The organism is Leucobacter faecis, assembly GCF_054456695.2.
The window spans coordinates 1-228842 of sequence record NZ_JBTJER020000002.1 but is presented as its reverse complement, the minus strand read 5'-3'; the positions used below and the strand labels follow the sequence as shown (position 1 = coordinate 228842).

The following is a 228842-nucleotide window of genomic DNA, read 5'->3' as shown; positions in this document are numbered from 1 at the left end:
CAAGCAGCAGCCCCGCCGTCGACACGAAGGTGGGCAGCTGCACGGCTTCGATGAGTGCCAGATTCTCGGACACCACCTTCTCAAGCACCTCAGGTTCAGTCCACTCATCGTCCTTGAAGAACGACCACTCTTCGAGCTCAGCGTGGCGCGACGGCAGCCGAACATCGTTGCCGTGCCCCACGATCGCGACCTTCAGCCCCGCCTGCTGCATCAGCGCGATCTGCTTATACATGTCGCCCGAGAAGAGACCACCGATGACTGGAAAACAGGCCTCAATGAGCACGTGCGTGTACTGCGTGCTGAGGGCGTGCACCATCTCTTTCTGCCACGCCCTAGAGTGCTCTGCCGTGCGCCACGACACCGTAAAGTCAGCGTCGTACTGCAAAATGTTGTTGGCCTCGTGCACATAGTTTCGTGCCGACACCCGGGCCGTCTCTTCAGCCGCCCGCGACCAACGGTAGCCCTGCCCGGCATAGTTCACCGGCCCGACGAGAAGACGAATGGGCTTGGCCATGTCGGGGGCGGGCACAGGGGGAGGCACGACACCGCGAGCGCGATCGATGCTCGACGCGATCGCATCCTGTGCGACCTTGGGCATGAGCTTCCAGAGCCGTTCAGCTGACGAGTGCATCGGAGCTGGCCTTTCGTTCAGGGACTTCAATCCAGTGTTCGATGAGTGCCCGTGCCGCGCGCCGGCCGTCGTGCACGTCGCGCACAAACTCCGTTCCGCGAACACGATCTGGCACCAGCGTGGGGCGAGCGGCAAGCTCACGCAGCCGGGCCTCAAGTGTGGCCGGCATCGCCTCGATGATGGGCAGTTCAAGACCCGAAGCCTCACGCACCGTGGAGCGCACCTGGTCAGAAACCTGCCCAATCACGAGGCACCCCGCCGCGAGCGCCTCACACGCCGCCACCCCATAGGAGCCCGCGCGAAACTGATCGAGCAACACGTCTGCCTGCGCAAACCGCGCGGGCATCTCCTGGCTCGGTACCCCCTGGATCAGGTCAAATTCGATCACGCCCTCGTCACGCAGCTTCTCAAGCGTCGGCATGATGTCGGCCGTACCCTTGTAGGCTGCAACCGACGGCGCATGAGCGACACGAAGCGGCGCTCCCTGCGCGCGCTCGCTTCTTTGAGCCGCAGCCCATCGATCCGGATCAATAGCCACCGGACACCAGACCGCGCCTGGAAGATCGACCAACAAATCAGGCGTCGACACGAAGCTGGGACGCCCGCTCGCTGTCACGAGCGCGATATTGCGTGCCGCCAGCTGCTCAGCGCGCGGAAGGTAGACCGAGGGATCCGCGTAGTAGGAGTATGGGTTCGCCGCGATGTGGCGCGAGGGCAGCCGCACATCGGTGCCGTGGCCGAGGAACGCGACATTCACGCCGCGCGCCATGAGCGCCTCGGCCTGCGCTGCCACGGAGCGTCCCATGAGCCGCCCGAACGGGGGCTCCTCGGCCTCGATGAGCACGTGTGTGGCGCTCGCCGCCGCCTCAAACTGACGCTGCTGCCAGTCACGGTCATTGTGGTAGGTGCCCACGGGTACGAGCAGGTCGGCGTTGAACGAGAACCCGCCGGGCACCTCCATCGCCATGTTGCGGGCCGACGCCGTCGGAAGAGCCGCCTCAATGGCCCGGGCCCAGATGATGCCCTGCCCAGAATAGTTGACCGGGGCGATGAGCACCCGCACCGGTTGCTCAGCAAAGTGGGTCGCAGGGATGCTACCCCGAGGAGCGGGCTTGCCCAGCCGGCGAGCGGCGATGCGCCCCAGCGGGCTCATGGGGGCATCAGCAAGCCGGTCAATCAGCGCGTTAATCCACTTCGGCAGACTATTACGATTCACGGTGCCCAGGGTGCGTCTTGACCGTCTCATTCATACGGGCAATTCTAGCCCTGCCCATCGGCCAGATTCTGGCTGTTCGACTACACCAGAGAATAAGATGGTGCACGCTGTGTGTTTTTAGGCCGACGAGTGTTCGGCCCCTATTTGAATGGTGCACGTGATGACTCAGCCAGCCGCCCCAGAGCACGACTACTCACTGCGTTCTTATTCAGAGACGCTGCACGCGTATCTTGACGCCGGCTATCAGATCACGAGCTTCGAGGGCTACTTGCAAGCTCCCGCTGCTAAGCACATGGTGTTGCGCCACGACATCGACAATTCGATCGAGCAGGCCATGCGCGTCGCGCAGGTCGACGCTGCGGCGGGGTGCTCATCGACCTTCTTTCTGCGCGTGCACGCGAAGGGATACAACCTGTTGAGCCTGAGCTCACTGCGTATCATCGCTGAGATGGAGCAGCTAGGCCATGAGGTGCAACTGCACCTCGAGGGCGGGTTGTGTGACTGGCTCGGAGGCGACCACCTCGAGTGGGCCGACCGGCAGCGCGCCGTGTTTGAGGCGGCGGTGGGGCGGCCGCTTGGCGGGTTCAGCTCGCACGAACCTGCGCGCATGGGCGGCGTCGAGTTTGCGAACTCGCTGCTCGGATACTGGAGTGATTCAGTCGCTTACCACGCCTACGAAGAACGATTCATGATGCCCAACATGAAGTACCTCAGCGATTCAAGCGGCCGCTGGCGCGAGGGCCACTTTGGGCTGTGGGTGGGCAAAGAGCCGCTCATGCAAGTGCTCACGCACCCGTTTTGGTGGTTCGAGCGCGTCCCAGCTGAGAACTACTAGGACTTATTGTCTCCGAGACGCTTCGCCGGGTTGCCCACACGCACTTCGTTGACGGGCACCGATTTGACCGCCACGGCTCCAATGCCGAGCAGTGAGTCGCGGCCAAGGGTGAGGCCCTGAAGTACTGAGGCGTTGGGGCCGACCCAAACCTCGTCTTCGATGATGACACTGCCCGAAATCTCAGCGCACGCGGTGATGATGACGTTCTCGCCGATCTGGCAGTTGTGAGCGACGTGCACATGATCGTCAATTTTGGTGTAATCGCCAATGACCGTCGGGGCGAGGGTGCCCGAGCAGACGGTCGTGAAGTTACCGACCTCGGTGTATTTGCCCAGTCGCACGGACCCAATGTGTGGAATGTGGAAGTTGTTGCCGTCGGCGTCTTTCTCGATGCCAAACCCTTCTTCGCCCACCACAGCTTGGCTCTTGACCAGCGCGTGTTCGCCAACCACCACATTGCGACCGATCACGACGTGGTCGCGCACCTCTGCGTGGGCGTCAATCACCGCCCCCTCGCGCACTACCGTGTACTCGCCAACGTGTGCGGTCTCGTGCACGCGGGCGGTCGGATGCACGCGAGCAGTGGCGGCAATGCCGGTCGGAGCCTTGGGGGCAAAGTGCTGCGCGATAGCCTGCCCAAAGGCGGCACGGGGGTTCTCGACAAGAATGAGTGCCCCACTCCGTGCAGGCTCGGCAGTTGTGCCGAGCGGGGCGAATATTACGGCTCCTGCGTCGAGTGCGCGCGAGAATGCGTCGGCGTTCTGCACTGTGTCGCCGACGAACGTCAGCGTGTTCTGGGTCGCATCACCGAGCGGCGCGGGCACCGAAATTGTGCGGTCGAGCCCAATCAGTGCCGAGTTGTTATCTGACGCGAGGGTTTGCGCAGTGATAGCAATCATGCTGACCACTGTACTGCGGGTGTTGCTCTGATTCCTAGTGTCGAAGCTCGTAGACTAGGGGAGTTCGTCTCGAAGCCTCGAGAGCGAACCACCGCACGCGCTGGAGGAGACATCAATGGCAAACCCGAACGTCGTACTTTTTGGTGCCGGGACGATGGGGCGCAACCACGCGCGCATCATTTCAGCTTCGTCGCGCGCAAACCTTGTGGGCATTGTCGACCCGTTTGAGCAGAACGGCCGCGCAGCAACCGAGCAGTTTGGTGGCGACTGGTTTCCGGCGGCAGAAGAGGCACTGAAGAAGGCCGACGCGGTGGTTGTGGCGGCTTCGACCGAGTACCACTACGACATCGCACGCGAGATTCTCGACGCTGGCCTGCCGGTGCTCATCGAGAAGCCGATTTGCCCGTCGCTCGAGCAGACCGAAGAGATTCTCGGCACAGCCGAGAAGCGCGGCGTGCCTGTACAGTGCGGTTTCTTGGAGCGGTACAACGCGGGCGTTGTCGCGGCGAAGCAGCTCATCGAAGAGCCTGTCTACGTGCGGGCTGAACGCCACTCGCCCTACTGGTCACGCATCAAGACTGGCGTCTCGTGGGACATGCTCGTGCACGACGCAGACCTGATCTCAAACCTGTACGGCGCGCAGACGCCCGAGAGCGTGAGCGCAGAGCTCGGGTTCTTCCACCCCGAGTCAATGCCGGGCGCAGAAGACGTGATCGATATGACACTGCGCTTTCCTGGCGGCGGTATCGCCTCGGCGTCGGCGAGCCGCATCGGCCAGCGCAAGGTGCGCCGCATGACCGTGCAATCACTCACCTCGATGGTTGAGATCGACCTACTCTTGCGCAGCGTCACCAAGTACAAGCACTCGAACATTGAGGCTACCGTGGGCGGCGCTGGCTTCCGTCAGATGACCGAGATGGAGGTGCCCGAGGTGTCTGGCCCTGAACCGCTCGCGGCCCAGTTTGACCACTTTGTTGATCTCGTGGCGGGCAAGGTCGATATGGACGAAGAGCGCCGCAGCATTCTGCCCGCGCACCGGATCATTGCTGCGGCGCTCGCCCGCTAACGGCTCACAAACACGAGCGGCTCGGCGGGTGCCGCCTCGGTGCCTTCGACCGTGAAGGTGCCGTCGGCACCCGCGTGGAACAGGTACTCAGTGTCGTAACTGAGCACAAACTTTGCTGGCCCGCCCTCGCAGACATTCACCGTGCCGTCTGCCTCGGGGCCTATGACGAGGTTCGCGGGGCCAGACAGCAGCACCGGCGGTTTGGGCTCGGTGCTGTTGTCTTCGAGAACGGGCACGTTGCGTACTCCGAGCATCCATGTGCCCGTGAACTCGCTGCATCCGACGGTGCCGCGCCAGTTGCCGTCGGGCGTGAATTCGACAGTGGCGACCTCGTCGCCCCGGTTGGTCCACGTGCCGACGAGGGTGAAGGCGTCGGTGCTAGCGCGTTCGAGTGTCATAGACTCGCCCTGTTCGTCTGCCAGCGTGAGCTGGCCCTGGTCGTTGAAAGCAGCGTGAGTGGCACTCCACACCATGGACGGGATCGCGACGTTATCGCATCCTATCTGGGTCATAGCGCCACCGTCGCCACCATCGAACTCGCCGTTCGGTTCGACGCTCCAGGAGCCTTCGGCGCTGTTACAACCGTCTGAGGCGCGCCACATGCCGTGCTCGTCAAACTCGACGAATGCGTCTTGGTTGGCGGGCAGCGGTGCCTTCCACCGGCCGATCATGGCGGTGTCGAGCTCGTCGATCATGGCGACTTCGTCGGTGGGTTCGTTCTGCCCCGATGAGGATCCGGCTGGGATGCCGTGCAGCAGCGGGGCCGAGATGGCCGAAGCCGCGAAGACCCCTCCGAATGCGAGAACGCCCGCGAGTAAGACTCCCGCGACATGTTTCAAGTTTGACATTGTGACCTCCGGTGTTCGTGATGAACGATGAGTGACGGCGCCGGGCTACCCGCGACGGTCGAGGTAGCTTGAGTCTACGACGTGTTGACCGGGTTGACAGCGGGCTTCAACACTGCGAACAACTAAGCTAGTGCACATGGATCTTCTTGTAGTCGGATCAGGTTTCTTTGGACTGACCATCGCCGAGCGTGCCGCCGCCGCAGGCAAAAAGGTGGTCGTCATTGACCGTCGCCCGCACATTGGCGGTAACGCCTACTCTCACGCGGACCCCGAGACCGGTATTGAGGTGCACACGTACGGTGCGCACCTGTTTCACACGTCAAACGAGACCGTGTGGGAGTATGTGAACCGCTTCACTTCGTTTACCGGTTACCAGCACAAGGTGTACTCGAACTTTAAAGGCGAGGTGTACCCGCTGCCCATCAACCTGGGCACGATCAACCAGTTCTTCCGTGCGGCGTATGGCCCTGACGAAGCTCGTGCCCTGATCGCGAAGCAGGCTGAAGAGTTCGACACGAAGGAGGCGAAGAACCTCGAGGAGAAAGGGATCTCGCTCATCGGTCGTCCCCTCTACGAAGCGTTCATTCGTGACTACACGTCGAAACAGTGGCAGACCCCCACCACTGAGCTACCAGCCGAGGTGATCTCTCGCCTGCCCGTGCGCTACAACTACGACAACCGCTACTTCAGCGATAAATACGAGGGCCTCCCCACCGACGGCTACACTGCGTGGCTCGAGAAGATGGCCGACCACGAGAACATCGAGGTACGGCTGAACACCGACTTCTTCGATGAGTCACAGCCGCTCAACAAGAAGGACGTTGTGGGTAAGGTGCCCGTCGTGTACACGGGGCCGGTGGACCGATACTTCGACTTTGCCGAGGGCGAGCTCGGGTGGCGCACGCTCGACTTCGAACAAGAGGTGCTGGCGACAGGCGACTTCCAGGGCACCAGCGTCATGAACTATGCGGGCGCAGACGTGCCATACACGCGCATTCACGAGTTTCGTCACTTTCACCCTGAGCGTGACTACCCGAGTGACAAGACCGTCATTATGCGCGAGTTCTCGCGTTTCGCGACGCGTGACGACGAGCCGTACTACCCGGTGAACACACCTGAGGATCGCGAGCGACTGCTCAAGTACCGAGCACTGACCGAGGGCGAGAACGGGGTCTACTTTGGTGGCCGACTCGGCACCTACCAGTACCTTGACATGCACATGGCAATTGGCTCGGCCCTTTCGATGTACAACAACAAGCTCGAGGGCGCGATTTAGCGCAACTCAGCGGTTCGGTAGCCCCGGCGGCCGTGACTACGTATTTTCACCTTGGTGTGTACGTAGTCTCGGCCGCTTGGCGTTTTTTCCTAGGTAATACGCAGCCCAGCTTCAAAAATCTTCACCTTCTTTTTAAACTATGGGGTCGAATGTTCACACCCATGTCGGAGGTCGTAGCCGTTGCGTTCAATTTCAAAATCACTAGCCGGAGGTGTGCTGGCGGCGATGCTGGTGTTGAGCGCCTCGCCGGCGCAAGCCTTCGGCCCAGGGCCGCTATCGTCTGAGGCTGAGCAGGCGCCACAGGAGAACCCCGGCACTGAGACACCCGCGCTCACCGAAGACGAGAACGTCGAAGAGGGCGAAGAGGGCTTGTCTGGCACTGAAGACGGGGCGCAAGATGCGCCTGAGTCTGACGAGGCGGGCGCACTCGAAGAAGCCGAGGCTGAACTGGCTCCCGACACCGAGGTGCCGGATGCAGCTGACGCGACCGCTGACGAGGCAGCGAAAACAGTGACCGCGGTTCCTGACACAATCGCTCTCGCCGGCCGACTAGTAGTGCTTCCGGTTGAGCCCACCCTTGATGGTGCAGCCCCAGCAGCAGATACAGTTTCAGAAGACGTGGCGCGTGTGCTTCTTGCAACGGATAGCGGCGCGTACATTCCCGTTGATACAACGGCACTCGAAGGCGCGGTTGCGGGCGAAGCTCACTTCGCAGGCACCGGCGTACTGCCTGAAGCTGCACGGGTTGCGGTTGCTGCGCAACTTGAAGCTGAAGGGGCCTTGAGCGAAGAACAAGTGCTCGAAACCGTCAACGAAACTGTTCTCGAGGCCGAGGAAAAGCTCGAGGTTTCAGGCACAGTAGAACTTCCGGTAGATGCGTTCTCGGGCAGCCCGATGGGGTCGGCACCGGCCAAGAAAACGCACACAGCCGACGTCGTTTTCTTTGGCGGTGGACGAAAGTTCAACGAAACCATGATCAAGAAACTCATGACACAGGCTGGCACTTACTGGAAGTCACAAAGCAATGGTGCCGTTACCGGTTTGAACGTAAAGAAATACAAGGGCCTTACGCCTAAGTACTCAACCTGCTATCAGGATGGTCTCTGGGATCAAGCTGCGAAGAGCTTCGGTGCGAATCAGAACACTTATACAAATGGGCATCACCTGATTGTGGTCGTTGACTCGTCCTACGGTTGCGACGCTGCTGGCTTGGCCGGTATCGGTGGGAGCATTCACTCGGGCGGCGAGATCTGGGTGGACATTCGCGGGTGGAGCAGCGCGTCTGACCCGGTCAACCAGAGCACGGTGAATAAGACGCTTCGTACCCTTACGCACGAAATGGGTCACAACATGAGCCTGGGCCACTCGCAGTCTCGCGTGTGCACCGGGCGCACCGTTGACGCCCGTACGACCTGGAAGAATGACGACCAGAATCCGGGAGTGTTGCGCGTACTCAAGCCTTCGGGAACCGCGTGTAAAGACGTCGAGTACGGCAACGCCTGGGACTTGATGGGCTGGACGAGCGGCACAGGCGCCAAACCGATTGCACTCGGACTAGCACAGCGCAGCGCCCTCGGTGTGAACCCCTCAGGTAGCGTGCGGACCGTACAAGCCAGCGGCGGCCGGTCACAAAGTTTTACGCTAAACCCCATGGGCAATAACTCAGGGCTGCGCGGGCTAAAAATCGTGAATCCTCAAGGCGAGTCCTTCTACGTCGAATACCGTACCAACGTTGGGCAGGACTCAGCCGGTCCCAACGCTACGGCTACCTACCAGTATGACAAGACTACGGCTGTTACTAATGGCGTAGTGCTTTCGAAGAGCTACCCATCCGCACGAATCCTATGGACCGATGGTGTCTGGCGCCCCTACGCGGCGAAGCGAAGCACAGCAGTGACTAACTACCGAACTACGGGTGGTTACGCAAACATGAAACACCTCACGATGGTGAAGGGCGGGGTTTCAACGCCTATCTCAAGTATCGCAAAGGTGCGCGTAACGAACATCGCCGGGGGCAAAGCCACCGTGCGTGTCGAGTTCACGCCGTTTGTTGATGTGTCCTACGACCGCAAGTTTGCCAAAGAGATCAACTGGATGAGCTCGTCGAACCTCTCGACAGGTTCTAATGCTGGCGGTGGCACCCGCAAGTACCTGCCGAGCGACAAAGTGACGCGCGAAGCGATGGCGGCATTCCTCTACCGTCTGAACACTCCGGCGGGTAAGACTGCACCCGCCGGGTACAAGATCCCTAAGGTCTCTCCGTTCGCCGACATTAAGCCCGGGGACAAGTTCTACAAAGAGATTGCTTGGATGTACACCTCCAAACTCTCCACCGGCACTAAGCAGGCCTCGGGCAAGCCGAAGTACCTGCCCAAGCAGGGTGTAACGCGTGAGGCCATGTCGGCGTTCTTGTTCCGCATGGACACCAAGACGAAGCCGGCCACGCTTAAGACCTCGCCCTTTGCTGACATGACTCCCAAGTCTAAGTTCTACAAGGAGATCTCTTGGATGTACCGTACTGGCCTCTCGACCGGTACGAAGCAGCCCAGCGGCAAACCGAAGTACCTCCCCAAGAGCACGGTGACGCGCGAAGCGATGGCCGCATTCATATACCGCTACAAGCACTAACACTGCATCACTAGCGCGACCTGAAAAGGCGCCCCTCCGACCAGGAGGGGCGCCTTTTCGCTTACACTTGCCCGAACAGCCTTTAACCGCAAGGGAGCGTGACGGCAGTGCGATCACTCATGAAACCGTTAATAGGGGCTGCGCTCGCAGCGTTGCTCGTGTTGAGCGCGGCGCCCGCCCAAGCCTTCGAACTGGGACAGTACGGCACCCCGCAGCCCCCGTCTGACTCCGACACCGCTCACACCGACACCGCTCACACCGACGCGATCGAGCCGCGCGAAGACGAGGCCGAGAGCTCTACGCCGCAGCCTGCTGAGCCGCCTGCCGATGCCCCAGCATCCGCAGATCCGCGCGGTCCTGATCCGGATGCCGATGAAACACCAGCGCCCGAGCCCGCTGCTGATCCGGCTGAGAACGCCATCACGAGCGTGCCCACGACGATCGAGGTGAGTGGGCGACTGCTCCTGTTACCCAATGAGCCCCGGATTGGCGAGCCAGGTGACGCGGTAGCGCAGAGTGACGACTTGATCGCCGGAGTGCTGCTCGCAACATCTGACGGTGCATTTCTGCCCGTCGATACGTCTGCGCTTGATGCCGCGCTCGCGCCCGGGGCCGAGTTTGTAGGCGTCGCCACACTCCCAGCATCGGCCGCCGCGGCCGTCGCTAGCGAGCTCGCCGAAGAGGGCTCGTTGAGCGAGGCAGACCTGATGGAGACAGTGACCGAGGCGGTACTCGAGACGCAAGAGAAACTGCCCATCAGCGGTTCTGTCGTGCTGCCCACTGAGGCGACGCATGAGACACCGGTGGGGGCAGCGCCTGCGCCACGGGCACACACCGCTGATGTGGCCTACATCGGTGGGAATCGTACCTTCGGTGAAGCAACGCTCAAGAGCCTAGTGTCGCAGACCGGCACCTATTGGAACACTCAAAGTGACGGCGCCGTCACTCAGCTGAAAGTGCAGAGGTACGTGACCCAAGCGCTTCTGCCAACCCAGGATGCCTGCGACACAACAAGCCGGTGGAACCAGGCCCTCGAACTACTGAAAACTGGTGGAAACACCTACACCAACGGCCATCACCTGATCGTTTTTGTCGACTCGCCTAACGGGTGCGGGGGTCTCGCGGGCCTCGCCGACATCGGTACCGATATGAATTTTGGCGGCCTGATCTGGGTTGATATACGCGCGGGGGCCCACTCTTCTGAGGCAGCGACGCAGCCTACCCTCAACAAATCGCTCAACACCCTCGCACACGAGTTCGGTCACAACCTCAGCCTGGGGCACTCGCAGTCCAGGGTGTGCACGGGCCTCGCGACCGATGCCCCCACGCGATGGGCAGATGACGAACAAAACATCGGCCTGTTGCGGGTGCTTAAACCCAGCGGTACGACCTGTCGCGATGCCGAGTACGGAAACACCTGGGACCTGATGGGCGCAGGCTACGGCGCCAGTAAGCCCACCTCGGTCGGTGTTGCCCAGCGTGCAGCGCTCGGCGTAAACCCTGCGGGCAGCGTGCGCACCGTGCAGGCGAAGAACGGTCGCGTGCAAAACTTCGCACTGAATGCACTCGGCTCAAACGCGGGTCTGCGGGGGCTAAAAATCGACAATCCGCTCGGTGAATCGTTTTACCTTGAATATCGCGACAGCGTGGGGCAAGACTCTGCCGGGCTGGCCAATGCGAGCTCTAGGCCCTCCTATGACGGGGTGACGACCGTGACCGCGGGGGTCGTGCTCTCAAAGAGTTACCCGTCGGGGCAGGTGATATGGAGCGACGGGGTGTGGCGGCCCTACGCGGTCAAGCGGGCAACGGCCGTCACGAACTATCGCACCTCGGGTACCCTCCCAAGCCGCAAACACCTCACGATGGTGAAGAACGGGGTGTCAACGCCGGTGTCGAGTGTCGCGCGCGTAAAAGTGGCCGACATTAGCGGCGGCACCGCGAAAGTGAGCGTCGAGTTCACTCCGTTTATTGATGTGACCTACGACCACAAGTTCGGTACTGAAATTAACTGGATGGGCGACAGCGGGCTGTCCACCGGCAACAAGGCGGGCAGCGGCCTGTTCACCTACCTGCCCGGGGACAACGTCACACGCGAAGCGATGGCGGCTTTCTTGTACCGCATGAAGGCGCCCGCGAACTACAAGGCGCCCACCAAGTCGCCGTTCGTCGATATGAAGCCGGGGGACAAGTTTTACAAAGAGATCACGTGGATGCACAGTGCCAATATTTCGACGGGCACGAAGACGCCGCGGGGCACCGTGTATGAACCCAAAGCGGGGGTAACGCGGGAGGCGATGGCGGCGTTCCTATACCGCATGGACGACACGAGCAAACCTGCTGCCCCTCAGGTGTCACCGTTTCAAGACATGACGCCGACCAGCAAGTTCTATCGTGAGATCGCCTGGATGTATACGGCGGGGGTGTCGACAGGAACGAAGCAACCGGTGGGTAAGCCGAAGTACCTGCCCAAGGATAAGGTGACGAGGGAGGCGATGGCGGCGTTCATCTACCGCGTGAATCATTAGCGGCGCATCAGGGGCGGGCGCACCGTCACCCGCTACATTGCTGGCGAGGCTGCAAGCCTCGCCAGCTTGCGGCGTGAACGCCACCCAAACGGCGTTGGCTCGTAGCTCCACGCGAGAATCGATAGCGCTACGGCACCAGCAAACAGTCCCAGGTCACGCAGCGCAAGGTCGAGAAACTGGCCGCTCGTGGCGAGATTAATGGTGATTGTGAGCAGCCAAGCCGCGACTACCGGCCCACCAAATTGCGGAAAGAAGGCGACGATGAGGCCCGCCACCATTTCATGCATGCCAAAAATGAGCATGAGCGTGTGAGCGTCTACCGGAATCATTGCGAGCGCCCAAGGCGCCACGTACGACGGCCAGTCGGCGCCCAAAAAATGCAGGTACTTGTCGAGCCCAAACAATAGCGGCGCGACCGTGAAGACCACGCGTAGAAACAGGTACAGCAGATAATGCCGATCTTCAAGCAGACGGCGTCCATGACCAGTCACGAGTTTCCCCCAAGGCGCGACAAACAACAACTACCAAAATACTAGGTGGCATAAGGCTCAGAGCCCGTCACACCCGCAGCCCGCTGTTAGCGGCCGTCGAACGTCTGCTTCCACTCTTCAACCGAGGTGATCTCGGGTAGCGCCGCGCGATACTCCGCGGCGAGCCTGTCCCAGTTCTTCTCGATGCGTCGGCTGAGTTCGCGAGACTCTCGCAGCAGCCGTCGAAACTTGGCCCGGTCGTGGCGGTACCACATCTTGCCGCTGCCGTCGGCTGAGCCCACGAGCACGCTTGAGTGGTGTGGAATCTGCCACCAGCTCGCGTCGCGTTTGGCGTACTCGAGCTCGGGGGTCTCGCCCACGCTACTCTTGCGACGCCAGTGTTTGGGCACCATGCGCAGGGTAAACACGGCCAGGTCGATTCCCTTGGGCGACTCTGCATCGCCGACGAGCGGCAGAGCCCGGCCACCCACCGCAACAGGGGTGTCGGTGTCGTGCGGCTTGTAGACGTGAGTTTCAGAGAACTCGGCGGCCTTCGCGCGTGCGGCTGGCATGTCAGTCGGCATCGTCTTGTGCAGTTCGCGGGGCCCACGCAGCACCGCCCGCATCCCGTCGACGGTGAGCTGGGCCGCGTAGTACTGCATGTTGAGCAGCTTCTTAATGGTTTGCCGGTGCGTGTCTTGCAAGAGCCTGCCGCCGCCGGGCTGCTCTGAGTGTAAGAGCCCTGCTACGATGCGGTTGCGATTGTGAAAGAACGCCTGCCAGTCTTGTGAATCGTCTTTGTCAAGCCATGACACGTGCCACAGCGCCACACCGGGCATCGACACGGTACGGTAACCCGCGGCGCGGGCACGCAGGCCGTACTCGGCGTCGTCCCACTTAATGAAGACGGGCAGCGAAAGGCCAATCTCGGCGATGATCTGCTTGGGGATCATGCACATCCACCAGCCGTTGTAGTCGGCGTCGAGGCGGGCATGCATCCACTTGGTCTGGCGCAGGTTCTGTGCGCGAAAATCGTGGCGGTGGTGCTCTTCGAAGGACGGCCCCCACATGAAGATGCCATCGCGCACCACCTCGGCCCACGCGTGTACGACCGGCTTATCGAGCAGGTCAAACATGTGGCCCCCCACGATCACGGGCTCACTGTTGAAACGGCCAAACTGCAGAGCGCGCAGCGCGCTCTCGGTCTCAAACTCGACATCGTCATCGAGCAGCATCAAGAAGTCAGAGTCATCGCGTTCAAGCGTCTCAGCCATCGAGCGTGAGAAGCCGCCCGATCCGCCTAGGTTACCCTGCTCGATGAGCTGTAACTTTTCACCGAGGCGAGCCGCGACCTCGTCGAAGCCGGCCTGATCGCGCACCTTCTGGGTGCCCTGATCGACCAAGAAGATGCGGTCGATGCCGTCGAGAAGCGCGGGGTCTGCCGCCACGTTCTCGAGCGTGGTCACGCAGTAGTCGGGCTTGTTGTACGTCGTCATACCAAGGCTGAGTTTGCCCGTCTGCACGGGAGAAGCGTCGGTCTCCCACGCGCCCGATTCGAGCACCAGGTCAGCGTCGCTCGCGACGAGGTCGAACCAGTACCAGCCGCCATCGCTGAACATGGTGAGCGGCAGCTCGAACACGCTCGACGTGGCGCCCGTGACCTCGCGCGAATCGACGCGCTGCTGCACCCCGCTCGCGTTCGAGCGATACACGATCACGGTGCCGGGGCCCTCGGTGCGCAGGGTGAGGCGCACGCTGTCGACGACGGTCCAGCGCTGCCAGTACGCCGCCGGAAACGCGTTGAAGTAGCTCGCGAACGAGACTCGCTTGCCCGCCCGCACGCGCGCGCTCGAACGTGAGAGCACGTTGTCGATGTGAGCGTTCTGCGTCAGCCGCACCTGCTTGCCGTCAACCTTCGACCACACTTCGGCGTCCGCATACAGCGGCAGCACATCGGGATCCTTAGCGACAGGAAATACGACATTTTGCAGGGTGCTCGGCATGTAGCGCGCGCCTCTCTAGCGACTGGCAGGTTTCTAACGCTGCAATCCTACTCACGCTGTGTGAGTGCGGCCTGATCCGGATCGATGCCCAGCGGCCTAAGCGGCCCGCGGCCCGCCTGCCCGGGCAGCCAAGCCGCCGTGCGCTACGCGATGTCGAGGCGGTCACCCGCGCGCCACACAGCGACCGTGAGCTCGGGGTGTTCGTGCGCGATCTCGCGCAGTATCTCGAATTCGACACTGTCGGCGTTGCGGGCGTGCTCGGCGGCGTCGGGCCCGCCCGCCCGGGCGGCCAGCCGCGCGAGCGCGTACTCGGCCAGCTGCCCGCGATCTTCGAGCCGCTCGTCACGCAGCGCGAGCACGACGAGTTCGTCGACCCCGGGTACTTCCTCAGAAGCCGTCGCCGGGTCTTGACCTGCGCGCACCCGCGACTCCATCGCGGTCTCGCGTTCGAGCCGGGCGTCGGCGCGCAGCCGCTGCAGTCGCTCGCTCGAATTAGTCATGCTGTTACCTCTTGATGTTGATTATGCCGGTGTCGCGCGGAATGGGCACCCGGCGCCAGGGTAGCTTGGTGGGCTCCGCGTCTTGTGAGGGGAGCTGAAAATCGTAGCGCGACTTCACTGCGAGCAGCACGAGCAGCACCCAGTTACCCTCGATCAGAAGTCGGCTCTCGGTGAGTGACTGCACAACGAGTGCGATCATCACCAGAAACGGCCACAGTGCGCTTGTCGCGTAGGGCAGCGCCGGGCCAAAGCCTACGCGGGGCGGGTCGACGGCGCGAAACCAGACGCGCCAAACCGTGAGCACCACGAGGGGCAAAAACACGAGCACGCCAATGATGCCCAGTTGCAGCCACACGTCGAGCCACGCGTTGTGCGCGCTCATCACCTGCAGGCCAGCCTTCTTATCGAGGGACTTGAACGGCTCCACCCACGGCGCCCAGTAGCTCACCCAGCCCCAACCAAACCAGGTGCGCTGCTCGGCGAGCTCGATCACCTTGTTCCAGGTTTCGACGCGGCCCGTGAGGTCGCCGCTCTTACCCAGCAGGCCAAACACGAAGTCACGGGCGAACAGCGAGGCCGCGGCCGCGGCGGCGATCAGCGTGACGCCGGTGATGTAGAGGGGGGCGCGCTTTTCGGGCCGCATGCGCCGCGCCCAGAGCGCGAGGCCGAGCCCAGCAGCAACCGCGAGCATTGCGACCCACACGGTTGCCCCGCGCGTCAGCAGTACGGTGGCGAACGCGACGCCCAGCCACACCCACCCGAAGAAGGGCCGCACGAGCCCGGCGCGCAGCTGCACACCAAACACGATGACGCCGAGCAACGCGATAAACCCGAGGAGTACCGAGCTGGCGACGAGCCCCTGAATCGGGCCGCCCGCAAACAGCAGGTCGCGACTCCAGAAGAGCAGCTTGGGGGTCTTACCCTCGGGGGCTTCCATCCACAGCGGCAACAGTGGCTCGCGCACAAACCACGAGACAAACAGCTCAAATGCGAGCGACAGCCCCAGCAGATAGCGCAGGGCGGTGCCGAGGGTGCGCAACACCTCGTGCCACGTCAGCACGAACGCGAGCACGACCGCGAGAATGGTCGTGGCGATCTGCGCGACGACACCGAGCACGGACTCGAGACGATACTGCGACCACAAGATCGACAGCGCCGCGAGCCCTAAGAACCAGTACAGCGGCGAGGGCAGTCGGTACCACCGAAACCGCGCCGGCTTCTCACGCACAAAGACGACCACACCAATGACCGTGAGCGCGGCTGCGAGCACCAGAAAAGCGGGCCAGCCGAGCAGGTTGCGCACGCCGTTACTGCCGAGCGTGAAAATGAAGACGCAGATCGCATACGCGCTTACGCCAAGTCGGGTCTTGCTCTGGGCCATAATCGGTATGGTAGAGCATGCCTCGCACTCAGCCGTGATGCTGGCGGCGTTCATGCGCCCCACAGCACGTCAACGCGGCCGAGGCGTAGATACTTAAGGAGTAGCGTGCTGATCTTCATCGAGAACACCCCGCGCGCGTACGCCTGGGGCTCGACCGACGCACTGCCCGAGATGCTCGGCACCGCCCCCACCGGGCAGCCGCAGGCCGAGCTCTGGCTCGGCACCCACCCGGGCAGCCCAGCTCACATCGCCAAAGCGACGCCCGCCCCGCACACCGTCATCGACCTCGTCGAGACCGACCCCGAACGCTACGGCGTCGACGGCGGCCCGCTCCCGTTTTTGCTGAAAGTGCTTGCGATCGGGGCGCCGCTGTCACTGCAGGTGCATCCCAATCGCGCGCAGGCGGCGGCGGGTTTCGCGGCCGAAGAGGCCGCGGGCGTGCCGCGCGACGCCCGCGAACGCAACTATGGTGACGCGAACCACAAGCCTGAGCTGCTCGTCGCGCTCAGCGAGGTGAGCGCGCTGTCGGGCTTCAGACCGCTCGCCCACGCACGCGATGACCTCGCGCGCTACGTGCGTGCGGCCGGTGAGATTCCGGATCCGGCCGCAGCTGCCGCGCTGCACGCCGTGGCCGGGCAGCTGTGCCCGGGGGCAGAGCCCGCGAGCGATGCCGAAGTGCGGCGTGCGTTTCTTGCGTGGGTGTTTAGCGGTGACGCCGTAATAGCGCGTGCGCTCGCCGGGCTTGAAGCGCTCGCCGCCGCCACCGAGCCGGGGCAGCCGGGCGTCTCGCTCGCAGGCGACCGTGATCTGGCGATGCGCGCGCTCGTCGCCGCGCACCCGGGGGACCCTGGCGTGCTCGTGTCGCTGCTGCTGCACCACGTACGGTTGCAGCCGGGGGAGTCGATCTACCTGGGCGCGAGGCAACTGCACGCTTACCTCGGGGGTATTGGGGTCGAGGTGATGGCGGCGTCAGACAACGTGTTGCGGGCGGGCCTCACCGAGAAACACGTAGACATTGCTGAGCTTACGCGCGTGCTCGACACCGAAGAACTGGCCGAGCCCAGATTTACGCCCGTGCGGGTGCAGCCGGGGCTTGATGCGTGGCGCCCCGAGATCGATGACTTTGAGCTGCTGCGTGCAACGCTGTGCGAACCCGAGGACGATTCCGAGGTGCACGAGTGCCATGCGAGAGCCGCGAAGCGCGTGCTCATCGACGTGCCCGCGCCCGCAGTGTTGGTAGTGACACGGGGGCGGGTGCGCATCGAGCGGGTGGAGGCTGCGCCGATCGCCGAGGTCGCGGCTGCGCGCCGGGGGCAGTCCCTGTATGTCTCGGCGGGTGAGCCGATTGAGCTGACCGGGCACGGCGAAGTATTTCTGGCGACGGTGGGTGGCGGTGGCGCTGGCGGTGGCGGTGGCGTTGTTGGCGCTGGTGCCGGTGCTGGCGCCGTGCCGCAGACGTCGCGGGTAAGCTGATCGTCGTGTCATCTGTGAAGCACCGCCACCCCGCACACCCACCCGCCGCGCAGCCCGAGCCCGGTCGATTGGGCGGTCTTGGCCGTGTGCTCATCACGTTCTACATTGTGCTTGCGCTCGCGGCGACCTTTCGTTCGATCTACCAGATCATCTCGAAGTTTGACGAAGCGCCGCTCGCGTACTCGCTGTCGGCGCTCGCCGCGCTTGTCTACGTCTTGGCGACAGTGGCGCTGATTCGCAGGCGCGGTGTGTGGCGGGTGATCGCCTGGGCGGCGCTCTCGTTTGAGCTCGTGGGCGTGCTGGTCGTGGGCACACTGAGCCTCGTCGCGCCGCAGCTGTTTGGGCACCCGTCGGTGTGGTCGGTGTACGGCCAGGGGTACGTGTTTATTCCGCTCGTGTTGCCCGTGCTGGGGCTGCTGTGGCTGCGGGGCGAGGCCCGCGAACACGCGGCGGCCGGTGCGACCGGTGCCGCTGCTGCCGCGGGTGCGGCAGCCCGGGGAGGCGACGATGCTGGTCTTTGAATCGCTTGACGAGCTCGACTCCACCGTCTTCGCAACGGGCAGCTGCGTCGCGGTGGGCAAGTTTGACGGCCTGCATCGTGGGCACAGGTCGATCCTGCAGCAACTTGCGCTCGCGGCTGCGGCCGACGCGGCCAGCGGGCAGCCAAGCCGCACCGTCGTGCTCACCTTCGCAAACAACCCACTCAGTTTTTTGAACCCGCAAAGCTGCCCGCAGCCGCTCATGAGTAAGACGCAGCGGCTCCAAGCGCTCGCCGACGCTGGCGTTGACGTGTGCGTCATGCTGCGCTTCGACGAGACGATCGCGAGCATTCCAGCTGAGGAGTTTGTCACCGATGTGCTCGTGGGCAAGCTGCACGCGCGCCACATCGTGATGGGCGCGGACTTTCACTTTGGGCATCGTGGTGCGGGCGACGGCGCCCTGCTCGAACGCCTCGGCCGCGAGCTCGGGTTTCGCGCCGAGCTCGTGGACTGGGTGGCAGACACAGAAGGGGATCAGGTGTCATCTTCACGAATCAGGGAAGCGCTCGCCGCGGGCGACGTTGAGGTTGCCCGCCGCATGCTCGACCGACCCGCCGTGGTGCGCGGCGAAGTGGTGCACGGTGACGCTCGCGGGCGCGAGCTCGGTTTTCCCACCGCCAACCTGGGCGCCGACCTCGAGGGGTTCGTGCCGGCCGATGGCGTGTATGCGGGCTGGGTGGTCATCGATGGTGAGCGACGTGAGGCCGCAATCTCTGTGGGTAACAACCCCACGTTTACGCCCGACGAGCAGTCGCGCGTCGAAGCGTTCATTCTCGACTTCGAGGGTGACGTGTACGGCAAGCAAATGGAAGTGCTGTTCACGCACAGGTTGCGGGGCACCGTCGCGTTCAAGTCACTGCCCGCGCTGATCGAGCAGATGCACGACGACGTGGCGCGTGCGCGCGTGCTGCTCGCCGACGCCGACGCCGACGCCGACGCCTGACGCCGACGCCTGACGCCAACTTTCGCACTGGCGCCGCGCACACATCGGCCAGTGTTAGACTGATGGCACGGTTGCAGGTGACGAGCGCGTCACGAGCCCCGCGTGTCATGAGGATCTGCACGCGATGTCTGGCCAGTGCTCGCCCAGCCGCCCGCGACTCGGTCGCATTCCGAGACCGCTTCACGCCGATCAGGAGTTCCATTGGCAAGCACCACTGCCACGCGCAAGTCTGGCTCAAAGAGCAACGCCCCTAAAAATGGGGCCAAGGCGCGCAATAGCGCGCGCCGCAAACACACGCACAACGAGGGCATCATTCCGCTGCTCGCTCGCGCCGTGCGCGAGGTTGAGGCCTCGGCGCAGCGCGGCAAGGCGACCCCCGCCAATCGCACCAAGTTTCACGTCATCGCGCTGCTGATGCGTGAGGAGCGCGCCCGGGTGAAGACCGAGGAGGGCGTCAGCGACGCCGAGCGCACCGAGACGCTCAAACGTCTCGACGGGGTTGCAGCCATTCTCGCGAAGACAGCGGCCCGCGACACGAGTCTCATCACCCTGCTCGAACCGGCCGCCCCGATCACCGAGGCGACGCGCATTCTCAAGCGCAAGATGATCGAGCAGGCGGGCATCGAACTGCCCGAGGCAGAAGCAGAGGCGCCAGCGGCGGCTGCTATCGCAAGCAAGGCGGTCGTGCCGCCCGAGCTAGCCGAGCGCCAGGTCGAGCCCGCGGGCATCGTGGCCCGCAAGCTCGCGAGCCCGTTCCTCGCCCCTAATCTCGCACCGCCCAAGCAGCCCACGCCGGCTGTGCGGCTCGCGAACTGGGAGCTCCTGTCACCGCTGCTCAAATCGTTTGAGCAGGGCGGGGGCGGCTCTGCGTGCATGCCGCTGCCTGAGCCCCCGGTGCCGGATCGCCTCTCGCCGGTCGGCCGCGAGTTGATGCCGCACCAGGCGAAGTTCTTGGCCAGCGTGGGCGAAGGACACCGCAGTTTCTTGCTGGCAGATGAGCCGGGTCTAGGTAAAACCGCGCAGTCGGTGATTGCTGCTTCTGTCGCAGATGCCTACCCGCTGCTCGTAGTCGTGCCCAATGTTGTCAAGATGAACTGGGCCCGCGAGGTTGAGCGTTGGACTCCGGGTCGCCGCGTCACGGTCGTGCACGGTGACGGCGACACGATCGACGCGTTCGCCGATGTCTTCGTGATCAACTACGAGATTCTTGACCGGCACCTGAGCTGGATCTCGAACTTTGGGTTCAAGGGCATGGTCGTCGACGAGGCGCACATGATCAAGAACACGACATCACAGCGCTCACGCAACGTGCTTGCGATTGCCGACCGTATTCGTGAGCGCACGCCGGGCACTTCGCCGCTGCTGATTGCGCTCACCGGTACGCCGCTCATCAACGACATCGATGACTTCCGTGCGATCTGGCGGTTCCTCGGTTGGACAGACGGTGAGAAGCCAGGCTCAGACCTGATGGCAAAGCTCGAGCACAATGGCTGGACCCCAGCCGACCAGTCGTTCTACCCCGAGGCACGCCAGAGCGTCATCGATATGGGTATTGTGCGCCGCCGCAAGCTTGACGTCGCAAAAGATCTGCCCGCGAAGCGCGTGGTTGACCTGCCTGTGGAGCTTGATGACGAGCTGGGCCGCGGCATTCGCGACGCCGAGCGCAAGCTGGCCCAGAAGCTCGTGGCGCGGTTCACGACGCTCAAGAACGGCAAGCTCGGTGCCACGCTCAGCGACGAGGCACTCATACGCATGGTCTGTGTGCAGGAGCTCGAAGAGGCGAACGCTTCGGCCGACGGTCTCAACGTGTTCACGATGGTGCGCCAGATCGGTCAGGCGAAGGCCGGGCTTGCAGCAGACTACGCTGCGCAGCTCGTGCGTTCGGTGGGCAAGGTCGTGTTCTTCGCGAAGCACATCGACGTGATGGACAAGGTAGAGGCGCAGCTGGCAGAGGCCGGGCTGCGCACCGTGTCGATTCGAGGAGACCAGACGGCGATCTTCCGTCAAGAGCAGATCGACGCGTTCAACAACGACCCTGAGGTGTCGGTCGCGGTGTGTTCGCTGACCGCCGCTGGCGTGGGCGTCAACCTGCAGGCCGCGTCGAACGTGGTGCTGGCTGAGTTGTCTTGGACAGACGCCGAGCAAACGCAGGCGATTGACCGCGTGCACCGTATCGGCCAAGAAGAGCCCGTCACCGCGTGGCGTATCGTTGCGGCTCAGACGATTGACGCGCGCATCGCAGAGCTCATCGACAGCAAGGCGGGCCTCGCGGGCCGCGCACTCGACGGCGCTCCTGCGCTCGACGAGAATGCTGATCCGGTGCAGCTGCTTGCCCTCATGGGAGTGCTGCGCCGCGCCATCGCCTAGCTCATCGCGGCACAACCTCGGCGCAACCCGTGCGAAGGCTGGCAGCTTTGAGTATTACGCATCCCATAGCTGCCACCGATAGCATGGTGGTTTGAGGCTCAAATGAGGAGAAACATGCGCATTGGTGTGCTTTGTTCTGGTGGCGACAGCCCCGGCATGAACGCGGCGATTCGTGGCGCGGTGCTGCGCGGCGTCGACGTACACGGCTTTGAAATGGTCGGATTCATGGACGGATGGCGCGGGTTTCACGACGGTGACACCGTGACGCTCGACCGCATTGCGGTGCGTGGATTATCGCCGCTCGGTGGTGTGTTTCTCGGCACGAGCCGCGTACCGCCGAAGCACCTCAGCGAAGCAGAGGGCGCGGGTGTTGACCTGGATGCGATCCGGCACGGCATGGAAAAGTACGGCATTGATGCGTTCATGCTCATTGGCGGCAATGGCACCCAGACCGTGGGTGAGATGCTCTCGCGCGCCGGGATTCCCGTGATCGGCCTGCCCAAGACGATCGATAACGACCTCGGCGGCACGGACTACACCTTTGGGTTTGACACCGCAGTGTCGATCGCGGCCGAGGCCATCGACCGGCTGCGCACGACGGGCGAATCGCACCGGCGCTGCATGGTGCTCGAGGTGATGGGCCGCGACGCAGGCTGGATCGCGCTGCACGCCGGCATGGCCGGTGGCGCGCAGGTCACCTTGATCCCCGAGCGGCCCGAATCGATCGAGCAGGTGTGCGAGTGGGTGCTGAGCGTGCGCGATCGTGGCCGCTCATCGCTCGTGGTCGTCGCGGAGGGCTTCAACCTCGAGGGCGGCGAATCGGTGACACGCGAGGGCCTCGACGGTTTCGGGCGCAGGCGCCTCGGCGGCATTGCCGAAGCGCTCGCCCCGCTCATCGAAGAGCGCACCGGCATTGAGACACGCGCGACCGTGCTCGGCCACCTGCAGCGCGGCGGCTCACCCACAGCGTTCGACCGCGTGCTCGCGACCCGCACGGGCATGGCCGCGGCCGACGCCGCGCACGCGGGCCGCTGGGGCACGATGGCTGCCCTCAAGGGTGACCGGATCGAAATGGTGCCGCTCGAGGAGGCTATGGGCCGCCTCAAAACGGTTCCGATCTCGCGCTACGAAGAGGTGCGCCTCAACTTCGGTTAGCGGCAGAGGCGCGGGCAAGGCTGTGCTGGGTTATACCCCCAGCGCAGCCTTGACGTCATTGAGCGTGGGGTTCGTGGCGGTTGCACCGTCGGGGTACACGACGGTGGGCACGACCGCGTTGCCGCCGTTGACCGACTTCACGAGCTCTTCGGTGCCCGGCGTCTCTTCGATATCGACGATCGTGTAGTCGATACCGCTCTTGTCGAGCATCAGCTTGAGCCGCTTGCAGTAGCTGCACCACACTGTTGAGAACATGGTGATCGTGCCTGCGGCGGGCGTGAAATCTGCGAGGGTGCTCATGGATGCTCCTTTGACGATGGGGTTCTTCAGTCTATGGCCGGTCAGCCTGTGGCTGCCTGATCAGCTCGCCCTCGTGAACGGCGCGCAAGTGAACGGAGGGTAAACAGCTCATTTCCAGCTTGACCTCGCGCCTAAGTGGTGGAACCATAAATGTGGCGCACGCGGGTCGATTGCCTGAACGAACGGTGAAGTTTTACAGACTTCGCGACGTGTCCTCAAGGATCCGATCTCAAACGAAAGATGCCGGTGGAACTCACTCTCATCGTGCTGCTGGTCATCGTACTGGCTCTCTTCTTCGACTTTACTAACGGCTTCCACGACACTGCGAACGCGATGGCCACGCCCATCGCGACCGGTGCGCTCAAGCCCAAGACTGCGGTGTTGCTCGCCGCGATCTTGAACCTCGTCGGAGCATTCCTGTCTACCGAAGTGGCCAAGACCATCGCGGGCGGCATCATCAACGAGGGCGATGGCGGGGTGTTGATTACCCCAGAGATGATCTTCGCTGGCCTCATCGGCGCCATCGTCTGGAACCTCGTGACGTGGCTGTACGGCCTGCCGTCGAGCTCGTCGCACGCCCTGTTCGGCGGCCTTATCGGTGCCGCAATCGTGGGAGCTGGCCTGCAATCCATTAACGGTGCGGGCGTGCTCTCGAAGGTGCTCATCCCGGCGCTTGCAGCCCCGCTGACCGCGGGTATCGTCGCGTTCACCGCCACGAAGGTGGCGTACGCGATTACGCGCCGCCACGACGGCAAGAAAGACGGCCGCGGCCGGTTCCGTTACGCCCAGATCGCTTCGTCGTCGCTGATCGCGCTCGCGCACGGCACGAACGACGCCCAGAAGACGATGGGCGTCATCACGCTCACGCTGGTCGCCGCGAACCTGCAGGATCCGGGCACCGGCCCGCACCTGTGGGTCATCGTGACCTGTGCCTTCGCGATCGCGATCGGCACCTACTCGGGCGGCTGGCGCATCATTCGCACCATGGGCGCGGGCCTCACCCAGGTCAAGCCCGCGCAGGGCTTCGCCGCTGAGACGAGCACCGCAGCCACGATCCTCGCATCGAGCCACCTCGGCTTTGCGCTCTCGACGACTCAGGTCGCCTCAGGTTCGGTTATTGGTTCGGGTCTCGGCCGCCGCGGCTCGACCGTGCGCTGGCGCACGGTGGGCCGGATCGCCTCGGGCTGGCTGTTCACGCTGCCGGCCGCGGGCGCAGTGGGTGCGATCGCAGCCGTGATCGCGCACATCGGCACCGCGGGCATTGTCATCGATGCGGTGCTCGGCCTTGGCGTGATCCTCTTCATCTTCTGGCGTTCGAGCCGCAACAAGGTTGACCACGACAACGCGATTCCTGCTCCCGACGTAGCAGAATCGGGCTACGCGGTGCGCATTCGCAAGAACGAAGTCAAGGTAAAGAAGTCCCGTACCGGCCTCACCCCCGCCATGTCGCCCGTCGAGCAATCGGCCGTGCGCGATGACCGGGCGGCCCGGGCTGCGCGTAAGGCAGCCGAACGAGAAGCGAAAGCTGCTCGCAAAGCTGAGCGCAACGCTCAGAAGAACAAGCGCAACGGAAACGATGCTGGAGGCGCACGATGATTGACTGGATGGCATTCCTCACGGTGTTTGTCGCCGCGCTTGGCTCGGCCGTGTTTGTGGTGGTGCTGTACTCGCTCGGCATCAGGTTTCTCGCCATCCCCGCGAAGAGCGGCGAAGCGAACGGCCCGTCGCGTGACGACGAAGACGATGACATCGAAGAGGCCGAGCACCCACGCTGGGCCACGAACATCGCTTACTTTTTCTTCGGACTCTCGGCGCTTGCCGTGGTCGCGGGCATCTTCTTGATCATTCCCGCGCTGCACCCCTGGTAACGAGTATGCCGCGCGCGGTGTGTCTCGTGTCATGCTGCGCGAGCGAAGCGCGTCGCCCCGGTCATGCTGCGCGAGCGAAGCGAGTCGCAGTATCTACAGCTGGGTTCTGCGACTCGTAAACTCGCGCAGAAGGACGGGAATACTTGGAGTAGCCTGGCCCCATGAGTGCGACGACGGCGAACCAGATCACCCAGATCGTGGCGGGCCTGCGCCACGGCTTCGACCGGGGCCTCACCCGCCCAGAAGCGTGGCGCAGGGCGCAGCTTGTGCGGCTGCGCACCCTGCTCGTTGATCGCAGCGACGACTTCGAACGGGCGCTCCAGCAAGACCTCGGCAAGTCGGCCACCGAGGCGCAGCTCACCGAGATCGGGTTTCTGATCGCCGAGATCGACCACGCGCTCGGGGCGCTGAAACGCTGGATGCGCCCGCGACGCGTACCGGTGCCCGCGGCCCTGCAGCCCGCGAGCGCGAAGGTGGTGCCCGAGCCACTCGGCGTGGCCCTCGTGATCGCCCCCTGGAACTACCCGCTGATGCTCGCGCTGTCGCCCGTGCTCGGCGCGATCGCTGCGGGTAACGCAGTCGTCATCAAACCGAGCGAACTCGCCCCCGCCACCTCGGCGCTGCTGGCACAGCTGCTGCCCGACGCGCTCGACAGGCGCGCCGTCGCGGTCGTCGAAGGCGGCGTCGAAGAAACGACGGCGCTCTTGCACGAGAAGTTTGACCACATCTTCTACACCGGCAACGGTCGCGTGGGCCGCATCGTGGCCCGGGCCGCGGCCGAGCACCTCACTCCGGTCACGCTTGAACTCGGTGGTAAATCACCCGTCTTTGTCGACGGCACGGCGCACCTGCCAGATGTTGCCAAGCGCATCGCCTGGGGCAAGTTTATGAACGCGGGGCAGACCTGTGTCGCGCCCGACTACGTGCTCGGTGAGCCCGAGACGCTACGTCAGCTGGTGCCGCATTTAGAGCGCGCCATCCACGACCTGTACGGCAGCGCCACCGCCCAAAACCCTGACTATGGCCGCATCGTGAACGACGCCCACTTCGAGCGGCTCGTGGGGTACCTCGCCTGCGGCCGCGTTGCGGTCGGGGGCGGGCATGATCCGGATCAAAGACACATCGAGCCGACCGTGCTCACCGGCGTCGATGCAGACTCGGCCGTGATGCGGGACGAGATTTTTGGGCCGATCTTGCCGCTTGTCGAGGTCGACTCGCTCGATGCGGCGATCGCGTTCGTGAGCGGGCGTGACAAGCCGCTCGCCGCGTACGTGTTTAGCGACGACGCCCGGGTGCGTGCGCGATGGGAACGCGAGACGAGCTCTGGCGCGCTGGGATTCGGTGTGCCCGTGCTGCATCTCGCGACGCCCGCGCTGCCGTTTGGTGGCGTGGGGGAGAGCGGCACCGGGGCGTATCACGGTGAGCGGTCGTTTCGCGTGTTCAGTCACGAGAAGGCAGTGCTCACAAAACCGCTGCAGCCCGACACCCTCGCCGCAACCATCATGCCGCCGTTCACACCGCTGAAACAAAAACTTGCGAAGCGGTGGCTGCCGCGCCTCATGTAAACGGTAAGATGTTCGATTGGCGTGGGGCGGCCCGCGCACATTTGAATAGCGCACCGAAGGAGCCCCTATGACGCTGCCGTGGACCCCGCATGGAGACGGCCGACACGTCGCCCCAGACGCGATCGTGCTGCCCGAGGAACGGCTGAGCTGGCCGCGCACCATCGGGTTTGGCATGCAGCACGTCGTCGCCATGTTTGGCGCGACCTTCCTCGTGCCGCTGATCACGGGCTTCAGCCCGACCGCGACGCTGTTCTTCTCGGGCCTCGGTACGCTGCTGTTTCTGTTGCTTACCGGTAACCGGCTGCCGAGCTACCTCGGCTCGTCGTTTGCGTTCATTGCGCCGATTATGGCGGCGCTCGCGGGCGGCGACGACCTTGCCCGCGCTTCGTTCGGGATCCTCGCGATCGGCGTTTTGATGACGATCGTGGGTCTCGTGGTGCACCGCTTTGGCTCACGCTGGATCAACGCGCTCATGCCGCCCGTCGTTATGGGCGCAATCGTTGCCCTGATCGGTTTTAACCTTGCCCCCACCGTCAAGAACAACTGGAACGCCACCGAGCTTTCAGGCTGGGTTGCACTCATCACGATCTCGGCCGTGCTGCTCATCACCGTGCTGTTTCGCGGGCTCATCGGGCGACTCTCGATCGTGCTGGGCATGGTCGTGGGCTACATCGCCGCGGCGCTCATGGGCGAGGTTGATTTCGCGGCGGTTGAAAGTGCTGCGTGGTTGGGCCTGCCCGAGTTTCATGCCGTAGGCAACCCGTTCCAAGACCCGACCCTGTGGGCGCTACTGCCAGCCTTCCTGCCTGTCGTGCTCGTGCTGGTGGCCGAGAACGTCGGCCACGTGAAGAGCGTGGGCCTCATGATCGATCGCGACATCGATCACCTCACCGGCCGTGCGCTGCTCGCCGACGGTGTGTCGACGATGCTCGCTGGCTTCGGCGGCGGCTCGGGCACCACGACCTACGGCGAAAATATTGGCGTGATGGCCGCCACCCGCGTCTACTCGACCGCGGCCTACTGGGTCGCCGGTGGTATGGCGCTCGTGCTCAGCTTCTCGCCCAAGGTGGGCGCGATTATCTTTACGGTGCCGGCGGGTGTACTCGCGGGCGTGACAGTTGCGCTCTACGGCCTCATCGGTCTGATCGGCGTGAAGATCTGGATCGACAACAAGGTCGATTTCTCAAAGCCCATCAACCAGTTTGCGGCGGCCGTGCCGCTGATCGTGGGCATCGCCGACTTCACGGTGCAGTTGGGTGACGTCGTGTTCAACGGCATCGCGCTCGGCACGATCGCGGCGGTCGTGGTGTACCACGTGATGCGTGGGCTGCAGATCGTACGCGGCGGTGAACCTCAGGTGGCCGATCCGGTCGTGACTGAGCAGAGCGGGCAGCTCACGCAGCCAGGGCAGCCAGGGCAGTCCGAGCATGAGGCGCAGAGCGCCGCCCGATAGCGCGCAAGCGGCGTGTTGCGGCGAAACTCCGTGCGCGTTGCGGTGATTTTCGGCCGGGGCGTTTAGGGTGGCGATGTGTGGAGTGTAGATCGGCGTAAACGACCAGAGTCGGGTCGCGAGGTTAGCGGCGCCTCGAACGCGATGAGCGAGCAGCCCACCGAGCAGCTGAGCGAACAAGTTACCGAGCAGCTCGTGCCCGAGAGCGAGGGCTCGCTCGCCCGCGCCCCGCGGCCCGCGCAGGCCGAACCCGATCTCGCGGCGGAGCTGACCGGACCGGTGTCGCTCGTCGACAGCTACGCCGACGATCACGCCGAGTGGCGTGCTGAGCTTGCCCGCATCGGCGGCCGCAACCCGCTGCTGCACTTCGATGACCGACCAGCGAACCGCATCGAGCTTTCGTCGACCCACCCGGGCGGCCTGCCTCAGTTCATTACGGGCAATAAGATTTTGCTGTCGGCGCTGATACGCGACGACCTGGCGCTTAGGCACGCGAAGTTCGCGGCGGGCCGCGTCACAGATAAAGCGATCGAGATGCGCACGGTGCGCGGGCTCGAGACCGTGCACCTGGGCATTGGCATCGCCAAGTGGAGCTTTGAGGGCGAAGAGTTTTGCGCCCCGATTCTGCTGCGCCCCGTCGCGATTCGTCGGTACGGCCGCGACTACGAGCTCAAGCTCAAACAGTTTCCCGTCGTCAACTCTGAGCTGATTCGTGTAATGCGCGAACAGTTTGGCATTGCCGTTGACGCGCGCGTGCTCATCGAGCTGTCGCAGTCTGAGGGCGTGTTCAAGCCGCAGCCCGTGATCGACCGGCTGCGACAAATGGCAGCGGGCGTGCCCGGTTTCGTTGTGCAGCCGCGCCTTGTTGTCTCGTCATTTCATAATGTGTCGCAGCTTATGGTGTCTGACGCGAAGCAGCTCGACTCGCAGCTGCTGTCGGCGATCTGCGGTAACGAGCCAGCACGCAAGGCTCTCGCTGAGGGCTACCGTCCCGTCTCACCGACCCCGTCGGACGAGCGCTCGCCCGACACCGACCGCTACCTCTACGACGCAGACGCCGAGCAAGAAGACGTGCTCGCGCAGATCTCGGCGGGGCACTCACTCGTCGTGCACACCCTGCCCGGCACGGGCGGCACACAGACGGTGGTCAACGCGATTGGTGCGCTCGCCCGCGAGGGTAAGCGCGTGCTCGTCGTGTCGCCGCGTCGCGCCACCCTCGACGGCATCACACACCGACTCACTCGAGCAGGACTGCCCGGCCTGTCGGTGGGGCCACGGCGCCTGCGGCGCGGGCTCGTCGAGTCGATTAGCCGCAACGAGAATGCCCGCGGCGGTCAGCTGCGCGACGTCGACGCGGCGCTCACTCGCCTGCGCGGGGCGCTCGTCGATTACCGGTCTGCGCTCAACACCCGCGATCCCCGGTTTGGTGTCGCCCCCATCGAAGCGCTGCGCGAGCTCACGCAGCTGTCGCTCGCAGATGTGTCGCCCGCAACCACGGTGCGGCTCAACGACCAGGCGCTGTCGCAGCTGACCATCGATCGGTCAGCGATGGCCGAGGCGTTTACCGAGGTCGCGCGGCTCGGCCAATTCCAGTACGGGCCCGAAGACTCGCCGTGGTACGGCGTCAATTTCAGCACAACAGAAGAAGCCCGCAAGGCGTACTCGCTCGCGGTCAACCTCGCAGAGTCACAGCTACCGCGCCTCATTTCGATGGCTAACGAGGTCGTCGGCCAGACTTCAATGCGCCCCTACGAGACGGTCGCCGAGCTGGGCGTATTCTTGCGGCTACTCATGGGACTGCGCGACACCCTCGATCGGTTTACGCCCGACGTATACGACCGTTCGCTCACCGAAGTGATCGCAGCGCACGCCCCCCGCAGCTCTGACGACGAGATCGAAATGACGTCGTCGAACAAGCGCAGGCTGCGCAAGCTTGCCCGCGAGTACGTGCGGCCTGGCGTGCACATCTCAGACATGTACGCGCGGCTCGTGCAGATTCAGCAGCAGCGAGTGCTGTGGCACCGCTACAGCACGATCGAAGGCACACGCCCCGAGGTGCCGCTCGGCATCGCAGACGTGGTGACCGCATACCAGTCTGCGTACCAAGACCTCGACGAGATTGACCGGGTGATCGGCACCGCGTCTGACCGCGACCGCCTCAAGAACCTGTCGCTTGCAGACCTCGCCGAGCGCATTTCAGACCTCGCCCGCGAGTCTGAGGTGCTGCAGAATATTCAAGAGCGCACGACCATCGTCGAGCGCATGCGCCAGGCGCACCTCGAACCGCTGCTTGACGACCTTTCGGCCCGCCACGTGCCCGCCGAGCACGTCGCAGCAGAGCTCGAGCTCGCCTGGTGGCAGTCGGCGCTCGAGCGCATGCTGCAGACCAACGAGGCGTTGCTGAGCGCGAACACGTCGGTGATCGACCGACTTGAAGCTGACTTTAGGCTCGTCGATGACGCGCACTGCGGCGCCAACGGCACACTGCTCGCAGCCTCACTCGCCGACGCCTGGCGCGTCGCGGTGCTCGACCACAAACAAGAGGCGCTCGCCATGCGCGAGGCGCTGCGCAGTCGCTACGTCACAGCGGGGTTGCTTGCGCAGCACGCGCCGACGCTACTGTCGACCCTCGCACCGGTGTGGGCGATGTCACCGTACGAGGTGGCGCAACTGCCCGACGCCATGAAGTTTGACGCGGTGCTGCTCGTTGACGCTGGCGCGACGACACTCGCAGAAAACCTCGGCGCGATTCGCCGAGCCGAGCAGGTCGTCGCGTTTGGCGACACGATGACGCAGAGCCCATCAACGTTTGAAATCGCCGTCGGCCCCATCGACGACGCGAGCGAGCCCTCCGAGACGCCCGAGCAGTCACATGCGAAGTCTGCGTACGCACAACTGAGCGACGTGCTGCCCACGCTCACGCTCACACGCAGCTACCGTGCGGGCGGCGAAGACCTCACCCACCTGGTGAACACGCGGTTCTATGACGGCGCGATTCAAACGATGCCGTGGGCGGGCTCCTTCCTCGGCCGTTCAAGCCTCACTTACGATTTCGTGCAGGGTGGGCAGGGGCTGCCCGATCAACACACCGGAGCGGTCGAGAGCACCGACGCCGAGGTCGAGCGCGTCGTGCAGCTCGTGCTCGAGCACGCGAACGACCGCGCGAGTGAGTCGCTCATGGTCATCACGGCGAGCGAACGTCATGCCGTGAGGGTGTACCAGGCGGTGCTGCAGGCGTTTTCGAAGTTTCCGCAGTACCGCGAGTTCTTGCTCGGGGAGCGCGCAGAACCGTTCGCGGTGCTCACGCTCGAGCAAGCGACGGCGCAAAGCCGCGACCGCGTGATCTTCTCGATCGGCTATGGCCGCACCCCGCACGGCCGTGTGCTGTCGAACTTTGGCGGCCTCGGTAAGCCCGGCGGCGAGCGACTGCTCGCGGTCGCGATGACGCGCGCCCGCCGGGCGATGACGATCGTCAGCTGCTTTAGGCCGAAAGACCTCGACGCGGCACGCATTAAGCACGGCGTGGTTGACCTCGCCGAACTGCTCGCGCACGAGCACCCCGAGCCCGCTGAGCCCCTGCTGCCCGCCGAGCGCGACCCGATGCTCGGTGAACTCGCCGACAGGCTCGAAGCGCACGGCATGCGCGTGGTGCTCGACTACCTCGGCGTGATTCCGATCGCCGCCTCGTTTGGCGAGCGTGCCATCGCGGTCGACATCGACCTGGGTGATGGCTCCGACAGCCTGCGCGACACGCTCAGGCTGCGGCCCGCGGTGCTACGCCGCCTCGGCTGGCACTACCACCGGGTGCAGAGCTTCGACCTGTTTACCGACCCCGACGAGGTCGCCCGCCGCGTTGCGCGCATGGTCGGCTGCGAAGACGGTAAGAGCACGTCTGATGCGGCTGTAGGCTCGGGTACCGACTCGGCCGCTGCAGGCGCACAATCGTGATCACAGGCCCTGCCGCTCACGCTGGGTCAGAGCAGCCCGCGGCCAAAGCTGCGCTCGCTGAGCCTGCTGAGCCTGCTGATTCTGCTGAGTCTGCTGATTCTGCTGATTCTGCAGTGCCGGATCATGGCCGCCGCACGAATCGTCGTGCTTCTCGCCCCGCCCCGGCCGGTGTCGACCCGAAGCCTTTGGAGCACACGCTGACCGCTCGCGCACGAGAGGACCGCCCCGAGGGGTGGGGCGACGCTTCAGCGCACAAGCAGATGAGTGCTCACGATGCGGCGCTGAAGCGCGACCGTCCGCCGCACTGGGGCTAGGACGCCGAGGTGCCGTATTCACGACACCCGCTCCAACCGGTCAACTTAGGGGGCGCCGAGGGCCCCGATCCGATGGGCGCACGCGCCGACAGAAAATATGCGCGACAAATTCCGTTTCTGAGGCAGTCATAAGCGGAAGTAGTCGCGCATATTTTCTGTAAACGGGGTTGGAACTACGGGGCTGGCAGAATTCAGTCGGCTCGACTGAATCAGTGACCGTATCTCGGAATAAGAGTCGCGCCAACCCGTCAACTTGCGCGAGGCTAGGACGCCGAAGAGCTCGCTCCTGCGCTGCCCGAACCCGAGCCCGAAGAGCCTGAGCCTGAGCCTGAGCTGCTCGAAGCACGCGAATCGGTGCGGTAGAAACCTGAGCCGTTGAAGGTGACGCCGAGGGATCCAAATACCTTGCGCAGCGTTCCGTCGCACTCGGGGCACGAGGTCAGCGCGTTGTCCGAGAAAGACTGGTAGATGTCAAAAGCGTGGCCGCAGTCGGCGCAGCGATAAGCGTAGGTAGGCACAGTTCTCCATGCTACAAGGTGGCGTCTGGTGAAGTGCTACCGGCGCTACCTGTGCTGCTAAACGTGTGAATCCCCGTAGGGGTCACTGCACCGGTGACCGCCACATCGTGCGAGTCCCGGGGCAGCGCCGCAACCAGCTCGGTGTCGAACACTACGGTGTAGACGGGGGTCGTGCGCGGCAATCGCGCGAGCGCCCGGTCGTAATATCCCATGCCCCAGCCCAGCCGGGTCCCTTGGGTGTCGACCGCGCAGGCTGGCACGAATACAAGATCGGCCTGGGCGAAGGCGGCTTCGCCCAGGCGCGGGCCCTGCGGTTCCAAGATGCCGTGGCGGCCAGGGGCTAGGCTCGCCGCCCCCTCATGCAGCACCCAGTCAAGCCGCGAGCTCGTGAGCGAGACGGGCAATAGCACCTCGAGTCCAGCAGCGACGGTCCACTCGAGAAACGGACCGGTGTCTGGTTCGTGAGGGACGGCACTGTAACACGTGACCCTGCGTGCGCCGAGCTGTCTCGTGAGCGAGATGAGGTGCGCGGTGAGGGCCTGGGTCGCGAGGGCGCGCTCGGACGGCGACATGGCGGCCCGCCGCGCGCGCACCGCCCGTCGCACTGCTGCCTTGTCAGTGTCACCGAGATCGGTGCCGCCGAAGTTGTGGCTGTCGGTGGCTTCGCGGGGTGCTTCGCTCATGGCTCAAGCATAGGAGCAGGCGCCGCGGCTTAGCGTTTCAGTGGGCAAACGGTAAGCTGTGAGGCATGACTGAAGCACGCAAGCCAGGCCAGACGGTAACCAAGGCGGTCATTCCCGCCGCGGGTCTAGGGACCCGGTTCTTGCCGGCGACCAAGGCGATGCCGAAGGAAATGTTGCCGATCGTGGACAAGCCCGCGATTCAGTACGTCGTCGAAGAGGCCGCACACGCGGGCCTCGGTGACGTGCTCATCATCACGGGACGCAACAAAGACAACCTGCTCAACCATTTCGACAGCGTGCCCGAGCTCGAGTACACGCTTGAGCGCAAGGGCGACGAGGGCAAGCTCGACAAGGTTCACCAGTCGAGTGAGCTCGCAGAGGTGCACTTTCTGCGCCAGGGACAACCGAACGGGCTCGGCCATGCCGTGGGTCGTGCCCGCTGCCACGTCGGTGACGAGTCCTTCGCGGTGCTGCTCGGTGATGACCTGATCGACGAGCGTGACCCGCTGCTTGACCGCATGATCGCCGAGCACGATGCACGCGGCGCGACCGTCATCGCGCTGATGGAGGTGCCCGCAGAATCGATCCACCTCTACGGCTGCGCCGCCGTTGAGGCGACCGATGACCCCGACGTCGTGAAGATCACGGGGCTCGTTGAGAAGCCCTCACGCGACGAGGCCCCGTCGAACCTCGCGGTGATTGGCCGGTACGTGCTGCGCCCCGAGATCTTCGACCTGCTCGACGAACTGCCGCCCGGCCGCGGCGGCGAGATTCAGCTGACCGATGCGCTGCACCTGCTGGCAGAGGGCAAGGGGCACGCCCCCGTCTACGGCGTCGTATTTCGCGGCCGCCGCTACGACACGGGCGACCGTGCCGACTGGATCAAGGCCAACGTGCTGCTTGGCGTAGACCATGCAGAGCTGGGTGACGAGATCTCGGACTGGGTGATCGACTTCGCCGACCAGCTGCGCGCAAAGCGCCAGGGAAGCTAACAACGCGTGCCGCTCGGGCGCGAGATAGAACAGCCAGCACCCCGGTACGCCGGCCGGGTGGGGTTGCAGCTCGTGCGCGCCCGAGACGCCGTGACCCTCGCACGGCTACTCACCGAAAATCGCTCGTGGCTCACGCCGTGGGAGGCGACGCACCCGTCTGGGCGGGGTGTGGTGCCCGGATCCGGGTCGATGCGGCCCGTGATTAAGCTGCTGCGCAAGCAGCTGCGTGCAGGGGCGGGAGTGCCTTTCGTGATTACGTACGATGGTGCGATCGTGGGGCAGCTGAGCGTGGCCGAGGTGAGTGGCGGCGCCCTGCAGGCCTGTCAGATCGGTTACTGGGTCGCTGAGGAAGCCGCGGGCCGCGGTATTGCCCCTGCGGCGGTCGCGCTCGCGATCGACTATGTCTTTGAAGAGCTGGGGCTGCACCGGATAGAGGTGTGTATTCGACCCGAGAACGCGGCGTCACTGCGCGTGGTCGAGAAACTCGGGCTTGCGTATGAGGGGCGGCGGCAGGCCTATATTCACATCGACGGCAAGTGGTGTGACCATGACTGCTTCGTGGTGGTGCGCGATCGTGTGCCGCCGCAAGTCGCTGAGGTGCTGAGCCTCGCCGTTACCGGTTGATTCGATGCTGCCCGATAAATTTGGCGGCGCGCCGGGAGGCGATGAACAGCTCGACACCGTACAGTGAGAAACATGACTGGCGGCGTATTCGGTGGCGGAGTGATCTTTGTGGTCGCCGCGCTGCTCTGGGGCGCCGTCTTTATTCCATCGTGGACGCGTCGCCGCGAGTTTCGCGCGGCCGAACGTAACGCGTTGCGGTTGCAACGCACGCTGCGAGTGCTCGCTGAAACCGCAGAGATGCCCGAAGAAGTCCGCATCGAGGCCACAGCGAAAGAAGCGCTCGCCCACGAGAAGATGCTCAAAACGGCGCGTAAGCAACTCGATGCCGAACGTGCGGCAGAGCTCGCAGATGCGCGAGCAGAGCAGGTGCGCGCCGAGATTCGCGCCCAGCAAATGAAACGAAAAGAGCGCGCTGCGGTGCGCTCTTCGCGGTTGCGGAGGCCTTTTGTGCGCCGTGTACGCGCGACGGCCGCGCTGGGGGCGTTGCTCGGCTTGCTCGGTTCACTGACCGGGGCCGGTATCGCGATTGCGGGGGCTGGCGCCAACACGCTGGTATGGAGCCTGCTTGTGACCGCAACGTCGTTTGGTGCGCTCATGCTGCTGGCGCCCGGTCGCGGTCGGGCACAGGTGCTGCCCGTCGAGATCGAGGTGTGCGAAGAAGCCGCACAGCTGCCCGCTCAACCTGAAGAGGTTATGGACGAGGTCGACGTCGAGGCACAGGCCGCGGCACACCGGCAAGCGCAGCAGGCCGCGGCTGAGCGTATTGAGCGTGCCAGGGCGCTGGCCCGCGCCCGAGCTGTAAAGCAAGCCACGTCTCTTGAGAACCAGACTGATTCGATGCTGCTGCGTGAGTCGGCTCCGCAGGCTTCGGCAACTTCAGCGACTTCGCAGGCTTCGCACTCGCAGACATCGCGCGCGCAGCGCGTGGCACCAGCGCAGCCGGTCCCAGCGCAGACGGCCCCGGCGCAGACGGTCGAAGCGCAACAGCCTGCGCGAGAGGTCGCGGCGGTACGCCGGCAGCATCAGGCACCCCGTGTGTCGCCACAGCAGCAGGCGGCGCGCGAACGGTTGCGCCAGATGGGCGTCGTAGGTGACACGAGCGACGGCATGCTCAATCTCGACGATGTGCTGCGTCGTCGTCGCAGCGGCTAGAAACTTTCGGCGTGTTCGATTTCGGCTGAAGCACACACGCCTGCTAAAGTTTTTCTTGTCAGGGTCCTTAGCTCAATTGGTAGAGCGCCTGCTTTGCAAGCAGGAGGTCGCGAGTTCGATTCTCGCAGGATCCACCAGGTTAAGGCCCCGCTCGCGAGCGGGGCCTTTTTAGTGTTGTGCCGCCTTGCTGTGGCCGCACCACCGCACTGTTGCATCACCTGCCGCAGTACCCAGCTAACGCGCGCCGGGCCCGCCTACACTGTCGTAGTGGTACTTGCACTCTGGATTTCTCTGCTCGGCGTCAGTCTCGTCGTAAGCCTCACCCCCGGTGCTGGCGCGATCAACACTATGTCGAACGCGCTCGCAGTCGGTTGGCGACGCGCATTCTGGGGCATCATCGGGCAGCAGTTCGGCATCCTCGCCCACATCCTGGTCGCTGCTGCAGGCATTGGGGTGCTCATCACGGGGAGCCCCGTCGCGTTTGCCGTTGTGCGCTACGCAGGAGCCGCCTATCTCATCTTCATTGGGCTGCGGCAGTTCTTTGCGCGACCACCTGTCGCGGCTGGTCATACACCTGCGAAAAGCGCTGCAACACAGAGTGCGCCGGGCAAGGCCGAAAGCGAGACGGCGACGGGGTCCGTGCAGGTGCTTACGCGGGTCGAAGCGCGGGTCTCCGAGACCGAACTGGCAGGGGGCAGTGCGCCGAAACCCGGCAATGGAACGTCCGCACCTACTGCGGGTCAGCTCGTGCGCCGCGGCTTCTGGGTCAACATGCTCAACCCCAAAGCGGTCGTGTTCTTTCTCGCCATCATGCCGCAGTTCATCTCGGCAGACCTGCCCGCGATGCCGCAGTATCTGATCATCGCGCTCACCATGACCGCGATCGATATGACCATCATGACCTTCGTCTTCGCGGCCGCTGCCGAGCAGTTTCGCCGTTTCACCGGTTCGCCCCGGGGCCAGGTGGTTTCGAACCGGATCTTTGGGTCGCTGTTCGTGTTGATCGCGGTCGCGATGCTGTTGCTCAACTGACACGGATTAGGCTTCGGCCGTGTTTCGTTTCGCGTTGGTGCCACTCAATCGGCTAAGGTTGCTTCTTGGGCCCCTATAGCTCAGCGGTAGAGCTACGGACTTTTAATCCGCAGGTCGTAGGTTCGATCCCTACTGGGGGCACGATAAGGCAAACGTAAAGGCCCGGTCAGATGTTATTTCTGGCCGGGCCTTTTTGTGTCCCCGTTTGTCCGTGGGTCGCGTGGGGCAAACGTGGGGCAAATCACGCGCGCCGGGGGAACTGGATGACGTTGCTGGGGAGGTCGTCTGCGGGTGGATTGGGCGTCGCTGGTGCTTGCCGCGGGTCTTGCACGGCGGTCTTGGCCTCGGCGCGCACGGTCGCGCTGCGGTGCGTGTAGCGCTCTGTGGTGGCGATCGAGGCGTGGCCGAGGAGAGTTGCTATCTCGGCGAGGCTCAGGCCTGCGTCGAGCTGCTCGGTGGCGTAGGTGTGCCGGAGGGTGTGGATCGTGGCCGGGTCGGTGCCGGGCGGGTTCAGGTTGGCGGCTTCGGCTGCGGGTTTCCAGTGCCGTTTGTGCCAGCTCGAGTAGTCGAAGGGGGCGGCGCCTCGGCCTGCGAAGAGGTAGCCGGTCGGGGTGGCCTCGACCAGCGGGCGGATTATCTCGATGAGCCAAGGGGCGAGGGGTACGGTGCGGCGCTGCTTGCCCTTGGTGTACGGGACGAGCACGCGGTTGGTGGCATCCCATGCGTCGCGGTAGCGGATGGTTCCGTGCTCGAGGTCGATGCGCTTCGCGGTGAGTGCGATCGCTTCTCCCCAGCGCGCTCCGGTGCCGAGGAGTACTGCTACGAGCGCGCGGTCAAAGTCGTTGGTGAGGTTGCTGAATAGTCGGTGCTGCTCGTCTCGCGTGAGGGTGCGCTCGGAGGGGTTCGCCTGCAGGCCGAGGCGCAGGCGGAGGGCTGGGTTGGCTGGGATGATTTCCGCGTCGACGGCTCCGGCCAGTGACGCCGACAGGAGGGCGATCGCGCGTTGGGTGCTCGAGGGTGAGAGTTCGGCCTTGGTCTGCAGCTCGGCCGCCCATGCTTTGATCGCGTGCCTGGTGATCTGGTTGAGTGGTGTGGCGCCCCATTTCGGGCGGAGGTGTTTGGTGAGGCGTGATTGGTCTCGGCGGGCGGTTGATGCTTCGACAGGGCGGGTGGGGATCCACTCGTCTGCCCATTCGCCCCAGGTGCGGTTGCCTGCCTCTGGGTCGTGCCAGCCGGTGGCGCGGGTGTCTGCCTCGGCGGATTCTGCTGCGCGGAGTGCTGCGCGCTTGTGCGTGTAGGTGCCGGGGAGGTAGCGTTTTGTGCCGCCTGGGATGCGGTAGCCTGCCCGGTAGCGGCCGGAGGGGAGTGTTTCTGTCCAGGCCATGTGTCAGCGCTCCTTGTTTTGGGCGTGACGGGATAGTGTTGTTTGCATCGGATTGCCTTTCGTGGTGGTTCGGTGGTTGCCCTCGGGGCGCGATTTCTTCTTGGCGGGAGTGGTCGCGTTCCGGGGGCTTTTTGTGTTTTAGGGGGTGCTGGTGTGCGTGTGTACGTGGTTCACGGTCTGCGGCGCGACTTGCTGCGCGGGCGTAGTGTGCTTGTTCATGAAGTCGCGGTGTCCGCAGTACTGGCATTTCTTGAAGAATGGGATGCCGAGGGCGCCCATGAAGCCGGTGAAGATGATGATGGTCCAGATGACGGTGGTGCGGCCCACGTTGGCGCCGCCGCCCTCGCACGGCTTGCAGCCGATGCAGCCCTTCTGTGAGTACTGGTTGAGGTGCATGCTCATGCTGCTTTCCTTTCGTAGCGGTGGCCGAAATGTTTCTGCCACTCGATGATCAGGGTAGTGGTGAGGTCTAGTTCTAGCGCGATCGCGGCCGGGTGCGGGTTGAGTCGTTCGGCGCGCGCGTAGTCGTCGACGTTGACGGCGAGCTGGGCGGCTCTGCGCCATGCCTGCGCTTCGTTGCGCGGGCTGCTGCAGTTGTGGCCGTGGTGGGCGTGGCCGAGCTCGTGCGCTAGTGTCTCGCGTCGCTGCGGAAGGGTGAGGAGTTGATCGATGATGATCAGGTCGTGGGCGGGGATGTAGGCGCCGCGGAGGGGTGGTTGGAGGGGTGCGTATTTGACGGTGACGCCGAGGCGGGTGGCTTCGGCGAGCAGCGTGTGCATGGGTGCTCCTATGGGTGGGGGTTGGCTTCGGCTTCGGTGTCGCGGCCGTCTTGGTTGTGGGCGGCGTGGGAGAGTTGGAGGAGGGCTTGGGTTTCTTCGGGGGTGAGGTTGTCTCGATGATCGTCGAGACGTACGACATTGGATTTCGGCAGGTGGCTGTCAATGAGCTCGGTGACTATCTCGGTGACGACGTCGCGGTCATTGCTGCTGATGCCGTCGAATGCTTCGCGCAGTTGCTCGAGGCGACGCTGTAGCTCATCGATGAGGGCCGAGGTGTTGACGTTGCTGAGGTCGATTGGCGCTTCGACGGTGGTGCCTAGCTCGGCGAGGTCTGCGCTGTTAAGGTAGCCCGCCGCGATGAGCCCGGTGAGAGCGTTGGCGTTGTAGAGGCGTGCGAGGTCCACAACCTGCTGGGGGCGGGGTTTGGTGCCTGCTCGCCAGCGGGTGATTGCTGATTGCGAGAGCCCGAGACGTGCTGCGGTGCGTGCGTCGCTATCGTCGCCGCGGGCGTCTTCCATGTATGCAATCCATGCGGTTGTGCTCATGGATGAATCGTACCCCGTGGCTTGCAGTTCTGCAAGGAGTTTCAGGAATTGCGCCCGCGGAATCATGCGGAAGTCTGCGGGTCACGATGATTTGATTTTTTGCAAGAACTTGCAAATAGTACCGTACGGGGTTATGGTTTCAATCATGAAAGCTCTTGCAAACATTCAAGGTAACGATTCGCCGCGGCTAATGCTCAACATGGAGAAGCTGCACGAAATTCGCCGCGCCAACGGCATCGGCACTGATGCCGACTTGGCTCGATACATCGGGATCGACCCCGCGTCGCTATACCGGTACGCGACAGGGAAAGGCGGCCCTTCAAATCGGGTACTCGCTCGGCTCAAGGCAGCGTTCCCGTTGGTGCCGCTCGGTGACTTTGTGAAGCTCGAAGGAGGGTCGCTCTAATGTCTGACCACATCACTACAACCCCCGAGGTCACAGTGGAGACCGGCAAAGCCACTATCGAGTGGACGGGTAAGGAAACTGGCGCGTGGGAGTCGATTCTGATCGAGCTCGTCGACGGGCACATGCAGGTCAGTGGTCGTGGTGACGGGCCGGTGTCGATCCCGGTCGAGAACATCGGGGTTGTCATGGCGTACATGGCGGAGCTCAATGTGGAGGCTCAGGCCTCGCGCACGGCGGAGGCCGTCTAAAAGCTGCACCTCTCGCCCGCTGTCGTAGGCGGCTTGAGGACTGGGGTCTTGCCCGTCTCGGCACCGCGTTCGCGGGGTGCTCGAGCTGCTGCATACCCAAAAGCCAGGGATCAGCCAGAGCGCCACGTCGCGCCGAGGGGGTCACCGTCTGGTCGTTGAGAACTACATAGAGAACTTTTGGCATACGTGCACATGTCGACATAGGTCGCCAGCTCACTCGCCCGCTCAAGCGTTTCTGGACTTGGGCCGCGTGACTGGCAGCGAAAACTAGTCGACCGCTGAGGTCGGATGCCGTTTGTTGTGTGGCCCCTTGTGTGGGGCAGGCGGCGCGTTGACGGGCGAGTGTTCGTCGCGGTGCCGCCGCTTTTCAGAGAAACAACTAGAGAGGTGGTTTGTTATGGCTGCTTTGGCTGCTGCGGTTGAGCGCGATATTGAGGCGCTCGCCGTGAATAGGTTTGTGTCGCCGTTTGCGGCGGCGTTGATGGTTGGCCGGCATGTTGAGACGGTGCGTGATGCGCTGCGTTCGGGTGAGCTGCACGGGGTGCAGCGGGTCAAGGGTGGGGCGTGGAGGTTGCGCCCGGCTTGCGTGGAGGCGTGGGCGGATGGTGTGCCGTGTGCGCATCAGGAGGAGCGGCGCCCGGTGTCGCTGCAGGAGTGGCGTACGCGCCCGGCACGGGGGTCGCTGTGAGCGCCCGGTATGCGGTCGCGGTGTTTCTGCTCGTGCTCATTGGTGCGGCCGCTGTCGCGGTGTATCTGGTGCGGGTGCTGCTCGGGCTGACTGTGGCTATGGATGGTGCAGCGTTTCTTGCGCTGCTGTCGTTCAATGCTGCGGCTGTCCTGTATGCGTGGCGGGAGGTGCGGTCGTGATTGTTACCGGCCTGGACTTGTCGTTGACGTCTACCGGTATGGCTCGCATCGGTGCGGGCGATTTTGGGGCGTCGTCGGTCGCGCTTGGCACGGTGAAGTCGCAGCCTCTCGGGGCTTCGGTGGAGGCGCGCCTGGATCGGCTTGCCGCGATCGTGTCTGGTGTTGAGGATTTCATTTTGCGGGGTTCGCTCGTCGTGATTGAGGCGCCCGCGTATTCGCGGCAGGCCGGGGCTCGTCATGAGCGTTCGGGGTTGTGGTGGATGGTGGCGCGTGCGGCGAAGGCGAAGGGCTGCCGTGTGGTGGAGTGTTCGCCGACTGCGCGGCAGCGGTATGCAGTGGGCCGTGCTGGCCCGTCGGTGTCGAAGGCTGACGTGAAGGCTGCCATGTCGGCCGGGTTTCCTGCCGTGTCGATCGCTAATGATGATGAGGCTGATGCGCTCGTGCTCGCGGCGCTTGGGGCTCGTCTGATCGGGTTTCCGGTGGATGCGGACGTGTCGTACCGGGTCGAGGCTGCGGCGTCGGTGCGGGGCGAGCTGTAGCGGGCTCTGCTGCCGCTTTATAGGTTTCGGTCTCCCTCTGGGGCCGAAGGGTGCTTTGTGTGCCCGAATTGCAGAAAGGAACAACCAAGTGGTTCATGTTGCGGGGGCTTTGCCGAAGGGCGAGGCGAACGGGTTAGAGGCTCATTCTTTGGCGCTGTCGAAGGCGCTCGGGGTTGGGCGCAAGTTTTATGTCGTCGGTGTGGTGGAGACGCATTCGGTGAAGACGGGGAAGGATTTTGTGCCGGTGCCGACGGTCGCGTTTACGCGGGTGGAGTTGGTGCCGTTCGAGCATGAGTTGGAGACGCCTGCGGCTGATCTGCTGGTGGCGTTGTCTGATGTGCGCCGGGGTGGTGATGGGCAGCAGTCGTTCAATTTGCGGGGCGAGGCTGCACCGGATATGCCGGTGGAGCCGGAGGTGCTCGAGCTGGATTCGGGCGGCGGCATGTTCTTCCGTGTTGTTGATGTGGAGCCTGGCGTGTTTGAGCTGCGCTTGTGTTCGCAGTATGTGGAGGGGCTGTTGGTGCGGCGTCTGCAGCGTTCGGATTGGGGTGAGGTGCCGCCTGGTGATTATCAGGCGGACCAGTTCGATGAGGCGTTGGCGTCGTTTGCTCGGGTGTTGTTGACCGAGTGGGAGACGAACGGTGGCGAGGCTGTGGTTGATGCCGAGGTTGTCGATGATGCCGAGGTTGAGGGCGGCGAGGTTATCGATGGGGTTGTGTGGCCTGCAGCCGATGATGAAGCCGAGGCCACTGAGGGTGGTGATTCCTAGTGAGCGACATGCACTACGAGCTGACCGGAAAGTCAAAGGTCAACTTTCACGGCTACACCGTGCATCAGATCCGCGCGACCCGCGATATTCCTGGCACGCGGATCCGCAAGGGCGACGTTGGCGGTTGGGTTGGGTCGCTGCTGATGGATGACGGCGACGCTCGGGTCTCCGGCGACGCTTGGGTCTCCGGCGACGCTCAGGTCTACGGCAACGCTCGGGTCTCCGGCGACGCTCAGGTCTACGGCAACGCTCGGGTCTACGGCAACGCTCGGGTCTACGGCGACGCTCGGGTCTCCGGCGACGCTCGGGTCTCCGGCGACGCTCAGGTCTCCGGCGACGCTCGGGTCTCCGGCGACGCTCGGGTCTCCGGCAACGCTCAGGTCTACGGCGACGCTTGGGTCTCCGGCAACGCTTGGGTCGAGGAGTCCTGGCATTACCTCGTGGTGGGCCCGATCGGCTCAGAAAACCAGTACGCCACGCTCACCCGTCAGAAGGGTGGCGGGCATCGTCTCGACGTCGGCTGCTGGACGGGTGGCAGTCTCGGCACACTCATGGCCGAGGTGAAGCGTCGCCGCGCCCATTGGGATGGCGACGAGGCGACACGAGAGCTGTGGATGCTGCAGTACCGGGCGCTGCGAAAGCTCGGCAAAGCGACGGTGGCCCGATGGGCCGAGGCCACGGAGGAGGCGAAGTGAGCGAGTCGTTGACGGATCAAATCGCGGAGCTCGTTGATCGGGCCGAGTCTGCGGAGGCACTCGCCGCCTCGCTTGGCCGTGAGGTCGAGCGGGTGCAGCGTGCACTGGATAGCGCGCAGCGGGAGGTGGTCGCGCATCGGGCGGGGTTGAAGCTCGAGGAGAAGGTGCGTAATCAGGCCGACGCCAATAATGCTTTGCAGCTCGGGATGGAGCGTATGCGTGCGGAGCGTGACGCGGCTGTGGCGAAGGCTGCCGGGCTGGCCGCGTTTAATCGTGCGCTGCCGGACCTGGAGGGCGCGTTGGGCGTGCACTACGACCTGCGGGCGTGGCCGGTCGATCGTCGGGTGGCAGTCGCGGTGCGGCTTGCTGCCGAGCTGCGCGGGTTCTATGACCTGGAGCAAGAGCGGGCCTACCGTGCCGCCACCGCCGCGGCTGCGGCAAAGAGTGTCGAAAAGCTGATTAATGAAGTGAGGGCTAAGTGATGACTGTTCAAGCTGAGGCGTACGTGCCGCCTGTACTGGCCGAGCTTGAGGGGCGCGCGGGCGCGCCTGACACGGATCGTGAGGCGTGGCTTGCTGAGCGCCGCGGCGGCGTGACTGCTACCGAAGTTCGTGACCTGTATATGCGGCGGATTGGCCGCCCGGCTTACAAGCTGGAGCAAGAGCTGATCGATGAGAAGCTGGGCCGCTCGGCCGACTCGTTCACGGGCAACCGTTACACCGAGTGGGGGAAGGAGCGGGAGCCGGTCATCGAAGCGGTGATGGCTGCGAGCGAGGGTTACCGTGCCGAGGCGCGCGTGTTCAAGCATGCGGACAACGCGCGGCATCTCGCGTCACCGGATGGTGTCGGTGTTGATTTCGATGAGCTACTGGAGCTGTTGGAGATTAAGACGGCCGGTTACGATCTGCCGCCCGGCTCGCCCGCGTACGACAAAAAGGGGTACGAGTTCCAGGCTCAATGGCAGATGCACGTGCTCGGTGCGCGCCGTGTGCGGCTCGTCGTAGAGGAGCGGCTGATCGATGAGCACGGCGACTTCTATCCGGGGCCGTTGCATCGTCATTGGATCGAGCGCGACGATGCTCTGATTGCGGAGCTTGTCGCGGTTGCTGACGCGTTCCTTGCTGAGGTGGATCGGCAGCGTGAGGAGGGCGGCCCGGTCATAGATGAGGCGGTGGATACGCACGCCGTTAATTATCTGCGCGCGCTGGATGAGGAGAAGCGGTGGGCGGCGCTCAAAAAGTCGTCTTATGCGGCGCTGCTCGAGGCGGGGGTTTCGCAGGAGTCGGGGCTTGCTCGGGTGACGTTCTCGCCGGGGCGGCCTGGGACGGAGACGGTCGAAGAGGTTGTCGACCTCGAGCTGGCGGCTGTGGAGCTGCCGGATGAGACGAAGCAGCTGGAGCGGGCTCAGAAGAGGGTGGCGAAGTTGCAGGCGGCGTGGGATGAGCTCGCGGCGCAGTATACGAAGACGGTTTCGAAGGTTGTTAAGGGTACGGGCGCGCGGGTGACCGTGACGGCTGGTAAGGAGACGAAGTAGTGAGCACGATGGTGGCGTTGCCGACTAGTAGCGATCCGGCTGTTTGGTCGCCGGAGGAGTCGGCGCTTGTTGAGGCTTCGGGTCTGGTCCATACGGACGCGAGGTCGAGTGTTAAAACGTTGGCGGATCGGCCTACGGTGGCCGCGTTTCTGCAGCATTGCCAGAGGACGGGGCTGGATCCGATCGCGCGGCAGATTTACTGCATTGCGCGTAAGTCGAAGGGGCAGCTGCGGTGGCAGACGCAAATCTCTATCGATGGGGCTCGGCTGGTGGCTGAGCGGTCGGGTGAGTATGAGGGGCAGACTACGCCGGAGTTCACGTCTGATGGTGTGACGTGGACGCAGGTGTGGCTTGCGGCTGAGTTCCCGAAGGCGGCGCGTGTTGGCGTCTATCGGCGCGGGTTCCGCGAGCCGTTGTATGTAGTCGCGTTGTGGGATGCGTACGTGCAGACCGATTATCAGGGCAACGTCACGCAGATGTGGCGCAATATGGGGCCGTTGATGTTGGCGAAGTGTGCGGAGATGTTGGCGTTGCGTAAGGCGTTTCCGCAGGATCTGTCGGGCTTGTATTCGGCGGAGGAGATGGGGCAGGCGTCGAATGGTGCGACTGCTCCTCAGCCTGCTGCTGCGCCGAGCACTGCTGCCCTGGACCGGAGGAATCAAGAAACGATTGCGGCCCAGGGGAACATTGACCGGGCCGACGATGGGACGTTGCTGCGCACGAATGTTCCCGATGCTGAAGTGGTTGAGGCTGTGGTGGTCGATGAGGCTGCACCGGCTGCGGCGCCTGACGGGCCGGTTATCGACGTGGAGGCGTGGACGCTGCGGATTCAGCAGTGCACGTCGGTGGATATGCTGCGCGCCTTGTATGGGGAGGCGCAGGGTCTCGGCGTGCTCATGGCTCCGTTTACTGAGGACGGGGCTACGTTGAACGATGTTCTGCGGGCGTGCAAGGCGCAGCTGGTAGGTGCGGAATGAGCTCGCTAGATGCGCTGCTTGGTGGCTCTCGGCATGATCTGCCGATGGGGGACTGGGACGCCGGCGTCGACTCTAACGGGCAGGTGTTCATTGCTCGTGGAGGTGTGACGGTCGGGCTGACAACGGAACTCTCGGAGAAGATCCGTGCCGGGTTCGCTCGGGACGGGGGCGCCGAGTCGGGGATGCTCGAAGCGATCCACAGCGCGATCTGCGAAGACTCGCTGAGCGATTGTCTCGAAGAGTTCGGGGCTTGTGCTCGCGCTGTTCGTGCGGTGCGTGAAGCTGGCGGTGCGTCATGAGCGCGGCTGTAGCTGACGGTGACGGGCTGCCCGATTGGGCGTTGGAGGCGCTGCGCGCGATCGGGCTTACTGACCCTGACCCGGACGATGCGCTGCATGTGCGTCTCGTGAACGCGGTTCTCCGGCTCGGGCCTGCTGCGGCACGTGGCGTGCAGCTCTCGGCGATGCGGTTTGAGTTCGCTTGGGAGTTGCGCGCCGCGGGCGCCGAGTTCGCTACTACCAAGACGGATTATGAGCATCGGTTGGCGAAGTCGAAGGCTGCGCTGATGTTGAAGGACGGGTTCTCGGGCGTGAAGGCTCAGGCTGTGGCCGAGGCGGATGATGAGCTGTATGGGCTTCTGTTGCGGTTCCGGTTGGCGGAGCTGCGGGAGCGGTCGGTGCGTAAGTTCTTGGACGCGATTGAGACGGCTGTTGATACGTGGCGTACGCAGCGTGCTGATGAGCGTGCGGCGGATCGTGCGTCGGCTCAGGGTTACGCGGGCGGTGCGTGATGGACATTCTGTTGCGTACTCCTGACAGGGAGGAAGTGCGGGTTCAATCTGGCGGGGCACGCGGTGTCTACTTGGAGATTGATGCGCCGCGGCTCCCCAGCGCATCGGCTGCGCTCTCTCCTGATGAGGCGCGTGTGCTCGGTCAGGCGTTGATTGCTGCAGCTAATGAGGCGGTGCCCGATGGTCTCGATTGAGGTGTTCGAGCCGAGGTATCACCTGGAGCTCGGCGAGGTCTCAATCCAGGACTGGGGGACCGCGCCGGGCGCATGTGTGCGCGGCGTGGAGTGGTCTTTCGCTCGCGCCGCGTTCACCTATGAACGGGCGCTCGAGCTCGCGGTCGAGCTGGCCTCTATCCACGAGCATGTGCGTCTCGTGGATCGTGAAGCCGACGGCGAGGCGCGCGTGCTGCGCGCCGTGCACGCGGTGCGGGAGTTCCTGCCCGCTTCGGATGAATCGGCGAATTGTTACGAGCACGACGAACACCGGTTGGGGTTCGACGGGCTTATCGATGTTGAACGGTTGGTGGCCCTGGTTCTCGCGGCCGCCAACGGGAAGGAGTGAGGTGTGGTTACTGGTGTGAAACCTGATGAGCAGGTGGAGTGGTCGGAGGTGTCGTGGCTTTCTGACGCGATCGATGAGCTATCGGTCAGGCTGTTCGGCGTGCACGCGTGGGAGCTGCCCTCGTGGATCTCTGAGCTGTGCGGGTTGGAGGCGGAGCATGCGGAGGCACGGTTGCGTGGCCGTGCACGTCGTCGCCTCTCGTCACTGCGTAAGCGTGAGCGGGCTATGGGTGCACGCTTGGTGCGGCGTGGCCAGCGGCGCCTGATCGGGCTGCCGTGATGCGCGTTTCAGTGAAGTGGTGTGGAGGGCCGGGTGCATGGTATGTGCTCGGCCCTCGGGCTCTCTCTGGGTCGTCGTTTCTGTTGATTCTCGGGTGTGGCCGGGTTGAGGTGGCGGTGCGTCGTGGCCGGTAACGATTTCTCGGCGCTGGCGCTGCGGATCGCTCGTGCTCGGTCGGCTGGCCGGTGCGAGGGGTGCGGGCAGGTGGAGCGGCTGGAGGCACATCATCGGGTGTTTCGGTCGCGTGGCGGTGGCGGTACGGCCGCTAATTGCTTGCTGCTGTGCGGTTTTGGCAACTCTCGGGGCTGCCATGGGGTCGCGCATACGGGGGACGGCGTGCCGCTCGGGTGGGCGGTTTCCGCGGGCTCGGAACCGGAGACGGTGGAGGTTCGGCTGTCTCGGTTTTCTGCGCCGGTGCTGCTGACGGATTCGGGGCTGGTGCTCGCGGCGCATGGTGTGCCGTGCTGGACGCATCTGGTGTCTGATCCGTTGGGGGCTTCGGGGTGTCGGGCGTGCATGCCGGTTGGGCGTGTGCTCTGGGATTTTGACGAAGAGAAAGGGTGGGGCTGATGAGTTATGAGGCGCTGAATTGGGCTTGGAAGCTTACGGGGCTGCCTACTACGCAGAAGTTCTTGCTTGTCGCGCTCGCTGACCATGCCGACGAAGAGCACTCGTGCTATCCGGGGCAAGAGAAGCTGGCGCGAATGATCGGCGTGCATCGGCAGGCGGTGTCGCGTAACCTCACCGCGCTCGAGTCTGCTGGGTACATTTCGAGGTCTCAGCGTAGGCGTGGTGATGGTTACCGCTCGTCTGATCGGTTCGTGCTCGCGGTTGGTGCTGAAATCTCATGTACGCGAAACGTACGTACGATTCAGGCCGATCTCATGTCCGCCAAAACACGATCTCATGTCCGCGAAAAGGGGGGACAAGAACCATCAGTAGAACCATCAGATATAAACCCCTCTATAGTCTCCCCAGCTTCGGGTTCTGAGTTGGTTACTGCGGCTGATGATCTAGAGGTGTTCGCGGGTGCTGATGTAGTAGCTACAGCGTTCGCGGCGTTCTATAGCTCTTACCCTCGCAAGGTAGGTAAGGCTGCTGCTCGTAAGGCTTTCGTTGCTGCTGTGAAGCGGGCGGGGTCGGCTCAGGTCGTGGTTGATGGGGCGCGTAGGTTCGCGGCGGATCCTAACTTGCCGTCTGGGGCGGAGCGTAACTTTATCCCGCACCCGTCGACGTGGCTGAATCGGGACGGCTGGGAGGACGAGGCGTTGCCGCCTCGTGCGGGCGCTGGGGTGGTCGAGACGGGGCGCAGGGTTGATGAGATTCTGCGGGCTCGTGCTGCGGGCGCCGGGCAGCTCGGGGTGGGCGCGTAATGGATGCGATCGGAGCGAACATTTTGTTGACCCGGTTGCGGTTGCTGGATCCTCGGTTCCCGGTGGCTGATGATCCGGTAGCGCAGGCGGAGGTGTGGGCGGACGTGCTGCACGACGTCGCGTTGGAGGACGCGCTCAAGGCTGCGGTAGCTCATTACCGGGAGTCGTCGCTGCGGCTGATGCCTGCCGATCTGGTGGCGCGGTGCCCTGCGGTCGATGTGGTCGATCCGGTGGCGCGGGAGCGGGCTGAATGGCTCGCCGCTCGCGGCCTGTCGGAGGCGGAGTTGGCGCGTATGGGTCGGGGCGAGTTGGAGAGGCTGGTGTCTGGTGGTTGATGAGACGCCGAGGGATGAGCTCGCGGAGCGGTCGGTGCTGGGGGCGTCGATGCTGTCGAGGCGTGCCGCGGGTGACGCGGTGGAGGCTTTGACGGTCGATGACTTCTATGTGCCGAAGTACGGGACGGTGTTCGCGGCGATCGCGGCACTGGTGTCTCGTGCGGAGCCGGTGGATGCGATCACGGTAGGCGACGAGTTGTCGCGGGCGGGCGAGCTCACTCGTATGGGTGGGCCGGGCCTGCTGCATGAGATGACGGAGGCGGTGCCTACAGCGTCGAACGTCGGCCACTATGTGGAGATTGTTCGGGAGCGGGCGGTGCTGCGGCGCCTGATGGAGGCGGGCGGGCAGATCGTTCATTCGGCTGTGTCGGGTGTCGGCGCGGTCGATGAGGCGGTGGAGGCTGCCCGCTCGCTCGTTGACGGGGTGTCTCGTCGTGTGGTGCGTGACGCGTCTTGGATCGGTGAGGGCCTGTCGGGGACGTTCGAGCAGCTGCGGTCTGGGGCTGCTGATGCTGCGCCGACGTTGTGGTCGAAGCTGAACGCATACATTGGTGGGCTTCGGCCCGGCTGCCTGTACGTGGTAGGGGCAAGACCAGGTGTCGGTAAAACTGTCGTCGGACTGAATCTGGCGGCGGGGCTCGCTGAGTCGCGGTCTGTCGGGTTCGTGTCGCTCGAGATGAGCGAGGAGGAGCTGCGGCGTCGCCTGTTGTCTGCTGAGGCGACCGTGCATCTCGGGGGCCTGCTGGACGCCAACCTGTCGGTCTCCGACTGGGAGGCGCTTTCGGCCGCCGAGGGGCGTGTGCGGGCGTTGCGTCTGTCGGTGTATGACCAGGCGTCGTCGCTGTCGCAGGTGCTGTCGTATGCGCGCACCCTGCATCGGCGCGGGGGCCTCGGCCTGCTCGTGGTCGATTACCTGCAGTTGATGAAGGGTGACGGTCGGGCTGAGTCGCGGCAGGTGGAGGTGTCGGAGTTTTCTCGGGCGCTGAAACTGTTGGCGAAGGAGCTGCAGATTCCGGTGGTGGCGTTGTCGCAGCTGAATCGTGAATCTGCGGGCAGGAAGGGCGGGGAGCCGAAAATCTCGGATCTGCGCGAATCAGGCTCGTTGGAGCAGGACGCCGATGTGGTGTTGCTGCTGCATCGGGATGAGGAGCGCAAGCCGGGCTTGTTGAAGATTGCTGTGGCGAAGAACCGTCACGGTCGTCCGGGTGACTTCACTCTGAATTGGGAGGGGAAGTTCGCGCGGGCTGTTGAGATGCCGTGGGACCCCACGGCTGTACTGAATGAGAGGGGCTTCTAATGGCTTACGGAGGATACAAAATTGAGGTTGAGGGGACGCTGGCGGCGGATCCGGAGGTGTCGCAGGGCCGCGATCGGGAGGTGTTGAATGTGCGGGTTGCGCATTCGGCGAAGGCGAAACAGGGCGACCAACTCGTTGATACGGAGACGACGTGGTTTAAGGGCGTCAAGTGGCAGCGGGGTCAGTCGGCGCAGGACCTGCACAACGTGGCGGCGTCGCTGAAGAAGGGCGATCGTGTGCTGGTGACCGGTACTGCTTTCGCGGAGGCGTGGCAGTCGCGTGACGGCAAATCGGGGGTGACGAATGTGATCGAGATTGATCAGATCACGCCGGTGCTGCGGTGGGCTACCGCGCAGGTCGTGAAGAACGAGCGCGGCGGCGGTGGTTACGCTCAGGGGCAGGGCCAGTCGAATTGGGGCCAGGCGCAGGGCCAGCAGGGCTGGGGGCAAGCTGCGGCGCCCGCGGCACCACCTGCGCCCGCCGCTCCCGCTGCCGCGGCGCCCGCGGCGCCCGCGGCGCCAGCCGGGGGTAGCTTCTGCGGCGGATTCGATGACGAGGAGCCGTTCTAATGGGCGCGTGGGAGTTCTGGGCGCTGATCTGGCCTTGGGCGCTCGTTGTCGCGGGCCTGCTCGTCGTCGCGGCCGTGCTCGGGCTGCTCGTGTGGATCGTGTGGCAGGTCGCGGTGGCGCTCGCCGCTGGGAGAGTCGATCGTGGTAGTAGCGGCGACTGAATGCGTGCGCGGCTGCCAGGTGGCTGTCGATGACGGACGAACCGTGTTCGTCGCGGCGGCCGCCACAGGTGGGAGCAAACTGTGCGATTCCTGCCTGGGCCGCATCGGCTGGCTACTCGATGACTGCGCCGACATCGCGGCGCGGGCTCGCCTCGCGGTCGTGCCGGGCCTCGGGGCGTCGACTGACGGCAGCGAAAGGGTGTCGGGGTCGAAAGACCCAGGGCTGCCCTTAAACGTCGCTGCTATGGACGCCTGCGACCTCGTGGTCGGTGTTGTGGCTGAATGGGTGACGTTCTGGGCGGAGACACTGCATGCGCGGCCGCCCGAGGCGCTCAAGGCGGCGCTCGCCGCCGATCGTAACGTGGCCGGGGTTCGTGCCGGTACGGACGCGGACGCGGTCGCTGCGGGGCTGCTCGAGTGGGGGGCGTGGTTGAAGCTGCGGCTGCCTGCGATCGCCCGCTGGGACGCGGCCGGTGAGTTTCTGGACGGGTTGCGTGTGGTTGTGGCTCGTGTGGGGGCCCAGTTCCCGCGCGATACCGAACGGGTGGTGGAGCAGCGGCCGCGGTTCTGCCCTACCGGGTGTGTAGAGCCTCGGGTTTGGGTGTCGTGGCCGATGCGCGGTACTGACCCGGAGGTTAAGTGCGGGGGCTGCGATTGGTTGTTTGAGACGGATTGGAAGGAGTTTCTTCATGCTGTTGGGGTTTCGTGAGGCGGCGGTGCGGGAGCGGGTGGGCCTGCGCACGTTGGAGCGGTGGCGTGGTGAGGGTATGCGGGTGGAGCGTGATGGTGCGCGTCTCCTGGTGGATCCTCGCGTGGTGCGGGTGTGGAAGAGGTGGAAGTCGTTAAATAACGTTCGGATGGAGCGGCGGCGGCGTGTGGCTGTTGCTGCGGGGGTGTCTGGTGCGTTGGTTACTGGGGTGCAGCGGGAGCGTGTGCGTCGGGAGTGGTTGGCTGCTGGCGGCCGCTCGGAGAGTCTGGAGGTGGAGTGATGGGTAATCGGATTGAGTGGGGCGAGATTGGCCGGTACGTAGTCGGCGATTCGGTGCTTGTGGGGCCGGGCGCTGTGGTTGATGACCACGGTTCGGTGAATGAGCGGTATGCGTTGAGCTTCGAGGGTATTTGTTTGGAGGGCTCTTTGGAGGCGTTGGAGGCGTTTGGGGCCGCTGTGGCGGCTGACGCTCGGGCTCGGATCTACGGCGACGGCCGGGTGGAGTCGGTGACCGCCCAGTTCTCCGATGCGCAGGTTGAGCGGGTGGCGACTGCGCTCGCGGTGCATGCGGCGACCAAGTTCTACGGCGACCCTGAGATAGGCCGCGATCCTGGCGTGGTCGCTCGGTTCAAAGATCAGGCGGTCGCTGCGCTCGAAGAGCTGGAGGGGGTGATGAGGGGTGAGTAGGGTGATCTACCGGCATAGCGTTCCCGTCGACGTCGCCGACTTCGAAGTACCGGCCGGGCGCGTGGTGCACGTCGCCGCAGACCGAGAGGGCAAGCACGATCGCGTGGACGTATGGGTCGAGCACCAAGCTGGCGTGACCCATAGCGAGGGCGGGATCGTGTTGAACGTGCACGGCACCGGCCACCCCATACCGGCTGACGGGCGCGCGCATGTCGGCTCGTGCATCGTCGGATGGTTCGTGTGGCACGTGTACGCCAGCCAGGGCGGCGGTGATCGGGCATGAGCGAGCAGCGGCTGGTTAGGTCGGCTCGGGAGCGCGCCGACTATGTGGAGGGTCTGTCGAACGGGCTCGGCCTACCGGAGGGGCATGTGGCGCGGCGCGAGGTGTCGTTGCTGCGTGAGCTCGCTGACGCGCTGGAGGCGCACGCCGGGGGTGATGCGTGATGTGGACTTACACCTGCACGGGCTGCGGCGAGCGCGTCTCGCACGTCGATGACCTTGAAGCACAGAAGCTGTTTCACGAGCACGTAGCGGCTGCGCATCCGCGAGCGCACACGGTCGTGCTGACCAAGGTCGGTGATGAATCGTGATTGTGGTGTCGTGCAATCGCTGCGGCTCGATCGTGACCGTGGCCTCATCTCAGGCTGATGCGACCGCGAAGCATCGGGAGCACATCGTGCAGTGTGAGTTCAACGACGGTAAATAGCCGATCTTGGATTTCGATCCTGCTTTGGCCGCTGGTCAGGGCATTTTTTGTACCCAAAACCGGGGGCCGCACTACCGCGGCCCCCGCGACAGGAGGAGTGAGTCACTAATGGTTCAGTTTCTAGACTTTTTCGCCGGTTTCGGTGGCGCATCATCAGGGCTTGTCGAAGCTGGGTTTGAGCTTGTGACTGCGTACAACCATTGGGAGCGCGCGATCGAGGTACACAGCGCGAACCATACCGAGGCCGACCACGTGCAAGGCGACCTCAGTGGCTATGACATGCGCCGACTCCCGTACGCACCCGTACTGTGGGCATCCCCCGAATGCACGTGGCATTCACCGGCTGGCGGGCGCAAGCGCGTGCAGACGTCGGGGCCAACATTGTTCGGTGATGACCCGCTGCCGGCAGACGCTGGTGTGCGGTCTCGGGCGACGATGTTTGACCCGATCCGTGCGGCGGAGGCCCGCAATTTCGATGTCGTGATCATTGAGAACGTGGTCGAGGTTGCCAGATGGCCGCTCTTCGAGAGTTGGTTGAAGATGTGGGAGGCGCTCGACTACTCGTGGCAGGTCGTGAATGTGAACGCGGCGCACGTCTACTCGGAGAAGAATGCGCCCGCGGGGCAGTGGCGTGACCGCATCTACGTCGTGCTCACCCGCAAGGGCGTGACGCCGCCGAACCTTAACCCGTCGCCGCCCGCGTACTGCGGGCAATGCGATCGCACGGTTTCAACCAGGCAGCATTGGAAGAAGCCCGCCCCGGATGGTGCACCGAGGTTCGGGAAGTACGGGCCGCAATACGTCTACGTGTGTGACGCGGGCGCGCACGCCCTGCAGGTGGTCGAGCCGTATGTACTGCCTGCGGCGGCGGTGATCGACTGGTCTGATCTGGGTGTTCGGATTGGTGACCGTGGCAAGCAGGGGTTGCGGCCGCTCGCGGCGGCGACACTGCGCCGCATCGAGGTTGGGTTGCGGATGTTCGCGAGGCCCACGGTGGTGGGTGCTGCTGGTCAGACGTGGGATGCGGCGAACCCGCGGCACCCGAAGTTCGGGGGCGACGGATACTACCGCGCCTGGGATTCGCTCGACCCGCTAAACGTGCGACAGGCGGGCGGCAGCGGTGACGGCGTAGCAGTACCACCGTTCGCTATGGCCGTGAATCATGACGGCGCAGGTCGGCAGTTCGGTTTTAACGATCAGCCGTGGCCGACCCGATCTACGAAGATCGGTGACGGGATGGTGTTTCCCCCGTACGTGGCTGAGCTGTACGGGACGAGCACGGCGCGCGGCGTTGAGCATCAGGCGCTCTCGACGGTGACCGCGGGCGGTGGGCATCACGGGCTTGCTGTGCCCCCGGATGCGTTTCTGTCGAGGCAGTACGGGCAGCGCGGCAGCGAAGCGCACCTGAACTCGAGCGTCGCGGCACCGATGTACACGGTCACGGCGACGGGCGGCAATCATGCGCTTGTCGTGCCGGAACGTAAACGGCCGGCCGATCGCTTCGATGGCGATCTGCCGTTCCACATCGATGACGTGCGCTTCCGAATGCTTGGCCCGAAAGAACATCTACGTGCGCAGAGGTTCGCGGATGATTATGACACGAGCGCGGCAAATAAATCGGAGACGACGAAGGGTGCAGGCAATGCGGTCGCAGTGAATGTGTCGCATTGGATTGGAGGACAAGTATTTGAGGTGCTGACCTGACAAACGAGCGTACTGAATTCTGCCTTTGCTAATGCGACGGCAGAGCTCAGTACGCTTAGATGGGAACGGGTCGTGAACCACAAGTGATCCTTACCTTCGTTGAATGGGAGACCGCATTGGGCTCGAACACTGTTGTATCTGACGGCAGCCATGCACCTAAACTGGGCATCACAATCAAATGGTCGACCATTTCGTTGACGCTCGCAGGGATAGCGTTTGCTTCCGTAACGGTCCTGATCATCATTGTCACGACCACGTCAGCAGACCTGCTTGCCACAGTGGCGCTGCTATTGGCGATCTTGTCGTTCTCTGCACAGTTAATCGTTACTGCTTCGCAAGCACATAGCGCCGACCTGCATTACCGCGACTTGTCTGAACTCTCAACCCACACACAAGGCACCCTCGAGAAACTCGATGAACGCCTAAACGGGATGCTCGAATCCCAAAAGAACACGTTTGAGAAACTACTCAATACTGTGATTGACAACGGGGTCAACCAAGAGACAATCGAACACGTACTGGCGACTGTTAAAAGCAGCATCGTGAACAGTGACACAAAAACTCCGGGTAATGAAAACGACGTGACTGCGACCTTTGCTGAAGTTGCGGAACAGTTAACCGCTCAACTGCGCAGCGAACTCAAGCAATCCGTAGACCGGGAAGTGGAACAGGCTAGTTTGCGTGCGCCCGTAATCACTATGAGGCGCACGCTGAAATCGAAAATCATGTCGGAGGAGCAGCGTGCAATTGAAGGCCTCTCGCGTCTCATGGTCGCTGACAAAAACTTGGTCGCTAAATTCATCGAGCGAGGTCACGAGATGGACACTCGAGGAGGCCGAATAATTAAGGCCGAGTATGCCAAGCTCCCGAAATGGGTCACTGATCTAGGGCCAACAAGGCTAGTTCGGATCAGCAGCGGAACTAACACCGATACTTCTGAGAAGTTCACGCAGGCCGCACTTACCCAGATGGGACAGTCGACCTTGGACGCACTGAGCAGTCCCGAGCCACTTGTTGATGATCATTTGTCGCTTCTCGTGTCGAGAGTACGTCGATACGCACAAGAGGGGTAGATACGTCGATAGTTCCGATTTGACAAATGCCTATTGGCGGAGCCTAAGTTAAAAGTAGCGCAAAGAGGGTACCGGCGGAGCCGGTGCCCTCTTTGGCGTTAGATGCGCAGTCGGTTGTCTGTTCTGGCCCTCGCCCGAGGGGTGCATCGGCATCGGGGTTCTTTCGATGGGGATCGGTAGATAGGCGGGCGGGAGGTCTTGCGTGGTTGAGATGTCCCGCTCGTCGCGCCGGATGCAGCTGCTCACGGCCGAGTTCAAGGAGCTGAGCCGGGCGGCTGATGCGCCGTGCTGGTTGTGCACCGAGCTGATCGATTATGAGGCCGACGGCACGATTGACGATTACGCATTCCATCTGGATCACTTCTGGCCGTGGAAGCCGTATCCACAACATCGTGATGACCCGGAGAACTTTCGGGCGTCGCACCGTCTATGCAATATTCGGCGCGGTGAGGAGTTGCCGCGGCCGGATCTGGGGTCGCTGTCTCGGGAGTGGTTCGGGGCAGTGCAGTAGAGGAGGGCGTGTCAAGTGGCGATCAGAATTCTTGTCGGGCCTCCGTGTGCGGGCAAGTCCACTATGGCGTGGGAGCTTCGCGGCAGCAATGATCCTGTGGTCGACTTTGATCGGATAGCTAGCGCGCTCGGTTCTGCTGAGTCGCACAACGCTGATGGCAGGGTCAAGGCTGTGGCGTTCAAAGTTCGTGATGCTGCCATCGACGCAGTGCTCGCCCTCGGTGGTGACTCGTGGATTATCCACACCAGTCCGACCGCGTTTCAGCTTGGCCGTTACGACATCTACGGCGCGGAGTTCATCTTGGTGGACCCCGGCATTGATGAGTGCTTGCGTCGAGCTGAGGCTGATGGTCGCCCGGATCGAACAGCTGACGTGATCCGGGCTTGGTATGACTCGCCGCCGGTGCTGCCCCAGTCGGGGTGATAGCGGTGCGGTGGGCTTTCGTGGCGTGGAGCAGTTTGGTAGCTCGCGGGCTTCATGTGCCCGAGGTCGCAGGTTCGAATCCTGCCGCCGCAACGAAACGGGGCCCCAAACAAAACGGGGCCCCGTTTATTTAGGGGGGGGTGGAGCAATGGCCGGGGTCACAAAGACCGGGGGTGCCCACCAGATAGAGGTGGCTTGCCCGTACTGCGGGGCTGGGCTCACGGTGAGCCTGACGCCTCGGCTGATCGCTTGCAACTGCACGACCAGTCGAAGCCACGCCCACGTGATCATGGTGGACAACGCCGAGCTCGTGCTCGTCACTCATCGCGCATCTAACTGCGCACCAAGCCGAGGGGATGGATCGTGATGGATATCTATACGTTCAGTGTCAGTGATGCGGCGGGCATGATCGCTCGCCTCGACGCGGAAGGCGGAGCCGGTCAGGTGCTCGTCGTCGGCAGCTCGCTGCGTGAGTCCAACGAGCTCGTCGAAGCGTTGTTCGACGACCTGCTCGCCCGCGCAGTTCCCACTGTGATCCGAAAACCGAACGGCAACCTCGAACTCGAGCTGCTGTCGGGCATCAAAGTGCGCGCAATTTCCGGGGCGGGGGCAAGAGGACGATCGGCAAGGCTGGGCATCCTCATCCCTGGGGTGAAGCCCAACGTAGTGAGGGACGTACAGGTGGTGGTACACGGTATGGGCGGCTCACTCATCGCAGTGAACCTCCCAGCGCCCGTAGAGCCCACACCAGAGAAGCCCGAGCCCGAATCCGACAGCCACCCAACACCGCGTCTGAGGCTGAATAAAATCCAGCACCACCCCAACCCACCCCGACTCTTCGTCGTGTCTCTTCCTCCCTCCCCGAGGTTTTGGCGGGTTTCCACCTTCGAAGGGAGGGCCTGTGGCATCTCGTAAACATTTGGTTGCGGTGAATCGGATGATTCGTGCGGCTGATCTTGATGCTCTTGGCTTGGACGCGGCGATTGTGGAGTTGGCGCGTGATTGCGCGCGAGATATGGATGCGGCGGGTAGTGAGCGGCCGTTGAATTTGGTGCGTGCCTATCAGTCGTCGTTGAAGGATTTGCAGCGTGCTGCGGAGCGTGTGGCGGCTGCGAAAGTGTTGCCGCGAGTCAGGGCCGAGGATAGGGCGAGTGGTGTCCCAGATGCTCCGGTGGAGCCGGATGCTGCTGAATCGTTCTTTGAATGACGGGTTGGCGCGTAGTGCGCTTGTGAGCCTCGGCGGATGCCGGGGCTTTTCGTGTTTTTGAGGGGGGTCAGTGGCTAAGCATTTTGGCAAGACTGAGCCTCGGATTTGGACGAAGCCATTACGAGAGCTGACGCCGGAGACGTCGCTGGGGTTCGAAGTCATACGATTCGCTGCCGACGTGCTCGGCATCGTGCTTTACCCGTGGCAGCAATGGCTGCTGATTCACGCGCTCGAGCTGCTGCCGAACGGCGATTACCGTTTCCGCCGCGTGGTGGTGCTTGTAGCTCGCCAGAATGGCAAGACGCTGCTGGGGTCGGTACTGACGGCCTGGTGGCTGTTCTCGGACTCGCGCAGGCACCCGGAGCGGATCCCGCCCGTGCGGTTCAAAGTCGTTGGCGTAGCTCAGAACCTTGATATTGCGCGTGAGCCGTGGGCCGGTGTGAAGATGTGGTGCGATCCTCAGCCTGACACTGAGGAAGAGGCAGAGCTTGCGATTCCTGCGCTGCAGAAGCGCGCGGCAAAGGTCGTGGACACGAACGGTAAGGAATCGATCGTGGCCCGCAATCGGGCGCATTACGAGATTCGGGCCGCGGCGAATGCGCGAGGTAAGCCTGCCGCTCGTGTGCTGATGGATGAGACGCGAGAGCAGAAGGACTGGCGCGCCTGGAATGCGGTGTCTCAGACGCTTAAGAGCTTTGGTGGCCTCGGCCAGTTGTGGGCTATCTCGAATGCTGGCGACCCGAACGCGGTCGTTCTTAAGGCGCAGCGTGAGGTTGGGCTGAAAGCTATCGAATCGTTCAAGGCTTACGTGGAGGCCGGGATCCTTTCGGCCGAGGAATTTGCGAACGGCAATGACGTCTCAGTGGGTCTGTTCGAGTGGTCGGCGCCTGACTGCGAGATGGACGACGTCGAGGCGATCTTGCAGGCCAACCCATCGATCGGGCATGGCGCGCTGACTGTCGATATTTGTTTAGCTGACATGCCACCGTCGATGGCTGAGTCTGGGTATCGCACGGAGGTGCTGTGCCAGTGGGTGACTGCGAAGGTTGATCCGCATATCACTCCGGATGCGTGGCGGGCTCTTGCCGATCCGGAGTCGCGGATTGCTGACGGGTCGGAGCTCGTACTTGCTGTGGACACGGCGTTTGATCGCAAGTGGTCCTATCTGGCTGTGGCTGGGTGGCGCGATGACGGGCTCAAGCATGTGGAGCTGATTGCGCAGCGGCCGGGCATGCTGTGGGTTGGCAAAGCTGCAGAGGAGCTGCGGGAGCGGTGGCCGACGATGACGCATGCCGCGGTGCAGGTGCGTGGCTGTCCTGCGAGTGAGTTCGTGGACGTGCTTACCGAGGCCGATTTCGAAGTGATCGAGGTTGGCGGGTCGACGCTTGGCGCGGTGCCTGGTGGCTTTCACGACATGGTGCGGGATCGAAAGATTCGGCATTTGGGTCAGCCTGCTGCGGCGATGAGTTTTGAGGGTGCGATGACGAAGCAGCTGAATGAGGTTCGGGTGTGGGATCGCGTCGGGTCAGGTACGGACGCGGCGCCCGCGGTGGCGCTGTCTGAGGCTGCGTGGGCTTTGGATCATCTGCCAGAGCCTGTGGACGTTCCGGATGCGCCTGATGCTCCTGCGGTGCTGCGTCCTGACGATTTTGTGGCGAGTTCGGCGGGCGATCAGAACATTCTGACGGCCGCGTTTTGAGAGGGGGTGCTGTGGCTGACGAGAAAGAGCTGGGTTACCAGGTCAATATGGGGGTCACCTCGTGGGCGGGGTTCCTGGCTGATGAGGATGAGACGAATCCGGCGCTGCGGTGGCCGCTGTCGCTTGACGTGTTCGATCGGATGCGTAAAGAAGATTCGCAGGTGGGTTCGGTGCTGCGTGCGGTGACGATGCCTGTGCGGTCTGGACGGTGGCTGCTGGATCCCACGGGGTGCGATCCTGCAGTGGTTGATCTGGTGGCCGAGGATCTGGGCTTGCCGGTGAAGGGGCGCCCTGATGATGAGATGGAGCGCACGGGGCGTGATCGTTTCTCGTGGGAAGAGCATTTGCGGCTGGCGCTGCTCGAGCTCGTGTATGGGCATTCGATTTTCGAGCAGGTGTACCGGATCGACGATTCGGGGCGTGCTCGTCTGCGGAAGCTTGCGTGGAGGCCGCCGCGCACGATCTCTAAGTTTGATGTGGCGCGTGATGGTGGGCTGGTGTCGATCACGCAGTATGGCGAGGACGAGCCGTTGCCGGTGTCTCGTCTCGTCGCGTATGTCAACGAACGAGAGGGCGGCAATTGGGCGGGAACGTCGCTGCTCAGGTCGGCGTACAAGAACGGGCTGCTGAAAGATCGGATGCTGCGGGCGCAGGCGCTCACGGTCGAACGTAACGGACTGGGTGTGCCGGTGTATGAGTCGCCGCCTGTGCCTGATGTTGTGAAGGGCGAGGCTCGTAAGCAGTGGGTGGACGGGCAGATCGCGCATGGTCTCGAGGTCGCGCAGTCTTTCCGTGCGGGCGAGACGGCTGGTGTCTCATTGCCGCATGGGGCGAAGTTCACGCTCACTGGGGTTTCGGGGAAGCTGCCGGATACGGACAAGCCGATTCGGTATCACGATGAGCAGATCGCTCGTGCGGTGCTCGCTCACTTCTTGAACCTCGGTAGTGAGACGGGGTCGTGGGCTCTCGGCAGCACGTTCGCTGATTTCTTCACGAACTCGCTGAATGCGGTGGCCGGGCAGATCGCTGATGTCGCGCAGCGGCATGTGGTCGAGGATCTGGTCGAGTTGAACTGGGGCGCTGGTGCGCGAGCACCGCGGTTGTTGTGTGAGCCGATTGGTGCGCAGCATCCGGCGACGTCGACGGCGATTCGTGAGCTGATCGATTGTGGCGCGGTGACGCCGGACGAGGTGCTGGAGGCGCATGTGCGTGAGCTGCATGGGCTGCCGGTGCGTGATGCGGCTGGTGTGGATGCCACGGCTTCGGATGAAGTGCGTGCTCGGTTTGCTGCGGAAACTGCGCAGAAGGTGTATCTAGCCACGGACAAAGCGGTGCTGACCCAAGAAGAAGCCAGAGCGCTCGTCGAGCGCTCTGGCGCTGAGCTCTTGGGTGACCCGCCTGGCACGCAGCGCATGCCTGATCAAGAAGTAACGAACGAGGAAAAGGAGGTGGGCGGTGGCGAAGGAGCTGAATCGGAAGTGGTACAGCATTCGCGCGAGCGCTGGTGGCAGCGATTCCGGAGAAACCGAGTCGCGCGCTGAGGTGATCCTGTACGACGAGATCGGCGGCTGGGGTTATCCCGCGTCGTGGTTCGTGCAGGACATCGGCGAGCTTGACGTGGACGTGATTGATCTGCGCGTGAACTCGCCGGGCGGTGACGTGTTTGACGGGATCGCGATGATGAACGCTTTGGCGCGTCATCCGGCCCGCGTCGAGGTCACGGTGGATGGGCTCGCAGCGTCTGCGGCGTCGTTCATCATCACGGCCGCGGATCGTGTGGTCATGAACTCCGGCTCGGAGGTCATGATTCATGAGGCGTGGGGCTGGTGTGGCGGTGACGCTGCAGCAATGCGTGATTACGCGGAGTCGCTGGATCGCATGAACGCGACGATCGCGGGCCTGTACGTGAAGCGTGCGGGCGGCAAGGTCGATGAGTGGCGTGACGCGATGAGCGCTGAGACGTGGTATTCGGCCGAGGAGGCCGTGACCGTGGGGCTCGCTGACGAGTGGGCGGATGCGCCTGCCGCATCGAACAGTTTTGATTTGTCGAAGTTCGGGTTCCGGGGGCGTAATCGTGTCCCTGTGGCGCGGGCTTCGGCTCAGGTTCTCCCGGTGACCAAGCCGGGGAGTAATGGAGAGGAGGCGCAGATGGCTCTGCGTGAGGATCTCATCGAGCAGCTCGGCTTGGATGCTGAGGCGACTGATGAGGACATTCTGGAGGCGGTCGAGGCTGCTGGTTCGGAAGGTGACGGTGACGAAGGCGGCGAAGGTGAGGGCGGCGAGAGCGGCGCTGAGGCTTCGGCTGTGGCGCTGCCTGCCAACGTGATCGCGGTTGATCGTGCTGCGTTTGAGGAGCTGCAGCAGAATGCGGCGGCGGGTGCTCAGGCACTCGAGCAGATGAACACGTCGCGCCGCGAGGGGATCGTGGCTGCTGCTGTCGCTGAGGGCCGGATCGCTCCGGCTGCGCGTGACACGTGGCTGGCCTCGCTGGTGAAGGACGAGAAGGGCGCTGCGGCGCTGCTCGCGACTCTGCCTGCGAACACTATTCCGGTGTCGGAGCTCGGTAAGAGTGACGGTATCGAGTCGGAGGAGGACGCGCTTCTGGCGAAGATGGGCGTCAAGATCGAGGGGAGTTCGAAGTGAGTGATTACCTGCCTAAGTACGCGCCGGGTCTGCCGGTGACGTTGTCGGCGTCGGCTGATTTGACGGGTGGCCGTGTGCTGGTCGTCTCGGGTGCTGGCGCGGTGGCGCATGCGGGCGCTGACGTTGCTGTGGTCGCTGGTGTGGCGTCGCGTGACGTGAAGCAGGGCGAGACGGTGGGTGTCTACCCGTTGGGGGGTGTGCATCGACTTGTCGCGTCTGGCGCGGTTGCTGCTGGTGCGGAGGTCGCTTCGGCGGCTGACGGCAAGGTTGCCTCTGCGGGGGACAACGTTTTTGGTGTCGCGCTCAGCGCGGCTGCCGCTGATGGTGACGTCATCGACGTCTTGACGAACTAAGGAGGGCGCTGTGGCGTCTTACACTTACCCGGTGCCCCATGATGAGGGCACTCTTACTACTGATGAGCTGCACCGGATCCTCAGTAACCCGCGCCTGGTGGCGGCGAAGGTTGCGGAGTTGTCGAAGCTCGGCTTCATCGCTGACTACCTGCTCAGCTCGAAGCTCAACGCTGCTGGTGGTGGCGTCTACTACGAGACGGGCGCGAGCGTCGAGGATCTTTTCGCGGGCGCTGACCCTGAGGCGCTGGATCCGCTGACGGGCTACCCGCTGGTGCTCATGGATAGTGGCGCGGCTTCGTCTGTGCGTACCACGAAGTGGGGCCTCGGAACGCGTTTCTCGGATGAGAAGCTGTCGCGCGAGGGGCGCTCGTATTTCGATCGTGGCATGAAGCGCATCTCGGCTTCGGTGATCCGGCATGTGGACACGGTCGCAATGGCTGTGGTCGCGTCGAAGGTGACCGATAATTTTTCGGCTACTGCCGCGTGGAGCTCGGCGGGCGCGGTGGCCGAGACGCTGCTTGCCGCGTCTCAGGAGCGTGCTGATCTCGCGACTGGTCTCGAGCTGGACACGGTGGTGCTGCCGCCTGCGAAGTGGGCGAAGCTCATTGGCATGCTGATCGATGACAAGGCGCTGCCTCGTGAGGCCGGGAATATCGTGATGACGGGCCGTGAGCCGGTCGATGCGCTCGGGTTCACTTGGGCGACGTCGCCGAATTACAAGGGCTCGAATCTGCTCTTGGTTGACCGTGACCATCTCGGCGGCATGGCCGATGAGGATATCCAGTCGCCCGATTGGGCGAAGGGCGCCGCTGGCATCGTGGAGTCGAAGTCGGAGCGTATCCAGGGCATCGACGGTTACGAGGCTGCGGCTCGTCGTGTGACGGTGCCTGTGGTGCTTGATCCGCTCGCTGGCCTGAATATCACGGGGACGGGGCTCTAATGGCGAAGAAGTTCATGTATCGCGTGTGTGGTGCAGCTGTGGTGTTGCGTCGTGCTGACAAGTCCGAGGCGTACCTGTATAAGGGGGCGATGATCCCGTCGGGATTCACTGAGGAGTCGATCAAGCACGGTATCGCTGTGGGCCTGGTGGAGCGGGTTGAGGTTGCTGATCCTGCCGCCGATGCTGCTGCTGCTAAGGCTGCCGCGGACGCTAAGGCTGCTGCAGAGGCCAAGGCTAAGGCCGAGGCTGCCGAGAAAGCGAAGCAAGACGCGGCTGCGAAGGCTGCGGCCACGAAGTAGCCGAGAGGGGGCTGGGATGCTGAAAGCGAGTGATCTCGCTGGTGTAGATAGCGATCTTGCTACGGCGGTGATTGCTGTCGCGGTGACTGAGGCGCCGTGCCTCGATCGGCTCCCAGCCTCCGACGCCGAGGGCGATCTTGCTGAGCTGCGCAATCGTGCGATTGTGACGCTCAAGCAGGTTGCCCTTGCTGCGGCTCGTCGCGGTGACGCGCTCGTGCGGTCGCAGCGGATTGGTGCTGCCGGCGTCGATTATGGGTCGGTTGGGACGGCGTTCTCGGCTGATCATTGGGCTGCTTTGCGCGGCGTGTGTGCTGCACTGTGTGGTGGTCGGCCTGCGGGCATGCCTGTGGGCCGGTTTCCGGATCCGGGTGTGGTTGCGGATGCGTGGCCGGAGCGGGGGCGCTGATGCAGTTTGATGGTTCGGTGCTCGTGTTTCGTCGGCGTATGGTCGAGAATCCGGCTAACCCGGTTCGGCCTATTCCTGGCCCTTGGTCGGAGGCTGATTCGTGGGAGCTCGAGGGCGCGTCGTTGCAGTCGACGGGCGGTGTCGAGATGCGTGGGGACGGCCGGTTGGGGTCGATCGCTACGGTGACGCTGTATCTCGATAACCCTGATGCTGATTTGCGGAAGGGTGACGGGGTGGCTGCTGCGTTGGATGCGGTGGCGCCTGACTTCGTGGTTAATGTCGTGCCGGTGGTGAACCGTAACCCGTTTACGGGGTGGACGCCTGCACGGGAGGTGCCGTTGAAGGAGGTGAACGGATGAAGACGAAGTTCAATGACGCGTTCTTTAAGAAGCTGGGTAAGTCTCGGGAGCTTGAGGCTGCGCTGGTGGATGTTGGTGGGGCGATCGAGGGGGCTGCGGTGTCTTCGGCGCCGGTGCTGACGGGATCCTATAAGGGCCTGTTTCGGGTGGAGGTTCGTCGTGGTGCTGGGCGCACGGTGGTGCGTGTGGTGAATGATGATCCGGGCGCGCTCGCTATTGAGGCTCGTCACGGCACTCTGCAGCGGGCCGGTAGGTCGGTGACGAAGTGACCGGCTTGGTGGCGGCGCCTGACGTCGTGCTATGGGCTACGGGGTGGCTGCGAGCTCAGCTCGCGGAGCGCCCCGAGGACGTGTGCCGCGGCGTCGAGGTGGATCGGCGGGAGCCGGTTGTGGGGTCGGGTCAGTTCCCGGCCCGCCTCGTCGTCATCGGCGACTCTGGGTCGACGGACGGCGACTTGTGGCTGTCGGACATGTCACTGCGCGTCTCTGTACTGGCCGGGTCGCCTGAGAGCCCGGGCGAGTGTATTGAGCTTGCGCGGATTGTGCATGCGTTGATGCGGTCGTGTGCTCGTGCGGGTGCCGGGTCGCCGGTGGCGGCGGTGTCTGCTTCTCGTGGGCCGATGGAGGTTCCCGAGGTTCATCCTCGGGCGCGCCGTTTGTCGACGTTCGATGTTGTTGTGGTGGGGGAGTTGCTGCCGTAGGTGGTGCTCTCGCTTGTGGCCTCTGGAGATTACTCCGGGGGCTTTCTTTGTTTTGGGAAGGAGTGATTCTGGATGGATGCAAACGGTAACGATCTGTCGGCCGTAAAGGTTGTGGTGACGGGTTCGTGCGCGCTCGCACCGTTCGGCACGGTGGTGCCTACGCCGGTGGAGGGTGCGTTGGCTGAGCTGGTGCTGGATGTCGCGTTTAAGGGTGTCGGTCTGCGTACGCAGGACGGTGGCCCGCAGTGGGCGTGGGAGAAGGACGGCGACGCGCTGGAGCTGTACGAGGACGGCTATTCGGTGCCGTCGGGTCTGGCGAATGTCACGTTGGTGATGAAGCTTGCGCAGACGAATGCGTGGGTGCGCGAGATCATCTCGGGCAAGAAGCCGGACGAGAACGGCTACATCGTTTTCGATGGTGGCGGTCATGCGACCCGGTACGTCGTGTTCACCGAGGAAGTGTTCAAGGATCTGTCGATTCGGCGCCGTGTCGCGGGGCTGGCGACGGTGGACACGGTGACGGAGGACAAGAGCGAGCGTGGCGCGATCCTCGGCTATGAGGTGACGTTCAAGATTGAGCGTTCTGCTGCGGTCGGTGGCGGCCACTTTGGTGAGTGGCTGATTGAGCCGGAGGTTGTCGTGCCGTAGTTGGTGCGGTGTTGTGCTGGGCGGGGTCGTGTTTCTGGGTCGCGGCCCCGCTCTTTTTTACCCAGTACTCAGGTTTTAGGTTTGGAGGTGCAGCGTGGCTGCAGCAGAGAAGGTCGCGCCGAAGAGGCCCGCGGTGAAGAAGACGGCTGTTAAAGCGGAGGTGCTGGATCCGCTGCCGGTGCTCGAGGGTGAGACGGCGCCGCGGCATTCGGTCGTGGATCAAGTGTTTATTTGGCGCGACGAGGAGCAGGGGAAGATCCGCATTCCGTTGCGCTTCAAGATGAAGATTCTTCGTGTCTTGATCCGTATGGAGAAGGAAGAGGCCGCGTCGGAGATGGAGCAGCTGGTCGCGCTGCTTGACGGGCTGAATGATACGTCGACGCAGGAGCAGCTGGACGAACTGTGGCTGGACGACGGCATGGCGCTTGTGGAGGCGTACTTCAAGGAGTTCCAGAAGTTCAATAAGGCGACGCCGGGGGAATAGCTCGGCTCCTGCTCCTAGAGGTGGAGTATGGGGCCGCGCTCAGGTATGACTTCCGGGCCCGGTTCGGGCTGTCGTGGGACGACGTGGGGGAGTCGGTGTCGTGGGCTGACGCGGTGGCGCTCGTCGCCGGGTTGTTGCGTGAGTTCGGGTCGCAGCTGTTTTCGGCGATGTCGGGGTGGGCGTTCACGGCTTCTTACGGGGAGCTGATTGGGGCGTTGCATTATCGGGCGTTCATGAAGTCGGCGTTTGAAGAGGGCGCTGATGCGGTGCCGTTCCCGTGGTCGGTTGATGCAGGGCAAGAGGTTGTGTCTGCGGAGGAGCGGCGTATCGCTGAGGAGTATCTGGCGAAGCACACCGTGATTCGTAGCTGATTTGGAGGGGGTGGCTGTTTTGGCGTCGATGGAGGTTGGGTCGGGTCACTTTGCGGTCATCCCCTCTTTCAAAGGTTTCCGGCGTGCGGTGGATCGTGAAGCTAAGGGCGCGGGCGCGTCTGGTGCTCGCGGGTTCTCGCGCGCTATGGGCCGCGGCGGTGATGTTGCGGGCGGGCTCGCGGGCCGTGGTTTTGCGCGCGGGTTCCAGAAGTCGTCTTCGGTGTCGAAGGCACTGGATGGTGTGAAGCGTGAGGTTCGCACGTCGGCTGCGGCGGTGGCGAAGGCGCGTCTGTCTGAGTCTGACGCGGCGGGTAAGGTTCGGGTCGCGGAGGCGCAGCTTGCGGAGGCGCGGTCGAAGTATGCGGCGGGCTCGTCGCAGGTGGTGCGTGCTGAGGAGCGGCTGGCGTCGGTGCAGCGCGGCCATGTGGCTACGCAGGGGCGTCTCACGGACGCTATGGGGCGGTTGACGCAGGCGCAGAAGACGTTGGCGTCGGCGCAGGCGGGTTCGTCTGCGGGCGGCGGTTTCTGGTCGGCGATGAAGGGGCATGTTTCTAAGGCGCGCTCTGATTTGCAGTCGCTGTCTACTACGCAGGCGGCGTTCGGTAAGGCGTCGGCGGGTGGGTTTGGTGAGGCGACGTCGGCGGTGTCGCGTTTCCGGGGGGCTCTGTCTCGCGGTGCGGGCGGTTTCAACGTGTTGGCGTCTGCCGGTACCGGTATGGCGCGCACGGTCTTGGGGGCAGTCGGCCCGGTTGGCGGGCAGATTGCGAGCTCGCTTGGGCGCGGGTTTACTGCGGCGGTAGGTGCTGCGGGCCGCGCGGCGGCGGCGATTGGGCAGGCTTTCCACGGCGTGCTTGGTGGCGCGGTAACTGCTGGCGTTGCCGGGCTGCTCGGCTCGATCAAGGGCGGTTTTGATCGTTTGACCGCGGTCGAGGATGCGACCGCGAAGATGCGCGGCTTCAAGATCGAGGCCGATGTTATCGCCAAAGTCATGGACGATGTCAGAGAGTCCGTCGACGGCACGATGTACACCACGGGCGAGATGGCTGGCATTGCTGCTTCTGCTCTTGTTGCTGGCGTGAAGCCGGGCGAGCAGCTCAACAACATGATGGCGGCGATTAAGAACACTGCTGCTGGTACCGGGTCTGAGCTGGGCGAGATCGGCGACATTGTCGGGAAGATGGCGGCGTCTCAGAAGGCTGGGACGCTCGAGCTGAGTCAGCTTGAGATGCGTCGTATTCCGATCTGGAACTTGCTTGCTGAGTCGATGGGTAAGACCGTCGATGAGGTGAAGGCGGCCGCGACTGAGGGTATCGCGCTTGATGACGTGATGCTTGCGCTCAATGAGTCGATGGGCGACATGGCCATCGAGATGGGTGGCACCACAACGTCGACGTTGAAAAACATGAGGTCTGCTTTCTCGCAGTTCGGTGAAGCGCTCATGCTCGAGTCATTCCCTGGAGTGCAGGCGGTCGGGGAAGCGATTCGCCAAGCGGTACTACTGGCCAAGGATCTCATAGCTCCGCTCAAGGAAGCCTTCGGGCTAGACAACGTGGGCCCGGGCATCGAGAAGATCCGCAAGTTCACTGAGGGCATCGTCAATTTCCGAAAGATGCTTAAGGAGGGCGGGCCGGAGGGCGAGTCGGCGGTTGCTGGCATCGTGGCGAAGGTCAAGGAGCTTGCTCCTGTGCTGGGTCTAGCGGCTGCCGCGGCGATCCCTCTGATGGGTAGTTTTCTGTCCTCATTGCCGGTCATTGGCTCACTTTTTGCTGGGCTCGGGCCCGGCCTGATGGGTGGGCTTGCGCCGCTTCTCGCGGGTGGCGGGCTGATTGCAATGTTGGCGATGGATCCGGCGCAGTTCTCGTCGATGATCGACGGCATCGTCAATGCCGCAGTTTCGGGCATGGGCGGGCTGGTGGAGTCGGTGGGGTCGATCCTGTCGACGCTGGTGCCGACGATGGTCGATAATTTGGTGGCTAATGCGCCGTTGCTCGCTGCGGGTCTCGCGACCTTGCTTGGTGGGCTGGGCGATACGGTCGGGGCGCTGGTTCCGGTGCTTGCTGCGGCGGTGGCGGAGCTGGTGCCTGGTCTGCTCGAGGCGTTGGTGTCGGCTCTGCCCGCGCTGCTTGAGGGCGGGGTTTCGTTGCTGCTCGCGGTGGTCGACGGGCTGGTGTCAGCGATCCCTGTTCTGGTGTCTGCTCTCGCTGGTGCGGTGCCGGTGCTGCTGGCTGGTCTGGTGGCGGCGATCCCGCTGCTGGTAGATGGTGCGGTGCAGCTCGTGGGCGGGCTGATTACCGGCATCGTGTCGGCTCTGCCTGTCCTGATTGAGGGCGGCGTCGGCATGCTGACGGCGCTCGTGCAGGGCATCTTGGAGGCGCTGCCGGTTCTCTTGCAGGCTGTGATCGATCTCGTGACCGGGCTGCTCGGGGCGCTGATGGAGAATCTGCCGCTCATCATTGAGGGTGGCATTCAGCTTCTGCTTGCGCTCGTGACTGGTCTAATCGAATCGCTGCCGCAGCTAATCACGGCGGCGATCACGCTCGTGCTGCAGCTCGTGGCCGGACTGCTGACGATGCTGCCTCAACTGATCACGGCGGGCATTGAGCTAGTCGTGGCCTTGATTACCGGGCTCGTCGGCGCTATCCCACAGATTATTGCAATGCTGCCGCAGATCATTTCGGCGATCTGGGACGGTCTGATCGGGGTGGACTGGCTCGACCTCGGCGTGCAGATCGTGAACGGGATTATTAGCGGGCTGGCGTCTATGGGCGGTGCGCTCCTGGATGCGATTGTGGGGCTCGCTGGGTCGGCGTTCGATGGCTTCAAGGACTTCTTTGGGATCAAATCGCCTGCCAGGAAGATGATGCAGCCGGGTCGCGACATTGTTCGGGGCGCGGTTGTTGGTGTCGATAAGGAGGCGCCGGAGCTCGGGGACTCTCTTGTGGGCATGGCTGAGGGTGCTGCTAAGCGGGCTCGTGGCGCTATGGAGTCGGCGTCTGTGTCGGTTGGTGCTGCTGTCCCTGTGGGGGTTGGCGCGTCTACCGGTGCTGCTGCTGGTGCTGACGGTGTTCCTGCTGTGGTGCAGAACAACAATTTCGCGCACCTCGATCCGGCTGTGGCTGTCGAGATGACGAAGCGTGATTTCGCGCAGTTGATGAAGGGGGCGTAGTGGCTCGGTTGCGAATTAGTTTTCCTGGCGTGCAGGTGCTGAGTAGGCCCCTGGACGGTGGCGAGCTTCACGGTTTCTTTGTGGCGAAGGGGGGCTGGGAGGGGTGGGATGACGGTGTGGTTGGCGTTCGTGATTCGGTCTCCCGGCCCGGCCAGCATGGTGTCTACGATTTGCCGGTGTTGCGTGAGGCTCGGGTGGTGACGCTGCGCGGTCATGCGTTTGCGCGGAGCGAGTTCGATTTGGGCGGGTTTCGTGATGCTCTTATGGGTGTCGGTGCGGACGGCGGTTCCGTGCCTATGTCGGTGGCGCATTTGGGGCAGACGTTGCGTGCTGATGTGCGCGTGTTATCTGCCAGTTTCGAAGATGCGGGGTTGAATGATGGCCGGTCTCGGGCGGAGTTCACGCTTCATTTGGAGTGTGCTGACCCGCGTAAATATGGCGAGCGGCGCACTTTCTCTGGTGGCACGGTTGACGTGCACCATATGGGGAATTTTCCTGCGTCGCCGGTGGTCACGATTACGGGGCCGCGTGCCGCGCCGTACACGATCACCGGGCCAGGTAATCGTGTAGTGCAAGTGAATCAGGCGCTCACGTCCGGGCAGACGCATCGCATCGACTTTCGGACTGGGCGCGTGTTCCGCAACAACGCATTGCAGGTGGGTGTGCTCGGGCAGGCCGGTTTCTGGGCGATCCCGCCCGGTAAAACGTCGGTGATGGAACTGTCTCAGGGTGGCTCGATGACGGTCGCTCTCGACGACACATATATGTAAGGGAGTGACCATGAGCGAGCGAATTTGTCTGCATTCAGAGCCAGGCTACGAGGCGGGCCTATTCGTCAGCGGCAATGCCAGCGTCGGGAATTTCGACCTCTCGGTTGCACATGATTGTGAGCAGAACGGCCCCGCCCTCGGTCGGAGTCATTGTGTGGCTGACTGGAATCCACCCCTCTCCTTGCTGCTTGATGAACCCCTCGTCATGGAACATCACGGGAGCGTAAAACCGTTGATGCCCCATCTCGTCAGGGGTGAGGACCATGAAGAACAAGCGAGTCTCTAGCATCTGCTCATTGTGGCAGTGGCGCTCTCACTTTGGAAGGGAGCATGATGTGGCAGTTCACGATTCATAACATCTTCACCGGTGCGCGCATGCACTTCGTGCAGCCGTCTGCGGGGCGTTGGTCACGCTCGCCGGGCGCGGGCGACGGGCAGCATGAGTTCATGGTGCGCGACTCGGAGACGGCGCTACCAAAAACGGTGCTGCGTGATATTACGCGCCCGAATCAGTGCGCTATCGCGATCGCATGGGATGACGGGCCACCCCTGTATGCGGGCCTGATCGTGTGGTCGCACTACAAGCAGTCGACTGGTGTCGCGACAATAAAGCACGTCGACGTGCGCAGCCTTTTTAGGGTGCGGTCGACGTTCCCAGTCGGCGGCTATACGGACGGCGACATTGGCCTACAGAATGAGTCTCTGACGGGGCTCGCCCGGTCGATCGTGAACCGCGGCACGCGCTGGCCCGGCTGGACGCTACCTATCGATCAACCGGCTGATTCTGACGGGCCGCACGCGCTGCCCGTGAAAAGGTGGGAGCTCGCCCGCATCGATGACCTGCTGGTGCGGATCGAGGACATGGGCGCGATCATCGATTTCGACCCGTACTTCACGGGCGACGGGTCGCTGCGCTGGCGTACTCGCGTGGGCCTGCCCGACCTGCCTGGTACCTCGTATGAGTGGGTGTCACAGGACGGCGTGGAGTCGCCGGTCACTGATCTTGAGGTGACTTTGGACGGCACGCAGCAGGTGTCTGAGGTGATCGTGCCCGGTAAAGGCTCGGAGCTCGATATGAAGATTGGTTTCGCGTCTGACCCTGGCGGGTACGACATTCCTGTACGGCAAGGCATTGTCGCGTCGAAGGACGAATCTGACGTGGGCCGTCTGAATCGTACGGGGCAGGAGTATGCGCGTCGTCACCGGCATCACGGCACGGACTGGGCTTTCAATCTGGTGGCTGACGGGTCGTGGAACGTCTCGGGTATGAAGCCTGGCGCGCGAGTCAAGATTTGGACGGTGAATGATCCTTTCATTTTTGAGGATTACCGCGACCTGATCGTGACGGGCGTCTCGGGCGACATGACGCATGTACTCAAGCCTGAAGTGGAGAGGACGTGGTGAGCCGTGGGCAGTTTTGACTTAGACCGCCTGGTGCAGGATCTGATGCGCCGCGTGCATCTCCTCGAGGTGGGTAACCCGCTCGGCTACTCGTCAGTGTCTGAGGGGTCGCTGCGCATCCTCTCGAATGAGGGGCTCACCGTAGAGGGATCGGCGAAGGTGGCGGGCTGGCTCGTCGTCACCGGTACGCAGCGCCTCACGGGCACGCTCGACGGGCAGGGCACGCTCGACTGGACGGGGCCGTGGTATCTCAAGGGGACGGGTCAGATCACAGGCGACTGCACCGTGACCGGCAAAATGTTCGTGAACGGGCCGTGGGAGATGAATGGCAATGGCAAGATAACCGGCACCGTTCAGATCACGGGCCCGCTCACAGTGACGGGGCCCGCGGTAGTGTCGGGAACTCTGAACGTCACAGGCGCGGCCGCGTTCGGCAACTCTGTCGACGTGCTGAACCGCCTCTCCCTGGGCCCGTCTGGGTATATCGAAGCCGGATCTGTGCGGATCGATCGTCTTGGGTCTCATGGCGGCAGGATTGCTTCGACGGGGAGTGTACTCGCGCTCGACGCCGCAGGATCCGTGGTGGTCAACGCGCCGTACTTTACGGCGGCGGCCGGATCATTCACTGACCTCTCCGCTATCGGTGCGATTAGTGCGAACATCAAAAACTTTTTGATCGAGCACCCGGTCAAACCTGACCATCTGCTGAGGCATGGCGCTACCGAGTCGCCCGTGTCGGGGGTCGAGTACTGGGGTGAAGAACGACTGACACCCAGCGGCGAATGCGTCGTGCGGCTACCTGACTATTTCGAGGCGCTCACGAAGCCAGAGAACCGTGCGGTGCTCGTCACCGCCCGCGGCTTCGTAGCCGACTGGGGTGACATCGACGACGGTGCATTCACGGTCACTGGCCCGCCGTCTGGCCGGTTTTCATGGCTCGTGAAAGCGGAGCGCGCGGGCGCAGACTTCGTGCTCGAAGAACCAATCTATGGGCCGATCAGGGCGCAGTCGTGACTTATTTTGAGAGAGGACGGTAGCTCATGGCGATCACCTACGCATATACGGGCAAGCTCGCAGACTTCGGCGACGCACCCTTCCCTACAGCTAAACCGAAGCTGTGGGTGGAACCGATGCAGCCAGCCATGTCGGGCGGGTCCGTGCTCGCAGCGAAGCGGGTGCAAATCACCCCAGCCTCGAACGGGAATTTCACAGTCCAGCTGATCGCGTCCGCAGACCTGGACCCGTGGTCAAGATACCGGCTCCGGTGCGAATGGCTCGACGGTGATGTTGTCATGGGCTGGAGCGAGTGGATCTTCACTGCCTTGATCGGCGGCGGTGGGATCGCCGACATGAGCGGCGTAGTGGTGACCAATGTGTGGCATTCAGCCTCATACCCGCCGGTGAACCGGAAAAACATTATTTGGATTCACCCGATTACGGGTGACGTTAGAGAGTGGGTTTAAACCATGTCGTGGGAAAAGTTCGAGAATATTAGAGGCCCGCAAGGCAAAATTGGCCCGGCTGGATCAATCGCTGGGGCGTCGGTCACCGCTATTGACGCTGAGCTGCCAGCCAAGGTCACGATGACCGGGGACACGGAAAAGCACGCCCACTTCGAGATTCCTCGTGGAGCGAAAGGGGACAAAGGCGACCCGGGGGTGGCCTCGTCGGCTTCGGCTGAATCCATCGCGCCGTCGGAGCAAGCAGCGGTGATCTTATCTAAGGAAGGTGAGCTAGTACACGCTCATTTCAAGATTCCTCGAGGGGCGTCCGGGACTGAGGCTGTACCGGCCGCGGAGGCTGTCGGAGAGTACCTCGCGACGGAATCATCACCAGTGCAGGCAGGGTTTGACAGTGGGGCCGCCCATCTTGTGGTGACCGATGGCACCGCCCTGAAGGCGGCTGTTTTAGGTTCAATCAGCGCGGCCGCAGACCCGAAAGGTTCCGCAGATTTAGTGGAAAACAACTCGCGTCTACGTGCACGGACCCGCGCGACGGTCGAACAGAAGAGATGGACCGACCCGGACGGGGACTGTGACTACGTGGTGATCAGGACGCATGGCGGCACGGTGTCAGGCCTTGTATCGAAACACTTCGCCCACGATGCCGAGCAGGATTTACAGCCGGGAGATCCACTGCGCGTGACACCGGAGTTCATTGGTGCGGCTGCTCGTCGCCTGGGGAAGCCAGTCGTAGTGAATGCGTCAGGGTTTGATGCGGTCTCGGGGCAAATCTTTGGCGCTCAAATAAAAGACGGTGTAGCTTATGGCGAGCTGGACTCCGCGAGCAAGAGTGGCGCAGAGTCCATAGGCTTTCTGGCTGATGGGACTGTGAAAGCTTACTCTGCGTTACGAGGAGACACTACTGCTCAGATGCTTGCAGATGGCGTGCGGGATTCGTTTGGGTTTGGTCCGATTTTGGTGGAAGACGGCGTGACGTTTGATCTCGCGTCGTCTGACTACTGGGGGCACGGTTGGAACGTGTCACGCTCGGCACGAAATATCTTGGGGGTTGACGCGGCCGGTAACGTCATCTTGATTCAGGTTGAGGGACGCACCGACGAGTATGGGTTGCGCGCTAACTCGATCGTTGACGTTGCGGTGGCTGAGGGATGTGTCACGGCAGTCGCATTGGACGGTGGCGGCTCTGTGCAGGCTGAGGTTGATGGTGTGCGGGCGATGATTTCGACCGATGCCGGCCGGGCTAGGGCGGTTGCTGATTTGTTGGCGCTCAACGTCGACGTGGCAGTTGGTTTCGATTCGGGGCTTTGGGAGTACACACCAACACTGGATGGGTTGAGTGGCCGGATCGTCGCGCGCAGGGTCGGTGAAGTTGTGTCTGTGAAGATCATGCTGACTGGTGCTGTGGCGGAGGGGGCTCAGACGCTCATGAGCACGCCCCTACATCGCATGTTTCGGCCTGGGCTTTCGGCTGAGCGTGGAGCCGTCTATTACCAAGGCGGCTATGCATGGACCGGGTATGTATCTGAATCCGGGCTGGTGGGAACGGTGATCCCTGTCGGCTCGGGAGTAAAGAACAACCCAGCAGGAACAATCACATTTCTCGCTGCAATCCAGAGCTAGAGAGGGTGAAGAAAACACCCTACAGTGCCGTCGAATAACTGGCGCCACTGGGTCAAGCCACCCACTCGGGGTGGCTTTTCTCATATCTACTAGAAAGGAGCAGTCATGACGTTTTCACCACTCGCTGACATGTCGCGCCGCATACCCGACATGGGCCGCTGGAATGCGCGCCAAGACGACGTAGCAGGCGTGCTATGGCACCACAACGCTGGCGTCGACTCGTACGGGCAGGCCACCGCGCCGGGCCGCGAAGTCTCAGCCCACTACTGGATCGCAAACGACGGCACGCTGCTGCCGCAGATTCCTGAGGAGCTGCGCGCCTGGACATCGGGCCACCCCGCCTACCCGGCGGGCGCGCTCGCGGACCATCGCTTCATCACCGTCGAGGTGTCGAATAGCGGCGGAGCGCCGGGCTGGCCGATCAGTGACGCAGCCTTGGATACGCTCGCTCGCCTGATTGGTGACGTGCACGCCCGTTACGGGCTCGGCCCCGTGAAGCGCGGCACCGAGGCTGGTGTCGCCGTACACAGTGATTTCGTGGCCACCGAGTGCCCCGGCCCATACGCCATGGCCCACATTGGCGAAGTGATCGCTGCCGCAGAAAAGTATCGCACCGGCGCAGCGTCGGTGCCCGCACGAGATAAGGACAAGCCCGTGGATTACATCACGCTGGACACGAACGCCCGCAAGACGAAGCAGACCCTCAAGCCGAGCTTGCCCCGCTTCCTCGAGCTCACCGACGCGGGCTCGACCGCGATCGCGGGGAAGCCTGGCGATCATCAGCTGGTCGCTGAGGTGACGCTGAGGGGCGAGCCCGGCACGGTGGTAGGGCTCGAGTGCCGCCGCTATATCTGGGACGGCAAGAAGTACACGTCAGACGTGTATATCAACGGCGAGGACGTGACGATTGGCGCTCACGGCTGGGTCGCTGCCGTGTTTCCGATCGCTAACCGCGTCCCGGCTGACGGGTCGCGGCTCGGTGTGAAGGCGAAGCCGCTGGGCAAGCTGCCGGTGACGGTGGAGCGGTACGCGGTCAAGGGGCACCGGTGGGATCGCTCGTAGGGCGTCTCATGCTGTGGGCGCGCCTCTGGTGGTTGACGGTGCCAGAGCCGCGCCTGCTGTCGATCGGGTGGGGCGTCGTCTACGCCGCTGTCATGGGCGCGGGCATAGCGGCGCTCACTGATCCACCGCTCGAGCTGCTCGGCGCGGACACGGGCGCCGCGGTGCAGGTGTCCATCGGTGGCCTCAACACGGCTGGTGCGCTGATCGCTATGGCGTCGGGGTACCGCGATTTCTGGCGGGGTGAACGGCTCGGGCTCGCGCTCATGCTAGCCGCCGGCATCATCTACGGCGGGCTGCTGCTGCATGTGAGTGATCGGCTGGCAGTGTCGGTGGCGGTGCCGCTCGCGTACCTCGCCGCCATGCTCTGCGTACTCGGGCTGCGCATGCTGATGATCCGCTGGTTCACGTACCGGCCGAGGGGGTAGCGGATGGATCAGACATCGTGGGTGACGATCATCGTCGCCCTCGTCGGTGGCGGCGGTCTTAAAGCGGGCTACGACATTCTGCGCGACATGGGCAGCGGTCGGGCGCGGGCACGGCGGGCCGAGGTCGACCACATGGCGACCCTGCTTGCCGAGTCAAATGCGCGAGCGCGAGTGGCTGAGCGGCGGGCCCGGATCGCGACCGAGCTCATGCACGAGACCAGGGTCGTCGCGCTCGCGCATGGTGTGCGATCGGTGGACCTGCCACCGGTCGATTTCAAAGACACGAAATGATGGGAGAAACTCTTGACTGAAAATCTGACGCGTGCCGAGGTGCACGCAGACGCACGCCGTCGCGCGTCGCGCACGATCGTACAGAACGCGGCCGCGGTGGTCGTGCTCGCTGTGGTCGGGGTGATCGCGGCCGCGCTGGCCGGCATCACTCCGGAGCAGCTGCTCGATGGTCCGTTCTGGATCAGTGTCGGTAGCGCCGCGATCGTGGCGGGACTTGGCGCGCTCGGCTCCTATCTGCAGCGCCTCACCGAGGCGGCCCGCGGTAAAGAGCCGCGCTAATCGCGAGTTTCAAACCTTGTCATATTCTGACAAGATTTGTTTTCTTGTCAGAATATGACAGTGAATGCAATATGGCCCCCGGTCTGCACCTCACACGAGGCACAGGCCGGGGGCCATTTTTGTGTCTTTCGGCACTTTGAGTCCACGCTTGGGGGGATGGTGGACACGCTCCCAGCCTACGCGTGCGGGATCGGTAGTAGCTGGATCTGGTACCGAAGCTTCACCTCTGCACCGCCCCCGCACCTCACATCGAGGTAGCGGGGGGCGGGCTTTTTGCGTTCACGGGCCGCTCACTCCCACGGCAACCTGCCGGGCGGCGGCGGATACACACGCAGCAGCCCACACGCCGTGCACACTGTCACACGCACGTCGACCCACACGGTCGGCTCACCACACGCTAGACACTCCATGTCGTCCATCATGCGCGAGAAACCGCGCACGTGGGGCATTTGTGGGGCGGTGGCGGAGTGTGAGGGGCTGCGCGAGGCTGCCCCACGCTGCCGCGCGACGGGAGCGACTAGAGCGTGTTCGCGCGCGCGGGCTGCCCTGTGCCGTGGGGCACTGTGCCAGGCTGCACTAGCCTGTGATCTGCGGTTTTGCTCTTTTAATCCGCAGGTCGTAGGTTCGATCCCTACTGGGGGCACTCTCATTTTCCACGCAGACCCTCGCTTCGGCGGGGGTTTTGCGGTCATAGGTACCGCCGATTCGATGGGGAGACGGCCAACTGGCGAATAGCCCTATCGGGAAGCGGTGTTCCACGTATCGGGTGTGTAACCTCGCAACATCGTGGACACCAAACCTCACGACTTCGTGGACACTATGTCCTAACACATCGTGCACAACTTTGCCAGCACGGTTCCGCCATGGCCACGGGCAGATCATTCACTCAATAAGGGAGTCGGTGGCATTGGCGGGACCAACTTTCATTTCTCCAATTACGGTGGTGCCGTCGGACTCATAAACCGGAATTACGTACCCTGCCTCGCTCTTCGTGGAGAGGCGCGCGGCCTCTTCGAATGTTGTAGGGAAAGGGCCACCGTCGATGTCTTCGACATATGCGTAGCCCTGCAGGCCATTTGTTGCCAACACGGGGACGAGATCTGGGCTTCCACGCTCGTTCTGCGAGCCAAAGGTGCGGCCCGATTCATTTAGTCCCCAGGGGGAAATCTGCTTCGTGGCATAACTTGCGGAGATAGACCATTTCGAGGCATCTGTTGCAATCACGCTCAGGACGCCATTGTCAAGCGAGGCGATAGGTACGAACCCATCGATGACCGACCCCACGCTGTCTTGGAGGCAGACCATCCCTTCCAGCTGGGATGTATCAGATGGGCGAGAGGGGTCTCCTGTTCCGGAAGGGAACGAAAATTCTCCCTTAGATAGACAAGTAAATGTTATTGCGACAACGTCGGCACCGGCAGGGGGTGCTCCTAGTAGGAGATCGTGGCTGCCCTCGAACATACCTGCAACGGCTTTCGAATGTGGAATGTTGTGACTGCTACCTGGCTGGGATAAGACATCTGAGGCAACGGCAACGCCACCACTAACTGCCACAACCCCCATTCCAATTGTGAGGCCAAGTAGCACTTTGGAATGCTTCTTCGGCAAACGTGATGCGTTGACTTTGTCGACCAGATGCGAGCGCAGGGCCTCCGGAAAACTGCCGGAGAAATCTAGTGCTTTCATACTCTTTCCTTTTCGAGATACTCATCAAGTGTTTGGGTTTCCAACTGAGCTTTTAGGCGCACGCGCACGCGGTGTATCCGCGTGCGGGCAGCGCCGCTGGTCATGCCCAATGCCTCAGCTGCCTCGGCCGGAGAGTATCCTTCCAGGGCTACTAGTCCGAATAGGGCCGCGTCTGAGGTGCTGAGCAGGGATAGTGCTGCGGAGAGTTCCCTGTCGAGCACTCCGTTGAAGATCATCTCGTCTTCTGCAGACCGCGCCGATGGCGTTCGTGGCAAGCTATCGATTAGGTTGCGGTACCTGCGACGAGATCGTCGTTCGTTCCTGCACGAATTTGTTGCGGTCACAAGAAGCCAGGGGAGAATCGATCTGTTGACAACTCGTACTCCCTTACGCTTCCTCCAGAGCTCCAGAAAGGCTACGGCAGTCGCGTCCTCGGCGGCCTGTATTGAACCTGCTTGGCGCAAGGAATGTCGAAAGACCCTGTCTTTGTGCATGTCAAAAATCTTGGCAAATGATTCGCCGTCACCCGTCAGGCTGGATTGCCAGAGCAATTCTTCGACGCTTTGATCCTGGTCCATGCTCTGTAATGTCCTGCACTCCGCCGTTCGTTACACATTCAGTCTTGATCTAGTTAGGAGTTAAATGCGGCTCTGGGTGACTTTATCGTTGAAAACTGAGTGACCTATTGACGATGGAGTCGGTGAGGCTCCTACAAGCGGGTTGATCGCTGGCGCGTCAGCCGACGCGATCACGAAAGCCATCGGATACTCCGCGACGACCGTGCACCGGTGGGTGAACCTGGGCGGCATGAAATTAGAAACGGGCTGTCGAAGAACACGGATGGACTCGAGCCTGCTGAACGGCTCAATAATTCGAGCAAGCACCAGGTTACGGAACACGTCACGGTCTTCCGTGTCAGTGACCTCGCTGAGCTGGAGCTGGTTGTAGGCCCGAGCTGGTAGTCCCGAACACGCACACCCGGAAGGGGGGTACTCTGGGATATCCTCGCCCGGGCATACGATCAGCTCCAGTTGGGCGGCGGGAGCCGCGCGTATTGGCGGGTTGCTGGTGCTCCGCGGTTGACGCGTGCGTTGCCGAATGAGTATTGGCAAGCGCAGGGTGTGTTATCCCATGGAGGTTGTGGACGTTGCCGGGCGACTTAGCGAACCGCCGTGTGCGGGTCCGCATGGACGGTGGTGTAAGAGAGTGGGCGGGAGACCCGACACACCTACTCGATGCGGCACCGTCGTATCGCAGCAGCAGCTTTGCTACGGTGGAGGCTACGCACTCGCTGGGATTGCACAGTTCTTCGGGCGAGTGCGCACAGAGCAACGACGCCCGCCGAAGAAATGAGTAACAGCAATGTCGACTAACCAACCCGATGACGCCGCTCTAGCCGGTGCGGTCAACGATGATGAATTGGCAATTCAAGCGACGCTCATGACGGTGCTCGGTGCGTTCCAAACTGGTGAAGCCGCGGGCATCGGTGCCCTGTTCACGCGAGACGCCGACTGGACGAACGCGTTTGGTACGAGGCTCACGGGCGGTGTCGCGGTTGAGGAGTACCTGCTCGGTCTGTTTGCCGACGCCAGTTTTTCGGCAGGAAAGCTCGCGGGAGCGCCCGAGGTCAGCGTGAAGCAGCTCGGCGAAGATGTCGTTGTCGCTCACGTGACCACCACGATTGTCGGTCAGCTCACCGAGGCGGGCGAAACGCTGGGAGACCGCACCACGAACTCGCTGCACATTCTGCACAGGCAGCCAGACGGTCGCTGGTTGATCACCACGCAGCTCTTCGCTGATGCGCGCACCGAAACAACCTATAGAGCTCACAAGTAGCAAGCGACGATACAGAGCGTTAGCGTTAGCGTTAGCGAGAACGAGAAGCCATGTATTTTGTCACCATCGTCGCCCTCTTTGTTGTGCTGCCAGCGGTCAGCGTCGCACTCGAATGGGTGTTGCGGCCCAAGCGGCGTGACCTCTGGGCGCTCATTGGCCGCTGGGTGGTGTTCTGGGCTGTCGGAGTGCGGTTGTTCACCGCTGGTCTGAGCCAGGCGATGCAGCCCGAGTACACGGCCGAGGGCATCTTTGGGATCACCGACCCTGTGGTGTTGCCGTTTATTCAAGAACTCGGGTTTGCCAATATGTCGATTGGGGCGGTCGCGCTCGTCAGCGTCTTCGTGCGACGATGGAGCATCCCAGCCGCAGTCTCGGGCATGCTGTTCTTTGGGTTCGCTGGGTTTCGGCACCTGTTCTCGGGCGACCTCGGTACGAGTGTGCAGCTGATGGCGCTCATTTCTGACCTGTACATCTTCGCGGTGCTCGCGGCCTATCTGATCGCGCACCTCCTACGGCATAGAAATACATCAGTGCCCGCCGCTAGCTAACCGAATGCACAGCGCAGCGCACGGGCTACCAGCGTAGACTCGCGTGGTCGGCCGGCAGTCCTCGGCCGCAGGTGGAGTGAAACTGTGACTCGTGAACATATGCGCCCGGTGCTGCAGCCTAGTGCGAGCTTTGACTGGATCATTGGCTCCGACGAACCCGGCGCGGCCTCGCGGCTCGCGCAAGAAACGTCGTGGGCGCTGCTGGACCGTGTGCGCGGTGACGCAGACCCTGAGCTCGTTGAGCGCGTCATCGGGATCGCGACAGGCGACGGTATCGACGACATCGCAGAGCTGTGGGCACGCGAGGGCGAGCACTCGCTGGCGGGAGTGCTGTGGCGGCTGTACCTGTTGCGCCGCGCGGTGAGCGCCGACGATGTCGGCGCAGCCGACCTGTTTCGCCGCGGAGAAGCCGCAGCCGTGACGATCGATCCGGTCGTTGCGGGCGCTGCAGAGCCGGTCACCCCCGAGTCCATTCAAGCCCTGTGCGACACTATTTTGCGTGGAGCGTTTCTGGGTGACCTGGGCGCCGCCCTCGAGCGCGCAGCGAGTTACTGCCGTGTCATGGCGCTGGGAGCCGCCGACCTCGCCGACGCGCGCGATGACCTCGATGATGCCCACGCGGCGCACCTCACCTCGCGCGCGCTGCGGTACTCCACGATCGCACACGAGCTGCACGCGGGGGCACGCCGCTGGCGCGACGGTACGCTCGCGTAGCGACGCATCGGGCCGCGGGCGCTCCCGGGTAACTTTTCAAGTGCGCTCCGGATCAGCCTGGACTAGACTGGGTTCTGCTGGGCCGCAGTAACCCCGGGCTCCAATTTTTGCCGCTTCGAGCGGCCTTCCGCCGAGAGGCGTTTCTGCGGTCTGGCACTCTAGCTCTCAGCCAACGTGCACCCAGGGGCGCAGCTGCACGCGCGGTTCAGCCTCGCGCAGCACTTCGCGCGTCATCGGGGCGATCTCGCCCTCACCGAAGAGCAAGAACCGCAGCAGGTTTGCGAGCGGGTTGCCCTCGGTCCACCTGAAGTAGAGGTGCGGCGTCACATTGAACGACGCTCCCAGGTGCAGTGCGACGGCAGCGAGCGCATTGGGTACGCTCGGGCTGCGCACCGTGAACACGTCATAGCCGTGCCGATTCTCGTAGCGCACCACCAGTTCGCCTTCGAAGTCTGAGCTGTCTGAGATCTCGACCTCGATGAACACGGCCACCGCGTCAGGCAAGCCGTGGGCGGCGCGTGCGTGGCGGAGCTTCGCGGCGTAACGCTCAGCGCTCACGTCGGTGGGTTCGTGGGCGATGAGGCGCAGTGCGCTGTCGTGACCGACACTGAGTGCTTCGACTACGCGGTACGCTGCCGCATCGAGTGTCACCGAGGTGGCACGTAGCTCGGTTGAACGGGCGACGCGAGACACGAAGCTCACCACCAGAATGCCGAGAATAAACAGTGCCGCGATGCGAATACCATCGGGGCGCTCGACCACATTTGCGACGGTCGTGTACAGGAACACGACCGTGATGACGCCAAAACCAACCGTAGCGCCGCGCTGCCGGGCGGCTCGCGCATGCAGCGTCACCGCGACCGCGGCTGAAGTGATGAGCACCAGTACGCCGGTCGCATACGCCCCGCCCTGGGCGTCAACACTCGCCTGAAAGACGATGGTCACCACAAACGCAATGGCCGTGAACACCAGCACGAGGGGGCGGGTCGCGCGCGCCCAGGCGGGCGCCATACCGTAGTGCGGCAGATACCGGGGCACAAGGTTCAAGAGGCCAGCCATGGCCGAGGCGCCCGCGAACCACAAGATCGCGATCGTGATGAGGTCGTAGCCCGTACCAAACCCTTCGCCGAGGTATCGGTGGGCGAGGTAGGCGAGGGCACGGCCGTTTGCTTTGCCACCCTCTTCGAACTCTGCGGCTGGAATCAGCGCGACCGTCGTGATCGACGATGTCACGAGAAACACGCTCATGATGAGCGCCGAGGTGGTGAGCAGCCGTTTTGCCCCGCGAATGCGACCGGCGGGGTTATCTTCGGTGTCGCTCGCGTCGCCCCGAATCTGCGGCATCACGGCGACACCGGTCTCGAACCCAGACAGGCCGAGCGCTAATTTCGGAAACACGACGAGCGCGATCGCCACCACAAACAGTGGGTTGCCGTGCTGCGTGGTGAGCACGCTCCACCAGTCGCCGAGCACGACGGGGCGACGCACGAGCTCGGCGAGCGCCACCGCAATCACGACGAGGTTCGCGGCGAGAAACACACCCACGAGCACCACTGCGAGTCGAATCGCCTCACGAAAACCGCGTAGGAACACAATGCCGAGCCCCGCGAGCAGCGCCAGCGTAATGACAACCTCTTGCCCGCGTACGGCGGCGGGCGCAAACGGGTTCTCGACGAGGTGCGCGGTCGCATCGGCGGCAGACAGCGTGATCGTGATCATAAAGTCGGTGGCGGCAAACCCCAGCAACGCGAGCACGGCGAGTTTGCCGCCCCAGCGCGGCATCAGCTTCGCGAGCATCGAAATTGATCCGGTGCCGTGGGGGCTCTGCTCGGCGACCCGGCGGTACACCGGCAGCGCGCCAGCGAGAGTCACCGCGACGAGCACGATCGTGGCGAGCGGGGCGACTGCCCCCGCCGCGAGCGCCGCGATCGCCGGCTGATAGCCGAGCGTCGAGAAGTAGTCGAGGCCGGTAAGGCACATGACGCGCAGCCAGTGCGCGCGGCGTTCGGGCTCGGGCCGACCGTGCGGGCCGGCGTGCCGCCCGGGTGCCTCGGCGGTCTCTGCGACGAGCCACGACCGCAAGGCCGCCCGCCGCGTGCGGCGAGGCGGCTCTGCCCCCATTTCAAGCGACGATCCCGTCGCGCTATTGATCACGGCGCAACATTACTCTTACGGGGCGTCGCGCACCAGCCCCAAATTTCGCTCCGGATCGAGCTGGATCCTGCGACTCCTTCGTCGCGCAGGATGACCGGGTGTGGGATCGCGCAGGATGACCGGGTGTGGGATCGCGCAGGATGACCGAGTAGCGGACAGCGCCTATTCTTCGTCATCCTGCGCGGAGCGAGCTTGCGAGCGCAGTCGCAGGATCCAAACCCCGGAACGTGGGTTACCCGAATCGACCGCTCACGTAGTCTTCGGTCGCCTGCACCGACGGCTGCGAGAAGATCTTCGAAGTGTCGTCGTACTCGATGAGCTTGCCCGGCTTGCCGGTGCCCGCAATGTTAAAGAAGGCGGTGCGGTCTGAGACGCGCGAAGCCTGCTGCATGTTGTGCGTCACGATGACAATCGTGTACTGCAGCTTGAGCTCGGCGATCAGGTCTTCGATCGCGAGCGTCGAGATGGGGTCGAGCGCCGAGCAGGGCTCATCCATCAGCAGCACCTCGGGGGAGACAGCGATGGCGCGAGCGATGCACAGACGCTGCTGCTGACCGCCCGAGAGGCCAGAGCCCGGCTTGTCGAGGCGATCCTTCACCTCGTTCCACAGGTTCGCGCCGGTGAGTGAGCGCTCGACGAGGTCCTCGGCGTCGCTCTTCGAGATGCGGCGGCTGTTGAGCTTGACGCCGGCGAGCACGTTCTCACGAATCGACATGGTCGGAAACGGGTTGGGGCGCTGAAACACCATGCCCACCTGGCGGCGCACGAGCACGGGGTCAACGCCCGGCCCGTAGAGGTCTTCGCCGTCGAGCAGGACCTCACCCTCGACGCGGGCACCGGGGATAGCCTCGTGCATGCGGTTGAGGGTGCGCAGAAAGGTCGACTTGCCGCAACCCGACGGCCCGATAAAGGCGGTCACGGTGCGCGGCTCGATGTTCATCGTGACGCCCTCGACTGCGAGAAACTTGGAGTAGTAGACGTTGAGGTCAGAGATCTCGATGCGCTTAGACATGCTGGGTGCTTTCTGTGGTGGTGAAGTGTGTGGATCCTGCGACTCGCTTCGCTCGCGCAGGATGACGGTGGGAGACGTGCGCAGGATGACGGCGGGGGAGGTGTGCGCAGGATGACGGTGGGGGAGCTGCTCGTCGGATGACGCGGGTGGAACCGCTAGCGGCCGAACTTGGGGGAGAACCACTTCGCGATGAGACGCGCGAGCAGGTTGAGTGCCATGACGATCAGAATGAGCAGGAGCGCTGCGGCCCACGAACGCTCGATGAACGCGAAGGCCGGGTTGCCCTGGTTCGCGAACTGTGTGTACACGTACACGGGCAGCGACTGCATACGGTCGGCGAACAGGTTGTAGTTCATTGACGCGGTGAATCCGGCCGTGATGAGTAGCGGTGCCGTCTCGCCGATCACGCGCGCGATAGCGAGCATAATGCCGGTGGTGATACCCGCGATTGAGGTGGGCAGCACCACCTTCAAGATGGTGCGCCACTTGGGCACGCCGAGCGCGTATGACGCCTCGCGCAGCTCGTTCGGCACGAGCCGCAGCATCTCCTCGCTCGAGCGCACGACGACGGGAATCATGAGCACAGCAAGCGAGACCGCACCGACGATGCCCATGCGTACGCCGGGCCCCAGAAACAGGGCGAATACGGCGTAGGCGAAGAGACCGGCGACGATCGAGGGGATGCCCGTCATGACGTCGATCAAGAACGTGATCGTCTTGGCGAGCCGGCCGCGACCGTACTCGACCAGGTAAATCGAGGTCAGAAGCCCCATGGGCACGGCAATGATGGTGGCCGCGAGCGTGATCATGAGCGTGCCGATCATGGCGTGCAGCGCGCCGCCGCCCTCACCCGTAACGTTGCGCATCGACGAGTTGAAGAACTCGGTGTCAAAGCGCGCCAGGCCGTTCGAGACGACCGTGATTCCCACTGAGATGAGCGGCACCATCGCGAGCGCAAAGGCGCACGTCACGAGCCCGGTGATGAGACGGTCGACGGCCTGCCTGCGACCCTCAATCAGGCCCGCCATCAGCGTGATGATGCCAAGGTACCCGAGGGTGCCCACGAGCACCGCTCCCACGAGTGAAAACTCGGAGCCGCTCGCTGCGGCCAACAGGCCGAACAGCGCGAACGAAACCACGAGGCTCGAGCCCAGCAGGATCCAGGGGGTGCGGCGTGACAACCGGTTACCGGCGAGGCTCGAACCTGCCTGAACGGGGCGTACCGTGATGGGCGGGCGGGTGGCCCGATCCGGAGCGAGGTCAGTGTGCTGGCTCATTAGTTTGCCTCCCGGAATTCAGCGCGACGGCTGACGATCCAGCGCGCAAGGGCGTTCACGAGGAACGTCACGATGAACAGGATGAGGCCGGTCGCGATGAGCACGTTGATGTTCTCGCCGTAGGCCTCGGGGAACGACAGCGCGATGTTGGCCGCGATCGTCGAGGGGTTCTCAGAAGTGAGCAGCTTGAAGCTCACGAGGCCGGTCGCCGAGAGCACCATGGCGACGGCCATGGTCTCGCCGAGTGCACGACCGAGGCCGAGCATCGCAGCCGAGACAATGCCGGGGCGGCCAAACGGCAGCACCGCCATACGAATCATCTCCCAGCGGGTCGCGCCAAGTGCGAGCGCCGCTTCTTCCTGCAGCTTGGGCGCCTGGAGGAACACCTCGCGGCAGATCGCGGTCATGATGGGCAGGATCATGGTGGCGAGCACGATAGCGGCGGTGAGAATCGTGCGCCCGGTACCCGAAGTGACGCCACCGAAGAGGGGGATCCAACCGAGGTTCTCGTTCAGCCACACGTAGACGGGCCGAATCGCGGGGGCGAGCACGCCGATGCCCCACAGACCGAACACGACGCTGGGCACAGCGGCGAGCAGGTCGACGATGTAGCCGAGTAGCTGCGCGAGGCGGCGAGGAGCGTAGTGCGAGATGAACAGCGCGATGCCGATCGACAGGGGCAGTGCGAACGCGAGCGCGAGGGTCGCAGCCCAGACCGTGCCAAACACGAGCGGGCCCACGTACTGCCAGAAGTTGCTTGTGAGCAGCGACGCGGTCTCATCGGTTGCGCTGAAGGCGGGGATGCTGCGCACGATGAGAAACAGCGCGACCGCGCCAAGCGTGACGAGGATCATGCTTCCAGCGAAGACAGCCGCGCGCGAGAACACGCGATCACCGATGCTGAGCACCGGCCTGGTGTGTGTGCGGCGCGCAGGCTTCGAGGCTGCGGGCGCGGCGGGGGTGAGGGTCACTTAGGGCTCTCCAGAGTCGGATCGGGCGAAACACGTGGGCGGGCCGCGTCATCACACTCTAGGCGATGACACGGCCCGCGGGGTGCTAGCTGATGGCGTCGATCGCGGGGGTGATCTTGCTGCGCAGGTCGGCCGAGATGGGGGCGCTGCCCGCTGCTTCGGCGGCAGCCTGCTGGCCCTCTTCGCTTGCAATGTAGCCGAAGTACGACTTCACGAGCTCGGCGTTGGCGGGGTCTGCGTAGGCTTCGCAGCCCACGAGGTAGCTGACGAGCACGATCGGGTAGACGCCCTTGGCGGTCGAGCTGCGGTCGAGCGTGATCGCGAGATCGTTTGCGCCGCGGCCCTCTTCGATGGGCGAGGCGTCAACGATTGCCGCGGCGGCTTCGGGGGAGTAAGCGACATACTCTTCGCCCACCTTGATCTCGACGGTGCCGAGCTCGCCTGCCTGTGAGGCGTCGGCGTAACCGATCGTGCCCACACCCGAGGTGACCGCTGCCACGACGCCCGAGGTGCCCTGGGCGCCCTCGCCGCCGAACTCTTTCGGCCACGACTCGATCGAGCCTACGCTCCAGTCATCGGGGGCTGCCGCGGCGAGGTAGTCGGTAAAGTTGCCGGTCGTGCCCGACTCATCTGAGCGGTGTACAGCGGTGATGGCGAGGTCGGGGAGCTCTGCGCCCTCGTTCTGGCTCGCGATTGCGGGGTCGTTCCACTTCGTGATCTTGCCCGCGAAGATCTGTGCCACGGTGGGCGCGTCGAGCTTCAGTGAATCGACACCCTCGACGTTGAAGATCAGGGCGATGGGCGAGATGTAGGCCGGAAACTCGACGATGCCGCTGTCGGCGGCGCAGGCGTCGAAGGGGCCAGCCGAGATTTCATCGAGCTTGAATGCGCGGTCAGAGCCGGCGAAGGCGCTCGCGCCCTGCTGGAACGTTTCGCGGCCGGCGCCCGAACCCGTGGGGTCGTAGTTTACGGTGACACCCGAGTTGGCGGTCTGAAAACCAGCGACCCAGGCGTTCTGTGCGGCGTCCTGCGATGAGGCGCCCGCACCAATGAGCTCGCCCGAGAGCGACGAGTCGCCACCCTCAACGTTCTGTGCGGCGGGGGCCTGCTCGTTGGCCGCGCAAGAGGTCAGGGTGAGTGCCGCGAGACCGCTGATGGCTGCAACCTTGGTCAGAGCTTTGAGCTTCACTGTGGGGTGATCCAATCTTGAGAACGGATGAGTCGTGGCCGGTGCCACACCAACAACAGTAGGAAGCTCGGGTGTCTTGCGGCTCGCTAACGGGTGAACAGCGGGTGAACTCACCGGGCGAAAATGGTGTGGGCCGCGCGCGGCTGCACGCCCAGCCCCGCGCCGACTAGCATGGAACAGATGAACGGGATCAAGAAGTACGCACTGACCATGGCAGCGGCGCTGCTCGTCTTGGGCACCGCGGGCTGCGCGCCAGAGCCCGAGGCCGCGCCTCAAGCAAAGGCGCCCGCCAGCAAGCCAGCCCCCAAGGCCGAGGTGAAGGCCGAAGACACTGCGCCAAAGCCGCAGCCCGGCGCGGGGCCCGCATGCCCCACCGACCACTGCGTGAGCGTTGCGATGTCGGGCGACCTCTTGTTTCACGAGGGGCTGTGGAGTCCGTTCGCGATTCCCACGAACGAGGCGGGCGAGAACTTCGACTTCTTGCCGCTGCTTGAAGGTCAAAAAGCGTACCTCGATCAGACCGACCTCGCGATCTGCCAGATGGAGACGCCGCTCGCGCCGGTGGGCGGCCCCTACCTCGGCTACCCCGAGTTCAACACCCCGCCCGAGCTGGCCAAAGCGGTGAAAGCGATCGGTTACGACGTGTGCACGACGGCGTCGAACCACACGATCGACCAGGGCACCGAGGGGCTCGTGCGCACCCTCGACGGGCTCGACGCGGCCGGGATCGCGCACACCGGTTCGTACCGGGCAGAGGGCGAGCGTGACGAACCGCTCATTGTCGAAGCCAACGGTGCAAAAGTTGCGATTATGACGTCGACGTTCTCGCTCAACGGGCTCAATGCCGAACACGACTGGCAGGTCGACTTTCGCATGGAAGAGCCGCGCGTCGACCCCGAGCGCATGATCGCGAAGGCCCAGAAGGCACGCGACATGGGTGCGGACCTCGTGATCGGTGTGCAGCACATTGGCGAGGAGTACTGGACCGAGCCGACGCCGGGGCAGCGCGAGCTTGCCATGCAGCTGCACGACAGTGGCCTGTTTGACTTCGTCTACCAGCACCACGCGCACGCGGTACAGCCCCTCGAGAGCTACAACGGCAAGTGGATTCTCTACGGCACGGGCAACACGATTAGTGAGTCCGCACCGCCCGCGCAGAGCGTCAACAACGAGTTCTTAATGACCCGTGTGCAGTTCGCGAAGCAGCCAGATGGCACCTGGACCACGAACGACGTGGCTTGGAACGCTGCGACAAACACGCAAAACGGGGGCTACAAGTGGTGCTCGGTGATGCCTGACCAGCCGCAGGGCGTGTGCCAGTCGGCCGAGTTTGACGCGGGTGTGCTCGAGCGCACGCGCGCCACGGTGGACGCGATGGGGGCGGCCGAGGCGGGCGCTCACGAGTGGCTATTGGCGAGCCAATAGCCCGTTAGCTGCTGGCGGGCGCGAGTACTCTGATCGCGCCGGGCACCACCCGCACCTCGAACGGGCCGGTGCCCACCTCCTCGCCGTCGGCAAACGCGATTTCGCTGCCCGCCTCGATCATCACGCGCGTGAGCCGCGTGATGCGCACCTCGGGCAGCGCCGCGTGCTTGCCGCGGGCGAGCGTGCCCAGCACGCTGAACAGGCGCAGCTTGCTCGCGTGCGCCACCTCGATCAGCTCGAGCGCCCCATCGGTGACCCGCGACTCGGGTGAGATCGGAATACCGCCGCCAAACGTGCGAATGTTCATCACCGACGCGAGCAGTCCACTGTAGGTATGATCCGGACGCTCCGGATCACCGTCACCAGGGCGTGCCAGCCCGGTGACACGAAACGTGCGCGAACGCAGCAGCGCGACCTCGGTGAGCAGGGCCGCCGCATAGCGGAGTGGGCCGATCGGCAACCGCAGCGCGTTGGCGCGGCGGTTCACGGCCGCGTCAATGCCGATCGACAGCCCGCCCGCAAACCAGCGTTCGAAACGAACACCCGCCTGCCCCGTGTATTGCACGAGGCCGAGATCGACGGGCTGCGGGGTTGCGCGCAGCAGCGCCCGCACCGCCCGGGTGGGACTGCGCGGAAGGTCAAACTGGCGTGCGAAATCGTTGCCGCTGCCCGCGGGCACGATGCCAATGGGCAGTGCGCGGGCGGCCGCCACCTGCAGCACGGTGCTAATCAGCCCGTCGCCGCCCACGAGAATCAGGCCGCGTACTCCGGCCGCGCATGCGCGTTCGACGAGCACCCCGCACTCGGCGGCGTTCGGCGCCGAAATAGTGATTGACGAGACACCGGCGTCGCGCAGCGCGCGGCTCACCCGTGCGGCGACGCGGCTACCGCGACCGAGCGCCGAGGCGGGGTTCACGACGAGCGCGAACGGCGGGTGCTGGGCTTCGTGGGTGGGCTGGCTCAACGTTTGATCGGGTAGGTCTCGACGCCGAGAATGCCGGCGCCCGGCCGCGAGCGCGACAAGTGAAATACCGAGAATCCGGCGGGCGGCAGCGCGGCCGCCTCGGCGAGGTAGGGGCCGGGCACGCTGCCGGTCGCGAGCACGAGCTCGCGTGCCAGGTCGGGCAGCACAGGGCGGTGGCTGCACAAAATTGAGTTGCGGCCGCGCTTCACGATTTTGCCTATCAAGCGCCGCGTCTCGGCGAGATCGCCTGCGTCCCAGAAGTCTTGGCTGAGTGAGGCGTGTTCGCGCACTCGTTTGCCCGTGTGCTCGGCGATGGGAGCAATGGTTTCGAGACAGCGCAGCGCCGTCGAACTGTAGAGCCGGCGCGGGCCAAACGCCGCGAGCGACGGCACGAGCATGTCGGCTTGGTCGTCGCCCGCTGTAGTCAGCGGTCGCAGATGGTCGGCGGGTGATAGTGGGCTGCGCGGCTCGGCTTTCGCGTGCCGCAACAGCGTGACCGAGAACGTATCGAGCAGGTCGTGGCCCGCGAGACGCAAGAAGACGTCAAAGAGCTTGCGGTCTGCTTTATAGCTCAGACGTGCGCGCGCCTCGTCTGCCCGCACCCACTCGAGCGCTTGTACTTCACCGTTGGGGGTGAACGTCGAGGCGAGCGCACGCTCGGGTGTCACCTCGGCCGCCCAATACTGCACGGTCTTGGTGGCGGTGTCGCCCACTGTGTATTGGATCGTGCCGAGGTTGACACCGAGATGCACCTTGAGGCCGGTCTCCTCGCGGGTCTCACGCACGGCCGCCTGCGGCATACTTTCGCCGGGGTCCAGCTTGCCCTTCGGAAACGACACGTCACCCTGTTTGGTGCGGTGAATGAGCAGCACCATGAGCTGTTCGGTGGCGGTGCTGGGGGAGCCGCCTGCGCCCGGCGCGTCGGGTGCGACAGGCACGCGGCGCCAACAGACGGTGCCAGCCGCGAGCAACTCGCGCGTCACCTGGGCCTCCGCGCTCGCGCGTGCGTGCGGTCGCTCATCACGAGGTCCTGCAGGTCTGCGAGTTGTTCGCCCTGCGCGCCGACGATGCGACGCTCCCAGGTGCCGTCGGTGAGCATGCGCCATGACGACACATCGTCACTAAACGCGAATTCAAAGAAGCGGTCGATGCGTGCGAGGTGTTCGTGGTCGCTCAACTGCACGAGCACTTCGATGCGGCGGTCGAGATTGCGGTGCATGAGGTCGGCGCTGCCAATGAACACTTCCCTCGATCCGGCGTTCTCAAAGGCATAGATACGTGAGTGCTCAAGATAGCGACCCAAAATGGATCGTACGCGAATCGTCTCTGACAGCCCCGGCACGCCGGCCCGGATCGAGCAGATGCCGCGCACCCACACCTCGATTGGCACGCCCGCCTGGCTGGCGAGGTACAGCGCGTCGATGATGGCCTCGTCGACCATCGAGTTGGCCTTCAGTTTGATGCCGCTGGGCAGCCCGGCGCGCGCGTTGGCAGCCTCGCGCGCAATGCGTTCGAGTAGCCCCGCACGCAGCTGCAGGGGAGCAACGAGCAGCCGGTCGTAGTCGGTCTCGATCGCGTAGCCCGAGAGTACGTTGAACAGCTTGGTGACGTCGCGCCCCACCTCAGGCGACGACGTGAACAGGCCAAAGTCTTCGTAGATGCGGCTCGTCTTGGGGTTGTAGTTGCCGGTGCCGATGTGGCAGTAGTGGGCGAGCCGGTCGCCCTCGTCACGAATCACCTGCACGAGTTTGCAGTGTGTTTTGAGGCCGACGATGCCGTACACGACGTGCACGCCGGCCTGCTCGAGCTTGCGGGCCCACGAGATGTTGGCTTCTTCGTCGAACCTGGCTTTCACCTCGACTAAGGCGAGTACCTGCTTGCCAGCTTCGGCCGCCTTGATGAGCGCCGCGACGATGGGGCTGTCGCCCGAGGTGCGGTAGAGCGTCTGCTTGATGGCGAGCACGTCGGGGTCGGTCGCCGCCTGCTCAAGAAATGCTTGTACGCTCGTCGAAAACGACTCGTACGGGTGGTGCACGAGCACCTCGCGCCGAGCGATTGCAGTGAAGGTGTCGGGCTTCTCACTCGGCGATGCGGTACGAAACTTGGGGTGAGTGACCGGAATGTGCGGCGCGAACTTCAGGTCGGGGCGCGGAATACGGGTGAGCGCGAACAGCCCGCTCAGATCGAGCGGTGCGGGCAGGGTGTAGACCTGTTCGGCGTCAATGTCGAACTCGCGCACCAGCAGGTCGAGCGTCGCCGCGTCCATGTCGTCTGAGATCTCGAGCCGAATGGGCGGCCCGAAGCGGCGCCTCAGCAGCTCTTTCTCGAGCGCTTGAATGAGGTTCTCGGTCTCGTCTTCTTCGATCTCGACGTCTTCGTTGCGGGTCACACGAAACACGTGGTGGTCGATGACCTGCATGCCTGGAAACAGCCCGTCAAGCTGGTTCGCGATGAGTGCCTCAAGCGGAATATAGCGCACGCTGTCTTCGGTCTCGCGGCGATCGACCCGCACGTAACGCGGAATCATTTGCGGCACCTTGAGTCTCGCGAACTCGGTCTTCTCGGTGCCCGGATTGAATACGCGAATTGAAAGGTTCAGCGCGAGCCCCGAAATGTAGGGGAATGGGTGCGCCGGGTCGACGGCGAGCGGCATGAGGACAGGGTAAATATTGTGCTCGTAGTAGTTGGTGAGCACCTCGCGGTCGGCCGCGTCGAGCTCCTCCCACTTCACGATGCGTATGCCCGCGCCCGCCAGCTGCGGCATCACCTGCCCGTTAAAGCAGGCCGCGTGCCGCTGCTGCAGCTCGTACGCGACCCGGTTAATGTCAGCGAGCACATCGGTGGGCGCGCGCCCCACGTTCGTGGGGACGGCGAGCCCCGTGACGATGCGGCGTTTCAGTCCCGCCACGCGCACCATAAAGAACTCGTCGAGGTTTGAGGCGAAGATCGCGAGAAAGTTGGCGCGCTCGAGCAGCGGCACGGTCTCGTCTTCTGCGAGTTCGAGCACGCGCTGGTTGAACGCCAGCCAGCTCAGCTCGCGGTCGAGGTAGCGGTCGGCTGGCAGGGCATCGGTGCCCTCCACGACGGAGGTTTCTTCGCTCATGCGTCCATTCTGGCACTAGCCGCACCCGAATCGGGCCGGTGCCACTGCATGCTGCGTGAATCAATGGTGAACCCCGCGGTTTCGTAGAGCCGCACCGCCGCCGTATTGTCGCCATCGACGTACAGGGTTACGCGCGCGGGAGCGTGCTCTGCCATGCGCGCGAGGGTCGCGTCGAGCAGCAACCGGCCGAGGCCCCGGCCCGCATACTCGGGCCGCACCCCCACGGCATACAGCTCGCAGCTCACCTCATCGCCCCCGGTAGCGTGCCCGTCGCTTCGTAGCGTCTTCACCCATGTTGATCCGGCGAGTTCGTCGCCCGCGTCAAGCAGCAGCAGATCGCCGCTATCGAACCAGGGCTCCTGGCGCATGCGCGCGAAATCTTCGACCGTGATGCGGCCCTGTTCGGGGTGGCTCGCAAACGCGGCCGCGTTCGTCACCACCCAGGCGTCGTCGTCGCCCGGTTCGGTGCCGTACGCGCGCAGCGCGAGGCCGGCAGGGGTCGGCAGGGCGAGCGCGGGCCCTGCGCCCGCAGGCAGCAGATCCGGATCAAGGGCCATGCGGTAGAGCGACCGTGCGGGCGTGAAACCCGCGGCCGCGAGAGCGCGGGCGATGACCTCTCGGTCGCCGTGCACCCATGAGCGCAGCGAGCCTGCCGCGTGCGCGAGCAGCGTGCGCAGCGCCGCGCCTGTGTCTTCGGGGGTCTGGTGCGCAGGGAGCAGCGCCAGGTCGAGTTCGCCCTCCCCGATGACGCCAACGCCGATCGCCGCGCCGTCGAGCTTCGCGCCGTCGAGCTTCGCGCCGTCGAGCTCACTGCCGTCGGGCGCGATGAGAAGCAGCCGGCGCGCGCCCTGCGATACGGCGAGCAGCGCCTGGTCAGAGACGGGTGAGGCGCCGTCGGCCTGTTCGATCTCGGCGAGAATGCGCTGGGCGACTGCGGGCAGCGACGAAAAAGACACGGTGGGGCTCCTTGAGTGAGGCGCTTTAGGGCGTGCGAAGCGCAGCGGGGTCTTGTAGTTCTTTGGCGCGGGCAAAGCCGTAACCTACGCCGCGCACGGTGCTAATGAGCCCGTCGTGCTCACCGAGCTTCGCGCGCAGTCTACGCACGTGCACGTCGACGGTCCGTGTGCCACCAAAATAGTCGGTGCCCCACACCTCGCTCAGCAGCTGCTCGCGTGTGAACACACGCTCGGGGTGGCCCACGAGAAAGTAGAGCAGCTCGAACTCTTTGTAGGTGAGGCCGAGCGGCCGACCGTGCAGTCGTGCCGTGAAGTTTGCTTCGTCGATGGTGACGCCGCCGGCGTGCAGCTCGGACGTCGCGGCGACGGCGACCTGGCCCGCGGCGGGGCGCAGCAAACGCAACCGCAGTTCGATCTCGGCCGGGCCAGCTGTCGGCAGAAGCACGTCGCTCAGCCCCCACTCGGTCTGCACGACGCCAAGGGCCGACTCGGGCAGCACCGCCACCCGGGGGGAATGTTCGCCCTGCGCCAGGTTCTGGCACACCTCGCGGGCAAGTCGCACGTTGTTCACGCCGTCGATAATGATGCAGTCATACTGACTGCTCATGCTGGCCGGCAGTCGCACACCCAACGGCGAGGCGCGCACATCGTGTGCGAGTAGCTCGAGCGACGGTAAGGCCTCGGCGGGGGCGCGGTCAGTAAGGCAAAGAAGTTGCACGGTCGCGTCCCTTCACTGGCAGGCTGGGTCGTTCGTCTATAGTACTGGGCGTCGCCCCCACGGTGTCGCACCCAGGGCGTGGTGCGCGGGCTGTGCGACAATGGCGACGTGAACGACGCAACCGAGCCTAACTCGCCTGAGATGCCTAACGTGCAGGCCTGGCACATTCCGCGGCTCGTTATCGCGTGGGTAGCGGCGCTCGCGATGGGCGTGCTGGTGACGGTGCTGGTCGGAGAAGACGCACGTTTCTCCTGGCTGGTACTGGCTGTTGGTGTTTCGACGCTTATCTCGTTCGCACTGCAGTTGGGCACGGCCGAACGAGTCGGGTTTATCACCCGACTGGCTTTTAGCGTCGCCGGATCAGTAGTGATCATCGCTGTGATCGACATCACGGGGCTGCTCATCGCGCACTTTGCGTAACGGCCGCCCCGGAGTTGCTAGACTGGCGACATGCTGCTTGCACTCGAACTCTTCTTCCTCGGTCTGCTTGGCCTCGCTTCGCTCGCGATTGCTTGGGTTTCTGGCACGGTTATCTACAAGCTGTTCAAGGGTCAGCGCTAACTAGCGCTTGCCCTTCCACGAACGGCCTGCCGCGATGAGCGCATTTCTGACCCTTCCCGGCGCCGTCGCTTGCGAGGCTGCCGGTGTGCCCGCACACTACGGGGAGCCGTTGCGTGAACAGCGCGCACTCGAGGGCGGCACCGCAATCGTTGACCTGTCTCACCGCGGCGTGGTGGTGGTGGCGGGAGCCGACCGTCTATCGTGGCTCAACTCGATGACGAGCCAGCAGCTCACCGGTCTACCCGCTGGGGAGAGTACCGAGACGCTGTTGCTCGATCCCAACGGGCGCATCGAGTACGCGATTCGGCTCGTCGATGATGGTGAGAAGTGCTGGCTACTCGTTGACGAGGGGCTCGCAGATGGGCTCACCGCCTACCTGGGCCGCATGCGGTTTGCGCTGCGTGTAGAAGTGGCGAACCGCAGCGCAGAGTATGCAGCGGTGTGTGCTTTTGGTGAGGGGGCGGCGGCGCGCAAGCTGCGCGAACACGATCCCGTTGTGACCTGGATTGATCCGTGGTCACAGGTGCAGCGCGGCGGAGTACAGTATGCCCGCGCCGACCACGCGGGCGGGCACTGGCAGGCGGTGCAGTGCGTGTTTACCCGCGATCAGCTTGCTGATCTAGTGGCCGACATGGGTGAAGAGGTGCGTGCGGCAGGTCTTATGGCGCTCGATGCGCTTGAGGTGCGAGCCTGGCGTCCCGCACAGCACGCCGACGTCGATGAACGCGCTATTGCGCACGAGTTTGACTGGCTGCGCACGGCGGTTCACCTGACGAAGGGGTGTTACCGCGGGCAAGAAACGGTCGCTAAAGTGCACAACCTGGGACATCCACCGCGCAGGCTCACCATGCTTCACCTTGATGGCTTCGGCGGGGAACTGCCGGTCGCGGGCGCGCTGGTGTACCTGGCCGACACCTCTAAGAGTGAAGGGGCGAGGCCCGTGGGGCGCGTAACCCGGGCGGCGCTGCACTATGAATGGGGCGGTATCGCACTCGCCCTGCTCAAACGTTCGGTGCCTGAAGACGCCGAGCTCGAGCTGCGCGGCGGCGAAGCTGGGGCTGATCCGAAGTCGACCGACGGTGAGGTGATCGCGGCCTCACAAGAGGTGATCGTGCCGTCTGACGCGGGCGCTTCGCGTAACATTCCCCGGCTTAAACGGCTCTAACCGGCACCGCGCCGGTGATGTGTGCGCGGTAGCGTGTGCGACAAACTAAGCTGAGAGCATGACGAACAAGCTGATTTTGCTGCGCCATGGCCAGAGCGAATGGAACAAAAAGAACCTGTTCACTGGATGGGTTGACGTGCGACTTACCGAGCAGGGCCGCGGCGAAGCCGCCCGTGCGGGCGAGTTGCTCGCTGAAGCCGGTGTGCTGCCAGACGTGCTGCACACCTCGGTGCTGAGCCGTGCCATTCAGACGGCCAACCTTGCCCTCGAGGCTGCCGACCGCATGTGGATTCCCGTAGAGCGTTCGTGGCGCTTGAACGAGCGGCACTACGGCGCCCTGCAGGGGCTTGATAAAGCCGAGACGCTACAGAAGTACGGCGAGACCCAGTTTATGGAGTGGCGTCGTTCGTATGACACGCCGCCGCCCGCACTCGATGACGCGAGCGAGTGGTCGCAGGCACGCGATGCCCGCTACGCCGACATCGATGGTGAGCGCCCGCAGACCGAGTGCCTGCAAGATGTCGTCGCCCGAATGATCCCATACTGGGAGGGCACTGTACTGCCCGAGCTGCGGGCGGGAAAGACCGTGCTCATCACAGCGCACGGCAACTCGCTGCGTGCGCTCGTGAAGCACCTTGAAGGTATCTCTGACGAAGACATCGCGCAGCTCAACATTCCGACCGGCATGCCGCTCGTATACGAGATTGATGCAGACGGCCACCCTGTGGGTAAGGGCGAGTACCTCGACCCCGAAGCGGCGGCAGCCGGCGCTGCTGCGGTAGCGGCGCAGGGCAAGTAGTAGCTGCACGCAGCTGGCACGCCAAAGGGCCCCTCGTGAGAGGGGCCCTTTGGCTATGGCCTGATGGTACTCGTAAACGAGAAGCCGGGCCGTGAGACGAAGCTAGTGCTCGTCCTCATCGTCGACATTGTACTTATCAGCGTACTCTGCCCAGGGGTCTTCGTTGTTTTGAGCTTCGGCTTTATTCGCCGCGAGTTCACGTTCAAGCGCATTGTAGTTCGTGTCGGGGCTGAAATACTTCAGCTCCCTGGCGACCTTGGTGTGCTTTGCTTTCTGACGGCCGCGCCCCATGCGTGACCCCCTTACACATTCGGGCCCCGCGAAATCGTCGCGAAGCAAGTACCAATTAAAATAGACGTATGGTGGTGATTCTAGCATGAGCGCTGGGCCGTCTTGTGCGCGCCTCGGTGCGGTTACGATGAAGACATGACCAATTCGCGCACACGCCGCACTCGAATCATTCTGTTTGCGTTACTTACCGTGGCGGTTGTCGTGTTGGTTGCGGTGGTCGCAGTGTTGCTGCCCATACTGACGCACAAGAGCGCCGGCGGATCGGGGCAGCAGCTGCCCGAAGGCTACGTTTCAGAGGTGAGTGCAACCGGGGCCGACGATCGCACGCGCACGCTCAGTGTCACTGAAAGCGATGGTAAAACGTTTGATGCGGCAGCGGTGCGGCCGGGCGAGTCGTTGACTATTTCGGGTACTGGTTTCGATGCCGCAATCGGCATATATGTCGCTGTGTGCGCGATTCCCAGTGATCCGGCGGTGAAGCCCGGGCCGTGCCTGGGCGGCATCCCCGAGGGTGCGAAAGAGGGCGACGTGAAGGCCGAGGACCTCACGAGCGTGTGGATCTCGAACGACTGGGCTTGGCGGGCCTTTGCGACGCAGGGCTACGACGACGCACAGACCGGTAGTTTCACGGCCACCTTGACGATGCCCGACGCGACGACAGAGGGACTCGATTGCACCGTAACCCGCTGTGCGATCACCACGCGGGCCGATCACACCGCGCTCAACGACCGAGTACAGGACCTCTTCATTCCCATCCGCTTCGCACAGTAACGCTTGAGGTCTCGTCTGGCGGTTACGAGGCGAGAGGCGCAAGCACTAGCGCAGCCACGGTGTAGATGGCCAGGCCCGCAAGAGCGCCGACGACGGTGCCATTGATGCGAATGAACTGTAGGTCGCGCCCCACCTGCAGCTCGATTTTCTCGGCCGCTTCGTGTGCGTCCCAGCGCTGCACTGTCTCGGTCACCACCTTGGCGAGGTCGTGGCGATACTCCTGCACGAGGTGCTCCACCACGCCCATCACCCACACGTCAATCTTGTACTGCAGGGTTGCATCGCCTTGTAGCCTGCGCCCAAAATCCTCTGCCGCGGCCGTCATACGGCAGCGCAGCTCGCTTGCCGGGTCGCTCAGCATCTCGACGATCGCGGCGCGGGCTGTATCCCAGGTGCTTGCCGCGAGCGAGCGAATGCGGGGGCTGTCAAACACTTCGTGTTTGAAGCTCTCAAGCTGCGTGCGCAGCTGATCCTGCTCTTGCAAATCGCGCCCCAGGTCGCGTAAAAAGCGCCGGATCGCTTGCCGGGCGGGGTGATCGGGGGTTGTCGCGACCGCGCGTGCAAACCGCACCGCTTCGCTGTGCAGCCGCTGGTCAATGAAGCGATCGAGCGCGTTTGGCAGCCAGGAGGGGAGCTGCGCCGAGAGCACGCGGTCGAACGCGTGCGGGTGCGTTTCGAGCCACTCGGCAAGACGCCCAGCGGCAACATCGATGAGTGTTTCTTCGTGTTCACCCGCCACAAATGAATCGAGAGCACGGCCCATGAGTGGACCCCACTCGGGGTCGAGAATGTGCGTGCGCACGTGCGTCTCAACGAAAGCTCGCACATCGTTGTCATCGAGCACGTCAAGCGCTCCGAGTGTGGCAGCCGCGACGAGATCACTCGTGCGTCTAGCGCCGTTCGGGCCGGTCAGCCAGGCACCGGCGGCTCGCGCACCGCTAATTTCGGCGAGTTTGTCGTGAACGACGTCTTCGGCGAGGAAGTTGTCTTCGATGAACGACCCGAGCCCCTCACCGATCTCGTCCTTCTTGCGTGAAATGAGGTTGGTGTGTGGAATCTTGATACCGAGCGGATGGCGAAACAGCGCGGTGACCGCGAACCAGTCGGCGAGTGCGCCCACCATGCCGCCCTCGCTTGCGGCGCGCACAAATCCCCAGGCGGGGTGAGTGCTCTGCAGCAAAAACGAGACGACAAACACGACGGCCATGAATCCGAGCAGCGCGAGTGCGATTGCCTGCATGCGGCGCAGACCTTCGAGCCGCGCGAAGTCGTCGGGCGTGCGTGCACCGAGAGTGGACCTTGGGCGAAAGCGCAGCATACCTGACATTATGCTCCCGGCGGGTGTGCGGGCGCGCATGGAATAATCAAAGCCATGCATCTGCTCACGGCGTTCAGCCTACGAAACCGCGCACTGATTGCACTCGTGACCATCGTGGCTGCCGTGTTTGGGGTGATCGGGGCGGGCTCATTGAAGCAGGAGCTCATGCCGTCAGTTCAATTTCCGGCAATAGCGGTTGTTACGAGCTACCCGGGGGCCGCCCCCGAAGTGGTGAACGCAGATGTTTCAAACCCCATTGAGACTGCCATGCGTGGGGTGCCACAGCTCGAAAGCACAACAGCGACATCGAGTACGGGAGCATCGATGGTGGTGGCCCAGTTCACCTACGGTGTTGACCTGGCCGTCACCGAGCAAAAGGTTGAACGCGCGATCAGCCGTCTGGGGGCTGCTCTGCCAGCGTCGGCCGACACTCAGGTGATGTCGGGCAGCATCGATGATTTTCCGGTCATTCAGGTGGCGGTGACACCGGGCGAGGGGCAGAGCGCCGAAGAAGCGGCGCAGCTGGTGCGACGTCTCGTCACGCCCAAGCTCAGCGATCTCGACGGTGTGCGCGACGCGCAGCTATCGGGCGATCGGGCCGAGCGCGTGGTGATCACCCCCGACCTCGTGACGCTGGCGCGCGATGGGCTTTCGCCTCAGACGCTCACAGACACGCTGCAGCAGAGCGGGGTGCTGCTCGCGGCGGGCACCGTCTCGGACGGTGACCGAACGCTCGCAGTGCAGGCCGGATCGACGGTTGATTCGGTCGAAGCGATTGCCGCGCTGCCAATTCCGGGCACGGCCGTTCCGCCGGTCAGCCCAGAGCTGCCCGCTGACCAGGCCGAGCAGCCCGCTGACCAGGCCGAGCAGCCCGGTGACCAGGCCGTGTTGCCAGAAGAGGTCGCTCCTGTCGCCCCAGCTGCGCCGCTCACGATTGGTGCGTACGCTACGGTCGAGCTCCAGCAGGCGGCAGAAACGAGCATTTCGCGCGTCGATGGCAAGCCGGCGCTCACGATCGCGGTGACTAAGATGTCGGCCGCCAACACGGTCGAGGTCTCGCACGCGGTACAGGCTGAGCTCGACAAGCTCGCAGACCAACTGGGGGGTGCGCAGCTCACCGTTATTTTTGACCAGGCCCCCTACATCGAACAGTCGGTTGAAACCCTCACTGTTGAGGGGTTGCTCGGGCTGCTGTTCGCGGTGCTCGTGATTTTGGTGTTCTTGATGTCGGTGCGCGCAACAATCGTCACGGCGATCTCGATTCCAGTTTCGGTGCTGTGCACATTTATTGGCCTGGGCTTCGCTGACTACACGCTCAACATGCTTACGCTGGGCGCGCTCACCATTTCTATCGGTCGGGTTGTTGACGACTCAATCGTGGTCATCGAAAACATTAAGCGTCACTTTGGCGAGGCCGGGGTAGACACGGCCGGTGATAGGGCCGGGATTATCGTGCGCGCAGTGCGCGAGGTGGGCGGCGCGGTCACCGCATCGACTGTCACGACGGTGGCCGTGTTCTTGCCCATGGCGTTTGTCGACGGCATGGTCGGTGAGCTCTTCAGACCGTTCGCGTTCACCGTGACCATCGCGCTCGCGGCTTCGCTGTTCGTGGCGCTCACGATTGTGCCCGTGCTCGCGTATTGGTTCTTGCGGGGCGAGTCTGCGCCCAAACGGCGCCGCGGGCAAAACCGCAGCGACGGCGCCAACAGAAGCCACAACACTCGCGAGGGCAGGGGTGTAACCAGCGAAGCACCTACGGCCCTGCAGCGCGGCTACCGGCCGATCATTGAGTGGACACTGGCAAAACCCGCGGCCACGCTCATCGCCGCGGCCCTCATCTTTGGTGCAACGGTCGCCGCCACACCGCTCATGAAGACGAACTTCATGGGCGCTGACGAACAGAACTCCGTTGGTCTGGTGCAGACTCTCGCGCCGGGCACGAGCCTTGAAGCGCAACTTGCTCAGGCCGAAAAAGTCGAGGCGGCGCTTGACACCGTGGCCGCGGTCGAGTCAGTGCAACTGACCATTGGTAGTGGCGGCGGTGGAATGGGCGCCATGTTCGGTGGCGGCAGTGGCGACGGAGCTGTGAACTACTCGATCACCACTGATCCGAGCGCAAACCAGCCTCGCGTGCAAGACGAGATTCGAGCCGCGGTTGAGGCGCTCGATGACGCGGGCGAGTTCGCGATAAGCGAGTCGCGCGGGGGAGCTGGCATGTCGTCGTCGATCGCCGTGAATGTGGCGGCCCCCGACCAAGCAACGCTGGCAGATGCGAGTAACGCGGTGCTCAAAGCACTCAAACAAGAGTCGGGCCTCAAGCAGGTTGAGAGCGACCTCGGGCAGTCACGGCCCTACCTCAGCGTGACCGTGAATCGCGAAGCAGCGGCGCAGGCGGGGCTCAATGAGGCTGCGGTCGCGGGCCAGCTGGCGCAGCAGATGCAGTCGCAGCAGATCGGCCAGATCACGCGCGATGCTAACGTCACAAGCGTCTACCTGAGCCTCGGCGCAGTGCCAACCGATGAGGCGGGCGTCAAAGCGATCACGATACAGACGGCGGTGGGCCCCATGCCGCTCGAGTCGCTCGCGACGGTTGAGGTTGCCGACGGCCCCGTCTCAATTCATACGGCAGACGGGGCACGCACGGTCACAGTGTCGGCGCTACCTGCGGGCGACGACCTGAACGCCGCGAGCGCGGCGGTGGACGCGGCGCTCGAGTCTGTCGCCCTGCCAACGGGAGCCACAGCCGCGGTGGGCGGTGTGATGGCGCAACAGGCCGAAGCTTTTGAACAGCTCGGCATTGCGCTACTCGCGGCGATCCTGATTGTGTATGTCGTCATGGTCGCCACGTTCCGCAGTTTGCTGCAGCCGCTGCTGCTGCTCGCATCGGTGCCGTTCGCGGCGACGGGCGCGCTGCTGCTGCTCATCGCGACGGGAATCCCGCTCGGTGTCGCTTCGCTCATTGGTGTCTTGATGCTCATCGGCATTGTCGTGACGAACGCGATTGTGCTCGTTGACCTCGTCAATCAGTATCGCGCGCGCGGCGACGAGTTGCGTGACGCGGTGCTGCACGGCACGATGCAGCGTTTGCGCCCCATTGTGATGACCGCGCTCGCGACTATCCTCGCGCTTACGCCCATGGGGCTTGGCATTACGGGGCAGGGTGGCTTCATTTCGCAGCCCCTCGCTGTCGTCGTGATTGGCGGCTTGCTCTCATCAACGGTGCTCACGCTCGTGGTGCTCCCGACTCTTTATTACGTAGTTGAGCGGGGGCGCGAGGGCCGCGGCGGCGGGAACGGCCCGCGGCGCGCGACGGAGGGCGGCTCCGGTGGCTCCGGTGGCTCGGGAGGCTCCGGTGGCTTCGGTGGCTCGGGTGGCCCGGGCGGTGTGAGTACCCTGGTGGCCACGGTCGGGCGGTGGCCCAAACGGGCCCTCGCGCTGTTCGGCGCGGCGGCAAGCACGCGCGGCGGCGCGATCGCTGCAGCGGCTCCCGGCGCGGCTGCGGCCAGGGCGCCAGGGCCCAGACGCTCCGGATCAATTCCCGTACAGGCCACGGCTCCCGCCGAGACGACAGTGCGCGCCGAGACGACAGTGCGCGCTGAACGTACCCCGCGCACTGAACGCACCCCGCGCACTGAACTGATCCCGAATGCTGAGCCCATGACGGTCGCTGAGCCCGTTCCGGTCGCCGAGTTCACCCCTGTGGTTGAACCCGCGCCGACGGCTGAGCCCATGACGATCGCAGAGCCCGCTCCGATCGCTGAGCCCGCTCCGACCGCTGAGCCTGCTCCGATCGCTGAGCCCGCTCCGACCGCTGAGCCTGCTCGGATCGCTGAGCCCGCTCCGATCGCCGAGCTCACGCCGACCGCTGAGATGCACTTAGCGCTTGAGGGGCTCGGATTCGGCGCGGAGGCCGAAACAGCGGCGGAGGCCGAAGCGGCCTCGGTGCCCGGGGTTGCCGCGGATCCGGAGCCAGAGCCGCCGATGCGCGCCGAAGGTGCCGCCCAGTCCCCAGCAGCCGGGCACCGAGGTTTTGCGTCTGACACGTGGAACGCGAACGACGAGATTGCGCCGCTCGTGCTGCCTGAACCCCTCGCCTCGCCGATTACGCGGCCACCCGCGGGCGCGCCGCCAGTCACGGGCGAGCTGAGCTGGGACGATCTGATGAAAGAAGCGACTTCGCCGGCGGAAGATTCCGACCGGCCAACCCCCACCGGCCACGCGCCGAGCGAGGAGCACTGAGACATGGCCAAGGGCCGACGCGGCGGGTTCAAGCCGCCCGCAAACTACGAACCGGGGCGTAACCCTCGCAAGAAAACGACGCGCTACGAGGTGCAGGCTTCGAAGCCAGACGCCGAGCGCGCGCCGCGAGAAAAACGCGAGACGCGAGAACCGCGGGTCACGCGCGAGAATCGCAACCAACAGAAAGCCGTGCTCGAGCGGCAGCGCGAGCAGCACCGCGCGCCGCTGCCCGAGGCCGTGCGCACCACGGTGGCCGATGCGGCACAGGCCTCGTTTGCGAGCCTCGGGTTGGGGGGCAACCTCGTGCGCGTGCTCGGTGAGCTGGGGGCTGAGAGCCCGTTTCCGGTGCAGGTCGCGACGATCCCTGACGCGATCGCCGGGCGCAACGTGCTCGGTCGCGCCAACACCGGTTCGGGCAAGACGATCGCGTTTGGGGCGGCGCTCGTGGAGCGCATGCTCAAGCTGAAGGCCGAGGGGCATATCGCTCGCGCGCCCAAGAAATCCGCGGGCAAGCGCGGCGTGCGCACTGAGGGTCCGCGCCCGCAGGCCGTGCGCCACCCCAAGGCGCTGATTCTCGCGCCGACGCGTGAGCTTGCGCTGCAGATCGACCGAACCGTGCAACCGCTCGCGCGCTCGGTGGGTTTTTACACGGCGCAGCTCGTCGGGGGGACCCCCATCGACGCGCAGGTGCACGCACTCGAGCGTGGCGTCGACATTGTGATCGGCACCCCCGGGCGCATTCAAGACCTCGTAGATCGACGCAGGCTCGACCTGCGTGAGGTGCTCGTGAGCGTCATTGATGAGGCCGATCACATGTGTGAGCTCGGGTTTCTCGAGCCCGTGCAGAAGGTGCTGCGGCAGACGGTAAACGGCGGCCAGCGACTGCTGTTCTCTGCCACCCTCGACGCCGACGTGTCAGACCTCGTGGCAGAGTTCTTGCCCGAGCCGGTCGTGCACGAGGCCGAAGAGAAGGCGCCGGGACGGGTCGACCACAGCGTGCTGCTGGTGCGCGGTACCGAGCGTGACGCGGTCATTACGCAGCTCGCGAAGCGGCGCGGCCGCACGATGGTGTTTTGCCGCACGCGCGCGAACGCCGAGCGGATTACGCAAATGTTGGGCGATGACGGGGTGCGCGCTGTCGAGTTGCACGGAAACCTCAGCCAGGCCCGGCGTGAGCTCAACCTTGAACGCTTCAGCGACGGTAAAGTCGCGGTGCTCGTCGCGACCGACGTCGCGGCGCGCGGCATTCACGTCGACGGCGTCGACCTGGTCGTGCAGGCCGACCCGCCGAGCGACTACAAGACCTACCTGCACCGTACCGGTCGCACGGGGCGCGCTGGCAGCGACGGTCGCGCCGTACTGCTGATCTCGCGGGCGCGACAGGAGCGCACCGAGGCAATGCTCGCAGAAGCGGGCGTGAAGCCGCGCTTCTTTGGCGACTTCGCCCCCGGTGACAAACTGCGGTAGCGGTGCACAAGGTGCGCTAGTTCTAGATGAACTCCACATAAACCGGTTGCTATTTATGTAGATCATCACCAAGCAGTGTGGCGGGGGCCCGGCCACGTTTGTAGCACGGCCCCCACACGCTTGAGCGTCGGTCACGCGCTCCCTAGGCTGACGTTAGAGCCGAGGATTCTTGAACAGTTGATTCAAGAACGCCCGGCGCGCACAGAGCTGACAAAGGAGCACCGATGAGCGACCACCGCACCCTCTCGACCCCCGTACAGGCCGCAAAGATCGATGTGGGAGAGGTGGGTGACGCGCTCCTCGGCAGGTGGAAGGCCGAGCGACTCGAGTCGCGGGCGCTCGCCCAAGACCCGCGACTGCACACGATTGCCGGGCAACCGATGGCCGAGCACCGCGAGCGTGCACTGGGGCAGCTGAGCATTCTCGTCGAAAACGGGGCCATTCAGCGCGCATTCCCGGCAAGCGTCGGCGGCAGCGACAACCACGGCGGCAACATTGCGGCGTTTCAAGAGCTCGTGCTGGCCGACCCCTCGATGCAAATTAAGGGTGGCGTGCAGTGGGGTCTCTTTGGCGCCGCTATTTTGCACCTCGGCACAACGGAGCACCACGAGAAGTGGCTGCCCGACGTGATCAGCCTGAAGCTACCGGGCGCGTTTGCGATGACCGAGATCGGGCACGGGTCAGACGTCGCCTCAATCGGTACGACGGCAACCTATGATCCGGAGTCAGAAGAATTTGAGATCCACACGCCGTTTGCGGGCGCGTGGAAGGAGTTTCTCGGCAACGCGGCGCTGCACGGGCAGGCCGCGGTCGTGTTTGCACAGCTCATCACGAACGAAGTGAACCACGGTGTGCACGCATTCTTCGTGCCAATTCGTACGCCTGCCGGTGACATGCTGCCAGGTGTGGGCAGCGAAGACGACGGAGTGAAAGGCGGGCTCAACGGCATCGATAACGGCCGGCTGCACTTTACGCGCGTGCGGGTGCCGCGAACGAACCTGCTCAATCGCTACGGCGATGTGGCGCCTGACGGCACCTACACGTCACCCATCGAAAGCCCGGGTCGCCGCTTCTTCACGATGATTGGCACGCTCGTGCAGGGGCGCGTATCGCTCGACGGCTCGGCCGTGCGCGCGATGCAGGCGGCGCTCACAATCGCGATCACGTACGGCAATGAGCGGCGGCAGTTTCCGGGGGCCTCGGGGCGCGAGACCGTGCTGCTCGACTACGGTCAGCATCAGCGTCGGCTGTTGCCTCGCCTTGCGCAGACCTATGCGATGGCATTTGCGAATGAGCGGTTGCTCACCGTGTTTGACGAGGTGTTCTCGGGCGCCCGCGACACCGAAGAAAACCGCGAAGACCTCGAAACACTCGCGGCGGCGTTCAAACCCCTATCGACCTGGGCGGCGCTCGACACCCTGCAAGAAGCGCGCGAGGCGTGCGGAGGTGCCGGGTTTATGGCGAAGAATCGGTTCACGAGCCTGCGCGCCGACCTCGACATCTATGTCACGTTTGAGGGCGACAACAACGTGCTGTTGCAGCTCGTAGGTAAGCGGCTGCTGAAGGACTACGCGGCACAGTTTGCGGGCGGCGATAAAGCCGCGATCGCAAAGGCCGCGGCGACGCAGCTGGGCGATCGGGTGAGCCGGTTCGGCCTGCGTCAGATGGGGCAGAGCATCGCCGACCTCGGGCAGGTGGCGCGCTCGGTGGAGAGCCTGCGCGCACCCGAAGCGCAACGCGCGCTGCTCGCCGACCGCGTTGAGACGATGGTCGCCGAGATCGCAGGTGTGCTGCGCGACGCAGGCAAGGGGATCGACCGGGCCGACAAACAGGCGCGCGCCGCCGCGCAAGAAGAAGCGTTTAACGCGCAGCAGCACAAGCTCATCGCGGCCGCCCGGGCGCACGCCGAGCTGCTGCAGTGGGAGGCGTTTACCGAGGCCGTCGACGCGCTCGCAGATCCCGGCTCCAAGCAGGTGCTCACGTGGTTGCGCGACCTGTTTGGGTTCTCGCTCATCGAACAGAACGCGGCGTGGTACCTGATCGCTGGCCGCCTCTCGGGGCAGCGAGCCGAGGCGGTGACCGCTTACGTCGACCGCTTGATCGGGCGGCTGCGCGACCACGCCGGTGACCTCGTCGATGCGTTTGGGCTCACTCCTGGCCTGCTGCGCGCCGAGATTGCGACGGGCATTGAGGCAGAACGGCAGGCCGAAGCTCAGGCGTACGTCGAAGCAGAGCGCGATGCTGGCCGCTGGCCGATTCACGAGAAAGAGCTGCACAAGCAGGCGAAGGCTCGGGCGGCCGCGCGCAGCTAAGCTGGGCGGGTGCGTAGCGAAGACCATCTCTCAGACTCGCCCCTGCCCGGGGCGCGGCAGACAAACGAGACTGCAAGTGGGCCTGCAAGTGTGTCTGCAAACGAGCCTGCAAGCGAGCCAGCAAGCGAGCCAGCAAGCGAGCCAGCACGGCCGCTAGATACCAGTCGCGCGCACAGCGACACAGTGCGCGCGATGGTCGCGCTGGCGGTCTCGTTTGTCGTGTTGCTCGCGCCGCTCGCCATCGCGGTAGTACGCGGCGCTGACCTGACCCCCACGCTGGGGTTTGCGGCACTGTGCGGCTCGCTGTCGACGTTTTCAGTGCTGTACACGGTGTGGACCTACCGGCTCTACCGGGCAACGCCACGGCCCGCGCTCATGGCACTTGCGTCGACGCAGCACCACCGGGGCCCGAGCGTAGCAGCGAAGCTGCTCGGCTTCGGCGGCGCAGGCGACTGGGCGCTCTCGGCCGCGGGAGCGTCGCTCGTCGTCGCCGTGGTGGCCACAATGCTCGGCAACAGCAGCAATATGCTGTGGCTAGCGGCGCTCGTCATCATCACGGTCGGCTCGTCGTGGGCGTCTATGGTGATCGCGTTTGCCCTGCGCTACCTGCGGTTGCACGCGGCGGGCGAGACCCTCGAGTTCGATATCACCGAAGAACCTGTGTTCACCGACTTTGTGTCAATGGCAGTGATGATCTCGTCGGTGGGGGCGATGACAGCCGCCACGCCGCGCACCTCGGCGGCGCTCGCCGCCGTGCGCACGCACACAATCGTGAGTTTCGCGTTCAACGCATTCGTGATTGCGATGGTCATTTCACTGATGACGGGCCTCGTCGGGGCGCTGTAGGCGCTGTAGGCGCTGTAGCCTCTGCAAGCACTGGCTAATGGCTACAGTGGAGAGTATGACCGAACTGCGCAGCCTGTACCCGCCCATCGAACCCAACGCCCACGGCCTGCTGGCTGTGGGGGACGGCCAAGAGGTGTACTGGGAGGAGTGCGGTAACCCGGCGGGCAAGCCCGTCGTGTTTGTGCACGGCGGGCCCGGCGGTGGCTGCGGGCCCGATCAGCGACGGTTCTTTGACCCCGCCAGGTACCGGATCGTGTTGTTTGATCAGCGCGGGTGTGGGCGCAGCTTGCCGCACGCAAGCGACCCCGCCGCCGATCTCGCCGCCAACACGACCTGGCACCTCGTGGCAGACATGGAGGCCCTGCGCGAGCATCTCGCAATTGACACCTGGCAGGTGTTTGGCGGCTCGTGGGGGTCGACGCTGTCGCTCGCCTACGCGCAGACTCATCCGTCGCGTGTGACCGAGCTCGTGCTGCGCGGCATCTTCACGCTGCGTAAGACAGAGATCGACTGGTTCTACCAAGACGGCGCCTCCCACCTCTTCCCCGACGTGTGGGAGGAGTATCTTGAGCAGATTCCCGAGGCTGAGCGCGCAGACCTGGTAGCGGCGTACCACAGGCGTCTCTTCGATGTAGACCCCGCCGTGCACGTGCCGGCGGCGGTCGCATGGACCGTGTGGGAGAAGTCGACGGTCAAGCTACACCCAGACTTGGCGGGCATCGCCGCGACTCGGCAAGACGCGCCGGCGGCGGTCGCGTTCGCGCGCATCGAGAACCACTACTTCACGCACGGTGGCTTCATGGAAGATGGGCAGTTGATTCGTGACGCGGCCGAGAAACTGGCGGGCATTCCAGGCGTGATCGTGCAGGGGCGGTATGACGTGTGCACGCCTGCGCGCACGGCCTGGGACCTGCACCGCGCGTGGCCCGAGGCGCACTTCGAGATGATCGCAGACGCGGGCCACTCGTCAGATGAGCCCGGCATCGTTGACGCGCTCGTACGCGCGACCGACCGATTCGCCGACAGGTAGGGTCCTGCGGAGCCTAGCCGGGCGCAGCACGTAACTGTGCCCGGCTACACCGGCACCACGATGGGAGCCTTGAGCGTTTTCATCACGATGGTCGATGTGATTTTGCGTACTCCGGGCAGGCCGGTGAGCACCTCATCAAAGAACCGTTGGTAGCTCATCAGGTCGGGTGCCAGCACGCGCAACAGATAGTCGATGTCGCCAAAGAGCCGCTGGCCCTCCACCACCTGCGGCTGCTCGTCGACCTGCCGCTCGAACTCGCGAATCGTGTCAGAGTCGGTGAGGTTCATCTGCACAAACACGATCGCCTCAAACGAGAGCCCCACCCGCTCGGGGTCGATATCGGCGTGGTAACCGCGAATCACCCCCGAAGTTTCGAGATCCTTCATGCGTCGCAGGGTGGGCGCGACGGTGAGGCCCACGCGCTGTGAAAGCGTGGTCGCACTTTCTCTGCCCGATAACTGCAACCCGTGCAAGATTTCTCTATCGATCGCGTCCATAGCGATAATAATATGCGTACGGTACGGGGTTTCGTGGTGAAACACACAAGCACTTGTCGCGCCTAAATCTCTACGCTTCAGAGCATGGACATGGCACTGTTTGGCGCATTCGCTATCTCGAGCATCGGGTTCGCCTTTCTCCCCGGCGCAGACTGGGGGTACGCAATCGCGACGGGCGTGCGCGGGCGTGGCATCTGGCCCGCCGTGACGGGGCTGACGCTCGGATACCTGCTGCTCACCGTAGCGACCGCCTTTGGCATCGCGACGCTCGTTTCAACGACGCCCCGCGCGCTCGACGTGATCACGGTCGCGGGCGTTGCGTACCTCGGGTGGCTCGGCGTGCAAACCTTGCGCTCGGCGAACGAGGCGCGCTACGCCGAGGCCGCGGGCACCCCCGGATCGCTGCGGCGCATGTTTGTGAAGGGCGTTGCCACGAGCGGTACGAACCCGAAGGGCCTCCTCTTGTTCGTGGCGCTGCTGCCGCAGTTTGTGTCGCTGCGGGCGGCGTGGCCGGCGAGCGCGCAGATGCTCGTGCTCGGCGCGGTTTTCACACTCACCGTGTTCGTCGTCTACACGCTCGTCGCATTCACCTCGAAGCGTGTCATCGCGCGGCACCCTGAGCTCGCCAGGTTCGTGTCGTACGCGAGCGGCGCCATGATGATCGTGCTCGCGGCGCTGCTCGTGGTCGAGCGCTTCATCGCCTAGCGGCGCTTGCCGCCGCCCTTCTTCGCCTTGCGCGCCGCCGCCCGCTTCTCGGCCTTCGCTCGCTCGGCCTTTTCGCGCACCGCTGCGAGCTGCGCGCCACGCGAGTTGGGCTTGAGCTTGGGCTGCTGCTTCTTGGGCGCTGGCTGCTTTTGCTTGGGTTTCGCTTCGGTGGGCGAGCCCGCCGCTGGCGATCCCTCGCGCGAGCTGCGAGCGGTGCGACCACGCAAGATACCCGCGAGCTGCTGCACGTCGGCGTCATCGCGGCTCACCTCCCACGTCGCCCACACGGTCGTCGCCGCGGGAGCTCCCTCGCCTGTCACAAGCAGCAGCGCGTGCTGTTTCTTGCTCGACAGGTGCCGCGCGAGCGGCATCGGCAGCAACATCGCCCCCGCTCCTGTGGCCACGAGATCCAGCGCGGCCCGGGCGTTCCGCGGTTTCCAATCCGGATCCGCCCACGGCTGTGCGGCGGGCCACTCAGGCGCGTGATCCGGGTGGTCAAGCAGCGGCACGAGAGCGAGGTCGGCCGCGGTGATCTCGGTCTCGCTGGCCAGTTCGTGATCGACATTCACGACGAGCGCGATGCCCTCGTCGTAGAGCCGCAGGGCGCGCCGGTCGCCCGAGTTGCCCGCGTCGCCCGCGATACCTGTGCCGTCAGGGGTGATGCCGGGCGCCGTGCGCTCGAGCAGCATGTCGTAGTCAGGGCTGGCTTTCGTGCGGGGGCTAAACGCGGCCGCGACCGGCACGAGCTCAAGCCGCGTGTGCGTCGCCACCAGGTAGCGCTTCGCCCACTTGGTGGGAGCGATGCCGCGCACGAACCCGAGCCGCAGCCCAGCTTCACCGCCGGGGTGATCCGGAGCGGTCCCCGAGGTTTCGAAATCGGCCGCGGGGACGGTCTCGGGCTCGGGGGAGTGGGTGACGTGTTCGCTCACAGGGCGACCTCCGCGTAGATTTCGTGCGTGTAGGGCAGGCGCGCGCTAGAAAGCGCAAGCCGGTATTCGGGGTCGGTGGGTGACGTCGTCGTCGGGTTCGGGGCAGCCTCGCCGTGGGGTCGCGGGTAGCGTAGCGGCGTGCCCTCGGCGAGGTAGTGCGGCAGTGCGAGACGCGCGTGGCCCTGCGGTGGTAGACCGCTGGCGGGCACAACCCGCCACCAGGGCACCGCGTGGCCGTAGAGCGCCATCACGCGGCCCACCGCGCGGGGCGCGTTCGAGCCGACCGCGAGGCCCACATCGCCATACGTCATGACGCGGCCCGCCGGAATCCGGCGCACCACATCGAGTACGGCGTCGACGAACTCGGGGCTGGGCATGGAATAAGCCTACGCGCCCCGAGCGGGTAGGCAGCGCCAGATGCTGCGGTTAGCGTCCGTACTGTGCCGAAACCGGGCACGCAAACGGGTCGCGGGCGGCAAGACCCACCCGGTTGAGATATGCGATGACGATTGCGTACGAGCGCAACACCGACGTTTCGGTGTAGGGCACGTCGAGTGTGCGGCAGTGCTCCATCACGATCTTGCGGGCCTTCGCGAGGTAGGGGCGCGACATGCTGGGAAAAAGGTGGTGCTCAACCTGATAGTTGAGACCGCCAAACATGGCCGTCGCCCACCAGCCGCCACGAATGTTGCGTGAGGTGCGCACCTGCTTTGAGAAAAAGTCGAGCTTCGCGTCGTGGGCGATGACGGGCATGCCCTTGTGGTTCGGGGCAAACGAGGCACCCATATAGACGCCAAACACGGCGATCTGCACGCCCGCAAACGCGAAGGCGAGCCCAAGCGGCAGAAACATGAAGATGGGGGTGTAAAACAGTGCGAAGCGGGCTGTGATGAGCGACAGCTCGATCCAGCGACCGCGCACGGGCCCGCGCTGCAGCAGGTGCTTAAACCCGTGCAGGTGCAGGTTGAGGCCCTCGAGAGTGAGCAGAGGGAAGAAGAACCAGCCCTGGCGCTTCGTGATCGCGCGCACCAGGCCGCGTGAATTCACCGCGTCCTCTTCGATAAACGAGATCGTGTCGACCTCGATGTCGGGGTCTTTGCCGACCTTGTTGGGGTTCTGGTGGTGGCGGCTGTGCTTCGAATCCCACCAGTCGTAGCTCATGCCGACAAACGCGATGAGCACGCGGGCGAGCCGATCATTAGCCGGGCCGGTCGCAAGCACGGTGCGGTGTGCCGCCTCGTGCGCGATGAACGCGACCTGGGTGAAGAGCAGGCCTACGCCCGCTGCAATGAGCAGCTGAAACCAGCTATCGCCCAGCAGAATGAAACCGGTAGCCGCGGCGCCAAATCCGAGAGCGATGGCTACACCGACGATCGCGTAGAAGCCCTGCGCGCGCTTGAGTAGCCCCGCCTCGCGCACCTCACGCGAAACATTCGTGTAGGCCTTGGCGATCGGCGGAAAATCTTCGGTGCGTGCCCGCGTGTACTGCAGCGGGCCGAGGCCGTTCTTGGGGGTTTGCGTGCGCGCGTGGGTAGACGTCAGCGACATAATCGGCACCTGGTTCCCTTCGGGCGGTGTGACAACGCCCGGTTGTGAAGCTAAAAGGCAATTGCCGATTGCTTTGGCCAATGTATCCGCTGGAGCATACGGTCACCGGTATGCGAGCCGTGTATCTGGTGAGAGCTGAGCTCTTGGGTTAGCTAAATTCAGACACGCCAAGCATTGCGCCTATCGTGTAGGTCGCGGCGACCGCGACACCGCCAAAGACGAGCTGGCGCACCGCTCCCTTGAGCCAGCTGCGCCGGGTGATGCCGGCCGCGAGGCCACCCGCCACGAGCAGACCAGCCCCACCAAATGCGAGGCCCCACCACAGGTCACCAAAGCCAAAGAGGAAGGGCAGCACCGGAATGATGGCGCCGATGCCAAACGAAATAAACGATGACACTGCGGCGACCCAGGGAGACGGCTTCTCTTCGGGGCTGAGCCCGAGCTCGTGAGCGAGGTGCACACGCACAGCCTGCTCGGTGTTGGCGTGCACCTGCACAGCAGCAGACGTGGCGGTGCCGGGCTCCATGCCCAAACGCTCAAACAACACGGCCAGCTCTGCCTGCTCACCCTCGGGGTTGCGGGCGTGAGCTTCGCGCTCGACCTCCACCTCGGTGTCGAGCTGCTCGTTCGCGGTGCGCACCGATGTGAACTCGCCGAGCGCCATTGAGATCGCGCCCGCAATGAGGCCCGATACGCCTGTGAGGGCAACAACACCGGTGGGGGCTCCGGCCGCTGCGATACCAGCGATCAGGCCGACGTTTGAGACGAGCCCATCCATGGCGCCAAAGACGCTCGCGCGCAGCCAGCCAGAAGAGACATCGGCGTGGCGGTGGTCGTAGTCATGGGGGTTCGCGATATCGATCTCGCTCATGCTCACTCCTCGGGGGCTCAAACTACACAAAAAAGCGCTGCGGTCGCACCAACACACAGCGCTACCGCGCTGCCACCAGCGCGCGTCGCAAGTACGAGATGCAACGTTAGCAATGATCCGGAGCGAGTGAGAACCCCAGATCAGGCCTCGATTGGCCGCGATCCTAAGTTCGCTATGGCGAACATTCTCGGGCAGGGATGGCGCCTGCCAGATACGCTGAGTGAGACCTAGAGGAGGCACCCCATGGAAGCAAGTGGACGCGTCGTTGTGAACGAGGGGCGTAGGTACCTGCAGATCGCGCGGTCGCTCGCGCTGCCGATCGACGAGGCGTGGCAGTTTCTCACTGAATCAGACCTCACTGAGCGCTGGTTTGGGCCGTGGGAGGGGGACGCGCAGCCGGGTAGCGGTGTACGCGTGCGCATGCGCTTCGAATCGCATGAGCCCGCTCTGCGCGTCGGAATTCGTGCGTGTGAGGCGCCAAACAGGCTCGTGCTGCACGTGCTTGACGAGGGCGTTGACTGGGAGATCGCGTTTGCGCTCGAGGCCGACGGCGACGACGACACGGTGTTGCTGTTCACCCAGCTGCTCACCGAGCGCGTCGAGCTTGGCGAGATCGGCCCGGGCTGGGAGTACTACCTCGACCTGCTCGTCGCGGCGACCGAAGACACCGAGGAGCCCAGCTTTGAGCACTACGTCGTAGGAATGAGCGCCGCGTACCGCGCGATGTAGGGGCTACCGGGGTGCTCGGTTGCCCTGCGGCCGGTTGAACGGTTGAACGGTTGAACGGTTGAACGGTTGAACGGTTGAACGGTTGCTCGCTTGCCCTGTCGTTTGCTTGCCGCGTTGCGCGTCTGTAGAGCGTCAGTCTGCCAGCTCAGGTGCGGTGCCGAGCACAGTGCCGGGCATGGCGTCGAGCACGGTGTCTAGCACCAGGCGCGAGTGGGTCCACAAGAGCGCGCCGCCCGCGTCTTGGAGCACGGTGCGGGTGGCGCCCGTGATCCGAGAGGCGAGCGTGGCCCCGTGATCCGGTGAGTGTGACAGGTCGAGCGCGCCAAATAGCATCGTGACCGGGCATGCGATGGTGTCGAGCTCTATGCCCCACGGGCGCATAGCGATGAGCGTGTCTCGCGCATAGCCAGCGCCATCGCATGCGAACCCCTCGGCGAGCGCATCGCGATAGCGGGTCGCGAACGGCTCGCTGCGATAGAACGCGGCATCGGACGGATGTGAGCCTGCAAGGACCATGCTCTCCATGGCCTGCATGTCAAGGCCGGCTAAGATCGTTGCGGCTTGATCCGGATCGTGCCGCGCAAGGTCAGCGAGTGCGGTGGCCTCAGCGGGCAACTGGGCGTGGATCGCGGGGTGGGCGAGCTCGTCAGCGGGCGAAACCGAGGTGAGGGACTCGAGGACCTTGCTTGCGGCGAGCTGCAGCGCAAAGACCGAGCCCTGGGAGTTTGCGACGACGTGAAATGGGGCGTCTGAACCGGTGACCTCGCGCATGAAATTACGGTAATCGTCGGCGGTCGATGCCAGCGTGCGTGTAGTGTCGGGCGTCGAACCGCCGATGCCGGGCCGATCCATTGTGACGAGGAGTAGGCCCGTTTGGCTGAGATACTCGTCACCAAAAGTCATGCTTTTGCCGGTCGCCGCACCTGAGATAAACAGCACAGGGTGGCCATCGGTCGGGCCGATGGAGGAGCCTGTGAGCGTGCGGCCGTCGCGGGTATAAACGAGGTGTGTGCGTGCTTCAAACATACGGACTCAGCCTAATGCCGGTGGGCGGGAGCTGATTTACAGCGTGGGGTTGGCCGCGCGCAGCCCCTCGATCGCGGCGGGAGCGTAGTCGAGCTCACCGTTGTCGAACAGGGCGATCCATGCGTTGCCCATAAAGATGTAGTTCACCCTCGTGCTCATCGGGGCGCCGCGCTGCCCCTCGTAGTACTGGTCAAATGTGAAGTGCACCACGCTACCTGAAGACTTCTCGGTGATGGTGGGGTCGTCGCGCAGCGCAGAAATAAGGGAGGCCTGATCGGCGGCTGCTATCTCGATTACATACTGGACTACAGCGTTGTGGAAATAGACGGGGTACGAACAGCTCTCGAAGCGGACCGCTTTTTGCATCGTGGCCTTCGCGACCTCACCCGCTGTGAACTCAAAACTGTCGAGGCGTGCTTGTTGAATAGGCACTGTGAGGTTGAGGTTGGCGATTGCCGCGGTGGCCTCGTCGTATGCGGTCGAATTCATGGCGTCGCAGGCGGAGGGGAGCACGAGCCGGGCGCGTTTGGCTTCTTCAGCCTTCTTGGCTTCTTCTGCTTCGCGCTGAGCGTCTTCGGTTTTTTGTTTCTTCTCTTCGGCGGCCTGCTTTGCATTTTCTTGCTCTGACGTGGAGGACTGCTCAGAGGGCTTCTTAGCGCTGTTGCGGGGGCCTTCGCTCGACTCGGCACTCTTGTCACCAAAAAGATCTGTGACGTTGGAAACGATACTGCAACCCGGAAGTAGGACCAGAGCGGCTGCACAGGTGAGGGCCGCTGCCGCAAGGTTTCTGGGCTTGTAACGGTGCATCATATTCCCCCTGGTGTGAGACGCGAAGGTCGGCTGAACTGCATTGTGTCCAATCCTAATCAGGCTCTGCGTGATGAAGGTGCGTGATGAAGGTGCGTGATGAAGGTGCGTGATGAAGGTGCGTGATGAAGGTGCGTGATGGAGGTGATAACAGGGCATCTTCTGCTGGGCCGGTGTGTGCGGCGCTACCCCGGCGGGGCGCCTGGCTCGCTGTTCGCGATGCGGCGAGTGCTGGCCATGGAGCGACTCTGAGCCGGCACCAGCCCTTGACTCATCTGGGAGAGCATGCTCGCTTGAGGGGCGAATGTGGTCGTGGGGCGAGCCGCGGGTTCGGTATTGGGGCTGGCCGGGGGTGGCTCAGTTGGGGTCGGAGTTCTCGGTGGTGGCGCCCAAGCTGATGCGGTCACCGTTGGTGTTGGTGTTGGTGTTGGCGTCGGCGAAATATTGAAGTTCGTTGCGGTCAGTGGCTCCTGCTGTTCGATGAAGATCGGCAGCTGGGCTGGCAGCTGGGATGGCTGCTGGTCTCGTTGAGCGGGTTGCTGTGTGCTTGGCGCCTGTGTGCTTGGCGCCTGTGTGCTTGGCGCCTGTGTGTTTGGCACCTGTGTGCTTGGCGCCTGTGTGTTTGGCGCCCGTGTGTTTGGAGCCTTTGCGTCCGGTGACCACGCAGGTGGTGCCTGCGCGCCCGGTGGGGTATCTGGGTTGGGCGGAGTGTCTGAGTCCGGTGGGGTGCCTGAATCCGGTGGGGTGCCTGCACCTGGTGGGGTGCCTGAATCCGGTGGTGCGCCTGCACCCGGTCGGGTGCCAGAATCCGGTGGGGTGCCTGCACCTGGTGGTGTTCCTGAATCCGGTGGAGTGCCCGGGCCTGGTGGCGTGTCTGGGTCTGGCGGTGTGCCCGGGTCTGGCGGTGTGTCTGGGTCTGGAGGTGTGTCTGGGCGTGGGTAGAGCCGTGGCGGGAGCGGGGTGAGGCCGGTGAAGTTCCACATCGTGGACCGGTCGGCGCGCACCGGGAGTTCATAGGCTGTGCCGTGTTTGTCGTGCAGCATGAAGGGGCCGTCACCGTCGCGGGTGATGCGCCAGCCGCCGTGGTGGAGCTGCCCGTGGTGGTACCGGCAGAGCAAGATTCCGGTAGCGATATCGGTGCGGCCGTGGCCCGCGACCCACTCGTCAATGTGGTGCGCTTCGCAATATGATGCGGGGCGGTCACAGTTCAGCCACCGGCAGCCCCCATCACGCAGCGACAAGGCGACGCGTTGGGCGCTCGTGTACAGGCGTTGGGTGCGGCCCATGTTGAGCGGGTTACCGGCGACGTCCACGATCACGTTGATGAGCCCCGTGTTACACAGGTGCCGTGCGAGCGTGCCCGCTGGGAGCACGGTGCCGTCGGCTTCGCTCAGGGCTTGCCCGGGCTGTGCCGGGGCGGGCTGGGTGAGGAGCTGCTGGGCCTGCCGCTTGAGCTCCTGCAGCGGCACTGGCTGCGGCACTGGCTGCGGCGCCGACTGCGGCGCTGACTGCGGCACTGGCTGTGACTCTGATAACGGTGCGGCTGGTGCATGCTGAGCTTGTTGGTCCGGTGACGGTGCTGGCTGTGTCGGTGTGAGTACGGCCGAAGTGGCGGCCACCGGTGGTGTGGCGCGGCTGCCGCGGTGGAGCACGGTCACCACGCGCACGCTCGGCTTCTGGGCAGCGAGCGTGGTGGCGGGGTCGGCGGTGATGCCGCTCGAGACGGCGTCGATCATGAGGTCGTGGGTGAGTTGATCGTTGGTGCGCGGGTCATCGATAAGCTGCTGCGCGCGCGCTTTGTCGGCCGGGTCCACAAACCGGGGGCCGCCCCGGCGGGGGCGTAGCGCAGTGTCGATAAGGCCGCGTATGAGCGCCCCGGACTCGTCATCGAAAGTGAAAGATCCGCGCCAGGCGCCGGCCGCGTCGCGCCACAGCCTGAACGAGCGGGCCTCGTAGCGGGCCCGTGACCTAGCCTCAGCGCCTACCGGGTCGAGGATGTCGCGAATGTTGCGGGCGGCCTGGCGCAGCTCTTCGACCGTGCGCAGTGGTGCTTCACGGATGAGTTCTTCGGCGGCGAGCCGCCACACCTCCGCGAGCGCTAACGCTTCGTGTTGCAGCTCAGCGAACGTGCGCGCCCCGGTGTCGCCACTGCCGGTGCCGGTGTCGGTGTCGGTGTCTGTGTCGGTGCCAGCCTCGGTGCTGGTGTTGGGGTCGGGGGCTTCGCGCTGCAGAGACGGCGCGGGTGGTTCGCCGAGGCCGGTGCGGATCGCGTCGTGCTGCGACTCGTACAGGGAGCCCTCAAGTAGCGCCGCCCGCAGCGGAGCATGCCACGGCTCGGGTGGCGCCAGGGCGGTACCGGCGTCACCGCTGCCGTCGGCACTCCCGGTGTCACCGGCAGCGCCCGCACTATCGGGGGCAGTGCCGTCAGTCACCCCCGCGCCAGTGTTTCCACTGCCGCCGGTGCCGTCGCCACTCCCAACGTCATCGCCAGCCCCAGCACCATCACCGCTGCCCGGCACATCGGCCGGTAGCGGCATGCCCTCAGGCCAGGCGGGCGCCTGCTCGAACAAAGACTCACCCACGCGCACCCCGCGCAGCGCCTCGGCACGGGTGGCGCCGGTGAGCTGCTGAATCAGCGTCGCCGGGTTACGAAACCCCCGCGACTGCGCAAGCCCCGCATGCCCGGCCTCACGGCTCGAGCGCTCGGCCACCACGCCGGTCGCGGCGAGCTGCAACAGCTCGAGCTCGTGCACCACCGCGGCCGCCGCGGTGAGCACCGCGAGCACCTCGTCGTCGGGCAGCTGGCGCACAATTTCGGGGATCTTGCAGGCCGCGGGCACCTCACCGACCAGCTGGCGTACCGCTGCCAGCTGCTGCGTAAGTGAGGCGAAAAGTTCCATGTCTCTATGGTCGCTTGGACCACCGACATTGACACCGACATCGCCTCGCACCCGCCGGCAAAAGCACTCGGAAACCTGGCGAAAGCGACCCAAAACAACCCGAAATCGCGTCAGAACAGGCCCCAGCAGCACTATTTATAACGGAACTATAACGACTGTGCTTGAGTTAAAACACCTGATCCGGAGTTGGAACCGGGTATTAGTCAACTAAATGAGGGGCGGGGCGGCGTGATGCGTACCAAGCGATTGCGCAGAATGCCGCGAGCATGGTGAAGTCGGCGATGAAGACAAAAGGGAAGTCGCGGGTAACCCTTGCGATGGGAAACGCGATAGCTGCGAACATGAGCAGGGCCGCCGCCCAGCGTGGCACGAGGCCGGTCTTCCAGTACATGGCCCCCAGGATGAAAAGCGCGAGCGGAAAGGCGGGCCCGGCGGTCATAAGTATGAGGGTTACAGGAAGCGGATACGTGTCGAAAGTCGCAGCCCCGCGCCATTCGCCGAAACCGAGCAGACTCTCGAAGACTCCCTGTATACCGAACGCGACGGTACCAAATGCTCCAATGAGGGTGAGCAGCATCCAGAGCCCCGACCGCACTGGAAACTTCGCACGCAGTGCGTCGTACTCACTGATGAGCCCGAACAGCCAAGGCACGGTGGAGATCGCGACGAGAAACCCGCCGACGACGCCATAGTGTTTGCCCACCCAGAAGAATGGCGAAAGAGCAAAGAGTAGCGGCCCGACTATGAGGGCGAGGCTTGCCAGGCGGCGCATCAGCATGCGCACAGGCTAACTCACGATCGCTCTTACGGCCCTGATGGGCGCTAAGTGTGGCTTTCATTGAGCACCTTGCGCATTCGATAGTTCACGAGCTTTACTCCATGCTTGACGGGCTCCTGTCGGCGCTCGACGCAGAATCCGTGTTTCTCGAAGAAAGGCCGGGCGGTGATGCTGACATCAGCCGTCAGACTTGCCGCATGGAGCTCCCTCGCTTGTCTTTCCGCCTCGGCAAGAAGTGTGTGCGCGACTCCTTGCCGCTGGTGTTGGGGGTCCACGAACATCATGTCGATGTGCCCATGCTCATCAACATCAGAGAAGCCAACGACTTCATCGTGCAAAGTGGCGACAAAACTGTTTCGGTTGTGCATGGCGAGGTGCCATTCTGTGGCGTCTCGCAGGCCAGGTTGGGCCCAAGCCGTAATCTGTTCTGGAGAGTAATCAGCTGCCGCGGTCCTTGTGATCGCCGTCGTGAAAATTCTCAGCGTGGACGTAGCATCGTCGACTTGGTAAGGGCGGATCCTGGGGTGTTGCGGAGTCGTGCTCACAGTCTTGTCAGACTACCTGGATTCGAACGGGAAATGGCTTCTTCAACCACACACCGTTCCAGTTGAGTGCGTTACCCCCAAGCGTTCGTTAGAGAGCGTACCCCTGCACAGGCCCCTCGGTGTTCGGCTTCCAGCCCAATGCAGGCGCAACGTGCTTCGCGAACGACTCGAGAATGTGCAGGTTGTACTCGGGTCCTAGCTGGTTGGGAATCGTCAGCATGAGGGTGTCTGCCGCCATCACCGCTTCATCGGCGAGGAGCTGCTCGACCAGCTGATCCGGCTCTGCCGCGTAGGTCTTGCCAAACGTCGAGCGGAACCCGTCGATCACCCCGATCTGATCGCCGGCATCGCGTGAGCGGAGCCCAAAGTAGGCCTCGTCGTTCGCGTTCATGATGGGAAACACGCTGCGGCTCACCGAGACGCGCGGTGGCCGAGTGTGACCCGCGTCAAAGTAGGCCTTACGGTAGGCATCGATCTGCTTGCGCTGCAATATGTGAAACGGCTCGCCCGTCGCCTCCGTGAGAAGCGTTGAGCTCATCATGTTGAGCCCCATTTGGCCGGTTTGTACTGCGGTGGGGGTTGATCCGGCGCCCCACCAAATGCGGTCGCGCAGACCGGGGGAGTGGGGTTCGATCGCGAGCTTTCCTGCCGGGCCCATTTGAGGATCTGCCGAGGCGATGCCCTCGCCGTCGATCGCGCGCAGAAACAGGTCGAACTTATCGCGGGCGATGTCGGCGCCGCGAGGGTCCTCAGAGCCCGTGTAGCCGAACGCTTCGTAGCCGCGAAGAGCGGGTTCGGGTGACCCCCGGCTCACACCGAGGGCGATGCGGTTCATTGCGATCTCGTCGAGCGCCGCGGCCTCCTCAGCGAAGTGCAGCGGGTTCTCGTACCGCATGTCGATGACGCCAGTGCCCACTTCGATGCGCTTCGTGCGGGCGGCCATCGCAGTGAGCAGAGGCATCGGCGATGCAGCCTGGCGTGCGAAGTGGTGCACGCGCACGTATGCCCCGTTTACGCCGATCTCGTCGGCGCCCTCGGCGAGCTCGATGGTCTGGCGCAGCATGTCGCCCGCGGTGCGCACGCGCGACCCGGGTACGGGGCCGTAGTGGCCGAAGGACAGGAAACCGAATGCTCTCATGCCGGGTGCAACCTAGATGCGTGCGCATCTATTCCCGACTACCTTCCTTCCACTTCGAATGGTTTCAGATGAGCGCGGATCAATGTACTGCGACATCCGTGACGTATTAGGCCACTGTTTGATATCGAACTTGACCGGCGTGTATACATGCGCTCAGTGCTGTATTACGGTCGGCAGTTCAGGCGTTCGCGGCTCACGTGGGCACCAACGAAAGGACCCCCCATGAAACACAAGAAGCTCTTTGGGATTGCTGCGATCTTTGCGGTCGCGCTCACACTCTCAGCCTGCGCAGGCAGTGCGGGGGACACCACTGCAGGTAACTCGGTGGCAGCCGAGACCAAAGCTCCAGCGGCCGACGCGCCACCTGCGGAAGAGCCCGCAGCAGAAGCGTCGGCTCAGACCGTGCAAGAAGGCTGCGTCGCAATGGCGGGCCCACTAGCCGACGCGGGGCAAGCGATGCAGGAGTCGATGGAAGACGCGACGTCAGACCCGCAAGCGGCCGTCGCCGTGTGGACTGACCTGACGAACGGGTTCGAGACGATTGCCGCCGAGGCGCAAAACGACGAAGTGAAAGCCGCGGCGACAACCGTGCACACAGACGTCGCAGCAATGCGTGACGCGGTGCAGAAAGTGTTCGTCAACAACGATGTGAGCCTGATGGCCGAGTACACCGCGGCCGCCGAGGCGATGGGTAAGTCCTACAGCGCGCTGTTGACGCTCTGTCAATAACACGAGCGGCTAGCGTCTCACACGAGCAGACAGCGCCAGCGCGCAAGGTGAGCGTGTGTCAGCATATGCTGCGGCCCGGGCCTGTGTTTCTTTGCGGGGGGAGAGAATCACGGGCCACGGGCCACGGGCCACGGCGGTACGATGGCATTCAACATGGGAACCTCACGAATCGCAAACGTAGTACTCATCGACATCGATGCCCTTGACAGCCTGAGCGACGCTGAGGTATTCAGGCGGCTGAACTGGATTGGCGGGCGCATCTCGTTGGCCTCGACAGCGGTGCTCTTCAAAGCCAACCGCGTGAACAACATTGTCAACAACCTGTTCGGAGTGGCTGACGTACACCGGGACTTCGGCCTCGCGCTTGATGCAATCACTGAGGTGCGGGTGCGTAAATGGGGCGCAGTTACAGCGGCGTTTCTGGTGTCAGCCGACGGCAAAACTGCGATGGGCGTGCGGTGCTGGAAGATGGCCGACTTGCTCAGCGAGATCTCGGCGCTGCGCGACGAGCGCGCCTAGGCATGCTGCGTCCCTGCTGAGAGAGAACGCAGCTGTCGGCTGGCCTCGTCAAAATTTTCCGGATCAAGCCACGACTCGAACGCGGCACGGAGGCGCGGCCACTCGCCGTGCACAAGACGCCAAAGTATGGCCACAAGAACAAGCGCAACGCAAGCGAAGACGCCCGCGGCGATAGGCTGGTCGCATGAGTGTTCAGATTGATGCAGCCTTCGATCCCGTCCCTTCTCTCTCACGCACCACGAGCGTGAGCCTCACTACAGAGGCCACCACCGGCCACGGCGCGCAGGCCGTGTTCGTGGCTGCTGAGGGCGATCTGCCCGCATCAGTGGGTGCCCTAGACCGCGCGGCGCTCGCCGCCGCTGGCTTCAAGGCTGGCTCCAACCAGACCCTCGTGCTGCCCGGCAGCCCCCTCACGGTTCTCGTGGGCACCGGCAAGACCGGCATCGAGACCGACGCTGAACTGCGCGATGCCGTCGCCGCGTTCACTCGTGCGGCCCGCGAGTGCGGCCACATCGCGGTCGATCTCACCGAACTACTCAACACGGGCGAGTGGGATGCCGGCGTCGCTGTGCAGGCCGCCATCGAGGGTGCGGCCCTCGCCCGCTACCGTTACGACGCGCTGAAGAACGAGCCGGTCACGGTCGAACTCGCAGAGCTGACACTGCAGGTGCCCGCCGAGTACACCGAAGAAGCAGAGCAGGGGGTCGCCCGCGGCCTCGTGCTCGCCCGCACTGCGGCCGTCGCGCGCGACGTCGCTAACACGCCGCCGCGTCACCTCAACGCCGACAAGTTTGGCGAGATTATCGAGCAGATCGCCCCCGAGTTTGGCCTGGGCGTCGAGGTCTTCGACCTGAAGCAGGTCGAAGAGATGGGCCTGGGCGGCCTGCTCGGCGTGAACGCCGGTAGCGTGCAAGAGCCGCGCATGATCAAGCTGAGCTACCGCCCCGCAGACCCCGAGGGGCACCTCGCGCTCATCGGCAAGGGCATCATGTATGACTCGGGTGGCATCAGCCTGAAGCCTTCGAACGCGATGCACGCCGCCATGAAGTTCGACATGATGGGCGCGGGCGCGGTCTTCGCCGCCATGACCTCGTTCGCCGAGCTCGGCGTGCAGAGCGCCGTCACCGGCTGGCTGATGTGCACCGACAACATGCCGTCGGGTAGCGCCATGAAGCTGGGCGACGTGCTCACCATTCGCGGCGGCAAGACGGTTGAGGTGAAGAACACCGACGCCGAGGGGCGCCTGGTGCTCGCCGACGGCCTGGTGCTCGCGACCGAAGACACCGCGATCGGCGGCGAGCGCCCCGACGCGATCGTCGACATCGCGACGCTCACCGGCGCGGCAATGGCCGCGTTTGGCACCCGCACCGCGGCGATGCTCGCTAACAACGACCAGATCGCGGCGCAGCTCGAGGCCGCGGCTGAAGCGACCGACGAGAACATCTGGCGCATGCCGCTCGACCACCGTTACCGCGAACAGCTCAAGTCGAACGTGGCCGATCTGTCGAACATGGGTGGCGCATACGCCGGCGCGATTCTCGCGGCCCTGTTCTTGAACGAGTTTGTCGACGGCACCCCCTGGGGCCATCTCGACATCGCGGGCACGATGCAGTCTGAGAGCGATGACCTGTGGCGCTCGGTTGGCTCGACCGGTTTCGGCGCGCGACTGCTGGCCGAGTTCGCCGCCGCATTCGAGGCGCCCGACAAGCCCGAGGCCGCAGAAGCTGTGAGCGCCGAGTAACCAATGACCGCACTATTGGGCGACCAGAACGCCTACATCGACGCGATCGCCAAGTTCGTGGCCGCATCGCCCAGCTCGTACCACGCAGCCCACGAAGCTGCCGCGGCACTCACTGCGGCCGGCTTCGTCGGTCACGACGAGGCGGTCGCCTGGGCTCCCACCCAATCGGGCGCCCGCGGTTTCGTCGTTCGTGACGGCGCGATCATTGCCTGGCGTGCCGGATCGGGGGTGGGGCCGCAAAGCCCCGTGCGCATTCTCGGCGCACACACCGACTCACCCGGTTTTGTGCTCAAGCCGCAGCCCGATTTTGTGGCTGACGGTTGGGCGCAGGCGGGCGTCGAGGTGTACGGCGGGCCGCTCATCAACTCGTGGCTCGACCGCGACCTGGGGTTCGCCGGTCGCGTTGTGACGCGTGACGGCGCCGAGCACTTCGTGTGCACGGGCGCGGTGGCGCGCATTCCGCAGCTCGCGATTCACCTCGACCGCGAAGCGAACGAGGGGCTCACGCTCAACCGTCAGCGTCACACGCAGCCGGTGCTCGCAGTGCCGGGAGCGACGCCGGGCGAGGTGTCGGTGCTCGAGCTGCTTGCTGCAGCGGCAAACGCAGGTAACAGCGCAACCAGTAGTGCTGACAGCAACGCTGGCAGCGGCACGAACGTGTGCGCGAGCGACATTGCGGGCACCGACGTGCGATTGTTTGACACACAGCCGCCCGCTCGCATCGGGGCGACCGGTGAGTTCTTTGCCTCGCCGCGCATGGACAACCTGAGCTCGACGTTCGCGGGCCTCGTGGCGCTCATGGAGACGGAGCCGCAGCCCGGCACCATTGCCATGCTCGCAGCTTTCGACCACGAAGAGCTGGGCTCCTCAACGCGCTCGGGCGCCTGCGGGCCGTTTCTCGAAGACGTGCTGGCACGGCTGCGCGCCGGGCTCGGGGCGACGGTCGAAGACACGGCGCGTGCCAATGCGGCGTCGTGGTGCGTCTCGGCAGACGCGGGGCACTCGGTGCACCCGAACTACCCCGAGAAGCACGACCCCAACGTGCGCCCGCTAGCGGGGCGCGGGCCGATGCTCAAGGTCAACGCGAACCAGCGCTACGCGAGCGATGCCCACGGTGCTGCCCTGTGGCAGCGTGCGTGTGCGGCGGCGGGTACGCCGACACAGGAGTTCGTGTCGAACAACACCGTGCCGTGCGGTTCAACCATTGGGCCGCTCACCGCGACGAGACTCGGCATTCGCACCGTCGATGTGGGGGTGCCGCTCTTGTCGATGCACTCGGCACGCGAGCTCGCCCACGTGAACGACCTGCACGGTCTCGCGCGCGCGACCGGCGCGTTTTTCGCAGGGGCGTAATCGGGCAAGTAAGCAGGGCCTAGAGGGGGCGCGCCGCGCTCCCTCTAGGCCGCAGGGCTGATCTTTCGCTAGGATCGAGCTATGAGTGAGATGCAGCAAACGGGATCGGGCGGTGTCGCCCTCTCACGGGAGACGCTGTCGCCGAGCGTGCAGCGCATCGGTGACCGCGATATCGAGTTCACCTACCTGGGCACGAACGCCGACGGCCAGCCCACCTGGATCATGTGGACCCCCAGTGAGCCCTACCTCATCGGCATGCTGTGCCAGGGACGCATGGGCTACCACTTCGAGCAGCGCACCAGCACGGGCGTGCTGCTGCACGAAAACATCTCGCTCAGCCGCGTACAGCGCGCTCTCGGCGGCTAGTCTGCGAGCCTCACGCGCATCTCACCCGCGGCGCGGTTCGCGCGCTCCCAGCGTGCGGGCGTAGTCCTCTTTCACGATGTCGAGGTGCGTCCACGACTCAATCGCGGCGACCGTGGGTAGCGCCCGCAGATCCTCTAACGTTGCCAGCAGCGTGCCCGCGCTCGGGCCCACGAGCGTCGCGATGAAGTCAAAGTTCCCGTGCGCCGACGCCGCAAAATCAATCGCCTGGGACTCCATAATGAAGTCGCGAATCTCATCGGTCGCACCGCGCGCCGTGATCCCAATGCCGATCGCGAGGCGACTGCGTGAGATGCCACCGGCCTTGATGGCCGAGATCCGGATCACGCCCGAGGCGATGAGTCGCTGCACCCGGGCGCGTACAGAAGAGGGTGACAGATGCACCAGGTCTGCGAGCGTGCGGTAGCTGGCACGGCCGTCGTGCTGCAGATGTCCGATCAGCTCGTGGTCGAGCGCGTCGAGTTCGATTTCTGAACGCTGCTGTGACACAAAGAATCCCTTGAGGATCTCACCGTAGGTGGTCACGCGAATGCGCTCCACCCCGGGTAGCCTGCGAGCGTGCGCGAGCGTCTCGTGCAGCTCTGCTTGCCCAGCGTTGCGCGACTCGAATACGAGGGGGCAGGTGCCGCTCACGAGTGACACGAACACGGCACCCTCGAGGCGTGCTAGATCGGTGGCAACGGGGCGCGCGGGCCCATCGAGATCGACCATCGCGTGCGTGAGTAGGTGGTGGCCCGCAAACCCGGGATCAACGGCGGCGACTACGCGCAGCCCGCCCTGCGTGAACAAGAACTTGAGTCGGTGCGACACGAGGTCGCGTGAAACTCCAAACTGCTCGGCGAGGTCTTGAATGCTCGCACGGCCGTCGAGCTGAAGCGCGTGAACTAGCTCGGCATCGAGACGATCGTGGTGGGCGTCTGCGCCTGGGCCGAGCGGCATGCGTGTCTCCTTCTCGCTGAAATACGCGGTAGTGTCAGTCAGTCTACGCATAAAGTTCGTAGAACTTGGCGATTCTGCACGCTTTGAGAACAAATGAGCGCGCAATCGTCGCATAACAAGTGTCAACGCCTGTAGTTCTGTGTGTATATGGGTGGCCGCGCGCCACAATCTCGCCTAGAGTCGCAGCTATATTCGTGCGCTCGGTACACCGGGCCACGCGCTTTACTTTGAAGCGAAGGAGCTTTGCATGTCATCAACAGCCGCGCCCATCCAGGAGCGCACGCACAAACGTGCGCTTCGCGCAGGGTTCGCCGCACTCGTCGGCACCTCGATCGAATGGTACGACTTCTACATCTACGCGACCGCTGCGGCGATCATTTTTCCGCACGTGTTCTTCCCCGAAGACCTCGATCCGGCGCTCGCGACCCTCGCCTCGTTTGGCACGTACGCGGTCGCGTTCTTCATGCGCCCGCTCGGTGGCATCATCTTCGGTCACATGGGTGACAAGCTGGGCCGCAAGCCCGCGCTCACGATCACGCTCATTCTCATGGGCATTGCGACCACGCTCGTCGGCCTACTGCCGAGCTACGCGACGATCGGCATGTGGGCGCCGGTCATGCTGATCCTGTGCCGCATGGTGCAGGGCCTGGCCGTCGGTGGCGAGTGGGGCGGTGCGAGCCTCATGGCGGTCGAGAGCGCACCGTCGAAGTGGAAGAACTTCTACGGCGGCTTCACCCAGGTGGGCAACCCGCTGGGCGCGCTCATGGCGACCGGTGCATTCTGGCTGCTCGGATCGTTCGGCAACGACTTCTTGCTCGAGTGGGGCTGGCGTCTGCCGTTCCTGTTCAGCATCGTGCTGATCGGTGTTGGCTTCTGGGTACGATTCAAGGTCGAGGAAACCCCGGTCTTCGAAGCGAAGGTTGAGGGGCAAGAGCAGTCGAGCCCGCTGCTGTTCTCACTCAAGAACAACTGGTTTCCCATTCTCATGGGCTTCTTGATCATCGCAATGTCCTCGGGCGGCTACGTGGTCGCGACGACGTTCGTGCAGAACTACGCTGACACCCCCGAAATCGGTCTCGATCCGATGATTCTGCTGGGCGCGATGACGATCGCCTCACTCGTTGAGATGCTCGTGACGCTGCCGATTGCGGCCCTCGGCGACAAAATCGGCTCCAAGACGGTCATGTACCTCGGCATCATTCCTTCGTTCCTCGTGATGATTCCGCTCGTGATGTCGATTCAGGCGAAGAATGTGGCGCTGATCTGGCTGTTCGTGATTCTCATTCGTGTCACGCTCAGCGGCGCGTGGGCGCCGCTGTCAACGCTCATGGCGCAGATGTTCCGCCCCCAGGGCCGGTACACGTCCATGTCGCTGTCGTACGGCATTGGTGCTGCAGTGTGGGGCGGTCTTTCGCCCGTCATCGCTTCGACACTGCTCGTCGTCACCGGCGGCAACTTCTGGTCGGTCGTCGCGTTCTTTGGCGTACTGACACTCGCCGCCGCGATCGGCGTGAAGTTTGCGCCGCAGCACTCCGACCTGGCACCCGTGACCAAATCTTTCAAGGCCCGCCTTGACACCACCCACATCGACACCGCAGGAGGAACCAAGTAATGCGCACGCTCGCAACCTACGACGCACGCGACTCGCAGCCCACGATCGTCACGGCACAGGCGATCCTCACCGTCGATGAGGCTCGCCCCACCGCAGAAGCAATGCTGACTGCCGGTGGCAAGATTCTTGCGATTGGTTCTGTGGCCGAGGTTGAGGCTGCCGCGGTCGCGGCGGGCGTTCAGCCCGAGCGCGCAGACTACCCCGATGCGACGATCGTGCCCGGGTTCATCGATGCGCACGCTCACCCGCTGATGTACGGTCAGCTGCTCACCTGGGTCGACATCACCCCCGCAGAAGTCGCCTCGATCCCCGAGATCGTGACGCGCATGCGCGCGGGCGCCGAGAAGCTCCCGGCAGGTGTGCCGGTGCGCGGGTTCGGTTACGAGCAGCGCAACCTCGCCGAGCGTCGCCACCCCACCCGCTTCGAACTCGACGAGATCGCGACCGACCGCGAGGTGTACATCATGAACGCCTCCGGCCATGGTGGCGTCGTGAACTCGTACACGCTCGAGAAGTACGGCATCACAAAAGATACCCCGAACCCCGAGGGCGGCGAGTTCTTCCGCGACGCTGCGGGCGAGCTCACGGGTGAGCTGTCTGACGCCGCCTGCAACGTACTCACGGGCCTGCACGGCGTGAAGATCGGCCACCACGGCCCCAACTTTCACCTGGGCGATGAGCCCGCCGAGCACCAGCGCCAGCTCGACCTCGTGCAGCGCGAGTTCCTCGCAGGTGGCGTCACCGCGATCGGCGACGCCCAGGTGTCCAAGCGCGAGATGGCGGCCTACCTTGAGATGGCAGGCCGCGGCGCGCTCAACATGCGCGTCTCGGCCTACTTCCTGTCGCACCTGCTCGACCAGGTGATCGAGCTCGGCATCACCGGCCCGTTCGGCAACTCATTCCTGTCGGCCACCGGCATCAAGCTGTACGCCGACGGCACCCTGGGAGGCTGGACCGCCTACTTCCCTGAGGGCTACGCCGAAGACCCGTGCCGCAAGGGTCAGCTCTACCACGAGCCCCGCGAGTACACCGAGCTCGTGCGCAAGGCGCACGCGGCCGGTCTACAGACCGCGACCCACGCCCAGTCGCCCGTTGCCATCAAGATGGTCGTCGACGCGATCGAGGCAGCGCTTGAGGAGCGACCAGACGCAGACGCCCGCCACCGCATCGAGCACTGTGGCCTGCCCGCCGCCGAAGAGATCGCGCGCATGGCGAAGCTCGGCATTCGCCCCGTGAACCAGACTCAGCACTACTACAACTGGGGCGAGGGCGTCGAGCAGGCCATCGGCACCCCCGGTGAACGGTTCAACCCGCTCGGCGAGTTTCGAGACGCTGGCGTGCCCATCACAATCTCGTCTGACGCGCCGGTTGCCGAGCCACGCCCGCTCGAGGCAATCCAGGCGGCCGTGACCCGCGTGACCCGCCGCGGCAAGAAGCTCGGCCCCGACTCGCTGTGCATCAGCGCGGCAGAAGCACTCAAAGCGCATACGCTCGAGGGAGCAGTGTCGATCGGCCGCGAGAACGAGCTCGGCTCGCTCGAAGCGGGTAAGCGCGCTGACTTCGTGGTCCTTGCGGGCAACCCGCTTGAGACCACAGGCGCAGAAATTTCACAGATCCAGGTGTTCGAGACTTGGGTGGACGGCACGAAGCGGTTCGCCGCCGAGGAGGCATAACCAATGACGCAGATTGAGCAGAGCGCGAAGCGACTCACGACCGGTTGGCTTGTGATGGAGACCATCGCGGGCTACGGTGTTGACGCGATCTTTGGGATCCCCGGCACCCACAACCTTGAGTTCTACCGGCCGCTGGGGGCGCTCGGCATTCGTCCCGTGACCACGCGTCACGAGCAGGGCGCCGGCTACGGTTCTGACGGCTGGTCGCTGCAGACGGGCAAGCCGGGCGTCGTCATCACGACGAGCGGCCCGGGCTTGCTCAACGCGCTCTCAGCTGCGGGCACCGCGTACTGCGAGTCGCGCCCCATGATCATTTTGGCGCCCGGCCCCGCCCGCGGCGCCGAGTTTGCTGACAAGGGCACGCTGCACGAGACGAAGGATCAGCTGGCTGCCGCCGCCGCGATCGTCGAGTGGGGCCGCCGCGTACAGACCGCCGAAGAAGCGGTGCAAGCGGTGCACGATGCGTTCGAGCTGTTCGCGACGACGCGCCCCCGCCCCGTCTACATTGAGGTGCCGCTCGACCTGCTCGAGGAAGAGAACGACATCGATGCCGCGATCCTCGCAGCACGCGAGTTCGAGGCAACCCCAGCTCCGGATCAGGCGCTCGTCGCCCAGGCCGCCCAATTGCTTGCGGGCGCCCAGGACCCCGTGATCCTCGCGGGCGGCGGATCGCGCGGCGCGGCAGCCGAGCTGCGCGCGGTGGCCGAGCGGCTGCAGGCGCCGGTTGTGACGACCCTCAACGCGAAGGGCGTGCTCGACGAGCGTCACCCGCTCGCCATCGGTTCGGCGCTGCGCCTGGCCGCCGCCCGCGACCGTGCACAGAACGCAGACGTGCTGCTCGTTGTCGGCTCGAAGCTGGGCGAGGCTGAGCTGTGGGTCGACGAGCTCGAAGCGCGGGGCACCGTGATCCGGATCGATCTGCTCGAAACCCAGCTGCACAAGAACCAGCGTGCCGACGTGGGGATCGTGGGCGATGCGCAGGCCGCGCTTGCCGCGATCGATGCCGAGCTGGCCACGGCAGAGCTCACGCCGCGCGACGCGGCGGCAGTGGCGGCGGGCGTCGAAGCGACTCGCGCCGCTGTGCGCGCCGAGTCCCTCGAACTCTCGACGGTGAACACGCTGCTGGCCGAGGCGATTGCGGGCGCGCTGCCAGACAACGCGATCGTCGCGACTGACTCCTCGCAGGTGGCGTACTGGGGCCTGCTCAACACGCTGCGCGTGGCCACGCCGAACTCGACGCCCTACATGGCCACGTACGCGACTCTGGGGTACGGCCTGCCCGCGGCATTTGGCGCGCGCATTGCTGCTCCGGATCGCCCCGCGTTCACCGTGACCGGTGATGGTGCGCTCATGTTCTCAATGAACGAGTTCATCACGGTGATCGAGCAGCGCCTCGATGTGACCGTGATTGTCGTCGACAACGGTGGCTACGCCGAGATCAAGCAGAACGAACTCGACGCCGAGATCGCGCCCGTGGGCGTCGACCTCGTACAGCCCGACTGGGCGGCCGTGGCGACTGCGTTCGGTGGCAATGGTCAGCGCGCAGCGAACGTTGCCGAGCTGAACGCAGCGGTGGCCGCAGCCGTCGCAGGTGGCGGACTGCAGCTGATCCACATCGACCAGGCAACCTTCGACGCCTCGGTGGCTGCCGCATGAGCGCCGTGAAGCCGATCGCCGTCTACACCGACGCCGATGACACTGACATCACGCCGGGCGTTGCGCTGCTGGAGGAGGCTGGCTTCGAGGTGCGCGTGCTGAACACGCGTGACTCACAAGCGATCATCGCGGGCGCACAGGGGGCAACCGTGCTGCTACCCGGCTACGCCTCCGTGACCCGCGAAGTGATCGAGGCACTGCCCGAGCTCAAGATCGTGGCGCTCATGTCGATGGGCTTCGACTACGTCGATCTCGATGCCGCCACTGAACACGGGGTGTGGGTGACGAACGTGCCCGGCGCCGCGACCGAAGAGGTTGCGACCCACGCGCTCGCGCTCACCCTGCACGCGGTGCGCCAGCTCGACTTCTACCTGGAGTCTGCAAAGCCCGGCACCTGGAACGACCGCGCCCCCGTGGCGCCCCCGCGCATGAGTGAACTCACGCTCGGTGTGGTGGGCCTCGGCAAGATCGGCCGCGAATACATTCGCGTCGCAGGGCCGCTGTTTGGGCGCGTGCTCGGCTACGACCCGATGCTGCCCGACACCCCTGAGGTGCAGGCCGATCTGGCTGCAGCCGGTGTGACCCGTGCGAGCCTGGAGGAGGTGCAAGCGCAGGCGAACGTACTCTCGCTACACCTGCCGCTGTTCCCCTCGACAGAGAAGATGATCAACGCCGAGTTTCTGGCGGGCATGCCCGCGGGCGCTGTCATCGTCAACGTGTCGCGCGGTGGCCTCATCGACAGCGACGCTCTGGCGGCCTCGCTCGACGCCGGGCACCTGGCCGCTGCTGCGCTCGACGTGCTGGAGGAGGAGCCGCCCGCGGCTTCGCACCCACTCGTTGGACGAAGCGATGTCGTGCTCACGCCGCACATCGCGTACTTCTCGACTCGCACCGAGATCGAGTACGTGCGCATCCAGGCGCAGAACGCGGTGTCGGTGGTGTTCTCGGGCGCTCCTGATTCGCCCGTCAACACGCTCGCGTGAGCCGGGCAGTGGCCCGTGCGAGCCGTTCAAGGCCCGCAGCGATCTGATCCGGAGCTTCGAGTGAGAACGAGAGCCGCAGGTGCCGGTCTCCCGTGCCATCGGCAAAGAAGCCGGGTCCGGCGATGAACACGACGCCCTCTTCCACCGCGAGTGTGAAGAGGGCGTCTGCGCTGTAGCCCTCGGGCAGCGTGGCCCATACGAAGAAGCCGCCGCTTGGGCTGGTCCAGGTGGAGCCCGCGGGGAGCGCCTCGGCTAGCCCCGCGAGAAGCGCCTCGGCGCGCTCACGGTAGAGCGCGATGGTCTTGTCGAGCGTCGCGCGCCAATCGAAATCGCGCAGGTACGCAAGCGCGAGGTGCTGGCTGATGAGCGAGGGATGAATGAGAGTCGCCTCAGACAAGAGCAGCAGCCGATCGCGCAGCGCACGCGGGGCGTACACCCACCCGATGCGAATGCCGGGGGAGAAAATCTTGCTCATCGAGCCGAGGTAGATCACGTCGTCGTCGTGGGCCTTGATCGGAGCGATGTGCGCGCCGGCGAAGCGCACGAGCCCGTACGGATCGTCTTCGATCACGGTGACGCCCGCGTCCTTGCAGATCTGTGCGATGACGGGGCGGCGAGCGGCAGACAGCGTCACGCCCGCGGGATTGCTGAAGTTGGGGATCGTGTAGAGCGCTTTGACGGTGCGGCCGGCCGCGCGCAGCTCGATGATGCGGCGCTTGAGTTCGTTGGGAATCAGGCCGTGCTCGTCGCACGCGACATGTTCGACGGCTACCTCCAGCCCCAGAAACGTGCTGATTGCGCCCACGTAGGTGGGGGCTTCGGCCAGCATCACGTCGCCCGGGTCACACAGCATCGCCGTAACCAGTTCGATGCCAAACTGCGAACCGGCGGTGATGAGGATCTCGTAGGGGTCGGGGGCGAGACCTGTTGTGCGCATCAGTAGCGCGAGCTGCTCGCGCAGCGGGGCAATGCCCGACCCAGCCCCGTACTGCAGCACCTCGAGACCCTGCGCTTTGACGAGGTGGGCGGCCGCCTCACCGAGCGCGTCGAGCGGCAGCTGCGTGAGATCGGGGTTGCCGCCGGCGAGTGAGATCATGCCCGGTTCCATCGAGACGTCCCACACCGACCGCACGGGGGAGGGACGAAAGAAGCGCTCGCGCCTTGCGAACCTTGCGTGTGGGGCCGGGGATTGCATGGCGCAGCTCCTCTCGAGCAGGCACTGGTCGATACCCCCATGCTGCCAGCGTGCGCGGCGTTTGGGAAGAAAGTGGCGCAATTATGCGGATCCTGCACTGCGACCCGCCCGGGAATCGCCGTTTTGGGGCCTCGATTTGCGGGGGTGGGAGATGGTCGCGTAAAGTCATATCTTGTTAGCGAGGAAGTCAAGAAGAAGTTCAGAATGAATCGCTTCGGCCCCATCGTTTAGTGGCCTAGGACACCGCCCTTTCACGGCGGCAGCACGGGTTCGAATCCCGTTGGGGTCACTGAGGAACTTGCTAACACACAATTGAATATGTAAGGCCCTGTAGCGCAGTTGGTTAGCGCGCCGCCCTGTCACGGCGGAGGTCGCGGGTTCAAGTCCCGTCAGGGTCGCCAGATGAAGAGCCCTTCTTATGGAAGGGCTTCTTCGTCTCAGGTGACAAGTTCTTGAATGAGTCGCCTGGCTCTGTAGCTCAGTTGGTAGAGCGTTCGACTGAAAATCGAAAGGTCACCGGATCGATGCCGGTCGGAGCCACGTAGCGGAGATTACACCGCTGCTGAACCCCCAAGAGGCTTCTACTCTTGGGGGTTCCTTTATTTTCGGCGCTGGTAGCGTGGGGCCCTGTGTCGCGGTCGCCAGCCTGCGCACTCTCTTCTTCTTGTGTACTCCCGTCGCCATCCTGCGCGACGCTGCTTACGGGTCGTCCTGCGCGCTCCAGTCGTTTTCCTGCGCGGCGCTACTTGCCGTCATCCTGCGCGACGAAGGAGTCGCAGGATCCACGTCGGCCCGAGCCGGCACGCCGCGGCTCTTTCGTACTCATTCACCATCTTGATCCATGATCGCGACACAACTTGTGCTATCTTTGCGCTACAAGAAGTTGAGAGTGGAGTGATGACATGGATGTTTTGTACTGGCTGGTCTGGCAACTCAAGGAAGTGTTTCCCGTTGAGATGGCGCTCACGCTCGGAGTCGTGTTCTTCGGGCTTTCGTGGATTCGTCCGCGCAGGATCATCTCGTTCTCCCCGGGCACGAGGCGTCTCTCGGTGCTCACGGCGACGGGGGTGGCGGGGTCGCTCGCGGTGCTCGCTGTTGCTTCCTTGGCGAACGCGCTCGCTCTTACCGATCCTTTGCAAACGAACTGGGGCGGCTGGTGGCAGCGCCCGCTCCCTCTGCTGGCCGCGGCGTGCGTCATCGCTCTTGCTGCGATCATGATGAAGCGCGCACCGATGCCGCCGATGACTCAGGGCGCGATCGTGCCGCGGCGCCATTGGTGGGCATTCGCGTCGCCCACGCTGCTCTGGCTTGCTGCTGCCTGCGCTGTGGCCCTTCTGTTCACCGTCACGTGGCACTCGGCTATCGGGGTGTCGGCTCCTGCAGGGGCCGACCGTTACGGAATCGGCCCGCTGCAGAAAGACCTTCCGGTGTACATGGCAGCGCCCGATGGGGTCGGGTACATCTGGGGTGCGGGCTGGCCTCACCACCTCGCTACTATGGTCGTCTTACTCCTAGCCGCTGCGGTGCTCATGCGGGCGCTGGCGAGTGACGCGAATCGTCCAGGCTTCGCGTTGGGCGCAGCCGGCGGCGGGTTCGAGGATCGCAGAGTAACCGCGCGCCTGTTCACCCTCGTCTTTCTCGGCGGCGTGCTACTCACCCTCGGCGCCGTGTGGGCGCACATCGGGTTCATCGGCGAGTTCATCGTCGGCATCTATCCTCAGATACCAGGCAGGGGCGGGCAGCCGATCGTCAATGTCGGCACGGGATACGGGGACTTCGCGTTCCTGATGCACCAGGGCGGGTACGTCCTCCAGGGTGTTGGCGCCGCGCTCCTGCTTCGGCTGGCAATCGATTCCATCCGTGCTCGCCGAGTCGTGACCAGGGACCGGCAGGCCCCTGCTGAGTGCGCGGAGGCCTCAGTAGGCACGAGCACGGAGATCGTGCAATGACACCCTCGGACTCACCATCGCTGCGTACCGCCGAAGACATCACGGACCTCTTCCGCGGTGCCATCCGTTCAGGTCAGCTCGGTGGTGGGGAGCGCCTCCCGACCGTCCGGCAAACCGCCCGCGACTTCGGTATCGCCCAGGGTACCGCTGCAAAAGCCTACCGAGCCCTCGAGCAAGAAGGACTCGTCGTGACTCGAACTGCCGCAGGAACACGGGTCGCCCCCGGGGCCGCACGCGCACCGCAAGCAGTCGTCGAACGAGCACGCGCACTCGTTGAAGCCGCCTATGAATCGGGCACCAGCTTCGACGAAACGACGAGCGTATTGCGCGCCCTCTGGCCGACCACCACCGACTGAACCGGAGCCGTGCGCCCTCAAAGATCTATCCCACCGCTGCGCGTTCGTGACGCTGGCTGCGCGCGATCAGCAGCGCGGCCACCACAAGCCATAGCGGCAGCAGCAGGTAGCCGATCATGCCGCCCGGCGGAATATGCAGAGCGCCGAGCGTCACAAGCACTCCGAGTATGAGCGTGACGATCGCAAACCAACGTGGAAGCGCGCCGCCCCGCAGAGCACCGATCCCGATCGAGACAAACACGGTCGCAAGTCCCGCCAGCATCCCCACCCAGCCGGGCCAAGCGAGGTAGCCGATCGCAGTCGTGGCGGCGGCGTTGCCGTCAGCCGCCGCCGACAGTAGCGCGAAGTCGCGCACCGCCATCTGAGCGAGGGCGACCGCGACGAGGAGCCAGCCGCCAAACGCAACGGCAGACGCGCCCGCCTCTGCGGCCTCAGTGGCCCGCAATGCGGCGCGTGTAGCGGCCGCAAAGTAGACGAGTGACATCGCGGTCGCCATGAGTAACGCCATGTGCACCATGTTCGCCAGTGTGTGCTCGCGTAGCACCTGCACGCTCGCGCCACCCGGATCATCGGTCTCGCCAACCACACCAACAAACATTTGCGCCGTCCAGCACACCGCCGCAATCACCCCAGACCACGGTAGAAATCGTTCGAATCGACTGCGTGACATGATCTGCTCCTTTCGTATCTTTCACTGCGTTACTTGCGTTCTGAAGGCCGGTTGCCCTCACCCACAAGCGTGCGCTCAGCGTGGGCCCAGGCGCATGGGGCACCTTCCCGCTGCGGCCGGGAAGAAAGCCCGGGAGCATAGCCCGGCGAGATCGGCGCGGGTACATTGAAGCCATGAGCGCCGCCGCCATCACCTCGCTGATCCCCCTGGGGTTAGGCGTGCTCGTGCTGCTGCGGCGCGGCCCCGCAGCAATCGGCTGGCTGCTCATCGCGCACGCACTGTCGGTGGGATTGCTGCTCGGGCCGCCGCTCGCGCTGCTGCCCACCGCCATCGCTGGCCCGCTGCGCCAAGCGAGCCAGGGCGCTTGGGTCTTCTTGTATCTGTGGCTCGTGCTCATCGCCTATCTTGTGCCAAGCGGTCGCCCCGCGTCACGCGCGTGGAGACGCTGGCTCTGGCTGTGCATGGCGGGTACGGTGCTGTTTCTCCTCGGTGCAGCTGCAGTGCCGGATCCCGGGTTTGCGCAGCTGGCACCGGTAGTCAGCGGTTCGCAGTGGCTGCCCGAAGTCGTGGCGAACGTGCTGGGAATCGTGGGGCTGGTCAGTGTGATTGCGTTTATCGGTGGTGCTGTCGCATCGGTGGGGGTGCGTATGCGCGGGGCCGTGGGCGATGAACGGCGAAGCTTGCTCTGGCTGGTGTGGGGTGCGCTGTCGCTGCCGCTCGGGCTGCTGATGTTCTGGTTAAATGTCTGGTTCTTTGCCGACCAGACGTGGGTGATAGAGGTGACACTCGTTGTCATTACGGTGGGTATGCCGCTCGCGATCACCGGCAGCGTCTTCGCTCACGGGCTGTTTGACATTCGGCCAGTGGTGAGCCATTCACTGACCTGGCTGGCGCTCACGGGTGCGGTGTTGGCGCTCTACGCTGCCGCCTTATGGGGTGCCGCGCGCCTGCTTGGGAGCAGCGGGCTGGGTGGCATCGTCGCCGTTGGAGTCGTGGCGATCGCGATTCATCCGGCCGCGACGTGGCTGCGGCGCCGCATCGAACGCTGGGTGTACGGCTATCGTGCCGCGCCGGGGGAGGCCCTGAGGCTTCTCGGTGAGCGAGTAGACCAGGCTGGCGGGGCAGACGTTACTGAACTCGTCATGGTCACCGTCGCTGAAGCGCTGAACGCAGAACGGGTGTGGCTGGAGCCGTCCGGGTCGCGTGCTGCGAACGCCGATGTCGCCGGGTTGGGTCCAGCCCAGGCGCACCCCTCGGCGACCATTCAAGCACCCCTCGTGCATAGCGGTAGACCGCTCGGTACCGTCGTAGCGCGGGCACGAGAGGGCAAACGATTTGCTGCGGCAGATGCGCAGCTGCTCGCAGACCTAGCGCACTATGCCGCCGCGCTTATCGCGGCCGAACAGCTCGCAGTCGATGTGGGGGCGTCTCGTGAAGCGATCGTCAGAGCACGTGAAGAAGAACGACGCAGGCTCCGCCGAGATCTTCACGATGGGGTGGGGCCAGCGCTCGCCGCCGTGTTGCTGCAGTTAGCTGCCGCGAGCCGAGGGGCACCGCCAGGCAGTGACTCGCTGATTCGCGAAGCCCGAAAGGAGGTGCGCGAAGCGATCCGGGAGGTGCGCAGGCTGGTGAACGACCTTCGACCTGCTGCGCTCGATGAGTTAGGCCTTGTCGGGGCAGTGCGAGCCCGAATCGCGGGCATGACTGCGGGGCTGGGTATCGATGTTGAGGCAGGCGCTGGTACAGGCGCTGGTACAGGCGCCGATACAGACGCCGATGCGGGCGTCGCGCAGCTGCCCGCGGCTGTTGAGGTCGCGGCCTATCGGATCGCCCTGGAATCGGTAACTAACGTGGTGCGCCACGCGGCGGCGAGCCACTGTAGAGTTTCGTTCCACATCGCTTTTGACGTTGCGTTGGGTCGTGTGCTGGTGGTGGAGATCGCAGATAACGGTCGCGGGCTGCAGCTGACACAGTCGCCTGCTCGAACCGACTCGCTCGCCGGGGTCGGTTGGCGGTCGCTACAAGAGCGTGCGGCAGAACTCGGGGGCAGCTGCGAACGTTACGAACGACCAACCGGTGGGCTTGTGGTCACCGCGAAGTTGCCCTTACACGCGACGGTAACCGAGGAGAAGCCATGATCACGGTGTTGATTGCAGACGATCATCCGGCGTTTCGGCGAGGGATTGCGTTGATGGTGGGCGATCTTGTGGGTGTCGAACTCGTGGGGTCAGCGCAAGATGGGGAACAAGCGGTGTTGCTTGCGCAGCAGCTTCGGCCAAGCGTTGTGCTGATGGACATCAAGATGCCGGGGCTCGACGGCATTGAGGCAACTAGGCGAATCGCGCAGATGAGCCCGGCTCCTGCGGTGCTCATACTCACGATGTTTGAAGACGATGATTCTGTGTTCGCGGCGATGCGCGCGGGGGCGCGGGGATATCTCCTCAAGGGGGCCGAGGAAGACGCAATTGAGGCGGCGATTCGCGCTGCTGCTGTGGGCGACGCGGTCTTCGGAGCAGAGATAGCCGACCGGGTAATCGGCCACTTTGCCTCGGGCGCTACCGCGGCTGAATCGGCGCTCCCAATGTTGAGCGCCCGCGAACGTGAGGTGCTGCAACTCATGACGCTCGGTAAGACAAACGCGGCCATCGCACACGAGCTCATGATCAGCCTGAAGACCGTGCGCAACCACGTGTCAAATATTCTGACGAAGCTGCGAGTGCCGGATCGAGTCGCTGCGATTACACGGGCGCGGGCGTCACGAGAGCCCACCGCTTCGGGAGGTCGCGACGACGGCCCACTATAAGAGTGGGCCGATGCATTTTAAGCACCCCGCGATAGAAATAGTGACTATCGGCGAAGGGGGTATGGGGATGAGTGCACAGGATCAACGAGAAACCTTGGTTAATCAGACTGTACACAGTGCCATGCTCGAAGGGCTCAATGTCAGCTCGGCGTTCCGAGAAGGTAGTGACAAATACGTCGCTGGGGTGATCAGTGCTGATGAGCTCGTAGAGCTTACCCGCGAACGGTTCGGACTTGCCGCAAACACCTGATCCCTATTTAGACCCCCATACAGGGGTGTTGCGTAATATACCCGGAGCCGATACGGCAGAAGAGCTTGCAGCAATCGAGGTTGACCTCACTGTGAGTCGCACGATCCAACTTCAGACTTACAACCTTGTGCCCGGCACTCGGGACTTGGCCGAATTGCAGGCGCTCCATCAGCACATCTTCCAAGACCTATTCGACTGGGCTGGGCACCTCCGAACTATCGATATGCGGAGAGGCCAAGGGCAGTTCTTCGCGCCACAGGCGGGGCTCGAGACAAACGCATTCCACGTCTTCACATCACTGAAAGACAAAAAGTTCCTTCAAGGCCTGGACCGGGCATCGATCGTTGCACCAAAGACTTGGCTATCAGGTCGGTGGTCACAGCGCTGACACGAAGACGCTCGTGAGGCAGCGATTGACCGAAATGCCACGGCAAGCGGCATCACAGGGCCGCCAATGACGCGAGCGCCGCGGGCACGCTGATTGCCACGTCGAGCGCCGTGATCGGCGACCCTGTGCACAACGCAGGGTCGACAGTGTGATCGCCCGACGCAATGCGTGCGGCCGCGTCATGAACGAGGGCAGCGGTGGCCGCGAGCGGGCCGAGTACCTCGGGGTCAGCGTCTACCTGGGGCGCGTGGCGCGCGACCAGTGCACCGAGAATGCCAGCGAGCACATCACCTGTGCCAGCCGTCGCCAACCACGGGGTGGCCGGGCCCACCGATAAAAGCCGGCCGCTCGGGGTCGCGACGAAGCTCGTCGAGCCTTTGAGTAGCACAGTTGCTGAAAGGTGCGCGGCAAGGCGTGCGGCGGCCGCAGCTTGATCGGTGTCGGCAGCTAACTCAGGGAGCCCTGTGGCTGCCCAGAGCCTGCGAAACTCTCCGATGTGCGGGGTGAGCACAGCCGGGGCGCTGGTGATGTCTCGAGTGAGCGTCGTTGTGAGGGCGCCTGCATCGACCACGAGCGGTGCGTGCCCCTGATGAAGGGCGTTGAGCGTGGCGGTTTCAGCTGCCACCCGGTCGGCTGGGTCGGTGCCCGACCCGAGCAGCCAGGCATCGCAGGGCCCTGCGCCAAACAAGGTTTCGGGCCTGGCGGCGAGCACTGCCGCCGCGGCTGAGGGAAGCCCCTGGGCGACGCCTCCTAGCGGTTCAATGGGCGAAATGTATCGGAGCATTCCTACGCCGGCGCGCCAGGCTGCGCTCACCCCGAGCACCGCGGCTCCCGGGTATCGCGCAGACCCGATGCGTGCCGCGAGCACGCCGCGCGTGAGCTTGTAATCCTTGGGCCCGGGCGGCCTGAGCCAGGAGCGAGCGTCTGTTGCTTGCCACGAAACGGGTGCTGCTGTGCCCATGATTTCCTCTCGCTCAGCGCCGCTTCCAACTGGCATCACGCTAACACGAGCAAAGCCGCAAGCGCCGCAACATCCAATCCGAAAGGTGCTACCATCATAAATGTTCGGCATGCCGAACTTTTTGAGTTAGGCACCTGTTTTGATTCGAATGGAGCGGTAACAACGGTGAAGACTGTGGCCAATCAGGCAGCGGGGCAGAAGACCAAATCAGCGCCGGTTTGGCTGCTCGGCCCGGCGATGGTGGCGGGCGTCGCCTACCTTGACCCGGGTAACGTAGCGGTCAATATGTCGGCGGGGGCCCAGTTTGGGTTCTTGCTCGTATGGGTGCTCGTGGCAGCGAATGTCGCGGCATGGCTCATTCAATACCTCTCTGCAAAGCTGGGGCTCGCCACGGGGTCGAGCATGGCTGAGCTGCTGGGTGCGCGGATGAAGACCCGCCGCGGCCGCATTCTGTACGGCCTGCAGGCTCAGTTTGTGGCGATCGCGACTGATGTGGCAGAAGTGATCGGCGGCGCTGTCGCCCTCTGGATCCTCTTCGATATTTCACTCGTCGCGGGTGCGATCATCACGGGCGTGGTTTCGACGGCGCTGCTTTTTGTGCAGGCCAAACGGGGCGCCAAAACGTTTGAGTTTGCCATCATGGGGCTCATCATCGTGATCGTGATCGGGTTTTGTTACGGTCTCTTCGTCGCACCACCCGCCCCGGGCGACGTTCTGGGTGGCATGGTGCCGAAATTTGATGGCGCGCAGTCGGTGCTGCTCGCCGCGAGCATTATGGGGGCGACCGTTATGCCGCACGCCATCTACGCTCACTCGTCACTCGCGCGCGACCGATTCAGCACGGGGCCGCGCGTGCCCCTGCCCAGGCTGATCCGAGCGACCCGCATCGATGTCACCATCGCGCTCACCATTGCGGGGACAGTGAACCTGGTGATGCTGCTCGTGGCCGCCACCGTGCTTCCCGGGGTCGAAGGCACTGACACCCTCGAGGGGGCGCACGCCGCCATTGAAACAGCACTCGGTACGACGGCCGGGTTGCTGTTCGCGATCGCACTGCTTGCGTCGGGGCTCGCCTCGACCGCGGTGGGTGCTTACGCCGGCAGCGACATTATGGGCGGTCTATTTCGCACGCGGTTGAAGCTCATTACGCGCAGGCTCATCACCATCATCCCCGCGATCGTCGTGCTAGCGGTGGGGGTCGACCCCACGTTCGCACTCGTATTGAGTCAGGTGGTGCTGTCCTTTGGTATTCCGTTCGCGCTCGTGCCGCTGGTGTGGCTCACCTCGCGCCGCAGCATCATGGCTGGCGCCACGAACGCGGCGTGGACGACGGCCGCGGGTTGGGGTGTCACAGCCGGCATCGTTGCGCTCAACGTTGCGCTCATCGTGCTCGAACTCGGCCTCCTGTAAGCGGGCGTTGCTCGCGTGCCGCTCCCTGAAGTTGGGCGGCATTGCTAGCGAAATAGATTTCGAACTCAGTCAGCTTTACTGGTCTAGGAACGACCTCGCCGCGTTTCCTGTTCATAGTCTTAGGGGCGTGGAGCCCGACGTGGCGGATCAGTAAATTCAACCGGATCAGTGGGCGTCATATCCATCGCGTATGCGGCGGCGGTTTCGCGCCACTCCGTTTGCACGCGCAGCAGTCGCTCAAAACTGCCGAGCTCACTGGCGGAGTATAGGAGGCTCTCGATCTCTGTCGCGTACTCAGTGAGTTCACTGTCTTTGAAGTCGTTGGCCCAAGCAAATAGTTCGGTGAGCGCGACTTCAACGTTGCCGCTATTGCGGTGGATCGCTCTGATGAGTTGACTTGAGAGTGCTACTCCACTCTCGAGCACATCGAGGTCATGGCCCCGCAAAATAACCAAGTCGTCGCCGTCTCGGCGCGTGATGCGTACCTGCTCTTCGTTGATGCGCGCAAGCACCTCTTTTGGCCTGCGCAGAAGGTCTGTGAATGTGGCAGTGCTCATACCCTCAGGGTACATCAGACAAACATCAGATATCTAGTGTCACCCGGGCCGCAGGTCGAGCCTGCGCAACAGCTGCGCGTTCAGCGCCACGACCACCGTCGAGAGCGACATTAGTACCGCTCCCACCGACATCGGCAACACGAACCCCACGGGCGCGAGCACGCCCGCCGCGAGCGGCACCGACACCAGGTTGTACCCGGCCGCCCACCACAGATTCTGTTTCATCTTGCGGTACGTGGCGCGCGACAGCGCGACCACCTGCAGCACCGAGCGCGGGTCGTCGCTCGCGAGGATCACGCCCGCCGAAGCGATCGCGACGTCGGTGCCGGCCCCAATAGCGAGCCCCACATCGGCCTGCGCGAGCGCGGGGGCATCGTTCACGCCGTCACCCACCATCGCGACGACTCGGCCTTCGCCCTGCAGCTCGCGCACCTTCGCTGCCTTGTCTTCGGGGTGCACGCCCGCAAACACGCGATCGATGCCCAGGTCGTGTGCAACCGACTGCGCAACGGCCCAGGCGTCGCCCGTGATCATCACGACCGTGACGCCTTGGGCGTGCAGGGCGTCAACGGCCTGACGCGACTCGGGGCGCGTCTCGTCGGCGAGCGCGAGCGCCCCCACGACCGCGCCGTCTCGCAGCACGTGCAAGATCGTCGCCCCGCTCGCGCGCCACTCGTCGGCGGCCGGGTGCTCCGCCGCGCCCTCCTCGGCGAGCAGGTGCGGGCCGCCCACGCGCACACGGCTCCCCGCCACGGTCGCGGTCACGCCCACCGCGGGCGACGACGCAAAATCCGAGCTCGCGGGCACGTCGAGGCCGCGGTCTGCCGCGGCCCGCACGATCGCCTGCGCGAGCGGGTGCTCGCTGTCTGACTCGGCGGCGGCGGCGAGCGCGAGCATCTGATCCGGATCAATGCCGGGCGTCGTGTCGAGGTGCGTGACGACCGGGGTGCCGCGAGTGAGGGTGCCGGTTTTGTCGAACAGCACGGTGTCGACGGTGCGCATGCGTTCGAGGGCGAGGCGGTCTTTGATGAGTATGCCGCCGCGGGCGGCGCGCTCGGTCGCGATCGATACGACGAGGGGGATGGCGAGGCCGAGGGCGTGCGGGCAGGCGATGACGAGCACGGTGATGGTGCGTATGACGGCGTCGTCGGGGTGGCCTGTGAGGGTCCAGATGATCGCGGTGATGATGGCGGCCCCGAGGGCGAACCAGAATAGCCAGCCGGCGGCGGTGTCGGCGAGGCGTTGTGCGCGCGATGAGGACTGTTGCGCCTCGGTGACGAGGCGCTGAATGCCTGCGAGGGCAGTGTCATCGCCGGTGGCGGTGATCTCGAGGCGCAGACCTGAATCGGTGGCGACGGTGCCGGCAGTGACGTGTTCGCCCTCGCTGCGGGTGACGGTGTGAGATTCGCCCGTGACCATCGACTCGTCCATGGCGGCGCTGCCATCGGTGATGCGGCCGTCGGCGGGCACGCTGGCGCCGGGGCGCACGATCACGACGTCACCGACGTTGAGCTCTGCGGGCGAGACGGTGACGACTTCACCGCTGGGCTCGACTCGTTCGGCTTCGTCGGGGAGGAGTGCGGCGAGTGAGTCAAGGGCTGAGGTGGTTTGGGCGAGCGAACGCATCTCGATCCAGTGCCCGAGCAGCATGATCACAATAAGGAGGGCGAGCTCCCACCAGAAGTCGAGCTCGTGGTGAATGAGGCCGAGGCTCGCACCCCACGACGCGAGAAACGCGACCGTGATGGCGAGGCCGATGAGCAGCATCATGCCGGGCGTGCGAGACCGGATCTCGGTGATGGCTCCGGTCAGAAACGGCCTGCCACCCCACGCATACATCAGCGTTCCGAGGGCGGGGGAGACCCAGGTGAGGGCTGGCAGATCGGGCAGCGGGTACCCCACGATCATCGCGAACATGGGTGACAGCAGCACGGTGGGTATCGCGAACACCAGCATGATCCAGAACAGGCGCCGATACTGTGCGACGTGATCGTGGTGCATGTCGTGGTGCATGTCGTGGCTCATGGTGACCTCGGTGGCGCGCTCGCTGAGCCGCTCAGCGCGGCGGTGATTGCCGCGGCGGCGGTCTCGTGCTCGAATGTGAACCCCGAGCGGGTGAGCTGCTCGGGTACGACGCGGGCGTCGGCCAAGAGCAGGGAGTCGGCGGCATCGCGGCCGAGTCCTGCGCGCAGCGCCCAGGCGGGCGCCGGTAGCAGGTAGGGGCGGTGCAGGCGGCGGGCGATTTCGCGCCCGATCTCGGTGGCGGTGGCTGGGGCGGGGCCGCTCAGGTTTGCGGGTCCCTCGATGGGCTCGCTGATGAGGTGCTCGATGGCGCGCACCTCATCGGTGAGTGAGATCCACGGCCACACCTGAGTGCCCCGCCCAAGCGGGCCGCTGACCCCGAGTCTGGTGAGCGAGACGAGTGGTTTCAGCACGCCCTCGGGGTGTAGCAGCGGCGCGGTGCGCAGGTGTACGACCCGCACGTGGGGGCCCGCGCGCCTGGCCTCGTGTTCCCAATCTGCGCACAGCCGCGCCAAAAACGTGGCCCCCACGCTGTGCTGCTCGGTGAGCTGTTGCCCCGGCGCATCACCGTAGAATCCCACGGCCGATGCCGATAAGAACGCCGGGGCTCCCGGTCCGAGCGCTCGCAGCGCGGTCGCGAGCGTGTGCGTCGCGTCCAGCCGCGACGCACGCAGCTGCCGCTGGTACGCGCGCGTCCACGGCAGCCTGCCGATGCTCGCTCCGTTGAGGTTTACGACGGCGCGGGCCCCGGCAACATGATCCGGATCAAGAGCGCGCTCACCCGGTTGCCACTGGATCTCATGGGGGCCGGTCGCTGGCCGCCTGACGAGCTGCGTGACGGGCGTGCCGCCCGCGCGCAGTGACTGGGCGAGCGCGCGACCGATGAGCCCCGAGCCGCCAGAGATGATCACGGGCTCCATGCTGCCTCCGCTTCAATGCCGGTGTGCTGACGGTTACAGGGTAACGCCGCGCGCTGCATCTCGGCAGGGTTCCCGCGGCCAGCTGTGTGGTGTCGGGGCTAGCGCAGCGAGGCTGTTCTCGCTAACATGATTCTTTGCCGATGCTTGTTATCGCTCACAAGTTGCCGTTGGTGACGAGCGTGACGGGGGTGCCGCGTATCTGCGCGGAGAAGGCTCATCGCACTGCACGCAAACTGTCGAAGGAGACACGGAGTGAGTTCACGCAATACCCGAAGTAATACGTGGCTGAGAGCCGGTGCCATTGCAACCGCCGCCGCGTGCGCCCTGATCGCGGTTCCGGGGGCGGGCGCGTTTGCCGATCCCGGGACCATTCCAGCGCCCATCGCGGCGTTTGACTTCAATGCGCCCGCGGCCGGCGGGGTCTTTGCCGGGGGAGGGGCGCAGGCGACGGTGCAGGGCACAGAGAAGCTTGAAGCCGGGGCGCCCGGGCAAGGCACCGCGGCCAGGCTCGGCAAAAACTTTTGGCTCGATGTGACCAAGACGGGCGGTGGGTCGCCGCTTGCCAGCCTCGACGCCGTGACGATCTCGTACGACAGCCTGCCCGACACGCAGGGCAACACGGGCTGGGCCGTGTATGCGGCGCGGGGCGCCGGGGCGCCAACAAACGGCAAAGAGACCTACCTCGGCACGCTCGATACCGCTGCCAAACTGACGGTCGAACGCTACAACAACACCGGTACGCGTGTCACCGAGGGTAACCTGACCGCAGCGCGCACCGCGGGGCAGTGGCAGCACATCGACATCGTGCTCGACGGCGATACGGCCCGCGTGTACGTCGACCAGCAGCTGGTGTCGAAGAACACAAAGGGCCCGAGCCTGTCGCAGATCCTCGGTAGCAGCGGCGGCGTGCTTCAGCTCGGCAAAGCCAACTGGGGCGGCGGCGAGTACTTCTCGGGGCTGATCGACAACTTCACGATCACACCCGCGGCGCTCACGGCCACGCAGCTGGGCGCGCCCACGCCCGCATCGATCGCACTGTCGGGCACTGGAATCTCGACCGGTGACAGCGGTGCACAGACATGGCAGACCTGGGAGGGCGAGAGCACGACCCTGCGATCGACGATCGCCCCCGCGGGGTCAGAGCAAGATGTTGTGTGGTCGAGCACAGACGCCGCTGTCGCCGCGGTCGACGCAGCCGGGGTCGTCACGGCCGGTGCTGCCGGCCAAGCGACGATTACGGCGACGGCGGCGGGCAACCCAGGCATCGTGGCGACCATTACCGTGAACGTCGCAGCGGTCACCGACGAAAGCTCAGCACAGCGCGATAGCGACGCCCTCTCGATCAACAACATTGATGCGCTGCGCGGCGACTTCTCGCTCCCACTCCTGGGGGCTCAGGGGTCGTCGATCACTTGGGACATCACGAAGGGCGCCGAGCACGCCAGCATCGGCGCTGGAGTCAACGCAGACTCCCACACCGTCACCGTTACGCGCCCGGCCACCACTGCCGCCGAGGTGAACCTGCGCGCCACCACCACCAACGGGGCCGTTACGCTCACCCGTGACTTCACCGCTTCGATCGCACCGCTTCCCGCTGACGAATCTACCGACGAAGCCTACGTGTGGGCCTTCTTCACCGGTGAGGGCGTTGGCGGCGAGAAGATTAGCCTCGCGGCATCCAAGGGAAATAACGCCCTCGACTGGAACACCCTCAATGAGGGCACCCCCATCTTCACCTCGAACATGGGCGAAGAGGGGCTGCGTGATCCCTTCATTCTGCGCTCGCCAGACGGCGACACGTTCTACATGATCGCGACCGACCTGAAAATTGACGGCCGCCCCGGTGGGTTCACCGGTGCGCAGACCTACGGTTCACGCGCCATTGAGGTGTGGGAGTCGAGCGACCTCGTGAACTGGTCAGAGCAGCGCCACGTCACCGTCAGCACCGGGTTTGCTGGCAACACATGGGCCCCAGAAGCCTACTGGGACGACGAGCTGGGGCTCTATGTCGTGTACTGGGCGTCGAACCTGTACGACACAGACACCGAGGGCAGCCACGGCAACACCCCCAACTACAACCGCATGATGGTCGCGACAACACCCGACTTCGTTGAATTCTCAGAACCAGAAGTGTGGATCGACGTTGACCGCCGCGGCCAGGCAGGCGCCGGATCAATCGACGTCACCGTGGCCAAGCACGGCGACGACTACTATCGCGTGTACAAAGACGAAAAGTCGATGACGCTGCGGCAGGAGCACTCAACAGACCTGCTCGCGAAGGTCGCAGCGGCATACCCCGGCACCACCGGCGCCGCTGACGAGTGGGTCGAAGACGGCACCAAGATCGGCAACGGGCAACCCAACGGCTACGGCGGCACCTTCTCGGCGGGCGAAGGCCCCTCACTGTTTCCCGCCAACGCAGATGACGTAAACGGCTACGAGTACTACCTCTTTGCCGACCAGCCCAACTACCACGGCGGCCCGAACCACTACGTGCCCATGGCGACTGACGACATCACCGACGCGAGCTCCTGGCAGGTCATTGGCGATGAAATGCCCGTGTCACAGCTCCCGGTCAACTCCGACAACGGCAAGCCGCGCCACGGCACGATCGTGCCCGTGACCCGCGCCCAGTACGAGGGCGTGCTCGCGGCCTATGCGCCCGCCATCGCGGTCGAAGATGCGGCAAAGGTGGCAGTGGCCACGACGCCGGGGGTTGCGCCGCAGCTCCCCGCCACGGTCGCACTCACGACCGCCGACGGCGCCGTGCACGAGGTCGCTGTGGAGTGGGAAGCGATCGAAGCCGACGAGTACGCGGCGGCGGGCGAGTTCCTTGTGCAGGGCATCGCACAAGACGACTCCCGTCACCCCGTGACGGCGCAGATCACGGTCGCGCAGGCTCCGGACGAGGGTGCCGGTAGCGGCTCCGATGAGGGCGCCGACGGCGGCACTGACGGCACTGACGGTACTGACGGTGCCGACGGTACGGACGGTACGGACGGTACGGACGGTACGGACGGCAGCAAGGGCGCCGGGGGCGAAGGGAATAACGGCTCAGGTACCCCCGCGGGCACGCAGGGATCCGGATCCGAGGCCGCAGCGCCCAAGACCGACGCGGCGCTCGCCGCGACCGGCGCCCCGCACTCACCCGTGATGGGCGCACTCGCGGCCACCGCGCTAGGGGCCCTGGCCCTGCTCGGATCGCTCGCGCTGCGTCGCCGTCGGGTGACGCGACCCACCGAGCACTAGACGCAGCTCGGCGGGCGCCGCCACGCGCAGCAGCAAGCGGGGCGGCGCCCGCACCTATCGACTTCGACGGCCAAAGGAGGCTATTGATGCAACGAAATACACGGAGCGCGCTCGCGCTCACCGCGGCGGGTGCGATCACTCTCTCACTCATGCCACTCGGCAGCGCGGCGCTCGCCGCCCCCGCCACAGACGGCCTCGTGGCTGACTTCGCGTTTACCCAGACGAGTGGCAGCGAGGTGGCAAACCTCGTGCCTGGCGGCGACGCCGCGACGGTTGAAAACTCGGCCGACTCGCAGTGGACAGGAACATCGCTCAAGCTTTCTGGCGGCGCCAAGAGCGGCCCGGGTAATTGGGTACGCCTTCCCGAAGGCTTGCTCACCGGCAAGAGCTCGGCGACCGTCACGACCGAGGTAAAGATCACGGCGGCGATGAAGCGCGACTACAACTTCATCTGGAACATTGGCAATAACTCCAGCACCGAGTACTTCTTTGCCACCGCGAAGGACGCCCCGCGCACCGCGATCACAACAGCGTCGAACTCGGGGGAGTCGAACGCGGCCGCGTCGTCCAACCTGGCAGCAGACCAGTGGTACTCGCTCACGAGCGTGCTCGACGGCGCCGCAGGGACCCTCTCGTTCTACATCGATGGGCAGTTGGCGGGCAAAACAAACACGTCACTCACGCCCGCGTCCATCGCAGATCAGTCGCTCAGCACCATTGGTCGCTCGCCGTGGCCCGACCCGCTGTTTGCAGGCGAGGTCTCGGCGTTTCGCGTCTATGACCGTGTGCTGAGCGCCGACGAGGTGCAGGAGGCGAGCCTTGCAGACGCGGGGTTCAACGCCGTCACCATTGGGGCCCAGGCCGATCAGATTCTCGACGGCATCAGCATGCCGCAGGGAGACATCACGCGTGACCGCGTCGCCCTGCCCACCGGATCCGGCGAGATCACCTGGACCTCGAGCGTGCCCGACGTGATCGACGCAAACGGCAGCGTGTCACAGCCCGAAGCGGGAGCCGCGGCGGTGCCGGTGACGCTCACCGCCACGGTCACACTGCGCGGCGTGACTGCCACACGAGACACGACCGTGCGCGTGATGCCATCAACCCTCACAAACGCTGAACGGCTTGCACTCGCCGCCGAACAGTACGTGGTGCCTTCGGTCATGGCCAACGGCGCACAGCTGCCAGCGGCCCCCGCCGGCTTAACCGTGACGGTCAAGAAAGCTGAGGGCGTAACAGTCACCGACGGTACCGTGGCTTCGGGCAAGGGAGCGGCCCAGGCCGCAGAGCCCGCACGCATTACCGTCGAAATCGCGCGCGAGGGCGCTCCCGCCGAGACCACTTCTAAGACGTTTACCGTGACGGTGCTCGAAGACGCTGCAGAACTGCTCGCCTACCATCGCACCCCCACCACGGTGCAGGCCGCCAATAACCCAGACGTTGCTCTGAGCATGCATCTGGCGCTCGCCGCAGACTCCAAGTGGCAGCCACTCAATGAGAACTACGGCGTGTTCTTTGCGCGCGTAGCATCAGATGTGCCCGTGACCGGGCCCGACTCTGCTCTCATTCGTAGCCTGCAAGATCCGTCGGTCTTTCAGCTCGAAGACGGCCGGTACGGGGTCATCGCCACTCGGGTAGCACGCGGCGGCGGTGCAGACGGTTCGCAGACGAACTCGGCCCTGCTCGCGGTCACCGATGACCTGCGCAGCTATGAAGAAGTGGGGCTGCTGGCCCTCGACGAGGCTGACGGTGTGCGTCGCCCCACCGCCATTTTTGACACCGATGCGGGCGTGTACCGCGTTTCGTGGTCGACCGCCGGCGGAGCCGAACGACACCAGAACTTTGATGATCTCACTGCAGCGGTGACCACCCCCGAGGCGGGCACGTCGATCGCCGGCCGTGTGACTGGTGCACGACAGCTCGACTCGGCAAACATTGCTGGTATCGACGATGTTGCTGGCGGTGTGCAACTGACCGTGCCACAAGAGGTTGCGGCATCGCTTACACAGCGATACGGGCGCATCACGAACACGGGCTTCACCGAATATGACGCGCTCACCGTATCACCGGGCAGCACCGACCTCGACGCCAAGCTTCCAACGGCTACCGAGCTTACGTACTCTGACGGGTCTACCCGTGAGCTGCCCATCTCTGAGTGGGACACATCGGGGGTCGACGTGTCAACGCCGGGTAGCTACGAGGCGATCGGCACGGTGAAGCAGACCGAGTACCCGAAGCCGTTTGCTGACGAGCGTGCAGACCCGTCGGTGTATCACTTCGATTACAACGGCGAAGACCGCTACCTCATGATCGCCACCAACGATATCTACGGTGACAATATTCATCAGCAGAGCCGAGCGTTCATGCCGATTCGTGTGGCTGAGACGATCTCGGGGCTCGCAGACGCGGCCGGCGGCACCGAAATTCACCTGCTCGATCGCGGTGACACCGACGCCTACGGCGGTGTCATGACCGGCTGCTTCTGGGCGCCCGAGTTTCACGAGATCGATGGCAAACTGTCGATCCTGTTTATGCCCTGCTACGGCAACGGTCCCAACATGATGACGGGGCGCGCATCGATCATGCAGCTCGGCCAAGACGAGTCGGGTAACCACCTCGACCCGGCCGACCCGGCGAACTGGTCAAAGCCCGAACACGTCGTGCGGGCCGACGGCTCTGCGCTGAACGATGTCTCTGGCATCTCGCTCGACATGACATACTTCACCGACGCTAATGGCCAGGCCTATTACGCCTGGCAGCAGGTGTGTGTCACGTTTATCGCCAAGGTAGACCCCGCAGACCCGACGACGCTCACCAGCGATCCGGTGCGCATCATCACACCCGAGTACGCCTGGGACAACGTGTGCGCTGAGGGCCCCAACGTACACACACGTGACGGCAAGCTCTACATGCTCTACTCGGGCTCGAGCGTGGGCGACACCTACACGACGGGCCTCGCGATCGCAGACGCGAGCGGCAGTGACCTGACTGATCCGGCATCATGGCAAAAGCTCAACGCGCCGCTGCAGAAGTCGGGCCAGTTCGAGGGCGAATGGCAGCTCGGTACCGGGCATGGAATGTGGTCTGAAGACGAAGACGGCAGCCTGATCTACGTGTTCCACGCGCGCACCGATCACAACGGCCTGTCTGGCCGTGACATGTTCGTGCGACGTGTGCATTTCGATGCCGAGGGCATGCCCGTGCTCGACATGGAGGCGGCCGAAGAGCTCGCCGCGCCGACGGTCAAACTCGCCGTCGTGGTGAAGGATCCCGCGACGAACGGCGGAGCTGACGGTGGGGCTGACGGTGGGGCTGACGGTGGGGCTGACGGCGGCAGTGGCACCGGCGGCTCCGACGGCGGCAATGGCACCGGCGGCAGCAATGACGGCGGCAACGGCTCGGGTACTACCGCGGGCACGCAGGGATCCGGATCTGAGACCGCAGCAACCGAGGCCGACGCGGCGCTCGCCGCGACCGGTGGGCAGACGCTGCAGTGGGTGCTGGGCGGCGCGTTCGTGCTCGCGATGCTCGGAGCGGTGGCGATCGTGCGGCCGCGACCACGCGTGCGGCTCAGCAGCAGCCGCCAGCGCAGCGGCTACGATATCGTCTGATTGTAAGACCGGGTGCGCCCGGGCGGGCCTTCCAACGGAGGGAGGCCCGGGCGCCCACGCGGCAGACGGGAAGGTGACAGATGAACTACCCAGCAACCACCGGTGCGGGGCGAGCCAACATCTACGATGTGGCGAAGCTCGCGGGGGTCTCACACATGACCGTCTCGCGCGTGCTCAACGGGCATCCAAACATTCGAGACACGACGCGCAAGCGAGTGGATGACGCGATCGTGCAGTTGCAGTATCAACGCAGCGCGACCGCGCGGGCGTTGGCGATGCGCAAAGCGATGCGGCTGGGGGTGCTGGTCGATAACCCGGTCGAATACGGCCCCAACAGCATGCTGCACGCCTTTGAAGCTGCCGCCCATGAGGCCGGCTACACGGTGGGATCGTTCACCACCACCGACGATGGCAGCCTCAGTATAGAAGCGGCCTTGCAAGGGCTTCTCGAACAAGACATAGACGGGCTGTGCATGATCGCCCCGCGTGAGTCTTCGCTGCAGACGCTGCAGGCTCACCCCACGACGGTGCCACAGATCCTATTGATCCCCGCAACGCTGCCGGGGGTTGCCACAGCTTCGGTCGATCAGTATGCGGGGGCGAACCTCGCGGTGGCTCACCTCATCGAGCTCGGGCATGAGCGCATCGCGCATCTAGGAGGGCCCGCCGACTGGTTTGATGCGCGCGAACGTAAGCGGGGGTGGAGCGACGCGTTACACGCCTCCGGCGTGCCTGGCGGGGAGTATTTCGAGGGCAACTGGACGGCCGACTGCGGGTACGACTGGGCGCGCTCGGTAGATGCGACCCGGTTTACCGCGGTTTTCGTGGCGAACGACCAGATGGCGCTGGGCGTGATTCATGGTCTGGCAGAGCGCGGCATCTCGGTGCCCGGCCAGGTGAGCGTCGTCGGTTTTGACGACGTACCCGACTCGAGCCACTACCTGCCGCCGCTCACCACCGTGCGGCAAGACTTTGTGGCGCTGGGCGAGCTGGCGGTGAGTCTCTTAGTGGAGGCCATCGGCGGCACGCCCAGCGCGCAACAAACGAAGATCAGCCCGCGCCTCGTCGTGCGTGAGTCTACGGCGCCGCCCGGCATGCTGGAGTAACCGCGCGCAACGTGCGCCCGGTCGCGCCCGGGCGCGCGCTCGCTACTTCGGATTTGCACTCGCGCAGGAGATCCGCACTCGCGCAGGACCAAAACCAAGTTTTCATCCTGCATAAGCGCTGATCTCCTGCACGAGTGCAAACAGCCAGCCCTGTGTCCTTGGACGCCTGTGGCACCCCCGTCGTGTTCGCGGTAACAAGTTGGTAACGAAGTGTAAATCGTGTTGCTCGTCTCAATTGTGAGCGCGCACAATTGGGTGAACGAGCGGCGACTGTCGTCTGGCTGCGCTCGTATCGGCGAAGTCGCCGGGATACCAAAAAGGGATCTCAAGGAGGAGAAACACATGGCAATGAAGAAGCGCATGCTCGGCATGGCAGGAATGTTTGCGGCCGGGGCACTCGTGCTCGGTCTGGCGAGCTGCTCGAGCGGTGGCTCTGAGGGTGGAAGCGACGCGAACGCTGCAAGCGGCGACGCCGTGACCGTCGGCTTCGTGGCAGTTGGCCCCGAGGGTGGCTGGCGTGAAGCCAACGAGCAGAACGTGCGCGACACGTTCACCGAGGAGGAGGGCTTCAACCTGAAGTACGCCCCCGCCACCAACCTCGACCAGAAGTCACAGATCGACGCGTTCACGTCGTTCGTGGACGAGGGTGTCGACGTGATTCTGCTGTCGGCAACCGAGGCGACCGGTTGGGAAGACCCGCTCGCCCGCGCACAGGAGGCAGAGATTCCCGTGCTGCTGCTCGACCGCGGCATCGAGCCCGACAACCCCGAGCTGTACGTCACGCGCATCGCGCCCGACAACGCCACCGTTGCTGAGGGTGTGGGTGACTGGGCGGTAGATCAGTTCGCAGACGGCGGCAAGTACATCGTGCTTGAGGGCCCCGCGGGCGTGGGCGTCGTCAACGAGCGCAACAAGGGCTGGGACGCAGCCGTTGAGGGCTCGAAGCTCGAGAAGGTCGCGGCACAGACCGCCAACTGGTCGACGAGCGAGGGCAAGAGCGTCACCGAGACACTCCTGAAGTCGAACGGTAACGACATTCAGCTCATCTTCGCGCAGAACGACGAGATGGGTCTCGGCGCGGTTCAGGCCGTAGAAGAGGCGGGCTTGACGCCCGGCGAGGACGTCAAGATTGCGACGATCGACGGCACGAAGCCCGCGCTCGAGGCGCTCGCAGACGGCAAGCTGAGCTTCGTGCACGAGTACAACCCGCTGTTTGGTGAGACCGCAATCGACGCGGTGCGCAAGACCCTCAACGGCGACACCGTTGAGTCGTACATCATGGTGCCGAGCATGGCGTTCGATTCGCCCGAGGCAGCCAAGACCGCTCTTCCCGAGCGCCAGTACTAGCGAGTGCGAGCTGGGCGCCTGGCGCCCAGCTCCCCGCTTCTTCTCAAACTCTTACATCGCACACGCTGAAGGGGTGCATTCGTCATGCCCGAACTCGAAACACCAACCGTGCACATGCGCGGCATCACGGTCGAGTTTCCCGGGGTCAAAGCCCTCGATGGAGCCGGCCTCCGGCTCTTCCCGGGCGAGGTTCACGCCCTCATGGGCGAGAACGGCGCCGGAAAATCAACCATGATCAAGGCGCTCACGGGCGTCTACAAGATCACCTCGGGCACCATCACCGTTGATGGCCGGGACGAGCGCTTTCTCGGCACCGCCGACGCGCAGGCCGCCGGCATCGCCACGGTCTACCAAGAGGTCAACCTCGTCACGAACCTCAGCATCGGCGAGAACGTCATGCTCGGGCACGAGGTACGCGGTCCGTTCGGAATCAACTGGAAAGCGACCCACGCCGCCGCCCGTGTCAAACTCGAGCGTTTTGGGCTCGGGCACCTCGATACGCGCAAACAGCTCTCCACCATCTCGATCGCGCTGCAGCAGCTCATCGCAATCTGCCGCGCCATGGTCATTGACGCGCGCGTGCTCATTCTGGACGAGCCGACCTCGAGCCTCGACGCAGCAGAGGTTGAGCAGCTTTTTGGCGTCATGCGCCAGCTGCGCGACTCGGGCGTCGCGATCCTGTTCGTGTCGCACTTTCTCGATCAGATCTATGAGATCAGCGACCGCATGACCATTCTGCGCAACGGCAGCTTCGTCGGTGAGTACCGCACCTCAGAGCTTGACCGGCACGCGCTGATCGCCGAAATGATCGGCAAGGACCTCAACGCGCTCGCTGAGCTCGGCGGCAACAGGCGCGTCGAAAGCCGCGATCACAGCGAAGAGACTCCGCTTGTCGAGGCGAGCCGGATCGGTCGCCGCGGCTCACTCGAACCCACAGATTTTAGTATTTACCCCGGCGAAGTCGTGGGTGTGGCGGGGCTGCTCGGATCGGGCCGCACCGAACTCGCACGCCTGCTCTACGGTGCCGACCGACCAGACACGGGCAAGTTGAAGAAGCGCGGCAAGCGCATCGAGCTGCGCACACCCGCGACGGGGCTGTCAGAGCGCATCGCGTACTCGACCGAGAACCGACGCGACGAGGGCATCGTCGGTGACCTCACGGTGCGCGAGAACCTCATTCTCGGGTTGCAGGCACAGCGCGGTTGGGCACGGCCGATCCGGCGCAAAGAACAAGACGAGCTGGTGACGAAGTACATCGATGCTCTGGGCGTGCGCCCCGCAGATCCCGAGCGCATGATCAAGAACCTGTCGGGCGGTAACCAGCAGAAGGTACTGCTGGGCCGCTGGCTCGCGACGAACCCCGAACTGCTCATTCTCGACGAGCCGACGCGCGGCATCGATGTGGGCGCGAAGGCCGAGATCCAGGAGGCCGTCGCCGAGCTCGCAGAAAGCGGCGTGTCTGTCGTGTTCATTTCTTCTGAGCTCACAGAGGTCGTGCGCCTGAGCGAGCGCATCGTCGTGCTGAAGGACCGGCAGAAGGTCGGCGAGATTATGAACGGCCCGGGCGTCACAGCGCAGCACATCGTCGATGTGATCGCCGCTGATTCTGACGATCCCGCCGCCCACCCCGAACCCACTACGAGAGAGGAAACACGATGAACGCCAGCGCCTCACACGACAGCACACTCAAGCGGATCGTGCGGTCGCCCCTGTTTTGGGGTGCAGCCGCGATCGTGCTGCTCCTCATGCTCAACCTGGTGAAGGACCCCGGCTATTTGGCCATCTCGGTAAACCCCGAGAACGGCCACTTCGTGGGGAACCTCATCGATATTCTGCGTGCATCCGCCCCGATCTTGATGATCGCCCTGGGCATGTCCATGGTCATCGCCACGGGCGGCATCGACCTCTCGGTTGGTTCAGTGATGGCGGTTGCCGGCGCGGTTTCAATGGAGTTCTTGCGCTCGGCAGGCCCCACCCCCGGTGCAGCATTCGCTGCGCTCGGACTCACGCTGCTGGTGAGCGCGCTGATGGGCGCGATCAACGGAGTGCTCGTGGCTGTCGTAGGGCTGCAGCCGTTCATTAGCACCCTGATCTTGATGCTCGCGGGGCGCGGCCTCGCCAAGGTGATCACGGGTGGTCAAAACACGACCGCCACGAATGACACTTTTCGGTGGATCGCCAACGGTTTCGTGCTGGGCATTCCCGTGGTCTTTCTGCTCGCGGTTGCGATTGTCGTCGCCGTGGGCGTCATTGTGCGCCGCAGCGCACTCGGCCTGATGGTCGAGTCGATCGGTATCAACCCGAAGGCGAGCCGCATGGCCGGCGTACGCCCGTTTGGGATCCTGATGACGGTGTACATTGCGAGCGGCATCCTCGCGGGCATCGCCGGTGTGTTCTCAGTGGCCACCGTGATGACCGTTGACGTATCGCGCACCGGGTACCAGCTCGAAATGGACGCCATCTTGGCAGTGGTGATCGGTGGCACCGCGCTCACCGGCGGCAAGTTCTCGATCAGCGGCGCCGCGGTCGGTGCGCTGCTCATCGCGACCCTCAACAAGACCATTCTCTTTCTCGGCGTCTCGTCTTCGGCCACCCCCGCCTTCAAAGCCGTGGTCATTCTGGTGCTGTGCCTGCTGCAGTCAGAGCGGGTGCGTGCCTGGTTCGTGCGATCGCGCAGCGAGAAGCCCGGCGGGCCACTACCCACTGCAGGGCTGCCACAGACGGCGCTCATCAAGCTCGATGAGAAGCAAAAGGAGATGACGGTATGACGCTCACACAGGCTCCGACCTCGTCGGCTGAGACCACCAAACTCGCCACTGCATGGCAGTCGCTCAAGAACACCGCCACCACCAACCTGGCCGTGTTTCCCACCCTCGCCGCGATTGTGCTGTGTCTCGCGCTGCTCGTGTTCGGCGAGATCGCGTACGGCCGCATCTTTCAGATGAGCACGCTGTCAAACCTTCTCATCAATAACGCCCACTTGATCGTGCTTGCCGTTGCGCTCACATTTGTGATCTTGACGGGCGGCATCGACCTGTCGGTGGGTGCCATTGTCGCCCTCTCGAGCGTCGCGGGCGTGATGTTGGCTAAGGCGGGCTGGCACCCCACCATCGTCATCGTTGTGATGATCGGCATCGGCAGCCTCATGGGGCTCGTCTCTGGCATCTTGATTCGATACTTCAACGTGCAACCGTTCATCGCGACGCTTGCGATGATGTTTTTGGGCCGCGGTCTTGCGTCGCTTCTGAGCACTGAGCCCGAGCGAGTACCCGAGTCTGCCACCGCGCTCACCTGGTTGAGCACGCAGTGGAAGGTGATTGACGGGCCCAAGGTGAACGACCTGATCGTCACCCCGGGCGTCGTACTCGCAGCCCTCATCGTGGCGGGCGCATTCTTTGTACTGCACCGCACCCGCACGGGCCGCACGGTCTACGCAATCGGTGGCTCTGCCCCGTCGGCCAAGCTCATGGGCCTGCCCGTCGAGCGCACCACGATGCTCGTGTACGTCATCAGCGGCACCCTTGCGGGCGTTGCAGCCTTGATCTACACCGCACGCCTCGGCACGGCCCAGAACATCACCGGTATCGGCTGGGAGCTCGACGCGATCGCGGCGGCCGTGATCGGCGGCACGCTGCTCACGGGTGGCTTCGGCTATGTGCTCGGCTCTGTCGTGGGCGCGCTCGTGCTCGGGCTGATGACGGTGCTCATCACCCGTGACGGCGGAATACGGCCCGAAATGACCACCATCATCACCGGCGGAATCCTGTTGGCCTTCGTGCTGCTGCAGCGCCTCGTCACCCGTTCGAAGGAGTAACGAACATGACTGTTCCAGCGTATTCAGCTGAAGTAGAGCGCGAGATCGCCAAGGCGCGCGAAGAGGTGTCGCAGTTGCACGGCGAGCTTGTGCGTAACGAACTCGTGGTGTGGACGGGCGGCAATGTGTCGGCCCGCGTGCCCGGGGCGGACCTGTTTGTGATCAAACCCTCAGGCGTCTCATACGACGAGCTCGCCCCCGAGAACATGATCCTGTGCACCCTCGACGGCGCGGCGGTGCCCGGCAGCCTGGGGTCTGAGCGCAGCCCGTCGAGCGACACTGCGGCTCACGCGTATGTGTACCGACACATGCCAGAAGTGGGCGGCGTCGTGCACACCCACTCTACGTTTGCGGTGGCTTGGGCCGCCCGCGGCGAAGAGATCCCGTGTGTCATCACCGCCATGGCCGACGAGTTTGGTGGGCCCATTCCCATCGGTCCGTTTGCGATCATCGGTGATGATTCGATCGGGCAGGGCATTGTTGAAACGCTCACGGGGCATCGCTCACGCGCGGTGCTGATGCAAAATCACGGCCCGTTCACCATTGGTGTGTCTGCGAAAGACGCGGTGAAGGCCGCCGTGATGGTCGAAGACGTCGCCCGCACCGTGCACCATGCGCGCAGCGCAGGTGAGCTGATTCCCATCGCACAAGAAAACATCGACCGACTCTACGCCCGCTACCAAAATGTGTACGGGCAGACGAGCGACGAGCGTCGATGACGGGCGCAACAGTAGCAGCGCACGCGACGCGTGGCGCACGCATTCGAGCGGGTCACACCGCGCTCGGCATTGAACTCGGGTCGACCCGCATCAAAGCGTGCCTCATCGACGAAGAGTCCCACGAAGTTCTCGCGACAGGTGAGCACGAGTGGCAGAACGAACTGTGCGACGGATTCTGGACCTACGACCTCGAGAGTGTGTGGGCCGGTATCGCCGACGCCTACGCCAGGCTGACGGCCCGGGTCGCCGAAACCCACGGGGTGGCGCTCGAGCGCGTGGGCTCCCTCGGTGTCTCGGCCATGATGCACGGGTACCTCGCGTTCGACGCGTCAGACCGGTTGCTCGTACCGTTTCGCACCTGGCGCAACACCAACACGGGACCCGCGGCGGCAGAGCTCACCGCGCGATTTACGCAGAACATTCCGCTGCGGTGGTCGGTCGCACACCTCGCGCAGGCGATGGTCGACCGTGAGCCGCACACCGCCGATGTGGCGTTCCTCACGACGCTCGCAGGCTATGTGCACTGGCAGCTGACGGGGGAGCGCGTGCTCGGGGTGGGTGACGCCGCCGGCATGTTTCCGATCGACTCGACCACGTGCGACTACGACGCGAGCCGGTGCACAGCATTCGCGCAGTTTGCGAGCGAGCAGGGCTACCCAGTCCACGCCGCGATTCGTGACCTGCTGCCGCGTGTGCTCCCCGCAGGCGCCGCGGCCGGCACCCTGACCGAGGCGGGCGCGCGCCGCCTCGATCCGGCGGGCACGCTCGCGGCCGGTGCCATCGCAGCGCCCCCAGAGGGCGACGCGGGAACAGGCATGGTTGCGACGAATGCGGTCGCCCCGCGCACGGGCAACATTAGCGTGGGCACGAGCGTGTTCGCGATGGTCGTGCTTGAGCGCGGCCTCACCGAAATACACCCCGACGTCGACCTCGTGACGACGCCTGTGGGCGACGCCGTCGCCATGGTGCACTGCAACAACGGGGCGAGTGAGCTCGCCGCGTGGGCGGGCGTATTTGGCGAGTTCGCGGCTGCGATAGGGGCCGATCCGGGCAGGGATCGAGCCTTTGCCGCGCTGCTTGCCGCAGCAGAGACAGCCCCGGCAGACGCGGGAGGCGTGCTCGCGTACAACCAGCTCTCGGGCGAACCGATTGCGGGCCTTCGCGACGGTGCGCCGCTTGTGACGCGGGCGCCGGGGGCCGAGTTTAACCTCGCGACGCTCATGCGGGCGCAGGTGTACGGCATCTTTGGCACGCTCAGCCTCGGCATGCGTGCGCTCGAAAACGAGCGCGTCGTGATCGACAGCTTCGTGGGGCACGGCGGCGTCTTTCGCACCGCGGGCGTCGTGCAGCAGATGCTCGCCGACGCTCTCGACACCCCCGTCACCATTGCAGAAACAGCAGCCGAGGGCGGCGCGTGGGGCATGGCCGTGCTCGCCGCCTACCGCACCAGCTCTGCCGGGCAGACGCTCGCAGAGTATCTGGAGGCGCAGGTGTTTGCGGGCGTCGCGCAGACGACGCTCCCCCCCATCGCCTCGGGCGTCGCCGGGTACAGGCGTTACCTCGACCACTATCTTGCGGGCCTCGCAGCTCCGCGCGCAGCGGTCGCCGCGCGCGAGCTCGCCGCTACACAGTCAGGGGCCCTAGCCGCGGCCTCGTCCATTACTCGGAAGGATCTCTCATGACCCGCTCGCCCCTCGATAACTCGCTTGACGGGTACGAAATTTGGTTCGTCACCGGCAGCCAGCTGCTGTACGGCGAAGAGACGCTGCGGCAGGTGGCCGAGCAGTCGCAGGCGGTCGCGGCGGGCCTTGCAGACCTTCCGGTGAAGCTCGTCTGGAAGCCGGTGCTCACCGACCGTGACGCCATCAAACGCATCATGCTCGAGGCTAACAGCGATGACCGGGTCATCGGTCTCGTCGCGTGGATGCACACGTTCAGCCCCGCCAAGATGTGGATCAGTGGCCTCGACGCCCTGCAGAAGCCGCTGCTGCACCTGCACACGCAGGCCAATGTCGAACTGCCGTGGAACGACATTGACTTCGACTTCATGAACCTCAACCAGGCCGCCCACGGCGACCGCGAGTTTGGGTACATTCAAACGCGACTGGGCGTGCCCCGCACCACCGTCGCTGGCCACGTCAGCGACCCCCGCGTACGCTCGCGCATTGAAACCTGGCAGCGTGCGGCCGCCGGTCTCGCGGCTGCGCGCTCACTCAAACTCGCCCGCTTCGGCGACAACATGCGCAACGTGGCCGTCACCGAGGGCGACAAGACCGAGGCCGAGCACGTCTTCGGCGTGCAGGTGAACACCTGGGGGGTCAACGACCTCGCAGACGCCGTCGCTGCCGCGAGCGAGGCCGAAATCGATGCGCTCGTCGCCGAGTATGTCGACCTCTACGATGTCGCGCCCGAGCTGCTGCCGGGTGGCGCCCGGCACGCTGCGCTGCGCGACGGAGCCGCCATTGAGGTGGGGCTGCGGTCGTTCCTCGAAGAGGGCGGCTTCGGCGCGTTTACCACGAACTTTGAAGATCTGGGGGCGCTCAAGCAGCTGCCCGGCCTCGCCGTACAGCGGCTGCAGGCCGAGGGTTACGGGTTTGGTGCCGAGGGCGACTGGAAGACGGCGCTGCTCACCCGCGTGGGCAACGTCATGAGCGCTGGTCTGCCCGGCGGCGTGAGCCTGATGGAGGACTACACCTACGATCTGACGCCCGGGCGCGAGCTGATTCTCGGCGCGCACATGCTCGAGGTGTCGCCGAGCCTCACCTCGGCGAGGCCTTCTCTCGAGGTGCACGAGCTCGGTATCGGCGGCAAGGACGACCCGGTGCGGCTCGTGTTTACGGCCGACGCTGGCCCGGCTGTGGTGGTGTCGCTCGCCGATGTGCGCGACAGGTTCAGGCTCGTCGCGAACGTGGTCGAGAACGTCGATGCGCCGGATCTGCCCAAACTGCCCGTGGGCCGCGCCGTATGGCAGCCCGCGCCCAACTTCCACACCTCGTCGGAGTGCTGGCTCGCCGCCGGGGGAGCCCACCACACGGCCATGTTCACGGCCGTGGGGATCGACGTGGTGATGGAGTTTGCGCGCATGGCCGAGGTCGAACTGCTCGTGATCGACGAGTCGACGACGAGTCCAGGCTTCGAACGTGAGCTGCGCTGGAACCAGGCCTACCACAGGCTTGCTCAGGGGCTGTAGCCCCTGCTAGGTGGCCCGCGGTGCGGGCCACCTCCGTGCGTGACCGTCTACACCGGGGCGGTCGCGCTGCTTTTGTGTACCTACTCGCCGGTGCCTTCTACCCATGTTTCTGTATACGCACTGACACTTTGGAGCCCTCAACGATGAGATTGCCTGTTTCAGCTACTTCGACACCACCCGCTGGGGTGAGTGACTCTCAACGCCGCGTACGCAGTCGCGTGCTCGGCCTCACTCTCACGTGCGCCCTCGCGATGCCGCTGCCCGGCGTGCTCGCCGTCACGGGAGCACCCGCCGCATTTGCAGCAGACGAGACGGTGCCTGCGCCCGGCGCGCACTACGACATGTCGCACGACGGGGCGACGCTGCTCGACGTCTCGGGTAACGGCCGCAATGCCGCCCTGACAGGCTTAATCGACCAAGACTTTGTGCGTGCGGGGGTCGACGACGTGCTGCGCATGCGCGGTACGGGTTATGCCACGCTGCCGTCGGGGGCGATCACCGGAGACGACAACGAATTCACCGTTGAATTTACGGTCGCCAGCACGACAGCGGCAAACCACTTCGGGTGGGTGCTCGGTGACGGCGTAGGCCCGTGGAACTCGACGAAGCTGGGCAACCATATTTTTGTGAGCCCGGTGAGCGCACAGGGTGGCTATGGCGGGCAGGCGCTCGCGGCGATCCGCGTGAAGAGTGGCGACAGCAACGGTGAAACGCGCTTGCCTGCTGGCGGTGGACTGAACCCGGGGTTTAGCACGCTCACACTGGTGGGCTCGGGTGAAGCGCTCACGCTCTATCGCGACGGGCAGCAGATTTCGACGGTACAGCACCGGGCTGCACTCTCATCGATTGTGCCGGGCGGGGACGTACTCGGCTACCTGGGGCGCTCACTGTACGAGGGCGACCCGCTGTTGAACGCCGATGTCACAGACATGAAGCTGTGGGACGTGGCGCTCACGCCCGAACAGTTGGCGGCGGCTCAGCCGACGGCAGCTGAGAAAGCGGCGAGCACCGAAGCTCTCCTTAGCGCCGATCTGGGCACGCTCATTCTCGGCAAGAACGCCGCACTCGATCGGGTCACACACAAGCTGTCACTGCCTACGACTGTGAACGGGGTCGCGCTGACCTGGGCTTCTTCAAACACCGACGTCGTGGCGGTGTCGGGCAACGTGACGCGTCCCAAGACGGTAGACGCAGCAGTAACGCTCACCGCGACTACCGCTTCTGGCGTGAGCGTCGCGCTCGACGTGGTCGTACTGGCACCGCGGGTGACAGCAGACCTCGACGCGATCGCGCTGCAGTCGCGCACAACCGAGCACCTGCCACTCGTGGCCACTGGCGCAGTAGACGGTTCAACGATCACGTGGGCCTCATCTGACCCCGACATCGTGACACCGACCGACGCCAGCTATGAAGCACCAGCGGTAGGGTCCGCCGATCCGTTTGCCGGCGCGGGCCAGGTCACACGGCCCGCATATGGTGCGGGCGACCAAACAGTGACGCTCACGGCTACGGCCACGCAGGGTGACCAGACAGACGCGCGTAGCTTCGAGATCACCGTGGCAGAACTTAGCCGCACCGCACCAGACGCGGGGTACGCCTCTGCCTACTTCAAGTCAGACAGCGATGAGCGCATTTACGCCGCGGCGACGCAGGGCAACGACTTCTTCTCGTTCACCGAGGTCAACGGCGGCAAGCAGATCGTCGACAACTCGGCCGACACCACGGGGCACCGTGACCCATATATTCTGCGATCGCACGACGGTGACAAGTACTACATGATCGCGACCGACCTGTGCATCGGCTGCGGCGGTGGCTGGGGCGCGGCTCAGAGCGACGGCAGCCTCAAGGTAAACGTGTGGGAGTCGACAGACCTCGTCAACTGGAGCCGTACCAACGGTGATGACAACGGCGGTATCGTCGTCAACCAGCAGCTTGCGGGCATGACCTGGGCGCCCGAGGCGTACTGGGATGACGAGCTGCAGTCATATGTCGTGTTCTTCGCGTCACGTCTGTACGACGACGAAGCGCACACGACGGGTCGCCTGCACGCGCGCATGTTCACCGTGCTTACGCGTGACTTTGTGACCTTCACCGAGCCTGAGCAGTGGCAAGACACCGGGTATGCGCGCATCGACTCGACCGTGCAGAAGATCGGTGACACCTACTACCGGTTCACGAAGAACGAAGACAGCCAGGGAGCCGACGGACTCGTCAACGGCAAGGACATTTTCCTCGAGAAGTCGAAGGTACTCACGTCGACAACCTCGAAGTCTGACTGGAATGCCGACCCCAACACGACGTGGCAGCTGGTCGATACCGCCATGACGAACGACATTACCAAGAACGTGGGCGAGGGCCCGCAGATCATCAAGCTCAACGAGGGCGACCCCGCCAACGAGTCTGGTGACGGTTACGCCTTCTTGGTCGATAACTACAGCGACGGTGGGTACAAAGCCTTTGTGACAACGGGCGAAGCGATCTCGTCGAGCTCGCAATCGAACCGTCTATCGAAGCAGCCGGGCTGGACCCCGCGTAAGGACGGCCTCCCGAAGAGCCCGCGGCACGGCGCTTTTGTGAGCGTTTCGCAGCAGGTACTTGAAGCGATGCACGAGTGGCGGGGCGTTGAGGCCGTGGCTTCGACAACCTCCAGCGTTGCCTCAGGCCGCAACGTGACGACGACGGTGACTGCCGCTGACGGTGGCAGCGTCGCTGGTACCGTGACGCTGCGTGCCGTGGGCGCACCCGCGCTTGCTAACGCTGACGCGCAGCCGTGGAGCCAGACGGTGCCGCTCGTCGACGGTGTGGCGATCGCAGAGGTGCCCGCTGGCATCACCAGTGTGCAGGCGAGCTACGACGGCTACGTTGACGGGCTCGTCGCGACGTCTGAAGCGGCCGCTGTGGAGCTCACAGATGCGCCCGGCGCGGGTGTAGACGGTGGCGAAGGCGGCAATGCCGGGGCAGACGAAGGCGGCGAAGGCACTACGACCCCTGGCACGAAACCCGGCACTAAGCCCGGCACCGGCACTGAGGCTACGGGTACTGAATCGCAGGCGGGCGGCGCCGGATCAGCCGATGCCGCTAAGCAGGGCCTCGCGGAAACCGGCTCGGGTGCGCTGCCCGGTGTGCTTGCGCTCGGGGCGCTGCTCGCGGCGGCGGGCATCGCGGTGATGGGCGTGCGCGCACGCCGTCGCGCTAGTGGATCGGAAGTGTGAATTGAAAATCTGGACAAAACTACTTGCGGCGGTGGCAGCGATTCCACTCGTTGTCACCGCGCTTCCGGCCGTCGCCACGGCAGCCCCCGCTAACGACAACGGATACCTGTGGCTGCACTTCGGAGCAACCGACACCGAGAAAATCTATTACGGCTATAGCGAAGATGGCGCCAACTGGCGCAAACTCAACGACAACAAGCCCGTTATCCAGTCACAGGTGGGCACGGGGGGTATTCGTGACCCACACACCGTGCGACTCGAATCACCCGATGCCGAAGGCAACAACTATGTGATGCTGGGCACCGACCTGCATGCCGAAGGCTCGGCCCCGGGAGGTTCCTGGGATCAGGTCAATGCAAGCCAGCACTTGGTGATCTCGAAGTCCGCCGACCTCGTGTCGTGGAGCGAACCAGAACTCGTACATGCCGGGTTTGCCGAGGCCGGTAACGTGTGGGCGCCCGAAGCGATTTGGGATGAGGCTCAGAACAACTATCGGGTGTACTGGTCAGCGCGCGACAAACGTGATGCGGGCACTCCCGAGTGGAACCTTCGCGTGTATGAAACCACAACGCAAGATTTCGAAACGTTTACGCAGCCTGAAGTGTGGCTTGACGAAAGCGCGTTGGGCACCGATACGGCGGGCAACATTATCGACACGAGCGTTGTGCAGGGCGAAGACGGTAACTACTACCGTTTCTCAACCTCAGACTGGTTTACCGTCGTCGATACCGCAGATCAGCTCGCAGGTCCGTGGAAGCGGCTGATCGAACGTGATTCGGCAGTGAACGGCGCGGGGGAGTCTGTCGTGCCGGGATACACCGGATACCCAGTCACGAAGACCTCGGCATCGGGGCTTTCGACGCGCATTGAGGGGCTCACCGTGTTTCAGACGCCCGCGGGCGGTTGGCTCGCGATGGGTGACAATGGCGGCTACGTCGGATTTGAGATCGAAACGCTTGCGAGCTTGCGGGCTGGTGCAGCATTCAAGCCAGCTCAGACCAGCTTCGATCAGAGGTTCCGTCACGGATCTGTCTTGCCTTTGACGGAGGCCGAGCAAACAACGATCCTGGCGGCATATGACACCAGCGCACCCGTCACACCGGTTGCCCCCGACGCGCCGGGGTCTGATCCGATTGTTGCCTATGACTTCGAAGACGCGGCAGCGCCCACCACGGACACCACCGGCGGTGGCAACGACCTGCAACTGCACGGTGCGCCACAGGTCGAGAAGCCGGGCGACTGGGGCAGCACAGCGCTTCAGCTGCGCACCGCGGGGCAGTACGCTGAACTGCCGCAGGGGCTGCTTGACGGTCGCAACGAAATCACGGTCGAGTTCGCGTCAAAGTCGCGCCTGTCAAGCGGTAACTTCTTCTCGTTCGCGCTCGGTGCTGACGACCAGAAGTACCTCTTCGCGCGGCTGCGCGGAGGTGAGGTGTACACCGGAATTACGAAGAGCTCGTGGCAGCAAGAGCGCGGTACGACCGGGGTGCTCGACACGACCTCGGCCTGGCACGAGTACTCGATTGTGCTCACGCCAGACAGGCTGGCGGTTTACGCCGACGGCGTGCTGCTCGGAGAACAAACATCGTTGAACGCGACTGTGGCCGATCTGGGGCGTGACCTCAAGATCATGCTTGGACGTTCGTTCTATCAGGGTGACCGGGGCTTCGACGGCGGGTTCGACGATATTCGCGTGTTTGGTTATGCCAAGAGTGACCTCGAAATTCGCGGTATCGGTGCGGCCCTGCAGGTGGTCGATACCGATCAGGTACTCACGCAGCGCTCAGAACGACTGAAGGACGACAAGCTGCGGCAAACAATCGTGCTCGACTACTGGGCTGACCCCGCGACAGGCGCACTGACAGATAAGAGCGGGGTGCAGTTTGACTACTTGCTCGCCGACGGTGCGACGTTGCGCGACGAATCTGGTGCGCCCATAACCGCCGCTGAGCTCGCAAAACTCACTGACTACTCGAAACCGGTGAATCTCACCCTCGAATATCTCGGTGAAGAGGTGGCCGTAGAACTGCGAGTCGAAGTGCTGGTCACGCCGGTGCGTATCAGCGGCGATGCCGCCGAAGCCTCTGGGATCGGGCGAACCGACCCCACCGGGGCTGAGGGATGGAAGTTCTTCGCAGACCCCGAGATCGTCGCCGAAGACGGCAGGTACTACATCTTTCCGACCACTGACGGATACGCGGGTTGGGCTGGCCACAGCATTCACGCCTTCGTATCTGACGATTTGGTGACGTGGAAGGACGAGGGCGTAGTTGTCGACCTCGCGAAAGATTCGGCGTTGATGCCCGACGGTCGTGCAGACCGCGCGTGGGCGCCGGGATTCGCCAAGCGCGATGGCAAGTTCTACCTCTACTTCTCGGGCAACGGGCAGGTCAACGTTGCAGTGTCTGACCCCGCCAAGGGAGGCACCATCAGCAGCGGCTACGAGATTCAAACGGTCAAGGTCGAGTCAAGCATCGACCCGGCGGTGTTTGAAGATCCGGCGACTGGAAAGTGGTGGCTCACCTGGGGGCAGGGCCCCGGCATGTATGCCGAGCTGAACGAGGACATGACATCGATCAAGCCCGACACGCTGGTGCGCACCGATGCGACTAAGAACATTCGCGAAGCCTCGTACCTTACGGCGCGCGAGTGGAACGGTGAGTGGACCTACTACTACACGTACTCGATCGATGACACGAACAGTCCCAACTACCGGGTCGGTTACGCCACGGCGTCGACGCTCGAGGGCGACGGCTCGCAGTGGACCTACCGCGGTGAGATCCTTGTCAAAGACGAGGCGAAGGGCATTCTGGGTACCGCCCATCAGTCGGTGTTGCAGGTGCCAGGCACCGACGACTGGTACATGGCATATCACGTGTTCCTCACCGACGATATGCGGCCGCGAGGGTTCGACCAAACCCATGGTGGGCAACAGATCGCGACGGGTAACAAGCGCGAGACTCGTCTCGCGAAGATGACCTACTCGGAGCCCACGGTCGAAGAGACAAAGGCGGGCGAAGTGCCGCTGATCAACCCGATCGCGGTCACCTATGCTGGGGTCGCCCCTGAGCGCACCCCCGTCGTCGCACTCGATGCAGACGACGCGCGGGCGGGGCAGCCCATCTCGGCCGCGTTTGGCGAGGGCTGGAGTGGCAAGAGCTGGCAGTGGCTGCGTGACGGCAAACCTATTTCAGGGGCCACAAAGCAGTCCTACACCCCCACGACTCAAGACGTGGGCCGGCAGCTCTCGGCACGGCTCGTGGGTGAGTCCACCACCGGAGTCACGGGCAACGACACGAAATCTGCGTCGCGCACCCACCCGCTCGAAACGACCTCGCTACGAGTAGCGCCGGCAAGCGAAAGCAATGCCGGGGCAGATGACGGCGGCAATGGCAGCGAGGGCACGACGACCCCAGGCACGAAGCCCGGCACGAAGCCTGGCACAGGCACTGAGGCTACCGGCGTTGGCTCGCAGGCGGGCGGCGCCGGATCAGCCGATGCCGCTAAGCAGGGCCTCGCGGAAACCGGCTCGGGTGCGCTGCCTGGTGTGCTCGCGCTCGGGGCACTGCTCGCGGTGGCGGGCATCGCGGTGATGGGCGTGCGCGCACGCCGTCGCGCTTCCTAGTTACCACCGAGGGAGGGCTGCCCGTGCAGCCCTCCCGCTCAACTTTCCACACAAGCTACTTCGAGAATGGACCACCCTGTGAGCTTCCCCAGCGACGACGCACAAACGCCGACCCCCGTAAGCGGAGAGCAGTTCGAACTCAGCTTGGGCGACCAGCGCGCTGTCATCGCGAGCGTCGGGGCCAGCCTCAGGCTGTACCGGGTGGAGGGGCGCGACCTCGTCGTACCGTTTGCGGCAGACGAGTTGCGCCCGGCCTACCGCGGGGCGACGGTCGCCCCGTGGCCCAATCGGGTGGTCGACGGGCGTTACGGGTTTGACGAGCAAGACTTCCAATTGGCGATCACCGAGGTTGGCCGAGACCATGCGCTTCACGGCTTCACCCCGTGGTTAGCCTTCACGCCGCGCAATCGCACACCCCACAGCGTCACTTTGGTCGCGTGTGTCGAGCCGCAAGCCGGCTACCCCTGGCGCGTTGAAGTTGAGACCACCTATGAGCTCGGCGACCGTGGCCTCACCCAGCGCGTCACCGCCAGAAACTTGAGCGCGCACGCGGCGCCCTACGGTGTCTGCCCGCACCCCTACCTTGTCGCGGGCGAGGGCCGTGTCGACGACTGGGTGCTCACGCTGCCTGCCGACTCGGTGCTCGAAGTCACCGTCGACAGGCTTGCGCCGACCGAGCTCGCACCGGTGACGGTCGACTCCGACCGGTTTGACTTTCGCGCGGCCAGGCTTATAGCCGATGCTGAAATTGATCACGCGTTCACGGGCTTGCACCGTGACGATGCGGGTCTAGCACGCGTCGAGCTGCGCGCCGCGGGCTCGGGCGTCGCGATGACGTGGGACGCGGCCTGCCCGTGGCTGCAGATACACACCGCGGACCTCAGCAACCCGGCTCACCCGGGGCACCGCGCAGGGCTCGCGGTAGAACCTATGACCTGTGCGCCCGACGCGTTCAACCGCGGGCAAGATGCTGGCCTCGTCGTGCTCGCGCCGGGGGCAACCCACACCGCCAGCTGGAGCATTGGGGCGCTATAGGGCCGGGCGCACGCCCTACTCAGCGGCGGTGTCTTCGTATACGAGGTACTGAATGATCGCTTCAGAGTCTGCGTCTTCGGCGAGTAGCGAAAGCACCACAGATAGTGAGTCTCGCTTAAACGTGTAATTGCGCATCTGGTCGCTGAAGTTTGCTTCTGACTCCTGTTCGAACCCGGCGCTCTCAAACTCTTTCAAGAGGTTCTCGTAGTCGCTCGTGCTGCCCTGAAACATGGCCTGCATGCCCTCGGCGGTTTTCATGGACGTGATAGGCGCCTGCGCTGGCATCGGAATATCGGGCCAGCCCTTCGGCAGCGACGCCTTGCCGCTGCCATCGGTCGGCAGCGAAATATCCTCGACCCCGGTCATTTCTTTCAGGGCCCCCTCGGTGACGTTGTTGACCAGCTGATCGACCGGGTTTGCGCACCCTGCGGCGCTCAGCATGAGCCCAAGACTGACGATTCCTGCGGCGGCGCGAGCAGCCGAACGGCGCTGCAAACGAGTGTGGCGTGACATGGGGTCCCCCTAGAACTAGTAGATGTATTAGCGGCGCTGTAACAGGTAGAGCGAGCCGTCCCGGTGGTTCAGCCACACCATTGCGCTATCGCTCCAGGACTGCACAGCGTAACCGGTGGCGGGAGCGGGCAGCACGATCTCGGTGCCCGCGAGTTCAAACGCGACGCGGTTCTCGGCCTGGTCGGTGATTCCGGGCACGTCCTGGCAGTAGATGACCTCGCTGGTCGACGGGAATACGTAGCGAATATCTGCGCTCAGATCGGTGTCGTATCCGGCGCCCTCATCGATGCCAACGTGCTGCCACGACCCGGGTAACACGTCGGAGAGGTCGCCCTCCTGCCCGGAAGGCACGGCCGAGAGGTCGGCGGCGACTCGCTCAGCGCCCCAGCCGCAATCCTGCGGCGCGGGCGCCTGTTCCTTGGGTGTCTCCTCGGTCACTTCGGGTTCTTGAACGGGCTTGGCTGCCGTTTCTCGCTCCGGATCAGCGGCCGCGGCAGGTGGATTTTCGGCCGTGGCGCCCGGTTCAGGTGCGCACCCGGCCAACTCCAACGCAAGGGCGCCTGCGACGGGCAGCGCCCAGAGTAGCCGCCGCACACGTCGGTGGGTGGCCCGCAAAACGGCCCCCTGTGCCACCTGCCCACGTGTGCGCGGGTCCCCGAAACCCCCAAGAGTTGTGACTTGCTTAGCCATGGCTCGAGTGTATGGTGAAGCTATTAAACTTCAGTTAAATTCGTGTGCGCGTGCGCGTGCGCGTGGATCTGGCTGATGAACGATTCCAGCAACGAGTCACCACACGGGGGTGGGAACTCATGAAAACGCTCAGTATAAATTTCTCGGGCAGAGGCACACACGCGCAGGCGATCGAGCTCGAAGCTAAGCTCGCCACCACCGCGGACCCCGGCGAGCGTACGGTGCTCCAGGCGGCCCTCGCCGTAACACTCATCGAGGTCGACGCGCGGCGTGCGCGCGCCCTCGTCGCAGGGCTGCTCACCCACACCGCACGCCACGGCCCCGCGCGTGCGCGCGCCGCCGCGCTCGTCGCCGCGGGATTGGTCCACTCGGGGCCAGAGCACGCGTCGCTGCGCGCCAAACGCGCGCAGCAGGCGCTCGACATATGCACCAGTACGGGCGAGCGTGGACTCGCAGAGGCCGCATGGTTCTTGCTGCTCGGTGCTCTCGCAGAGCTCGGCGACTTTGCCCGCATCGATCGCGAACTCTCACCCAAGCTGACTTCAGCAGGCCCCTTCCACGAACTCATCGAGGGCCGCCACGCCACCTGGATCAGAACGATGCGCGCTACGGCCGACGGCCGCGCCAAAGACGCCCAGTCGCTCGCCGGGCTCGGCTATCGACAAGCGCTCGCCGCCCAAGACCCCGACGCAGATACGGTGTTGCGCGGCCAGATGGCCGTGATCCGGTGGCTACAGGGCAGCGCGAGCGAACTCATTGAGCCGCTGCTCGACGCGAGGCAGCGGTTTCCAGGCGAGCCCGTATGGCAGGCCGCCCTCGCGTGGGTGTGGTTCGGGCAGGGCAGTCTCGCGCCCGCCACCCAGATGCTGCATGAGCTCGATCCGCTCACCGAGATGCCGCGTGATCGCAACTGGCTCGCGGCTGCAGCGATCACGGCCGATGTAGCCGCGGAGGCAGGCGCGCTGCAGCAGGTCGAGGCCCTGTACGAGGCGCTCGCGCCGTTCTCAAACAGGCTCGCGGTAATTGGGCACGGTGTGACCAGTTGGGGCACAGTCGCGCGCCCCCTCGCGCGTCTCGCGCGCAGGCTGGGTGATGACGCCGCCGCCGAGAGCTACCTGCGCGAGGCGGTCGCCACGAGCGCGCGGCTTGGCGCGCAGGCGTGGCTTGCCGAGGCCCAGCTCGATCTTGCGAGCCTGCTGGCGGCCGGTGGCGGGAGCGTCTCGGAGGCGAGCTTGCTCGCGCGCGAGGCGTCGATCACGGCGGGCCGGATCGGATTGCGCAGCGTCGATGACACAGCACGCCGATTGCTGCGCACGCTCCGGACAAATCCCGTCGGAGCCACTGTCGCAGCAACTGAGGTTGCAGGTGACGTTCCGCGCCGAGCGCCCCGTGTCTGGGCGCTCGGCAGGTTTCGCGTGGAAGCATTAAACGGTGAACCCGTCACATGGCGGTCACGCAAGGCAGAGCTGCTCCTCAAGGTGCTCATCGCGCGGCGAGGAGCATTGATTCCACGCGAAGAGCTTATGGACATGCTCTGGCCAGGCATCGATGCGGCGGTGCTGTCCAACAGATTCACTGTGGCGCTTTCTACGGCGCGGCGCGCGCTCGATCCGGAGCGGAAGTTCGCGCATGATCAGTTCATCGAGCTGGGCAGTGGGCTCCTGCGCGCTCGATTTGACCGCTTGGATTGCGACAGTGCGCGCTTTGTGGAGCGTGCGGCGCGAGAGCATCGAGAATCGACGGCGCGGTTGGCGACGGGCACCGCGGCCAGCCTCGCGCAGTGCGCTGCGGTCTGGCAGACGCTCCAGCTCGCCGAGGAGGAAGCGTTTGCCGGGGAGCGTGATGCGCTGTGGGCAGAACCGATGCGGCGTGAGATCGATGCGAGCGTGAGCGACCTGTCGCACCTGCTAGCGCGAGAGCTGCGCGCGCTCGGTGAATGGGCACGCGCCGCGCAGCTGTACCGCAGGTTGCTCGCGATCGATGTGTATGACGAGCCCGCGCACGCGGGGCTTGTTGAGTGCTTGACCGGTCAGGGGGCGCACGGACAGGCGCGTGCGGCGGCGGAGCGTGCAAGGCTCGTGCTCGACGAAATTGGCGTGCGGCCGGGTGACGCCGACGAGATTCGCTAACGCCAGGCTTATTCTGTAGCGCTCAGCGGTTCTGTCGTGCGTTGCGTGCCTGCCCCGCGAAGGTGCGCCGTTGTGCGCGGGTGCACCCTGCTCTGTAGCTCTGCAACGAGCGCGCTCGAGTGCTCGTTGCAGGCAGCGACCGTGGCCTCGAGCGCGGTAGCAAGTTCGGTGCGTGAAGCTGTGGTGCCGCTGTCGCTGTGGTGCTCGATCGCTAGGGTGGCATCGCGCACGGCATCGAAGTACAGCGAGACGTTGGCTACGTGCAGCAGAATCTCTTCGTTGTCACCGCTCGACGTGAGAAACTGAGTCCACCGGCTCAGCGCATCAGACAGGGCACGCCGTTCGTTGACGACCTGGTGACGCAGGCCCTTAAGCGACTCGGGGCCAAGCTGGGCGGGGAGCTTGAGAGTGCGTGCCACGAAGTGGCCGCGGGCCACCTCGCTTGCGTCGTCATCGACGATAGCGTGCAAGAACTCGGTGATGGCAAGCCTGTTCATGGGCGCCCAGCGTTTGGCGACGCCCCGTTCGGTGAGCCGGTTGAGCACCACAGTTGTGAGAATAAACATGACGAGGCCGGCAGCGAGCCCCGAGAGAATGACCACGTCTTGCCAAAGCCCCGTTGCCACGTCTACCCACACGATCACACCAATGAGTATGAGCCCGCCGGCCACGGTGGCGCCGTGGCGGATATTCTGAAGCCTGCGTTGAGCGGCTGGTGTGGTCATGGTGCGACACTCCCGTGTGACTGGTGAACGAAGACGCCTGTGACTCTTCACCATAGCCTGCCCTCGCCCCAGTTTTGTGCACATACCTCCGCGTGGAGCCGCGCGCAAGTGGCGCGCTGTTTGGTAGCCTGAGAGTTCGCCTAAAGATTAGGGTGGTGTGCTGCGCTGCCCGTAACCACTCAAGGACTCAATGACCTTACGGCACAGTCAATTACACGCCACACGCAAACACTTTCACCTCGAACCCACCTAGCTGTCTTTCCTTTCTCACGACCAGCGCCCGCGGCTCGCACTGAGCCTGGGCACATGACGAGATAGAAAGACACTCACTGTGGAACACTTCCAAACACTCTCGGGCCCCGTTACGGTGGCCCTCATGCTGCTGTTCTTCGGCGGCAGCCTGTACATGTCGATCCGCATCTCCAAGAAAAAGGAGAACGCCGACGGCTACATGACGGGCGGCGGCAAGATCGGCTTCGGCATTTCGGCGGCATCCATGACCGCCACCTGGATCTGGGCGGCATCGATGTACGCCTCCGCCACCTCTGGCTATACCTATGGCATTTCGGGCCCCATTCACTATGGGCTCTGGGGTGCACTCATGATCCTCTTGATCTATCCTTTCGGGCGCCGGATCAGGGCCGTAGCGCCGAAAGCCCACACGATCGCCGAGGTCATGTTTGCCCGTCACGGGCGCTCGAGTCAGCTGATGCTCGCTGGCTCAAACGTGCTTGGCAGCCTCATTAGCCTCACGTCGAACCTCATCGCGGGCGGCGCACTCATTTCGATGCTGTCACCGTTCACGTTTACGCAGGGCATCATTGCGATCGCTGCGGGCGTGCTGCTTTACACACTTTGGTCGGGGTTTCGTGCTTCGGTGCTTACCGACTTTGCGCAGGTCGTGGCGATGCTTGGCGCTGTTGCCATCATCATTCCCGTCGTGTTCTTTGCGGCGGGCGGCCCAGGCCTGTTCGAGACGGGTGCCGCGAACCTGACCCCGCAGCAACGCAACTTCTTCTCCTCAGATGCGTTCTTCAACCAGGGCGCACCCTACATTGCGGCGGTGCTCGCGTACGCGATCGGCAACCAGACGATTGCGCAGCGCTTGTTTGCTGTGCGCGAGGACCTCATCAAGAAGACGTTTGTGACCGCGACGGTGGGCTACGGTGCCACCATCATCGGTATCGGCATGCTCGGCGTTATCGCGCTCTACGCTGGCATTGAACCGATGGGCGGCGACGTCAACAATCTGATTCCGCAAATGGCGGCCATGTACTTAGGCCCCGTCTTGATCTGCGTGTTCTTTGTAATGATTATCGGCTCGCTGTCTTCGACCGCCGACGCCGACATGACAGCGCTCGCATCGATCATGATGGCAGACGTGTACGGGCAGAACATTGCCGGTAAGAAGAAGGCGAACCCGCGCACCATGGTGTTCGTGGGGCGCATCACGATGATTGTCGCCACCGCCGCCGGACTCGGTTTCGCTTCGATGCAGTTCAACATTCTCGACCTGCTTGTGTTTGTTGGGGCGATGTGGGGCGCACTCGTGTTCCCCGTCATCGCGAGCTTCTACTGGGGCCGCGTCACCAACGTCGCGTTCAGTGTGGCGGTTGTTGTGGCACTTGCGGTGTTCGTGCCGGTGCGGTTCGAATGGCTACAGCTTGACGGCGCATTTGGTGTGATTGTCGATGTGCTCTCCGTTATTGGCGTGGGCGTAGTGCTCGGGCTTATGGCCTTTGGGTTCTTCGGCAAACGCGCCGCGCTCATCATCGGCGGGGTCTCGATTGTTGCGGTCGCGCCGTTTGGTATTGGGTTCTTGCACACCTACCCGGTGCTCGCGGGGTCACTCGTCGCCTATGCCGTGTCGACCCTGGTGTGTGTTGGGCTGACCATGCTGAATCGCGGTGAGAGTTTCGACTTTGCGCTCATCAAGGAGCGCACGGGTGACTTCGACCGTGCTGCATCAGAAACGATTGATGTCGTGGTGGCTCCCAGTGAGGTTGCTAGCGATGACATTACAACGGAAGGAGCAAACCGATGAACGCAACATTTTGGCTCACCGTCTACGTGCTGAGCTGGCCCGTGCTGGTGGCGGGCACGCTCACCTATATTGTGCGCGCGTTTATTCGCGACGCAAAAGAGGCCAAGCGTGAGGGCCGAAGCATCATCTAGTGTGCACGGCCACCTGACGTGTACGAAAATATGCGCGACTAATTCCGTTTTAGACTCGTTCAAAAGCGGAATTGGTCGCGCATATTTTGTGTTCAGGAGCAGTGGCAGGGGGATTGTCATGTTGGTCCTGCCAGTATGGGAGACATGAGAACGAGCATCGTCTGGTCTTTCGTGTGCGTCGCGGCGCTTTCGCTCACGGGGTGCGCAGCCACTTCGAACGACGCACCCAACCAGGCCGTGGCCCCGGTAGCGACCGCGTCGGCCACTCAGCTACTCTCAGAGCTCGGTCTGTCGACGAATGATGCCGTGACGCTCGTCGAGGGGCTCGAGGCGCTGCCCGTCAACGACAGGCCGAACGGGCTTACCGTCCAGGTACTGCCCAGCAGCGTCGTGCTGCAGCCCGGCACCCCCGCTGAAGAATCGCTCCCGCTCGCGGGTGATGAGTTCTACCTGTCGCTGGCCCCGTACGAAACCCAGACCCACCCGTGCGAGTTTCACGTACCCACGTCGTGCCTCGGCGAGATGCAGGGCGCCGAGATTCAGCTGCGCATCACCGATGCCGAGACCGGCGAGGTAGTGCGCGACGAAGTTACCAGCACCGAAGACAACGGCTTCATTGGTGTCTGGCTGCCGCGCGAGCGCGAGTATCGCGTGCAGGTAACGGCCGACGGCCGCACAGGAGAACGAACCGTGCGCACCGGCAGCACCGATCCCACTTGCATCACCACACTGCAGCTGAAGGCCTAGCGGCGGCGCAACTACGCCGCCGCAACTACGCCGCCGCAATAAGACCGCCGCGGTACAGGCGTACCCTGGAGGCATGACGAAGCAATCTGCCACACCGGCTTCGACAGCCCTGCTACCTCTCGAATGCGTATACGCAGACGCGTTCCCAGAGCTCGCGCTGCCGTGGGAAGCTCAGCGGCCACTGCACCCAGAGATCACCGTGCTCAACGACCCGCTCGCACGCGAGTTGGGGCTCGATCCCGCGGCTCTGCGCAGCGAAGCTGGGGTACGAGCGCTACTCGGCAATGACCTCGCGCCGGGCGCAAAGCCCGTCGCGCAGGTGTACGCCGGGCACCAGTTTGGCTCCTATTCAGCGCGTCTCGGTGACGGGCGCGCGCTACTGCTGGGCGAACTGCGTATGCAGGGTGGCGCGCTCGTCGACATTCACCTCAAGGGCTCTGGCCCCACCCCGTTCGCGCGCGGCGGCGACGGGTTTGCGGCGCTTGGGCCGATGCTGCGCGAGTATCTCGTGAGTGAGGCGATGCACGCGCTCGGCATTCCCACGACCCGCGCGCTTGCGGTGATCACGACGGGGCGACGCATCGCGCGAGACGGTGACCTCGTGCCCGCGGCGGTGCTCGTGCGCGTGGCGGCGAGCCACCTTCGCGTCGGCACCTTCCAGTACGCCCGCGCAACGGGCGACACCGGGCTGCTTGAACGACTCACGCGCTTTGCGCTCGAGCGGCACGCTCCGGATCGCGCAGCTGCCTCCCTCCCTGCGCTGGAGCTGCTCGATCACGTCGTGACGCGTCAGGCCTCCCTCGTTGCACAGTGGACCCTCGCCGGGTTTGTGCACGGCGTCATGAATACCGACAATATGACCATCTCGGGTGAAACGATCGACTACGGGCCGTGCGCGTTTCTCGACAATTACGATCCGGCGGCGGTGTTCAGCTCGATCGACAGGCAGGGCCGCTACGCGTTCGGTGCGCAGCCCACGGTGGCCGCATGGAACTTGACCCGCTTCGCTGAGGCGCTGCTGCCGCTCGTAGCGTTAGAAGCCAGGGCCACCGGCGAGACGAATGGTGTGGGCAGGACGAACGGTCGTGATGATGCGGGTGAAAGCGAAACGAGTGAGGGTGCGGTCGCAGCTGCACGTGAGGTGCTCGCACGCTTTGGCCCCGCCTACGATGCGGAGTGGATCGCCGGCATGCGCACCAAACTCGGGTTGCCCGGTACGGTTCTCGATGATGAGGTCGTGCAGCGCGGTACCGCACTACTGGAGGCATGGCAGCGCGAGCGTACCGATTACACACTCGCCATGCGCGAGGCGAACGCTGCAAATCCGCTCTACATCGCACGCAACGCGCTACTCGAAGAGGCGCTCACCCAAGCGACCAGCGGCGACCTCGCAATGTTTGAAGAGATGCTCGAGGCCGTGGCCAGGCCGGCGCTCGCCCGCGCAGGGTTCGGCCGCTTCGCGGTCGCACCTGAGGCGGGCGCGCGCCCGTTTGTGAGCTACTGCGGCACGTGACGTTTCCGGTGGCACAAAGTTTCACAATTTGTGCGGTTTCGGCGATGATTTTGTGACTTGACGACTGGTTTCGTTGCGATATAGCCTGTGCGTAGAGGTTATCGCGCTTTAGTGCGGCAAGAGTGCCCACCGTGAAACCCCATCATTTGGAGTGATACCCGTGACCGCCCCAGGCCACACCTTTGCTGCGCCCGCCGCGCAGGCGCGCTTCTTTTCGTCAAATCCTGTGCTTCGTCGTGTGGCGTTCGTGATCGGATACGAGGGCATCAGCCTGCTGTTTACGATCTTCGTGCTGGGTGCGCTGCTCGGTCACGGCGGTGGCGAGTCAACGCTGACCGCCGTGCTCGTGACCGCCACCGCGACGGCCTGGAACTACGTCTGGAATCTCTGCTTTGAGGCATTCGAACGCCGCTCGGCTCGCCGCGGCAGGGGTGCCGTCGCGCGCGCGCTGCACGCGCTGGGGTACGAGGGCGGGGTGCTCGTGTTTACCGTGCCGCTCGTCGCGGTGCTGCTCGGCGTGGGGCTCTGGGAAGCCCTCATGATTGAGGCCGGGCTGCTCGTATTTTTTCTGGTATTTACCCTCGTGTATACGTGGGCGTTCGACCGGGTGTGTGGGCTGCCTGCGTCTGCGCGGTGCCAGTAGCTGTGACCTGCGCGTAACACTAGCCCATTACACTCGCATCAGCGCTCAGCGCAAATCGCGCGCGCAAGAAAGGCAACGCTGATGACTATTCGCATCGGAATCGTTGGTTATGGCAATCTGGGGCGCGGTGTGCAGACCGCTATTGCGGCCCAGCCCGACCTCTCGCTCGCGGGTATTTTTACTCGCCGCGACCCGGTCACCTTCGATCCCGTAGATGATGCTCCCGTCTTTGCGCTCGCCGACATTGACGCGCACGCAGATGACATCGACGTACTTGTGCTCTGCGGTGGCTCGGCGAGCGACCTGCCAGTGCAGAGCCCCGAGCTCGCACGCAGGTTCTCGATCGTTGACAGCTTCGACAACCACGCGCTCATTCCCGAGCACTTCGCCGCGGTTGATGCCGCAGCGACCGCCGGTGGTACAACGGCGGTCATCTCGACCGGATGGGACCCGGGCCTGTTCTCAATCAACCGTCTCTATGGCGAGGCTATTCTGCCGCAGGGCGAGACCTACACATTCTGGGGCAGTGGTATTAGCCAGGGGCACTCGGACGCGGTGCGTCGTATCCCCGGCGTGGCGGGTGCAGCGCAGTACACACTGCCCGCAGTGGACGCGATCGAGCGTGTGCGTGCGGGCGAGCAGCCCGAGCTCACGACCCGTGAGAAGCACGTGCGACAGTGCTTTGTCGTGCTTGAAGAGGGCGCAGACGCCGAGGTGGTGCGCGAGGCGATCGTGACGATGCCCAACTATTTCGAACCGTACGACACGACCGTCAACTTCATTTCGGCCGAGGAGCTTGCGCGTGATCACTCGGGCATGCCGCACGGCGGTTTTGTGATTCGCAGCGGCGAGACGTCGCAGGGTACAAAGCAGGTAGTCGAGTACAGCCTCAGGCTCGACTCAAACCCCGAGTTCACGTCAAGTGTGCTTGTGGCGTATGCGCGAGCAGTCGCTCGACTCGCGCAGGCGGGCGATCATGGCGCAAAGACGCCGTTTGATATCGCCCCGGCTCTGCTGTCGCCTAAGTCGGCGGCTGAACTGCGCGCGGGCTTGCTGTAGCAGCACCACCCCTACGCAATATGGCTCATACACAACATGTGTATGAGCCATATTACGTTGGGGTGTTAGCTAGAGCGGTGCGCACGGCGATACAGCAGGGCTACTTGACATCGCGTACGACACCCCGGCCCGCCGAACGCCCCGAAAACAGGCACCCGCCCAAGAATGTACCCTCGAGCGCGTTGTAGCCGTGCACGCCGCCGCCGCCAAACCCCGCGGCTTCGCCCGCGGCATACAGCCCGGGCACCGGCTCACCCGTCGCACTGAGCGCCCGAGAACTCAGGTCGGTCTGAATGCCGCCGAGGCTCTTGCGCGTGAGCACGTGCAGTTTGATGCCGATGAGGGGGCCCGCGCTGGGGTCGAGTAGCCGGTGCGGGGAGGTAGTGCGGGTGAGTCGATCACCCAAATACCTGCGCGAGTTGTGGATACTCATCACCTGCGCGTCCTTTGTAAACGGGTTCGCAAGTTCGGCGTCACGCTCACGCACGACCCCGGCGACCCTGGCCGCGTCGAGAAGTGGAGTAGGCGTGAGCTCATTCATACGCGCTACGAGCTCGGGCACCGAGGCGCCCCGTACAAAGTCTGCCCCGTGATCAATGAATGCCTGCACCGGCCCGGGCGCACCCCGGCCAAGCCGCGTCCGCACGAGCAACTTCTTGTCACGGTTCGTCAGGTCAGGGTTTTGCTCAGAGCCAGACAGCGCAAACTCCTTGGCGGCCATACGCGCCGTCACGATGAACCACGAATGATCGTGGGCCGCGAGATCCGGCGTCGTGCGCAGCAGCCGCAGCGTGCCGAGCGTGTCGTGGCCCGGCAGACCGGGCAGCGGCAGTCTGCGACCGAGTGCGTCGAGCCACAGGGGCGAGGGACCGGGCAGAATGCGTATCGCGTGCCCCGGCCACACGGGATTCCAGTTGCGAATGCCCTCGGTGTAATGCCACATGCGGTCGCGGTTGACGAGCCGCGCACCGGCGGCTCCGGCCTGGTCGATCACGCGCCCGTCCACGTAGGCCGGCACGCCCGTGACCATGTGTGCGGGCGGCGTGCCAAGGCGTGCGGGCCAAAACTTGCGCACGAGATCGTGGTCGCCACCGATGCCGCCCGAGGCCACGATCACCGCTGGCGCGCGCAGCTCAAAATCGCCTGCCACCTCACGGTTCGAGGGGGCCCCGCGCAGATTCGCGCACGGTGCGAGCCGCGTACCCGCGACCCCCACCACGCGCCCCGCCTCGACCAGCAGTTCGTCGCATCGGTGCCGGTGCAACACACGGGTTCGGCCCGCTTCGACCGCTCGCTCTGCGGCATCGATGAAGGGCCGGATCACGCCCGTTCCTGTGCCCCATGGCACGTGAAACCGCGGCACCGAGTTTCCGTGCCCGCCCGCGGTCAGGTCGCCGCGTTCGGCCCACCCGACAACGGGGGTAAGGTCGATGCCCGCCTGCCGAATCCAGGCGCGCTTCTCACTCGTCGCAAATTCGACGTAGGCGCGTCCCCAGCGTTCGGCCCACACGTCATCGCCAGCGTGAGGGCCGGCGCTCGCCGCGCCCCTGTCCCACTGCGCGCTACCGCGCCAGTCCTGCCAGGCGAGCTCAAATGAATCGCGCACCCCAAAACGGCGCTGCTCTGGGGTGTCGACTAAGAAGAGCCCACCAAACGACCACCATGCCTGCCCACCCAAGTCTTGCGGGCCCTCTTGGTCGATGATGATCGTGCGCAGCCCCGCGGCAGCGGTCTCACGTGCGGCGGTGAGACCCGCGAGCCCGGCTCCCACAATGATGACGTCGGCGTCCATGCGACCATTCTGCCCCCGTATGACACGAAAGGCTATGCCCCGCGGCCGCCCGAACCGTGCTCGCCTGCGCGCTCCTGCCCGGATAACGTAGCGATCGCCGCCATGATGCGCTCGGTGGCCTCACGTCGCGCGCGGCCACCGGGCAGACCCGCAAGGTCTGAGAGCGGCACGGGGGCACCGAAACGCAGTTCGACGGGATCCGGCCGCTCGGTCCTGGGGTTCAGTAGCCGCCGGTTCGTGCCGATCAGACCCACAGGTACGACGGTGGCGCTCGTCTCGAGTGCCAGCCAGGCCGCGCCTGAGCGGCCGCGGTACAGCCTGCCATCGCGCGACCTGGTGCCCTCGGGAAACACAACGAAGACGCTGCCCGCAGCAAGCACGTCGCGGCCCGCGTCCAGGGCTGCCTGGGCGGCACTGGATGTGTTCCGGTGCACCGCAATGGCACCGATCTGGCGAAAGAACCAACCGCCCAAGCGCGAGTGAAACAGCGAGGCTTTTGCGAGAAACTGCACGCGCCGGGGTGAGAACGACGGGATCAAAACAGTGTCGAGGCCCGAAAGATGGTTGCTGACGACGAGAACGGGGCCGGTAGCGGGCACGTGCTCACGCCCAGTTACACGAGGGCGGTAACGCAGGCGAAGGTAGGGGCGCAGCACTGCCCGACCGATATAGAAAACGGGGCCGGGGCGCGGGGTGGTGAGAGCGTGCACCCATCGATGGTAGCCCGCGAATCCCCTGCGAACCGGTCGCGCCCGCTGTTTAGACACCAGTAGGGTGGGGGCGTAGGGCCGCACACCAATTGAGGAGGTGCCCCACATGATCGAGTTCGAGGGCGTGTCGAAGCGATACCCCGACGGCACAATCGCTGTCACCGATTTCTCGCTGGCGATCGCTTCGCGCTCTGTGGTCGCGCTGGTTGGTTCTTCTGGTTCGGGTAAGACGACGTTGCTGCGCATGATCAATCGCATGGTTGAGCCAACGGCGGGCCGTGTACTCATCGATGGCGCAGACATTCGCGAGCGGGGCGCTGTGCAGCTGCGACGCTCGATCGGGTATGTCATGCAGCAGGGCGGGCTCCTGCCACACCGTAGCGTGCTCGACAACGTATCGACGGTGCCACGGCTCACGGGAGCGACCCGCGCAGCGGCAAAGCGGCGCGCCAGCGAGCTGCTTGAACTCGTTGGGCTCGACGCCGCGCTTGGCACGCGCTTTCCGGCACAACTGTCGGGTGGGCAACAGCAGCGGGTGGGCGTGGCCCGCGCGCTCGCGGCAGACCCCAATATTTTGCTGATGGATGAGCCGTTTGGGGCGGTAGATCCGATTGTACGCCGCGAGCTACAGGCCGAGCTCTTGCGGCTGCAGGCCGAGCTCGGCAAAACGATCGTGTTCGTGACGCACGACGTCGATGAGGCCCTTCGTGTGGGAGATGAAATCGTGCTCCTTGAAGCGGGAGCACGTATCGCCCAGCATGACACCCCGCAGAGTGTGCTTGCCGCGCCGGCTAACGAGTTCGTGCGCGAGTTTGTGGGCGCCAACCTGTCTGAGCGCAAACTACGGGTCAAGCGCGTCGGCGACCGCACGGTCGCGCTCGACGAGCACGGCACACCTGTGGGGGTGCTCGAAGAATGAGCTGGTGGCTCAACAACTGGGAGCAGGTGGCGGGCCTCGCTGCCGCACACCTCGCGCTCAGTCTGCCAGCGATTGCGTTGAGCCTCGTGATTGCGGTACCGATCGGCCGCCTCGCGTTCGTGCGCCCGCGTGCGGGCGGGCCGCTTTTGAGTATCGCGAGCCTGGCGTATGCGATCCCGGCGCTGCCGCTGCTCATCATCGTGCCCGCCATTTTGGGGGTGCCGTTGCGCTCGTGGCAGACGATGGTCACGGCGCTCACCGTGTACGGTGTGGCCCTCCTCGTGCGAACGTCCGCCGACGCGTTTGCGTCCGTCGACGAGCAGGTGCGCACCGCAGCGATCGCCCTTGGCCACTCACGCCGCGCACTGTTTTGGCGCGTTGACCTGCCGCTTGCAACACCCGTGATCGTCTCGGGGCTGCGGGTTGTAGTGGTGTCGACGGTGAGTCTCGTGACGATCGGCGCGCTGATCGGCGTGCCCAGCCTTGGGTCGTTGCTCACCGACGGATTTCAGCGCGGCATCGCGGGTGAGGTGTGGGCGGGCGTCATCGCGACCGTGTTGCTCGCCCTCGTTCTCGATCTCGCCGTGCTCGGAATTGGCCGGGTGCTCAGTCCCTGGGCGCGGGTAGTACAGGGGCAGCGCGCATGAACTTGTTTGCCGATGCTCTGACATGGCTCTTGGACCCGGCCCAGTGGAGTGGTACGGGCTCGATTCCCGTGCGGCTCGGTCAGCACCTTGCGCTGACGGTTATCGTCGTTGTCGTGGGCTCGGCGATCGCGCTGCCCGCAGGCATCGCAATCGGGCACACCCGCCGCGGAGCCGCCTGGGTTGGTGGCGTCGCGGGGGCTGCTCGCGCGCTGCCCACGCTCGGTTTGCTCACGCTGTTCGGGCTCGCGCTCGGAATTGGCGTGTTAGCGCCCGTGCTTGCCCTGGTCATTCTCGCGATTCCGTCGCTTTTGGCGGGCGCATATGCGGGGGTGCAGGCGGTCGACCCGGCAGTGCCCGACGCCGCGAAAGCGGTCGGCATGACACCGCTGCAGGTCGTCTGGCAGGCAGAGCTGCCGCTCGCACTGCCTGTGCTGGTGGGCGGGGTGCGGGCCGCCACCCTGCAGGTCGTGTCGACACTGACGCTTGCGGCTTATGTCGCTGATGCTGGGCTGGGGCGCTACCTGTTCGCGGGGCTGAAGACCCGTGACTACGCGCAGATGCTTGCGGGTGCGCTGCTCGTGGTTGCGCTCACCCTGCTCCTTGATTTATTCCTAGGACTCACTCAGCGCGCGGTGGGCCGCGTCGCGCAACGCGCGCACCCCACCGTCGAACACAAGACAAGAAAGGTGATTCGATCATGACCAGGCAAGGCTTCGCCATTTCACGCTCACTCAAGCTGGCCGCGAGCGCCGCGGCCGCGGCGCTCGCCCTCACACTCGCGGGCTGCGCAGGCGCCGGGGGAGGCGACCCGCTCGCCGCTGGCGGCGAGAACGACGCCGACGGTGGCACGATCGTCGTCGGCTCGCAAGACTACTACTCGAACGAGATCATCGCTGAGCTGTACGCGCAGGCGCTCGAAGCGGGCGACTATCAGGTGGACCGGCAGTTGCGCATCGGCCAGCGCGAGGTGTACCTGCCCGAGCTCGAGGCAGGCAGCATCGATCTGATGCCGGAGTACACGGGTAACCTGCTGCAGTACTGGCAGCCCGACACCGAAGCACGCACAGCAGACGACGTGTATGCCGCGCTTACAGACGCGACGCCCAGTGGGCTGCGCGTGCTCGCCCAGTCACCCGCCACCGACCAAGACTCATACGTTGTTACGAGCGCGTTTGCCGACGAGTGGCAGCTGGAGTCGATCGGAGATCTCGCGAGTGTCACTGAACCACTCACCCTCGGCGCGAACTCCGAGGCCGAGACGCGCCCCTACGGGCCGAAGGGGCTCGCGAGCGTGTACGGCGTGAACGACGTCGCGTTCACGCCCATCGAAGATAGCGGCGGGCCACTCACGCTCAAAGCGCTCACCGACGGTGACATCCAACTCGCTAACATTTATTCGGCTGACCCTGCCCTGTCGGGCGGCGAGTTTGTGACGCTCGCAGACCCCAAGGGCATCTTCTTGGCTTCGCATGTGGTGCCGGTCGTGAGTGATCGGGTCGATGACGCCGCCGCCAAGATCATCGACGAAGTGAGCGCTAAACTCACGCCCAAAGATCTCGTTGCGCTCAACGCGCGAAGCGTGAACGATGAGCTGAATGCGCGCGACATCGCGGCTGACTGGCTGCGAGATCAAGGCCTGGTCTAGCCCGCTATGATTGCGCGGCGAGCGCTGGAAACACGCACTGTGTATTGAGTGGCGCGAGGTCTGTACGCTCCAGTGCCGGATCAATCCACTCGATACTTTCGATCTCTGCGCGCGGGGTGGCATCGAGCGCCGCGGCGAGAAAGTCGTGCGTGAACACGGTCGCCACGAGTGCGAAGCCTGGCTCGTTGGCGGCCACGGTGCGAAACGTGCCGAGGAGTACCAGATCGCTGGCGTTGAGCGTGAGTCCGAGTTCTTCGACAACTTCGCGTGCCGCGCAGGCTGCGGCGCTCTCCCCGGGATCCGGTTTGCCACCCGGCAGCATAAACGCGCTCGTACCGCGCTTGCGCACGTTCAAGACACGACCGGCACGGTCGCGCAGTACCACGGCACTGACATGGATAACCTGATCCGGAGTGGATGCGAGAATTGACATCGTGCCCGCCTAGCCCGCGTAGCCGGGCGCCGCGGGCAAGTCGAAGAACTCCTCGAGCGTCGTGATGCCCGTGCGCTGCATCTCGGACGCGAGCTCGGGGCCGACGTAACGGAAGTGCCACGGCTCGGGCATAAAGCCGGTGATGTGCTGTTTCTCGGCAGGGTATCGCTTGATGAAGCCGTAGGCGGCCGCGTTTGCAGCGAGCCACTGCCCAGCGGGGGTGTCACCAAAGCAGCTTGCGAGGTAGCAAGCGCCGTAATCGTCGAGGTCGACGGTGAGGCCCGTCTGATGCTCAGAATGACCGGGCCGCGCCGAGTACGTGTCGGCGGCCTCTTGACCATCGCGCGCGATGTACCCGTTGTACAGTTGCACCTGCAGTCCATAGGTGCGGTAGGCGCTAATGATGCGCACATCGTAACCAGCATCGCGGGCGCCCGCGATGAACTGCTCAGACGCGCGGGCGGCGACCTCGCGCAGTGGCTGACCGTTGTCGTTGGCGACGCCCACGGTCTCGACGAGGTCTGACGGTTCGAAGTCGACGGGTGTGAACGGGCGAAGCTTGTTGCCGACGACCCAGATCGACATGGGGTCGTCGATCGAGTGCGCCTGGCGGTCAAAACCCGAGTCCGCCGCGGCGGGCTTGGGGGCCTCAGGCTGCGGAGCAGCGTCTGACTCGGCCGCTTCTCGCTTCTTCTTGTCAGCTTCGGCCCGCGCTTTCGCCTCGGCCGCCTGTGATGAGGCGGACTTCTTGGGGCCCGCGGGCTCGGGCTCTGGCGCGCATGCGGCGAGTGAGCCGACAAGGGCGAGGGCGAGCAAAGCGGCTGCGCTTGGCCGAATAAACGTCATAGCAATATCGTAGGGGACGACTCGGAACAGCCCGATTAAGCGAGCGGCTCGCCGCTGAGCTCGCGGTAACGAGCGTCAGAAAGCCGGTCTGCGATGACGGGAAACGCGGCGCGCACGGCGGACACAGCATCGAGCGGTACATCTGCCACGCAGACCTCCTCACCGTCGCCGCACTCGACGATGACGCGACCACTCGGGTCGACGATGCGGCTGAACCCACCGAGCTGCACGTCGCCCTGCACGCCGCCGGCGTTGCACGCGAGCACCCAGAGCTGATGCTCGATCGCGCGGGCCTGCGACAGTACACGCCAGTGCTCGCGCCGGGCGGCTGGCCACGCGGCGGGCACCACCGCCGCCCAAGCGCCGCGCTCGCTGATTTGCTGCCACAGGCCAGGAAACCGCAGGTCGTAACAGGTGGTGCTGGCGAGCGGGCCGACGGGGCTGTCGGTGACGCTGAGGGTGTCGCCGGGGGTGAGTAGCTGTGACTCGAGTGACTCATAACCAAACACGTGAATCTTGCGGTACAGCTGCACGATCTCACCAGCTGCGTTGAGCAACACTGCCGTGTTAAACAGTTGGCCCTGCGTGCCATGCTCACTGCTGCCGCGTTCGATAATGCTGCCCAAGTGAATCCAACTGCCGAGCTCGCGTGCCACCGCCGCCATCGCGGTTACGGTGGGTCCATCAAGCGCCTCGGCGCGCGTCGCATACTCGTCGAAGGCGAAGTAGCCGGGGCTCCAGAGCTCGGGCAACACAAATAGGTCGACACCGATGTGCCCGCGCAACAGTTGTGCAACGCGTGCGATGCGATCGTGCTGCGCTTCGGCGGGCGGGCTCGCCACCTGCACGAGCGCAACCCGTGCAACCGGCTCGCTATGAACGGCGGGGGAGTTCGAAAGCGTTCGGTCCATAACGCCCACCCTACGCGGTGCGTGCATAGCCACCGAGCGTACGGCAGAATGGAACACGGTGATGCCCCATCGTGCGGGCATTAACCGTGACCGAAGGGTGAATACGCATGAGCATCGACACGGCGCCCAGGCCCGAGGGCGACGACCGGCCAGCAAATCCCGGCTGGCTGAACGAAGAGGAACTGCGCTTTGTGCGCGGCAGGCTGCCCATGCTCTACGTCGAAGCAGTGCCGGTGCGTGTGGACGGCATGGGACAGATCACCGAGGTGGGGCTGCTGCTGCGCAGCACGCCAGACGGTGTTATGACCCGCACGCTGGTGTCTGGCCGCGTGCGCTACGGCGAGCCCGTGCGTGAAGCGCTCGCCAGGCACCTCGAAAATGACCTCGGACCAATGGCGTTTCCGCAGATGCCCAACGCGCTGGTGCCAGCACAGGTCGCCGAATACTTTCCCATCCCGGGAATCTCGCAGTTCTACGATGAGCGCCAGCATGCGGTGTCGCTCGTGTACGTCGTACCGGTTACGGGGACGTGTAACCCTAGGCAGGACGCGCTCGAGGTGACGTGGATGACGCCAGAACTCGCGCTCTCAGACGAGACGCTGCGCGAACTTTCGGGCGGACGAGGGGCGCTGCTGCGTCAGGCACTCGCCACCGCGGGTTGTTAGTCGCGTCACCACGGGCGGTGAGCGTGGTGAGCCGGACTAACGTGCGCGGCGCTGCCACCTAATCAGGTGAGCGGGCGAGAACCCACGCTGGCATCGGCCACACGATACGTCCCTCGTGGGCGCGCGAAACTTGTAGTGCGCGTGCCCGGCGGGGCACGCTCCCACCCAGGGGGCATGCTCGTGAGCGATCTCGCCCTGGTGGGTTGTGCCGCCGACATAACCAATGACCTCTGCAAGGCGTTTCCAGCGGGGACCGTGCCCGGCATCTGGCCCGGCTAGCGCGTGCGCGACCTCGTGCAGCAGCGTTTGATAGATCTCTTCGTCAGAGAACTTGACCGCCAAATAGCGTGAAACGGTGATCTGCTTTTTGCCGAAGTGGCACAACCCCGCCCGGCGCTTCGCGTGGTCAAACCCAAACTGCCAGCCCTGCTTCGGGAGGTACATGTTGATGAGCGCCTCGCCCCACACGCGCACCCGCTCAAGCTCAGCCACGGCCGAACAGCTCTCGTGCGGGCGCGGGGGAGTCAACCGCGGTGGCGTCGGTCACGATGCGGCCACCGCGCGCGAGCTCGGCGAGTTCTCGGCTGTGCAGCATGCGCGCGGGGTGTGGGCCCCCCGCCAAGAGCCGAGGCAGCCAGTCAAGGGCGTCAAGTGGTTCGGCCGAAGCGACAAACACGATGTTGCCAAATCTGCGTCCCTTGAGCACCTGCGGTTCTGCGACCGCCGCGACTGCTGAAAACAGGCTCATAAGGGTCGCTGCCTGATTGCGCGCAAACGGGAGCCCGGTGCCGTCTGCGATGTTCACGACCACCACGCCTCCGGGCGCGAGCAGCGGGCGCAGCAGTTCGTAGAACTCCGTACTCGAGACGTGCGCGGGAGTGCGCGCCCCCGCGAAAATGTCGACAACCACGAGGTCCATTGCTCCCTGCATGCCAGCCGGGAGCTTGCCCAGCACCTCGCGGGCGTCGCCGCGCCGTACCCGAATGCTCGCTCGCTTGGGTAGGGGAGCAGCCTCGCGTACGAGGTCGACGATCGCACCCTCGAGCTCGACCACCTGCTGCCTGCTTCCGGGCCGAGTGGCCTCGACATAGCGCGGCAGCGTGAATGCGCCGCCGCCGAGGTGCAGTGCCGAGATCGGCTCACCCGCCGGTCGAAACAGATCGATGACGTGCCCCATGCGGCGCACGTACTCAAAGAACAAGTCGGTCTCGTCTTCGAGATTCACGTGCGACTGCGGGGTGCCATCGATCACGAGCTGTACCGCCCCGGGCACCCACTCGTCTTCTTCGATCGCGGCGACGAGCCCAGACGGCAGCGTAACGGCCAGCGGAAGCGGTGGCCCGGTGGCAATCTTGCTAGCCACGACCCAACCCCAATTCGTCGATCTTGCGCAGCATGTCTGCGTTGGACGGCTCGACCTGGTGGCTGGCATCGGGGTACAGAATCACCGGAATATTAGTGCGGCCACTGATGTCACGGGCGACTTCGGCCGCGTCGGGCTCTGCGATGAGATCGACGTAGCGATAGTTCACTCCGGCACGGTCAAACACGAGCTTGGCGCGCCGGCAGTCCCCGCACCAGTCGGCGCCAAACATGACGGTCTGGGTATCGTGGGATTCAGTTGAAGAAGTGTTCTGGCTCATGTCAACAGCCTAAAGTGACCCTCCGACATTGGCCTAAGCGAGCCCCGCCGCACCGCGCTCAGCGCGACCTGCGCCGAACCACGGTTTCCACAGTGCGTAGCTCAGCAGGGCCGCTGCCGTGCCCAGGAGCGCACCCGCTACGGTGTCGCTCAGCCAGTGCACGTGCAGCGCCGTACGGCTCCACGCCATCAGCGCCACCCAGGCCCCAGCCCCCGCGTATACCCACACGTGCTGACGCCGTGCGAGCCACCCTGCGCTGCACACAACGAGCGCGAGTGAGACGGCGAGCGCGGCTGCGCCCATCGTGTGCCCCGACGGATACGAGCTGCCGCTCGCACTGTAGAGCTGCCCCCATGGTCTGGGGCGCGCGATCAGGCTCTTCAGCAGCTCTGATCCGGCAATTCCAAACAGCATCGCTGTTAATACGGTCGCCGCGCCACGGGGCAGCCGCAGCGCAAAGAACAGCGCGGCCGCGATCGCCGCACACGAGGCGGCGCCCACGCCGCTGCCCACTTCGGCCATAAACGCCGCGATCGCGAATGTACCGCTGCCCGGCGATACCGCCGCGACACCGTGCCACCATGAGTCGATGCCGAGCGGTCCCTGCTCGACAAACCGCAGATACGCGCCAAACGCGAGCACGATTGCGATCGCGCCAAACGCCCACGGCGCCGCAGCTCGCGGCGGCCGCGATGTGTGATCCGGATCATGGCGCCGCGGAGGTGAAACTTGATGCATTGAGCTACAGTAGCGCCGCGAGCTAGAGAGTTTTGTGAGTGCCGCGCGTCGCGCACGATGAGGCGGTAGCCGAGAATATGCTGGGACGGGCGATCCGGCCGCGTAAATTGCTGATCGTGACGTAGACAGCAGGTAACGATGGTGTTACTCTTAGTAGCTGCACTACGGACACCAGTGTGCCTTCATATAGTGGTAGGCCCCGGGAGCTGGCGCGAAAGCGCAAATGAGCCTCGACCGCGTGATCCGATGCACTTCTCGCAAGACCAGGCTCAACCGGCCCGACGGGGCCCACGGAGGTAGTTTCCTTGGCTGCTGCGCGCAACGCATCGTCCACCACCCAACCGAAGAACGGTCGCAATCACGAGCGCCTGTCCTTCGCCAAGATTTCCGACACGCTGTCGGTGCCAAACCTGTTGGCGCTGCAGCTTGAGAGCTTTGAATGGCTCGTCGGTAACGACGCCTGGAAGCAGCGCGTCGCCGAGGCACAGGCTCAAGGGCGCGATGACATCGCCCTGAAGAGTGGCCTCGAAGAGATCTTTGACGAGATCTCACCGATCGAAGACAACGCTGGCACCATGCAGCTGTCGTTCGAGAACCCGATCCTCGATGATCAGAAGTTCACCATCGAGGAGTGCAAGGAGCGCGGTAAGACCTACGCGGCTCCTCTGTACGTCGAGGCGGCGTTCTACAACACCGAGACTCAGGTACTCAAGAGCCAGACCGTTTACATGGGTGACTTCCCCATCATGACGGACAAGGGCACGTTCATCATTAACGGCACCGAGCGCGTCATTGTGTCGCAGCTTGTGCGTAGCCCCGGTGTGTACTTCGAGCGCGCACAGGAGAAGACGAGCGATAAAGACGTCTTCACCGCACGCGTGATCCCAAGCCGTGGTGCATGGCTCGAGTTTGAGGTCGATAAGCGCGACCAGGTTGGTGTGCGTATCGACCGCAAGCGTAAGCAGTCGGTCACGGTGTTCCTCAAGGCTCTCGGCATGACCACCGAAGAGATCATGGAAGAGTTCACCGGCTACGAGTCGATCATGCTGACCCTGGAGAAGGACACCGTCCTCACCCAGGAAGAAGCGCTGAAGGACATCTACCGCAAGCAGCGTCCGGGCGAGCAGGTTGCGATCGAGGCTGCCAAGGCACTGCTCGATAACAGCTACTTCAATGAGAAGCGCTACGACCTCGCGAAGGTCGGTCGTTACAAGATCAACCGCAAGCTGGGCGTTGACGCCCCCATCACCGACTCGGTGCTGTCGCTTGAGGACATCATTGCGACGATCAAGTACCTCGTCGGTCTGCACGCAGAGACGAAGACGCTGCCCGGCGTACGCGACGGCAAGCCCTTCGACAACCGCCTCGACACCGATGACATCGATCACTTTGGCAACCGTCGCATTCGCGCCGTGGGCGAGCTGATCCAGAACCAGGTGCGCACCGGCCTCAGCCGCATGGAGCGCGTTGTGCGCGAGCGCATGACGACTCAGGACATCGAAGCGATTACGCCGAACACCCTGATCAACACACGCCCCGTGCTGGCCGCGATCAAGGAGTTCTTCGGTACTTCGCAGCTGTCGCAGTTCATGGACCAGAACAACCCGCTTGCTGGTCTCACGAACAAGCGTCGTCTCTCGGCCCTCGGCCCGGGCGGTCTCTCACGTGACCGCGCAGGCGTTGAGGTGCGAGACGTGCACCCTTCGCACTACGGCCGTATGTGCCCCATTGAGACCCCTGAAGGCCCGAACATTGGCCTGATCGGTGCACTCGCAACGTTTGCGCGCATCAACGCGTTCGGCTTCATCGAGACGCCCTACCGCCGCATTCTTGATGGCAAGGTCACTGATCAGGTTGACTACCTCACCGCGCACGAAGAGGACGAGTACCTCATCGCGCAGGCTGGCGCGCCCCTCACCGAGGACGGCACGTTTGCAGAGGAGCAGGTGCTTGCACGCCCCCGCGGCTCTGAGGTGATGATGGTCGACGCTAACCGCGTGGACTACATGGACGTCTCGCCCCGCCAGATGGTGTCGGTCGCGACGTCGCTGATTCCGTTCCTCGAGCACGACGATGCGAACCGCGCGCTCATGGGTGCGAACATGCAGCGCCAGGCTGTGCCGCTCGTGCGCTCCGAGTCGCCCGTTGTGGGCACCGGTATGGAGGGCTACGCAGCCATCGACGCCGGTGATGTTGTTGTCGCCGAGAAGAGCGGCGTGATTGAAGACGTTTCGGCTGATGTCGTGACGATTCAGCTCGACGAGGGTGGCCGTAAGAGCTACTTCCTGCGCAAGTTCGATCGCTCGAACCAGGGCACGAGCTATAACCACCGCGTCATCGTCAAGGAGGGTGAGCGCATCGAGGCCGGCGAGGTCATCGCTGACGGCCCCGCCACCGAGAACGGTGAGCTCGCGCTTGGCAAGAACCTGCTCGTCGCGTTCATGCCCTGGGAGGGCCTCAACTTTGAGGACGCCATCATCCTGAGCCAGAACCTGGTGAAGGACGACACGCTGTCGTCGATCCACATCGAGGAATACGACATCGATGCGCGCGACACCAAGCTTGGCAAGGAGGAGATCACTCGTGACCTCCCCAACGCGAGCATGGAGGCGCTGAAGGATCTCGACGAGCGCGGCATCATCCGCATCGGCGCCGAGGTTGGCCCCGGCGACATTCTCGTCGGCAAGGTGACGCCCAAGGGCGAAACCGAGCTCTCGGCAGAAGAGCGCCTGCTGCGCGCCATCTTCAACGAGAAGAGCCGCGAGGTGCGTGACACCTCACTCAAGGTGCCGCACGGTGTCTCGGGTACCGTCACGTCGGTGAAGGTGTTTGACGCAGAGAACGACAACGACGACGAGCTGGGCTCGGGCGTCAACCAGCGCGTGGTCGTCTACATTGCGCAGAAGCGTAAGATCACCGAGGGTGACAAGCTTGCTGGCCGTCACGGCAACAAGGGCGTCATCTCGAAGATCCTCCCCGTCGAAGACATGCCCTTCCTCGCCGACGGTACCCCCGTCGACGTGATCCTCAACCCGCTCGGTATCCCCGGTCGAATGAACTTCGGCCAGGTGCTCGAGATTCACCTCGGCTGGATCGCCAAGCAGGGCTGGAAGGTTGAGGGCGCTCCCGAGTGGGCAGCGAAGCTGTCGGAGCAGGCTCTCGAGGCTGCACCCAACACGAAGGTCGCAACCCCCGTGTTCGACGGCGCGTCAGAGGCAGAGATCGCGGGTCTTCTTGACTCGACGCTCCTCACACGCGACGGCGAACGCCTGGTCGATCACACGGGCAAGACGCAGCTGTTTGACGGCCGCTCGGGTGAGCCGTACCCGTACCCGATCTCGGTCGGCTACATGTACATCCTCAAGCTGCACCACCTCGTGGACGATAAGATCCACGCGCGTTCAACGGGCCCGTACTCGATGATCACGCAGCAGCCCCTCGGTGGTAAGGCCCAGTTTGGTGGCCAGCGTTTCGGTGAGATGGAGGTGTGGGCACTCGAGGCTTACGGCGCCGCTTACGCGCTGCAGGAGCTGCTCACGGTGAAGTCTGACGACATTCTTGGTCGTGTGAAGGTCTACGAGGCCATCGTGCGCGGCGAGAACATCCCCGAGCCTGGTGTGCCCGAGTCGTTCCGCGTGCTCATGAAGGAGATGCAGTCGCTCTGCCTGAACGTTGAGGTGCTTGGTAAGGACGGCAACGTCGTGAGCCTGCGCGATAACGACGATGAGGCGCACCGCACCGCTGAAGAGCTGGGCATTAACCTTTCCTCCCGCTTCGAGACCTCGTCTGTCGACGAGATCTAAGCCGGATCAAACGACTTAAGTTACCAAGGGAGAACAATTTTGCTCGAGGGACCAGATTTTAACGAGCTGCAGATCCGTCTCGCGACCGCTGAGGACATCCGCAGCTGGTCGTTTGGCGAGGTCAAGAAGCCTGAGACGATCAACTACCGTACGCTGAAGCCTGAGAAGGACGGCCTCTTCGGTGAGCAGATCTTCGGACCCAGCCGCGACTGGGAGTGCTCGTGTGGCAAGTACAAGCGCGTGCGCTACAAGGGCATCGTATGTGAGCGCTGTGGCGTCGAGGTCACCAAGTCAAGCGTGCGCCGTGAGCGCATGGGCCACATTGAGCTGGCCGCACCGGTCACGCACATTTGGTACTTCAAGGGTGTACCTAGCCGTCTCGGTTACCTGCTCGACATGGCGCCGAAGGACCTCGAAAAGGTCATCTACTTCGCCGCCTACATGGTGATCGATGTTGACGAAGAAGGCCGCCACGAAGACCTGGGCGAGCTGGAGGCCGAGCTGCGTCTCGAGCTGAAGACGCTCGAAGACCAGCGCGATATTTCGATCGCACAGCGCCAGCAGCAGGCGGAGTCCGACCTTGCCGCGCTCGAAGCAGAAGGGGCGAAGGCAGATCAGCGCCGTCGCGCCGAGGCTTCGGCCGAAAAGGAAATGACCGCGCTGCGCAAGGGCTTCGATGACGACATCGCTCGCCTGCAGCGCGTGTGGGAGGACTTCCGCAACCTCAAGGTGGGCGACCTCAAGCCCGAGGACGCCGTGTTCGCAGACCTCATGGATCGCTACGGCGACTACTTCGAGGCCTACATGGGTGCCGCTGCCATCAAGAAGCGCCTGGAGAGCTTCGACCTTGAGGCCGAAAGCGAACTACTGCACCTGCAGATCGCTGAGGGTAAGGGTCAGAAGAAGATCCGTGCGATTAAGCGCCTCAAGGTGGTTAACTCGTTCCTGACGACGGGCGCTAGCCCCGCGTCGATGGTGCTCGATGTTGTGCCGGTGATTCCGCCCGAGCTGCGCCCCATGGTGCAGCTTGACGGTGGCCGCTTCGCGACCTCGGATCTGAACGATCTGTACCGCCGCGTGATCAACCGCAACAACCGTCTGCGCCGCCTGCTTGACCTCGGGGCTCCCGAGATCATCGTGAACAACGAGAAGCGCATGCTGCAGGAGGCCGTCGACGCGCTGTTCGACAACGGCCGCCGTGGCCGCCCCGTCACGGGCACCGGCAACCGCGCCCTGAAGTCGCTCAGCGACATGCTCAAGGGCAAGCAGGGTCGATTCCGTCAGAACCTGCTCGGTAAGCGCGTTGACTACTCGGGCCGTTCGGTCATCGTGGTCGGCCCGCAGCTGAAGCTGCACCAGTGTGGTCTGCCTAAGCAGATGGCACTTGAGCTCTTCAAGCCGTTCGTGATCAAGCGCCTCATGGATCTGTCGCACGCGCAGAACGTCAAGGCGGCCAAGCGCATGGTTGAGCGCGCACGTTCAGAGGTTTGGGACGTGCTCGAGGAGATCATTCGCGAGCGCCCCGTGATGCTGAACCGCGCACCGACGCTGCACCGCCTCGGTATTCAGGCGTTCGAGCCGCAGCTCGTTGAGGGCAAGGCAATTCAGCTGCACCCCCTCGTCTGCACCGCGTTCAACGCTGACTTCGATGGCGACCAGATGGCAGTTCACCTGCCGCTGTCGGTCGAAGCGCAGGCAGAGGCACGCGTGCTGATGCTCGCATCGAACAACATCCTGAAGCCGTCTGACGGTCGCCCGGTGACGCTGCCCTCACAGGACATGATCATCGGTCTGCACCACCTCACCACCCTCAAGGAGGACGAGGTTGGCGCGGGGCGTGCGTTCGGTTCGATCGCTGAGGCGATCCTCGCTATGGACGAGCACACGCTCGACCTGGGTGCCCCTGTCAAGATTCGTCTTGAGGCGTACACCGACGCAAAGGGTGTGACCTCGGCTAAGCCCGTCATCGTGCAGACGTCACTCGGCCGCGCTATCTTCAACGAGGCGCTGCCGGCTGATTACCCGTACTTTGAGCGCGTCGCAGACAAGGGAACGCTCTCGAGCCTTGTCAACGACCTGGCCGAGCGCTACCCGAAGGTTGAGGTGGCGGCAACGCTTGACCGCATCAAGGATGCGGGCTTCTACTGGGCATCGCGCTCGGGTGTTACCGTCGCGCTGTCTGACGTTGTGACGCCGACAAAGAAGGCTGAAATCATTGCGATGCACGAAGAGCGCGCATCGAAGGTTCAGCGCGACTACGACCGCGGCATGATCCAGGACTCTGAGCGCCACAAGGCACTCACCGAGATCTGGACCGAAGCGACCGACGAGGTTGCAGAGGCGATGCGTGAAGAGTTCCCCAAGGACAACACCATCTTCCGTATGGTGTCGTCGGGTGCTCGTGGTAACTGGCTGCAGATCCGTAACATCGCGGGTATGCGTGGCCTGGTGTCGAACCCGAAGGGCGAGATCATCCCCCGCCCGATCATCAACTCGTACCGCGAGGGCCTGTCGGTGGCCGAGTACTTCATCGCGACCCACGGTGCGCGTAAGGGTCTGGCAGATACCGCTCTGCGTACCGCTGACTCGGGCTACCTGACTCGTCGACTCGTCGACGTTTCGCAGGACGTCATCATTCGTGAGGAAGACTGTGGCACCCGCCGCGGTCTCGACCTTCCGATTGCGGCGCCCGACGCAAACGGCGTGCTCGTAGGCGACGAAAACGTTGAGAACTCGGTGTACGCACGTACGCTCGCGACCGACGCGATCGGTGCAGACGGCGCAGTGGTCGCAACCGGTGGCGAAGACGTGGGCGACGTGCTCATCGCCAAGCTCATCGACGGCGGGGTGACCGAGATCAAGGTGCGCTCTGTGCTCACCTGTGAGTCTGCAGTCGGCGTGTGCGCGACCTGCTACGGCCGTTCGCTTGCGACCGGCCAGCGCGTCGACATCGGCGAGGCCGTCGGCATCATCGCGGCACAGTCGATTGGTGAGCCCGGTACCCAGCTGACGATGCGTACGTTCCACACCGGTGGTTCGGCTTCGGCAGATGACATCACGCAGGGTCTGCCCCGCGTGCAGGAGCTCTTCGAGGCGCGTACCCCGAAGGGTGCGTCACCCATCGCTGAGGCCGCCGGCCGCATCATCATCGAGGACACCCCCAAGGGTCGTACCATTCTGCTGACGCCTGACGACGGCACCGAAGAGAAGGCATATCCCGTGCTCAAGCGCGCGACCCTTCTCGTCGAAGATGGCGATCACGTGCAGCTGGGCCAGCCCTTCCTGCAGGGCACCCTCGACCCGAAGGACATTCTGCAGGTCGGTTCGACCGAGAACGGCAAGCACATCCCCGGTGAGCGTGCTGTGCAGAAGTACCTCGTCGAGGGCGTGCAGGGCGTGTACCGCTCGCAGGGCGTGCCGATCCACGATAAGCACATCGAGGTCATCGTGCGCCAGATGCTGCGCAAGGTCACCGTCGTCGACCACGGCGACACCGAGCTGCTCCCGGGCGCGCTCGTCGACCGCGCAAGCTACCAGCGCATCAACCGCGAAGCACTGCTCGATGGCAAGCGCACCGCGACCGCTCGCTCCGAGGTTATGGGTATCACCAAGGCCTCGCTTGCGACCGAGTCGTGGCTGTCTGCCGCATCGTTCCAGGAGACGACCCGCGTGCTCACGCAGGCAGCGATGGAGGGATCGAAGGATCCGCTCATCGGCCTGAAGGAGAACGTGATCATCGGTAAGCTGATCCCGGCTGGCACCGGCCTGGGCGTGTACCGTGACGTCACCGTGCAGGCGACTGAGGACGCGAAGGCAGAGCGGTACCCCAACCGCCTGTTCGCGACCGAGGGCACGTTCGACGAGAACGACCTGTCGTTCGTTGACTTCGACAGCTTCACGGCTGATGAGTTCAACCCCGGCAACTACAGCTAAGTAGCCGCCACACCGCGCGTGGGCGTTCGCACTTCGGTGCGGGCGCCCACGCGTTTTTTATGCCCCGCTTTTGGCTCTGCGGCGAGGGACGCGCATATTTAGGTGGCAAGCTTGTACTGTGGCGTGATGGTGGAAGGCTCACCAACGATTTTTGATCCCAAGAGGTGAAGCGATGAGCGAAGAACGCGAGACCCCCGCAGCGCGAGCGGCCGAGACTCCAGACACCCCCGCGAACCTCGGCGCGCCCGTCGCCGAGACGGCCGCGAGCGAGACCGAGGTGCTTGAGGCGGTGGAGCGGGCCACGGGGTCGCCCGCTGAGGCGCTGACTGAGTCCAATGTGCAGACACAATCTGATCCGGATCACGCCGCAGCCCAGGCGGCCAGCGCCGCGGGCGGGGAAGCCCCGACCGGGGCCACGAACTCACACGAGTCCGAATCTGTCGGTGCTGCAGTGTCCCAGGCCTCCGTGCACCAGGGCGCCGAGCCCGCGGTCGAGGATCAGGGTGTCGCGCCGACCCCCGAGCTCGCAGAAGAGGCACGCCGACAGGCAATCTCAGAGGTTGATACGCAGCTGAACATCGACATGTCTGCGGGGGCGACTGACCCGACGCTTGGGCTCGACGCCCTGCCGAGCGCGGGCGCCGATGAGGTGCGCGACGGTGAGATTCGTGTCGCAGCCGATCACCCCATGGCGGGACTCTACATGCAGTCCCCCATGCCGCCCGAGATCCGTGGCAACCGCGGCATGGGCGTGCTGATCGCGCTGCTGGCCTGCATCGGGTTCGCGATTGTGAGTGCCGGGGTCGTGGCGGTCACGCTCGCCCCGAAGCTTGCCCCCTCACAGTTCGTTGACGGGCTGCTAGCCGAGCTGCTGTCGTGGGCGTTCATTGCGGGCGCCGTTGCATTCTTTGTGGGCCTCGCAGTGCTCGTGTTGATCGTTGGACGTGCTGGCTGGTGGGCGTATGTGCTGGGTGGGTTCTTCGTGGGTCTGCTCGTCTGGGTCGCGACTGTCGCGGGTCTCGCCGTCGATGAGTCAGGGCTTTCCGTGTTGCTGAACGTCAGCCCGCTCGCGCTGCTTGGCACTTACGGCCTGAGCCTTCCGGCCATAGCCGCGGGTGTAGTGGGGCGCGAGGTCACGGTGTGGTTTGGTGCGTGGATTGGCGCGCGCGGCCGCCGAGTGAAAGCGCGCAACGCTGCCGAGCTGGCCGAGTACGAGGCAGCGCTGGCTGAGGTGCAGGCGAAGTAGCGATGGTTCCCGAACGCCGGCGAGGCGTGACCCGAGGCTATGTTGCGGCGCTGATCGTCGCCACCGGCATCGTCGCGGTTGCGCTCGTCGTGGCGTTTTGGGGTGTCATCGCGCTGTCAACGGGCACCGAACCGGTGATGACCGAGCCTGTAGCACGGTGGGCTGCTCCCGTGGTCATCATGTTCGCGCTCGCGCTCCTCGCGGGGTCGCTGTGGCGCCAGGCTCTCACCCTTTTGCGCGGCCAGCGCAGCCCGGCCTGGGGGCAACTGGTGGTCACCTCGGGAGGCACCTATCTCGTCTGGTGCCTGGGGGGTGTGCTTGCGGGCATGTCAATCGACGACACCTGGATGAGCCCCTACGCCGTCGCGCTTAGCGTAGCGTGGGCCCTCGCCAACCTTGCGTTTTGGGCCGTGCTGGCACGCCGCGTCTACACCGACAGGCCGCCTCCGCGCTGGCCCTGGGAGCGTGCAGAAGAGGGAGAAGGGTGATGGCCGCCATTGACGATCGCGTCTCGGTGGCTGTCGACGCGTGGCTGAGATGGTTGCCCTCGTGGACACCCGGGAGCCATCGTGGCCGTTCTCGGGTGTGCCGACGCTGCACGGGATCTCCGGTGCTTGCGGCTGCCGGTTTTGGCCGTGACGTGCCGCACACCGTGTCGCATGCGCTCACGAGTCGTATGCAGCGCATCGTGGATCGCGAGGTCGACGAGTTTACTGAGCGTGAACTGCCGCTGCTGCACGCTGAGCTGACGGGGGAGGAGCAGCGGCAAGGCACAGGCTACGACCCCGCGGCCGGGCTCGGGCCTGAGTACGACGGGCTCGATCCGGATCCGGAACCAGGTGACCCGGGCCAGCCGTTTCTCTTTACGCTCGCTGGGCTCGCCGAGCAATCTAGACCAGAAGCAGCGCCTCCCCGGCCACCGCTCACCGTTGTCGAACGGCGCGTCCTGGCCGCCGAAATTGCCCGAGCTGACGAGCACGCCGACACCGTAGGGCGCGCAATGTGCCTCGCCCTTGTGGGCCACAGGGCACGAATTAGGGCCGCGCTGGAGCGGTTTGTCGAGCCGCAGGTTCAAGCGCTTCTTGACGAGCTGAGCCACAACCTCGAACCGCCAAACGCGTAGGCCGCGACACGCCCGGCTGGGTGTCGAGTGAATCCTCTTGCGTACGCAGGCTTGTGCGCGTAAAGTGGCTAACTGGTGTGCACCCGTTTGCGCTGCCCTCGAGGCGGTGTGCTGGGCGTTCACCGTTGGGTATGTGAACCGCAAGGTTCGCGCCCCCACGGCATAGCTGCACCCGCACGCGACTACCCCCGGGTAGTCGCAAGCAGCAGCTCAGTTGCGGCGTAAGTCGCAACGCATGCTCATCCATTGAAGCATTCCTGTCACCGTGCAGGACTAAATAGGAGAATCATTGCCTACTATTCAGCAGTTGGTTCGCAAGGGCCGTACGCCGAAGGTCTCTAAGACCAAGGCGCCCGCCCTGAAGGCGAACCCGCAGCAGGCAGGGGTTTGCACCCGTGTCTACACCACCACCCCCAAGAAGCCGAACTCGGCGATGCGTAAGGTCGCTCGTGTGAAGCTTCGTAACGGCACCGAGGTCACCGCCTACATTCCGGGCGAGGGCCACAACCTGCAGGAGCACTCGCTGGTGCTCGTGCGCGGCGGCCGTGTCAAGGACCTCCCCGGTGTTCGTTACCGGATCGTTCGCGGCGCGCTCGATACCCAGGCTGTTAAGGACCGCAAGCAGGCTCGTAGCCGCTACGGCGCGAAGATGGAGAAGAAGTAATGCCTCGTAAGGGTCCTGCTCCCAAGCGTCCCGTAGTCGCCGATCCCGTATACGGCGCACCCATCGTTAGCCAGCTGGTTAACAAGATCCTGGTTGATGGCAAGAAGGGCCTGGCCGAGCGCATCGTTTACGAAGCACTCGAGACCGTAGCCCAGAAGTCAGACCAGGACGCAGTGACCGTTCTCAAGAAGGCGCTCGACAACGTGCGCCCCACCCTTGAGGTTCGTTCACGTCGCGTCGGCGGCAGCACCTACCAGGTGCCCGTCGAGGTTAAGCCGCACCGCGCCAACACCCTCGCACTGCGCTGGCTCACCAGCTACGCGAAGGCTCGTCGCGAGAACACGATGACGGAGCGTCTCACCAACGAGATCCTCGACGCATCCAACGGCCTCGGTGCCGCTGTGAAGCGTCGCGAGGACACTCACAAGATGGCTGAGTCGAACCGCGCGTTCGCACACTACCGCTGGTAGTCACCCATTGGTGGGCCGACTCGTCACAAGCGAGTCGGCCCACCATGGCGGGCCCTAGGCCCGCGATCCCAAACTTCACCCCCACCCGGAGGAGACCCCGTGGCACAAGACGTGCTCACTGACCTGAGTAAGGTCCGCAACATCGGCATCATGGCCCACATTGATGCTGGCAAGACCACCACTACCGAGCGCATCCTGTTCTACACGGGTGTCAACCACAAGCTGGGCGAGACCCACGACGGTGGCGCGACGACTGACTGGATGGAGCAGGAGAAGGAGCGCGGCATCACGATCACGTCTGCCGCCGTGACCTGCTTCTGGAACAAGAACCAGATCAACATCATCGATACGCCCGGCCACGTCGACTTCACGGTCGAGGTTGAGCGTTCGCTGCGCGTGCTCGACGGCGCAGTTGCTGTCTTCGACGGCAAGGAGGGCGTTGAGCCCCAGTCCGAGACCGTTTGGCGTCAGGCTGACAAGTACGAGGTGCCCCGCATCTGCTTCGTCAACAAGATGGACAAGATGGGCGCGGACTTCTACTTCACCGTAGACACCATCATCAACCGTCTGGGCGCTAAGCCGCTCGTCATGCAGCTGCCCATCGGTGCAGAAGCAGACTTCACCGGCGTGGTCGACCTGCTCACCATGAAGGCATTCGTCTGGGAGGGCGATGCTAAGGGTGACGTTACTCTTGGTGCAAACTACGAGACTCGCGAGATCCCTGCTGAGCTCCAGGCGAAGGCCGAAGAGTACCGCGCGACTATCGTTGAGACCGCGGCTGAGACCGACGACGCGCTGCTCGAGAAGTTCTTCGGCGGCGAAGAGCTCACGATCGACGAGATCAAGGGCGGCATTCGTAAGCTCGTTGTCAACAACGAGATCTACCCGGTGTACTGCGGCTCGGCCTTCAAGAACCGTGGCATCCAGCCCATGCTCGACGCTGTTGTGGACTTCCTCCCCAACCCGCTCGACGTTGGTGCAATCGAGGCTCACGATCCCCGCGACGAGTCAATCGTCATCGAGCGTTTCCCGAAGGCCGACGACCCGTTCTCGGCTCTCGCGTTCAAGATCGCTGTGCACCCGTTCTTCGGTCGTCTGACCTACGTACGCGTGTACTCGGGCAAGATTCCTTCGGGCACCCAGGTCATCAACTCGACCAAGGGCAAGAAGGAGCGCATCGGCAAGATCTTCCAGATGCACGCCAACAAGGAGAACCCTGTTGACGATCTGATGGCGGGCAACATCTACGCTGTGATCGGCCTGAAGGACACCACCACCGGTGACACCCTGTCAGACGCAGACAACCAGGTTGTGCTCGAGTCGATGACCTTCCCCGAGCCCGTGATCGAGGTGGCCATTGAGCCTAAGACCAAGGGTGACCAGGAGAAGCTCGGCGTCGCGATCCAGAAGCTTGCAGAAGAGGACCCCACGTTCCGCGTGAGCCTCAACGCAGAGACCGGCCAGACCGTTATCGCGGGCATGGGCGAGCTCCACCTCGACATCCTTGTCGACCGCATGAAGCGCGAGTTCAAGGTTGAAGCTAACGTGGGCAAGCCCCAGGTTGCTTACCGCGAGACGATTCGTCGCGCGGTCGAGAAGTACGACTACACCCACAAGAAGCAGACCGGTGGTTCGGGTCAGTTCGCTAAGGTGCAGATCGCGCTTGAGCCGCTCGAGGTCGAGGGCGACAAGATCTACGAGTTCCAGGACAAGGTGACCGGTGGTCGCGTTCCGCGCGAGTACATCCCGTCGGTCAACCACGGTATCCAGGACGCCATGCAGTACGGCATCCTCGCCGGCTTCCCGCTCGTGGGTGTTAAGGCGACCCTGCTCGACGGCGCTTACCACGACGTTGACTCGTCTGAGATGGCGTTCAAGATTGCTGGATCGATCGCGTTCAAGGAAGCGGCACGCCTCGCGCAGCCCGTCATTCTTGAGCCGATGATGGCCGTTGAGGTTCGTACGCCCGAGGAGTACATGGGCGACGTTATCGGCGACCTGAACTCACGTCGTGGACAGATCCAGTCGATGGAGGACGCGAGCGGCGTGAAGGTTGTGCGCGCACTCGTTCCGCTTTCAGAGATGTTCGGGTACATTGGAGACCTGCGGTCGAAGACCAGCGGTCGTGCAGTGTTCTCGATGACCTTCGACTCCTATGCAGAGGTGCCGAAGGCCGTGGCCGATGAGATCGTTCAGAAGGCTAAGGGCGAGTAACATTGCCCATCGGTGAGCGGCTGGCTGTAAGTTGGCCGCTCGCCGTAGGCTCAGGTCGCGAATGCGGCGCTGAGCTTGTAACATAGGTACACAAACCCTGTACTCGTGCCCTTCGAAATGGTCGAAGGGAAGCGGTACTCATGTCCTGAGGAGGACCATAGTGGCGAAGGCCAAGTTCGAGCGGACCAAGCCGCACGTAAACATCGGTACGATCGGTCACGTTGACCACGGTAAGACGACTCTTACCGCTGCGATCTCGAAGACGCTTGCTGACAAGTTCCCGTCAGACACCAACGTGAAGCGCGACTACGATCAGATCGACTCGGCACCGGAAGAGCGCCAGCGCGGTATTACGATCAACATCTCGCACGTTGAGTACGAGACCCCCAAGCGCCACTACGCGCACGTTGATGCACCCGGCCACGCCGACTACATCAAGAACATGATCACCGGTGCTGCTCAGATGGACGGCGCAATCCTCGTGGTTGCTGCTACTGACGGCATGATGGCTCAGACCAAGGAGCACATCCTGCTCGCAAAGCAGGTTGGCGTTCCTTACCTGCTCGTTGCGCTCAACAAGTGCGACCAGGTTGACGACGAGGAAATCCTCGAGCTCGTCGAGATGGAGGTCCGCGAGGAGCTCTCCAAGCACGGTTACCCCGGCGACGACGTTCCCGTCGTGCGCGTTTCGGGTTACCAGGCTCTCCAGGGCGACGAGAAGTGGGCTAACGCCGTTCTCGAGCTCATGGAAGCAGTCGACGAGAACATCCCCGACCCCGTGCGTGACAAGGACAAGCCCTTCCTCATGCCCGTCGAGGACGTCTTCACGATCACCGGTCGTGGCACCGTTGTGACCGGTCGCGCCGAGCGTGGCACGCTGAAGATCAACTCTGAGGTCGAGATCGTTGGTCTGCGCGACACGCAGAAGACCACCGTTACCGGTATCGAGATGTTCCACAAGCAGCTCGACGAAGCATGGGCAGGCGAGAACTGTGGCCTCCTGCTTCGCGGCACCAAGCGTGAAGACGTTGAGCGCGGCCAGGTTGTTGTTCAGCCCGGCTCGATCACCCCTCACACGAACTTTGAGGGCACTGCCTACATCCTGAAGAAGGAAGAGGGCGGCCGCCACAACCCGTTCGAGACGAACTACCGTCCCCAGTTCTACTTCCGTACGACTGACGTGACCGGTGTTATCACCCTGCCCGAGGACAAGCCGATGGTTATGCCCGGCGACACCACCGACATGACCGTTGAGCTGATCCAGCCCATCGCCATGGAGGACGGCCTCGGCTTCGCAATCCGTGAGGGTGGCCGCACCGTCGGCGCCGGCACGGTGACCAAGGTTCTCTCCTAAGTCTTAGCTCGCTAAGTCTCTAGGTAGACCTACAAAACCCCCGGGAGTGATCCCGGGGGTTTTGTGTATTTCGCGGCCTGGTCGCTCACGCGGCGCGTTGAAACCGCTTCGTTGGATGTCGGCCTGAGGCGGTTGGCAGAAACTCCACGTGGCGAGGAGTATCCTCGAGGGTGGGAGGGTTTAATTCTGCCCTCATATAGCAGAGCGAACGGAGCAGGAGTGCCGCAGACCGCAGCCGAACGCATCACCCACTTTGCGCGGCAGTATGGCGCGCTCTACCTTCTCGACGCACTGGCGTGGACCGTCGCGATTCTCGTGGCCCTCGTGCTCAGGTTCGACTTTAACCTGCCGCGTATTTCGTGGGGCTCAACCATCGCTGTGATTGGTGTCACGGCGCTGCTGCAGTTGCTGGGTGGTTGGCTGACGTGGCTGTACCGTAACCGGTACGCCATCGGCAGCTTTGACGAGGTACGCGCCTTGGTAATAGACATCACCGGCGTGATGATCTTCGCGTGGCTGTTCGCGTTCGTAGTGGGCTACGGTAACGGCATTCCTCGCAGCACGCTCGTGATCGCAGCCCCGATCACCTTCAGCCTGATGGGGGTCGCAAGGTACCTGATCCGGCTTCGCAGTGAACGGCAGTTGCTGCCGGGCGATGAGGCCGAGAACACACTGCTCTATGGAGCCGGGTATTTGGGGGTGCAGACCGCGAAGCGGCTGCTCACAGATTCCAAGGGGTCAGCAATGCCCGTTGGCTTTATTGATGACGATTTGACCAAGCGTAACCAAGAGGTGCGTGGGGTGCGTGTACTCGGCGGGATCGACGATCTGTCGCGTATTGCGCGGGAGACGCGGGCCACAAAGCTTATTGTGTGCATCGGTGATGCCGACGCCGCGATGATGCGTCGAGTCGATAAAGCGGCCGAGAAAGCCGGCATGACTGCGTTGGTGCTGCCACCTTTGGCGCAGATTCTGCAAAATAAGTCAGTCATCGCCAACGTGCGTGAGCTGTCGATTGAAGACTTGATCGGGCGGCATCCTGTGCGGCTCGAGACTGAGTCGATCGCCGAGTATCTGCAGGGCAAACGCGTGCTCGTGACGGGTGCCGGTGGTTCGATCGGGTCTGAGCTGTGTAGGCAGCTTGCTAACTTTGCCCCGAGCGAGCTGATCATGCTCGACCGCGACGAGACCGCGCTGCAAGAGAGCCAGCTGTCCATTAGTGGCCACGGGCTGCTCGACACGAACGACGTTGTGCTCGCCGACATTCGCGATGCCGACGCGTTGCGCCACATTTTCCTTGAGCGTAAGCCCGACGTCGTGTTTCACACGGCTGCGCTCAAACACTTGCCGATGCTTGAGCAGTACCCCGATGAAGCGTGGAAGACCAACGTGCTGGGCACACTGAACGTGCTGCGCGCGGCGCAAGCAGCTGGGGTAGGAACCTTCGTCAATATTTCAACCGATAAGGCGGCGAACCCGACGAGCGTGCTTGGGCACTCGAAGCGAGTCGCAGAGAAACTCACCGCCTGGATGGCGCAGCAGACCGACATGCGGTATCTCTCCGTGCGATTTGGCAACGTGATCGGAAGCCGCGGATCAATGCTGCCCACGTTCCGTAAGCTCATCGACAAGGGCGGCCCGTTGACGGTGACGCACCCAGATGTGACGCGCTACTTCATGACGATCCCTGAGGCTTGCCAGCTCGTCGTGCAGGCGGGCGGCATTGGCCGTCAGGGTGAGGTGTTGATCCTCGAAATGGGGGAGCCGGTATCGATTCTCGACGTGGCGAAGCGCATGATTGCACAGTCCGGCAAGGACGTCGAGATCGTTTTCACGGGCCTGCGCCACGGAGAAAAACTGCACGAAGAGCTCACAGGCGAAGGCGAGGGTAACGAGCGTCCGTTCCACCCGATGATCTCGCACGCGCATGTCGACACGATCTCGCCCGAGGTGCTCGATCACGAGGGCTGGGTGGCTCGCATGGACCTGACCCGGGCTGCTGAGGAGCGAGTGCACTAATGGAGCTCACGATAGCTCTGCTCGCGGGCCTTCTCACACTCCTCGGTAGTTTGTTGCTGCCGTTCGCGGTGCGACCGCTGCTCGTGAAGCTCGGCATCATGGACGTGCCCAACGAGCGCTCTTCCCACTCGCGACCGGTGCTGCGCGGCCTCGGCCTCGCCGTTCTCCTCGCGATGACGGTCTCTGGCGGCTTTGCGCTGCTGCTGTATTCGCTCGATTTCTCTGAGCGGTCCGGCTGGGTGACGCTCGCGATCATCGTCGCCGGATCCCTGTGCGCCGGCCTGCTCGGCCTTGCCGAGGACTTGCACGGGGTGAGTGTGCGGGTGCGTAGCGTGCTGTTGCTCTTGATCGCGCTGCTGACCCCGATTGCGTTGGTGTGGGCGCAACAGCTCACCGGCGCAAACATGTTTAGTGCGTTGCGGGGGAGTGCCTCATTTGGGTGGTCTGCGTCGGCCCCCGGTTTGCAATTGCCGCTGTGGGCCACGGCGTTGCTCGTGTTGTACGCAGTGTTTTTTATCTCGAGCTACATCAACGTCGCAAATTTCATGGACGGGCTCAACGGGATCAGCGGCGTTCATGGTGTGATCGCTGGCGCAACGTTCGCGGTCTCGGGCTGGGTAGTCGGGCTCCCGTGGCTCGTCGCGGCCGGTCTGATCCTGGCCGCTGGTTTCGCCGGCTTCTTGCCTTGGAACCTGACACGGCCGGGAGCCTTTCTCGGTGATGTTGGAAGCTACCTGCTGGGGGGAGCTACCGCGATCACCAGCTTCGCGGCGTTGCTAGCGGGGGTGCCGCTTCTCGCGACGATCGGGCCCATGGTGATCTACTTCGGCGATGTGGGAGTGACGCTTGTGAAGCGCGTGCGCGCGGGGCACAAATGGGATGAACCCCATAAGGAACACACGTATCAACGGCTCCAGCAGATGGGCTACACGCACGTGCAGGCGTCAAGCTTTACAGCGGGGGCGACGTTGCTCGCTTCGCTGCTCGGTCTCGCTTCACTCTTCACCGGCGTTGTTGGCGCACTTGCGCTCCTTGCCGCCGGCCTAGGCGTGTTGGTTTTCTACCTAGCGCTCCCGAAACTCTTGCGATCTCGCGCGTAGCGCGGCACACGACACGCGACACGCCCGGGTTGCATCATCTCGCGGGGCGTGCGAGAATATACAGGTTCAGTACTCCATGCCTCGGCGTGGATCACTGCCAGGCAGTGCATAACCGCCTCGAGAAATCGGGGTTTTGGTTAGGCCGCGGGTAGCGAACGAAAACCATGCGCGCAGAGGCGGCCAAGATTTAGTCTGGCCGTTTTTGTACGAGTGGGCCACCTTTGCTTGCACGGGTGGTTTTGACAGGTGAACAGAGACCCAGCACGTAGAGCCCTAGGGCTCAGCTATGCCACGGGCGCTGGTACGTAAGACGTCCAATGCGTCACGCCACAAGCGTGAAGTACGACGCAAGTAGAAAGTAGAGATGTCATGGCGGGACAAAAGATCCGCATTCGACTCAAGTCGTATGACCATGAGGTCATCGACAGCTCAGCACGTAAGATCGTCGACACGGTGACCCGCGCGGGTGCAACTGTGATCGGCCCCGTGCCGCTCCCCACCGAGAAGAACGTGATCGCAGTGATCCGTTCACCTCACAAGTACAAGGACAGCCGCGAACACTTCGAGAAGCGCACGCACAAGCGCCTCATCGATATCGTGGATCCCACTCCCAAGGCAGTCGATTCGCTGATGCGTCTCGATCTCCCTGCCGATGTCAACATCGAGATTAAGCTCTAAGGGAGGTCCGAACATGTCAGTAGTACGCAACGTGAAGGGTCTTCTGGGCACCAAGCTCGGTATGACGCAGGTCTGGGACGAGAACGGCAATGTCGTTCCCGTGACCGTTATTGAGGTGGCCCCCAACGTGGTCACGCAGATCCGTACCCCCGAGGTCGACGGCTACAGCGCCGTGCAGATCGCGGCTGGTCAGATCGACCCCCGCAAGGTGAACAAGCCGACCGCGGGTCACTTCGAGAAGGCAGGCGTTACGCCTCGCCGTCACCTCACCGAAGTTCGCACCTCGGACGCGGCTGAGTACAGCCTCGGCCAGGAGCTCACCGTTGGCGAGTCCTTCGAAGCCGGTCAGAAGATCGACGTCGTTGGCACTTCCAAGGGCAAGGGCTTCGCTGGCGCTATGAAGCGTCACAACTTCAAGGGTGTGGGTGCCTCGCACGGTAACCACCGCAACCACCGTAAGCCCGGCTCCATCGGCGGCGCGGCGACCCCCGGTCGCGTGTTCCGCGGTAAGAAGATGGCAGGCCGTATGGGTGGCGAGCGCGTGACCGTGCAGAACCTCATCGTCCAGGCGATCGATGCTGAGAAGGGTCTCATCCTGGTAAAGGGTGCAGTTCCCGGTGCTCGCGGTCGTCTCGTTTTCGTTCGCAACGCAGTGAAGGGAGCGTAAGTTCATGACTACCGCTACCAAGCTCGATGTTTCGCTGCCGGAGGCAATCTTCGGCGCAGAGACCAATGTCCCGCTGATCCACCAGGTGGTCACCGCTCAGCTCGCAGCTGCGCGCCAGGGCACGCACAAGACCAAGACCCGTGGCGAACGCTCGGGTTCGGGTGTCAAGCCGTTCAAGCAGAAGGGTACCGGCCGCGCCCGTCAGGGTTCGGTTCGTATGCCTCAGCACCGCGGCGGCGGCATCGTTCACGGGCCCGTGCCCCGCGATTACTCGCAGCGCACCCCCAAGAAGATGATTGCTGCAGCGCTCAACGGTCTGCTCTCGGATCGCGCACGCGCGAACCGTCTGCACGTTGTTGAAAGCTTCGGCATCGGCGACAAGCCCAGCACCAAGACTGCACGCGAGTTCCTCGCGCAGGTCGCACCGGGCAAGCGTGTTCTCGTCGTTATCAGCCGCGAGGACGAGGTCACGGCGCTCAGCGTTCGTAACCTCCAGTTCGTGCACGTCCTGTTCCAGGACCAGCTCAACGCCTACGACGTGGTCGTCAGCGACGATCTCGTCTTCACCAAGGCAGCCTTCGACGCATTCGTCGCCGGCCGCGCCGCCAAGGAGGACACGAAGTGAGCCTGAACAAGTCTGCACACGACGTCATCATCCGCCCTATCGTTTCCGAGAAGAGCTACGGCCTGATCGACGCAAACGGCCAGTACACCTTTGAGGTACAGCCGACCGCGACGAAGACCGAGATCAAGCTCGCGATCGAGTCGGTGTTCGGGGTTAAGGTCGCTTCGATCAACACCCTCAACCGCAAGGGCAAGACCCGCCGCACCAAGTTTGGCACCGGTAAGCGCAAGGACACCAAGCGCGCCATCGTCAAGCTGAAGTCGGGCTCCATCGACATCTTCACGGCTGCGCTGTAGAAGGGGCGAAAAGGAACACACTATGGCTATTCGTAAGTACAAGCCGACGACCCCCGGTCGTCGCGGGTCGAGCGTCGCCGATTTCGCCGAGATCACGCGCTCCACTCCCGAGAAGGCACTGCTGCGTCCGCTCCCCAAGACGGGCGGTCGTAACAACCAGGGCCGTATCACTACCCGTCACATCGGTGGTGGCCACAAGCGCCAGTACCGCGTTATCGACTTCCGTCGTAACGACAAGGACGGCGTGAACGCCAAGGTCGCGCACATCGAGTACGATCCCAACCGCACCGCGCGTATCGCGCTGCTGCACTTTGAGGACGGCACGAAGCGTTACATCATCGCCCCGAACAAGCTGAAGCAGGGCGACATTGTTGAGTCGGGTGCTGGCGCGGATATCAAGCCGGGCAACAACCTGCCGCTCAAGAACATCCCCACCGGTACGGTCATTCACGCCATTGAGCTGAAGCCCGGCGGCGGTGCGAAGATGGCTCGTTCGGCTGGTTCGTCGGTGCGTCTCGTTGCTAAGGACGGCCCGTACGCTCAGCTGCGTCTGCCCTCGGGCGAGATCCGCAACGTCGACGCGCGCTGCCGCGCGACCGTCGGCGAGGTGGGTAACGCCGAGCAGTCGAACATCAACTGGGGTAAGGCCGGCCGTATGCGCTGGAAGGGCGTCCGCCCGACCGTTCGTGGCGTTGTCATGAACCCTGTTGATCACCCGCACGGTGGTGGCGAAGGCCGCACCTCAGGTGGCCGTCACCCGGTCAGCCCGTGGGGCCAGAAGGAAGGCCGCACGCGCCGTCCGAACAAGGAAAGCGACAAGCTCATTGTGCGTCGCCGTACCGTTGGCAAGAAGCGCTAGTCCGCGGGTAGGAGAGAGTAGAAGATGCCTCGTAGTCTCAAGAAGGGCCCCTTCGTCGATAACCACCTGCTCAGCAAGGTAGTTGTCCAGAACGAAGCTGGCACCAAGAATGTGATCAAGACCTGGTCGCGCCGCTCGATGATCATCCCCGCAATGCTGGGACACACCATCGCGGTTCACGACGGTCGTAAGCACATTCCCGTGTTCGTCACCGAAACCATGGTTGGGCACAAGCTGGGCGAGTTCGCGCCCACCCGCACCTTCCGTGGCCACGTGAAGGACGACAAGAAGGGCCGTCGCCGCTAAGCGGCGACGTGAAGGAGGAAGAGAAATGGTGGAGTCGATCGCACGCGTGCGTCATATCCGCATCACCCCCCAGAAGGCCCGTCGCGTTGTTGACCTGGTTCGTGGAAAGAACGCTCAGGAGGCACTTGCCATCCTGAAGTTCGCCCCGCAGGCTGCAGCTGAGCCCGTGTTCAAGCTGGTTGCTTCGGCAATCGCTAACGCACGTGTGAAGGCTGACAAGGAGAACCTGCGTCTGAACGAGGACGAGCTTGTAATCGCTCGCGCCTTTGTCGACGAGGGCGCAACGCTCAAGCGTTTCCGCCCCCGTGCACAGGGCCGCGCTTTCCGCATCAACAAGCGCACGAGCCACATCACGGTTGTTATTGCAACCGCTGATGAGCTTGCGGCAGCGAAGAAGGGAGCCAAGTAAATGGGCCAGAAGATTCATCCCTACGGCTTCCGCCTCGGGATCACCACTGATCACGTCTCGCGCTGGTTCTCGGACTCGACCAAGAAGGGTCAGCGTTACGCTGACTACCTGGCCGAGGACATCAAGATCCGCCAGCACCTGACCAAGCAGCTTGATCGCGCCGGCGTTTCGCGTGTCGAGATCGAGCGCACCCGTGACCGTGTTCGCGTGGACATCCACTCGGCACGCCCCGGTATTGTGATTGGCCGCCGCGGTGCTGAGGCTGAGCGCATTCGCGCTGACCTCGAGAAGCTCACCGGCAAGCAGATCCAGCTCAACATCCTCGAGGTGAAGAACCCCGAGGCTGACGCTCAGCTCGTCGCTCAGGGTGTCGCAGAGCAGCTCGCTGCTCGCGTGGCATTCCGCCGTGCGATGCGCAAGGGCCTCCAGGGCGCACAGCGCGCTGGCGCCAAGGGCATCCGGATCCAGGTCTCAGGCCGTCTTGGCGGCGCCGAGATGAGCCGCTCGGAGTTCTACCGCGAGGGTCGCGTGCCGCTGCACACGCTCCGTGCGAACATCGATTACGGCTTCTACGAGGCTAAGACCACCTTCGGCCGCATTGGCGTGAAGGTCTGGATCTACAAGGGTGACCTCACCAACAAGGAACTCGCTCGCGAGCAGGCGGCCCAGAAGCCGTCGCGTGACCGTGGCGACCGCCGTCGTGCACCTCGCGGTGCACAGGCCGAGGCTGCACCCGCTGCAGCAGGAGCGGAGAAGTAAGCATGCTGATTCCCCGTCGAGTCAAGTACCGCAAGCAGCACCACCCCGGCCGTAGCGGCCAGGCAAAGGGCGGCACGAAGGTTTCCTTCGGCGAGTTCGGTATCCAGGCCCTGACCCCCGCATATGTGACCAACCGTCAGATCGAGTCCGCTCGTATCGCCATGACGCGTCACATCAAGCGTGGTGGCAAGGTATGGATCAACATCTACCCGGATCGTCCCCTCACCAAGAAGCCCGCGGAAACCCGCATGGGTTCGGGTAAGGGTTCACCCGAGTGGTGGGTGGCCAACGTCAAGCCGGGCCGCGTCCTCTTTGAGGTCGCAGGCGTTGATGAGCAGCTTGCGCGCGAGGCAATGACCCGCGCAATTCACAAGCTGCCTCTGAAGGCCCGCATTATTAAGCGCGAGGAGGGCGACGCGTAATGGCGATCGGGACCAAAGAACTGGCCATCACGGAGCTAGATTCGTTCGAGAACGAGCGTCTGGCTGAAGAGCTCAAGAAGGCTAAGGCCGAGCTCTTCAACCTGCGCTTCCAGTCGGCCACCGGCCAGCTGGAGAGCCACGGCCGCGTGCGCCAGGTGAAGCGCGACATCGCTCGCATTTACACCGTGCTGCGTGAGCGCGAGCTCGGCATTCGGGTCACCCCCGCAGCCGTGCCGGCCAAGGCCACCAAGAAGACCGAGCAGGCGGATGCCGCCGCTGATACGAAGGAGGCCTAAACATGGCTGAGGTCGAAAACGAACAGCGCGGCTACCGTAAGACGCGCCGCGGCTACGTCGTCAGCGACAAGATGGACAAGACCATCGTTGTCGAGGTCGAGGACCGCGTTAAGCACCCCCTCTACGGCAAGGTGATGCGCCGTTCGTCGAAGGTGAAGGCCCACGACGAGCAGAACACCGCAGGCATCGGCGATCTCGTGCTCATCCACGAGACCCGTCCGCTCAGCGCGTCAAAGCGCTGGCGCCTGGTCGAGATCCTCGAGAAGGCGAAGTAAGCCTCAGGCTTACTGAGTAAGGAGTAGCTAGTGATTCAGCAGGAATCCCGACTCAAGGTTGCCGATAACACCGGCGCCAAGGAGTTGCTTACCATTCGTGTTCTCGGAGGTTCGCGTCGTCGTTACGCCGGTCTCGGTGACACGATCGTCGCGACCGTCAAGGACGCGATCCCCGGCGGTAACGTGAAGAAGGGTGACGTCGTCAAGGCAGTCATCGTTCGCACGCGCAAGTCGACCCGTCGCGCTGATGGCTCGTACATCAGCTTCGACGAGAACGCTGCCGTCATCCTTAAGGCCGACGGGGAGCCCCGCGGTACCCGTATCTTCGGGCCGGTCGGACGTGAGCTTCGCGACAAGAAGTTCATGAAGATCGTCTCGCTCGCACCGGAGGTGATCTAGTCCTATGGGCATGAAGATCAAGAAGGGTGACCTCGTAGAGGTCATCTCGGGCCCGTCGCAGGAGCGCGGCGGCTACAAGGGCAAGCAGGGCCGTGTGCTCGAGGTTCTCACCGACACCGACCGCGTTCTGGTCGAAGGCGTGAACTTCGTAACCAAGCACGTCCGTGTTGGCCAGTCGAGCCAGGGCGCACGCGAGGGTGGCATCGAGACCGTAGAGGCCCCGATCCACATCTCCAACGTCGCCATCGTCGACCCCGAGACGAAGAAGCCCACTCGCGTTGGCTTCCGCGTTGAAGAGGTCGAGAAGGACGGCAAGAAGAAGGCCGTGCGCGTGCGCTACGCCAAGAAGTCAGGGAAGGATCTTTAATGACTGAGACGAAGATTCAGCCCCGTCTGAAGCAGAAGTACCGCGCGGAGATCGTGCCCGCACTGCGTGAGGAGTTCTCGTACGAGAACATCATGCAGGTTCCCGGCGTCGTAAAGGTCGTCGTGAACACGGGTGTCGGTGAAGCCGCACGCGACAGCAAGGTCATCGAGGGCGCGATTGCCGACCTCATGAAGATCACGGGCCAGCGGCCCATGGTCACCAAGGCTCGTAAGTCGATCGCACAGTTCAAGCTGCGCGAGGGCCAGGCCATTGGTGCACACGTTACCCTTCGTGGTGACCGCGCCTGGGAGTTCCTGGACCGCCTGATCTCGCTCGCACTGCCCCGTATCCGCGATTTCCGCGGTCTCTCGGCTAAGCAGTTCGACGGAAACGGCAACTACACCTTCGGATTGACCGAGCAGAGTGTGTTCCACGAGATTGATCAGGATAAGATTGATCGCGTGCGTGGCTTCGACATCACGATCGTAACCACGGCCAAGACTGACGACGAGGGTCGTGCGCTGCTTCGCGCGCTCGGCTTCCCGTTCAAGTCCGAATAATTAAATAGTCCAAGCGGACGGGTGCCCGAGGTAATCCTCGGGCACCCGCACCGTGTATCACCCAGGTCACGCTCCCTGTACCGGAGCGTGATACCAGGCGAGAAAGAAAGAGTCACTCATGACGATGACTGATCCGGTCGCAGATATGCTGACCCGACTGCGCAACGCCAACAGCGCACATCATGACGACGTTTCGCTCCCCGGCTCAAAGCTGAAGGAGCGGATCGCCGAGATCCTCAAGACCGAGGGTTACATCAAGGACTGGAAGGTTGAGCCTGCACGCGTCGGCACGACCCTCACCATGTCGCTGAAGTACGGCCCCAACCGCGAGCGCTCGATCGAAGGCATCAAGCGCGTTTCCAAGCCCGGTCTGCGTGTTTACGCAGGCTCGACTGAGATCCCCAACGTTCTCGGCGGCCTCGGCATCGCGATCCTGTCCACCTCTTCGGGTCTCCTCACGGGGCGCGAGGCTGATCAGAAGGGCGTAGGCGGGGAAGTCCTCGCTTACGTGTGGTAAGCCGTCATGTCACGTATCGGTAAGCTTCCCATCACCGTTCCCGGTGGTGTAGACATCAAGATCGATGGCCAGAATGTCACGGTCAAGGGCCCCAAGGGCGAGCTGACGCTCGCTGTGGCAGAGCCCATTCGCGCAAAGGTTGAGGACGGCCAGCTCCTGGTTACGCGCCCCGACGATGAGCGCGATTCACGAGCACTGCACGGTCTGACCCGCACGCTCATCCACAACAACATCATCGGTGTGACCGAGGGCTACGCTAAGCAGCTCGAGGTCGTTGGCACCGGTTACCGCGTGCAGCAGAAGGGCACCGGCCTCGAGCTGGCACTCGGCTTCTCGCACCCGGTGATCGTTGACGCTCCCGAGGGCATCACGCTTTCGGTCGAGGGCAACACGAAGATCACCGTTGCCGGTATCTCCAAGCAGGGGGTCGGAGAGGCCGCCGCTAACATCCGCAAGCTGAAGAAGCCGGAGCCCTACAAGGGCAAGGGTATTCGTTACGCTGGCGAGAATGTCCGTCGCAAGGCTGGAAAGGCTGGTAAGTAACGATGGCCGCTTCAATGTCCCGGGCTAAGGGTCGTACGGCTGCGCGTATCCGCCGCCACGCCCGCCTGCGTAAGAAGATCGTCGGCACGGAGGCTCGTCCCCGTCTCGCAGTGACGCGCTCAGCTCGTCACGTATTCGTTCAGGTCATCGACGATGCAAAGGGCTTCACGCTCGCATCGGCTTCGACCATGGAAGCTGATCTGCGCGCTTTCGAGGGTGACAAGACCGCCAAGGCCCGCAAGGTCGGCGAGCTCGTCGCTGAGCGTGCGAAGAGCGCCGGTGTAGACACCGTCGTGTTCGACCGTGGTGGCAGCAAGTATGCCGGCCGCGTCGCAGCGATCGCCGATGGCGCTCGCGAAGGGGGGCTGACCCTGTGAGCAACGAAACGAAGGAGCAGCAAGTGTCTGCAGAGGCTCAGGCTGATACCCAGGCCGCACCGGCCCAGGATCACCGCAGCGAGCCGCGCGAGCAGCGTCGCGGCAGCCGTGATCGCGGCACTCGCAACGAGCGCGGCGGTCGTGACCGCAACGAGAGCCAGTTCCTCGAGCGCGTCGTTACGATCAACCGTGTGTCGAAGGTCGTCAAGGGCGGCCGCCGCTTTAGCTTCACCGCGCTCGTCGTGGTAGGCGATGGCAACGGCACCGTTGGTGTTGGCTACGGTAAGGCGAAGGAAGTTCCCCTCGCTATCTCCAAGGGCGTTGAGGAAGCGAAGAAGAACTTCTTCCGCGTTCCCCGCGTCGGCAGCACGATTCCCCACCCCGTGCAGGGTGAGGCAGCAGCCGGTGTGGTGCTGCTTCGTCCCGCAGCCGCAGGTACCGGTGTTATCGCCGGTGGCCCCGTGCGCGCCGTACTCGAGTGCGCTGGCATCCACGACGTGCTGAGCAAGTCGCTCGGTTCATCGAACACCCTGAACATCGTGCATGCGACCGTTGAGGCGCTGCAGCAGCTCGAGGAGCCCCGCTCCGTCGCAGCTCGCCGTGGCCTCGACTTCGACCGCGTTGCCCCCGCTCGCATTGTGCGCGCAGAGGCAAAGGCGCTGGCCGACGCTGCCGCGAAGGCAAAGGCAGGTGCGTAATGGCTGCGAGCCTGAAGATTACGCAGACGAAGTCCGTTATCAGTGAGAAGCAGAACCAGCGTGCATCGCTGCGGAGCCTCGGCCTCAAGAAGATCGGCGATTCGGTCGTTCGCGAGGACTCGAAGATCAACCGCGGTTACGTTCGCGCTGTTGCTCACCTGGTAGAGGTTGAGGAGATCGACGCATGAGCGAGAACACTGAGGAGCGCGGCGCAGTGCTGAAGGCACACCACCTTCGCCCCGCCGAGGGTTCCAAGAAGGCTAAGACCCGCGTGGGTCGTGGCGAGGCATCCAAGGGTAAGACCGCAGGCCGCGGCACCAAGGGCACCAAGGCACGCTACCAGGTCAAGGCTGGCTTCGAGGGTGGGCAGATGCCGCTGCACATGCGCACCCCGAAGCTGCGCGGCTTCAAGAACCCGTTCCGCACCGAATACCAGGTCGTGAACGTGGCGAAGCTCGCAGAGCTGTACCCCCAGGGCGGTGAGGTCACGGTTGCTGATCTCGTTGCTAAGGGCGCGGTTCGTGCAAACCATCCCGTCAAGGTACTTGGTGACGGCGACCTGCAGGTCAAGCTCACCATCTCGGTCGACAAGGTCTCGGGCTCAGCAGAGCAGAAGATCGTTGCCGCCGGTGGCGAGATCAAGTAAGTATCCTCACGGATGCTGATTCACTAGTGCTTCGGCGCTGGTGATGGGGGTGGGGCTAGCCGGTGTCAATCACCGGCTAGCTTCCCCCTTTTTTTATGACTTTCACCGTCGCGACCGCGGCGGTTTCGTACGGCCACACGCGGGCGTGTAGGCTGGTGCAATCGGTTCTCGTCGTCAGGCGAAGGCCCCAGGCGACGTTCCCAGGAGGCAGATTTTGTTCAGCGCCATCGGACGGATCTTTCGAACCCCGGATCTGCGGCGAAAGATCGTGTTCACGCTCGCGATCGTTTCGTTGTTCCGGCTCGGTTCGTTTATCCCGACGCCGTTCGTTCAGTTCAGCAATGTGCAGGCGTGTCTTGCAGCAAACCAGCAGGGTGCCTCTGGCCTCTACGAGATGGTGAACCTCTTCAGTGGTGGCGCCCTTCTCCAGCTGTCGATTTTTGCGCTTGGCATCATGCCGTACATTACGGCGTCCATCATCACGCAGCTGTTGCGAGTGGTTATTCCCCACTTTGAGGTGCTCCACAAGGAGGGCCAAGCCGGCCAGGCGAAGCTCACCCAGTACACCCGCTACCTCACTATCGCGCTTGCAGTGTTGCAGTCAACGACGCTGATCACGGTGGCGCGTTCGGGGCAGCTGTTTGGTTCGAGCGCCAATGAGGCGTGCCGTAACCTCGTATCGCAGGAGTGGTGGGCAATTGTCATCATGATCCTCGTGATGACCGCTGGTACCGGCCTCATCATGTGGTTCGGTGAGCTCATCACAGAGCGCGGCGTCGGCAATGGTATGTCGCTTCTGATCTTCACCTCGATTGCGGCATCGTTCCCCAACGCGATGTGGATCATTAAGGAATCACAGGGCTGGGAAGTCTTCTTCCTGGTGACCGCCGTCGGTCTGCTGGTTGTCGCCGCGGTTGTCTTCGTTGAGCAGTCTCAGCGTCGCATCCCGGTGCAGTACGCGAAGCGCGTGGTCGGCCGCCGTACCTACGGTGGTTCGAGCACTTACATTCCGATCAAGGTCAACATGGCCGGTGTGATCCCGGTTATCTTCGCGTCGGCGATCCTCTACCTGCCAATGCTGCTCACGCAGTTCAATCAGCCCAAGATTAACGAAGAGCCCAAGGAATGGGTTGTCTGGGTGCAGAACAACCTCGTGTACGGCGATCAGCCCCTGTACATGCTCGTCTTCTTCTTGCTGATCATCGGCTTCACCTTCTTCTACGTGCAGATTACGTTTAACCCCGAAGAGGTCGCCGACAACATGAAGCAGTACGGTGGCTTCGTTCCCGGCATTCGCGCCGGCCGTCCCACCGCTGAGTACCTGAACTACGTGCTTATGCGCGTCACCTCGGCAGGTTCGCTCTACCTCGGCGTCATTGCACTGATCCCACTCATTGCGCTGTCGTTCTTCGGAGCGAACCAGAACTTCCCGTTCGGTGGTGCATCCATCCTCATTATCGTCGGCGTCGGCCTCGAGACCGTCAAGCAAATTGACGCTCAGCTGCAGCAGCGCCACTACGAAGGGCTTCTTAAGTGACCGAAACCACCACGACCCGACTGCTCATTATCGGGCCCCCCGGCGCAGGCAAGGGAACCCAGGCGAGCCGTATCGCAGAGCGCTACGGGGTCCCCGCAATCTCGACCGGCGACATCTTCCGTGCAAACATCAAGGGTGGCACCGAACTCGGCAAGCAGGTACAGGCGATCATCGAGCGCGGCGAGCTCGTGCCTGACTCGCTGACCAACGAGATCGTGGCCGACCGTCTCACGCAGAGCGACGCCGCATCGGGCTTTTTGCTCGATGGGTACCCTCGCACTGTCGACCAGGTCGACGCGCTCGATGCCATGCTCGTGGGCGACTCACTGGATGCTGTTGTGCTGATCGAAGCAGACACCGATGAGGTCGTGGCGCGACTGCTCAAGCGTGCCGAGCTTGAGGGCCGCGCCGACGATACCGAAGAGGTCATTCGCCACCGCCAGAACGTGTACGCCGACCAGACGGCACCGCTGATCGAGCTGTTCTCGCAGCGCGGCATCCTGGTATCGGTCGACGGCATGGGCGGCGTTGAAGAGGTCGCTGAACGTATCGCATCGGGCCTCGACGCGCAGCTCGGCGCCAAGGCGGTTAGCTAACAAGTGGCACGCAGAGGGATCCTTAAGCGTTCAATCTACAAGTCGCCGGCGCAGCTGCGGCTCATGATTGAGCCGGGCCTCGCGACCGCGGCTGCGCTGGCAGCCGCCAAGGCCGCGATTCGTCCGGGCGTCACGCCGCTTGAGCTCGATGCGCTCGCTGAGGCCGCCATTCGTGAGCGGGGCGGTGAACCCAATTTCATGCTCGAGCCCGGCTATAAGCACACGATCTGCGCCAACGTGAACGACGACGTGGTGCACTCGATTCCCACGGACCGCCCGCTGCAGCCGGGGGACGTAATCGCGGTCGATGCGGGCGCAATCATCGAGGGCTGGAATGGCGACGCCGCGTTTACCGCGGTGGTACCCAACCCGGCAGATCCCGAGCGCACGGCGCAGCTCGAAGAGCTGAGCCGCGTGACGGAGCTCGCGATGTGGACGGGCATTGCCCAGCTCGCTCGAGCCAAATACCTCAACGAGGTTGGTGTGGCGATCGAAGCGTGCGTGAAGCGCGAGAGCAGCTTCGGCGTACTCGAAGACTACATTGGCCACGGTATTGGCCGCAGCATGCATGAGGACCCGCCGGTCTTCAACTACGCGGTGCGCGGCAAGGGCCCCGAGGTGAAGCCCGGGCTTGTAGTCGCCATCGAGCCCATCATTTCTGAGGGCAAGATCGACACCGTGATTCAAGACGATGGCTGGACAGTGTCGATGGCCGATGGGCGCGCGAGCGCCCAGTGGGAGCACTCGGTAGCTGTTCACGCGGGCGGCATCTGGGTGCTCACCGCAGAAGACGGCGGGGCTGCGGGCTTGGCGCCCTTCGGCATCAAGCCGGCTCCGATCGCATAGATAGATCCGGATCAGCATCACCGTTCGACCCTCGGCCCCAGGCCGGGGGTCGAACTGTTTTGGGCGGCGACTTTACAAACACGGCTCGCCCGGGTACTCTTGTTCTTTGGTGCTTTGCGCCTGTTTTTGCGTTCGCAAAACAGGTCTTGGCATTCGCATGACCAGCATAACTACTAGGCGACAGTGAGGCTATGGCGAAGAAAGACGGCGTCATCGAGATCGAGGGACACGTTGTCGAGGCTCTGCCCAACGCGATGTTCCGCGTTGAGTTGACCAATGGACACAAGGTGCTCGCTCACATCTCGGGCAAAATGCGCCAGCACTACATCCGCATCCTCCCCGAGGACCGCGTGATTGTGGAGCTGACGCCCTACGATCTGACCCGCGGCCGCATCGTTTACCGATACAAGTAGTCGCTGGAAAGTAACGGCGCGCGGCACCCCGCGCGTACGAGGACAGCGAACCGGTAAGGAAACATCATGAAGGTTAAGCCCAGCGTTAAGAAGATCTGCGACAAGTGCAAGGTCATCCGCCGCCACGGTAACGTCATGGTGATCTGCGAGAACCCGCGCCACAAGCAGCGCCAGGGCTAATTGCCCGGCCTGTGCGGCCCCGCAGAGCACATAACTAAATATCTACCGCGTATCTAAGAGCGCGCACCGCACAGCGGTTGCGCGTGACACCTCGGGTCGGAGGCCCGATTCCCCGATACGCTTCACACCTCCACTACCGCCAAGGAGAGCCAGAATGGCACGTCTCGCCGGAGTAGACATCCCACGCGACAAGCGCGTTGAGATTGCACTCACTTACATCTACGGCGTCGGCCGGACCAGCGCGCTGCAGACGCTCGCTGCGACCGAGATCGACGGCAACATCCGCGTTAAGGATCTGACCGACGATCAGCTCGTCGCGCTGCGCGACCACATCGAAGGTAACTTCAAGGTTGAGGGTGACCTCCGCCGTGAGGTCGCAGCCGACATCCGCCGCAAGGTTGAGACCGGTAGCTACCAGGGTATCCGCCACCGCAAGGGTATGCCTGTGCACGGCCAGCGGACCAAGACGAACGCTCGTACCCGCAAGGGCCCGAAGCGCACCGTCGCCGGCAAGAAGAAGTAACCGCCGGTCCGTTAGACCAACACACAGAGCTTTTCAGGAGAATACTCAATGGCTGCACCAAAGACCGCGGCACGCAAGCCGCGTCGCAAAGACAAGAAGAACGTTGCAGTGGGCCAGGCCCACATCAAGTCAACGTTTAACAACACGATCGTTTCGATCACTGACACCACCGGTGCTGTGATCAGCTGGGCTTCGTCAGGTGGCGTGGGCTTCAAGGGTTCGCGTAAGTCGACTCCCTTTGCTGCTCAGCTCGCCGCTGAGTCGGCTGCGCGCAAGGCGCAGGAGCACGGCATGAAGAAGGTCGACGTTTTCGTGAAGGGCCCCGGCTCGGGTCGCGAGACGGCGATTCGTTCGCTGCAGGCTGCAGGCCTCGAGGTTGGGTCGATCAACGACGTAACCCCGCAGACCCACAACGGCTGCCGCCCCCCGAAGCGTCGTCGCGTCTAACACGAGCACGAGCGCGTGGCGATGCGTCGCGAATCTTCGTGGCGCATCGTCCCTTCCCTCATTCCCGATACCGCATGAGTCATATAGCGGACTCCAGCGAAAGGACCACACACAGTGCTCATTGCACAGCGACCCACTCTGACTGAAGAATCGATCTCCGAGTTTCGTTCGCGCTTCGCGATCGAGCCGCTCGAGCCTGGCTTCGGCTACACGCTCGGCAACTCGCTTCGTCGTACGCTGCTGTCGTCGATTCCTGGCGCAGCAGTTACGAGCGTTCGTTTCGAGGGTGTCGCCCACGAGTTCACCACCATTCCTGGTGTGACCGAGGACGTCACCGAGATCATCCTGAACATCAAGGGACTTGTCGTCTCGAGCGAGCATGACGAGCCGATCACGGCTTACCTGCGCAAGACTGGTGCAGGCGAGGTTACCGCTGCAGACATCTCGGCTCCGGCCGGTGTCGAGGTGCACAACCCCGAGCTCGTGATCGCTACGCTCAGCGACTCGGCACAGTTCGAGCTTGAGCTGACGATCGAGCGTGGCCGTGGCTACGTTTCGGCCGCACAGAACCGCAACGAGGACGCCGAGGTAGGCCGTATTCCGGTCGACTCGATCTACTCGCCGGTGCTGAAGGTGACCTACCGCGTCGAGGCAACTCGTGCGGGCGAGCGCACTGACTTCGATCGCCTGGTTGTTGACGTTGAGACCAAGCCGGCAATCAGCCCCCGCGATGCAATCGCTTCGGCTGGTTCGACGCTGGTTGAGCTGTTCGGCCTCGCTCGCGAGCTGAACACGGCTGCCGAGGGCGTTGAGATCGGGCCCGCACCCGTTGAGGTTGTGGCCGAGGGTGAGCTGTCGATTCCGATCGAGGATCTCGATCTTTCGGTTCGCAGCTACAACTGCCTGAAGCGTGAGGGCATCAACACGGTCAGCGAGCTCGTTGCACTCTCAGAGGCGCAGCTCATGAACATCCGTAACTTCGGCCAGAAGTCTGTCTTTGAGGTGCGCGACAAGCTCACTGAGATGGGCCTCTCGCTCAAGGACGCGGTGCCCGGGTTCGATGGCGCTCAGTTCTACAGCTACGACGACGACAACAACTAATCGATCCGGCATCGCCTGCCCGATCACTTAATGGAGTAAATCATGCCTAAGCCCAACAAGGGCCCCCGCCTCGGAGGCGGACCTGCACACGAGCGCCTGATGCTCAACCAGATGGCTTCGCAGCTCTTCGAGCACAAGCGTATCCAGACCACCGAGACGAAGGCTAAGCGCCTGCAGCCCCTGGCTGAGCGCCTGGTTACGTTCGCGAAGCGCGGCGACCTGCACGCACGCCGCCGCGTGATGCGTCGCATCCTCGACAACTCGGTTGTGCACGAGCTCTTCACCGAGATCGCGCCGCTCGTTGAGAACCGCGAGGGTGGCTACACCCGTATCATCAAGACCGGTTACCGCAAGGGTGACCGCGCTCCGATGGCGGTCATCGAGCTCGTTCTCGAGCCCGTGAACCCCAAGCCCAAGAAGGCTGCGGCTCCCGCAGCTGAAGAGGCTCCCGTGGTGGAGGACGTCGTAGTTGAGGAGACCACTGAGGTCACCGAGACTGTCGAGGCTCCCGCCGAGGAGAAGGCCGAGTAATTCTCGCCCTTCCACGCAAAAGCGCCCCGCTGATCTGATCAGCGGGGCGCTTTTGCGTCTGCGCATCGATCCGGATCATTTCAAGCGCCCGTGCCCGCGCGCGTCAGTGCCACGTGGGGTTAGCGACGGGGGAGGGGGAAGCTCCGAGCAACAACTGGCAAAACGCTTTCCGCCGGTGTCGGCACCAGGTGAGCGGTCTGCTGGCATTCAAACGGCACGAACCAGGTCACAGACACGGGGTCAAGTGAGTATTCGAAGGCTTCAGCACCGGCGATATTGCGAGTGAGCACCAAGCAATATTGCGATTGAGCGCCGCGGAATCGCGCTGGTGAGCACCAGCAATAAGTGCTGCTGCTCACCAGCGGGCGGGGTTAGCCGCGGGCGGTACG

228 protein-coding genes, 7 tRNA genes and 1 pseudogene (1 of these 236 running past the window's edge) are annotated in these 228842 nt (G+C 64.1%); 176 read left to right on the top strand and 60 right to left on the bottom strand.

The window, feature by feature from the left end:
* On the bottom strand, nt 1-631 hold the 5' portion of the coding sequence (locus tag ACXR2W_RS03085) for a glycosyltransferase (RefSeq protein ID WP_458811813.1). The gene continues 542 nt to the left of window position 1, outside the view; the window shows 631 of its 1173 coding nt (coding positions 1-631); the start codon lies at nt 629-631; the stop codon falls past the left edge of the window.
* Nucleotides 615-1847 carry a glycosyltransferase family protein gene (locus ACXR2W_RS03080; protein WP_458811811.1) on the bottom strand — a complete coding sequence of 411 codons (1233 nt, stop codon included), beginning with the start codon at nt 1845-1847 and terminating at the stop codon, nt 615-617. The genes ACXR2W_RS03085 and ACXR2W_RS03080 overlap by 17 nt, the downstream gene beginning before the upstream one ends.
* A 160-nt stretch (nt 1848-2007) precedes the next feature.
* On the opposite strand from ACXR2W_RS03080, the gene ACXR2W_RS03075 reads away from it, so the two are divergent.
* Nucleotides 2008-2682, top strand: coding sequence for a GCN5 family acetyltransferase (locus ACXR2W_RS03075; RefSeq protein ID WP_458811809.1), 675 nt, complete (start codon nt 2008-2010; stop codon nt 2680-2682).
* Here ACXR2W_RS03075 and ACXR2W_RS03070 read toward each other — a convergent pair.
* Nucleotides 2679-3581, bottom strand: coding sequence for an LpxD N-terminal domain-containing protein (locus ACXR2W_RS03070; RefSeq protein WP_458811807.1), 903 nt, complete (start codon nt 3579-3581; stop codon nt 2679-2681). The two genes, ACXR2W_RS03075 and ACXR2W_RS03070, sit on opposite strands and share 4 nt — an antisense overlap.
* Nucleotides 3582-3696: 115 nt before the next feature.
* Here ACXR2W_RS03070 and ACXR2W_RS03065 point away from each other — a divergent pair, with 115 nt between their 5' ends.
* Nucleotides 3697-4647 carry a Gfo/Idh/MocA family protein gene (locus ACXR2W_RS03065; RefSeq protein WP_458811805.1) on the top strand — a complete coding sequence of 317 codons (951 nt, stop codon included), beginning with the start codon at nt 3697-3699 and terminating at the stop codon, nt 4645-4647.
* On the opposite strand, the gene ACXR2W_RS03060 is transcribed toward ACXR2W_RS03065, so the two are convergent.
* Nucleotides 4644-5495 (bottom strand): META domain-containing protein, encoded by an 852-nt coding sequence (locus ACXR2W_RS03060; RefSeq protein WP_458811803.1) that lies wholly within the window; start codon nt 5493-5495, stop codon nt 4644-4646. The genes ACXR2W_RS03065 and ACXR2W_RS03060 overlap by 4 nt on opposite strands.
* Before the next feature lie 136 nt (nt 5496-5631).
* Between ACXR2W_RS03060 and glf the strand changes: the two genes are divergently transcribed.
* The 3 genes from glf (at nt 5632) to ACXR2W_RS03045 (ending at nt 11924) form a co-directional block, all read left to right on the top strand.
* Complete coding sequence (gene glf, locus ACXR2W_RS03055) at nt 5632-6771, top strand: UDP-galactopyranose mutase (protein WP_458811801.1); 1140 nt, start codon at nt 5632-5634, stop codon at nt 6769-6771.
* Nucleotides 6772-6996: 225 nt separating this feature from the next.
* Entirely contained in the window at nt 6997-9399 is a 2403-nt protein-coding gene (locus ACXR2W_RS03050; RefSeq protein ID WP_458811799.1) for an S-layer homology domain-containing protein, read from the top strand.
* A 119-nt stretch (nt 9400-9518) separates the two neighbouring features.
* Nucleotides 9519-11924: an S-layer homology domain-containing protein gene (locus ACXR2W_RS03045; protein ID WP_458811797.1), complete on the top strand. Its 2406-nt coding sequence runs from the start codon at nt 9519-9521 to the stop codon at nt 11922-11924.
* 32 nt (nt 11925-11956) lie between these two features.
* Here ACXR2W_RS03045 and ACXR2W_RS03040 read toward each other — a convergent pair whose 3' ends face one another.
* The 4 genes from ACXR2W_RS03040 to ACXR2W_RS03025 form a co-directional block, all read right to left on the bottom strand.
* The gene (locus ACXR2W_RS03040; protein ID WP_458811795.1) at nt 11957-12415 is read right to left on the bottom strand and encodes a hypothetical protein; all 459 of its coding nucleotides are present in this window, start codon (nt 12413-12415) and stop codon (nt 11957-11959) included.
* 86 nt (nt 12416-12501) lie between these two features.
* Entirely contained in the window at nt 12502-14397 is a 1896-nt protein-coding gene (locus tag ACXR2W_RS03035; RefSeq protein WP_458811793.1) for a glycosyltransferase, read from the bottom strand.
* Between the two features lie 143 nt (nt 14398-14540).
* The gene (locus ACXR2W_RS03030) at nt 14541-14897 is read right to left on the bottom strand and encodes a hypothetical protein (protein ID WP_458811791.1); all 357 of its coding nucleotides are present in this window, start codon (nt 14895-14897) and stop codon (nt 14541-14543) included.
* Nucleotides 14898-14901: 4 nt separating this feature from the next.
* The gene (locus tag ACXR2W_RS03025) at nt 14902-16278 is read right to left on the bottom strand and encodes an O-antigen ligase family protein (protein ID WP_458811789.1); all 1377 of its coding nucleotides are present in this window, start codon (nt 16276-16278) and stop codon (nt 14902-14904) included.
* Nucleotides 16279-16383: 105 nt separating this feature from the next.
* Here ACXR2W_RS03025 and manA point away from each other — a divergent pair, with 105 nt between their 5' ends.
* From manA to ACXR2W_RS03000, 5 genes are all read left to right on the top strand, one after another.
* Nucleotides 16384-17751 (top strand): mannose-6-phosphate isomerase, class I, encoded by a 1368-nt coding sequence (gene manA / locus ACXR2W_RS03020; RefSeq protein ID WP_458811787.1) that lies wholly within the window; start codon nt 16384-16386, stop codon nt 17749-17751.
* 5 nt (nt 17752-17756) lie between these two features.
* Nucleotides 17757-18272 carry a hypothetical protein gene (locus ACXR2W_RS03015; protein ID WP_458811785.1) on the top strand — a complete coding sequence of 172 codons (516 nt, stop codon included), beginning with the start codon at nt 17757-17759 and terminating at the stop codon, nt 18270-18272.
* A complete protein-coding gene (locus ACXR2W_RS03010; RefSeq protein ID WP_458811783.1) occupies nt 18259-19233 on the top strand; it encodes a bifunctional riboflavin kinase/FAD synthetase in 975 nt (324 codons plus the stop codon). The genes ACXR2W_RS03015 and ACXR2W_RS03010 overlap by 14 nt, the downstream gene beginning before the upstream one ends.
* A 201-nt stretch (nt 19234-19434) precedes the next feature.
* Nucleotides 19435-21600: a DEAD/DEAH box helicase gene (locus ACXR2W_RS03005; protein ID WP_458811782.1), complete on the top strand. Its 2166-nt coding sequence runs from the start codon at nt 19435-19437 to the stop codon at nt 21598-21600.
* 114 nt (nt 21601-21714) lie between these two features.
* Complete coding sequence (locus ACXR2W_RS03000) at nt 21715-22755, top strand: 6-phosphofructokinase (protein ID WP_458811780.1); 1041 nt, start codon at nt 21715-21717, stop codon at nt 22753-22755.
* A 30-nt stretch (nt 22756-22785) separates the two neighbouring features.
* On the opposite strand, the gene ACXR2W_RS02995 is transcribed toward ACXR2W_RS03000, so the two are convergent.
* Nucleotides 22786-23055: a mycoredoxin gene (locus ACXR2W_RS02995; protein WP_458811778.1), complete on the bottom strand. Its 270-nt coding sequence runs from the start codon at nt 23053-23055 to the stop codon at nt 22786-22788.
* Nucleotides 23056-23301: 246 nt separating this feature from the next.
* Here ACXR2W_RS02995 and ACXR2W_RS02990 point away from each other — a divergent pair, with 246 nt between their 5' ends.
* From ACXR2W_RS02990 to ACXR2W_RS02965, 6 genes are all read left to right on the top strand, one after another.
* Nucleotides 23302-24651 (top strand): inorganic phosphate transporter, encoded by a 1350-nt coding sequence (locus tag ACXR2W_RS02990; RefSeq protein ID WP_458811776.1) that lies wholly within the window; start codon nt 23302-23304, stop codon nt 24649-24651.
* Nucleotides 24648-24923, top strand: a complete 276-nt coding sequence (locus ACXR2W_RS02985) for a hypothetical protein (protein WP_458811774.1) — start codon at nt 24648-24650, stop codon at nt 24921-24923. Before ACXR2W_RS02990 ends, ACXR2W_RS02985 begins: the two co-directional genes overlap by 4 nt.
* A 161-nt stretch (nt 24924-25084) precedes the next feature.
* Nucleotides 25085-26488, top strand: coding sequence for an aldehyde dehydrogenase family protein (locus tag ACXR2W_RS02980; RefSeq protein ID WP_458811772.1), 1404 nt, complete (start codon nt 25085-25087; stop codon nt 26486-26488).
* A gap of 67 nt (nt 26489-26555) precedes the next feature.
* Nucleotides 26556-27941: a uracil-xanthine permease family protein gene (locus tag ACXR2W_RS02975; RefSeq protein ID WP_458811770.1), complete on the top strand. Its 1386-nt coding sequence runs from the start codon at nt 26556-26558 to the stop codon at nt 27939-27941.
* A gap of 141 nt (nt 27942-28082) precedes the next feature.
* Complete coding sequence (locus tag ACXR2W_RS02970) at nt 28083-31886, top strand: AAA family ATPase (RefSeq protein WP_458811768.1); 3804 nt, start codon at nt 28083-28085, stop codon at nt 31884-31886.
* Nucleotides 31883-32200 (top strand): hypothetical protein, encoded by a 318-nt coding sequence (locus tag ACXR2W_RS02965; protein ID WP_458811766.1) that lies wholly within the window; start codon nt 31883-31885, stop codon nt 32198-32200. The genes ACXR2W_RS02970 and ACXR2W_RS02965 overlap by 4 nt, the downstream gene beginning before the upstream one ends.
* Before the next feature lie 263 nt (nt 32201-32463).
* Here ACXR2W_RS02965 and ACXR2W_RS02960 read toward each other — a convergent pair whose 3' ends face one another.
* Both ACXR2W_RS02960 and ACXR2W_RS02955 read right to left on the bottom strand, forming a co-directional pair.
* Complete coding sequence (locus tag ACXR2W_RS02960) at nt 32464-32718, bottom strand: FmdB family zinc ribbon protein (protein ID WP_458811764.1); 255 nt, start codon at nt 32716-32718, stop codon at nt 32464-32466.
* An 11-nt stretch (nt 32719-32729) separates the two neighbouring features.
* Nucleotides 32730-33401 carry a 5-formyltetrahydrofolate cyclo-ligase gene (locus tag ACXR2W_RS02955; RefSeq protein ID WP_458811762.1) on the bottom strand — a complete coding sequence of 224 codons (672 nt, stop codon included), beginning with the start codon at nt 33399-33401 and terminating at the stop codon, nt 32730-32732.
* 65 nt (nt 33402-33466) lie between these two features.
* Between ACXR2W_RS02955 and galU the strand changes: the two genes are divergently transcribed.
* The 6 genes from galU to ACXR2W_RS02925 all read left to right on the top strand — a co-directional run bounded on the left by galU (nt 33467) and on the right by ACXR2W_RS02925 (nt 37342).
* Entirely contained in the window at nt 33467-34393 is a 927-nt protein-coding gene (gene galU / locus ACXR2W_RS02950) for a UTP--glucose-1-phosphate uridylyltransferase GalU (RefSeq protein WP_458811760.1), read from the top strand.
* Nucleotides 34394-34399: 6 nt separating this feature from the next.
* On the top strand, nt 34400-35017 hold the full coding sequence (locus ACXR2W_RS02945; RefSeq protein ID WP_458811758.1) for a GNAT family N-acetyltransferase: 618 nt from the start codon (nt 34400-34402) through the stop codon (nt 35015-35017).
* A gap of 72 nt (nt 35018-35089) precedes the next feature.
* A complete protein-coding gene (locus ACXR2W_RS02940; protein ID WP_458811756.1) occupies nt 35090-36169 on the top strand; it encodes a hypothetical protein in 1080 nt (359 codons plus the stop codon).
* A gap of 61 nt (nt 36170-36230) precedes the next feature.
* Nucleotides 36231-36306: transfer RNA gene (locus ACXR2W_RS02935), tRNA-Ala, on the top strand.
* A 130-nt stretch (nt 36307-36436) separates the two neighbouring features.
* Nucleotides 36437-37201 carry a LysE family translocator gene (locus tag ACXR2W_RS02930; RefSeq protein ID WP_458811754.1) on the top strand — a complete coding sequence of 255 codons (765 nt, stop codon included), beginning with the start codon at nt 36437-36439 and terminating at the stop codon, nt 37199-37201.
* A 69-nt stretch (nt 37202-37270) separates the two neighbouring features.
* Nucleotides 37271-37342, top strand: a tRNA-Lys gene (locus ACXR2W_RS02925).
* A gap of 100 nt (nt 37343-37442) precedes the next feature.
* On the opposite strand, the gene ACXR2W_RS02920 is transcribed toward ACXR2W_RS02925, so the two are convergent.
* The 4 genes from ACXR2W_RS02920 to ACXR2W_RS02905 form a co-directional block, all read right to left on the bottom strand.
* Complete coding sequence (locus ACXR2W_RS02920; protein ID WP_458811752.1) at nt 37443-38585, bottom strand: tyrosine-type recombinase/integrase; 1143 nt, start codon at nt 38583-38585, stop codon at nt 37443-37445.
* 138 nt (nt 38586-38723) lie between these two features.
* Nucleotides 38724-38987, bottom strand: coding sequence for a hypothetical protein (locus tag ACXR2W_RS02915; protein WP_458811750.1), 264 nt, complete (start codon nt 38985-38987; stop codon nt 38724-38726).
* Complete coding sequence (locus ACXR2W_RS02910) at nt 38984-39364, bottom strand: ImmA/IrrE family metallo-endopeptidase (protein WP_458811748.1); 381 nt, start codon at nt 39362-39364, stop codon at nt 38984-38986. The genes ACXR2W_RS02915 and ACXR2W_RS02910 overlap by 4 nt, the downstream gene beginning before the upstream one ends.
* Nucleotides 39365-39372: 8 nt before the next feature.
* Entirely contained in the window at nt 39373-39909 is a 537-nt protein-coding gene (locus ACXR2W_RS02905; protein WP_458811746.1) for a hypothetical protein, read from the bottom strand.
* 145 nt (nt 39910-40054) lie between these two features.
* On the opposite strand from ACXR2W_RS02905, the gene ACXR2W_RS02900 reads away from it, so the two are divergent.
* The 47 genes and pseudogenes from ACXR2W_RS02900 (at nt 40055) to ACXR2W_RS02670 (ending at nt 71167) form a co-directional block, all read left to right on the top strand.
* Nucleotides 40055-40315 carry a helix-turn-helix domain-containing protein gene (locus ACXR2W_RS02900; RefSeq protein WP_458811744.1) on the top strand — a complete coding sequence of 87 codons (261 nt, stop codon included), beginning with the start codon at nt 40055-40057 and terminating at the stop codon, nt 40313-40315.
* A complete protein-coding gene (locus ACXR2W_RS02895) occupies nt 40315-40563 on the top strand; it encodes a hypothetical protein (protein ID WP_458811742.1) in 249 nt (82 codons plus the stop codon). Before ACXR2W_RS02900 ends, ACXR2W_RS02895 begins: the two co-directional genes overlap by 1 nt.
* A gap of 397 nt (nt 40564-40960) precedes the next feature.
* Nucleotides 40961-41251, top strand: coding sequence for a helix-turn-helix domain-containing protein (locus ACXR2W_RS02890; protein WP_458811740.1), 291 nt, complete (start codon nt 40961-40963; stop codon nt 41249-41251).
* Nucleotides 41248-41430, top strand: a complete 183-nt coding sequence (locus ACXR2W_RS02885; RefSeq protein ID WP_458811738.1) for a hypothetical protein — start codon at nt 41248-41250, stop codon at nt 41428-41430. Before ACXR2W_RS02890 ends, ACXR2W_RS02885 begins: the two co-directional genes overlap by 4 nt.
* A 38-nt stretch (nt 41431-41468) precedes the next feature.
* Entirely contained in the window at nt 41469-41969 is a 501-nt protein-coding gene (locus tag ACXR2W_RS02880; RefSeq protein ID WP_458811736.1) for a hypothetical protein, read from the top strand.
* A gap of 148 nt (nt 41970-42117) precedes the next feature.
* On the top strand, nt 42118-42738 hold the full coding sequence (locus ACXR2W_RS02875) for a hypothetical protein (RefSeq protein ID WP_489948823.1): 621 nt from the start codon (nt 42118-42120) through the stop codon (nt 42736-42738).
* A gap of 8 nt (nt 42739-42746) precedes the next feature.
* Nucleotides 42747-43433 carry a bactofilin family protein gene (locus ACXR2W_RS02870; RefSeq protein WP_458812194.1) on the top strand — a complete coding sequence of 229 codons (687 nt, stop codon included), beginning with the start codon at nt 42747-42749 and terminating at the stop codon, nt 43431-43433.
* Complete coding sequence (locus tag ACXR2W_RS02865) at nt 43430-43915, top strand: hypothetical protein (RefSeq protein WP_458811732.1); 486 nt, start codon at nt 43430-43432, stop codon at nt 43913-43915. Before ACXR2W_RS02870 ends, ACXR2W_RS02865 begins: the two co-directional genes overlap by 4 nt.
* Nucleotides 43915-44967, top strand: a complete 1053-nt coding sequence (locus ACXR2W_RS02860) for a YqaJ viral recombinase family protein (protein ID WP_458811730.1) — start codon at nt 43915-43917, stop codon at nt 44965-44967. Before ACXR2W_RS02865 ends, ACXR2W_RS02860 begins: the two co-directional genes overlap by 1 nt.
* Before the next feature lie 8 nt (nt 44968-44975).
* The gene (bet, locus tag ACXR2W_RS02855) at nt 44976-45944 is read left to right on the top strand and encodes a phage recombination protein Bet (RefSeq protein ID WP_458812192.1); all 969 of its coding nucleotides are present in this window, start codon (nt 44976-44978) and stop codon (nt 45942-45944) included.
* A complete protein-coding gene (locus ACXR2W_RS02850; RefSeq protein WP_458811728.1) occupies nt 45941-46243 on the top strand; it encodes a hypothetical protein in 303 nt (100 codons plus the stop codon). Before bet ends, ACXR2W_RS02850 begins: the two co-directional genes overlap by 4 nt.
* Nucleotides 46240-46734, top strand: a complete 495-nt coding sequence (locus ACXR2W_RS02845; protein ID WP_458811726.1) for a hypothetical protein — start codon at nt 46240-46242, stop codon at nt 46732-46734. Before ACXR2W_RS02850 ends, ACXR2W_RS02845 begins: the two co-directional genes overlap by 4 nt.
* A gap of 35 nt (nt 46735-46769) precedes the next feature.
* A complete protein-coding gene (locus ACXR2W_RS02840) occupies nt 46770-46928 on the top strand; it encodes a hypothetical protein (protein ID WP_458811724.1) in 159 nt (52 codons plus the stop codon).
* The gene (locus ACXR2W_RS02835; RefSeq protein WP_458811722.1) at nt 46915-47295 is read left to right on the top strand and encodes a hypothetical protein; all 381 of its coding nucleotides are present in this window, start codon (nt 46915-46917) and stop codon (nt 47293-47295) included. Before ACXR2W_RS02840 ends, ACXR2W_RS02835 begins: the two co-directional genes overlap by 14 nt.
* Before the next feature lie 3 nt (nt 47296-47298).
* Entirely contained in the window at nt 47299-47574 is a 276-nt protein-coding gene (locus ACXR2W_RS02830; RefSeq protein ID WP_458811720.1) for a hypothetical protein, read from the top strand.
* Nucleotides 47575-48143: 569 nt separating this feature from the next.
* Nucleotides 48144-48359 (top strand): annotated as a pseudogene (locus ACXR2W_RS02825) (helix-turn-helix domain-containing protein); the annotation flags it as partial.
* Nucleotides 48360-48593: 234 nt separating this feature from the next.
* The gene (locus ACXR2W_RS02820) at nt 48594-48947 is read left to right on the top strand and encodes an LvrA C-terminal domain-related protein (RefSeq protein ID WP_489948825.1); all 354 of its coding nucleotides are present in this window, start codon (nt 48594-48596) and stop codon (nt 48945-48947) included.
* On the top strand, nt 48947-49282 hold the full coding sequence (locus tag ACXR2W_RS02815; protein ID WP_458811718.1) for a hypothetical protein: 336 nt from the start codon (nt 48947-48949) through the stop codon (nt 49280-49282). Before ACXR2W_RS02820 ends, ACXR2W_RS02815 begins: the two co-directional genes overlap by 1 nt.
* A complete protein-coding gene (locus ACXR2W_RS02810) occupies nt 49275-50579 on the top strand; it encodes a replicative DNA helicase (protein ID WP_458811716.1) in 1305 nt (434 codons plus the stop codon). The genes ACXR2W_RS02815 and ACXR2W_RS02810 overlap by 8 nt, the downstream gene beginning before the upstream one ends.
* Nucleotides 50579-51148, top strand: a complete 570-nt coding sequence (locus ACXR2W_RS02805; RefSeq protein WP_458811714.1) for a single-stranded DNA-binding protein — start codon at nt 50579-50581, stop codon at nt 51146-51148. Before ACXR2W_RS02810 ends, ACXR2W_RS02805 begins: the two co-directional genes overlap by 1 nt.
* A complete protein-coding gene (locus ACXR2W_RS02800; protein WP_458811712.1) occupies nt 51148-51309 on the top strand; it encodes a hypothetical protein in 162 nt (53 codons plus the stop codon). Before ACXR2W_RS02805 ends, ACXR2W_RS02800 begins: the two co-directional genes overlap by 1 nt.
* Entirely contained in the window at nt 51290-52018 is a 729-nt protein-coding gene (locus ACXR2W_RS02795; protein ID WP_458811710.1) for a hypothetical protein, read from the top strand. The genes ACXR2W_RS02800 and ACXR2W_RS02795 overlap by 20 nt, the downstream gene beginning before the upstream one ends.
* 279 nt (nt 52019-52297) lie before the next feature.
* Nucleotides 52298-52705 (top strand): hypothetical protein, encoded by a 408-nt coding sequence (locus ACXR2W_RS02790; protein WP_458811708.1) that lies wholly within the window; start codon nt 52298-52300, stop codon nt 52703-52705.
* A 1-nt stretch (nt 52706) separates the two neighbouring features.
* Complete coding sequence (locus ACXR2W_RS02785) at nt 52707-52988, top strand: DUF7352 domain-containing protein (RefSeq protein WP_458811706.1); 282 nt, start codon at nt 52707-52709, stop codon at nt 52986-52988.
* On the top strand, nt 52985-53149 hold the full coding sequence (locus ACXR2W_RS02780) for a hypothetical protein (RefSeq protein WP_458811704.1): 165 nt from the start codon (nt 52985-52987) through the stop codon (nt 53147-53149). The genes ACXR2W_RS02785 and ACXR2W_RS02780 overlap by 4 nt, the downstream gene beginning before the upstream one ends.
* Nucleotides 53150-53519: 370 nt before the next feature.
* Nucleotides 53520-55115 carry a DNA cytosine methyltransferase gene (locus ACXR2W_RS02775; protein ID WP_458811701.1) on the top strand — a complete coding sequence of 532 codons (1596 nt, stop codon included), beginning with the start codon at nt 53520-53522 and terminating at the stop codon, nt 55113-55115.
* A gap of 59 nt (nt 55116-55174) precedes the next feature.
* The gene (locus ACXR2W_RS02770) at nt 55175-56188 is read left to right on the top strand and encodes a hypothetical protein (protein WP_458811699.1); all 1014 of its coding nucleotides are present in this window, start codon (nt 55175-55177) and stop codon (nt 56186-56188) included.
* Between the two features lie 202 nt (nt 56189-56390).
* A complete protein-coding gene (locus ACXR2W_RS02765; protein WP_458811697.1) occupies nt 56391-56699 on the top strand; it encodes a hypothetical protein in 309 nt (102 codons plus the stop codon).
* Between the two features lie 15 nt (nt 56700-56714).
* Complete coding sequence (locus tag ACXR2W_RS02760; RefSeq protein WP_458811695.1) at nt 56715-57122, top strand: hypothetical protein; 408 nt, start codon at nt 56715-56717, stop codon at nt 57120-57122.
* A gap of 19 nt (nt 57123-57141) precedes the next feature.
* Nucleotides 57142-57215, top strand: a tRNA-Met gene (locus tag ACXR2W_RS02755).
* A gap of 270 nt (nt 57216-57485) precedes the next feature.
* Nucleotides 57486-58037 (top strand): hypothetical protein, encoded by a 552-nt coding sequence (locus ACXR2W_RS02750; RefSeq protein WP_458811694.1) that lies wholly within the window; start codon nt 57486-57488, stop codon nt 58035-58037.
* Nucleotides 58024-58329 carry a hypothetical protein gene (locus tag ACXR2W_RS02745; protein ID WP_458811692.1) on the top strand — a complete coding sequence of 102 codons (306 nt, stop codon included), beginning with the start codon at nt 58024-58026 and terminating at the stop codon, nt 58327-58329. Before ACXR2W_RS02750 ends, ACXR2W_RS02745 begins: the two co-directional genes overlap by 14 nt.
* A 70-nt stretch (nt 58330-58399) precedes the next feature.
* Nucleotides 58400-60028, top strand: coding sequence for a terminase large subunit domain-containing protein (locus ACXR2W_RS02740; protein WP_458811690.1), 1629 nt, complete (start codon nt 58400-58402; stop codon nt 60026-60028).
* 47 nt (nt 60029-60075) lie between these two features.
* Nucleotides 60076-61569, top strand: a complete 1494-nt coding sequence (locus tag ACXR2W_RS02735) for a phage portal protein family protein (protein WP_458811688.1) — start codon at nt 60076-60078, stop codon at nt 61567-61569.
* Nucleotides 61484-62671, top strand: coding sequence for a head maturation protease, ClpP-related (locus ACXR2W_RS02730; RefSeq protein WP_458811686.1), 1188 nt, complete (start codon nt 61484-61486; stop codon nt 62669-62671). The genes ACXR2W_RS02735 and ACXR2W_RS02730 overlap by 86 nt, the downstream gene beginning before the upstream one ends.
* A complete protein-coding gene (locus ACXR2W_RS02725; protein ID WP_458811685.1) occupies nt 62668-63024 on the top strand; it encodes a capsid cement protein in 357 nt (118 codons plus the stop codon). Before ACXR2W_RS02730 ends, ACXR2W_RS02725 begins: the two co-directional genes overlap by 4 nt.
* Nucleotides 63025-63034: 10 nt before the next feature.
* The gene (locus ACXR2W_RS02720) at nt 63035-63964 is read left to right on the top strand and encodes a phage major capsid protein (RefSeq protein WP_458811683.1); all 930 of its coding nucleotides are present in this window, start codon (nt 63035-63037) and stop codon (nt 63962-63964) included.
* Nucleotides 63964-64263, top strand: a complete 300-nt coding sequence (locus ACXR2W_RS02715; protein WP_458811681.1) for a hypothetical protein — start codon at nt 63964-63966, stop codon at nt 64261-64263. Before ACXR2W_RS02720 ends, ACXR2W_RS02715 begins: the two co-directional genes overlap by 1 nt.
* Nucleotides 64264-64279: 16 nt before the next feature.
* Nucleotides 64280-64669 carry a hypothetical protein gene (locus tag ACXR2W_RS02710; RefSeq protein WP_458811680.1) on the top strand — a complete coding sequence of 130 codons (390 nt, stop codon included), beginning with the start codon at nt 64280-64282 and terminating at the stop codon, nt 64667-64669.
* Nucleotides 64669-65028 carry a hypothetical protein gene (locus ACXR2W_RS02705; RefSeq protein WP_458811678.1) on the top strand — a complete coding sequence of 120 codons (360 nt, stop codon included), beginning with the start codon at nt 64669-64671 and terminating at the stop codon, nt 65026-65028. Before ACXR2W_RS02710 ends, ACXR2W_RS02705 begins: the two co-directional genes overlap by 1 nt.
* Entirely contained in the window at nt 65025-65297 is a 273-nt protein-coding gene (locus tag ACXR2W_RS02700) for a hypothetical protein (RefSeq protein WP_458811676.1), read from the top strand. Before ACXR2W_RS02705 ends, ACXR2W_RS02700 begins: the two co-directional genes overlap by 4 nt.
* Nucleotides 65294-65728, top strand: coding sequence for a hypothetical protein (locus tag ACXR2W_RS02695; RefSeq protein ID WP_458811674.1), 435 nt, complete (start codon nt 65294-65296; stop codon nt 65726-65728). The genes ACXR2W_RS02700 and ACXR2W_RS02695 overlap by 4 nt, the downstream gene beginning before the upstream one ends.
* A gap of 72 nt (nt 65729-65800) precedes the next feature.
* Entirely contained in the window at nt 65801-66376 is a 576-nt protein-coding gene (locus tag ACXR2W_RS02690; RefSeq protein ID WP_458811672.1) for a hypothetical protein, read from the top strand.
* A 94-nt stretch (nt 66377-66470) separates the two neighbouring features.
* Nucleotides 66471-66860, top strand: coding sequence for a hypothetical protein (locus tag ACXR2W_RS02685; protein WP_458811670.1), 390 nt, complete (start codon nt 66471-66473; stop codon nt 66858-66860).
* Nucleotides 66861-66880: 20 nt separating this feature from the next.
* The gene (locus ACXR2W_RS02680) at nt 66881-67231 is read left to right on the top strand and encodes a hypothetical protein (protein ID WP_458811668.1); all 351 of its coding nucleotides are present in this window, start codon (nt 66881-66883) and stop codon (nt 67229-67231) included.
* A gap of 88 nt (nt 67232-67319) precedes the next feature.
* Entirely contained in the window at nt 67320-70397 is a 3078-nt protein-coding gene (locus tag ACXR2W_RS02675; RefSeq protein ID WP_458811667.1) for a tape measure protein, read from the top strand.
* On the top strand, nt 70397-71167 hold the full coding sequence (locus ACXR2W_RS02670) for a phage tail family protein (RefSeq protein WP_458811665.1): 771 nt from the start codon (nt 70397-70399) through the stop codon (nt 71165-71167). Before ACXR2W_RS02675 ends, ACXR2W_RS02670 begins: the two co-directional genes overlap by 1 nt.
* Nucleotides 71168-71225: 58 nt before the next feature.
* Here ACXR2W_RS02670 and ACXR2W_RS02665 read toward each other — a convergent pair whose 3' ends face one another.
* Nucleotides 71226-71456 carry a hypothetical protein gene (locus ACXR2W_RS02665; protein ID WP_458811663.1) on the bottom strand — a complete coding sequence of 77 codons (231 nt, stop codon included), beginning with the start codon at nt 71454-71456 and terminating at the stop codon, nt 71226-71228.
* A gap of 41 nt (nt 71457-71497) precedes the next feature.
* Between ACXR2W_RS02665 and ACXR2W_RS02660 the strand changes: the two genes are divergently transcribed.
* From ACXR2W_RS02660 to ACXR2W_RS02620, 9 genes are all read left to right on the top strand, one after another.
* A complete protein-coding gene (locus tag ACXR2W_RS02660; RefSeq protein WP_458811661.1) occupies nt 71498-72571 on the top strand; it encodes a hypothetical protein in 1074 nt (357 codons plus the stop codon).
* Nucleotides 72572-72574: 3 nt separating this feature from the next.
* Nucleotides 72575-73582, top strand: a complete 1008-nt coding sequence (locus ACXR2W_RS02655) for a bactofilin family protein (RefSeq protein WP_458811660.1) — start codon at nt 72575-72577, stop codon at nt 73580-73582.
* Between the two features lie 26 nt (nt 73583-73608).
* Complete coding sequence (locus ACXR2W_RS02650) at nt 73609-74031, top strand: hypothetical protein (protein ID WP_458811658.1); 423 nt, start codon at nt 73609-73611, stop codon at nt 74029-74031.
* A gap of 3 nt (nt 74032-74034) precedes the next feature.
* A complete protein-coding gene (locus tag ACXR2W_RS02645) occupies nt 74035-75651 on the top strand; it encodes a phosphodiester glycosidase family protein (protein WP_458811656.1) in 1617 nt (538 codons plus the stop codon).
* Between the two features lie 105 nt (nt 75652-75756).
* Nucleotides 75757-76713 carry a peptidoglycan recognition protein family protein gene (locus ACXR2W_RS02640; RefSeq protein ID WP_458811654.1) on the top strand — a complete coding sequence of 319 codons (957 nt, stop codon included), beginning with the start codon at nt 75757-75759 and terminating at the stop codon, nt 76711-76713.
* Nucleotides 76698-77138, top strand: coding sequence for a hypothetical protein (locus tag ACXR2W_RS02635; protein ID WP_458811652.1), 441 nt, complete (start codon nt 76698-76700; stop codon nt 77136-77138). Before ACXR2W_RS02640 ends, ACXR2W_RS02635 begins: the two co-directional genes overlap by 16 nt.
* A 3-nt stretch (nt 77139-77141) precedes the next feature.
* The gene (locus ACXR2W_RS02630) at nt 77142-77429 is read left to right on the top strand and encodes a hypothetical protein (protein WP_458811650.1); all 288 of its coding nucleotides are present in this window, start codon (nt 77142-77144) and stop codon (nt 77427-77429) included.
* A 12-nt stretch (nt 77430-77441) separates the two neighbouring features.
* Entirely contained in the window at nt 77442-77708 is a 267-nt protein-coding gene (locus ACXR2W_RS02625; RefSeq protein ID WP_458811648.1) for a hypothetical protein, read from the top strand.
* Nucleotides 77709-78258: 550 nt separating this feature from the next.
* A tRNA-OTHER gene (locus ACXR2W_RS02620) sits at nt 78259-78351 on the top strand.
* Nucleotides 78352-78590: 239 nt separating this feature from the next.
* On the opposite strand, the gene ACXR2W_RS02615 is transcribed toward ACXR2W_RS02620, so the two are convergent.
* Both ACXR2W_RS02615 and ACXR2W_RS02610 read right to left on the bottom strand, forming a co-directional pair.
* Entirely contained in the window at nt 78591-79394 is an 804-nt protein-coding gene (locus ACXR2W_RS02615) for a hypothetical protein (protein WP_458811646.1), read from the bottom strand.
* Nucleotides 79391-79972, bottom strand: coding sequence for an RNA polymerase sigma factor (locus tag ACXR2W_RS02610; RefSeq protein WP_458811644.1), 582 nt, complete (start codon nt 79970-79972; stop codon nt 79391-79393). The genes ACXR2W_RS02615 and ACXR2W_RS02610 overlap by 4 nt, the downstream gene beginning before the upstream one ends.
* A 784-nt stretch (nt 79973-80756) precedes the next feature.
* Between ACXR2W_RS02610 and ACXR2W_RS02605 the strand changes: the two genes are divergently transcribed.
* From ACXR2W_RS02605 to ACXR2W_RS02595, 3 genes are all read left to right on the top strand, one after another.
* The gene (locus tag ACXR2W_RS02605) at nt 80757-81230 is read left to right on the top strand and encodes a YybH family protein (RefSeq protein WP_458811642.1); all 474 of its coding nucleotides are present in this window, start codon (nt 80757-80759) and stop codon (nt 81228-81230) included.
* A 50-nt stretch (nt 81231-81280) separates the two neighbouring features.
* Nucleotides 81281-81778, top strand: coding sequence for a DUF6790 family protein (locus ACXR2W_RS02600; RefSeq protein ID WP_458811641.1), 498 nt, complete (start codon nt 81281-81283; stop codon nt 81776-81778).
* 84 nt (nt 81779-81862) lie between these two features.
* Entirely contained in the window at nt 81863-82492 is a 630-nt protein-coding gene (locus ACXR2W_RS02595; RefSeq protein ID WP_458811639.1) for a hypothetical protein, read from the top strand.
* Nucleotides 82493-82657: 165 nt separating this feature from the next.
* Here ACXR2W_RS02595 and ACXR2W_RS02590 read toward each other — a convergent pair whose 3' ends face one another.
* The 5 genes from ACXR2W_RS02590 to ACXR2W_RS02570 form a co-directional block, all read right to left on the bottom strand.
* Entirely contained in the window at nt 82658-84613 is a 1956-nt protein-coding gene (locus tag ACXR2W_RS02590) for an APC family permease (RefSeq protein WP_458812189.1), read from the bottom strand.
* 265 nt (nt 84614-84878) lie between these two features.
* Nucleotides 84879-85658, bottom strand: coding sequence for a phosphate ABC transporter ATP-binding protein PstB (gene pstB / locus ACXR2W_RS02585; RefSeq protein WP_458811637.1), 780 nt, complete (start codon nt 85656-85658; stop codon nt 84879-84881).
* Nucleotides 85659-85813: 155 nt separating this feature from the next.
* A complete protein-coding gene (gene pstA, locus ACXR2W_RS02580) occupies nt 85814-86935 on the bottom strand; it encodes a phosphate ABC transporter permease PstA (protein ID WP_458811635.1) in 1122 nt (373 codons plus the stop codon).
* Nucleotides 86935-87906: a phosphate ABC transporter permease subunit PstC gene (pstC, locus tag ACXR2W_RS02575; RefSeq protein ID WP_458811633.1), complete on the bottom strand. Its 972-nt coding sequence runs from the start codon at nt 87904-87906 to the stop codon at nt 86935-86937. The genes pstA and pstC overlap by 1 nt, the downstream gene beginning before the upstream one ends.
* An 85-nt stretch (nt 87907-87991) precedes the next feature.
* The gene (locus ACXR2W_RS02570; protein ID WP_458811631.1) at nt 87992-89095 is read right to left on the bottom strand and encodes a phosphate ABC transporter substrate-binding protein PstS; all 1104 of its coding nucleotides are present in this window, start codon (nt 89093-89095) and stop codon (nt 87992-87994) included.
* 180 nt (nt 89096-89275) lie between these two features.
* Between ACXR2W_RS02570 and ACXR2W_RS02565 the strand changes: the two genes are divergently transcribed.
* Nucleotides 89276-90520, top strand: a complete 1245-nt coding sequence (locus tag ACXR2W_RS02565) for a CapA family protein (RefSeq protein WP_458811629.1) — start codon at nt 89276-89278, stop codon at nt 90518-90520.
* Nucleotides 90521-90524: 4 nt separating this feature from the next.
* Here ACXR2W_RS02565 and ACXR2W_RS02560 read toward each other — a convergent pair whose 3' ends face one another.
* The 5 genes from ACXR2W_RS02560 to ACXR2W_RS02540 are packed head-to-tail and all read right to left on the bottom strand — an operon-like array spanning nt 90525 to nt 96261.
* Complete coding sequence (locus ACXR2W_RS02560; RefSeq protein ID WP_458811627.1) at nt 90525-91484, bottom strand: diacylglycerol/lipid kinase family protein; 960 nt, start codon at nt 91482-91484, stop codon at nt 90525-90527.
* Nucleotides 91481-92467 carry an NUDIX hydrolase gene (locus ACXR2W_RS02555; protein ID WP_458811625.1) on the bottom strand — a complete coding sequence of 329 codons (987 nt, stop codon included), beginning with the start codon at nt 92465-92467 and terminating at the stop codon, nt 91481-91483. Before ACXR2W_RS02555 ends, ACXR2W_RS02560 begins: the two co-directional genes overlap by 4 nt.
* Nucleotides 92464-94587, bottom strand: a complete 2124-nt coding sequence (locus tag ACXR2W_RS02550) for an RNA degradosome polyphosphate kinase (RefSeq protein ID WP_458811623.1) — start codon at nt 94585-94587, stop codon at nt 92464-92466. The genes ACXR2W_RS02555 and ACXR2W_RS02550 overlap by 4 nt, the downstream gene beginning before the upstream one ends.
* Nucleotides 94584-95543, bottom strand: a complete 960-nt coding sequence (gene mshD / locus ACXR2W_RS02545; RefSeq protein WP_458811621.1) for a mycothiol synthase — start codon at nt 95541-95543, stop codon at nt 94584-94586. The genes ACXR2W_RS02550 and mshD overlap by 4 nt, the downstream gene beginning before the upstream one ends.
* A 25-nt stretch (nt 95544-95568) precedes the next feature.
* A complete protein-coding gene (locus ACXR2W_RS02540; protein ID WP_458811619.1) occupies nt 95569-96261 on the bottom strand; it encodes a winged helix-turn-helix transcriptional regulator in 693 nt (230 codons plus the stop codon).
* A gap of 108 nt (nt 96262-96369) precedes the next feature.
* On the opposite strand from ACXR2W_RS02540, the gene ACXR2W_RS02535 reads away from it, so the two are divergent.
* The 3 genes from ACXR2W_RS02535 to ACXR2W_RS02525 all read left to right on the top strand — a co-directional run bounded on the left by ACXR2W_RS02535 (nt 96370) and on the right by ACXR2W_RS02525 (nt 98786).
* Nucleotides 96370-96681, top strand: coding sequence for a hypothetical protein (locus tag ACXR2W_RS02535; RefSeq protein WP_458811617.1), 312 nt, complete (start codon nt 96370-96372; stop codon nt 96679-96681).
* 175 nt (nt 96682-96856) lie between these two features.
* Entirely contained in the window at nt 96857-97987 is a 1131-nt protein-coding gene (gene ygfZ, locus ACXR2W_RS02530; RefSeq protein WP_458811615.1) for a CAF17-like 4Fe-4S cluster assembly/insertion protein YgfZ, read from the top strand.
* Nucleotides 97988-98045: 58 nt separating this feature from the next.
* Entirely contained in the window at nt 98046-98786 is a 741-nt protein-coding gene (locus tag ACXR2W_RS02525) for a phosphoglyceromutase (RefSeq protein WP_458811613.1), read from the top strand.
* Nucleotides 98787-98888: 102 nt separating this feature from the next.
* Here ACXR2W_RS02525 and ACXR2W_RS02520 read toward each other — a convergent pair whose 3' ends face one another.
* Nucleotides 98889-99077: a DUF3073 domain-containing protein gene (locus tag ACXR2W_RS02520; protein ID WP_458811611.1), complete on the bottom strand. Its 189-nt coding sequence runs from the start codon at nt 99075-99077 to the stop codon at nt 98889-98891.
* A gap of 135 nt (nt 99078-99212) precedes the next feature.
* Between ACXR2W_RS02520 and ACXR2W_RS02515 the strand changes: the two genes are divergently transcribed.
* Nucleotides 99213-99848 (top strand): hypothetical protein, encoded by a 636-nt coding sequence (locus ACXR2W_RS02515; RefSeq protein ID WP_458811609.1) that lies wholly within the window; start codon nt 99213-99215, stop codon nt 99846-99848.
* A gap of 22 nt (nt 99849-99870) precedes the next feature.
* Here ACXR2W_RS02515 and ACXR2W_RS02510 read toward each other — a convergent pair whose 3' ends face one another.
* Nucleotides 99871-101166 (bottom strand): DUF445 domain-containing protein, encoded by a 1296-nt coding sequence (locus tag ACXR2W_RS02510; protein ID WP_458811607.1) that lies wholly within the window; start codon nt 101164-101166, stop codon nt 99871-99873.
* Between the two features lie 54 nt (nt 101167-101220).
* Between ACXR2W_RS02510 and ACXR2W_RS02505 the strand changes: the two genes are divergently transcribed.
* The 5 genes from ACXR2W_RS02505 to pip all read left to right on the top strand — a co-directional run bounded on the left by ACXR2W_RS02505 (nt 101221) and on the right by pip (nt 111060).
* Complete coding sequence (locus ACXR2W_RS02505) at nt 101221-105405, top strand: efflux RND transporter permease subunit (RefSeq protein ID WP_458811605.1); 4185 nt, start codon at nt 101221-101223, stop codon at nt 105403-105405.
* 3 nt (nt 105406-105408) lie between these two features.
* A complete protein-coding gene (locus ACXR2W_RS02500) occupies nt 105409-106872 on the top strand; it encodes a DEAD/DEAH box helicase (RefSeq protein ID WP_458811603.1) in 1464 nt (487 codons plus the stop codon).
* A 224-nt stretch (nt 106873-107096) separates the two neighbouring features.
* Complete coding sequence (locus tag ACXR2W_RS02495) at nt 107097-109184, top strand: acyl-CoA dehydrogenase family protein (RefSeq protein ID WP_458811601.1); 2088 nt, start codon at nt 107097-107099, stop codon at nt 109182-109184.
* Between the two features lie 192 nt (nt 109185-109376).
* On the top strand, nt 109377-110030 hold the full coding sequence (locus ACXR2W_RS02490) for a DUF1345 domain-containing protein (RefSeq protein ID WP_458811599.1): 654 nt from the start codon (nt 109377-109379) through the stop codon (nt 110028-110030).
* 55 nt (nt 110031-110085) lie between these two features.
* Nucleotides 110086-111060: a prolyl aminopeptidase gene (gene pip / locus ACXR2W_RS02485; protein WP_458811597.1), complete on the top strand. Its 975-nt coding sequence runs from the start codon at nt 110086-110088 to the stop codon at nt 111058-111060.
* A 44-nt stretch (nt 111061-111104) separates the two neighbouring features.
* Here the strand turns inward: pip and ACXR2W_RS02480 are convergent, their stop codons facing one another.
* Entirely contained in the window at nt 111105-111557 is a 453-nt protein-coding gene (locus ACXR2W_RS02480; RefSeq protein WP_458811595.1) for an Lrp/AsnC family transcriptional regulator, read from the bottom strand.
* Between the two features lie 84 nt (nt 111558-111641).
* On the opposite strand from ACXR2W_RS02480, the gene ACXR2W_RS02475 reads away from it, so the two are divergent.
* Complete coding sequence (locus tag ACXR2W_RS02475; RefSeq protein ID WP_458811593.1) at nt 111642-112262, top strand: LysE family translocator; 621 nt, start codon at nt 111642-111644, stop codon at nt 112260-112262.
* Here the strand turns inward: ACXR2W_RS02475 and ACXR2W_RS02470 are convergent.
* From ACXR2W_RS02470 to ACXR2W_RS02455, 4 genes are all read right to left on the bottom strand, one after another.
* Nucleotides 112259-113191: a LysR substrate-binding domain-containing protein gene (locus ACXR2W_RS02470; protein ID WP_458811591.1), complete on the bottom strand. Its 933-nt coding sequence runs from the start codon at nt 113189-113191 to the stop codon at nt 112259-112261. The two genes, ACXR2W_RS02475 and ACXR2W_RS02470, sit on opposite strands and share 4 nt — an antisense overlap.
* Nucleotides 113188-113568, bottom strand: coding sequence for an MGMT family protein (locus tag ACXR2W_RS02465; RefSeq protein WP_458811589.1), 381 nt, complete (start codon nt 113566-113568; stop codon nt 113188-113190). Before ACXR2W_RS02465 ends, ACXR2W_RS02470 begins: the two co-directional genes overlap by 4 nt.
* 49 nt (nt 113569-113617) lie before the next feature.
* Nucleotides 113618-114739, bottom strand: a complete 1122-nt coding sequence (locus tag ACXR2W_RS02460; protein WP_458811587.1) for a fatty acid desaturase family protein — start codon at nt 114737-114739, stop codon at nt 113618-113620.
* A 148-nt stretch (nt 114740-114887) separates the two neighbouring features.
* On the bottom strand, nt 114888-115610 hold the full coding sequence (locus tag ACXR2W_RS02455; protein ID WP_458811585.1) for a VIT1/CCC1 transporter family protein: 723 nt from the start codon (nt 115608-115610) through the stop codon (nt 114888-114890).
* Between the two features lie 243 nt (nt 115611-115853).
* Between ACXR2W_RS02455 and ACXR2W_RS02450 the strand changes: the two genes are divergently transcribed.
* Nucleotides 115854-116339 (top strand): SRPBCC domain-containing protein, encoded by a 486-nt coding sequence (locus ACXR2W_RS02450; protein ID WP_458811583.1) that lies wholly within the window; start codon nt 115854-115856, stop codon nt 116337-116339.
* A 132-nt stretch (nt 116340-116471) separates the two neighbouring features.
* Here the strand turns inward: ACXR2W_RS02450 and ACXR2W_RS02445 are convergent, their stop codons facing one another.
* The 6 genes from ACXR2W_RS02445 to ACXR2W_RS02420 all read right to left on the bottom strand — a co-directional run bounded on the left by ACXR2W_RS02445 (nt 116472) and on the right by ACXR2W_RS02420 (nt 123533).
* Nucleotides 116472-117365, bottom strand: coding sequence for an alpha/beta fold hydrolase (locus ACXR2W_RS02445; RefSeq protein WP_458811581.1), 894 nt, complete (start codon nt 117363-117365; stop codon nt 116472-116474).
* Between the two features lie 36 nt (nt 117366-117401).
* Nucleotides 117402-118175: a hypothetical protein gene (locus ACXR2W_RS02440; protein WP_458811579.1), complete on the bottom strand. Its 774-nt coding sequence runs from the start codon at nt 118173-118175 to the stop codon at nt 117402-117404.
* 182 nt (nt 118176-118357) lie between these two features.
* Nucleotides 118358-121072 carry a hypothetical protein gene (locus ACXR2W_RS02435; protein ID WP_458811577.1) on the bottom strand — a complete coding sequence of 905 codons (2715 nt, stop codon included), beginning with the start codon at nt 121070-121072 and terminating at the stop codon, nt 118358-118360.
* Nucleotides 121073-121271: 199 nt separating this feature from the next.
* Nucleotides 121272-121850 carry a hypothetical protein gene (locus ACXR2W_RS02430; protein ID WP_458811575.1) on the bottom strand — a complete coding sequence of 193 codons (579 nt, stop codon included), beginning with the start codon at nt 121848-121850 and terminating at the stop codon, nt 121272-121274.
* A gap of 44 nt (nt 121851-121894) precedes the next feature.
* Complete coding sequence (locus ACXR2W_RS02425; RefSeq protein WP_458811573.1) at nt 121895-122395, bottom strand: GNAT family N-acetyltransferase; 501 nt, start codon at nt 122393-122395, stop codon at nt 121895-121897.
* Nucleotides 122396-122483: 88 nt separating this feature from the next.
* On the bottom strand, nt 122484-123533 hold the full coding sequence (locus ACXR2W_RS02420) for an LLM class flavin-dependent oxidoreductase (protein ID WP_458811571.1): 1050 nt from the start codon (nt 123531-123533) through the stop codon (nt 122484-122486).
* 222 nt (nt 123534-123755) lie between these two features.
* On the opposite strand from ACXR2W_RS02420, the gene ACXR2W_RS02415 reads away from it, so the two are divergent.
* The 5 genes from ACXR2W_RS02415 (at nt 123756) to ACXR2W_RS02395 (ending at nt 128241) form a co-directional block, all read left to right on the top strand.
* Complete coding sequence (locus ACXR2W_RS02415; protein WP_458811570.1) at nt 123756-124262, top strand: hypothetical protein; 507 nt, start codon at nt 123756-123758, stop codon at nt 124260-124262.
* 153 nt (nt 124263-124415) lie between these two features.
* A complete protein-coding gene (locus ACXR2W_RS02410; protein WP_458811568.1) occupies nt 124416-124781 on the top strand; it encodes a hypothetical protein in 366 nt (121 codons plus the stop codon).
* 184 nt (nt 124782-124965) lie between these two features.
* The gene (locus ACXR2W_RS02405) at nt 124966-126522 is read left to right on the top strand and encodes a leucyl aminopeptidase family protein (RefSeq protein WP_458811567.1); all 1557 of its coding nucleotides are present in this window, start codon (nt 124966-124968) and stop codon (nt 126520-126522) included.
* A 3-nt stretch (nt 126523-126525) separates the two neighbouring features.
* Complete coding sequence (locus ACXR2W_RS02400; RefSeq protein ID WP_458811565.1) at nt 126526-127875, top strand: M18 family aminopeptidase; 1350 nt, start codon at nt 126526-126528, stop codon at nt 127873-127875.
* Nucleotides 127876-127956: 81 nt separating this feature from the next.
* On the top strand, nt 127957-128241 hold the full coding sequence (locus ACXR2W_RS02395; protein WP_458811563.1) for a hypothetical protein: 285 nt from the start codon (nt 127957-127959) through the stop codon (nt 128239-128241).
* Nucleotides 128242-128262: 21 nt separating this feature from the next.
* Here ACXR2W_RS02395 and ACXR2W_RS02390 read toward each other — a convergent pair whose 3' ends face one another.
* Nucleotides 128263-129198: an Lrp/AsnC family transcriptional regulator gene (locus ACXR2W_RS02390; protein WP_458811561.1), complete on the bottom strand. Its 936-nt coding sequence runs from the start codon at nt 129196-129198 to the stop codon at nt 128263-128265.
* A 247-nt stretch (nt 129199-129445) separates the two neighbouring features.
* Between ACXR2W_RS02390 and ACXR2W_RS02385 the strand changes: the two genes are divergently transcribed.
* Genes ACXR2W_RS02385 through ACXR2W_RS02370 form a run of 4 tightly spaced genes read left to right on the top strand, consistent with a single transcriptional unit; the run spans nt 129446 to nt 135122 of the window.
* Nucleotides 129446-130810 (top strand): MFS transporter, encoded by a 1365-nt coding sequence (locus tag ACXR2W_RS02385; RefSeq protein ID WP_458811559.1) that lies wholly within the window; start codon nt 129446-129448, stop codon nt 130808-130810.
* Nucleotides 130810-132483: an amidohydrolase gene (locus tag ACXR2W_RS02380; protein WP_458811557.1), complete on the top strand. Its 1674-nt coding sequence runs from the start codon at nt 130810-130812 to the stop codon at nt 132481-132483. The genes ACXR2W_RS02385 and ACXR2W_RS02380 overlap by 1 nt, the downstream gene beginning before the upstream one ends.
* 3 nt (nt 132484-132486) lie before the next feature.
* Nucleotides 132487-134139: a thiamine pyrophosphate-binding protein gene (locus tag ACXR2W_RS02375; protein WP_458811555.1), complete on the top strand. Its 1653-nt coding sequence runs from the start codon at nt 132487-132489 to the stop codon at nt 134137-134139.
* Nucleotides 134136-135122, top strand: coding sequence for a C-terminal binding protein (locus tag ACXR2W_RS02370; protein ID WP_458811553.1), 987 nt, complete (start codon nt 134136-134138; stop codon nt 135120-135122). The genes ACXR2W_RS02375 and ACXR2W_RS02370 overlap by 4 nt, the downstream gene beginning before the upstream one ends.
* Here ACXR2W_RS02370 and ACXR2W_RS02365 read toward each other — a convergent pair.
* Nucleotides 135106-136317 carry an aminotransferase-like domain-containing protein gene (locus ACXR2W_RS02365; protein ID WP_458811551.1) on the bottom strand — a complete coding sequence of 404 codons (1212 nt, stop codon included), beginning with the start codon at nt 136315-136317 and terminating at the stop codon, nt 135106-135108. The genes ACXR2W_RS02370 and ACXR2W_RS02365 overlap by 17 nt on opposite strands.
* Before the next feature lie 216 nt (nt 136318-136533).
* Here ACXR2W_RS02365 and ACXR2W_RS02360 point away from each other — a divergent pair.
* From ACXR2W_RS02360 to ACXR2W_RS02340, 5 genes are all read left to right on the top strand, one after another.
* Nucleotides 136534-136606, top strand: a tRNA-Glu gene (locus tag ACXR2W_RS02360).
* Nucleotides 136607-136641: 35 nt separating this feature from the next.
* Nucleotides 136642-136718 (top strand) — tRNA-Asp (locus tag ACXR2W_RS02355).
* Between the two features lie 66 nt (nt 136719-136784).
* Nucleotides 136785-136857 (top strand) — tRNA-Phe (locus tag ACXR2W_RS02350).
* Nucleotides 136858-137219: 362 nt separating this feature from the next.
* Entirely contained in the window at nt 137220-138266 is a 1047-nt protein-coding gene (locus tag ACXR2W_RS02345; RefSeq protein WP_458811549.1) for a hypothetical protein, read from the top strand.
* On the top strand, nt 138263-138622 hold the full coding sequence (locus ACXR2W_RS02340) for a GntR family transcriptional regulator (protein ID WP_458811547.1): 360 nt from the start codon (nt 138263-138265) through the stop codon (nt 138620-138622). The genes ACXR2W_RS02345 and ACXR2W_RS02340 overlap by 4 nt, the downstream gene beginning before the upstream one ends.
* 25 nt (nt 138623-138647) lie before the next feature.
* Here ACXR2W_RS02340 and ACXR2W_RS02335 read toward each other — a convergent pair whose 3' ends face one another.
* A complete protein-coding gene (locus ACXR2W_RS02335) occupies nt 138648-139292 on the bottom strand; it encodes a hypothetical protein (RefSeq protein WP_458811546.1) in 645 nt (214 codons plus the stop codon).
* A 173-nt stretch (nt 139293-139465) separates the two neighbouring features.
* Between ACXR2W_RS02335 and ACXR2W_RS02330 the strand changes: the two genes are divergently transcribed.
* From ACXR2W_RS02330 to ACXR2W_RS02320, 3 genes are read left to right on the top strand one after another with little or no spacing between them, the layout of a single operon-like run.
* Nucleotides 139466-141430: a sensor histidine kinase gene (locus ACXR2W_RS02330; RefSeq protein WP_458811544.1), complete on the top strand. Its 1965-nt coding sequence runs from the start codon at nt 139466-139468 to the stop codon at nt 141428-141430.
* Nucleotides 141427-142095, top strand: coding sequence for a response regulator transcription factor (locus tag ACXR2W_RS02325; protein ID WP_458811542.1), 669 nt, complete (start codon nt 141427-141429; stop codon nt 142093-142095). Before ACXR2W_RS02330 ends, ACXR2W_RS02325 begins: the two co-directional genes overlap by 4 nt.
* Before the next feature lie 10 nt (nt 142096-142105).
* On the top strand, nt 142106-142345 hold the full coding sequence (locus ACXR2W_RS02320; RefSeq protein ID WP_489948822.1) for an antitoxin VbhA family protein: 240 nt from the start codon (nt 142106-142108) through the stop codon (nt 142343-142345).
* Between the two features lie 440 nt (nt 142346-142785).
* Here ACXR2W_RS02320 and ACXR2W_RS02315 read toward each other — a convergent pair whose 3' ends face one another.
* Nucleotides 142786-143694, bottom strand: coding sequence for an ADP-dependent NAD(P)H-hydrate dehydratase (locus ACXR2W_RS02315; protein WP_458811538.1), 909 nt, complete (start codon nt 143692-143694; stop codon nt 142786-142788).
* 174 nt (nt 143695-143868) lie between these two features.
* On the opposite strand from ACXR2W_RS02315, the gene ACXR2W_RS02310 reads away from it, so the two are divergent.
* Nucleotides 143869-145104, top strand: a complete 1236-nt coding sequence (locus tag ACXR2W_RS02310; protein ID WP_458811536.1) for an Nramp family divalent metal transporter — start codon at nt 143869-143871, stop codon at nt 145102-145104.
* A gap of 119 nt (nt 145105-145223) precedes the next feature.
* Here ACXR2W_RS02310 and ACXR2W_RS02305 read toward each other — a convergent pair whose 3' ends face one another.
* The 3 genes from ACXR2W_RS02305 to ACXR2W_RS02295 are packed head-to-tail and all read right to left on the bottom strand — an operon-like array spanning nt 145224 to nt 148603.
* Complete coding sequence (locus tag ACXR2W_RS02305; protein ID WP_458811534.1) at nt 145224-145661, bottom strand: hypothetical protein; 438 nt, start codon at nt 145659-145661, stop codon at nt 145224-145226.
* A gap of 39 nt (nt 145662-145700) precedes the next feature.
* Nucleotides 145701-147686 carry a heavy metal translocating P-type ATPase gene (locus tag ACXR2W_RS02300; protein ID WP_458811532.1) on the bottom strand — a complete coding sequence of 662 codons (1986 nt, stop codon included), beginning with the start codon at nt 147684-147686 and terminating at the stop codon, nt 145701-145703.
* Nucleotides 147683-148603: a TIGR01777 family oxidoreductase gene (locus ACXR2W_RS02295; RefSeq protein ID WP_458811530.1), complete on the bottom strand. Its 921-nt coding sequence runs from the start codon at nt 148601-148603 to the stop codon at nt 147683-147685. The genes ACXR2W_RS02300 and ACXR2W_RS02295 overlap by 4 nt, the downstream gene beginning before the upstream one ends.
* A 252-nt stretch (nt 148604-148855) precedes the next feature.
* On the opposite strand from ACXR2W_RS02295, the gene ACXR2W_RS02290 reads away from it, so the two are divergent.
* The 13 genes from ACXR2W_RS02290 (at nt 148856) to ACXR2W_RS02230 (ending at nt 173511) form a co-directional block, all read left to right on the top strand.
* A complete protein-coding gene (locus ACXR2W_RS02290; protein ID WP_458811528.1) occupies nt 148856-151852 on the top strand; it encodes a LamG-like jellyroll fold domain-containing protein in 2997 nt (998 codons plus the stop codon).
* 86 nt (nt 151853-151938) lie between these two features.
* Nucleotides 151939-155463, top strand: coding sequence for a family 43 glycosylhydrolase (locus tag ACXR2W_RS02285; protein WP_458811526.1), 3525 nt, complete (start codon nt 151939-151941; stop codon nt 155461-155463).
* An 80-nt stretch (nt 155464-155543) separates the two neighbouring features.
* Nucleotides 155544-156569, top strand: coding sequence for a LacI family DNA-binding transcriptional regulator (locus tag ACXR2W_RS02280; RefSeq protein ID WP_458811524.1), 1026 nt, complete (start codon nt 155544-155546; stop codon nt 156567-156569).
* Nucleotides 156570-156911: 342 nt separating this feature from the next.
* The gene (locus ACXR2W_RS02275) at nt 156912-157916 is read left to right on the top strand and encodes an ABC transporter substrate-binding protein (RefSeq protein ID WP_458811522.1); all 1005 of its coding nucleotides are present in this window, start codon (nt 156912-156914) and stop codon (nt 157914-157916) included.
* A gap of 84 nt (nt 157917-158000) precedes the next feature.
* The gene (locus ACXR2W_RS02270) at nt 158001-159575 is read left to right on the top strand and encodes a sugar ABC transporter ATP-binding protein (RefSeq protein WP_458811520.1); all 1575 of its coding nucleotides are present in this window, start codon (nt 158001-158003) and stop codon (nt 159573-159575) included.
* Nucleotides 159572-160684, top strand: coding sequence for an ABC transporter permease (locus ACXR2W_RS02265; protein WP_458811518.1), 1113 nt, complete (start codon nt 159572-159574; stop codon nt 160682-160684). The genes ACXR2W_RS02270 and ACXR2W_RS02265 overlap by 4 nt, the downstream gene beginning before the upstream one ends.
* Nucleotides 160681-161730, top strand: coding sequence for an ABC transporter permease (locus tag ACXR2W_RS02260; protein WP_458811516.1), 1050 nt, complete (start codon nt 160681-160683; stop codon nt 161728-161730). The genes ACXR2W_RS02265 and ACXR2W_RS02260 overlap by 4 nt, the downstream gene beginning before the upstream one ends.
* A gap of 5 nt (nt 161731-161735) precedes the next feature.
* Nucleotides 161736-162449: an L-ribulose-5-phosphate 4-epimerase gene (locus tag ACXR2W_RS02255; protein ID WP_458811514.1), complete on the top strand. Its 714-nt coding sequence runs from the start codon at nt 161736-161738 to the stop codon at nt 162447-162449.
* Complete coding sequence (locus ACXR2W_RS02250; RefSeq protein WP_458811512.1) at nt 162446-164131, top strand: xylulokinase; 1686 nt, start codon at nt 162446-162448, stop codon at nt 164129-164131. The genes ACXR2W_RS02255 and ACXR2W_RS02250 overlap by 4 nt, the downstream gene beginning before the upstream one ends.
* Entirely contained in the window at nt 164128-165639 is a 1512-nt protein-coding gene (araA, locus tag ACXR2W_RS02245; RefSeq protein ID WP_458811510.1) for an L-arabinose isomerase, read from the top strand. The genes ACXR2W_RS02250 and araA overlap by 4 nt, the downstream gene beginning before the upstream one ends.
* Nucleotides 165640-165824: 185 nt before the next feature.
* Complete coding sequence (locus tag ACXR2W_RS02240) at nt 165825-168851, top strand: immunoglobulin-like domain-containing protein (protein ID WP_458811508.1); 3027 nt, start codon at nt 165825-165827, stop codon at nt 168849-168851.
* Nucleotides 168852-168882: 31 nt separating this feature from the next.
* Nucleotides 168883-172476, top strand: a complete 3594-nt coding sequence (locus ACXR2W_RS02235) for a family 43 glycosylhydrolase (protein ID WP_458811506.1) — start codon at nt 168883-168885, stop codon at nt 172474-172476.
* 78 nt (nt 172477-172554) lie between these two features.
* The gene (locus ACXR2W_RS02230) at nt 172555-173511 is read left to right on the top strand and encodes an aldose 1-epimerase family protein (RefSeq protein WP_458811504.1); all 957 of its coding nucleotides are present in this window, start codon (nt 172555-172557) and stop codon (nt 173509-173511) included.
* 15 nt (nt 173512-173526) lie between these two features.
* Here the strand turns inward: ACXR2W_RS02230 and ACXR2W_RS02225 are convergent, their stop codons facing one another.
* Entirely contained in the window at nt 173527-174024 is a 498-nt protein-coding gene (locus tag ACXR2W_RS02225) for a hypothetical protein (protein WP_458811502.1), read from the bottom strand.
* Between the two features lie 27 nt (nt 174025-174051).
* A complete protein-coding gene (locus tag ACXR2W_RS02220; RefSeq protein ID WP_458811500.1) occupies nt 174052-174714 on the bottom strand; it encodes a hypothetical protein in 663 nt (220 codons plus the stop codon).
* A gap of 119 nt (nt 174715-174833) precedes the next feature.
* Between ACXR2W_RS02220 and ACXR2W_RS02215 the strand changes: the two genes are divergently transcribed.
* Nucleotides 174834-176843, top strand: a complete 2010-nt coding sequence (locus tag ACXR2W_RS02215; RefSeq protein ID WP_458811498.1) for an AfsR/SARP family transcriptional regulator — start codon at nt 174834-174836, stop codon at nt 176841-176843.
* A gap of 8 nt (nt 176844-176851) precedes the next feature.
* Here the strand turns inward: ACXR2W_RS02215 and ACXR2W_RS02210 are convergent, their stop codons facing one another.
* Complete coding sequence (locus tag ACXR2W_RS02210; RefSeq protein ID WP_458811496.1) at nt 176852-177568, bottom strand: hypothetical protein; 717 nt, start codon at nt 177566-177568, stop codon at nt 176852-176854.
* Between the two features lie 376 nt (nt 177569-177944).
* Between ACXR2W_RS02210 and ACXR2W_RS02205 the strand changes: the two genes are divergently transcribed.
* The 6 genes from ACXR2W_RS02205 (at nt 177945) to ACXR2W_RS02180 (ending at nt 183705) form a co-directional block, all read left to right on the top strand.
* A complete protein-coding gene (locus ACXR2W_RS02205; RefSeq protein WP_458812186.1) occupies nt 177945-179612 on the top strand; it encodes a sodium:solute symporter family transporter in 1668 nt (555 codons plus the stop codon).
* A complete protein-coding gene (locus ACXR2W_RS02200) occupies nt 179609-179743 on the top strand; it encodes a putative transporter small subunit (RefSeq protein WP_458811494.1) in 135 nt (44 codons plus the stop codon). Before ACXR2W_RS02205 ends, ACXR2W_RS02200 begins: the two co-directional genes overlap by 4 nt.
* Before the next feature lie 144 nt (nt 179744-179887).
* Nucleotides 179888-180490: a CueP family metal-binding protein gene (locus tag ACXR2W_RS02195; protein WP_458811492.1), complete on the top strand. Its 603-nt coding sequence runs from the start codon at nt 179888-179890 to the stop codon at nt 180488-180490.
* 73 nt (nt 180491-180563) lie between these two features.
* Nucleotides 180564-182003 (top strand): protein adenylyltransferase SelO, encoded by a 1440-nt coding sequence (locus ACXR2W_RS02190; RefSeq protein WP_458811490.1) that lies wholly within the window; start codon nt 180564-180566, stop codon nt 182001-182003.
* Nucleotides 182004-182163: 160 nt separating this feature from the next.
* Nucleotides 182164-182646 (top strand): PACE efflux transporter, encoded by a 483-nt coding sequence (locus ACXR2W_RS02185; protein WP_458811488.1) that lies wholly within the window; start codon nt 182164-182166, stop codon nt 182644-182646.
* 81 nt (nt 182647-182727) lie between these two features.
* Nucleotides 182728-183705, top strand: a complete 978-nt coding sequence (locus tag ACXR2W_RS02180) for a diaminopimelate dehydrogenase (RefSeq protein ID WP_458811486.1) — start codon at nt 182728-182730, stop codon at nt 183703-183705.
* Between the two features lie 100 nt (nt 183706-183805).
* Here ACXR2W_RS02180 and ACXR2W_RS02175 read toward each other — a convergent pair whose 3' ends face one another.
* Together ACXR2W_RS02175 and ACXR2W_RS02170 are read right to left on the bottom strand one after the other, a co-directional pair.
* Nucleotides 183806-185497 carry an FAD-binding dehydrogenase gene (locus tag ACXR2W_RS02175; protein WP_458811484.1) on the bottom strand — a complete coding sequence of 564 codons (1692 nt, stop codon included), beginning with the start codon at nt 185495-185497 and terminating at the stop codon, nt 183806-183808.
* A gap of 32 nt (nt 185498-185529) precedes the next feature.
* On the bottom strand, nt 185530-186207 hold the full coding sequence (locus ACXR2W_RS02170) for a lysophospholipid acyltransferase family protein (RefSeq protein WP_458811482.1): 678 nt from the start codon (nt 186205-186207) through the stop codon (nt 185530-185532).
* 106 nt (nt 186208-186313) lie between these two features.
* Between ACXR2W_RS02170 and ACXR2W_RS02165 the strand changes: the two genes are divergently transcribed.
* Genes ACXR2W_RS02165 through ACXR2W_RS02150 form a run of 4 tightly spaced genes read left to right on the top strand, consistent with a single transcriptional unit; the run spans nt 186314 to nt 189418 of the window.
* Nucleotides 186314-187126, top strand: a complete 813-nt coding sequence (locus ACXR2W_RS02165; protein WP_458811480.1) for an ABC transporter ATP-binding protein — start codon at nt 186314-186316, stop codon at nt 187124-187126.
* Nucleotides 187123-187773 carry an ABC transporter permease gene (locus ACXR2W_RS02160; RefSeq protein WP_458811478.1) on the top strand — a complete coding sequence of 217 codons (651 nt, stop codon included), beginning with the start codon at nt 187123-187125 and terminating at the stop codon, nt 187771-187773. Before ACXR2W_RS02165 ends, ACXR2W_RS02160 begins: the two co-directional genes overlap by 4 nt.
* Nucleotides 187770-188474, top strand: coding sequence for an ABC transporter permease (locus tag ACXR2W_RS02155; RefSeq protein WP_458811476.1), 705 nt, complete (start codon nt 187770-187772; stop codon nt 188472-188474). The genes ACXR2W_RS02160 and ACXR2W_RS02155 overlap by 4 nt, the downstream gene beginning before the upstream one ends.
* Complete coding sequence (locus ACXR2W_RS02150; protein ID WP_458811474.1) at nt 188471-189418, top strand: ABC transporter substrate-binding protein; 948 nt, start codon at nt 188471-188473, stop codon at nt 189416-189418. Before ACXR2W_RS02155 ends, ACXR2W_RS02150 begins: the two co-directional genes overlap by 4 nt.
* 4 nt (nt 189419-189422) lie before the next feature.
* Here the strand turns inward: ACXR2W_RS02150 and ACXR2W_RS02145 are convergent, their stop codons facing one another.
* From ACXR2W_RS02145 to ACXR2W_RS02135, 3 genes are read right to left on the bottom strand one after another with little or no spacing between them, the layout of a single operon-like run.
* The gene (locus tag ACXR2W_RS02145; RefSeq protein WP_458811472.1) at nt 189423-189851 is read right to left on the bottom strand and encodes an NUDIX hydrolase; all 429 of its coding nucleotides are present in this window, start codon (nt 189849-189851) and stop codon (nt 189423-189425) included.
* 9 nt (nt 189852-189860) lie between these two features.
* The gene (locus tag ACXR2W_RS02140) at nt 189861-190697 is read right to left on the bottom strand and encodes a M15 family metallopeptidase (protein ID WP_458811470.1); all 837 of its coding nucleotides are present in this window, start codon (nt 190695-190697) and stop codon (nt 189861-189863) included.
* A 35-nt stretch (nt 190698-190732) separates the two neighbouring features.
* Nucleotides 190733-191608, bottom strand: coding sequence for a nitrilase-related carbon-nitrogen hydrolase (locus ACXR2W_RS02135; RefSeq protein ID WP_458811468.1), 876 nt, complete (start codon nt 191606-191608; stop codon nt 190733-190735).
* A 107-nt stretch (nt 191609-191715) separates the two neighbouring features.
* Between ACXR2W_RS02135 and ACXR2W_RS02130 the strand changes: the two genes are divergently transcribed.
* A complete protein-coding gene (locus ACXR2W_RS02130) occupies nt 191716-192273 on the top strand; it encodes an NUDIX hydrolase family protein (protein WP_458811466.1) in 558 nt (185 codons plus the stop codon).
* A gap of 36 nt (nt 192274-192309) precedes the next feature.
* Here the strand turns inward: ACXR2W_RS02130 and ACXR2W_RS02125 are convergent, their stop codons facing one another.
* From ACXR2W_RS02125 to ACXR2W_RS02110, 4 genes are read right to left on the bottom strand one after another with little or no spacing between them, the layout of a single operon-like run.
* Entirely contained in the window at nt 192310-192765 is a 456-nt protein-coding gene (locus ACXR2W_RS02125) for a SprT-like domain-containing protein (protein WP_458811464.1), read from the bottom strand.
* Nucleotides 192758-193636 (bottom strand): spermidine synthase, encoded by an 879-nt coding sequence (locus tag ACXR2W_RS02120; protein ID WP_458811462.1) that lies wholly within the window; start codon nt 193634-193636, stop codon nt 192758-192760. The genes ACXR2W_RS02125 and ACXR2W_RS02120 overlap by 8 nt, the downstream gene beginning before the upstream one ends.
* On the bottom strand, nt 193629-193916 hold the full coding sequence (locus ACXR2W_RS02115; protein ID WP_458811460.1) for a glutaredoxin domain-containing protein: 288 nt from the start codon (nt 193914-193916) through the stop codon (nt 193629-193631). Before ACXR2W_RS02115 ends, ACXR2W_RS02120 begins: the two co-directional genes overlap by 8 nt.
* 33 nt (nt 193917-193949) lie before the next feature.
* Entirely contained in the window at nt 193950-194654 is a 705-nt protein-coding gene (locus tag ACXR2W_RS02110) for a phosphatase PAP2 family protein (protein WP_458811458.1), read from the bottom strand.
* 305 nt (nt 194655-194959) lie between these two features.
* On the opposite strand from ACXR2W_RS02110, the gene rpoB reads away from it, so the two are divergent.
* The 40 genes from rpoB to rplQ all read left to right on the top strand — a co-directional run bounded on the left by rpoB (nt 194960) and on the right by rplQ (nt 228453).
* Nucleotides 194960-198457 carry a DNA-directed RNA polymerase subunit beta gene (gene rpoB, locus ACXR2W_RS02105; protein ID WP_458811456.1) on the top strand — a complete coding sequence of 1166 codons (3498 nt, stop codon included), beginning with the start codon at nt 194960-194962 and terminating at the stop codon, nt 198455-198457.
* Between the two features lie 39 nt (nt 198458-198496).
* Complete coding sequence (rpoC, locus tag ACXR2W_RS02100; RefSeq protein ID WP_458811454.1) at nt 198497-202390, top strand: DNA-directed RNA polymerase subunit beta'; 3894 nt, start codon at nt 198497-198499, stop codon at nt 202388-202390.
* Between the two features lie 172 nt (nt 202391-202562).
* Complete coding sequence (locus ACXR2W_RS02095) at nt 202563-203636, top strand: MFS transporter (protein WP_458811452.1); 1074 nt, start codon at nt 202563-202565, stop codon at nt 203634-203636.
* 2 nt (nt 203637-203638) lie between these two features.
* Nucleotides 203639-204124 carry a DUF6121 family protein gene (locus ACXR2W_RS02090; protein ID WP_458811450.1) on the top strand — a complete coding sequence of 162 codons (486 nt, stop codon included), beginning with the start codon at nt 203639-203641 and terminating at the stop codon, nt 204122-204124.
* Entirely contained in the window at nt 204124-204759 is a 636-nt protein-coding gene (locus ACXR2W_RS02085; RefSeq protein ID WP_458811448.1) for a spermidine/putrescine ABC transporter substrate-binding protein, read from the top strand. The genes ACXR2W_RS02090 and ACXR2W_RS02085 overlap by 1 nt, the downstream gene beginning before the upstream one ends.
* Before the next feature lie 289 nt (nt 204760-205048).
* Nucleotides 205049-205423 (top strand): 30S ribosomal protein S12, encoded by a 375-nt coding sequence (gene rpsL / locus ACXR2W_RS02080; protein WP_017793360.1) that lies wholly within the window; start codon nt 205049-205051, stop codon nt 205421-205423.
* Complete coding sequence (gene rpsG, locus ACXR2W_RS02075; RefSeq protein ID WP_458811445.1) at nt 205423-205893, top strand: 30S ribosomal protein S7; 471 nt, start codon at nt 205423-205425, stop codon at nt 205891-205893. The genes rpsL and rpsG overlap by 1 nt, the downstream gene beginning before the upstream one ends.
* A 99-nt stretch (nt 205894-205992) precedes the next feature.
* Nucleotides 205993-208107 (top strand): elongation factor G, encoded by a 2115-nt coding sequence (gene fusA, locus ACXR2W_RS02070; protein WP_458811443.1) that lies wholly within the window; start codon nt 205993-205995, stop codon nt 208105-208107.
* Between the two features lie 160 nt (nt 208108-208267).
* Nucleotides 208268-209461, top strand: a complete 1194-nt coding sequence (gene tuf, locus ACXR2W_RS02065; protein ID WP_458811441.1) for an elongation factor Tu — start codon at nt 208268-208270, stop codon at nt 209459-209461.
* Nucleotides 209462-209680: 219 nt separating this feature from the next.
* On the top strand, nt 209681-211480 hold the full coding sequence (locus ACXR2W_RS02060; protein WP_458811439.1) for a polysaccharide biosynthesis protein: 1800 nt from the start codon (nt 209681-209683) through the stop codon (nt 211478-211480).
* A complete protein-coding gene (locus ACXR2W_RS02055) occupies nt 211480-212580 on the top strand; it encodes an MraY family glycosyltransferase (RefSeq protein WP_458811437.1) in 1101 nt (366 codons plus the stop codon). The genes ACXR2W_RS02060 and ACXR2W_RS02055 overlap by 1 nt, the downstream gene beginning before the upstream one ends.
* Before the next feature lie 369 nt (nt 212581-212949).
* Complete coding sequence (gene rpsJ, locus ACXR2W_RS02050) at nt 212950-213258, top strand: 30S ribosomal protein S10 (protein WP_010156393.1); 309 nt, start codon at nt 212950-212952, stop codon at nt 213256-213258.
* A 13-nt stretch (nt 213259-213271) separates the two neighbouring features.
* The gene (gene rplC, locus ACXR2W_RS02045; RefSeq protein ID WP_458811434.1) at nt 213272-213925 is read left to right on the top strand and encodes a 50S ribosomal protein L3; all 654 of its coding nucleotides are present in this window, start codon (nt 213272-213274) and stop codon (nt 213923-213925) included.
* 4 nt (nt 213926-213929) lie between these two features.
* Complete coding sequence (rplD, locus tag ACXR2W_RS02040; RefSeq protein ID WP_458811432.1) at nt 213930-214550, top strand: 50S ribosomal protein L4; 621 nt, start codon at nt 213930-213932, stop codon at nt 214548-214550.
* Nucleotides 214547-214846 carry a 50S ribosomal protein L23 gene (gene rplW, locus ACXR2W_RS02035; RefSeq protein ID WP_458811431.1) on the top strand — a complete coding sequence of 100 codons (300 nt, stop codon included), beginning with the start codon at nt 214547-214549 and terminating at the stop codon, nt 214844-214846. The genes rplD and rplW overlap by 4 nt, the downstream gene beginning before the upstream one ends.
* A gap of 22 nt (nt 214847-214868) precedes the next feature.
* Nucleotides 214869-215705 (top strand): 50S ribosomal protein L2, encoded by an 837-nt coding sequence (rplB, locus tag ACXR2W_RS02030; protein WP_458811429.1) that lies wholly within the window; start codon nt 214869-214871, stop codon nt 215703-215705.
* Nucleotides 215706-215729: 24 nt separating this feature from the next.
* Entirely contained in the window at nt 215730-216011 is a 282-nt protein-coding gene (rpsS, locus tag ACXR2W_RS02025) for a 30S ribosomal protein S19 (protein ID WP_017793370.1), read from the top strand.
* A gap of 25 nt (nt 216012-216036) precedes the next feature.
* On the top strand, nt 216037-216420 hold the full coding sequence (rplV, locus tag ACXR2W_RS02020; RefSeq protein WP_017793371.1) for a 50S ribosomal protein L22: 384 nt from the start codon (nt 216037-216039) through the stop codon (nt 216418-216420).
* Nucleotides 216421-217179 (top strand): 30S ribosomal protein S3, encoded by a 759-nt coding sequence (gene rpsC / locus ACXR2W_RS02015; RefSeq protein ID WP_017793372.1) that lies wholly within the window; start codon nt 216421-216423, stop codon nt 217177-217179. It abuts the gene before it with no gap.
* Between the two features lie 2 nt (nt 217180-217181).
* On the top strand, nt 217182-217601 hold the full coding sequence (gene rplP / locus ACXR2W_RS02010) for a 50S ribosomal protein L16 (RefSeq protein ID WP_458811426.1): 420 nt from the start codon (nt 217182-217184) through the stop codon (nt 217599-217601).
* A complete protein-coding gene (gene rpmC, locus ACXR2W_RS02005) occupies nt 217601-217897 on the top strand; it encodes a 50S ribosomal protein L29 (RefSeq protein WP_458811424.1) in 297 nt (98 codons plus the stop codon). The genes rplP and rpmC overlap by 1 nt, the downstream gene beginning before the upstream one ends.
* Before the next feature lie 2 nt (nt 217898-217899).
* Nucleotides 217900-218172, top strand: a complete 273-nt coding sequence (gene rpsQ / locus ACXR2W_RS02000) for a 30S ribosomal protein S17 (protein WP_458811422.1) — start codon at nt 217900-217902, stop codon at nt 218170-218172.
* A gap of 30 nt (nt 218173-218202) precedes the next feature.
* Nucleotides 218203-218571, top strand: coding sequence for a 50S ribosomal protein L14 (rplN, locus tag ACXR2W_RS01995; RefSeq protein WP_017793376.1), 369 nt, complete (start codon nt 218203-218205; stop codon nt 218569-218571).
* A gap of 4 nt (nt 218572-218575) precedes the next feature.
* Nucleotides 218576-218938, top strand: coding sequence for a 50S ribosomal protein L24 (gene rplX, locus ACXR2W_RS01990; protein WP_458811420.1), 363 nt, complete (start codon nt 218576-218578; stop codon nt 218936-218938).
* On the top strand, nt 218938-219498 hold the full coding sequence (rplE, locus tag ACXR2W_RS01985; protein ID WP_458811418.1) for a 50S ribosomal protein L5: 561 nt from the start codon (nt 218938-218940) through the stop codon (nt 219496-219498). The genes rplX and rplE overlap by 1 nt, the downstream gene beginning before the upstream one ends.
* A 118-nt stretch (nt 219499-219616) precedes the next feature.
* On the top strand, nt 219617-220015 hold the full coding sequence (gene rpsH, locus ACXR2W_RS01980; RefSeq protein WP_458811416.1) for a 30S ribosomal protein S8: 399 nt from the start codon (nt 219617-219619) through the stop codon (nt 220013-220015).
* Between the two features lie 6 nt (nt 220016-220021).
* On the top strand, nt 220022-220558 hold the full coding sequence (gene rplF, locus ACXR2W_RS01975; protein ID WP_458811414.1) for a 50S ribosomal protein L6: 537 nt from the start codon (nt 220022-220024) through the stop codon (nt 220556-220558).
* A gap of 2 nt (nt 220559-220560) precedes the next feature.
* Nucleotides 220561-220935: a 50S ribosomal protein L18 gene (rplR, locus tag ACXR2W_RS01970; protein ID WP_458811413.1), complete on the top strand. Its 375-nt coding sequence runs from the start codon at nt 220561-220563 to the stop codon at nt 220933-220935.
* The gene (gene rpsE / locus ACXR2W_RS01965) at nt 220932-221633 is read left to right on the top strand and encodes a 30S ribosomal protein S5 (protein WP_017793382.1); all 702 of its coding nucleotides are present in this window, start codon (nt 220932-220934) and stop codon (nt 221631-221633) included. The genes rplR and rpsE overlap by 4 nt, the downstream gene beginning before the upstream one ends.
* Complete coding sequence (gene rpmD, locus ACXR2W_RS01960) at nt 221633-221821, top strand: 50S ribosomal protein L30 (protein ID WP_017793383.1); 189 nt, start codon at nt 221633-221635, stop codon at nt 221819-221821. The genes rpsE and rpmD overlap by 1 nt, the downstream gene beginning before the upstream one ends.
* The gene (gene rplO, locus ACXR2W_RS01955) at nt 221818-222279 is read left to right on the top strand and encodes a 50S ribosomal protein L15 (RefSeq protein ID WP_458811410.1); all 462 of its coding nucleotides are present in this window, start codon (nt 221818-221820) and stop codon (nt 222277-222279) included. The genes rpmD and rplO overlap by 4 nt, the downstream gene beginning before the upstream one ends.
* Before the next feature lie 214 nt (nt 222280-222493).
* On the top strand, nt 222494-223816 hold the full coding sequence (secY, locus tag ACXR2W_RS01950) for a preprotein translocase subunit SecY (protein ID WP_458811408.1): 1323 nt from the start codon (nt 222494-222496) through the stop codon (nt 223814-223816).
* A complete protein-coding gene (locus ACXR2W_RS01945) occupies nt 223813-224412 on the top strand; it encodes an adenylate kinase (protein WP_458811407.1) in 600 nt (199 codons plus the stop codon). Before secY ends, ACXR2W_RS01945 begins: the two co-directional genes overlap by 4 nt.
* Before the next feature lie 3 nt (nt 224413-224415).
* Nucleotides 224416-225258 (top strand): type I methionyl aminopeptidase, encoded by an 843-nt coding sequence (gene map / locus ACXR2W_RS01940; RefSeq protein ID WP_458811405.1) that lies wholly within the window; start codon nt 224416-224418, stop codon nt 225256-225258.
* A gap of 191 nt (nt 225259-225449) precedes the next feature.
* Entirely contained in the window at nt 225450-225671 is a 222-nt protein-coding gene (gene infA / locus ACXR2W_RS01935; RefSeq protein WP_017793388.1) for a translation initiation factor IF-1, read from the top strand.
* A 66-nt stretch (nt 225672-225737) separates the two neighbouring features.
* Nucleotides 225738-225851, top strand: a complete 114-nt coding sequence (gene rpmJ / locus ACXR2W_RS01930; protein ID WP_017793389.1) for a 50S ribosomal protein L36 — start codon at nt 225738-225740, stop codon at nt 225849-225851.
* 154 nt (nt 225852-226005) lie between these two features.
* Nucleotides 226006-226374, top strand: coding sequence for a 30S ribosomal protein S13 (gene rpsM / locus ACXR2W_RS01925; protein WP_458811402.1), 369 nt, complete (start codon nt 226006-226008; stop codon nt 226372-226374).
* 48 nt (nt 226375-226422) lie between these two features.
* Entirely contained in the window at nt 226423-226821 is a 399-nt protein-coding gene (rpsK, locus tag ACXR2W_RS01920) for a 30S ribosomal protein S11 (RefSeq protein ID WP_053352811.1), read from the top strand.
* A 114-nt stretch (nt 226822-226935) separates the two neighbouring features.
* Nucleotides 226936-227922, top strand: coding sequence for a DNA-directed RNA polymerase subunit alpha (locus ACXR2W_RS01915; RefSeq protein WP_458811400.1), 987 nt, complete (start codon nt 226936-226938; stop codon nt 227920-227922).
* A gap of 42 nt (nt 227923-227964) precedes the next feature.
* On the top strand, nt 227965-228453 hold the full coding sequence (gene rplQ, locus ACXR2W_RS01910) for a 50S ribosomal protein L17 (protein WP_458811398.1): 489 nt from the start codon (nt 227965-227967) through the stop codon (nt 228451-228453).
* Nucleotides 228454-228842 lie beyond the last annotated feature (389 nt).

Bases quoted from the DNA above. Each gene is read 5' to 3' on its own strand.
- ACXR2W_RS03075 (WP_458811809.1), top strand. From the start codon at position 2,008: ATGACTCAGCCAGCCGCCCCAGAGCACGACTACTCACTGCGTTCTTAT.
- ACXR2W_RS03070 (WP_458811807.1), bottom strand. From the start codon at position 3,581: ATGATTGCTATCACTGCGCAAACCCTCGCGTCAGATAACAACTCGGCA.
- ACXR2W_RS03065 (WP_458811805.1), top strand. From the start codon at position 3,697: ATGGCAAACCCGAACGTCGTACTTTTTGGTGCCGGGACGATGGGGCGC.
- ACXR2W_RS03060 (WP_458811803.1), bottom strand. From the start codon at position 5,495: ATGTCAAACTTGAAACATGTCGCGGGAGTCTTACTCGCGGGCGTTCTC.
- glf (WP_458811801.1), top strand. From the start codon at position 5,632: ATGGATCTTCTTGTAGTCGGATCAGGTTTCTTTGGACTGACCATCGCC.
- ACXR2W_RS03050 (WP_458811799.1), top strand. From the start codon at position 6,997: ATGCTGGTGTTGAGCGCCTCGCCGGCGCAAGCCTTCGGCCCAGGGCCG.
- ACXR2W_RS03045 (WP_458811797.1), top strand. From the start codon at position 9,519: ATGAAACCGTTAATAGGGGCTGCGCTCGCAGCGTTGCTCGTGTTGAGC.
- ACXR2W_RS03035 (WP_458811793.1), bottom strand. From the start codon at position 14,397: ATGCCGAGCACCCTGCAAAATGTCGTATTTCCTGTCGCTAAGGATCCC.
- ACXR2W_RS03030 (WP_458811791.1), bottom strand. From the start codon at position 14,897: ATGACTAATTCGAGCGAGCGACTGCAGCGGCTGCGCGCCGACGCCCGG.
- ACXR2W_RS03025 (WP_458811789.1), bottom strand. From the start codon at position 16,278: ATGGCCCAGAGCAAGACCCGACTTGGCGTAAGCGCGTATGCGATCTGC.
- ACXR2W_RS03010 (WP_458811783.1), top strand. From the start codon at position 18,259: ATGCTGGTCTTTGAATCGCTTGACGAGCTCGACTCCACCGTCTTCGCA.
- ACXR2W_RS03000 (WP_458811780.1), top strand. From the start codon at position 21,715: ATGCGCATTGGTGTGCTTTGTTCTGGTGGCGACAGCCCCGGCATGAAC.
- ACXR2W_RS02995 (WP_458811778.1), bottom strand. From the start codon at position 23,055: ATGAGCACCCTCGCAGATTTCACGCCCGCCGCAGGCACGATCACCATG.
- ACXR2W_RS02985 (WP_458811774.1), top strand. From the start codon at position 24,648: ATGATTGACTGGATGGCATTCCTCACGGTGTTTGTCGCCGCGCTTGGC.
- ACXR2W_RS02980 (WP_458811772.1), top strand. From the start codon at position 25,085: ATGAGTGCGACGACGGCGAACCAGATCACCCAGATCGTGGCGGGCCTG.
- ACXR2W_RS02975 (WP_458811770.1), top strand. From the start codon at position 26,556: ATGACGCTGCCGTGGACCCCGCATGGAGACGGCCGACACGTCGCCCCA.
- ACXR2W_RS02970 (WP_458811768.1), top strand. From the start codon at position 28,083: ATGAGCGAGCAGCCCACCGAGCAGCTGAGCGAACAAGTTACCGAGCAG.
- ACXR2W_RS02955 (WP_458811762.1), bottom strand. From the start codon at position 33,401: ATGAGCGAAGCACCCCGCGAAGCCACCGACAGCCACAACTTCGGCGGC.
- galU (WP_458811760.1), top strand. From the start codon at position 33,467: ATGACTGAAGCACGCAAGCCAGGCCAGACGGTAACCAAGGCGGTCATT.
- ACXR2W_RS02940 (WP_458811756.1), top strand. From the start codon at position 35,090: ATGACTGGCGGCGTATTCGGTGGCGGAGTGATCTTTGTGGTCGCCGCG.
- ACXR2W_RS02920 (WP_458811752.1), bottom strand. From the start codon at position 38,585: ATGGCCTGGACAGAAACACTCCCCTCCGGCCGCTACCGGGCAGGCTAC.
- ACXR2W_RS02915 (WP_458811750.1), bottom strand. From the start codon at position 38,987: ATGAGCATGCACCTCAACCAGTACTCACAGAAGGGCTGCATCGGCTGC.
- ACXR2W_RS02910 (WP_458811748.1), bottom strand. From the start codon at position 39,364: ATGCACACGCTGCTCGCCGAAGCCACCCGCCTCGGCGTCACCGTCAAA.
- ACXR2W_RS02905 (WP_458811746.1), bottom strand. From the start codon at position 39,909: ATGAGCACAACCGCATGGATTGCATACATGGAAGACGCCCGCGGCGAC.
- ACXR2W_RS02900 (WP_458811744.1), top strand. From the start codon at position 40,055: ATGAAAGCTCTTGCAAACATTCAAGGTAACGATTCGCCGCGGCTAATG.
- ACXR2W_RS02895 (WP_458811742.1), top strand. From the start codon at position 40,315: ATGTCTGACCACATCACTACAACCCCCGAGGTCACAGTGGAGACCGGC.
- ACXR2W_RS02890 (WP_458811740.1), top strand. From the start codon at position 40,961: ATGGCTGCTTTGGCTGCTGCGGTTGAGCGCGATATTGAGGCGCTCGCC.
- ACXR2W_RS02880 (WP_458811736.1), top strand. From the start codon at position 41,469: ATGGCTCGCATCGGTGCGGGCGATTTTGGGGCGTCGTCGGTCGCGCTT.
- ACXR2W_RS02870 (WP_458812194.1), top strand. From the start codon at position 42,747: ATGCACTACGAGCTGACCGGAAAGTCAAAGGTCAACTTTCACGGCTAC.
- ACXR2W_RS02860 (WP_458811730.1), top strand. From the start codon at position 43,915: ATGACTGTTCAAGCTGAGGCGTACGTGCCGCCTGTACTGGCCGAGCTT.
- bet (WP_458812192.1), top strand. From the start codon at position 44,976: ATGGTGGCGTTGCCGACTAGTAGCGATCCGGCTGTTTGGTCGCCGGAG.
- ACXR2W_RS02850 (WP_458811728.1), top strand. From the start codon at position 45,941: ATGAGCTCGCTAGATGCGCTGCTTGGTGGCTCTCGGCATGATCTGCCG.
- ACXR2W_RS02845 (WP_458811726.1), top strand. From the start codon at position 46,240: ATGAGCGCGGCTGTAGCTGACGGTGACGGGCTGCCCGATTGGGCGTTG.
- ACXR2W_RS02835 (WP_458811722.1), top strand. From the start codon at position 46,915: ATGGTCTCGATTGAGGTGTTCGAGCCGAGGTATCACCTGGAGCTCGGC.
- ACXR2W_RS02815 (WP_458811718.1), top strand. From the start codon at position 48,947: ATGGATGCGATCGGAGCGAACATTTTGTTGACCCGGTTGCGGTTGCTG.
- ACXR2W_RS02805 (WP_458811714.1), top strand. From the start codon at position 50,579: ATGGCTTACGGAGGATACAAAATTGAGGTTGAGGGGACGCTGGCGGCG.
- ACXR2W_RS02800 (WP_458811712.1), top strand. From the start codon at position 51,148: ATGGGCGCGTGGGAGTTCTGGGCGCTGATCTGGCCTTGGGCGCTCGTT.
- ACXR2W_RS02790 (WP_458811708.1), top strand. From the start codon at position 52,298: ATGGGTAATCGGATTGAGTGGGGCGAGATTGGCCGGTACGTAGTCGGC.
- ACXR2W_RS02780 (WP_458811704.1), top strand. From the start codon at position 52,985: ATGAGCGAGCAGCGGCTGGTTAGGTCGGCTCGGGAGCGCGCCGACTAT.
- ACXR2W_RS02775 (WP_458811701.1), top strand. From the start codon at position 53,520: ATGGTTCAGTTTCTAGACTTTTTCGCCGGTTTCGGTGGCGCATCATCA.
- ACXR2W_RS02770 (WP_458811699.1), top strand. From the start codon at position 55,175: ATGGGAACGGGTCGTGAACCACAAGTGATCCTTACCTTCGTTGAATGG.
- ACXR2W_RS02735 (WP_458811688.1), top strand. From the start codon at position 60,076: ATGGGGGTCACCTCGTGGGCGGGGTTCCTGGCTGATGAGGATGAGACG.
- ACXR2W_RS02715 (WP_458811681.1), top strand. From the start codon at position 63,964: ATGGCGAAGAAGTTCATGTATCGCGTGTGTGGTGCAGCTGTGGTGTTG.
- ACXR2W_RS02710 (WP_458811680.1), top strand. From the start codon at position 64,280: ATGCTGAAAGCGAGTGATCTCGCTGGTGTAGATAGCGATCTTGCTACG.
- ACXR2W_RS02705 (WP_458811678.1), top strand. From the start codon at position 64,669: ATGCAGTTTGATGGTTCGGTGCTCGTGTTTCGTCGGCGTATGGTCGAG.
- ACXR2W_RS02700 (WP_458811676.1), top strand. From the start codon at position 65,025: ATGAAGACGAAGTTCAATGACGCGTTCTTTAAGAAGCTGGGTAAGTCT.
- ACXR2W_RS02690 (WP_458811672.1), top strand. From the start codon at position 65,801: ATGGATGCAAACGGTAACGATCTGTCGGCCGTAAAGGTTGTGGTGACG.
- ACXR2W_RS02665 (WP_458811663.1), bottom strand. From the start codon at position 71,456: ATGCTAGAGACTCGCTTGTTCTTCATGGTCCTCACCCCTGACGAGATG.
- ACXR2W_RS02660 (WP_458811661.1), top strand. From the start codon at position 71,498: ATGATGTGGCAGTTCACGATTCATAACATCTTCACCGGTGCGCGCATG.
- ACXR2W_RS02650 (WP_458811658.1), top strand. From the start codon at position 73,609: ATGGCGATCACCTACGCATATACGGGCAAGCTCGCAGACTTCGGCGAC.
- ACXR2W_RS02645 (WP_458811656.1), top strand. From the start codon at position 74,035: ATGTCGTGGGAAAAGTTCGAGAATATTAGAGGCCCGCAAGGCAAAATT.
- ACXR2W_RS02640 (WP_458811654.1), top strand. From the start codon at position 75,757: ATGACGTTTTCACCACTCGCTGACATGTCGCGCCGCATACCCGACATG.
- ACXR2W_RS02630 (WP_458811650.1), top strand. From the start codon at position 77,142: ATGGATCAGACATCGTGGGTGACGATCATCGTCGCCCTCGTCGGTGGC.
- ACXR2W_RS02615 (WP_458811646.1), bottom strand. From the start codon at position 79,394: ATGAAAGCACTAGATTTCTCCGGCAGTTTTCCGGAGGCCCTGCGCTCG.
- ACXR2W_RS02610 (WP_458811644.1), bottom strand. From the start codon at position 79,972: ATGGACCAGGATCAAAGCGTCGAAGAATTGCTCTGGCAATCCAGCCTG.
- ACXR2W_RS02605 (WP_458811642.1), top strand. From the start codon at position 80,757: ATGTCGACTAACCAACCCGATGACGCCGCTCTAGCCGGTGCGGTCAAC.
- ACXR2W_RS02600 (WP_458811641.1), top strand. From the start codon at position 81,281: ATGTATTTTGTCACCATCGTCGCCCTCTTTGTTGTGCTGCCAGCGGTC.
- ACXR2W_RS02590 (WP_458812189.1), bottom strand. From the start codon at position 84,613: ATGGGGGCAGAGCCGCCTCGCCGCACGCGGCGGGCGGCCTTGCGGTCG.
- pstB (WP_458811637.1), bottom strand. From the start codon at position 85,658: ATGTCTAAGCGCATCGAGATCTCTGACCTCAACGTCTACTACTCCAAG.
- pstA (WP_458811635.1), bottom strand. From the start codon at position 86,935: ATGAGCCAGCACACTGACCTCGCTCCGGATCGGGCCACCCGCCCGCCC.
- ACXR2W_RS02565 (WP_458811629.1), top strand. From the start codon at position 89,276: ATGAACGGGATCAAGAAGTACGCACTGACCATGGCAGCGGCGCTGCTC.
- ACXR2W_RS02550 (WP_458811623.1), bottom strand. From the start codon at position 94,587: ATGAGCGAAGAAACCTCCGTCGTGGAGGGCACCGATGCCCTGCCAGCC.
- ygfZ (WP_458811615.1), top strand. From the start codon at position 96,857: ATGAGCGCATTTCTGACCCTTCCCGGCGCCGTCGCTTGCGAGGCTGCC.
- ACXR2W_RS02525 (WP_458811613.1), top strand. From the start codon at position 98,046: ATGACGAACAAGCTGATTTTGCTGCGCCATGGCCAGAGCGAATGGAAC.
- ACXR2W_RS02520 (WP_458811611.1), bottom strand. From the start codon at position 99,077: ATGGGGCGCGGCCGTCAGAAAGCAAAGCACACCAAGGTCGCCAGGGAG.
- ACXR2W_RS02515 (WP_458811609.1), top strand. From the start codon at position 99,213: ATGACCAATTCGCGCACACGCCGCACTCGAATCATTCTGTTTGCGTTA.
- ACXR2W_RS02510 (WP_458811607.1), bottom strand. From the start codon at position 101,166: ATGCTGCGCTTTCGCCCAAGGTCCACTCTCGGTGCACGCACGCCCGAC.
- ACXR2W_RS02505 (WP_458811605.1), top strand. From the start codon at position 101,221: ATGCATCTGCTCACGGCGTTCAGCCTACGAAACCGCGCACTGATTGCA.
- ACXR2W_RS02500 (WP_458811603.1), top strand. From the start codon at position 105,409: ATGGCCAAGGGCCGACGCGGCGGGTTCAAGCCGCCCGCAAACTACGAA.
- ACXR2W_RS02495 (WP_458811601.1), top strand. From the start codon at position 107,097: ATGAGCGACCACCGCACCCTCTCGACCCCCGTACAGGCCGCAAAGATC.
- ACXR2W_RS02490 (WP_458811599.1), top strand. From the start codon at position 109,377: ATGGTCGCGCTGGCGGTCTCGTTTGTCGTGTTGCTCGCGCCGCTCGCC.
- pip (WP_458811597.1), top strand. From the start codon at position 110,086: ATGACCGAACTGCGCAGCCTGTACCCGCCCATCGAACCCAACGCCCAC.
- ACXR2W_RS02480 (WP_458811595.1), bottom strand. From the start codon at position 111,557: ATGGACGCGATCGATAGAGAAATCTTGCACGGGTTGCAGTTATCGGGC.
- ACXR2W_RS02475 (WP_458811593.1), top strand. From the start codon at position 111,642: ATGGACATGGCACTGTTTGGCGCATTCGCTATCTCGAGCATCGGGTTC.
- ACXR2W_RS02465 (WP_458811589.1), bottom strand. From the start codon at position 113,568: ATGCCCAGCCCCGAGTTCGTCGACGCCGTACTCGATGTGGTGCGCCGG.
- ACXR2W_RS02460 (WP_458811587.1), bottom strand. From the start codon at position 114,739: ATGTCGCTGACGTCTACCCACGCGCGCACGCAAACCCCCAAGAACGGC.
- ACXR2W_RS02455 (WP_458811585.1), bottom strand. From the start codon at position 115,610: ATGAGCGAGATCGATATCGCGAACCCCCATGACTACGACCACCGCCAC.
- ACXR2W_RS02450 (WP_458811583.1), top strand. From the start codon at position 115,854: ATGGAAGCAAGTGGACGCGTCGTTGTGAACGAGGGGCGTAGGTACCTG.
- ACXR2W_RS02445 (WP_458811581.1), bottom strand. From the start codon at position 117,365: ATGTTTGAAGCACGCACACACCTCGTTTATACCCGCGACGGCCGCACG.
- ACXR2W_RS02440 (WP_458811579.1), bottom strand. From the start codon at position 118,175: ATGATGCACCGTTACAAGCCCAGAAACCTTGCGGCAGCGGCCCTCACC.
- ACXR2W_RS02435 (WP_458811577.1), bottom strand. From the start codon at position 121,072: ATGGAACTTTTCGCCTCACTTACGCAGCAGCTGGCAGCGGTACGCCAG.
- ACXR2W_RS02430 (WP_458811575.1), bottom strand. From the start codon at position 121,850: ATGCTGATGCGCCGCCTGGCAAGCCTCGCCCTCATAGTCGGGCCGCTA.
- ACXR2W_RS02420 (WP_458811571.1), bottom strand. From the start codon at position 123,533: ATGAGAGCATTCGGTTTCCTGTCCTTCGGCCACTACGGCCCCGTACCC.
- ACXR2W_RS02415 (WP_458811570.1), top strand. From the start codon at position 123,756: ATGAAACACAAGAAGCTCTTTGGGATTGCTGCGATCTTTGCGGTCGCG.
- ACXR2W_RS02410 (WP_458811568.1), top strand. From the start codon at position 124,416: ATGGGAACCTCACGAATCGCAAACGTAGTACTCATCGACATCGATGCC.
- ACXR2W_RS02405 (WP_458811567.1), top strand. From the start codon at position 124,966: ATGAGTGTTCAGATTGATGCAGCCTTCGATCCCGTCCCTTCTCTCTCA.
- ACXR2W_RS02400 (WP_458811565.1), top strand. From the start codon at position 126,526: ATGACCGCACTATTGGGCGACCAGAACGCCTACATCGACGCGATCGCC.
- ACXR2W_RS02395 (WP_458811563.1), top strand. From the start codon at position 127,957: ATGAGTGAGATGCAGCAAACGGGATCGGGCGGTGTCGCCCTCTCACGG.
- ACXR2W_RS02390 (WP_458811561.1), bottom strand. From the start codon at position 129,198: ATGCCGCTCGGCCCAGGCGCAGACGCCCACCACGATCGTCTCGATGCC.
- ACXR2W_RS02385 (WP_458811559.1), top strand. From the start codon at position 129,446: ATGTCATCAACAGCCGCGCCCATCCAGGAGCGCACGCACAAACGTGCG.
- ACXR2W_RS02380 (WP_458811557.1), top strand. From the start codon at position 130,810: ATGCGCACGCTCGCAACCTACGACGCACGCGACTCGCAGCCCACGATC.
- ACXR2W_RS02375 (WP_458811555.1), top strand. From the start codon at position 132,487: ATGACGCAGATTGAGCAGAGCGCGAAGCGACTCACGACCGGTTGGCTT.
- ACXR2W_RS02370 (WP_458811553.1), top strand. From the start codon at position 134,136: ATGAGCGCCGTGAAGCCGATCGCCGTCTACACCGACGCCGATGACACT.
- ACXR2W_RS02365 (WP_458811551.1), bottom strand. From the start codon at position 136,317: ATGCAATCCCCGGCCCCACACGCAAGGTTCGCAAGGCGCGAGCGCTTC.
- ACXR2W_RS02345 (WP_458811549.1), top strand. From the start codon at position 137,220: ATGGATGTTTTGTACTGGCTGGTCTGGCAACTCAAGGAAGTGTTTCCC.
- ACXR2W_RS02340 (WP_458811547.1), top strand. From the start codon at position 138,263: ATGACACCCTCGGACTCACCATCGCTGCGTACCGCCGAAGACATCACG.
- ACXR2W_RS02335 (WP_458811546.1), bottom strand. From the start codon at position 139,292: ATGTCACGCAGTCGATTCGAACGATTTCTACCGTGGTCTGGGGTGATT.
- ACXR2W_RS02330 (WP_458811544.1), top strand. From the start codon at position 139,466: ATGAGCGCCGCCGCCATCACCTCGCTGATCCCCCTGGGGTTAGGCGTG.
- ACXR2W_RS02325 (WP_458811542.1), top strand. From the start codon at position 141,427: ATGATCACGGTGTTGATTGCAGACGATCATCCGGCGTTTCGGCGAGGG.
- ACXR2W_RS02320 (WP_489948822.1), top strand. From the start codon at position 142,106: ATGCATTTTAAGCACCCCGCGATAGAAATAGTGACTATCGGCGAAGGG.
- ACXR2W_RS02315 (WP_458811538.1), bottom strand. From the start codon at position 143,694: ATGGGCACAGCAGCACCCGTTTCGTGGCAAGCAACAGACGCTCGCTCC.
- ACXR2W_RS02305 (WP_458811534.1), bottom strand. From the start codon at position 145,661: ATGAGCACTGCCACATTCACAGACCTTCTGCGCAGGCCAAAAGAGGTG.
- ACXR2W_RS02300 (WP_458811532.1), bottom strand. From the start codon at position 147,686: ATGAGCCACGACATGCACCACGACATGCACCACGATCACGTCGCACAG.
- ACXR2W_RS02295 (WP_458811530.1), bottom strand. From the start codon at position 148,603: ATGGAGCCCGTGATCATCTCTGGCGGCTCGGGGCTCATCGGTCGCGCG.
- ACXR2W_RS02285 (WP_458811526.1), top strand. From the start codon at position 151,939: ATGCAACGAAATACACGGAGCGCGCTCGCGCTCACCGCGGCGGGTGCG.
- ACXR2W_RS02280 (WP_458811524.1), top strand. From the start codon at position 155,544: ATGAACTACCCAGCAACCACCGGTGCGGGGCGAGCCAACATCTACGAT.
- ACXR2W_RS02275 (WP_458811522.1), top strand. From the start codon at position 156,912: ATGGCAATGAAGAAGCGCATGCTCGGCATGGCAGGAATGTTTGCGGCC.
- ACXR2W_RS02270 (WP_458811520.1), top strand. From the start codon at position 158,001: ATGCCCGAACTCGAAACACCAACCGTGCACATGCGCGGCATCACGGTC.
- ACXR2W_RS02265 (WP_458811518.1), top strand. From the start codon at position 159,572: ATGAACGCCAGCGCCTCACACGACAGCACACTCAAGCGGATCGTGCGG.
- ACXR2W_RS02260 (WP_458811516.1), top strand. From the start codon at position 160,681: ATGACGCTCACACAGGCTCCGACCTCGTCGGCTGAGACCACCAAACTC.
- ACXR2W_RS02255 (WP_458811514.1), top strand. From the start codon at position 161,736: ATGACTGTTCCAGCGTATTCAGCTGAAGTAGAGCGCGAGATCGCCAAG.
- ACXR2W_RS02250 (WP_458811512.1), top strand. From the start codon at position 162,446: ATGACGGGCGCAACAGTAGCAGCGCACGCGACGCGTGGCGCACGCATT.
- araA (WP_458811510.1), top strand. From the start codon at position 164,128: ATGACCCGCTCGCCCCTCGATAACTCGCTTGACGGGTACGAAATTTGG.
- ACXR2W_RS02225 (WP_458811502.1), bottom strand. From the start codon at position 174,024: ATGTCACGCCACACTCGTTTGCAGCGCCGTTCGGCTGCTCGCGCCGCC.
- ACXR2W_RS02220 (WP_458811500.1), bottom strand. From the start codon at position 174,714: ATGGCTAAGCAAGTCACAACTCTTGGGGGTTTCGGGGACCCGCGCACA.
- ACXR2W_RS02215 (WP_458811498.1), top strand. From the start codon at position 174,834: ATGAAAACGCTCAGTATAAATTTCTCGGGCAGAGGCACACACGCGCAG.
- ACXR2W_RS02210 (WP_458811496.1), bottom strand. From the start codon at position 177,568: ATGACCACACCAGCCGCTCAACGCAGGCTTCAGAATATCCGCCACGGC.
- ACXR2W_RS02205 (WP_458812186.1), top strand. From the start codon at position 177,945: ATGCTGCTGTTCTTCGGCGGCAGCCTGTACATGTCGATCCGCATCTCC.
- ACXR2W_RS02200 (WP_458811494.1), top strand. From the start codon at position 179,609: ATGAACGCAACATTTTGGCTCACCGTCTACGTGCTGAGCTGGCCCGTG.
- ACXR2W_RS02195 (WP_458811492.1), top strand. From the start codon at position 179,888: ATGAGAACGAGCATCGTCTGGTCTTTCGTGTGCGTCGCGGCGCTTTCG.
- ACXR2W_RS02190 (WP_458811490.1), top strand. From the start codon at position 180,564: ATGACGAAGCAATCTGCCACACCGGCTTCGACAGCCCTGCTACCTCTC.
- ACXR2W_RS02180 (WP_458811486.1), top strand. From the start codon at position 182,728: ATGACTATTCGCATCGGAATCGTTGGTTATGGCAATCTGGGGCGCGGT.
- ACXR2W_RS02175 (WP_458811484.1), bottom strand. From the start codon at position 185,497: ATGGACGCCGACGTCATCATTGTGGGAGCCGGGCTCGCGGGTCTCACC.
- ACXR2W_RS02165 (WP_458811480.1), top strand. From the start codon at position 186,314: ATGATCGAGTTCGAGGGCGTGTCGAAGCGATACCCCGACGGCACAATC.
- ACXR2W_RS02160 (WP_458811478.1), top strand. From the start codon at position 187,123: ATGAGCTGGTGGCTCAACAACTGGGAGCAGGTGGCGGGCCTCGCTGCC.
- ACXR2W_RS02155 (WP_458811476.1), top strand. From the start codon at position 187,770: ATGAACTTGTTTGCCGATGCTCTGACATGGCTCTTGGACCCGGCCCAG.
- ACXR2W_RS02150 (WP_458811474.1), top strand. From the start codon at position 188,471: ATGACCAGGCAAGGCTTCGCCATTTCACGCTCACTCAAGCTGGCCGCG.
- ACXR2W_RS02145 (WP_458811472.1), bottom strand. From the start codon at position 189,851: ATGTCAATTCTCGCATCCACTCCGGATCAGGTTATCCATGTCAGTGCC.
- ACXR2W_RS02140 (WP_458811470.1), bottom strand. From the start codon at position 190,697: ATGACGTTTATTCGGCCAAGCGCAGCCGCTTTGCTCGCCCTCGCCCTT.
- ACXR2W_RS02135 (WP_458811468.1), bottom strand. From the start codon at position 191,608: ATGGACCGAACGCTTTCGAACTCCCCCGCCGTTCATAGCGAGCCGGTT.
- ACXR2W_RS02130 (WP_458811466.1), top strand. From the start codon at position 191,716: ATGAGCATCGACACGGCGCCCAGGCCCGAGGGCGACGACCGGCCAGCA.
- ACXR2W_RS02115 (WP_458811460.1), bottom strand. From the start codon at position 193,916: ATGAGCCAGAACACTTCTTCAACTGAATCCCACGATACCCAGACCGTC.
- ACXR2W_RS02110 (WP_458811458.1), bottom strand. From the start codon at position 194,654: ATGCATCAAGTTTCACCTCCGCGGCGCCATGATCCGGATCACACATCG.
- ACXR2W_RS02095 (WP_458811452.1), top strand. From the start codon at position 202,563: ATGAGCGAAGAACGCGAGACCCCCGCAGCGCGAGCGGCCGAGACTCCA.
- ACXR2W_RS02090 (WP_458811450.1), top strand. From the start codon at position 203,639: ATGGTTCCCGAACGCCGGCGAGGCGTGACCCGAGGCTATGTTGCGGCG.
- ACXR2W_RS02085 (WP_458811448.1), top strand. From the start codon at position 204,124: ATGGCCGCCATTGACGATCGCGTCTCGGTGGCTGTCGACGCGTGGCTG.
- rpsG (WP_458811445.1), top strand. From the start codon at position 205,423: ATGCCTCGTAAGGGTCCTGCTCCCAAGCGTCCCGTAGTCGCCGATCCC.
- ACXR2W_RS02055 (WP_458811437.1), top strand. From the start codon at position 211,480: ATGGAGCTCACGATAGCTCTGCTCGCGGGCCTTCTCACACTCCTCGGT.
- rpsJ (WP_010156393.1), top strand. From the start codon at position 212,950: ATGGCGGGACAAAAGATCCGCATTCGACTCAAGTCGTATGACCATGAG.
- rplC (WP_458811434.1), top strand. From the start codon at position 213,272: ATGTCAGTAGTACGCAACGTGAAGGGTCTTCTGGGCACCAAGCTCGGT.
- rplD (WP_458811432.1), top strand. From the start codon at position 213,930: ATGACTACCGCTACCAAGCTCGATGTTTCGCTGCCGGAGGCAATCTTC.
- rplB (WP_458811429.1), top strand. From the start codon at position 214,869: ATGGCTATTCGTAAGTACAAGCCGACGACCCCCGGTCGTCGCGGGTCG.
- rpsS (WP_017793370.1), top strand. From the start codon at position 215,730: ATGCCTCGTAGTCTCAAGAAGGGCCCCTTCGTCGATAACCACCTGCTC.
- rplV (WP_017793371.1), top strand. From the start codon at position 216,037: ATGGTGGAGTCGATCGCACGCGTGCGTCATATCCGCATCACCCCCCAG.
- rpsC (WP_017793372.1), top strand. From the start codon at position 216,421: ATGGGCCAGAAGATTCATCCCTACGGCTTCCGCCTCGGGATCACCACT.
- rplP (WP_458811426.1), top strand. From the start codon at position 217,182: ATGCTGATTCCCCGTCGAGTCAAGTACCGCAAGCAGCACCACCCCGGC.
- rpmC (WP_458811424.1), top strand. From the start codon at position 217,601: ATGGCGATCGGGACCAAAGAACTGGCCATCACGGAGCTAGATTCGTTC.
- rpsQ (WP_458811422.1), top strand. From the start codon at position 217,900: ATGGCTGAGGTCGAAAACGAACAGCGCGGCTACCGTAAGACGCGCCGC.
- rplX (WP_458811420.1), top strand. From the start codon at position 218,576: ATGGGCATGAAGATCAAGAAGGGTGACCTCGTAGAGGTCATCTCGGGC.
- rplE (WP_458811418.1), top strand. From the start codon at position 218,938: ATGACTGAGACGAAGATTCAGCCCCGTCTGAAGCAGAAGTACCGCGCG.
- rpsH (WP_458811416.1), top strand. From the start codon at position 219,617: ATGACGATGACTGATCCGGTCGCAGATATGCTGACCCGACTGCGCAAC.
- rplF (WP_458811414.1), top strand. From the start codon at position 220,022: ATGTCACGTATCGGTAAGCTTCCCATCACCGTTCCCGGTGGTGTAGAC.
- rplR (WP_458811413.1), top strand. From the start codon at position 220,561: ATGGCCGCTTCAATGTCCCGGGCTAAGGGTCGTACGGCTGCGCGTATC.
- rpmD (WP_017793383.1), top strand. From the start codon at position 221,633: ATGGCTGCGAGCCTGAAGATTACGCAGACGAAGTCCGTTATCAGTGAG.
- rplO (WP_458811410.1), top strand. From the start codon at position 221,818: ATGAGCGAGAACACTGAGGAGCGCGGCGCAGTGCTGAAGGCACACCAC.
- infA (WP_017793388.1), top strand. From the start codon at position 225,450: ATGGCGAAGAAAGACGGCGTCATCGAGATCGAGGGACACGTTGTCGAG.
- rpmJ (WP_017793389.1), top strand. From the start codon at position 225,738: ATGAAGGTTAAGCCCAGCGTTAAGAAGATCTGCGACAAGTGCAAGGTC.
- rpsM (WP_458811402.1), top strand. From the start codon at position 226,006: ATGGCACGTCTCGCCGGAGTAGACATCCCACGCGACAAGCGCGTTGAG.
- rpsK (WP_053352811.1), top strand. From the start codon at position 226,423: ATGGCTGCACCAAAGACCGCGGCACGCAAGCCGCGTCGCAAAGACAAG.
- rplQ (WP_458811398.1), top strand. From the start codon at position 227,965: ATGCCTAAGCCCAACAAGGGCCCCCGCCTCGGAGGCGGACCTGCACAC.